The organism is Enhydrobacter sp., assembly GCF_030246845.1.
In the GTDB taxonomy this organism is placed as follows: domain Bacteria; phylum Pseudomonadota; class Alphaproteobacteria; order Reyranellales; family Reyranellaceae; genus Reyranella.
Window position 1 is genome coordinate 716,440 of sequence record NZ_CP126889.1, and the last position, 222,882, is coordinate 939,321.

At 66.4% G+C, this 222,882-nt stretch carries 220 protein-coding genes, 1 tRNA gene and 2 pseudogenes (2 of these 223 cut by a window edge); 123 read left to right on the plus strand and 100 right to left on the minus strand.

The features are described from left to right. Together acdA and OJF58_RS03775 are read left to right on the plus strand one after the other, a co-directional pair. On the plus strand, nt 1–784 hold the 3' portion of the coding sequence (gene acdA / locus OJF58_RS03770) for a 3-sulfinopropanoyl-CoA desulfinase (RefSeq protein ID WP_300781735.1). 413 nt of this gene lie to the left of the window's left edge; 784 of the gene's 1,197 nt are visible here — the last part of the coding sequence; its start codon lies off the left edge, out of view; the stop codon is at nt 782–784. Nucleotides 785–842: 58 nt separating this feature from the next. Further along, entirely contained in the window at nt 843–1,226 is a 384-nt protein-coding gene (locus OJF58_RS03775; protein ID WP_300781737.1) for a DUF6766 family protein, read from the plus strand. Between the two features lie 2 nt (nt 1,227–1,228). Here OJF58_RS03775 and OJF58_RS03780 read toward each other — a convergent pair whose 3' ends face one another. Together OJF58_RS03780 and OJF58_RS03785 are read right to left on the minus strand one after the other, a co-directional pair. Then, nucleotides 1,229–1,633 carry an Rrf2 family transcriptional regulator gene (locus tag OJF58_RS03780; protein ID WP_300781738.1) on the minus strand — a complete coding sequence of 135 codons (405 nt, stop codon included), beginning with the start codon at nt 1,631–1,633 and terminating at the stop codon, nt 1,229–1,231. Nucleotides 1,634–1,643: 10 nt separating this feature from the next. Next, nucleotides 1,644–2,063 carry a GNAT family N-acetyltransferase gene (locus tag OJF58_RS03785; RefSeq protein WP_300781740.1) on the minus strand — a complete coding sequence of 140 codons (420 nt, stop codon included), beginning with the start codon at nt 2,061–2,063 and terminating at the stop codon, nt 1,644–1,646. An 88-nt stretch (nt 2,064–2,151) separates the two neighbouring features. Here OJF58_RS03785 and boxC point away from each other — a divergent pair, with 88 nt between their 5' ends. The 12 genes from boxC (at nt 2,152) to OJF58_RS03845 (ending at nt 15,519) form a co-directional block, all read left to right on the plus strand. Continuing rightward, nucleotides 2,152–3,816, plus strand: a complete 1,665-nt coding sequence (gene boxC, locus OJF58_RS03790; RefSeq protein ID WP_300781741.1) for a 2,3-epoxybenzoyl-CoA dihydrolase — start codon at nt 2,152–2,154, stop codon at nt 3,814–3,816. 23 nt (nt 3,817–3,839) lie between these two features. Further along, entirely contained in the window at nt 3,840–5,258 is a 1,419-nt protein-coding gene (boxB, locus tag OJF58_RS03795; RefSeq protein ID WP_300781742.1) for a benzoyl-CoA 2,3-epoxidase subunit BoxB, read from the plus strand. A 37-nt stretch (nt 5,259–5,295) separates the two neighbouring features. Next, complete coding sequence (locus OJF58_RS03800; protein WP_300781743.1) at nt 5,296–6,849, plus strand: benzoate-CoA ligase family protein; 1,554 nt, start codon at nt 5,296–5,298, stop codon at nt 6,847–6,849. An 80-nt stretch (nt 6,850–6,929) separates the two neighbouring features. After that, nucleotides 6,930–8,111, plus strand: a complete 1,182-nt coding sequence (locus OJF58_RS03805) for an ABC transporter substrate-binding protein (protein WP_300781744.1) — start codon at nt 6,930–6,932, stop codon at nt 8,109–8,111. A gap of 140 nt (nt 8,112–8,251) precedes the next feature. After that, entirely contained in the window at nt 8,252–9,145 is an 894-nt protein-coding gene (locus tag OJF58_RS03810) for a branched-chain amino acid ABC transporter permease (protein WP_300785153.1), read from the plus strand. After that, a complete protein-coding gene (locus tag OJF58_RS03815) occupies nt 9,146–10,126 on the plus strand; it encodes a branched-chain amino acid ABC transporter permease (RefSeq protein ID WP_300781745.1) in 981 nt (326 codons plus the stop codon). It abuts the gene before it with no gap. Next, complete coding sequence (locus OJF58_RS03820) at nt 10,119–10,871, plus strand: ABC transporter ATP-binding protein (RefSeq protein WP_300781746.1); 753 nt, start codon at nt 10,119–10,121, stop codon at nt 10,869–10,871. Before OJF58_RS03815 ends, OJF58_RS03820 begins: the two co-directional genes overlap by 8 nt. Beyond that, nucleotides 10,871–11,572 carry an ABC transporter ATP-binding protein gene (locus tag OJF58_RS03825; RefSeq protein ID WP_300781747.1) on the plus strand — a complete coding sequence of 234 codons (702 nt, stop codon included), beginning with the start codon at nt 10,871–10,873 and terminating at the stop codon, nt 11,570–11,572. Before OJF58_RS03820 ends, OJF58_RS03825 begins: the two co-directional genes overlap by 1 nt. A gap of 95 nt (nt 11,573–11,667) precedes the next feature. After that, a complete protein-coding gene (locus tag OJF58_RS03830) occupies nt 11,668–12,750 on the plus strand; it encodes a polyamine ABC transporter substrate-binding protein (RefSeq protein WP_300781748.1) in 1,083 nt (360 codons plus the stop codon). A gap of 1 nt (nt 12,751) precedes the next feature. Next, nucleotides 12,752–13,756 (plus strand): ABC transporter ATP-binding protein, encoded by a 1,005-nt coding sequence (locus OJF58_RS03835; RefSeq protein ID WP_300781749.1) that lies wholly within the window; start codon nt 12,752–12,754, stop codon nt 13,754–13,756. 141 nt (nt 13,757–13,897) lie between these two features. Next, entirely contained in the window at nt 13,898–14,734 is an 837-nt protein-coding gene (locus OJF58_RS03840) for an ABC transporter permease subunit (protein ID WP_300781750.1), read from the plus strand. Further along, complete coding sequence (locus tag OJF58_RS03845) at nt 14,734–15,519, plus strand: ABC transporter permease subunit (RefSeq protein ID WP_300781751.1); 786 nt, start codon at nt 14,734–14,736, stop codon at nt 15,517–15,519. Before OJF58_RS03840 ends, OJF58_RS03845 begins: the two co-directional genes overlap by 1 nt. A 280-nt stretch (nt 15,520–15,799) precedes the next feature. Here OJF58_RS03845 and OJF58_RS03850 read toward each other — a convergent pair whose 3' ends face one another. Further along, a complete protein-coding gene (locus tag OJF58_RS03850) occupies nt 15,800–16,072 on the minus strand; it encodes a helix-turn-helix domain-containing protein (protein WP_366526814.1) in 273 nt (90 codons plus the stop codon). A 210-nt stretch (nt 16,073–16,282) separates the two neighbouring features. Between OJF58_RS03850 and OJF58_RS03855 the strand changes: the two genes are divergently transcribed. Then, nucleotides 16,283–16,858, plus strand: coding sequence for a carboxymuconolactone decarboxylase family protein (locus OJF58_RS03855; RefSeq protein WP_366526815.1), 576 nt, complete (start codon nt 16,283–16,285; stop codon nt 16,856–16,858). Here the strand turns inward: OJF58_RS03855 and OJF58_RS03860 are convergent. After that, the gene (locus tag OJF58_RS03860) at nt 16,767–17,936 is read right to left on the minus strand and encodes a benzoate/H(+) symporter BenE family transporter (protein WP_300781753.1); all 1,170 of its coding nucleotides are present in this window, start codon (nt 17,934–17,936) and stop codon (nt 16,767–16,769) included. The genes OJF58_RS03855 and OJF58_RS03860 overlap by 92 nt on opposite strands. A 160-nt stretch (nt 17,937–18,096) precedes the next feature. Here OJF58_RS03860 and OJF58_RS03865 point away from each other — a divergent pair, with 160 nt between their 5' ends. The 9 genes from OJF58_RS03865 (at nt 18,097) to OJF58_RS03905 (ending at nt 25,262) form a co-directional block, all read left to right on the plus strand. Next, nucleotides 18,097–19,269 carry a CaiB/BaiF CoA-transferase family protein gene (locus tag OJF58_RS03865; RefSeq protein WP_300781755.1) on the plus strand — a complete coding sequence of 391 codons (1,173 nt, stop codon included), beginning with the start codon at nt 18,097–18,099 and terminating at the stop codon, nt 19,267–19,269. After that, nucleotides 19,266–20,291: a histone deacetylase family protein gene (locus OJF58_RS03870; protein WP_300781756.1), complete on the plus strand. Its 1,026-nt coding sequence runs from the start codon at nt 19,266–19,268 to the stop codon at nt 20,289–20,291. The genes OJF58_RS03865 and OJF58_RS03870 overlap by 4 nt, the downstream gene beginning before the upstream one ends. 74 nt (nt 20,292–20,365) lie before the next feature. Continuing rightward, nucleotides 20,366–21,115, plus strand: coding sequence for a FadR/GntR family transcriptional regulator (locus OJF58_RS03875; RefSeq protein WP_300781757.1), 750 nt, complete (start codon nt 20,366–20,368; stop codon nt 21,113–21,115). Next, nucleotides 21,112–21,558 (plus strand): ribose 5-phosphate isomerase B, encoded by a 447-nt coding sequence (gene rpiB, locus OJF58_RS03880; protein ID WP_300781758.1) that lies wholly within the window; start codon nt 21,112–21,114, stop codon nt 21,556–21,558. Before OJF58_RS03875 ends, rpiB begins: the two co-directional genes overlap by 4 nt. A 26-nt stretch (nt 21,559–21,584) precedes the next feature. Next, complete coding sequence (locus tag OJF58_RS03885) at nt 21,585–22,388, plus strand: transporter substrate-binding domain-containing protein (RefSeq protein ID WP_300781760.1); 804 nt, start codon at nt 21,585–21,587, stop codon at nt 22,386–22,388. Next, a complete protein-coding gene (locus OJF58_RS03890; protein WP_300781761.1) occupies nt 22,385–23,188 on the plus strand; it encodes a transporter substrate-binding domain-containing protein in 804 nt (267 codons plus the stop codon). The genes OJF58_RS03885 and OJF58_RS03890 overlap by 4 nt, the downstream gene beginning before the upstream one ends. A gap of 16 nt (nt 23,189–23,204) precedes the next feature. Beyond that, nucleotides 23,205–23,888, plus strand: a complete 684-nt coding sequence (locus tag OJF58_RS03895; RefSeq protein WP_300781762.1) for an amino acid ABC transporter permease — start codon at nt 23,205–23,207, stop codon at nt 23,886–23,888. Beyond that, nucleotides 23,885–24,532: an amino acid ABC transporter permease gene (locus tag OJF58_RS03900; protein ID WP_300781764.1), complete on the plus strand. Its 648-nt coding sequence runs from the start codon at nt 23,885–23,887 to the stop codon at nt 24,530–24,532. The genes OJF58_RS03895 and OJF58_RS03900 overlap by 4 nt, the downstream gene beginning before the upstream one ends. Beyond that, on the plus strand, nt 24,519–25,262 hold the full coding sequence (locus tag OJF58_RS03905) for an amino acid ABC transporter ATP-binding protein (RefSeq protein ID WP_300781765.1): 744 nt from the start codon (nt 24,519–24,521) through the stop codon (nt 25,260–25,262). The genes OJF58_RS03900 and OJF58_RS03905 overlap by 14 nt, the downstream gene beginning before the upstream one ends. A gap of 5 nt (nt 25,263–25,267) precedes the next feature. Here the strand turns inward: OJF58_RS03905 and OJF58_RS03910 are convergent, their stop codons facing one another. After that, the gene (locus OJF58_RS03910; RefSeq protein ID WP_300781766.1) at nt 25,268–26,098 is read right to left on the minus strand and encodes an MBL fold metallo-hydrolase; all 831 of its coding nucleotides are present in this window, start codon (nt 26,096–26,098) and stop codon (nt 25,268–25,270) included. 294 nt (nt 26,099–26,392) lie between these two features. On the opposite strand from OJF58_RS03910, the gene OJF58_RS03915 reads away from it, so the two are divergent. The 4 genes from OJF58_RS03915 (at nt 26,393) to OJF58_RS03930 (ending at nt 33,188) form a co-directional block, all read left to right on the plus strand. After that, nucleotides 26,393–27,121: a damage-inducible mutagenesis protein gene (locus OJF58_RS03915; protein ID WP_300781767.1), complete on the plus strand. Its 729-nt coding sequence runs from the start codon at nt 26,393–26,395 to the stop codon at nt 27,119–27,121. Further along, nucleotides 27,012–28,682, plus strand: a complete 1,671-nt coding sequence (locus OJF58_RS03920; protein WP_300781768.1) for a DNA polymerase Y family protein — start codon at nt 27,012–27,014, stop codon at nt 28,680–28,682. The genes OJF58_RS03915 and OJF58_RS03920 overlap by 110 nt, the downstream gene beginning before the upstream one ends. Before the next feature lie 63 nt (nt 28,683–28,745). Continuing rightward, on the plus strand, nt 28,746–32,048 hold the full coding sequence (locus OJF58_RS03925; RefSeq protein ID WP_300781769.1) for an error-prone DNA polymerase: 3,303 nt from the start codon (nt 28,746–28,748) through the stop codon (nt 32,046–32,048). 72 nt (nt 32,049–32,120) lie between these two features. Then, entirely contained in the window at nt 32,121–33,188 is a 1,068-nt protein-coding gene (locus OJF58_RS03930) for an AI-2E family transporter (protein WP_300781770.1), read from the plus strand. A gap of 22 nt (nt 33,189–33,210) precedes the next feature. On the opposite strand, the gene OJF58_RS03935 is transcribed toward OJF58_RS03930, so the two are convergent. Further along, entirely contained in the window at nt 33,211–34,173 is a 963-nt protein-coding gene (locus OJF58_RS03935; protein ID WP_300781771.1) for a glycosyltransferase family 2 protein, read from the minus strand. A gap of 263 nt (nt 34,174–34,436) precedes the next feature. On the opposite strand from OJF58_RS03935, the gene OJF58_RS03940 reads away from it, so the two are divergent. Together OJF58_RS03940 and OJF58_RS03945 are read left to right on the plus strand one after the other, a co-directional pair. Then, on the plus strand, nt 34,437–35,537 hold the full coding sequence (locus tag OJF58_RS03940) for a glycosyltransferase (protein ID WP_300781773.1): 1,101 nt from the start codon (nt 34,437–34,439) through the stop codon (nt 35,535–35,537). A gap of 4 nt (nt 35,538–35,541) precedes the next feature. Then, nucleotides 35,542–37,452, plus strand: a complete 1,911-nt coding sequence (locus OJF58_RS03945; protein ID WP_300781775.1) for a hypothetical protein — start codon at nt 35,542–35,544, stop codon at nt 37,450–37,452. Here the strand turns inward: OJF58_RS03945 and OJF58_RS03950 are convergent. Then, nucleotides 37,352–38,302, minus strand: a complete 951-nt coding sequence (locus OJF58_RS03950; RefSeq protein ID WP_300781776.1) for a glycosyltransferase family A protein — start codon at nt 38,300–38,302, stop codon at nt 37,352–37,354. The genes OJF58_RS03945 and OJF58_RS03950 overlap by 101 nt on opposite strands. 42 nt (nt 38,303–38,344) lie before the next feature. Further along, a complete protein-coding gene (locus tag OJF58_RS03955) occupies nt 38,345–39,373 on the minus strand; it encodes an HlyD family efflux transporter periplasmic adaptor subunit (RefSeq protein ID WP_300781777.1) in 1,029 nt (342 codons plus the stop codon). A 554-nt stretch (nt 39,374–39,927) separates the two neighbouring features. Here OJF58_RS03955 and OJF58_RS03960 point away from each other — a divergent pair. Then, complete coding sequence (locus OJF58_RS03960; protein WP_300781778.1) at nt 39,928–40,200, plus strand: hypothetical protein; 273 nt, start codon at nt 39,928–39,930, stop codon at nt 40,198–40,200. Nucleotides 40,201–40,267: 67 nt separating this feature from the next. On the opposite strand, the gene OJF58_RS03965 is transcribed toward OJF58_RS03960, so the two are convergent. Next, complete coding sequence (locus OJF58_RS03965; RefSeq protein WP_300781780.1) at nt 40,268–40,582, minus strand: hypothetical protein; 315 nt, start codon at nt 40,580–40,582, stop codon at nt 40,268–40,270. Between the two features lie 183 nt (nt 40,583–40,765). Here OJF58_RS03965 and OJF58_RS03970 point away from each other — a divergent pair, with 183 nt between their 5' ends. Next, nucleotides 40,766–41,698, plus strand: a complete 933-nt coding sequence (locus OJF58_RS03970) for a DUF808 domain-containing protein (protein ID WP_300781782.1) — start codon at nt 40,766–40,768, stop codon at nt 41,696–41,698. 22 nt (nt 41,699–41,720) lie between these two features. Here the strand turns inward: OJF58_RS03970 and OJF58_RS03975 are convergent, their stop codons facing one another. Beyond that, entirely contained in the window at nt 41,721–41,954 is a 234-nt protein-coding gene (locus OJF58_RS03975; RefSeq protein ID WP_300781784.1) for a hypothetical protein, read from the minus strand. Between the two features lie 104 nt (nt 41,955–42,058). On the opposite strand from OJF58_RS03975, the gene OJF58_RS03980 reads away from it, so the two are divergent. Both OJF58_RS03980 and OJF58_RS03985 read left to right on the plus strand, forming a co-directional pair. Beyond that, the gene (locus OJF58_RS03980; protein ID WP_300781786.1) at nt 42,059–42,448 is read left to right on the plus strand and encodes a hypothetical protein; all 390 of its coding nucleotides are present in this window, start codon (nt 42,059–42,061) and stop codon (nt 42,446–42,448) included. Further along, on the plus strand, nt 42,445–43,458 hold the full coding sequence (locus OJF58_RS03985) for a hypothetical protein (RefSeq protein ID WP_300781788.1): 1,014 nt from the start codon (nt 42,445–42,447) through the stop codon (nt 43,456–43,458). The genes OJF58_RS03980 and OJF58_RS03985 overlap by 4 nt, the downstream gene beginning before the upstream one ends. A gap of 43 nt (nt 43,459–43,501) precedes the next feature. Here the strand turns inward: OJF58_RS03985 and OJF58_RS03990 are convergent, their stop codons facing one another. Genes OJF58_RS03990 through OJF58_RS04015 form a run of 6 tightly spaced genes read right to left on the minus strand, consistent with a single transcriptional unit; the run spans nt 43,502 to nt 48,503 of the window. After that, entirely contained in the window at nt 43,502–44,371 is an 870-nt protein-coding gene (locus OJF58_RS03990; RefSeq protein ID WP_300781790.1) for an isocitrate lyase/PEP mutase family protein, read from the minus strand. An 11-nt stretch (nt 44,372–44,382) separates the two neighbouring features. After that, nucleotides 44,383–45,168 carry a GntR family transcriptional regulator gene (locus tag OJF58_RS03995; protein WP_300781791.1) on the minus strand — a complete coding sequence of 262 codons (786 nt, stop codon included), beginning with the start codon at nt 45,166–45,168 and terminating at the stop codon, nt 44,383–44,385. Further along, nucleotides 45,165–45,932: an ABC transporter permease subunit gene (locus OJF58_RS04000; RefSeq protein WP_300781792.1), complete on the minus strand. Its 768-nt coding sequence runs from the start codon at nt 45,930–45,932 to the stop codon at nt 45,165–45,167. The genes OJF58_RS03995 and OJF58_RS04000 overlap by 4 nt, the downstream gene beginning before the upstream one ends. Beyond that, nucleotides 45,929–46,678, minus strand: a complete 750-nt coding sequence (locus tag OJF58_RS04005) for an ABC transporter permease (protein ID WP_300781793.1) — start codon at nt 46,676–46,678, stop codon at nt 45,929–45,931. The genes OJF58_RS04000 and OJF58_RS04005 overlap by 4 nt, the downstream gene beginning before the upstream one ends. After that, complete coding sequence (locus tag OJF58_RS04010; RefSeq protein WP_300781795.1) at nt 46,675–47,523, minus strand: ABC transporter ATP-binding protein; 849 nt, start codon at nt 47,521–47,523, stop codon at nt 46,675–46,677. Before OJF58_RS04010 ends, OJF58_RS04005 begins: the two co-directional genes overlap by 4 nt. Further along, on the minus strand, nt 47,520–48,503 hold the full coding sequence (locus OJF58_RS04015) for an ABC transporter substrate-binding protein (protein ID WP_300781797.1): 984 nt from the start codon (nt 48,501–48,503) through the stop codon (nt 47,520–47,522). Before OJF58_RS04015 ends, OJF58_RS04010 begins: the two co-directional genes overlap by 4 nt. Before the next feature lie 162 nt (nt 48,504–48,665). On the opposite strand from OJF58_RS04015, the gene OJF58_RS04020 reads away from it, so the two are divergent. Continuing rightward, nucleotides 48,666–49,073, plus strand: a complete 408-nt coding sequence (locus OJF58_RS04020; protein ID WP_300781798.1) for a GFA family protein — start codon at nt 48,666–48,668, stop codon at nt 49,071–49,073. 85 nt (nt 49,074–49,158) lie between these two features. After that, the gene (locus OJF58_RS04025) at nt 49,159–49,842 is read left to right on the plus strand and encodes a hypothetical protein (RefSeq protein ID WP_300781800.1); all 684 of its coding nucleotides are present in this window, start codon (nt 49,159–49,161) and stop codon (nt 49,840–49,842) included. 9 nt (nt 49,843–49,851) lie between these two features. Here OJF58_RS04025 and OJF58_RS04030 read toward each other — a convergent pair whose 3' ends face one another. The 3 genes from OJF58_RS04030 to OJF58_RS04040 all read right to left on the minus strand — a co-directional run bounded on the left by OJF58_RS04030 (nt 49,852) and on the right by OJF58_RS04040 (nt 53,346). Continuing rightward, a complete protein-coding gene (locus OJF58_RS04030) occupies nt 49,852–50,091 on the minus strand; it encodes a hypothetical protein (protein ID WP_300781801.1) in 240 nt (79 codons plus the stop codon). 43 nt (nt 50,092–50,134) lie between these two features. Beyond that, nucleotides 50,135–50,782: a hypothetical protein gene (locus tag OJF58_RS04035; protein ID WP_300781803.1), complete on the minus strand. Its 648-nt coding sequence runs from the start codon at nt 50,780–50,782 to the stop codon at nt 50,135–50,137. Nucleotides 50,783–50,898: 116 nt separating this feature from the next. Further along, a complete protein-coding gene (locus OJF58_RS04040) occupies nt 50,899–53,346 on the minus strand; it encodes a ligase-associated DNA damage response DEXH box helicase (RefSeq protein ID WP_300785155.1) in 2,448 nt (815 codons plus the stop codon). A gap of 28 nt (nt 53,347–53,374) precedes the next feature. Between OJF58_RS04040 and OJF58_RS04045 the strand changes: the two genes are divergently transcribed. From OJF58_RS04045 to moaA, 3 genes are all read left to right on the plus strand, one after another. Then, nucleotides 53,375–54,412, plus strand: coding sequence for a ligase-associated DNA damage response exonuclease (locus tag OJF58_RS04045; protein ID WP_300781805.1), 1,038 nt, complete (start codon nt 53,375–53,377; stop codon nt 54,410–54,412). Further along, the gene (locus OJF58_RS04050; protein WP_300781807.1) at nt 54,413–55,993 is read left to right on the plus strand and encodes a cisplatin damage response ATP-dependent DNA ligase; all 1,581 of its coding nucleotides are present in this window, start codon (nt 54,413–54,415) and stop codon (nt 55,991–55,993) included. 77 nt (nt 55,994–56,070) lie between these two features. After that, entirely contained in the window at nt 56,071–57,063 is a 993-nt protein-coding gene (gene moaA, locus OJF58_RS04055) for a GTP 3',8-cyclase MoaA (protein ID WP_300781809.1), read from the plus strand. Between the two features lie 6 nt (nt 57,064–57,069). Here moaA and OJF58_RS04060 read toward each other — a convergent pair whose 3' ends face one another. The 3 genes from OJF58_RS04060 to OJF58_RS04070 form a co-directional block, all read right to left on the minus strand. Then, nucleotides 57,070–58,011, minus strand: a complete 942-nt coding sequence (locus OJF58_RS04060) for a DMT family transporter (protein ID WP_300781810.1) — start codon at nt 58,009–58,011, stop codon at nt 57,070–57,072. Between the two features lie 68 nt (nt 58,012–58,079). Further along, nucleotides 58,080–58,799 carry a gamma-glutamylcyclotransferase gene (locus OJF58_RS04065; RefSeq protein WP_300781811.1) on the minus strand — a complete coding sequence of 240 codons (720 nt, stop codon included), beginning with the start codon at nt 58,797–58,799 and terminating at the stop codon, nt 58,080–58,082. Between the two features lie 12 nt (nt 58,800–58,811). Then, complete coding sequence (locus OJF58_RS04070) at nt 58,812–59,279, minus strand: MaoC family dehydratase (protein WP_300781812.1); 468 nt, start codon at nt 59,277–59,279, stop codon at nt 58,812–58,814. 230 nt (nt 59,280–59,509) lie between these two features. Here OJF58_RS04070 and OJF58_RS04075 point away from each other — a divergent pair, with 230 nt between their 5' ends. Then, the gene (locus tag OJF58_RS04075; RefSeq protein ID WP_300781814.1) at nt 59,510–60,337 is read left to right on the plus strand and encodes an enoyl-CoA hydratase; all 828 of its coding nucleotides are present in this window, start codon (nt 59,510–59,512) and stop codon (nt 60,335–60,337) included. 16 nt (nt 60,338–60,353) lie between these two features. Here the strand turns inward: OJF58_RS04075 and OJF58_RS04080 are convergent, their stop codons facing one another. The 7 genes from OJF58_RS04080 to OJF58_RS04110 form a co-directional block, all read right to left on the minus strand. Next, nucleotides 60,354–61,151, minus strand: a complete 798-nt coding sequence (locus OJF58_RS04080) for an ABC transporter permease (protein WP_300781815.1) — start codon at nt 61,149–61,151, stop codon at nt 60,354–60,356. A gap of 1 nt (nt 61,152) precedes the next feature. Then, a complete protein-coding gene (locus OJF58_RS04085; protein ID WP_300781816.1) occupies nt 61,153–61,971 on the minus strand; it encodes an ABC transporter ATP-binding protein in 819 nt (272 codons plus the stop codon). Between the two features lie 13 nt (nt 61,972–61,984). Then, entirely contained in the window at nt 61,985–63,037 is a 1,053-nt protein-coding gene (locus OJF58_RS04090) for an ABC transporter substrate-binding protein (protein ID WP_300781817.1), read from the minus strand. Between the two features lie 92 nt (nt 63,038–63,129). Then, complete coding sequence (locus tag OJF58_RS04095; protein WP_300781818.1) at nt 63,130–63,993, minus strand: crotonase/enoyl-CoA hydratase family protein; 864 nt, start codon at nt 63,991–63,993, stop codon at nt 63,130–63,132. Between the two features lie 10 nt (nt 63,994–64,003). After that, nucleotides 64,004–64,321 (minus strand): EamA family transporter, encoded by a 318-nt coding sequence (locus OJF58_RS04100; protein WP_300781820.1) that lies wholly within the window; start codon nt 64,319–64,321, stop codon nt 64,004–64,006. A gap of 19 nt (nt 64,322–64,340) precedes the next feature. Next, complete coding sequence (locus tag OJF58_RS04105; protein ID WP_300781822.1) at nt 64,341–65,375, minus strand: glycosyltransferase family 2 protein; 1,035 nt, start codon at nt 65,373–65,375, stop codon at nt 64,341–64,343. Then, nucleotides 65,368–66,108, minus strand: coding sequence for a class I SAM-dependent methyltransferase (locus OJF58_RS04110; RefSeq protein ID WP_300781824.1), 741 nt, complete (start codon nt 66,106–66,108; stop codon nt 65,368–65,370). The genes OJF58_RS04105 and OJF58_RS04110 overlap by 8 nt, the downstream gene beginning before the upstream one ends. Before the next feature lie 57 nt (nt 66,109–66,165). Between OJF58_RS04110 and OJF58_RS04115 the strand changes: the two genes are divergently transcribed. Next, nucleotides 66,166–67,743 carry a hypothetical protein gene (locus OJF58_RS04115; protein ID WP_300781825.1) on the plus strand — a complete coding sequence of 526 codons (1,578 nt, stop codon included), beginning with the start codon at nt 66,166–66,168 and terminating at the stop codon, nt 67,741–67,743. Between the two features lie 9 nt (nt 67,744–67,752). On the opposite strand, the gene OJF58_RS04120 is transcribed toward OJF58_RS04115, so the two are convergent. From OJF58_RS04120 to OJF58_RS04140, 5 genes are read right to left on the minus strand one after another with little or no spacing between them, the layout of a single operon-like run. Next, nucleotides 67,753–68,220, minus strand: coding sequence for a PaaI family thioesterase (locus OJF58_RS04120; RefSeq protein ID WP_300781827.1), 468 nt, complete (start codon nt 68,218–68,220; stop codon nt 67,753–67,755). After that, nucleotides 68,217–68,660, minus strand: a complete 444-nt coding sequence (locus OJF58_RS04125; RefSeq protein ID WP_300781829.1) for an acyl-CoA thioesterase — start codon at nt 68,658–68,660, stop codon at nt 68,217–68,219. The genes OJF58_RS04120 and OJF58_RS04125 overlap by 4 nt, the downstream gene beginning before the upstream one ends. Before the next feature lie 5 nt (nt 68,661–68,665). Next, a complete protein-coding gene (locus OJF58_RS04130; protein ID WP_300781831.1) occupies nt 68,666–69,511 on the minus strand; it encodes a VOC family protein in 846 nt (281 codons plus the stop codon). Continuing rightward, entirely contained in the window at nt 69,508–69,960 is a 453-nt protein-coding gene (locus tag OJF58_RS04135) for a MaoC family dehydratase (RefSeq protein WP_300781833.1), read from the minus strand. Before OJF58_RS04135 ends, OJF58_RS04130 begins: the two co-directional genes overlap by 4 nt. 37 nt (nt 69,961–69,997) lie before the next feature. Further along, nucleotides 69,998–71,161 carry an acyl-CoA dehydrogenase family protein gene (locus tag OJF58_RS04140; RefSeq protein WP_300781835.1) on the minus strand — a complete coding sequence of 388 codons (1,164 nt, stop codon included), beginning with the start codon at nt 71,159–71,161 and terminating at the stop codon, nt 69,998–70,000. Between the two features lie 88 nt (nt 71,162–71,249). Between OJF58_RS04140 and OJF58_RS04145 the strand changes: the two genes are divergently transcribed. Continuing rightward, the gene (locus OJF58_RS04145; RefSeq protein WP_300781837.1) at nt 71,250–71,453 is read left to right on the plus strand and encodes a (2Fe-2S)-binding protein; all 204 of its coding nucleotides are present in this window, start codon (nt 71,250–71,252) and stop codon (nt 71,451–71,453) included. Between the two features lie 3 nt (nt 71,454–71,456). On the opposite strand, the gene bfr is transcribed toward OJF58_RS04145, so the two are convergent. Then, nucleotides 71,457–71,942, minus strand: a complete 486-nt coding sequence (gene bfr / locus OJF58_RS04150; RefSeq protein ID WP_300781838.1) for a bacterioferritin — start codon at nt 71,940–71,942, stop codon at nt 71,457–71,459. Nucleotides 71,943–72,165: 223 nt separating this feature from the next. Here bfr and OJF58_RS04155 point away from each other — a divergent pair, with 223 nt between their 5' ends. Both OJF58_RS04155 and OJF58_RS04160 read left to right on the plus strand, forming a co-directional pair. After that, on the plus strand, nt 72,166–72,780 hold the full coding sequence (locus OJF58_RS04155; RefSeq protein ID WP_300781839.1) for a superoxide dismutase: 615 nt from the start codon (nt 72,166–72,168) through the stop codon (nt 72,778–72,780). Nucleotides 72,781–72,795: 15 nt separating this feature from the next. Further along, nucleotides 72,796–72,951, plus strand: a complete 156-nt coding sequence (locus tag OJF58_RS04160; RefSeq protein ID WP_300781840.1) for a DUF3309 family protein — start codon at nt 72,796–72,798, stop codon at nt 72,949–72,951. A gap of 17 nt (nt 72,952–72,968) precedes the next feature. On the opposite strand, the gene OJF58_RS04165 is transcribed toward OJF58_RS04160, so the two are convergent. Both OJF58_RS04165 and OJF58_RS04170 read right to left on the minus strand, forming a co-directional pair. Further along, nucleotides 72,969–74,045, minus strand: coding sequence for a lipid A deacylase LpxR family protein (locus OJF58_RS04165; protein WP_300781841.1), 1,077 nt, complete (start codon nt 74,043–74,045; stop codon nt 72,969–72,971). 48 nt (nt 74,046–74,093) lie between these two features. After that, nucleotides 74,094–75,344, minus strand: a complete 1,251-nt coding sequence (locus OJF58_RS04170; RefSeq protein WP_300781842.1) for an MFS transporter — start codon at nt 75,342–75,344, stop codon at nt 74,094–74,096. A 283-nt stretch (nt 75,345–75,627) separates the two neighbouring features. Here OJF58_RS04170 and OJF58_RS04175 point away from each other — a divergent pair, with 283 nt between their 5' ends. Both OJF58_RS04175 and OJF58_RS04180 read left to right on the plus strand, forming a co-directional pair. After that, nucleotides 75,628–77,436: a radical SAM protein gene (locus tag OJF58_RS04175; protein WP_300781843.1), complete on the plus strand. Its 1,809-nt coding sequence runs from the start codon at nt 75,628–75,630 to the stop codon at nt 77,434–77,436. Between the two features lie 16 nt (nt 77,437–77,452). Continuing rightward, nucleotides 77,453–78,658 (plus strand): adenylate/guanylate cyclase domain-containing protein, encoded by a 1,206-nt coding sequence (locus OJF58_RS04180; RefSeq protein WP_300781844.1) that lies wholly within the window; start codon nt 77,453–77,455, stop codon nt 78,656–78,658. A 20-nt stretch (nt 78,659–78,678) separates the two neighbouring features. Here OJF58_RS04180 and OJF58_RS04185 read toward each other — a convergent pair whose 3' ends face one another. Next, nucleotides 78,679–79,554, minus strand: a complete 876-nt coding sequence (locus OJF58_RS04185) for a TauD/TfdA family dioxygenase (RefSeq protein ID WP_300781845.1) — start codon at nt 79,552–79,554, stop codon at nt 78,679–78,681. 94 nt (nt 79,555–79,648) lie between these two features. Between OJF58_RS04185 and OJF58_RS04190 the strand changes: the two genes are divergently transcribed. Further along, on the plus strand, nt 79,649–80,431 hold the full coding sequence (locus OJF58_RS04190; protein ID WP_300781846.1) for an NAD kinase: 783 nt from the start codon (nt 79,649–79,651) through the stop codon (nt 80,429–80,431). Nucleotides 80,432–80,433: 2 nt separating this feature from the next. On the opposite strand, the gene OJF58_RS04195 is transcribed toward OJF58_RS04190, so the two are convergent. From OJF58_RS04195 to OJF58_RS04205, 3 genes are read right to left on the minus strand one after another with little or no spacing between them, the layout of a single operon-like run. Continuing rightward, the gene (locus OJF58_RS04195; RefSeq protein WP_300781848.1) at nt 80,434–81,249 is read right to left on the minus strand and encodes an SDR family oxidoreductase; all 816 of its coding nucleotides are present in this window, start codon (nt 81,247–81,249) and stop codon (nt 80,434–80,436) included. A gap of 6 nt (nt 81,250–81,255) precedes the next feature. After that, nucleotides 81,256–82,134, minus strand: coding sequence for a GTP-binding protein (locus OJF58_RS04200; RefSeq protein ID WP_300781849.1), 879 nt, complete (start codon nt 82,132–82,134; stop codon nt 81,256–81,258). Continuing rightward, entirely contained in the window at nt 82,131–83,768 is a 1,638-nt protein-coding gene (locus OJF58_RS04205) for an amidohydrolase (protein ID WP_300781850.1), read from the minus strand. The genes OJF58_RS04200 and OJF58_RS04205 overlap by 4 nt, the downstream gene beginning before the upstream one ends. Before the next feature lie 82 nt (nt 83,769–83,850). Between OJF58_RS04205 and OJF58_RS04210 the strand changes: the two genes are divergently transcribed. Next, nucleotides 83,851–84,804, plus strand: coding sequence for a tripartite tricarboxylate transporter substrate binding protein (locus OJF58_RS04210; RefSeq protein WP_300781851.1), 954 nt, complete (start codon nt 83,851–83,853; stop codon nt 84,802–84,804). Here the strand turns inward: OJF58_RS04210 and OJF58_RS04215 are convergent, their stop codons facing one another. From OJF58_RS04215 to OJF58_RS04225, 3 genes are read right to left on the minus strand one after another with little or no spacing between them, the layout of a single operon-like run. After that, a complete protein-coding gene (locus tag OJF58_RS04215; protein ID WP_300781852.1) occupies nt 84,805–86,163 on the minus strand; it encodes an MFS transporter in 1,359 nt (452 codons plus the stop codon). It abuts the gene before it with no gap. 26 nt (nt 86,164–86,189) lie between these two features. Beyond that, a complete protein-coding gene (locus tag OJF58_RS04220) occupies nt 86,190–86,849 on the minus strand; it encodes a dienelactone hydrolase family protein (RefSeq protein WP_300781853.1) in 660 nt (219 codons plus the stop codon). A gap of 26 nt (nt 86,850–86,875) precedes the next feature. After that, nucleotides 86,876–88,396, minus strand: coding sequence for an AMP-binding protein (locus OJF58_RS04225; RefSeq protein ID WP_300781854.1), 1,521 nt, complete (start codon nt 88,394–88,396; stop codon nt 86,876–86,878). A gap of 49 nt (nt 88,397–88,445) precedes the next feature. On the opposite strand from OJF58_RS04225, the gene OJF58_RS04230 reads away from it, so the two are divergent. The 6 genes from OJF58_RS04230 (at nt 88,446) to OJF58_RS04255 (ending at nt 92,561) form a co-directional block, all read left to right on the plus strand. After that, complete coding sequence (locus OJF58_RS04230; protein WP_300781855.1) at nt 88,446–89,582, plus strand: FAD-binding oxidoreductase; 1,137 nt, start codon at nt 88,446–88,448, stop codon at nt 89,580–89,582. Nucleotides 89,583–89,667: 85 nt separating this feature from the next. Then, nucleotides 89,668–89,916 carry a hypothetical protein gene (locus OJF58_RS04235; protein WP_300781856.1) on the plus strand — a complete coding sequence of 83 codons (249 nt, stop codon included), beginning with the start codon at nt 89,668–89,670 and terminating at the stop codon, nt 89,914–89,916. Nucleotides 89,917–90,118: 202 nt separating this feature from the next. Then, nucleotides 90,119–90,355 (plus strand): hypothetical protein, encoded by a 237-nt coding sequence (locus OJF58_RS04240; RefSeq protein ID WP_300781857.1) that lies wholly within the window; start codon nt 90,119–90,121, stop codon nt 90,353–90,355. Between the two features lie 159 nt (nt 90,356–90,514). Then, nucleotides 90,515–91,363 carry a DUF692 domain-containing protein gene (locus tag OJF58_RS04245; RefSeq protein ID WP_300781858.1) on the plus strand — a complete coding sequence of 283 codons (849 nt, stop codon included), beginning with the start codon at nt 90,515–90,517 and terminating at the stop codon, nt 91,361–91,363. Then, entirely contained in the window at nt 91,360–92,172 is an 813-nt protein-coding gene (locus OJF58_RS04250; protein ID WP_300781860.1) for a DNA-binding domain-containing protein, read from the plus strand. The genes OJF58_RS04245 and OJF58_RS04250 overlap by 4 nt, the downstream gene beginning before the upstream one ends. Nucleotides 92,173–92,222: 50 nt before the next feature. Continuing rightward, nucleotides 92,223–92,561, plus strand: coding sequence for a hypothetical protein (locus OJF58_RS04255; protein WP_300781861.1), 339 nt, complete (start codon nt 92,223–92,225; stop codon nt 92,559–92,561). A 462-nt stretch (nt 92,562–93,023) separates the two neighbouring features. Here the strand turns inward: OJF58_RS04255 and OJF58_RS04260 are convergent, their stop codons facing one another. Then, entirely contained in the window at nt 93,024–94,112 is a 1,089-nt protein-coding gene (locus OJF58_RS04260) for an amidohydrolase family protein (RefSeq protein ID WP_300781863.1), read from the minus strand. Between the two features lie 86 nt (nt 94,113–94,198). Between OJF58_RS04260 and OJF58_RS04265 the strand changes: the two genes are divergently transcribed. The 3 genes and pseudogenes from OJF58_RS04265 to OJF58_RS04275 all read left to right on the plus strand — a co-directional run bounded on the left by OJF58_RS04265 (nt 94,199) and on the right by OJF58_RS04275 (nt 96,777). Beyond that, nucleotides 94,199–94,732 carry a GMC family oxidoreductase N-terminal domain-containing protein gene (locus OJF58_RS04265; protein WP_300781865.1) on the plus strand — a complete coding sequence of 178 codons (534 nt, stop codon included), beginning with the start codon at nt 94,199–94,201 and terminating at the stop codon, nt 94,730–94,732. 39 nt (nt 94,733–94,771) lie between these two features. Continuing rightward, nucleotides 94,772–95,613 (plus strand): annotated as a pseudogene (locus OJF58_RS04270) (IS5 family transposase). A 15-nt stretch (nt 95,614–95,628) separates the two neighbouring features. Then, nucleotides 95,629–96,777 (plus strand): GMC oxidoreductase, encoded by a 1,149-nt coding sequence (locus OJF58_RS04275; protein WP_300785157.1) that lies wholly within the window; start codon nt 95,629–95,631, stop codon nt 96,775–96,777. 39 nt (nt 96,778–96,816) lie between these two features. Here the strand turns inward: OJF58_RS04275 and OJF58_RS04280 are convergent, their stop codons facing one another. Further along, complete coding sequence (locus OJF58_RS04280; RefSeq protein WP_300785159.1) at nt 96,817–97,896, minus strand: LLM class flavin-dependent oxidoreductase; 1,080 nt, start codon at nt 97,894–97,896, stop codon at nt 96,817–96,819. A 149-nt stretch (nt 97,897–98,045) separates the two neighbouring features. Here OJF58_RS04280 and OJF58_RS04285 point away from each other — a divergent pair, with 149 nt between their 5' ends. From OJF58_RS04285 to speE, 3 genes are read left to right on the plus strand one after another with little or no spacing between them, the layout of a single operon-like run. Next, complete coding sequence (locus tag OJF58_RS04285) at nt 98,046–98,216, plus strand: hypothetical protein (protein WP_300781867.1); 171 nt, start codon at nt 98,046–98,048, stop codon at nt 98,214–98,216. Between the two features lie 38 nt (nt 98,217–98,254). Then, nucleotides 98,255–98,668, plus strand: coding sequence for an adenosylmethionine decarboxylase (gene speD, locus OJF58_RS04290; protein ID WP_300781869.1), 414 nt, complete (start codon nt 98,255–98,257; stop codon nt 98,666–98,668). Then, nucleotides 98,665–99,630, plus strand: a complete 966-nt coding sequence (gene speE / locus OJF58_RS04295; protein ID WP_300781871.1) for a polyamine aminopropyltransferase — start codon at nt 98,665–98,667, stop codon at nt 99,628–99,630. Before speD ends, speE begins: the two co-directional genes overlap by 4 nt. Nucleotides 99,631–99,697: 67 nt before the next feature. On the opposite strand, the gene rnk is transcribed toward speE, so the two are convergent. The 4 genes from rnk to OJF58_RS04315 form a co-directional block, all read right to left on the minus strand. Beyond that, the gene (gene rnk, locus OJF58_RS04300; RefSeq protein ID WP_300781873.1) at nt 99,698–100,126 is read right to left on the minus strand and encodes a nucleoside diphosphate kinase regulator; all 429 of its coding nucleotides are present in this window, start codon (nt 100,124–100,126) and stop codon (nt 99,698–99,700) included. Nucleotides 100,127–100,358: 232 nt separating this feature from the next. After that, nucleotides 100,359–101,192, minus strand: a complete 834-nt coding sequence (locus OJF58_RS04305) for an FkbM family methyltransferase (protein WP_300781875.1) — start codon at nt 101,190–101,192, stop codon at nt 100,359–100,361. 27 nt (nt 101,193–101,219) lie between these two features. After that, nucleotides 101,220–102,494, minus strand: coding sequence for an NAD(P)-binding domain-containing protein (locus OJF58_RS04310; protein WP_300781877.1), 1,275 nt, complete (start codon nt 102,492–102,494; stop codon nt 101,220–101,222). Further along, nucleotides 102,487–103,866 carry an ATP-grasp domain-containing protein gene (locus OJF58_RS04315; protein ID WP_300785161.1) on the minus strand — a complete coding sequence of 460 codons (1,380 nt, stop codon included), beginning with the start codon at nt 103,864–103,866 and terminating at the stop codon, nt 102,487–102,489. Before OJF58_RS04315 ends, OJF58_RS04310 begins: the two co-directional genes overlap by 8 nt. 214 nt (nt 103,867–104,080) lie before the next feature. Here OJF58_RS04315 and OJF58_RS04320 point away from each other — a divergent pair, with 214 nt between their 5' ends. The 3 genes from OJF58_RS04320 (at nt 104,081) to OJF58_RS04330 (ending at nt 106,417) form a co-directional block, all read left to right on the plus strand. Then, entirely contained in the window at nt 104,081–104,977 is an 897-nt protein-coding gene (locus OJF58_RS04320; RefSeq protein WP_300781879.1) for an alpha/beta hydrolase, read from the plus strand. Nucleotides 104,978–104,985: 8 nt separating this feature from the next. Next, the gene (locus OJF58_RS04325) at nt 104,986–106,056 is read left to right on the plus strand and encodes an LLM class flavin-dependent oxidoreductase (RefSeq protein WP_300781880.1); all 1,071 of its coding nucleotides are present in this window, start codon (nt 104,986–104,988) and stop codon (nt 106,054–106,056) included. Nucleotides 106,057–106,117: 61 nt separating this feature from the next. Further along, the gene (locus tag OJF58_RS04330; protein WP_300781881.1) at nt 106,118–106,417 is read left to right on the plus strand and encodes a hypothetical protein; all 300 of its coding nucleotides are present in this window, start codon (nt 106,118–106,120) and stop codon (nt 106,415–106,417) included. 21 nt (nt 106,418–106,438) lie between these two features. Here OJF58_RS04330 and OJF58_RS04335 read toward each other — a convergent pair whose 3' ends face one another. The 5 genes from OJF58_RS04335 to ppa all read right to left on the minus strand — a co-directional run bounded on the left by OJF58_RS04335 (nt 106,439) and on the right by ppa (nt 110,710). Further along, nucleotides 106,439–107,077 carry a 2-hydroxychromene-2-carboxylate isomerase gene (locus OJF58_RS04335; RefSeq protein WP_300781882.1) on the minus strand — a complete coding sequence of 213 codons (639 nt, stop codon included), beginning with the start codon at nt 107,075–107,077 and terminating at the stop codon, nt 106,439–106,441. Nucleotides 107,078–107,096: 19 nt separating this feature from the next. After that, nucleotides 107,097–108,185 (minus strand): LLM class flavin-dependent oxidoreductase, encoded by a 1,089-nt coding sequence (locus OJF58_RS04340; RefSeq protein WP_300781883.1) that lies wholly within the window; start codon nt 108,183–108,185, stop codon nt 107,097–107,099. Between the two features lie 10 nt (nt 108,186–108,195). Continuing rightward, complete coding sequence (locus OJF58_RS04345; protein ID WP_300781884.1) at nt 108,196–109,662, minus strand: catalase; 1,467 nt, start codon at nt 109,660–109,662, stop codon at nt 108,196–108,198. Between the two features lie 89 nt (nt 109,663–109,751). Beyond that, entirely contained in the window at nt 109,752–110,177 is a 426-nt protein-coding gene (locus OJF58_RS04350) for a response regulator (protein ID WP_300781885.1), read from the minus strand. Then, complete coding sequence (gene ppa, locus OJF58_RS04355) at nt 110,174–110,710, minus strand: inorganic diphosphatase (protein WP_300781886.1); 537 nt, start codon at nt 110,708–110,710, stop codon at nt 110,174–110,176. The genes OJF58_RS04350 and ppa overlap by 4 nt, the downstream gene beginning before the upstream one ends. A gap of 145 nt (nt 110,711–110,855) precedes the next feature. Here ppa and OJF58_RS04360 point away from each other — a divergent pair, with 145 nt between their 5' ends. Beyond that, entirely contained in the window at nt 110,856–111,491 is a 636-nt protein-coding gene (locus OJF58_RS04360) for a response regulator transcription factor (protein WP_300781887.1), read from the plus strand. 12 nt (nt 111,492–111,503) lie between these two features. Here OJF58_RS04360 and OJF58_RS04365 read toward each other — a convergent pair whose 3' ends face one another. After that, nucleotides 111,504–114,944: an ATP-binding protein gene (locus OJF58_RS04365; protein WP_300781888.1), complete on the minus strand. Its 3,441-nt coding sequence runs from the start codon at nt 114,942–114,944 to the stop codon at nt 111,504–111,506. A 75-nt stretch (nt 114,945–115,019) separates the two neighbouring features. On the opposite strand from OJF58_RS04365, the gene ettA reads away from it, so the two are divergent. Next, complete coding sequence (ettA, locus tag OJF58_RS04370) at nt 115,020–116,696, plus strand: energy-dependent translational throttle protein EttA (RefSeq protein WP_300781889.1); 1,677 nt, start codon at nt 115,020–115,022, stop codon at nt 116,694–116,696. 64 nt (nt 116,697–116,760) lie between these two features. Here the strand turns inward: ettA and OJF58_RS04375 are convergent, their stop codons facing one another. Genes OJF58_RS04375 through OJF58_RS04395 form a run of 5 tightly spaced genes read right to left on the minus strand, consistent with a single transcriptional unit; the run spans nt 116,761 to nt 123,279 of the window. Continuing rightward, nucleotides 116,761–118,077: a hypothetical protein gene (locus tag OJF58_RS04375; RefSeq protein ID WP_300781890.1), complete on the minus strand. Its 1,317-nt coding sequence runs from the start codon at nt 118,075–118,077 to the stop codon at nt 116,761–116,763. 20 nt (nt 118,078–118,097) lie between these two features. Next, complete coding sequence (locus OJF58_RS04380) at nt 118,098–118,451, minus strand: hypothetical protein (RefSeq protein WP_300781892.1); 354 nt, start codon at nt 118,449–118,451, stop codon at nt 118,098–118,100. A gap of 18 nt (nt 118,452–118,469) precedes the next feature. Further along, nucleotides 118,470–118,943, minus strand: coding sequence for a hypothetical protein (locus tag OJF58_RS04385; RefSeq protein WP_300781893.1), 474 nt, complete (start codon nt 118,941–118,943; stop codon nt 118,470–118,472). Further along, nucleotides 118,940–122,092, minus strand: coding sequence for a multidrug efflux RND transporter permease subunit (locus OJF58_RS04390; RefSeq protein WP_300781894.1), 3,153 nt, complete (start codon nt 122,090–122,092; stop codon nt 118,940–118,942). Before OJF58_RS04390 ends, OJF58_RS04385 begins: the two co-directional genes overlap by 4 nt. 5 nt (nt 122,093–122,097) lie before the next feature. Continuing rightward, entirely contained in the window at nt 122,098–123,279 is a 1,182-nt protein-coding gene (locus tag OJF58_RS04395; protein WP_300781895.1) for an efflux RND transporter periplasmic adaptor subunit, read from the minus strand. A 234-nt stretch (nt 123,280–123,513) separates the two neighbouring features. Between OJF58_RS04395 and OJF58_RS04400 the strand changes: the two genes are divergently transcribed. From OJF58_RS04400 to OJF58_RS04415, 4 genes are all read left to right on the plus strand, one after another. Further along, on the plus strand, nt 123,514–124,344 hold the full coding sequence (locus OJF58_RS04400) for a formate/nitrite transporter family protein (RefSeq protein ID WP_300781897.1): 831 nt from the start codon (nt 123,514–123,516) through the stop codon (nt 124,342–124,344). Nucleotides 124,345–124,366: 22 nt separating this feature from the next. Then, nucleotides 124,367–126,100 carry a NirA family protein gene (locus OJF58_RS04405; RefSeq protein WP_300781898.1) on the plus strand — a complete coding sequence of 578 codons (1,734 nt, stop codon included), beginning with the start codon at nt 124,367–124,369 and terminating at the stop codon, nt 126,098–126,100. A gap of 4 nt (nt 126,101–126,104) precedes the next feature. Continuing rightward, nucleotides 126,105–127,745 carry a sulfite reductase subunit alpha gene (locus OJF58_RS04410; RefSeq protein WP_300781899.1) on the plus strand — a complete coding sequence of 547 codons (1,641 nt, stop codon included), beginning with the start codon at nt 126,105–126,107 and terminating at the stop codon, nt 127,743–127,745. Nucleotides 127,746–128,087: 342 nt separating this feature from the next. Next, on the plus strand, nt 128,088–128,234 hold the full coding sequence (locus OJF58_RS04415; protein WP_300781900.1) for a hypothetical protein: 147 nt from the start codon (nt 128,088–128,090) through the stop codon (nt 128,232–128,234). Between the two features lie 25 nt (nt 128,235–128,259). Here OJF58_RS04415 and cysE read toward each other — a convergent pair whose 3' ends face one another. The 3 genes from cysE to OJF58_RS04430 all read right to left on the minus strand — a co-directional run bounded on the left by cysE (nt 128,260) and on the right by OJF58_RS04430 (nt 130,606). Beyond that, on the minus strand, nt 128,260–129,069 hold the full coding sequence (gene cysE, locus OJF58_RS04420) for a serine O-acetyltransferase (RefSeq protein ID WP_300781901.1): 810 nt from the start codon (nt 129,067–129,069) through the stop codon (nt 128,260–128,262). Between the two features lie 97 nt (nt 129,070–129,166). Further along, complete coding sequence (locus tag OJF58_RS04425; protein WP_300781902.1) at nt 129,167–129,775, minus strand: phospholipid-binding protein MlaC; 609 nt, start codon at nt 129,773–129,775, stop codon at nt 129,167–129,169. Nucleotides 129,776–129,823: 48 nt separating this feature from the next. After that, nucleotides 129,824–130,606, minus strand: a complete 783-nt coding sequence (locus OJF58_RS04430) for a VacJ family lipoprotein (protein WP_300781903.1) — start codon at nt 130,604–130,606, stop codon at nt 129,824–129,826. 244 nt (nt 130,607–130,850) lie between these two features. On the opposite strand from OJF58_RS04430, the gene OJF58_RS04435 reads away from it, so the two are divergent. The 5 genes and pseudogenes from OJF58_RS04435 to OJF58_RS04455 all read left to right on the plus strand — a co-directional run bounded on the left by OJF58_RS04435 (nt 130,851) and on the right by OJF58_RS04455 (nt 137,482). After that, the gene (locus OJF58_RS04435) at nt 130,851–131,843 is read left to right on the plus strand and encodes a methyltransferase domain-containing protein (protein ID WP_300781904.1); all 993 of its coding nucleotides are present in this window, start codon (nt 130,851–130,853) and stop codon (nt 131,841–131,843) included. Nucleotides 131,844–131,875: 32 nt separating this feature from the next. Continuing rightward, on the plus strand, nt 131,876–132,790 hold the full coding sequence (metF, locus tag OJF58_RS04440; protein WP_300785163.1) for a methylenetetrahydrofolate reductase [NAD(P)H]: 915 nt from the start codon (nt 131,876–131,878) through the stop codon (nt 132,788–132,790). Next, nucleotides 132,787–133,842: a homocysteine S-methyltransferase family protein gene (locus OJF58_RS04445; RefSeq protein ID WP_300781906.1), complete on the plus strand. Its 1,056-nt coding sequence runs from the start codon at nt 132,787–132,789 to the stop codon at nt 133,840–133,842. Before metF ends, OJF58_RS04445 begins: the two co-directional genes overlap by 4 nt. Nucleotides 133,843–133,971: 129 nt before the next feature. Continuing rightward, nucleotides 133,972–136,575: pseudogene (metH, locus tag OJF58_RS04450) on the plus strand (methionine synthase); the annotation flags it as partial. A 184-nt stretch (nt 136,576–136,759) separates the two neighbouring features. Then, nucleotides 136,760–137,482: a sulfite exporter TauE/SafE family protein gene (locus tag OJF58_RS04455; protein WP_300785165.1), complete on the plus strand. Its 723-nt coding sequence runs from the start codon at nt 136,760–136,762 to the stop codon at nt 137,480–137,482. Here OJF58_RS04455 and OJF58_RS04460 read toward each other — a convergent pair. The 4 genes from OJF58_RS04460 to OJF58_RS04475 form a co-directional block, all read right to left on the minus strand. Then, nucleotides 137,479–138,438 (minus strand): AEC family transporter, encoded by a 960-nt coding sequence (locus tag OJF58_RS04460; RefSeq protein ID WP_300781907.1) that lies wholly within the window; start codon nt 138,436–138,438, stop codon nt 137,479–137,481. The two genes, OJF58_RS04455 and OJF58_RS04460, sit on opposite strands and share 4 nt — an antisense overlap. A gap of 50 nt (nt 138,439–138,488) precedes the next feature. Beyond that, nucleotides 138,489–139,631 carry an acyl-CoA dehydrogenase family protein gene (locus tag OJF58_RS04465; protein WP_300781908.1) on the minus strand — a complete coding sequence of 381 codons (1,143 nt, stop codon included), beginning with the start codon at nt 139,629–139,631 and terminating at the stop codon, nt 138,489–138,491. A gap of 106 nt (nt 139,632–139,737) precedes the next feature. Then, nucleotides 139,738–140,934 (minus strand): acyl-CoA dehydrogenase family protein, encoded by a 1,197-nt coding sequence (locus OJF58_RS04470; RefSeq protein WP_300781909.1) that lies wholly within the window; start codon nt 140,932–140,934, stop codon nt 139,738–139,740. Nucleotides 140,935–141,060: 126 nt separating this feature from the next. Then, nucleotides 141,061–142,257 (minus strand): acyl-CoA dehydrogenase family protein, encoded by a 1,197-nt coding sequence (locus OJF58_RS04475; protein ID WP_300781910.1) that lies wholly within the window; start codon nt 142,255–142,257, stop codon nt 141,061–141,063. Between the two features lie 201 nt (nt 142,258–142,458). Between OJF58_RS04475 and OJF58_RS04480 the strand changes: the two genes are divergently transcribed. Further along, complete coding sequence (locus OJF58_RS04480; protein ID WP_300781912.1) at nt 142,459–143,640, plus strand: arabinose transporter; 1,182 nt, start codon at nt 142,459–142,461, stop codon at nt 143,638–143,640. On the opposite strand, the gene OJF58_RS04485 is transcribed toward OJF58_RS04480, so the two are convergent. Continuing rightward, complete coding sequence (locus OJF58_RS04485; protein WP_300781914.1) at nt 143,609–144,811, minus strand: CoA transferase; 1,203 nt, start codon at nt 144,809–144,811, stop codon at nt 143,609–143,611. The two genes, OJF58_RS04480 and OJF58_RS04485, sit on opposite strands and share 32 nt — an antisense overlap. 201 nt (nt 144,812–145,012) lie before the next feature. On the opposite strand from OJF58_RS04485, the gene OJF58_RS04490 reads away from it, so the two are divergent. Both OJF58_RS04490 and OJF58_RS04495 read left to right on the plus strand, forming a co-directional pair. Beyond that, nucleotides 145,013–146,137, plus strand: a complete 1,125-nt coding sequence (locus OJF58_RS04490; protein WP_300781916.1) for a CaiB/BaiF CoA-transferase family protein — start codon at nt 145,013–145,015, stop codon at nt 146,135–146,137. Then, the gene (locus tag OJF58_RS04495) at nt 146,134–147,339 is read left to right on the plus strand and encodes an MFS transporter (protein WP_300781918.1); all 1,206 of its coding nucleotides are present in this window, start codon (nt 146,134–146,136) and stop codon (nt 147,337–147,339) included. Before OJF58_RS04490 ends, OJF58_RS04495 begins: the two co-directional genes overlap by 4 nt. Before the next feature lie 29 nt (nt 147,340–147,368). On the opposite strand, the gene OJF58_RS04500 is transcribed toward OJF58_RS04495, so the two are convergent. Both OJF58_RS04500 and OJF58_RS04505 read right to left on the minus strand, forming a co-directional pair. After that, nucleotides 147,369–148,514 carry a DSD1 family PLP-dependent enzyme gene (locus tag OJF58_RS04500; RefSeq protein WP_300781920.1) on the minus strand — a complete coding sequence of 382 codons (1,146 nt, stop codon included), beginning with the start codon at nt 148,512–148,514 and terminating at the stop codon, nt 147,369–147,371. Further along, nucleotides 148,511–149,389 (minus strand): glucose 1-dehydrogenase, encoded by an 879-nt coding sequence (locus OJF58_RS04505; protein WP_300781922.1) that lies wholly within the window; start codon nt 149,387–149,389, stop codon nt 148,511–148,513. Before OJF58_RS04505 ends, OJF58_RS04500 begins: the two co-directional genes overlap by 4 nt. Before the next feature lie 86 nt (nt 149,390–149,475). On the opposite strand from OJF58_RS04505, the gene OJF58_RS04510 reads away from it, so the two are divergent. From OJF58_RS04510 to OJF58_RS04550, 9 genes are all read left to right on the plus strand, one after another. Further along, nucleotides 149,476–150,582 (plus strand): LLM class flavin-dependent oxidoreductase, encoded by a 1,107-nt coding sequence (locus tag OJF58_RS04510; protein ID WP_300781925.1) that lies wholly within the window; start codon nt 149,476–149,478, stop codon nt 150,580–150,582. Between the two features lie 4 nt (nt 150,583–150,586). Further along, complete coding sequence (locus tag OJF58_RS04515) at nt 150,587–151,357, plus strand: acetoacetate decarboxylase family protein (RefSeq protein ID WP_300781928.1); 771 nt, start codon at nt 150,587–150,589, stop codon at nt 151,355–151,357. A 109-nt stretch (nt 151,358–151,466) separates the two neighbouring features. Continuing rightward, on the plus strand, nt 151,467–152,792 hold the full coding sequence (locus OJF58_RS04520) for an MFS transporter (protein ID WP_300781930.1): 1,326 nt from the start codon (nt 151,467–151,469) through the stop codon (nt 152,790–152,792). A gap of 110 nt (nt 152,793–152,902) precedes the next feature. Beyond that, entirely contained in the window at nt 152,903–153,772 is an 870-nt protein-coding gene (locus tag OJF58_RS04525; RefSeq protein ID WP_300781933.1) for an LLM class F420-dependent oxidoreductase, read from the plus strand. Between the two features lie 5 nt (nt 153,773–153,777). Next, entirely contained in the window at nt 153,778–154,881 is a 1,104-nt protein-coding gene (locus tag OJF58_RS04530) for a TIGR03617 family F420-dependent LLM class oxidoreductase (RefSeq protein ID WP_300781935.1), read from the plus strand. 114 nt (nt 154,882–154,995) lie between these two features. Further along, entirely contained in the window at nt 154,996–156,150 is a 1,155-nt protein-coding gene (locus OJF58_RS04535; RefSeq protein WP_300781937.1) for a hypothetical protein, read from the plus strand. A gap of 53 nt (nt 156,151–156,203) precedes the next feature. Then, nucleotides 156,204–157,229, plus strand: coding sequence for a TAXI family TRAP transporter solute-binding subunit (locus tag OJF58_RS04540; RefSeq protein WP_300781940.1), 1,026 nt, complete (start codon nt 156,204–156,206; stop codon nt 157,227–157,229). Then, nucleotides 157,226–157,876 carry a hypothetical protein gene (locus tag OJF58_RS04545; RefSeq protein ID WP_300781942.1) on the plus strand — a complete coding sequence of 217 codons (651 nt, stop codon included), beginning with the start codon at nt 157,226–157,228 and terminating at the stop codon, nt 157,874–157,876. Before OJF58_RS04540 ends, OJF58_RS04545 begins: the two co-directional genes overlap by 4 nt. Before the next feature lie 37 nt (nt 157,877–157,913). Further along, a complete protein-coding gene (locus tag OJF58_RS04550) occupies nt 157,914–158,411 on the plus strand; it encodes a DsrE family protein (RefSeq protein WP_300781945.1) in 498 nt (165 codons plus the stop codon). A gap of 22 nt (nt 158,412–158,433) precedes the next feature. Here the strand turns inward: OJF58_RS04550 and OJF58_RS04555 are convergent, their stop codons facing one another. Continuing rightward, the gene (locus tag OJF58_RS04555; protein WP_300781948.1) at nt 158,434–159,378 is read right to left on the minus strand and encodes a hypothetical protein; all 945 of its coding nucleotides are present in this window, start codon (nt 159,376–159,378) and stop codon (nt 158,434–158,436) included. A gap of 72 nt (nt 159,379–159,450) precedes the next feature. Between OJF58_RS04555 and OJF58_RS04560 the strand changes: the two genes are divergently transcribed. The 3 genes from OJF58_RS04560 to OJF58_RS04570 are packed head-to-tail and all read left to right on the plus strand — an operon-like array spanning nt 159,451 to nt 160,947. Continuing rightward, nucleotides 159,451–160,332: a TauD/TfdA family dioxygenase gene (locus OJF58_RS04560; protein WP_300781949.1), complete on the plus strand. Its 882-nt coding sequence runs from the start codon at nt 159,451–159,453 to the stop codon at nt 160,330–160,332. An 11-nt stretch (nt 160,333–160,343) separates the two neighbouring features. Beyond that, nucleotides 160,344–160,694, plus strand: coding sequence for a DUF4286 family protein (locus tag OJF58_RS04565; RefSeq protein ID WP_300781952.1), 351 nt, complete (start codon nt 160,344–160,346; stop codon nt 160,692–160,694). 4 nt (nt 160,695–160,698) lie between these two features. After that, the gene (locus tag OJF58_RS04570; protein WP_300781954.1) at nt 160,699–160,947 is read left to right on the plus strand and encodes a hypothetical protein; all 249 of its coding nucleotides are present in this window, start codon (nt 160,699–160,701) and stop codon (nt 160,945–160,947) included. Between the two features lie 260 nt (nt 160,948–161,207). Here OJF58_RS04570 and OJF58_RS04575 read toward each other — a convergent pair whose 3' ends face one another. Both OJF58_RS04575 and OJF58_RS04580 read right to left on the minus strand, forming a co-directional pair. Beyond that, nucleotides 161,208–161,663 (minus strand): nitroreductase family deazaflavin-dependent oxidoreductase, encoded by a 456-nt coding sequence (locus OJF58_RS04575; RefSeq protein WP_300781956.1) that lies wholly within the window; start codon nt 161,661–161,663, stop codon nt 161,208–161,210. Nucleotides 161,664–161,673: 10 nt separating this feature from the next. Continuing rightward, on the minus strand, nt 161,674–163,524 hold the full coding sequence (locus OJF58_RS04580) for an AMP-binding protein (protein WP_300781959.1): 1,851 nt from the start codon (nt 163,522–163,524) through the stop codon (nt 161,674–161,676). A gap of 185 nt (nt 163,525–163,709) precedes the next feature. Here OJF58_RS04580 and OJF58_RS04585 point away from each other — a divergent pair, with 185 nt between their 5' ends. From OJF58_RS04585 to OJF58_RS04630, 10 genes are all read left to right on the plus strand, one after another. Then, entirely contained in the window at nt 163,710–164,957 is a 1,248-nt protein-coding gene (locus tag OJF58_RS04585) for an amino acid ABC transporter substrate-binding protein (protein ID WP_300781961.1), read from the plus strand. Nucleotides 164,958–165,015: 58 nt separating this feature from the next. Then, a complete protein-coding gene (locus OJF58_RS04590) occupies nt 165,016–165,936 on the plus strand; it encodes a branched-chain amino acid ABC transporter permease (protein WP_300781963.1) in 921 nt (306 codons plus the stop codon). 1 nt (nt 165,937) lies between these two features. Further along, the gene (locus OJF58_RS04595) at nt 165,938–166,849 is read left to right on the plus strand and encodes a branched-chain amino acid ABC transporter permease (RefSeq protein WP_300781965.1); all 912 of its coding nucleotides are present in this window, start codon (nt 165,938–165,940) and stop codon (nt 166,847–166,849) included. Next, on the plus strand, nt 166,839–167,567 hold the full coding sequence (locus OJF58_RS04600; protein WP_300781967.1) for an ABC transporter ATP-binding protein: 729 nt from the start codon (nt 166,839–166,841) through the stop codon (nt 167,565–167,567). The genes OJF58_RS04595 and OJF58_RS04600 overlap by 11 nt, the downstream gene beginning before the upstream one ends. Beyond that, complete coding sequence (locus OJF58_RS04605) at nt 167,557–168,276, plus strand: ABC transporter ATP-binding protein (protein WP_300781970.1); 720 nt, start codon at nt 167,557–167,559, stop codon at nt 168,274–168,276. The genes OJF58_RS04600 and OJF58_RS04605 overlap by 11 nt, the downstream gene beginning before the upstream one ends. Before the next feature lie 105 nt (nt 168,277–168,381). Continuing rightward, nucleotides 168,382–169,605, plus strand: coding sequence for an acyl-CoA dehydrogenase family protein (locus OJF58_RS04610; RefSeq protein WP_300781972.1), 1,224 nt, complete (start codon nt 168,382–168,384; stop codon nt 169,603–169,605). Nucleotides 169,606–169,718: 113 nt separating this feature from the next. Further along, entirely contained in the window at nt 169,719–170,342 is a 624-nt protein-coding gene (locus OJF58_RS04615; protein ID WP_300781974.1) for a TetR/AcrR family transcriptional regulator, read from the plus strand. After that, entirely contained in the window at nt 170,339–171,334 is a 996-nt protein-coding gene (locus tag OJF58_RS04620; protein ID WP_300781976.1) for an HlyD family efflux transporter periplasmic adaptor subunit, read from the plus strand. The genes OJF58_RS04615 and OJF58_RS04620 overlap by 4 nt, the downstream gene beginning before the upstream one ends. A gap of 5 nt (nt 171,335–171,339) precedes the next feature. Beyond that, nucleotides 171,340–172,272 carry an ABC transporter ATP-binding protein gene (locus tag OJF58_RS04625; protein ID WP_300781978.1) on the plus strand — a complete coding sequence of 311 codons (933 nt, stop codon included), beginning with the start codon at nt 171,340–171,342 and terminating at the stop codon, nt 172,270–172,272. 76 nt (nt 172,273–172,348) lie between these two features. Then, complete coding sequence (locus OJF58_RS04630) at nt 172,349–173,470, plus strand: ABC transporter permease (RefSeq protein WP_300781981.1); 1,122 nt, start codon at nt 172,349–172,351, stop codon at nt 173,468–173,470. Here OJF58_RS04630 and OJF58_RS04635 read toward each other — a convergent pair. Next, nucleotides 173,467–173,862 (minus strand): VOC family protein, encoded by a 396-nt coding sequence (locus OJF58_RS04635; protein ID WP_300781983.1) that lies wholly within the window; start codon nt 173,860–173,862, stop codon nt 173,467–173,469. The two genes, OJF58_RS04630 and OJF58_RS04635, sit on opposite strands and share 4 nt — an antisense overlap. Before the next feature lie 65 nt (nt 173,863–173,927). On the opposite strand from OJF58_RS04635, the gene OJF58_RS04640 reads away from it, so the two are divergent. The 6 genes from OJF58_RS04640 to OJF58_RS04665 all read left to right on the plus strand — a co-directional run bounded on the left by OJF58_RS04640 (nt 173,928) and on the right by OJF58_RS04665 (nt 178,628). Further along, nucleotides 173,928–174,839 (plus strand): DMT family transporter, encoded by a 912-nt coding sequence (locus OJF58_RS04640; RefSeq protein WP_300781986.1) that lies wholly within the window; start codon nt 173,928–173,930, stop codon nt 174,837–174,839. Between the two features lie 22 nt (nt 174,840–174,861). Beyond that, nucleotides 174,862–175,260: a DUF202 domain-containing protein gene (locus OJF58_RS04645; RefSeq protein WP_300781988.1), complete on the plus strand. Its 399-nt coding sequence runs from the start codon at nt 174,862–174,864 to the stop codon at nt 175,258–175,260. 63 nt (nt 175,261–175,323) lie between these two features. Further along, a complete protein-coding gene (locus OJF58_RS04650) occupies nt 175,324–176,094 on the plus strand; it encodes an SDR family oxidoreductase (protein ID WP_300781990.1) in 771 nt (256 codons plus the stop codon). A 91-nt stretch (nt 176,095–176,185) separates the two neighbouring features. Beyond that, complete coding sequence (locus tag OJF58_RS04655; protein ID WP_300781992.1) at nt 176,186–176,983, plus strand: alpha/beta fold hydrolase; 798 nt, start codon at nt 176,186–176,188, stop codon at nt 176,981–176,983. Nucleotides 176,984–177,002: 19 nt separating this feature from the next. After that, on the plus strand, nt 177,003–178,169 hold the full coding sequence (locus OJF58_RS04660; RefSeq protein ID WP_300781995.1) for an acyl-CoA dehydrogenase family protein: 1,167 nt from the start codon (nt 177,003–177,005) through the stop codon (nt 178,167–178,169). A gap of 69 nt (nt 178,170–178,238) precedes the next feature. Continuing rightward, nucleotides 178,239–178,628: a hypothetical protein gene (locus tag OJF58_RS04665; RefSeq protein WP_300781998.1), complete on the plus strand. Its 390-nt coding sequence runs from the start codon at nt 178,239–178,241 to the stop codon at nt 178,626–178,628. 11 nt (nt 178,629–178,639) lie between these two features. Here OJF58_RS04665 and OJF58_RS04670 read toward each other — a convergent pair whose 3' ends face one another. After that, nucleotides 178,640–179,176 (minus strand): SRPBCC family protein, encoded by a 537-nt coding sequence (locus tag OJF58_RS04670; protein WP_300782001.1) that lies wholly within the window; start codon nt 179,174–179,176, stop codon nt 178,640–178,642. Beyond that, entirely contained in the window at nt 179,173–179,523 is a 351-nt protein-coding gene (locus OJF58_RS04675) for a metalloregulator ArsR/SmtB family transcription factor (protein WP_300782004.1), read from the minus strand. Before OJF58_RS04675 ends, OJF58_RS04670 begins: the two co-directional genes overlap by 4 nt. 104 nt (nt 179,524–179,627) lie before the next feature. On the opposite strand from OJF58_RS04675, the gene OJF58_RS04680 reads away from it, so the two are divergent. Continuing rightward, a complete protein-coding gene (locus OJF58_RS04680; RefSeq protein ID WP_300782006.1) occupies nt 179,628–180,773 on the plus strand; it encodes an alpha/beta fold hydrolase in 1,146 nt (381 codons plus the stop codon). Between the two features lie 274 nt (nt 180,774–181,047). Here OJF58_RS04680 and OJF58_RS04685 read toward each other — a convergent pair whose 3' ends face one another. Then, nucleotides 181,048–181,983: an NAD(P)-dependent oxidoreductase gene (locus tag OJF58_RS04685; RefSeq protein WP_300782009.1), complete on the minus strand. Its 936-nt coding sequence runs from the start codon at nt 181,981–181,983 to the stop codon at nt 181,048–181,050. Nucleotides 181,984–182,128: 145 nt separating this feature from the next. On the opposite strand from OJF58_RS04685, the gene OJF58_RS04690 reads away from it, so the two are divergent. Then, complete coding sequence (locus OJF58_RS04690) at nt 182,129–183,814, plus strand: amidohydrolase family protein (RefSeq protein WP_300782011.1); 1,686 nt, start codon at nt 182,129–182,131, stop codon at nt 183,812–183,814. A 16-nt stretch (nt 183,815–183,830) separates the two neighbouring features. On the opposite strand, the gene OJF58_RS04695 is transcribed toward OJF58_RS04690, so the two are convergent. After that, nucleotides 183,831–185,633 (minus strand): chloride channel protein, encoded by a 1,803-nt coding sequence (locus OJF58_RS04695; RefSeq protein ID WP_300782014.1) that lies wholly within the window; start codon nt 185,631–185,633, stop codon nt 183,831–183,833. Nucleotides 185,634–185,731: 98 nt separating this feature from the next. Between OJF58_RS04695 and OJF58_RS04700 the strand changes: the two genes are divergently transcribed. Together OJF58_RS04700 and OJF58_RS04705 are read left to right on the plus strand one after the other, a co-directional pair. Continuing rightward, nucleotides 185,732–186,172 carry a helix-turn-helix domain-containing protein gene (locus OJF58_RS04700; protein ID WP_300782017.1) on the plus strand — a complete coding sequence of 147 codons (441 nt, stop codon included), beginning with the start codon at nt 185,732–185,734 and terminating at the stop codon, nt 186,170–186,172. Between the two features lie 99 nt (nt 186,173–186,271). After that, nucleotides 186,272–187,231, plus strand: coding sequence for a fatty acid desaturase (locus OJF58_RS04705; protein ID WP_300782019.1), 960 nt, complete (start codon nt 186,272–186,274; stop codon nt 187,229–187,231). Here OJF58_RS04705 and OJF58_RS04710 read toward each other — a convergent pair. Further along, the gene (locus tag OJF58_RS04710; protein WP_300782022.1) at nt 187,228–187,812 is read right to left on the minus strand and encodes a TetR/AcrR family transcriptional regulator; all 585 of its coding nucleotides are present in this window, start codon (nt 187,810–187,812) and stop codon (nt 187,228–187,230) included. The genes OJF58_RS04705 and OJF58_RS04710 overlap by 4 nt on opposite strands. A gap of 408 nt (nt 187,813–188,220) precedes the next feature. On the opposite strand from OJF58_RS04710, the gene OJF58_RS04715 reads away from it, so the two are divergent. Then, entirely contained in the window at nt 188,221–189,717 is a 1,497-nt protein-coding gene (locus OJF58_RS04715; RefSeq protein ID WP_300782024.1) for a CoA-acylating methylmalonate-semialdehyde dehydrogenase, read from the plus strand. 6 nt (nt 189,718–189,723) lie between these two features. On the opposite strand, the gene OJF58_RS04720 is transcribed toward OJF58_RS04715, so the two are convergent. Further along, entirely contained in the window at nt 189,724–191,379 is a 1,656-nt protein-coding gene (locus OJF58_RS04720) for a GMC family oxidoreductase N-terminal domain-containing protein (protein ID WP_300782027.1), read from the minus strand. Nucleotides 191,380–191,526: 147 nt separating this feature from the next. Here OJF58_RS04720 and OJF58_RS04725 point away from each other — a divergent pair, with 147 nt between their 5' ends. Next, the gene (locus OJF58_RS04725; protein WP_300782029.1) at nt 191,527–192,669 is read left to right on the plus strand and encodes an amidohydrolase family protein; all 1,143 of its coding nucleotides are present in this window, start codon (nt 191,527–191,529) and stop codon (nt 192,667–192,669) included. Between the two features lie 129 nt (nt 192,670–192,798). Here the strand turns inward: OJF58_RS04725 and OJF58_RS04730 are convergent, their stop codons facing one another. From OJF58_RS04730 to OJF58_RS04740, 3 genes are all read right to left on the minus strand, one after another. Beyond that, nucleotides 192,799–193,038 (minus strand): Lrp/AsnC ligand binding domain-containing protein, encoded by a 240-nt coding sequence (locus OJF58_RS04730; protein WP_300782031.1) that lies wholly within the window; start codon nt 193,036–193,038, stop codon nt 192,799–192,801. 26 nt (nt 193,039–193,064) lie between these two features. Beyond that, nucleotides 193,065–194,528, minus strand: a complete 1,464-nt coding sequence (locus OJF58_RS04735) for a DEAD/DEAH box helicase (RefSeq protein WP_300782033.1) — start codon at nt 194,526–194,528, stop codon at nt 193,065–193,067. Between the two features lie 168 nt (nt 194,529–194,696). Further along, a complete protein-coding gene (locus tag OJF58_RS04740) occupies nt 194,697–194,993 on the minus strand; it encodes a cupin domain-containing protein (RefSeq protein ID WP_300782035.1) in 297 nt (98 codons plus the stop codon). A gap of 78 nt (nt 194,994–195,071) precedes the next feature. Between OJF58_RS04740 and OJF58_RS04745 the strand changes: the two genes are divergently transcribed. Beyond that, complete coding sequence (locus OJF58_RS04745; RefSeq protein ID WP_300782037.1) at nt 195,072–195,752, plus strand: class I SAM-dependent methyltransferase; 681 nt, start codon at nt 195,072–195,074, stop codon at nt 195,750–195,752. 12 nt (nt 195,753–195,764) lie between these two features. On the opposite strand, the gene OJF58_RS04750 is transcribed toward OJF58_RS04745, so the two are convergent. After that, a complete protein-coding gene (locus OJF58_RS04750; protein ID WP_300782039.1) occupies nt 195,765–199,265 on the minus strand; it encodes an FAD-dependent oxidoreductase in 3,501 nt (1,166 codons plus the stop codon). A gap of 100 nt (nt 199,266–199,365) precedes the next feature. Here OJF58_RS04750 and OJF58_RS04755 point away from each other — a divergent pair, with 100 nt between their 5' ends. Continuing rightward, entirely contained in the window at nt 199,366–200,433 is a 1,068-nt protein-coding gene (locus tag OJF58_RS04755; RefSeq protein WP_300782042.1) for a COX15/CtaA family protein, read from the plus strand. Beyond that, entirely contained in the window at nt 200,430–201,680 is a 1,251-nt protein-coding gene (locus tag OJF58_RS04760; RefSeq protein WP_300782044.1) for an SEL1-like repeat protein, read from the plus strand. The genes OJF58_RS04755 and OJF58_RS04760 overlap by 4 nt, the downstream gene beginning before the upstream one ends. Nucleotides 201,681–201,697: 17 nt before the next feature. Here OJF58_RS04760 and OJF58_RS04765 read toward each other — a convergent pair whose 3' ends face one another. The 3 genes from OJF58_RS04765 to OJF58_RS04775 are packed head-to-tail and all read right to left on the minus strand — an operon-like array spanning nt 201,698 to nt 206,001. Further along, nucleotides 201,698–202,552 carry a 4-(cytidine 5'-diphospho)-2-C-methyl-D-erythritol kinase gene (locus tag OJF58_RS04765; RefSeq protein ID WP_300782046.1) on the minus strand — a complete coding sequence of 285 codons (855 nt, stop codon included), beginning with the start codon at nt 202,550–202,552 and terminating at the stop codon, nt 201,698–201,700. 9 nt (nt 202,553–202,561) lie between these two features. After that, nucleotides 202,562–204,340, minus strand: coding sequence for a tetratricopeptide repeat protein (locus tag OJF58_RS04770; RefSeq protein WP_300782048.1), 1,779 nt, complete (start codon nt 204,338–204,340; stop codon nt 202,562–202,564). Nucleotides 204,341–204,345: 5 nt separating this feature from the next. Beyond that, entirely contained in the window at nt 204,346–206,001 is a 1,656-nt protein-coding gene (locus OJF58_RS04775) for an electron transfer flavoprotein-ubiquinone oxidoreductase (protein WP_300782050.1), read from the minus strand. A gap of 117 nt (nt 206,002–206,118) precedes the next feature. On the opposite strand from OJF58_RS04775, the gene OJF58_RS04780 reads away from it, so the two are divergent. Both OJF58_RS04780 and OJF58_RS04785 read left to right on the plus strand, forming a co-directional pair. Further along, nucleotides 206,119–207,183 (plus strand): alpha/beta fold hydrolase, encoded by a 1,065-nt coding sequence (locus tag OJF58_RS04780; RefSeq protein ID WP_300782052.1) that lies wholly within the window; start codon nt 206,119–206,121, stop codon nt 207,181–207,183. Next, nucleotides 207,183–208,037: a uracil-DNA glycosylase gene (locus OJF58_RS04785; RefSeq protein WP_300782054.1), complete on the plus strand. Its 855-nt coding sequence runs from the start codon at nt 207,183–207,185 to the stop codon at nt 208,035–208,037. The genes OJF58_RS04780 and OJF58_RS04785 overlap by 1 nt, the downstream gene beginning before the upstream one ends. Nucleotides 208,038–208,043: 6 nt before the next feature. On the opposite strand, the gene OJF58_RS04790 is transcribed toward OJF58_RS04785, so the two are convergent. From OJF58_RS04790 to aceB, 6 genes are all read right to left on the minus strand, one after another. Then, the gene (locus OJF58_RS04790) at nt 208,044–208,667 is read right to left on the minus strand and encodes a hypothetical protein (protein ID WP_300782057.1); all 624 of its coding nucleotides are present in this window, start codon (nt 208,665–208,667) and stop codon (nt 208,044–208,046) included. Nucleotides 208,668–208,803: 136 nt separating this feature from the next. Then, nucleotides 208,804–210,195, minus strand: a complete 1,392-nt coding sequence (locus tag OJF58_RS04795) for a selenium-binding family protein (RefSeq protein WP_300782060.1) — start codon at nt 210,193–210,195, stop codon at nt 208,804–208,806. 190 nt (nt 210,196–210,385) lie between these two features. Next, a complete protein-coding gene (locus tag OJF58_RS04800) occupies nt 210,386–210,808 on the minus strand; it encodes a GNAT family N-acetyltransferase (protein WP_300782062.1) in 423 nt (140 codons plus the stop codon). Between the two features lies 1 nt (nt 210,809). Further along, nucleotides 210,810–211,778, minus strand: a complete 969-nt coding sequence (locus OJF58_RS04805) for a 2-dehydropantoate 2-reductase (protein ID WP_300782065.1) — start codon at nt 211,776–211,778, stop codon at nt 210,810–210,812. 10 nt (nt 211,779–211,788) lie between these two features. After that, nucleotides 211,789–213,321 (minus strand): acyl--CoA ligase, encoded by a 1,533-nt coding sequence (locus tag OJF58_RS04810; protein WP_300782068.1) that lies wholly within the window; start codon nt 213,319–213,321, stop codon nt 211,789–211,791. Between the two features lie 22 nt (nt 213,322–213,343). After that, a complete protein-coding gene (aceB, locus tag OJF58_RS04815; protein WP_300782070.1) occupies nt 213,344–214,963 on the minus strand; it encodes a malate synthase A in 1,620 nt (539 codons plus the stop codon). A 92-nt stretch (nt 214,964–215,055) separates the two neighbouring features. On the opposite strand from aceB, the gene OJF58_RS04820 reads away from it, so the two are divergent. The 5 genes from OJF58_RS04820 to OJF58_RS04840 all read left to right on the plus strand — a co-directional run bounded on the left by OJF58_RS04820 (nt 215,056) and on the right by OJF58_RS04840 (nt 218,957). Further along, a complete protein-coding gene (locus OJF58_RS04820) occupies nt 215,056–216,246 on the plus strand; it encodes a urate hydroxylase PuuD (RefSeq protein ID WP_300782072.1) in 1,191 nt (396 codons plus the stop codon). 4 nt (nt 216,247–216,250) lie between these two features. After that, nucleotides 216,251–216,709 carry a hypothetical protein gene (locus tag OJF58_RS04825; protein WP_300782074.1) on the plus strand — a complete coding sequence of 153 codons (459 nt, stop codon included), beginning with the start codon at nt 216,251–216,253 and terminating at the stop codon, nt 216,707–216,709. Nucleotides 216,710–216,714: 5 nt separating this feature from the next. Beyond that, nucleotides 216,715–217,092 carry a hypothetical protein gene (locus tag OJF58_RS04830; protein ID WP_300782076.1) on the plus strand — a complete coding sequence of 126 codons (378 nt, stop codon included), beginning with the start codon at nt 216,715–216,717 and terminating at the stop codon, nt 217,090–217,092. 71 nt (nt 217,093–217,163) lie between these two features. Further along, complete coding sequence (locus tag OJF58_RS04835; protein WP_300782079.1) at nt 217,164–217,934, plus strand: crotonase/enoyl-CoA hydratase family protein; 771 nt, start codon at nt 217,164–217,166, stop codon at nt 217,932–217,934. Further along, nucleotides 217,935–218,957: an NADPH:quinone oxidoreductase family protein gene (locus OJF58_RS04840; RefSeq protein WP_300782082.1), complete on the plus strand. Its 1,023-nt coding sequence runs from the start codon at nt 217,935–217,937 to the stop codon at nt 218,955–218,957. Nucleotides 218,958–218,966: 9 nt separating this feature from the next. Here the strand turns inward: OJF58_RS04840 and OJF58_RS04845 are convergent, their stop codons facing one another. The 3 genes from OJF58_RS04845 to OJF58_RS04855 are packed head-to-tail and all read right to left on the minus strand — an operon-like array spanning nt 218,967 to nt 220,397. Further along, a complete protein-coding gene (locus OJF58_RS04845) occupies nt 218,967–219,743 on the minus strand; it encodes a crotonase/enoyl-CoA hydratase family protein (RefSeq protein ID WP_300782085.1) in 777 nt (258 codons plus the stop codon). Nucleotide 219,744: 1 nt separating this feature from the next. After that, nucleotides 219,745–220,203, minus strand: a complete 459-nt coding sequence (locus OJF58_RS04850) for an acyl dehydratase (RefSeq protein ID WP_300782087.1) — start codon at nt 220,201–220,203, stop codon at nt 219,745–219,747. An 8-nt stretch (nt 220,204–220,211) separates the two neighbouring features. Further along, nucleotides 220,212–220,397 carry a zinc-finger domain-containing protein gene (locus tag OJF58_RS04855; protein WP_300782090.1) on the minus strand — a complete coding sequence of 62 codons (186 nt, stop codon included), beginning with the start codon at nt 220,395–220,397 and terminating at the stop codon, nt 220,212–220,214. Nucleotides 220,398–220,449: 52 nt separating this feature from the next. On the opposite strand from OJF58_RS04855, the gene OJF58_RS04860 reads away from it, so the two are divergent. Then, nucleotides 220,450–221,463, plus strand: a complete 1,014-nt coding sequence (locus tag OJF58_RS04860; protein ID WP_300782092.1) for an alpha/beta hydrolase — start codon at nt 220,450–220,452, stop codon at nt 221,461–221,463. Here OJF58_RS04860 and OJF58_RS04865 read toward each other — a convergent pair. Continuing rightward, the gene (locus tag OJF58_RS04865; protein ID WP_300782095.1) at nt 221,447–221,845 is read right to left on the minus strand and encodes a Rid family hydrolase; all 399 of its coding nucleotides are present in this window, start codon (nt 221,843–221,845) and stop codon (nt 221,447–221,449) included. The genes OJF58_RS04860 and OJF58_RS04865 overlap by 17 nt on opposite strands. Nucleotides 221,846–221,962: 117 nt before the next feature. Here OJF58_RS04865 and OJF58_RS04870 point away from each other — a divergent pair. Continuing rightward, nucleotides 221,963–222,039 (plus strand) — tRNA-Arg (locus tag OJF58_RS04870). A 487-nt stretch (nt 222,040–222,526) separates the two neighbouring features. Here OJF58_RS04870 and OJF58_RS04875 read toward each other — a convergent pair. Beyond that, nucleotides 222,527–222,763, minus strand: a complete 237-nt coding sequence (locus tag OJF58_RS04875) for a hypothetical protein (RefSeq protein ID WP_300782098.1) — start codon at nt 222,761–222,763, stop codon at nt 222,527–222,529. A gap of 105 nt (nt 222,764–222,868) precedes the next feature. Next, nucleotides 222,869–222,882 carry the 3' end of a DUF3309 family protein gene (locus tag OJF58_RS04880; RefSeq protein WP_300782099.1) on the minus strand. The gene runs 142 nt beyond the window's last position, so the window shows 14 of its 156 coding nt (coding positions 143–156); its start codon lies off the right edge, out of view; it ends in the stop codon at nt 222,869–222,871.

Sequence of the window (222,882 nt, forward strand, 5' to 3'; positions counted from 1 at the left end):
CACGCGCGCCGACAGGAAGGGCAATCGCTACGTGCTGAACGGCCGCAAGCACTGGATCACCGGCGGCGGCGTCTCGCGGCTGCACCTGATCTTCGCCAAGGTCTACGACGAAAAGGGCGGGTTCGAGGGCATCGGCGGCTTTCTCGCCATCCGCGACGAGACCAGAGGTCTCAAGATCGCCAAGCGCGAGCCGACCATGGGCCTGCGCGGGATTCCCGAGGCGGTGATCGATTTCGAGGAGATGGACGTGCCGCCCTCGGCCCTGGTGATCCCGCCGCGCGGGCTCAAGAAGGGCTTCGCCGACCTGATGAACGCCTACAACAGCCAGCGCGTCGGGGCGGCGACCGTGGCGCTCGGCATCGCCCAAGGAGCCTATCAGCTCGCCCTCGACTGGTCGGAGACGCGGCGGCAGTTCGGCCGGCCGATCAACGAGTTCCAGGGCCTGCAATGGAAGCTCGCCGACATGTCGATCAGGCTGTCGGCCGCGCAGGCGCTGATCTACAAGGCCGCCCGCTCCGGCGAGGCCGGCTTTCCCGACATGCTGCTGGCGGCGCAGGCCAAGGTCTTCACGTCGGAGAATGCGATCCAGGTGGTCAACGACGCGCTGCAGTTCTTCGGCGCGCGCGGCTATTCGCGCGAGCTGCCGCTCGAGCGCATGGCGCGCGACGTTCGGATGTTCACGATCGGCGGCGGCACGGCCGAGGTGCTGCGCAATGTCGTGGCCGGGGCGCTTCTCAGGAAGAAGCTGCCGCAGACGCGGGACGGCTGGAATCTGCGCATCTGACCGCGCGAGCCGCGCAACTCGCCCGCCGCCGGCTCGTTATGGCGTCGGCAGGTGTCAAATGGTTCATCGGATTTCGCGGTGGAAGGCCTACGCCTACGCCTGGATCACTCTTGGCCTTTTCGCCTTCACGCTCATTGGTCACTGGATCTTCGGCTGGTTCGCCTACGTGGACGATCAGGCCGCGCACGGCATGGCGCCCGACATCGGCGGCTACGTCATCCAAATGACCAGGGACACGCTGGAGAACTGGCAATCGGAGTTCCTGCAGCTCCTTTGGCAGGTCGCCGGACTCGCCTTTTTTCTCTACGTGGGCTCGCCGCAATCCCGCGAAGGCGACGAGCGCAAGGAGGCGAAGCTCGATCTCATCCTGCGCCGGGTCGATCCGCAGGATGCCGACCGCGCGATTGCCGAACTGGATGCCAGGTTCTCGCGCCAACCTTGATGTCAGGCGTGCTGCAGGCATCCTTTCAGCAAGGTCTCGATACTGATCGAACGCAGCGTCGCTTCGGCGATCTCGTCGATCTCCAGCAATACGCTCTGAAGCGCCTGGCCGATGTCGGTGTCCGCGCCGGCCTCTTTGGCGCGCCGGCCGGGTACGGGCTCGAACAGGGCGACAATGTCCATGAGCGTGGTGCGGCGACGGTTGCCGGTGAAGCGATAGCCGCCCGAGGCGCCGCGGTCGCCGCGCACCAGCCCGGCCCCGGCCAGGGTGCGCAGGACCTTGGCGAGATGATGGCTCGATACACCGAAGCGCTCGGCCAGATCGGCGGCCGAAAGGGTGCGCTGCGGATCGCGCGCCAGCTCGAGCACCGCGTAGAGGCCGAGCCGCGTGCCCGTCTGCAGCCTCACGCCTCTCTCCTCACGACAGATCCTTGTCGAGCTGCAGCGACGGTCCGGCCACCATGCCCTGCGCCCGGAAGAAGGACAAAATCAGATGATCCCGGCGCTCGACCAGCGTGCGCACACGGCTCACGCCCTTCTCCTTGAACCGCGCGACCAGCGCCTCGAAAAGGCGGGTGCCGACGCCCTGCAGGCGGAGTGCCGGCTCAATCTGGATGGCGAACACCCAACCCGCAGCCGGCTGGCCGAATTCCCAAGCCCGGATCTCCCCGGCGATGAAGCCCGCCAGCGTTCCCGTCTCTGTCTCGGCGACTAGGAAATGGCGGTCGGGCCCCAGCATGTCCTGCCAATATTGCGGCTTGTCGGACCCGGTCAGCCGCCGGTCCAAGGCAGAAATCGCCGCCAAATCAGAGGCTTGAGCAGAACGGATTGCGATCATAACAACAAGCGTAGAATGCGCTTGCCGTCACGAAAGTAAATAGGTAATCCGGTACCGAATTACAAAATTACGAAATGTAGGGAACGCCATGGCCGACGTCGCGCCCATCGACTTCCGCACTTCGCCCGACCGCTACCAGCACTGGAAGCTCGCCCTGGAGAACGGCGTCGCCTATCTCACCATGGACGTGAACGAGGACGCGGGCCTTCGGCCCGGCTACAAGCTCAAGCTCAATTCCTACGATCTCGGCGTCGATATCGAGCTCGCTGATGCCGTCCAGCGCCTGCGCTTCGAACATCCCGAGATCGGCGCCGTGGTGATCCGCAGCCAGCGCGATCGCATCTTCTGCTCCGGCGCCAATATCAACATGCTGGGGCTCTCCAGCCACGACCACAAGGTGAACTTCTGCAAGTTCACCAACGAGACGCGGCTTGCGATCGAGGACGCGACCGAGAACTCCGGCCAGCGCTATATCTGCTCGATCAACGGCATCGCCGCGGGCGGCGGCTACGAGCTGGCGCTCGCCTGCGAGCAGATCCTGCTGGCGGACGACGGCTCGAGCGCGGTATCGCTGCCGGAGCTGCCGCTGCTCGCCGTGCTGCCCGGCACGGGCGGCCTGACCCGCCTCGTCGACAAGCGCCTGGTGCGTCGCGACCTCGCCGACTTCTTCTGCACCACTGCCGAGGGCGTGCGCGGCAAACGCGCCCGCGACTGGCGGCTGGTCGACAGGCTGATCCCGCCCAGCAAGCTCGTCGACGAGACGAAGAAGATCGCCGAGGAGGTCGCGGCCAAGTCCCGTCGCCCGACGGATGCCCGGGGCATCATGCTGCCGACCGTCGAGCGCACTATCGAGGGCGATACGATCCGCTACCCCCATCTCGCCGTCGAGATCGATCGTGACCGACGCGCGGCGCATTTCCGCATCAACGGTCCGGCGAGGGCAGCGGCTGCCCATGCGGCCGGCATCCAGACCGAAGGCGCCGCCTTCTGGCCACTCGCCCTCGCCCGTGCGCTCGACGACGCGGTGATGCATCTCAGGCTGAACGAGACCGAGATCGGCACGTGGGTGCTGCACAGCCAGGGCGATCCGGCGCAGGTCGAGGCCTACGATGCGCTGCTCGCGCGGGAGGCCTCGAACTGGCTGGTGCGCGAGATCGTTCTGTACTGGAAACGCACGCTCAAGCGGCTCGATGTGAGCTCGCGCAGCCTGATCGCGCTGGTGGAGCCCGGCTCGTGCTTCGTCGGCACCCTGTTCGAGCTCGTACTGGCGGCCGATCGTTCCTACATGCTGGAGGGCACGTTCGAGGGCTCGAACCTGCCGGAAGCCGAAGTGAGGCTCACGCCGATGAATTTCGGGCCCTATCCGATGGGCAACGGCCTGACGCGCCTGGCGACGCGATTCTTGGCCGAGCCCGACCACGTCGGCGAGCTGAAGGAAGAGATCGGCGAGGCGATCGACGCGGAGACAGCAAACCAGCTCGGCCTCGTCACCTTCACGCCCGACGACATCGACTGGGAAGACGAGGTGCGGCTTGCCGTCGAGGAACGCGCAGGTTTCTCGCCGGACGGGCTGATCGGCATGGAGGCGAACCTGCGCTTTGCCGGGCCGGAGACCCTGGAGACCAAGATCTTCGCCCGCCTCTCGGCCTGGCAGAACTGGATCTTCCAGCGCCCCAACGCCACCGGCCCGGAGGGGGCGTTGAAACTCTACGGCACGGGCAAGCAGAGCAAGTACGACCGCAAGCGCGCCTGATCGGCGCACTCGAGGAGGCGATCATGGCCATCGACTACACCCAGCTCATTCCCAACAACGTCGACCTAGCGAGCGACCGGCGCCTGCAGCGCGCGCTCGAGAACTGGCAGCCGCGCTTCCGCGACTGGTGGAAGGACATGGGGCCGGACGGCACCGCGAACTTCGACGTCTACCTGCGTACCGCGGTCTCGGTCGACGCCAACGGCTGGGCAAATTTTGGCCACGTGAAGATGCCGGACTATCGCTGGGGCATCTTCCTCGCGGGCCAGGATCCCGAGCGCAAGATCGCCTTCGGCGACAACAAGGGCCAGCCGGCCTGGCAGGAGGTCCCGGGCGAGCTGCGCTCGACCCTGCGCCGCCTGATCGTGACACAGGGCGACACCGAACCCGCTTCGGTCGAACAGCAGCGCCAGCTCGGCAAGACGGCACCCTCGCTCTACGACCTGCGCAATCTCTTCCAGATCAATGTCGAGGAAGGCCGGCACCTGTGGGCGATGGTCTACCTGCTGCACGCCTATTTCGGCCGCGACGGGCGCGAGGAGGCCGAGGCGCTGCTGGAACGCCATTCCGGCGATCCCGACAAGCCGCGCATCCTCGGCGCCTTCAACGAGAAGACGCCGGACTGGCTCTCCTTCTTCATGTTCACCTTCTTCACCGACCGGGACGGCAAATACCAGCTCGCCTCGCTCGCCGAGTCGGGCTTCGACCCCCTGTCGCGCTCCTGCCGCTTCATGCTGACGGAAGAGGCGCATCACATGTTCGTGGGCGAGAGCGGCGTCATGCGCATCGTCGAGCGCACCTGCCAGCTCATGAAGGAGCACAAGACCGACGATGTGCGTGCACTGGGCGCGATCGATCTGCCGACGATGCAGAAATACCTCAACTTCCACTTCTCGGTGTCGCTCGACCTGTTCGGGCAGGAGGCTTCGACCAACGCCGCCAACTACTACACCATGGGCGTGAAGGGCCGTTTCCTCGAGACGCGCATCGACGACGACCATCTGCTGACCGGGTCGTCGTACGAGATCGAGACGGTCGAGGACGGCCGGATCGTGAAGAAGGCGGTGCCGGCCCTGCAGGCACTCAACGAGCGCCTGCGCCAGGACTATGTCGAGGATTGCGCGCGCGGGGTGCTGCGCTGGAACAAGGTCATCGAGAAGGCCGGCATCGACTTCGAGTTCAAGCTGCCGCACCGCGGCTTCGATCGCCACATCGGTGCCTTCGCGGGCCTTCGCATCTCGCCCGACGGCCGGATGCTGAGCGAGGCCGAGTGGCAGGCCAACGAGGGCAAGTGGCTGCCGACCGCGGAGGATCGGGCCTATGTCACGTCGCTGATGGGATCCGCCGTCATCGAGCCCGGCAAGTTCGCCCACTGGATCGCGCCGCCGGCGCGCGGCATCAACGGCCAGCCGTTGGATTTCGAGTACGTGCGGTTCAACTGACGTCTTATAATCATTCGACTGGGAGGAAGACGTCGGGATGATGCAAGGCATCGATTTCGGCCCGGACAACAAGGTCCGGCTGCCGGCGCGATTCAATGTGGCAGTGCCGTTCATCGACCGCCATCTGGTCGAAGGGCGCGGTGCAAAGGCCGCGATCCGCACCGCACATGAAACCGTCACCTATGCCGAGCTGGCCGAACGGGTGAACCGAACCGGCAACGCCCTGTCGGCGCTGGGTTTGAAGCCGGGCGATCGGGTCTTGATGGTGGTGAAGGACTGCCCGACCTTCTTCTATCTCTTCTGGGGCGCCATCAAGGCGGGCATCGTGCCGGTGCCGCCCAACACGCTTCTGCGTGCGTCGGACTACGCCTACATGATCGACGACTCCGGCTGCGGCCTCGTCGTCTATTCGTCGGAGTACGCCGGGGAGATCGAGCCGGCGCTGGCGCAGCTCGCCGGCAAGGCGCCGCGGGCGCTGACGGTCGATGCCTTCCTGGCCGGGATGGCCAAGGCCGCGCCGACGCTCGAGCCTCACCTCGCCGGCCCGACCGACGATTGCTTCTGGCTCTATTCCTCGGGCTCGACCGGCAGGCCCAAGGGCGCTGTGCACGCGCAACGCGACATGGTCGTGACCAGCGAGCTCTACGGCGTGCGCGTGCTGGGCGTGACGGACAGCGACATCTGCTATTCCGCCGCCAAGCTCTTCTTCGCCTACGGGCTCGGCAACGCCATGACCTTTCCGCTCTGGGTCGGCGGCACGGCGGTGCTCGACGAACGGCGCCCGACACCGGACGCGACCTTCGAGACCATCGAGACCTTCGGGCCGACCCTGTTCTTCGGCGTGCCGACGCTCTACGCCGCCCAGCTCGCCGCCCTCGACGCCAAGGCCCGTCGCTTCCCGAGCCTTCGGGCCTGCGTCTCGGCCGGCGAGGCCCTGCCCGCCGACATGTTCCGTCGCTGGAAGGACAGGACCGGCACCGTGATCCTGGACGGCATCGGCTCGACCGAGGCGCTGCACATCTTCATCGGCAACCGGCTCGACGACTTTCGCGCCGGCACCAGCGGCAAGCCGGTGCCGGGCTACGAGGTAAAGATCCTCGACGAAGCCGGCAAACCGGTCGCCAAGGGGAAAAGCGGGCGGCTCTGGATCCGCGCCGAATCGACGGCGAAATACTACTGGAACAAGCCGGACAAGACGGCCGAGACCATGGTCGATGGCTGGCTCGACACCGGCGATACCTATCGCCAGGACGAGGACGGCTATTTCGTCTACGAGGGCCGCAGCGACGACATGCTGAAGGTCGGCGGCATCTGGTGCTCGCCGGTCGAGATCGAGAATTGCCTGGTGGGACACCCCGCCGTGCTCGAGGCCGCCGTCATCGGCCAGGCCGACGCCGACTCCCTGATCAAGCCCAAGGCGGTCGTGGTCCTGAAGCAGGCCGCCGATGCCGGCGCGGCGTTGACCGACGAGCTGATGGCGCTCTGCAAGAAGACGCTCGCGCCGTACAAGTACCCGCGCTGGGTGGAGTACGTGCCCGAGCTTCCCAAGACGGCGACCGGCAAGATCCAGCGCTTCAAGCTCAGGACATAGCGGCGCCGGTTATTACACTCGGGATGACATCGATCCCGTTTTCGGCTTCTATAAGATCAACGAAACAGGGAGTGGGATATATGAAGAGCACGTTGTTGGGTGCTGCAACGGTCGCGACGATCCTGGGGCTCGGCCTGCCGGCGGTGCAGGCGCAGCAGAGCGTCAAGATCGGATTCATCAGCACTTTTTCCGGCCCGCAGGCGGCGATCGGCGAGGACATGCGCCGGTCGGTCGACCTCGCCGTCGAGCATCTCGGCGGCAAGATGGCCGGCGAGCCGATCGAGATCGTTTATGAGGACGACCAGTTCAAGCCCGATGTTGGCAAGCAGAAATCGGAGAAGCTTGTCCAGCAGGACAAGGTCGATTTCGTGTCGGGCTATATCTGGTCCAACGTGCTGCTCGCCTCGCTCAAGACGGTAGTCGACGAGGGCGACACGATCCTGATCGGCGCCAATGCCGGCCCGTCGCAGATCGCGGGCCCGCTCTGCAACAAGAACTTCTTCTCCACCTCGTGGCAGAACGACCAGACGCCGATGGCGATGGGCGAGTACCTGAACAAGAAGGGGGTGAAGAACCTCTACCTGATGGGCCCCAACTATGCCGCCGGCAAGGACATGCTGGCCGGCCTGAAGCTCACCTACAAGGGCAAGATCGTCGGCGAGGACTATACGAAGTGGCCCGGCCAGCTCGACTTCTCGGCCGAGCTCGCCAAGATCGCGCAGGTGAAGCCGGAGGGCATCTTCATCTTCTATCCCGGCGCGCACGGCGTGCAGTTCCTGAAGCAGTATGTGCAGGCGGGCCTCAACAAGTCGATTCCGCTCTACCAGGTGTTCTCGATCGATGCGATCACCCTGCCGCAGCAGGGCGAGCTGGCGCTCGGCACGCTGGGAGCGCAGGAGTGGGTCAACGATCTGCCGAACGAGCAGAACAAGCGTTATGTCGCCGACTTCAAGAAGAAGTACGGCGTCTACCCTTCCTACTACGGCGCGCAGAGCTACGACGCGATCATGCTGATCGACTCCGCGGTCGAGGCCCTGAAGGGGAACCTGAAGGACAAGGACAAGGTCCGTGCCGAGATCATGAAGGCCAACTTCAAGTCGCTGCGCGGCGGTTTCAAGTTCAACACCAACCACTTCCCGATCCAGAACTTCTACATCCAGGAGACGGTGAAGGACGCCGACGGCAAGATGACCGTGAAGACCATCGCCACCGCGATCACCGACGGCAAGGATCCGTACTACGAGAAGTGCTCGATGAAGTGACCGTGGCGCCGGCCGGCGCCATCGTCGTTCCGAGTGCCGCGAGGGACCCCTGAGGCACCCGAGGATCCCTCGCCTTCGACCCGGCATGACGCCAAGGCTGCGGCATCGACTGAGGAAATGTGGACTACCTCCTGATCCAGATGCTGAACGGCGTGCAGCTCGGGCTGCTGATGTTCCTGCTGGCCGCCGGTCTCACGCTCACCTTCGGCATCATGGACCTCGTGAACCTGGCGCACGGCTCGCTCTACATGATGGGCGCCTATTTCGCCTGGACGCTGATCGGTCTCACCGACTCGTTCATGCTGGGCACCCTTCTCGCCCTGCCCGCCTGCTTCCTGCTGGGCGTGATCGTTGAAATCGTGGTGGCGCGGCGACTTTATGCCCGCGATCATCTCGACCAGGTGCTGGCGACCTTCGGCCTGATCCTGTTCTTCAACGAGCTGGTGCGCGCGATCTGGGGTCCCGAGGGCCGCAGCATCGCGGTGCCGGCGTTCCTCAACCGCACCGTCAACGTCCTGCCCGGCGTGCCCTATCCCGCCTATCGCTTCGCCCTCATCGTGGCCGGCGTGGCGGTGGCGATCCTGCTCGCCTGGCTGGTGGCGCGCACCCGGCTCGGCATGCTGATCCGCGCCGGCGCCTCGAACCGCCGGATGATCGCCGCCCTCGGCGTCAATATCGAGCTGCTGTTCAGCCTGGTGTTCGGTCTCGGCGCCGTCTTCGCCGGGCTCGCCGGCCTGATGGCCGCGCCCATCGCGTCGGTCAAGATCGGCATGGGCGACGACATCCTGATCGTCGCCTTCGTGATCATCGTGATCGGCGGCATCGGCTCGATCAAGGGCGCCTTCGTCGCCGCCATGGTGGTGGGTCAGATCGACATCGTCGGCCGCGCCTTCCTGCCCGATCTCCTGAAGACGTTCATGGGAGCCGCCAGTGCCTCCGCCGCCGCACCCGCCATCTCGCAGGTCCTGATCTACGTCGTCATGGCCGCGGTCCTGGTCTGGCGTCCCACCGGCCTGTTCGGGCAGCGGGGCTAGATGACCGCCGGTCCGCTCTCGGCCTTGCGCACGCCGCGTGGCCTCGTCACGGCGGTCGCCCTGCTGGTGCTCGCCGTCCTGCCGCTCCTCACGCACGCTTTCGACCAGCGCTACCTGCTGTCGGTCGGCAACCGCATCGTCATCTGGGCGATCGCCGCGGCGAGCCTCAACATGATCCTGGGATACGCCGGCCTGGTGAGCTTCGGCCACGCGGCATTTCTCGGCATCGGCGGCTATGCGGTCGGCATCCTCTCGGCCGAGGGCTTCGAGAGCGGCTGGCTGCAGTGGCCCGTTGCCGTCCTGGTAGCGGTCGCCTGGGCGGCGCTGATCGGCGCGCTGTCGCTCAGGACCCGCGGCGTCTACTTCATCATGATCACGCTCGCCTTCGCACAGCTCGTCTACTATCTTAGCTCCGGCCTCGCGGCCTATGGCGGCGACGACGGCCTCAACATCAGCCGCAGCCGTTTCCCCGGACTGATCGACCTGCGCGACAAGGCCGCCTTCTACTGGCTCTGCTTCGCGCTTCTCTGCGCCACGCTCTGGTTTTGCAGCCGGCTCGCTCATTCCCGCTTCGGCTATGTGTTGCGCGGCGCCAGGTCCAACGAGCTGCGCATGGCGGCGCTCGGCTTTCCCGTCTTCCGCTATCGCCTCGTCGCCTTCGCCATTGCCGGCGCCTTCGGCGCGCTGGCGGGCATCCTGCTCGCCAACGACGGCGCCTATATCTCGCCCGCCATAATGTCGTGGGTGAAGTCGGGCGACCTCATCGTGATCGTCGTGCTGGGCGGCATCGGCGCACTGTTCGGTCCGCTGTACGGCGCCATCGCCTTCTTTGCCGTCGAGGAATTCCTGCCGCCGCTGCTCGACCTCCTGCATCGCGGCTGGGGCGAATATTGGCAGATCGTGTTCGGGCCCCTGCTGGTGGTGATCGCCCTCTATGCCCGCGGCGGGATCGATTCGCTTCTGGGGCTTCGCCATGGCTGAACCGCTGCTTCGGGCCGAGGCGCTGGTCAAGCGCTTCGGCGGCCTGGTCGCCACCGACAACGTCATGATCGATGTGATGCCGGGCGAGATCCACGCCCTGATCGGGCCCAATGGCGCCGGCAAGACGACGCTGGTCGGCCAGCTCACCGGCAACCTGCGGCCCGATTCGGGCACCATCCGCTTCGCTGGCCGCGACGTCACTCGACTTCCCGTCCATGCCCGCGTGCGACTGGGCATGGCACGTTCCTTCCAGATCACCTCGGTGCTGCGCGAGTTCACGGTGCTCGACAATGTCGCCCTCGCCGTCCAGGCGCACGATGGCCATTCCTTCCGTTTCCTGGCCGACGTGCGGCGCGACCGCCGCCTGCGCGATCTCGCCCGGCGCAAGCTCGAGGCGGTCGGCCTCGAGCGGCGCGTCGATGCGCTGGCGTCAACGCTGAGCCACGGTGAGCAGCGTCAGCTCGAGATCGCGATGGCGCTCGCGGGCGAGCCCAGGCTTCTGCTGCTCGACGAGCCTATGGCCGGCATGGGGGTCGAGGAATCGCAGCGCCTGGTCGCGCTGCTGCACCGGCTGAAGCAGCGCTGCGCCATGCTGCTGATCGAGCACGACATGGACGCCGTTTTCGCGCTCGCCGACCGCATCACCGTGCTGGTCTATGGACGCGCCATCGCCTCCGGCACCCCTTCCGAGATCCGCAACAGCGCCGAGGTGCGCCAGGCGTATCTCGGCGAGGAAGCGGCCTGATGCTCCGGGTCCGCGAGCTCACGGGCTTCTACGGCTCGAGCCAGGCCCTGTTCGGCATGGAGTTGTCGGTCGATGCCGGCGAGGTCGTGACCCTGATGGGCCGCAACGGCATGGGCAAGACCACCACCGTGCATGCGATCATGGGCCTGCTGCCCCAGCGCCAGGGCTCGATCGAGTTCGAGGGTCATCGCCTCGACCGGCTGCCGTCCTTCCGCATCGCCCGCCTCGGGCTCGGCCTCGTGCCGGAAGGACGGCAGATCTTCCCCAACCTTTCGGTGCGCGAGAATCTGGTGGCGGCTTCCGCCAATCGCGGCGGCCGGCGCGAGCCCTGGACGCTCGAGCGCGTGTTCGGACTCTTCCCGCGGCTCGCCGAACGACAGGGCAACCGCGGCAATCAGCTTTCCGGCGGCGAGCAGCAGATGCTCGCGATCGGCCGCGCCCTGATGACCAATCCGAAGCTCCTGATCCTCGACGAGGCGACGGAGGGTCTCGCGCCGCTCATCCGCGAGGAGATCTGGGCGTGCCTGCGCCGCCTCAAGACCGAGGGTCAGGCGATCCTGGTGATCGACAAGAATGTCGGCGCCCTGATCGGCCTCGCCGACCGCCATCACATCGTCGAAAAGGGGCGCGTGGTCTGGGCCGGCAGCTCCCAGGCGCTGGGCCGCGACAGGGCCCTGCAGCACAGATATCTCGGCGTCTGACGGCGCGGCGACGAAAAGGCGCGGCTGGCGGCCGGCGACGGCTTGCGTTTCACGAGTCACGCCGGAATCATGCGCCCGTTTGTCCGGAGAACTCGATGCGTCTTGGCCTTCTCGCCTGCCTGCTGATCTTCGCCGCTGGGCCGTCCTTCGCCCAGAAGCAGGTCGACGTCTACAACTGGTCGGACTATATCGCCGAGGACCAGCTCAAGACCTTCACCCAGGAAACGGGCATCAAGGTCAACTACACGACCTACGATTCCAACGAGATCCTCGACGCCAAGCTCCGGACCGGCCATTCGGGCTACGACATCGTCGTGCCGACGGCGTCGCCCTTCTTCGTGCGCCAGCTCGCGGCCAAGCTCTACCTGCCGCTCGACAAGTCGAGGCTCGAGAACTGGAGCAATCTCGATCCCAGGATCATGGAGCAGCTCGCCAAGTACGACCCTGGCAACGCGCATGCCATCCCCTGGATGTGGGGCACGGTCGGTATCGGCTACAACGTGGCGGCGATCAAGAAGCGAATGGCCGACGCTCCGCTCGACTCGCTCGCCATGATCTTCGATCCGGCGGTCGTGTCGCATTTCGCGGACTGCGGCGTCATGGTGCTCGACAGCGCCACCGACGTGCTGCCGGCAGCGTTGAAGTATCTGGGGCTGGATCCCGACTCCAAGCGCACGGCCGATCTGCAGAAAGCGGCCGACGCGCTCAACGCCGTGCGCCCCTACATCCGCAAGTTCCATTCCTCCGAATACATCAACGCCCTCGCCGGCGGCGATATCTGCCTCGCCTTCGGCTATTCCGGCGACATCCTGCAGGCGCGCGACCGCGCGGCGAAGGCCGTCGAGAAGCGCGAAATCGCCTATGCCATTCCGCGCGAGGGCGCGATGCTCTGGATCGACGTTGCGGCGATCCCCAAGGACGCACCGCACCCCGACGAAGCCTACCGGTTCCTCGACTTCATGCTCGATCCGAAGGTCGCGGCGGCCTCGAGCGCGCTCACCGGCTACGCCAACGGCAATGCTGCGGCCACTGCCCTGCTCGACAAGTCGATCTCGGGCAATCCCGCCGTCTATCCGCCACCTGAGGTGCGCGCCAAGCTCTACACCATCACCGCCGCCAAGCCGGCCGAGGTGCGCGCGCGCACCCGGCTCTGGACCGCCGTGAAGACCGGACGATGAATTGGCGCTGGTAAGCATTCCGATTGTCACGATCGAGCGTCTGGCAAAGCGCTTCGGCGAGGTCCAGGCCGTGGCCGGCGTGGATCTCGAGATCGGCCGCGGCGAGCTGTTCGCCCTGCTTGGCGGCTCGGGCTGCGGGAAGACCACCCTTCTGCGCCTGCTGGCGGGCCTCGAGATGCCCGACGCCGGCCGCATCCTGATCGACGGCCAGGACATGACCGGCGTGCCGCCGCATCTCAGGCCGGTCAACATGATGTTCCAGTCCTACGCCCTCTTTCCGCACATGGATGTGGCGGCGAATGTCGCCTATGGCCTGCGGCGCGAGGCCGTGCCCAGGCCCGAGATCGAGGTCCGCGTGGCCGAGGCTCTGGCGTTGGTGAAGCTCGAAGGGTTCGGCGGCCGCAAGCCAGCACAGCTTTCCGGCGGCCAGCGCCAGCGGGTGGCGCTCGCGCGCGCGCTGGTGAAACGTCCGAAGCTCCTGCTGCTCGACGAGCCGCTCGCCGCCCTGGACCGCAAGCTGCGCGAGGGCACGCGGTTCGAGCTGGTGCGCCTGCAGGAACAGCTCGGCCTCACCTTCGTCGTCGTCACGCACGACCAGGAAGAGGCGATGTCGATGGCGAGCCGGCTCGCCGTGATGAGCGCCGGCCGCATCGTCCAGATCGGCACGCCGCGCGAGCTCTACGAGCATCCGGTGTCGCGCTTCGTCGCCGATTTCATCGGCATCGCCAACATCCTCGACCTCGGCGACGGGCGGTGGCTCGCGTTGCGGCCGGAGAAAATCATGCTTTCCGCCGACCGGCCGGCTGCAGCGCAGATCATTTCCGGCGAGGTCGTCGACATCGCCTATGAAGGCGACCGGTCGCTCTACCGCGTCGCCATCAAGGATGGCCCCGTCATGCTGGTCTCGCGCGCCAATACCGTCCGCACCCACGAGGATGCCTTTCGCCGCGGGCATCACGTGTGGCTCGGCTGGAACAACGATGCCGGACAGGTGCTGCATGAGTAAACGCATCTCGGCGGCCGACCGCCGTGTGCCTCGGGAACGGTGTCATCCCGAGCGTCCGCGAGGGATCTTTCATCGCTGTCCATCAAAGATCCCTCGCTGCGCTCGGGATGACACAGAAACACGCTTGGGCATCACTTGACCATGCGCGCCGTCATCGCCTTGCCGTTCGCCTGGCTGGCCTTGTTCTTCCTGCTGCCGTTTGTCCTGGTGCTGGCGATCGCGCTCGGCACCATCGCGCCCGACTCGGTGCCGCCGGTCGAGCTCGGCTGGAGCCTCGACAACTTCAAGCTGCTCTTCACCGACGATCTCTACATCGCGGCGTGGCTGAGCTCGCTGCGCATCGCCGCCACCTCGACGCTGGGCGCGCTGCTGCTCGGCTACCCCATGGCCTATGCCATCGTGCGCGCCCGGCCGGCGCGGCGGCCGTTCCTCCTGATGCTGGTCGTGCTGCCCTTCTGGACTTCGTTCCTGATCCGCGTCTATGCCTGGATGGGGCTGCTGGCCGAGAACGGCATCCTGAACCAGGTGCTGCGCGGATTGGGCCTGGTCGCCCATCCCGGCACGATCCTCGGCACCGAATGGGCGGTGCATCTCGGCATCGTCTACGCCTACCTGCCGTTCATGGTGCTGCCGCTCTACGCCACGCTGGAAAAGCTCGACTGGAGCCTGCTCGAAGCGGCGGCCGATCTGGGCGCCAGGCCGGTCGCGGCCTTTCTCACCGTCACCCTGCCCTTGTCGCTGCCCGGCATCGTCGCAGGCTGCCTGATGGTGTTCATTCCGGCGGTCGGCGAGTTCGTGATTCCCGATCTGCTGGGCGGGACGAGGACGCTGATGATCGGCAAGGTGCTGTGGGACGAGTTCTTCACCAATGCCGACTGGCCGCTCGCTTCGGCCGTGGCCGTCTGCCTGCTCGCGCTGCTCGTGGGCCCGATCGCGCTGTTCCAGCGGCAGCAGGCGAAAAGCCTGGAGCACCGCTGATGCATGGCCGCGCCCGCTTCGCCCTGACGGCGCTCTGCTTCGGCTACGCCTTCCTCTACGTGCCGATCGCTCTGGTGATCGCCTATTCCTTCAATGCCTCGCGGCTGGTGACGGTGTGGGCAGGCTTCTCGCTGCACTGGTGGCGGGAGCTGCTGCACAACCAGGCCATGCTGTCGGCCGCCTGGCTGTCGCTGCGCATCGCCCTGGTGAGCGCCACCCTCTCGGCGCTGCTGGGGCTCGCTGCCGGCTACGTGCTGGCGCGCGTCGCGCGCTTTCCCGGCCGCATGCTGTTCGGCAGCCTCGTCATCGCGCCGATGGTCATGCCCGAGGTGGTGATGGGCATCTCCATGCTGCTGCTGTTCGTGGGCTCGCAGCAATTCCTCGGCGGACCCGATCGCGGCTTCCTCACCATCGTCATCGCGCACACGACCTTCTCGCTTTCCTTCGTCGCCATCGTGGTGCAGGCCCGCCTGGCCGACTTCGACCGGTCGCTCGAGGAGGCGGCGATGGATCTCGGCGCCACGCCCTGGACCACGTTCCGCACCGTCACCCTGCCCCTGATCGCGCCGGCGGTGGGCTCGGGCTGGCTGCTCGCCTTCACGCTCTCGCTCGACGATCTGATCATGACGCAGTTCGTCGCCGGCGCATCGACCCAGACCCTGCCGATGCGCGTCTATTCGAGTGTGCGTCTGGGCGTCGACCCGCAGATCAACGTGCTGGCCACGATCATCGTCAGCCTGGCGGCGATCGCCCTGATCGTCTCCGCCCGGCTGACACGGCGATGACAAACGTCGCCCCCGCCTCTGCGCCGTTGACAACCAGCCGCCTTCGTGACTGGATAGTCGGGTCTCGCATCCGACGCGGAGGTTTTGATGCTTCCACCGGGCCAGCGTGCCGCGAAGATTGCCGGCGCAAGCATTCGGGCATCGGCATAGCGGAACTCACGAATGACGCGCCGGGAGCGGCCCTCGCGGGTCGCATCAGTAAGGCCAGACCCCAATTTGGCCGCTCCCGATGTGCGGTTCTTCCCAGAGACAACTCTTCAGGGCGTTCGCTGTCGGGCGGTTAAGCCGACAGGCGTTTCGCCCATTTCTCCGACCAGACATGCAGCGGCAGGAATCGGCCGAGCAGCTCCTCGCCCAGCGGCGTGAGCCGATAGCCGCTCGTTGCGTCGACCGTGACCAGGTTGGCTGCGCGCAGTTCCGCCAATCTTTCATTGATGATGGTGGGGCTGGCGCCAGTCGCCGCCTGTAGTTCGCGGAAGCGCCTGGGCTCCTCGCGCAGCTCCCAGATCAGCCGCAGCACCCAGCGGCGGCCCAGCAGATCGAGCAGCAGCATGATCGGCCGTCCGCTCCGGGAACCCCGTACCGGATGTCCGGGCTGAACGGTTTTCACCATTGATCCGCTCCGTTACTACATTTTCTGTAGCGATGGCTCGCTCCCGATGCTACTGAAATTGTAGCACCGGAACGGAGTGCCGTCATGCCGCGAATCGCCCCTGCCCAACCGCCTTATGAACCCGACATTGCCGAGGCGCTGAACCGCATCATGCCGGCCGGCCTCGAGCCTCTGGTGCTGTTCCGTACCATGGCGCGCAATCCGCGCATCTTCGCCAGGATGTTTGCCGGAGGCCTGCTCGACAAGGGTGCGCTCAGCCTGCGCCAGCGCGAGCTGGTGATCGACCGGACGACGGCGCGCCTCGGCTGCGAATACGAATGGGGCGTCCATGTCGCGCTCTTTGCCAAGCGGGCGGGGCTTGGCACGGCGGAGATTGTGGCCACGGTGACCGGCGGCTCAGATGCCGCGTGCTGGTCGATGGCCGAGCAGGCCTTGGTGGCGCTGGTGGATGATCTGGTCGATCGCCACACGATCGGCGACGAGACGTGGCACTCCGTGGCGGCTCATTTCGACGAGGCGCAGATCCTCGAGGCCATCGCGCTCGTGGGCTATTACCACACGATCAGCTTTCTCTGTAACGGCCTGCGGCTCCCTTCCGAGCCCTACGGTGCCCGCTTTCCCGGCAGTCATCCGTCTACCTGTGTCTCTCCAACAGGCGATCGAGCGCGAGGATCACGAGACCGAGGACGAGGCCCCAGAAGGCGGATCCGACACCCATCAGGGTGACGCCGGAAACGGTGACGGCGAGCGTGCCGGCGGCGGCGAGACGATCCTGGTCGGCCGAGAGTGCTGCGCCCATGGCGCTTGCCGTCGAGCCCAGCAGTGCCGTGCCGGCCACCGTCGCCAGCAGTGCCGGCGGCAAGGCCGCGAACAGCCCGACCAGCGAGGCGCCGAACAAGGCGATCATTCCCCACCACAGCGCATAGAAGGGGCCGGCCATCCATCGCCTGGCCGGATCGGGATGGGCATCGGGACCGGTGCACAACGCGGCCGAGATGGCGGCGAGGTTCGAGGTATGCGCGCCCACGAATGCGGTACCGAGCGAAACCATACTGGTCACTGCGAGCACGGGCTGGGGCGGCGGCCGGTAACCGGAGGCACGCAGCACGGCGAAGCCCGGCAGGTTCTGCGACGCCATCGTCACCAGATAGAGTGGCGCGCCGAGCCCGATCATCGTCGCGACGTCCCAGCTCGGTTCCTGGACGATGAGCGTCGACAAGCCGAGCGCGGGAATGGGCCGCACCAGGCCGAGCGCCCAGGCGAGCGCCGCGCCGGCGACCAGCACGATCAGCGACGCGAAGGTGGGCAGCAGGACCCGGGAGACCAGGAAGAGCGCGATCATCGACAGGACCAGGAGCGGCTGGTGCGGCACCTGCTCGAACATCGCCACGACGAGGTGCAGCAGGATGCCCCCCAGCATCGCTGCCGCGATGCTGGCCGGAATCCGCTCGATCAATCGGCCGAGCGGGCGAATTGCGGCCGTCAGCAGGATCAGCACCGCCGACGCGACGAAGGCGCCGATTGCCGCGCGAAAGCCCGGCACGCCGGCCGTCGAGGCGATCAGGGCGGCGCCCGGCGTCGACCATGCGGTGATGATCGGCATGCGATAGCGAATGCTGAGCGCAAGCGCGCTCGACGCCGTGGCGAGGCCGAGTCCCGAGACCCACGAGCTCGCTTCGGCCGGCGTCGCGCCGACGGCCTGCGCCGCCGCAAGCACGACCGGCAGCGTGCCGCCCACACCGGCCACCGTCGCGACCAGCGCGGCGGTCGCGACGGCGATCAGATCGGATTTCGTCCAGCTCATCGTGGCAAGGACATCGGCTTCTCGATTGTCATCCGCGCTATCCAGAAAAATCGGGCCGACGAACATAGCCGCGCGCGAAATAAACGCCAGTCTGCGAAACGCAGCGCTTGAGCTTTCGCGCGTTCGCTTGCAAGGGTGCCGGCAGGAGGATCTCTGCCGCATGCTGCCGCTCACCGATACGCTCGTCCTCGACCTCACGCAGGTGATCGCGGGCCCCACCGCCGGCCAGATTCTGGGCGACATGGGCGCCGACGTGATCAAGGTCGAGCCGCTGCAGGGCGAGCACTTCCGGCCGCATTTCGGTGGCGCCTGGGTGCCGTCGATGAACCGCAACAAGCGCGGGCTCGCTCTCGACCTGCGCACGCCGGGCGGCCGCGAGGTGCTGATGCGGCTGGTGCGCAAGGCCGACGTCTTCATGGAGGCCTTCACTCCCGGCGTGATCGACAAGCTGGGCTTCGGCTGGGACGTCGTCTCGAAGGAGAATCCCCGGCTCGTCTATGCCTCGATCTCGGGCTACGGCCAGACCGGCCCCTATTCCCACCGCGCCGGATACGATCCCTGCATCCAGGCCGAGATCGGGCTGATGGACGCGACCGGCCCCTACCAGGGCGAGATGTGCCGCGTCGGCACCGCGCCCATCGATTACTGCACCGGCTCGTTCTGCGCCGCCGGCATCGCCTTCGCGCTGCTGGCTCGCCACAAGACCGGCAAGGGCCAGCGGCTCGACCTGTCGCTGTTCGATGTCGGCATGCACATGATGAGCCACTGGATCACCAACCATGGCCTCACCGGCGAGGATCCCGAGCGCATGGGCACCTCGAATTCGCTGATCTGTCCCCTGCGCGTGTTCCCGACCCGCACCCAGCCCATCTTCATCGCCGGCACCAACGACGCCTTCTGGCGCATCCTCTGCACCGCGCTCGGCCGCAAGGACTGGCTCGAGGACAGGCGCTTCGCCACCAACGCCGACCGCGTCGCCCATCGCTCGATCCTCGAAGCGATGATCGAGGCGCATTTCCTCGAGCACACGGCCGATGAGCTCCTGGACAAGCTGATCCCGGCCGGCATGGCCTGCTCCGCCGCCTACAAGGTGAGCGACGTCCTGCGGAACGCCCATACCGAGGCACGCGGCAGCGTGCTGGATATCGACTATCCCGGCCTCGGCCCGGTGCGATCGGCCAACAACCCGCTGAAGCTCTCCGATGCGCCGGTCGAGACGCGCCGCAAGGCGCCGGCCGTGGGTGAGCACACGGTCGAGATCATGCGCGAAGTGGGCTATAGCGATTCCGAGATCGCCGCCCTCGAGGATGCCAGGGCCATTGGTACAGCATGAAGATCGTCTATTCCGACAAGCACGCCGTCCACGATCCGCAGACCTTCTTCGTGCGCGGCGTGAAGCAGCGCAGCGCCGAGCAGCCCGAGCGCGCCACGCGCCTGCTGGCGGCCGCAAAGGATGCCGGACACGAGATCGTCGGCGCCAAGGTCTACGGCGCCGGACCGGCCGCGGCCGTCCACACCCCCGACTATCTCGATTTCCTGCAGGTCGCCGCGCGCGAGTGGGCGAGGCTCCCCAACGCCTCGACCGAGGTGATCCCCAACGTCCATCCGGCCCGCTACGCCGCGACCTACCCGAAGGCGCTCGCCGGTCGCGCCGGCTGGCACCAGGCCGATCTCGCCTGCCCGATCGGGCCCGGCACCTGGGACGCTGCCCTCGCCTCGAGCGAGGTCGCGGCCACGGCCGCCGACCTCGTGCTCGACGGCTTCCGTGAGGCCTATGCGCTCTGCCGGCCGCCGGGCCATCATGCCTACGCCGACATGGCGGGCGGCTTCTGCTTCCTGAACAACACGGCGATCGCCGCCCGGCGCCTGCGCGGCCGGCACGAGCGCGTGGCGATCCTCGATGTCGATGTCCATCACGGCAATGGCACGCAGGGGATCTTCTACGACCGGCCGGACGTGCTCACCGTCTCGATCCACGCCGACCCGGCCAACTACTACCCCTACTTCTGGGGCCATGCCCATGAGACCGGTGCCGGCGCGGGGCACGGTTTCAACCTCAACCTGCCGCAGCCGGTGGGCTCCGGCGACGGTCCATGGCTCGCCGCCGGTGATGCAGCCCTGCAGCGGATCCGGGAGTTCGCGCCGACGGCGCTGGTGATTGCGCTCGGCCTCGACGCCAGCGAGAGCGACCCCCTGCAGGGATTGAAGGTCACCGGCGCCGGCTTCCATGCAATGGCCGGGAAGATCGCGGCGCTCGGCCTGCCCACGCTTCTCGTGCAGGAAGGCGGCTACTTGAGCGACGATCTCGGCCGCAACCTCGTACAGTTCCTCTCGGGCTTCGAGCAGGCGCGATAGCTGCCAGGAACGGCGGGCTTGATCTCGCCCTCAGGCCATCTAAGGTGGTCAGACCACGGCTTTACCTAATTCCAATGCTCGAAATAACACGGCCCGGGTCCGAGGAAAGCCAAAGCGGCGCGGCGCGGGTCTTCACCTTTTTCCGTGACCGGCTGCTCGCGGGTGATCTGAAGGCCGGAGACCGGCTGCTGGCCGAGCGCGAGCTGGCGCTGGCGCTCAATGTCAGCCGTCCCGTTCTGCGCGAGGCCCTGCGGTCGCTCGCGATGCTGGGGCTGGTGGACATCCAGCACGGGCGCGGCACTTTCGTGCGCAGCGCCGACGCTTCGGTGCTGGGGCAAGCCCTCACCCTTTGCCTCGCTCCCGAGCCCGACATCCTCGACGACGTGCTGCAGGCGCGGATCGCCATCGAATGCCAGGCCATCCGCCTTGCCTGCGAGCGCGCAAGCGAACGGGATCTGCAGGCGATCGCCGGCAAGCTCGATCTGCTGGTGGGGTCGCTCGACAATCCGGACAAAGGAGGCGAGGCCGACTACGCCTTCCATTTGGCGATCGTGCGATCCAGCGGCAGCCCGTCGCTGATGAAGGTCTACGAGGCGATTTCGCCTCTTCTCATGCGCTCGCATATCGAGCGCCGGCGCGAGACCTTCAGGGAACCTGCCATCACCTCGGGCCTCGTCGACGCCCATCGCGAGGTTTTCCTGTCGCTCGCGCGCCGCGATCCGGATGCCGCCGAGCGCAGCCTGCGCGGCCACTTCGCCATCGGCGACGATCTGCGCCGCCGCAACCTCATCTCCGCCTACGAACCCAAAAGGAAGCATCCATGAAGATCGTCGTCGGCTCCGACCATGCCGGCTTTCCCATGAAGGCGGAGTTGCTGGCGTTCCTGACAGGGCTCGGCCACGAGGTGCTGGATGTCGGCTCATTCGATCCGCAGCCGGTCGATTTCCCCGACATCGCGCGCAAGGTGGCGGCCGCCATCACGTCGGGCACGGCCGAGCGCGGACTGATGGTGTGCGGTACCGGAGTCGGCGCCTCGATCGGCGCCAACAAGATGAAGGGCATCCGCGCGGCCGTGTGCCACGACGTGCATTCGGCCCATCAGTGCGTGGAGCATGACGACGTGAATGTCATGTGCATCGGCGCGCAGATCGTCGGTCCATGGCTCGCGAAGGACCTGATCGCGGCCTACCTCGGGGCGAAGTTCTCGACCTCCGAGGAATTCCGTCGCCGCGTCGCCAAGCTCGCCGAGATGGACAAGGAACGATAGCCGATCGACAAGGAACGGAGGAGACGATGAAAAGAACGATGACGGGCATGGCGATTGCCCTGCTGGCGGTGGTCGGCATTGGCCACATGGCCTGCGCCGACGAGCTCGACGACATCAGGAAGGCGGGCAAGATCCGGATCGCCATCGATCTCGGCGTGCCGCCTTACGGCATGACCGACGAGAAGCTGCAGCCGACCGGCCTCGATGTCGAGACGGCGCAGGCGCTGGCCAAGGACTGGGGCCTCCAGTTCGAGCATGTGCCGACCACCGGCGCATCGCGCATCCCGTCGCTGCAGACCGGCAAGGCCGACCTGGTGATCTCGAGCCTGTCCTACACGGCCGAGCGCGCGAAGGTGATCGATTTCTCGCTGGGCTATGCGGTGCTGCGCACCGTCATTGCCGCGCCCAAGAGCGTCAACGTCAAGAGCCTGGCCGACCTCGACGGCAAGACCGTCGCCACGGTGCGCGGCACGACGCACGACACGCAGCTCACCAAGGAGGGCCCCAAGGGCATGAAGCTGGTGCGCTACGAGGACGACGCCACCGAGGCGCAGGCCTTCCTGAGCGGACAGGTCGACATCTTCTCCACCGCCGAGATGATCGTGCCGCAGATCGACAAGAAGAACCCCGCGCGCCAGGTCGAGATGAAGTTCGTGCTCGACAACTTCAAGCTCGCGATCGGCGTGAGGAAGGGCGAGAAGCGGCTGCTCGACGAGGTCAACAAGTGGATCGTCGCCAACATCAAGAACGGCCGGCTCAACGCCCTGAACAAGAAATACTTCGGCGACGACCTGCCCGACCTGATCCTGAAGCAGGAGGTGAGCCAATGACGGTCCGTGATCTCCTGCGTGTGCTGGCCGGGGCGGCGCTCGCTTTCGGATGCGCCTTTGCCGCCGCCCATGCCGATACGCTCGACGACATCAAGAAGGCCGGCAAGGTCAGGATCGCCATCGACCTTGCGATCCCGCCGTTCGGCATGACCGACGACAAGATGCAGGCGACCGGCTCTGACGTCGATACGGCCCGTCTGCTGGCGAAGGATCTCGGCGTCGAGCTCGAGATCGTCACCACCACCGGCCCGACGCGCATCCCGATGCTGCTGACCAACAAGGCCGATCTGGTGATCTCGACGCTCTCGATCACGCCCGACCGTGCCAAGGTCATCGACTTCTCGCTGCCCTATGCCGATCACCCTTCCGTGGTGGCGGCGCTGAAGTCGATCCACCTCGCCAGGATGGCCGATCTCGATGGCAAGCGGGTCGCGGTCGTCCGCGGCACGACGCAGGACACCGATCTCGCACGCGACGCCAAGGGCGCACAGCTCGTGCGCTACGAGGACGACGCGACGATGGCGCTCGCCGTGGCCTCCGGCCAGATCGACATCCTGGCCACCGCGCGTTCTCTGCTGCCGGCGATCAGCCGCAAGAATCCGGCGCGCACCGTCGAGCCCAAGATCACCATGCGGACCTTCTATCTGGCGGTCGGCATCCGCAAGAACGAGCCGCGGCTCAAGGCCTGGGTGAACGACTGGGTGAAGGCCAACCTGCAGAACGGCCAGCTCGGCGCCATCTACAAGAAATATCACGGCATCGACATTCCGGTCGACCAGCTCCTCAAGGCCGGCGACTAGCTCCGGCGCCGCCGGCATGTCCTATCAGCTCGATTTCTCCTTCCTGACGGAGAGATGGCCCGACTTCGTCGCCGGGGCCTGGCTCACGGTCCAGCTCACCGTCGTGTCGATCGCGCTCGGCCTCGCGGTCGGCACGGTCTGCGCCCTGGCCCGCGTCTATGGCGGAACGTTTCTGCGTCGTGCCGTCGGCCTCTATGTCGAGCTGATCCGCAATACGCCGCTCCTGATCCAGATCTTCATCGTCTATTTCGGCCTCTCCAGCCTCGGCCTCAAGCTGTCGGCCGAAGTGTCGGCGGTGATCGCGCTGGTCGTGAACATGGGGGCCTACACGACGGAGATCATGCGCGCCGGCATCCAGTCGATCCAGCGCACGCAGCTCGAGGCCGCCGATTGCCTCGGCCTCACGCGGCTGCAGACCATCCTCCATGTCGTGCTGCTGCCGGCGATGGAGCGGGTCTATCCCGCCCTGTCGAGCCAGTTCGTGCTGCTGATGCTGGCCTCCTCCATCACCTCCACGATCTCGGCCGAGGAGCTCACGGCGACCGCGAACCGCGTGCAGTCCGACACCTACCGCAGTTTCGAGGTCTATATCATCGTCGCACTGGTCTATCTCGCCCTGTCGGCACTCTACCGCCTCGCCTTCTGGCTGATCGGCCTCGCGCTATTCGCGCGCAAGCGCAGGCTGGGCACGGCGCTATGATCAAGCTCAACGCCAATCACATCCTCTACCTCGTCCAGGCGGCCGAATGGACGGTGCTGTTGTCGCTGATCGCCTTCGTCGGCGGCGCGGTGGTCGGGCTCGTGCTCGCCCTCCTGCGCGTGTCGCGGATCGCCGTCCTGCGCGCGCTCGCCAGCGGCTATATCCAGGTGATCCAGGGAACGCCGCTTCTGATCGTGCTGTTCCTTTCCTATTTCGGGCTCGGCATCCTGGGCTACAAGCTCGACCCGCTGGTGGCGGCCGGCCTCTCGTTCACGATCTATGCCGGCGCCTTCCTGGGCGAGATCTGGCGGGGCTGCATCGAGGCGGTGCCGAGGACGCAGTGGGAGGCGTCCGATTGCCTCGGTCTCAGCCGCTTCCAGCAATATGCCTACGTGATCCTGCCGCAGGCGGTGCGGCTTGCGATCCCGCCCACCGTGGGCTTCATGGTGCAGATCGTGAAGAACACCTCGCTCGCCTCGGTGATCGGCTTCGTCGAGCTCGCGCGCGCCGGCCAGATCGTCAACAATTCGACCTTCGAGCCCTTCGCGATCTTTTCCGTCGTCGCCGCCATCTATTTCGCGCTGTGCTACCCCCTGTCGCTCGCCGCACGCGCGCTCGAGAGGAGGGCCCATGCCGGCAGATGAAGCCATCGTCCGCATCGACGGCGTCGTCAAGGAATTCGGGCCGCTGCGCGTGCTGGACGGCGTCGGCTTCGCGGTGGCGCGCGGTCAGGTCGCGGCGATCGTGGGCCGCAGCGGCTCGGGCAAGAGCACGCTGCTGCGCTGCATCGCCGGCCTCGAAAGCATCCAGGGTGGCACGATCACGGTGTGCGGCCACGATGTCGGCCGGCCCGGCAGCGCGGCGCGCGCGCAACTGCGCCGCGACGTCGGCATGGTGTTCCAGAGCTACAATCTCTTTCCCCATCTCACGGTCGAGCGGAACATCACGCTCGCGCTCACCCTGGTGAAGAAACAGAAGCGCGAGGAGGCGAGGAAGCGGGCCGCGGAGGTGCTGTCCCTGGTTGGACTGACCGACAAGATCGCGGCCTATCCCGAGCAACTCTCGGGAGGTCAGCAGCAGCGCGTCGCCATCGCCCGTTCGCTTGCGCTGTCGCCCCAGGTCATGCTGTTCGACGAGGTGACCTCGGCGCTCGATCCCGAGCTCACGGCCGAGGTTCTGGCCGTGATGGAGGATCTGGCCCGCCGCGGCATGACGATGATCACGGTCACGCACGAGATGGGCTTCGCGCGGCGCGTCGCCGACCTTGTCGTGTTCATGCACAAGGGCAAGGTGTGGGAGAGCGGGCCGACGGCCGAGCTGTTCGGAGGCCCGAAGACCGCCGAATTCAGCCAGTTCGTCGCCAGCGAGCTTTAGCGGCCTCAGCCGCCGCCGTCGCCGCCGACGGCGATGACGGTGAGCTTCTCCGGCAGCTCCTCCTTCGCGACCTCGATCGTGTGCTTGTCCGGCCACACGAAGACGGGCTCCAGCGGCGCCAGCAGGGTCACGAAGCGATCGAGCTGCGAGCGGCCCCAGTAGTGCATGGGAAGCACGATCCTGGGATCGATCTGCTTCACGACATCGACCATCAGCGGCACGCCCATCGTGTAGGCGCCGTCGATCGGCACCATCAGGACGTCGATGCGACCCAGCGCCTCGAGATGCTCGGGCGTCAGACGCTGGTGCAGATGGCCGAGATGGGCGATGCAGAGATCGCCGACCGCGAAGATGAAGATCGAGTTGCCGTTGATCCGCACACCGCCCGACCAGTCCCGCGCATTGGTCGGCACGTTCCAGACCCGCATGTCCTTCAGCGTGACGTCGTGCCGGGCCTCCGTCTCGCCTTCCTGCGGCCAGCCGCGCAGGACGTAGGTGATGCCCTCTTCCGGCTCGTCGGTGAAATGCGTGCCGTGGGCGTTGTTCATGGTGGCGATGTCGGGATGGCGGCCGAAGCCGTTGACGCCGTTGTAGTCGGTGATGGCGCGCACGCCCTGCGGCGTGTCGATCTGGTAGCTGGCATGGCCGAGGAAGGTGATGATGGCACGGTTGGGCGACGGGCCTTCCGTGAGCCGCAGGCCGTCGTCGAACGAGGCGCGTTGCAGGCGCGGACCGAATTCCTCGACCAGGTTCTTGGAACAGCGCGCCAAGGCGGGACCTGCCAGCAGGGCGACAGCGGCGGCGATCAGGGCGGCACAGGAAAGCTTCGGGGTCATGGAGAGCCTCCCGCAGGCGTCGAGGTGAAGGAACTTTCAGGCCAGGGGCAGGGAGTATGCCAGTCCGAAAGGTCCGCGGACCCCCGTTGACTCTTCAAAGGAAGGTGACTAGAACAAAAGAGGAACATATTACCTCAACCAGTGGAAAAACGACCCGAGGGGGCAATGCCCGTCATTTCCCCGAATGCCCTTGCTCCCCCTGCCGCCAACCTGGCGCAGGGAAAGGTCCCGCCGCCCTTGCGCGAACAGGTCCGCCGGCTTGAGCGTGCCCATAGTGCCCAGAGAGCCGGTCGGATGGCCGTTCCGGTCGGGGTCGCGGCCATCGATGCCCTGCTGCCGGAAGGTGGGCTGCTGGCTGGCGCCCTGCATGAGATCGAGGCAGGCCCCACCCCTTCCGGCCGCGTCGCGCCTCATGACGGCGCGGCCCTGGGCTTTGCCGCCTATCTCATTGGTCGTTTCGGATCGGGCACGATCCTCTGGTGTCGCCAGCCTCTGAGTGCCTTCGACGCTCCGCCCTACGCCCCGGCCCTTTCCGCCTGGTTCGATCCGGCGCGGTTGCTGATGATCACCACCCGGCGCGAGGAGGATCTCTTCTGGGCGATGGAGGAAGGGCTGCGTGCGTCCGGCATTGCTGCTGTGCTGGGCGAGACGCGGGCTGCCGATCCCACGGCCGGCCGCCGGCTCTCGCTCGCGGCGGAAAAGAACGGCGTGCCCGCCTTCCTGCTGCGCCCCCAGCCGGCGCCCCCGCAAAGCGTCTGCACGACGCGCTGGCGGGTCGCTTCCGCGGTTTCGGCCTCGACGACACCGGGTCTCGCCGACTTCGGCGTCGCGCGTTGGTGCGTCGAGCTCAGGCGCAACCGCTTCGGCCTCCCCTCGACCGAGGAAATGCCGTCCTGGCTCCTGGAGTGGAACGATGAAACGCATCATCTCGCTGTGGTTCCCCAAGCTCGCCACGGATCGGCTGGCCCGCCTGCGGCCGGAGTCGCCTGGACAGGCCCAGACCGCCAGAAACTGGTCGGCTAGGGCCGCCGCCACGGTCATCTGGCTCGAAGGCTGTCCGCGGCTCGCGGCCCTCAATGCCCATGCCCGTGCCGCCGGCCTGCGGCCGCATATGCGGCTTGCCGATGCCCGCACGCTGGTCCCCGACCTCGTCACGACGGGAGTCGAGCCGGAGGCCGATCACCGCCTGCTCGAAGCCATCGCCAACTGGTGCGACCGCTACACGCCCTGGGTCGCGCTCGATCCGCTGGGAGCCGCGGTCGCCGAGCCCGATTCGGAGGGCCGCATCGAAGCCTGCAGCGCCGGCGGCTTCGGCGGCGATGCCGGCCTGCTGCTCGACGTCACCGGCTGCGGCCACCTTTTCGGCAAGGACGAGACGGGCGAACGCGCTTTGCTGGCCGATCTCGTCGAGCGCCTGGCGCGCCACGACTTCACCTGCCGCGCCGCCATGGCCGATACGGCCGGCGCGGCCTGGGCGCTGGCGCGCTATGCCGAACGCCAGGCCGATCTTTTTTGCCCACGCCACGGCCAGCGCGAGGCGCTGGCCTCCCTGCCGGTCGACGGGCTGCGGCTCGCCACGCCGATCCTGGAAACCTTCCTGAAGCTCGGCCTGCGCCGCATCGGCGATCTCTACCCTCTGCCGCGGGCGCCGCTGGCGCGCCGCTTCGGCGATCAGCCGCTCATGCGACTCGACCAGGCGCTGGGCCGCGTCGACGAACCGATCGAGCCGCGTCGCGTGCCGCCCGCCTTCCGCACGCGCCTCGCCTTCGCCGAGCCGATCGGCCGGCCAGAAGATATTGCTGCCGCGACCAGCCGGCTGCTGGCCGCCCTCTGCAAGCAGCTCGAGCAGGCGGGCGTCGGCGCGCGCAAGCTCGAGATCGCGCTCTATCGCGTCGACGGCTCGGTGGATCGCACGGGAATCGGCACCAGCCGGCCCAATCGCGACAATCCCAGGCTCATGAAGCTTTTCGAGGAGAAGCTCGGCGAGCTCGATCCCGGCTTCGGCGTCGAGCTGATGATCCTGGCCGCGCCGGAAGTCGAGGAATGGACCGGCGCCCAGGAGTCCCTGCCCGACACGGGCACCGATGCCATTCCCGGCGGCAGTGACGACGGCACGATCGATCTCGCCGACCGGCTGGCGCTGCGGCTGGGCGCGGAGAATGTCGTGCGTCTCGTCCCGCGCCACAGCCATCTGCCGGAGCGCGTGCAGGTGACGGCGCCGATTTCCGCCAGGCCGGCGCCCGAGGGCGCCTGGGCGCGCCTCGCCTCGATGAAGGGTGCGCGGCCGACGCGGCTCCTGCAGCGGCCCGAGCCGGTCAGCGTCACGGCGCTCCTGCCCGACGATCCGCCGCGGCAGTTCCAGTGGCGCCGTCATGCCCATCGCATCGTGCGCGTCGAGGGGCCGGAACGGCTGGCCGACGAATGGTGGCGGCCGCGCTCGAACGGCAAATATGCCCCCGCCAACTCGATACCGGCGGCACGCGACTATTACCGCGTCGAGGACGATGACGGCGGCCGCTTCTGGCTGTTCCGCGACGGCCCGCACAATGCCGTCAAGTGGTTCCTGCACGGGTTTTGTGCGTGATGTGTTTGCTCTCACCGCACCACATGAGCGCCACTCCAGTGGCGCAATCTTCCTGCTGAAGCCATGCGCTACGCCGAGCTGCAGGTCACCACCAACTACAGCTTCCTGCGTGGCGGCTCGCATCCGGGCGAGCTCGTCTGGCGGGCGATCGAGCTCGGCCACAACGCCATCGGCATCACCGACCGCAACACGCTGGCGGGCGTGGTGCGCGCCTACTCGGCGATCAAGGAATACTACGAGGAGCATCCGGCGCCCGAAAATGAGCAGATCAAGCTCCTGGTTGGCGCGCGCCTCGAAACGCGCGACGGCTATTCGCTGCTCGCCTATCCCCTCGACCTCGAAGGCTACAAGCGGCTGTCGCGCCTCCTGACGGTCGGCAATCGTCGGGCGGCGAAAGGCGAATGCGATCTCGCCTTCGACGATCTCGCCGAGCATGCCGAAGGCCTGCTCGCCATCGTCCTGCCGCCTCGCCGCATCGACGATCCCGTCTTTCATGACAAGCTGCGCCGGCTGGCCCGGCTGTTCGGCAACCGCTGCTATCTCGCCGCCAATATGCTGTTCCGCGGCGACGATGCCCGCCGCCTCGCCGCTCTCGACAATCTCGCGGCCCGGATGAAGGTGCGCCTGGTCGCCACCAACGACGTGCACTATCACATTCCCGACCGACGCGCCCTGCAGGACGTCGTCACCGCGATCCGTCTCAACTGCACGGTCGACGAGCTGGGCTTCCGCCGCTTCGCCTCGGCCGAGCGGCACCTGAAGGCGGCCGGGGAGATGGAACGCCTCTTCAAGAGGTATCCGCATGCCATCGAACACATCCAGAAGATCGTCGAGCGCTGCCGCTTCTCGCTCGATCAGCTCACCTATCAATATCCCGTCGTCTACGAGGGCGGCGAGACGCCGATGCAGAAGCTCATGCGCCTCACCTGGGAGGGAGCGGCGCAGCGGTATCCAGGGAAAATTCCGGACAAGATAACCAATATCCTCCAGCGCGAGTTCGAGCTCGTCCAGAGCAAGGGGATCGCGCCTTACTTCCTGACCGTCCACGAGATCGTGAAGGAGGCCCGCAACCGCGGCATCCTCTGCCAGGGCCGCGGCTCGGCGGCCAACTCCGCCGTCTGCTACTGCCTCGGCATCACCTCGGTGGATCCCGACAAAACCGAGGTGCTGTTCGAACGCTTCCTTTCCAACGAGCGCAACGAACCCCCCGACATCGATGTCGATTTCGAGCACGAGCGGCGCGAGGAGATCATCCAGTGGATCTACGCGCGCAAGAGCCGCGACCGCGCCGCCCTCGCCGCCACGGTGATCTCCTACAGGAGCCGCAGCGCCATTCGCGATGTCGGCAAGGCACTCGGTCTTTCGCCCGACGTGCTGGGCGTGATGGCCGACACGGTCTGGGGCGTGGGATCGGGTGGAGTCAAAGCAGGGCATGTCCGGGAAGCGGGCCTCGATCCGCACGATCCACGACTCGCCCTGGCGCTCGAGCTGTCGGCGACGCTGTGCGGCTTTCCACGCCATCTCTCGCAGCATGTCGGCGGCTTCGTGCTGACCGACGGCCGCCTCGACGAGCTGGTGCCGATCCAGAACGCGGCGATGGAGGACCGCACCGTCGTCGAATGGGACAAGGACGATCTCGATGCACTGAAGATCTACAAGGTCGACGTGCTGGCGCTCGGCATGCTGACGGCCCTGCGCAAAAGCTTCGACCTGATCGAGCGGCATTATGGCGAGCGTCCGTCACTCGACATGCCGACGACCGACTCCAGGGTCTACGAGATGCTGGGCAAGGCCGATTCGATCGGCGTCTTCCAGGTCGAGAGCCGGGCCCAGATGTCGATGCTGCCGCGGCTCAGGCCCGAGACTTATTACGATCTCGTGGTGGAGGTGGCGATCGTGCGGCCCGGTCCCATCCAGGGCGGCATGGTGCATCCCTATCTGAAGAACCGCGCCAACCCCAAAAGCGTCACCTACCCCAAGCCCGAGCTCGAGAGCGTCCTCAAAAGGACGCTGGGCGTGCCGCTCTTCCAGGAGCAGGCGATGCAGATGGCGATCGTCGCGGCAGGCTTCAGCCCGGCCAAGGCCGACAAGCTCAGACGCGCCATGGCGACGTTCCGGCACTCCGGTACGATCCACAAGCTCAAGGACGAGTTCATCGACGGCATGGTCGCCAATGAATACGAAAGGGAGTTCGCCCAACGCTGCTTCAGGCAGATCGAGGGCTTCGGCGAATACGGCTTCCCCGAAAGCCATGCCGCTAGCTTCGCGATCCTGGTCTATGTCTCTTCGTGGGTGAAATATCACTTCCCCGAAGCCTTTGCCGCTGCACTCCTCAATGCGCAACCGATGGGCTTCTACGCCCCGGCCCAGCTCGTGCGCGACGCACGACAACACAATGTCGAGGTGAGGCCGCCCGACGTGAATGCCAGCGACTGGGACTGCACGCTGGAGAAGTCCGACGGCCCGCGCTGCGCGCTGCGGCTGGGTTTCCGCCAGGTCACGGGACTCGCCGAAGCCGACATGAGACGCATGGTCGAACGCCGCACCACACCCTATCGCGATCCGGCCGACCTGTGGCGGCGCGGCGGTCTCACCAAACGACAGATCCTGGCGCTGGCGCGGGCCGATGCCTTCGCGTCGATGGGACTCTCGCGGCGCGATGTCCTGTGGGCGGTGCGGGCCTTCTCCGATGCACCGCTGCCGCTGCTCGAGGCCCGCCCCGCCGAGCGTGATCCCGAGCCCGCCGTCAGCCTGCCGGCGCTCACGCTCGGCGAGCAGGTCGTGGACGACTACGCCGCGATCTCGATGTCGCTGCGGTCCCATCCGCTGGCATTGTTGCGACCGATGCTGTCGGAACGGCGCGTCTCGCGCACCGACGTGCTGCTCGATTCCAGGAACGACGACCGCTTCACCCTTGCCGGCCTGGTGCTGGTGCGGCAGCGGCCGGGCACCGCCTCGGGCGTGGTGTTCGTCACCCTCGAGGACGAATGCGGCATCGCCAATCTCGTGGTCTGGCCCAAGGTCTTCGAGGCGCATCGCCGCATCGTCATGGGCGCGCGCCTGCTCGCGGCATCGGGCCATGTGCAGCGCGAGGGGCTGGTGATCCACCTGGTTGCCGAGCGGCTGTGGGACTGGTCGTCCGAGCTCGACCGCATCGCCGACATAGACGAGAACTTCCGTCTGATCATGGCCCGCAACGATGCCGTGCGCGCCGACCGGCCCGATCCCCGGGTGCCGGTTCCGGAAGCCAACGCCACGCGTCATCGCAGCGGCAAGGGCCCGCCGGCGCGAAAGAAGCCCTACGACCGCAGCCGGATCGTGCTCGACCGGCCGACGATCCGGATTGCGTCACGCGATTTCCACTGATCCAGCCATACCGATCGTCGAGTGCTCCACCCGCCGCTCCTCCCGGCGACGCAACCCGCCTATAGTGGCGGCATGACCTTGCTGCGTGCCGCCCTGTGGGCCGTCGTGATCGCGGCCACGATGTATCTTCTGGTGGCCGGTCGCGGCCTCCTGCTGCCGTTCGTGCTGGCAGTGGCCCTCTGGTACATGGTCGATGCCATGGCCGACGCGATCGAACGGCCGCGGCTCGGCCGGCTCCACGTCCCGCGGCCGCTCGCCCTCGTGATCGCCGTCCTGATCATGGGCGGCATCGTGAGCGTGATCGGCCAGACGATCGGCCATAACATCACCGCCGTCGCCGATGCTGCGCCAGCCTACGAGGGCCGCCTGCAGAACCTGCTCGACCAGGCCATGCGATGGGTCGGCATGGAACAGGCCCCCACCCTTGCCGAGCTGCTCGACCGTCTGAGCATCACCGAAACCGTGGGTGGCGTGGCACGCGCCGCCGCCACGGTGGTGAGCGTGGCGGGCATCGTCCTGATCTACACCGGCTTCCTGTTCGTCGAGCAGGTCCACTTCAGCCGCAAGCTGGGACTGATCTTCGGTGCCCGCGCCCAGCGTGCGCGCCTGCGCTCGGTGCTGGAGCAGATCGACCGCGACATCCGCATCTACCTCCGCATCAAGACGGCGCTCGCCATCGTCACCTCCAGCCTCGCCTACGCCGTGATGCGCTGGGTCGGCGTGGACTTCGCCGGCTTCTGGGCGGTCATGGTGTTCTTCCTCTATTACATCCCGACCGTCGGCTCGATCCTCGCCATCGTCGCGCCGGCGCTGCTCACGCTGGTGCAGTTCGACCACCTGACGCCCTTCCTGATCGTGCTGATCGTGATCGGCACGATCCAGATCGTGACGGCGAACGTGATCGAGCCTGCGATCATGGGCCGCTCGCTCAACCTCTCGCCGCTTGTCGTGATCGTGTCGCTGATGGTGTGGGGCACGATCTGGGGGGTCGTCGGCATGTTCCTGTGCGTGCCGATCATGGTCGTGCTGCTGATCGTGCTAGCGCATTTCGAGACCACGCGTCCCGTCGCCATCCTCCTCTCGGCCGACGGCCGCATCCCCGAGCCCGCACACGAGCCCATGGACCTGAAGACGGACTGACGGACCGGGCGCCTTCTATCGCCTACTGCCGGGACCGGGAAAGCCGCCAGCCCTTCCGCACCAGGATCGAGGTTTCATCGGAGTGATCGCCGACCGCGGCCAGAATTTGCGCGAGCTGGTAGTCGCCGACCCGGGCGTCGAAGAGCTTCTGCCGCTTCTTGATCGTCGCCCGAACGAGGTCGACATAGGCCGAATGCGGCGGATGCACTTTCATGTCGCCGCCCTGCTGATCGATCGACATGAAGGAAGGCCCGGAGAAATTGTTGGCCGAATGCTGTCGATAGCAGCCCAACGGCTCGAGCAGGATCAGCGAATTCGAAAGAAGATGCGCAAACCGGGCCAGATAGGCATCGGCGCATATCCTGAAGCCGCCGCAGTCGTCGGGCGCCGGCATGATGAGATCGAGCACGGAGCGACGAAAAACCAGCGCACTTTGGCTTTGCCAGAACCAGCAGTAGGAAGTGTGCGTTGCCGCATCCTTCCACGGCAAGAACATCGCATTCAGCGCCGGCGCATGCTGGCCCGCCGAGATTTCCAGCATCTTCGCCGTCTTCACGTCGGCAAGCGCATCGCGATTGAGGCGGGTGCCCGAATGGATCGCGCCATCCTCGTCGATCGTGAACTGGTCGGAGACCGAAAGACCGGTCGGATAGCGGCCGCTCACCTGGGCGAAAATATGTCGTTCGAGGAAAGCCGGCGCCAGCATATCGTCGGCGTCCAGGAAGACGACGAAGGCCCCGCGACAATACTGCAAAGCCGTCGCCTGGCTGGCGAGCTGCCCGACATTGACCGGATTGCGGATGTACCGGAAACGCTCGTCGCCAAAAGCCTTGAGCGTGCGGTTGATGCAGTCGCCCGTCCTGTCGGTCGAAGCGTCGTCCACGACAATGCATTCGAACTTGCTGTAGGTCTGGGATGCCACCGACCGCAGGCAGGAATCGATGAACCGTTCGTAGTTGTAGGCGGTGACGACGATGGACGCCAACGGAAGCGACTCGAAGCCAACCACTCCAGGCGCATTTGGAAGAACGCGCCGCCACAGCGGCTCCTCCTGGCTGACCGACATCATCCGGTTGAGCATAGCATCCATGGAACTGAAACACCTGCGCCAGTTCTGCTCAAGCCCATCGATAAACCAGCGGTTGCGCTTCCTTCGCTGATCAGACGCGGCCCGTCAAGTATCCTTGCACAAAAATGGTTGCGCCTCCAACGCCGATTAGTGTAGTGGTCGCTCGTTCCCGGGCGAGCTTGTCGTCTGCCGAGCGTTTGGGTTCTTTTGGCAATCCATACGGTCCGAAGCCGGTGCATCGAGTGCCTGTCGCTCCTCCTGTCGGAATAGTCATCGCCAACTACAACAACGCGGATTTCGTCAAGGACGCGATGGCCTCCGCGGCCCGTCAGACGGTTCGCGACATCCAGGTCGTCGTCGTTGACGATGCATCTACCGACGACTCCGATGCGATCATCCGCCGGTATCTTACCGATCTCGGCGACGAAAGGTTCCGCTACATCCAGCTCGCTTCCAATCTCGGACAGACGGGTGCCATCCGGCGTGGTCTCGCCGAGCTGGATACGCCGCTGGTATGCTTCCTGGACGCCGACGACATCCTGCACGAGGAGTTCGTCGCCCGACATGTGGCAGCCCACATGAACGCCGACTTCCCGGTCGCCCTGACGTTCTGCGATTCGCACATCGTCGATGTTTCCGGGCATCTCGCCGCCGGAACGGCCTGGTGGTTCGACTACAGCTACGAGCCCCGGGACAGACCCATCGATCCTTCGCACATTCCGACGATCGAGCCCAAGACAGGCAAGTTGACCTATCCGAGCAACAAGTCGACGACCCTGCTGGGCCAATGGTCGATCGACGCCGCCACCAACAGCATGACGGGCATGATGATCCGTCGCAGTTTCGTCGATCTCGTCCTGACACCGTCCGACGACGATCTTCGCTTCGGTCTCGACTTCTATCTCTCCACCTTCGCGTGGCTTCTGACGGGCGTGATCGCGATCCATGAACCGTTGTACGACTACCGCATGCACGGAAGGAACCAGTACTCCAACGGAGCCATACTCGGCGGAACGTACAACTCGTCGACGAGATCCTGGAAGCCGATCCGCGATTCCGTCCTGCAATTGATCGAGACGGTTCTTCGTCAAAAAGCCGGGACGCTGCGCGCCGCCTTCGGGGATTTTCACTATTCGCAGGCCGAGGCGACGTTGCAGAAGGCGCTCCACCCCGAAAGCTCGATCTCGCTGAAACGGCTGCTGGCTGCCGTTGGCGACAGAGTCTCGCGGCTGGCCGGTTCGAGAATGCCGAAAGACCCGTCCGATCGTTCGGGCGGATAGCCCGATGGACCGGCAGGAGGCCCCTCTTTCATCCGAGGGCGCCGGCCACGGTGGCAGTCCGCCTGTCTATCCGGGGATCGAGATCTGGCGCCCGTCCAGCCACATCCCTCTTCGCAAGCGGGTGCTGGCGGCGATGGCGGCGTTTCGACCATTTCCCCGAAGCGCCAGGCGCCATGCCGTTCGATCTGCCGATGAAGGGCTCCGCGCCGTGGTCATCGATCCCGCCTTGCTCATGGAAGGAGGCCACAACTACTCGGCGCTGCTCAGGCTGAAGGCGGAGCTGTCGAAGCTCGATGTGGACCATACATGTCTCGCCTCGCTCACCGCCGATGCGGCCATCCGGAAGCTTGCGGCGCCGGTCCTCCCGACCAAGGGCCTGTGGTGGCGCTCCAGCCATTCGCATGCCGAGTTCCTGGCGCATGTCGGAGCGATGAGGGACCAGCTTTCGCTGGCATTGAACGACCAGGCGCGGCCGCCCGACCTGCTCGTCCTGCACTGTTGCGATGCGGTCCAGATTCGGGCCGTCGCCGAATACTACGGACAGCCCTCGCCCATACCGGCCCCGCATCTGCTGATATGGCTCCTGTTCGCGCCCAATCAATTCGGCCCGACGGACAACCCCGTGCCGGCAGAGGTCGAGTACAGGGAAGCGTTCTCTGTACTGAGGAAGGCGATCGGCGACGATCGAAAGATCTCGGTCGTCTGTGAAACGCCGGCCTTGTCGGCCGCCTACCGGGAACTCATCGGGCTGGATGTCGGCGTGGCGCCATGCCCCAACCTCGCGGGGACTGCCGGCCGGGAGAGCCGCCGGGGAAGAAGGCCGACTCCGAGGATCGTCATACTCGGCCATGCCAACGAGGCGAAGGGCTATCACCTCCTTCCCGAGGCGATCGAACGCGTTCTCAGCGCAGGAGGCCGCGCCGACTTCTTCGTCCACGGCACGTTCAGGAACGCCGACACGGAAGGCGGCGCCGCCGTGTTCGACGCCTTGTCCAGCATGGGGCCAGCCGTCGTCACCAGCAGCGAGGTCCTGACGGCATCGGATTATTTGTCCCGGCTCCACGAGGCCGACATTCTCCTGCTGCCCTACGATCGCGCGATCTACGAGACCCGCGGCTCCGGTCTCTTCAACGAAGCACGCGACATGGGCATCCCGATCGTCGCGACCCGCGGCTGCGCCTTTGCCCAACCTGCCTTCGACGATGGATGGGGTGTCGAAATCGCCGAGCGCAGCGGCACCGGCATAGCGCGAGCCATTCTTGACGCCCTCGGGCGCCTGCCCGACCTGTCCGCCCGGGCGGCGGAGGCGGCCGCCGCATATCGTGGCGATGACATCGGCACGGTCCTGCGCAGGGTCGTCAGCGACGTACGGCCCGACGAACAGGCGGTGCGCGCCGCCGCCGTGAAGCGCAGGACCAAAAGCACGCTCCTGCCGCGCACATTCTTCGCCGGCGTTCATGTGGACGAAGGCACGGCCATCGGAGGCAACAGGCCGCGCCGCAATCCGAAGCTGCGGTCCCTCCGGGGCAAGCGGATCGACACGCCTGTCCGACCCTATTGCTACGCGGTCCTGGTGGGCATCGACGCCGGAAAGGCACAGCGGCTTCCCGCCGGCAGCCGCGTCGCCGCCGAGATATCCGTCGAGGTGATCGCGGGCAAAGTAGGCGTCGCCTGGATCGACGAGAATCACCAGGTGCTGGACGATGCCGAACGCTATGCGCCGGCCATGACGGGCGTCCAGCGCCTCGTGGTTCCGGCTCCGGCCGACCGAGTGCGCCAGCTCGTCTTCCGGAACTTTGCCTCGGGCGCCGCCCCTACGTCATTCCGGATCGTGGGGCTGAGGGCAACGAAGTGGCTTCCCGGCTGGATGCAGCCAGCCAGCAACGAACCGTCATCACCAGCCGTCGCCAGATGACGAGGAGGCGCAATCGTCGCGGGAGGGCGGCAAGCTGATCGATGTGTTCGGAGGGGCTCCACGCGATCAATGCAGGAAAGATATAGAGCCGCCCTCCCGCTTGCCGCACCGCCGCGTTGAAGGCGACATGCTCACAGGTTTCGCGCCCCTGCTCATCGAGGCCGACATAGCGGGCGGTCGTGGCCAGCCTGAGCTTGTAGATTCCAATGCCGCCAAAGGCGGACAGGACGCCGATCGGCGGAAACCAGAGCGGTATCCTGATCATGCGGGCGAACACTTCCCGAGCCTTCAGGTCGCGCTCGTCCTGGCCTGGGTCGCGAAACCAGATCTGATGCCAGCAATCACGCGGGCACCACATGTCGTGTCGCAATGCCCAGATGTCGTAGTAGCGAGGTCTTCCGTTGGCAAACACGCCGCCCCGCATCGAAGTGCCATCGAGCCAGCGCGCCGCCTTGGCGAAGGCGTTTACCGAAATTGGCGCGGACAGGACATCGTCGAGATCGACAACGATCAGATGATCGTAGGTCGCCTCCTCACCCTCGCTTATCTGCTCCATGCAGATATTGCGGACATGGGCCAGCCGCTGAGTCCGGAGCGGCAGATGTCCTTCGAGATTGCCGGCGTCGACCACCCGGCCGCGATGTCCACTTGCCAGCCACCTTCCGAGAATGGAAGCCGTGCCGTCCTGCGAATCGCTGACAACGAAAACAAACGAGACTCGCTCGTACAGCGCGCCCAGCCGTTCGAGATTTTTCAGGACTTCATCGAGGTGCCGCTCGCAGTTGCGGGCCACACCGACAAAGACGGCCCGGCGGCGTTCCAGAGTTGCGCGACAGCCAGTCGACCCCATTCGGTCCGACTGCATATTGTATGTGCCGGCTGGACGCAACCGTCAGAGAAATGTGACCTTCGCCTCCCGGCCCAGGACCTGGGGCATGGTCGACGGATTGTCGAGCTCGACCTCCACCTGGACCACCGGCGCGTCGGTGGTCGAGCCGCCATCCGGCTCGATGCGCTGCATGCGCTTCACGACGGGCACCACCCGCGAGATCTTGCCGGGATAGGTGTCGGCGCTGCCGCGAAAGGTCACGTCGACCTTGGCGCCGACATGGGCGCGGTCCATGTGCTGCTCGTCGACGTCGGCGATCACCCGGAGCCGGCTCATATCGACGATCTTGACGATGCCGTACTGGCCGATGCGCTCGCCCGGCCGGGCATAGACCTGCACCACGACGCCGTCGAGCGGTGAGCGGACCAGCGCCTGCTCGCGCCGCGTTCGTGCATTTTCCAGGCTCGCCCTCAGGATCTTGAGATCGGCATCGGTCTGGGCGAGGCTGCTCGCGAGGCTCTCCTTCATCACCTGCAGCCTCGCCTTCTGGCGTTCCAGAGCCGTCTTCGACATGTCGAGCTGGAGCTGCTTCACGTCGGGCGGGCCGTTGGTTCGCGCCAGCTCGAGCGCCTTCAGCTTCACCTGTTCGGCCATCGCCTTCACGGCCATCTCCTGCATCTCCACCAGGGAGGCACGATAGCCGGTCGTCATCGACTCGCGCACACGTTCGGCCTTCTCCAGCTCGCCTTCGGCCGTGCGGACGGCGATGTCGGCGAGAGGATAGTTCGACAGGACGGCGATGATCTCGCCCTTCTTGACCTTCTGGTTCTCCTTGACCCGCAATTCCGCAAGGACCGTGCCGCCGGCCCAGGGGTTGCCGCCGATCACAGCCGTGCCCATCGGGGCGTCCGTGTACCCGCGCGATGTCAGCAACTCGGCCGGGCCCGGACTGCCCGGCGCCCCACTGGACTGCTGGCTCGTGACGACCCACAGCCCGAGGGCCGCAACGGCACAGAGCGCGGCCATGAGGCCCGCCCCCCATTTGAACTGCCGCCTTCGCGCCGCGTGGATGGGCGCCTGCGTTGCTGTCAATTCAGCCCTCCCAGACAGGGCGAGGCCGCCGGAAACACTGCGTCATGGGGCGGTGTTCTATATCAATATTGCGGCAGATACATGCCGAAGTTCGGGCCGAGAGGCCGTGCCTGCGGCCGGCGCCGATCGGTCCCTTGGCGCTCCAAGCGACTTGACGCGGTTGCAGGCAAGTATCAGCCTGCAGCCATCTGGCGAGGCCGTCCTTTGGGTGGAGGACAGTGCCGGGGGGCCAATTTCCACACGCCAGGCACGGGAGCCCTCCCCAAATATTTCGAGGGCGCATCTAATTCGACGTCGTAGATGCCGGCCCCTCGGCTGCCTCCACCGAGGCCGGGCGCCAAAGCGCGAAGCGCGATGACAGAGATGCTGCAGGGAAATGGTCACAGGCCGGCGGGCCGACGGCCGGCATTCAGAAACCTCAACGGTTTGCAGGCGAATCCGGCCGCTTGATCTGAACACCCGCTTCTCCCTGGGAAAACTTCCTGTTGCGAAGCGCTCCAGCCTCTGCGCTCTACGGATCGAACCAATGGATGCCACTTGTTGGGGAGTGATCCATGATCATCGAGGGCGAGTGGGAGCGCGTCGATCCATCGAAGCCCAAGTCCAAATCAGACAAGCCATCGAAGCCGATGGCTGTCGAGCCGGTCGAGCCCGAGCCGGCCAAGGCCGAGGAAGCGCAGTTCACCGCCGCAGTCGAGGCCTACGCGGAGCAGGCCGAGAAGGCGGATGCCGCCCGGACGGTAGCCGCCGAGCGGCAGGATGACGCCTTCAAGGAGAAGCTCGCCGAACTCAAGGAGCATCTTCGGGAGCGCGACACCAAAGGCTGAAACAGGACGTCCGCCGTCGTCGCATCGCCGCGCTGGCGTGCACCCGTGCACCCATGTCATCGGAGCTCTACTTCCGACTCCCTTTGGGCGACGCCCACGGCAACATGCGCTGGCCGCTGCGCAGCCGCACGCTCCAGCGCGTCTTGCGGGTCTTCTTCCGGAGCCTGGCCCGTTCGGCCTCGCTCATCAGCAGCGGCAACTGATCGAGCACATCGCGGCCCTTGGCCGTTAGCGCCACGCGATAATCCGCGCGCGCCACCAGCAGTCCATGGCCGATCAAAAGCGCCACGATCGCGTGGCCCGCATCCATGGGATAGCCTTCGGGGCTTCTCCCGCACCGTTCGAGGATCGCCCACAGGATCGCTTCGGCCCGCACCGTCATTCGCTTCAGGCTATGACGGGCCGCCGTCATACTCCAGCAGGCTTTGCTCGCTCGTGCCGTTCGCTCGGATGGCGGCACGGCGTCGGCGAATTGCGATGGCAGATGCCGCCGGTCTGCTATGATCTCCGAAGTCGCCCGCCTCGATCCGCATCCCTAACCTTCGTCCTCCTCCACCCAACGCTGATGGCTTCCGGACTCGCAGCGCTCCTCGACGACGTGGCCGCCATCGCGAAGCTCGCCGCCGCATCCCTGGACGATGTCACCAGCGCCGCCGGCAAGGCGAGCGCGAAGGCCGCCGGGGTCGTGGTGGACGATGCGGCGGTGACGCCCGCCTATGCGGTCGGCTTCAGCCCCGCTCGCGAACTGCCGATCGTGTGGAAGATCGCGCTGGGCTCGCTCCGGAACAAGTTCTTCATCCTCCTTCCCTGCGCCCTCCTGCTGAGTGCGTTCGCCCCCTGGGCAATAACGCCTTTGTTGATGCTGGGCGGGGCTTATCTCTGCTTCGAAGCCACCGAGAAGGTGCTCGAGGCCCTTGGCAAGCACGAGGATGCCCCGCACCCTGCCGAACTGGCGCTGGGTTCTGCCGATCTCGAACGCCGGAAGGTGTCCGGCGCGATCCGGACAGATCTCATCCTGTCCGCGGAGATCACGGCCATCGCGCTTGCAAACGTATCCGACCGACCGCTGGTGATCCAGGCGGCCGCTCTGGCCCTCGTGGGATTCCTGCTGACGGTCGGCGTCTATGGCGTCGTGGCCGTGATCGTGAAGATGGACGACATCGGACTCCACCTTGCACAACGCCGCGCGCCCCTCCTTCGCCGCGTCGGCGTCGGACTGGTGCGGGCCATGCCGTCCGCGCTGGGCATTTTGGCGGCCGTGGGCACCGCGGCCATGCTCTGGGTGGGCGGTGGAATCATCGTCCACGGACTGCACGAGTTCCAGTGGGACACCGTTCCCCATTTGGTGGAGGCTGCCGGTCGCTGGGCGGGAGCGGCACCGCTCGTCGGCTCCGTTGCCGGATGGCTCGCCGATGCCTTCTGCTCGGCGGCGCTCGGGCTGGCCGTCGGCGCGTTGCTGGTCGCGGGACTTCACCTCGGCCGTGGGGCGACGCGCTAAAACCCCGGCTGTGACGCGGGCCTCAGTCCTTTCCGTGCCGATGGCTGTAGAAGATGAGCGCCATCAGGCCGATGCCGAGCCCCAGGGTGGCGAGGATGCCGAGTATCATGGCGATCCACCCGTTGGTGGACATGGCGGTGCCTTCCTTGCCGCCGGCGATACCCCAGCCTTCGTAGAGGATGACCAGGGCCAGCCCGAGCAGCGCCAGCAGAAGCGCCACGATCAGCCATGTCCCCTTCCCGCCGTGCGTCGCCATGGTGCCGTCTCGCCCTCCGAGGTCGGGTATCGTATGGGGCAAATGGGCTCCCCATCGCAAAGGTTGCATAGATCGGCGGAGCGGGCATAGTTGCCTGCACGAAGATGCCGATCCACTGGACCATATCCCATCCCACCCGCCTCGTCGTCGCTATCTGCAAGGATGTGGTCCGCCGCACCGACATCGAGGCCTACCTCGACGGCGTCGTGGTCGAGGATGCGATGCCTTACCGCAAGATCTTCGAGCTGCGCGACGCGGTGTCCGGCCTGAACGACGACGACATGATGGCGCTCGGCGCCCGGATCCAGGCCTACGCGGCGCAACCCGAGCCGATGGGGCCTCTTGCCATCGTGGCTCTCACCGACGAGCAGTACGAATATGCGCGGCGCTACGCGGTGCTCGCCACCGCCCGGCGGCCCGTCAAGATCTTCCGCGAGCTGCATCTGGCGCGCCATTGGCTCGATTCGCTGGAGACGAAGGGACTGAAAGCTTGACGTCCGGCGCTCGGTTCTGGGCGATCCTGCTGGCGGCGAGCCTTGCACCGGCGACCGTCTTTGCCTGGGGCGCCACCGGACACGAATATGTGAGCGGCATCGCCGCCGAGACATTGCCCGACGAAGTTCCCGCCTTTGTTCGCACGCCGGCCGCCATCGACACCATCGCGGTGTTCGGCCGCGAGCTCGATCGGTCCAAGGGAGCGGGGATGACGCACGACAGCGAGCGCGATCCCGGGCACTTCGTGAACTTGAGCGACGATGGAATGGTCGCAGGCGTCTTTCCCCTGGAGACGGCGCCACTCACCCGCGAGGCCTATGACACGGCCCTGCGCGCCAAGGGGTTCACGCAATACAAAGTGGGCTATCTGCCGCTCGCCATCGTCGATGGCTGGCAGCAGCTCGCGAAGGACTTCGCCTACTGGCGCGCGGCGTCGATCGGAGCCCGTAATGCAGCGATAGCGGCCGACCGTGCCTGGTTCGACCAGGATCGCCGGCGCCGCGAAGCGCTCACTCTCCGCGATCTCGGCATCTGGAGCCATTATCCCGGCGACGCCAGCCAGCCCCTGCATGTCAGCGTCCATTTCGACGGCTGGGGGCCCTTCCCCAACCCACACGGCTACACAACCAGGCGCGGCACTCACGCCCATTTCGAGGGCGCCTTCGTGCGCGCCAACGTCCGGCGCACGGCGGTGCTCGATGCCATACCCGCCTATCGCGCCTGCATCTGCACCATCCAGGACCGCGCCCGGATGGTGATCCTCGAGAGCCATCGCGAGGTCGTGCCCTTCTACGAGCTCGAGAAGGCAGGCGCCTTCAGCGACGGCAACGCAACGGGCATCGCTTTCGCCATCGCACGGCTCGCCGCCGGCGCGGCCGCCGCACGCGACATGATTGTCGACGCCTGGCGCGCCAGCGAAACCATGGGAGTCGGCTATCCCATGATCTCCGTGCGCGAGATCGAAGGCGGCAAACGTATCCTGACGCGCGACGATTTCGGTCGCGATTGACTCATCCCGAACACGGTTGGCGGGACAACAAGCAGGGCTGCCTTCACTCCGCGGCTGCCTTTACCCGATCACGGAAGGCGGTGCGGCGCTCGTCCCATTCCGCGGCGCCGAAGCGGGCGAAGGTCTTGCCGGGTGAGCCGGTCACCGGTGGAAACTTGCCGTTCTTCAGGTCGGCCAGCAGGCGATCGCAGGTCTGGATGATGCCGCCCAGCAACAGACCCGGAACGATCGCGATCGCGTAGCCCATGCGCTCTGCCGTCTCGAGCTCGATTTCCGGCGTCTTCCCGCCGCGCACGACATTTAGCAGACAAGGCCCCTTCACCCGCCTCGGCACCGCCTCGATCTCGGCCAGGGTCTGGGGCGCCTCGACGAAGGCCACGTCCGCGCCATTGGCGAGCGCGGCATTGGCGCGTTCGACGGCTTCGTCCAGCCCCGCGACCGCGCGCGAGTCCGTGCGGGCAATGATGCAGAAGTCGTTCGATCGCCGGGCAGCCGACGCGGCGCGAATCTTGGCGACGAAATCTTCGCGGCTCACCAGCTCCTTGTTGTCGAGATGGCCGCACTTCTTGGGAAATACCTGATCCTCGATATGGATAGCCGCGACGCCGGCCCGCTCGAACTCCTGGACCGTCCGAAACACATTCAGCTCGTTGCCGTAGCCCGTGTCGCTGTCGCTGATCAGCGGAATATCGATCGAGTTCACGATGCGGCTGGCATTGGCCACCATCTCGGTCATCGTCACAAGACCGTAGTCGGGATAACCCAGCGTGGCCGAGGTGCCGGCGCCGGTCATGTATGCGGCGGAGAAGCCGGCCTGCGCGATGGCACGGCCGGTCACGCAATCGATGGCGCCGGGCGCGACGACCATCTTCCGAGCGGCAAGCAGGGTGCGAAACTTGGCAGCGTTTGACATGGATCGGCTCCTCAACGTTTTCTCTTTTGAACCGGCGACGGGCGTGGTGGTGGACCGATCTGGTCGGGACGCATCTCGTAACGGAGCTTCAGATGTTCCGGCACGGCCAGCATCTCCACATACTCCACAGCGCGATCCTTCTGATCGATCATCAGGCTGCGCAGATCGATCAACGCGGCCCCCACCTTGACGCCCAGCCGCGACGCCACCAGCGGCTCCGCCAGCGCCGCCGACACGAGCTGCTGCGCCCCGACGATCTGCGCGCCCGCCCGCGCCAGCAGCTCATAGAGCGGAAGATGGTTCAATTCCTCGGCCGTGAAGGTCCGACCGATCGCCTCGGGGACGTAACTGGTGAGATGCATGACCGGCGTCCCGTTCTGCGACCGGACGCGCACGGCTCGCTGCACCGGCCTGTCCGTGCTGTCCCATAGCCGCTCGCGCGCGAAACGCGGCGCCGGTCCGTAGCCGAACTCCACGACCTTGGCGACGGTTTCCGCTCCGTAGGCCACGATGTTCTCGATCACCGACGTCATGGGCATGCGCATAGTCTGACCGATCCGTCGCCGGACCACGGTGCGACGGCCGGCGCCCCGCTCGATCAATCCGGCCTCCTGCAGGCTCGACATCGCGCGACGGACCGTGATGCGCGAGACGCTGAACAGGCGCGTCAGCTCCTCTTCGGTCGGCAACGCCTCGCCCGCGCCGTAGCGGCCGGTCGAGATGCCGTCCGCAAGCACGAGATAGATCTGGTGATGCAGCGGAGCGCCAAGCGCGCGGTCGACCACGATCCTCGTCATCTTCCGCCCGAACGCTCGATGGCCGACCCACGATGCAGGTGCTTGTCGATGGCAAGCAGAAGCGCATTGCAAACGACAGCGAAGATCGAAATGAGGACGGCGATGGCCAGGATCGTCTTCACGTCATTCAGGTCGATCGCGGTCATCAGCAGGAAACCGAGCCCGCGCTGGGAGGCAAACAGCTCGCCCAGCATCGTCCCCAGCAAGGTGAGCGAGAAGCCGATGCGCAGACCGGAGAAGATCTCGGGCAGCGCCGCCGGGACGAGGATATGCCAGCCGGTCTGCGCCGGCGTGAGCCGCATGGCGCGGCCCGTGCGCAGGTAGGTCCGATTGACATTGCGCACGGCATTCATCGTGAACAGCACAACCGGAATGATGCCGTGCAGGGCACCGAACGCCACCTTGGCCGACATTCCCAGCCCGAACAGCAGCAGGATCACGGGATAGAGCGTGATCTTGGGGATGGAATACAGCCCGACCAGGATTGGTTCGGCAACCTCTCCGGACAATCGGTGTCCACCCAGCACCACACCGATCAGGACGCCGCCCGCACAGGCGATGGCCAGAGCCTGGGCAAAGGCGACAGCCGTCTCCCGAAGATGCGGCACGAAGCGCGCCTGGCCGATCATCTCCCACAGGTAGGCGAGCGTCGGAGCCGGGGCGGTCACGGCCGCATCGCCCGCGATCTGGTGCAGCACCTGCCACAAGGCGATCAGGGCAACCACGACCAGAACCGGATCGCGAACGGCACGCAGGGCGATCATGCGCCGCGCCGGCGCAGGAGGCGCCGCTCGTAGGCGTAGACGGCCATGTTGAAGATGGTGACAGTACCCAGAACGAGCAGGATCAATCCGTACATACGCGCATTGTCGAAATTGTCATAGGCATAGGCGATCTCGTGGCCGATGCCGCTGGTCGACAGGATGAACTCGCCGGCAATGACCCCGATGAAGGAATAGGCCACCGCGAGCTTGATGCCCGACAGCAGGTGGGGCGCGGCCGCAGGAAGGCGGATACGGCAGACCTCCTGAAGGAGCGACAACCGGTGAACACGCGCCGTCTTCAGCAGCACGCGCGGCACCCGATCCAGCCCCGCTATGGTGGCCACGATCATTGCGACCATCGCGAAAAGCGTCGCCAGCACGATCAGCGGCAGTGGCCCCAGGCCGAAGATCACGATCAGCAGCGGATAGAAGGCGAAATGCGGAATGGCATAGTAGGCCGCGAGAAAGGGATTGAAGGCACGACGCAGGAACGGCAGCCGATGGAGCACGAAGCCGATGGCGAAGCCTCCCGCGACCGACAGGCCCATCGCGATCCCGACCGCCGCAAGCGTCCGCTTCAGGTGCACGCCGATATCGTCGGACCGCAGCGTCTCGACAAGCGCCACGACCATCGCGGAGGGGGCGATGACAACCGTGGACGGGATGGCTCCGGTGCGGCAGGCGACTTCGAGACTGCCCACCGCGCCGATCAGGATGGCCCCACGAATGCAGCCGGCGCGCGTCATCCGGCAGCTTTCCCCTGGCCGAGGGCACGCAGCGACTCGCCGCGCAGGTAGGACCAGAGCCTCGCCGTCACGGCGCCGAAGTCGGGGCGTTCCGCGAGACGGGAATCGCGATCCGTCGGCCAGCCGGTCTCGACGATATCGATGAACCGGCCGGGCCGCGCCGACATCACGCCGATGCGATCGGACAGCAGGTTGGCCTCGTCCAGGGCATGAGTGATGAGCAGCACCGTCGCCGACGTCTCCCGCCACAGCCGCAGCAGTTCGTCGCCCATCAACAACCGGGTCTGCTGATCGAGCGCGCCAAATGGCTCGTCCAGCAATATCAGGCGCGGCTGCATCACGAGCGTGCGCGCAATGCAAACGCGCTGCCGCATCCCTCCCGAAAGCTGGCTGGGATAGGCGCGGCGAAAGTCACGCAAGCCCATGAAGCCCAGGGCGAAGTCGACCCGCCGCCTGCTTTCGACAGGGTCGATGCCGGCCCTCCGCAGGCCGAAGAAGACGTTGTCCTCGACCGTCAGCCAGGGAAAGCTCGCGTCTTCCTGGAAGACCACGCCGATCCCATCGGGGACCTCGCCCTGCACCGGCCTGCCCTCGAACTCGACCGCACCGGCAGACGGCACCGCGAGCCCCGCCAGCACATCGAGCAAGGTCGACTTGCCGCAACCCGACGGGCCGACCACGCTGAAGAACTCGCCGGCACGCAGCTCGAGCGAGATCGGGCCCAGGGCATGGACCTCCCCGTGCCCGGCTCGCGGCGGATAGACCCGCGTCACGCGATCGAGACTCGCATGGACTTTCGGAATGGCCGCCTCGACGGCTGCCAGCCGCGGCAAGCCAGCCGTCATTGCGTTTTCGCCGTGGGCGCGAAGCTCGCATCGATCGCCGCCGTCCAGTCGATCGGAAGTTGCAGCGCGCCGACCGACGCCAGGGCATCAGCCATGGCCTCCATCAACGGACGCTTGAGCTCACCGCCGTTCCACCATGTCGGATTCTGAGACAGCGTATTCGAGACGGCACTTTCGGCGATATCAGGCGGCAGATTGTAAGCCTTGGCGAGGATCTGCGCCGCTTCCCTGGGATGAGCATAGAGATACTCCACAGCCTTGCGGCGCGCCTCGACGACCGCGCGCAGCTTCGCCCCTTGCTTGGCGATCGCCTCCTCCGTGGCGATCCCCACGGTCTGGGTGTAGGCGGGGATGCGGGATGCCAGCCATGGCAGGATCTTGTACTTCGCCCCCTCTTTCATCTTCCGCGAGTAGATCGGCTCGGGGATGATGGCAATATCCACCTTGTCGTGCTCGAGCGCCGTCAGGCCTGCGCCGAAATCGCCGATTGCAACCATCTTCACGTCGCTCGGCGCGATGTTGAACGACTTCAGGATGGCCAGGATGATGCTCTCGCTCACCGACTTCGGTCGCGAATAGACAAAGCGCTTGCCCTTCAGGTCCTCCGGCTTGTCGATCGACTCGCCTGGCCGGGTCACCCAGAATCCGCTCGAGCCGTCGGTGCCGCCGCTGATGATCTTTATCTTGAAGCCTTCCTTGATGGCGCTCAGCGCCGCCGGCAGCGCCACCTCGGCGAACAGCGTCTCGCCGGCCATCATGTTGCGCACGCTGGTGCCGCCGCCCTTCGAGGTCAGGATGCCGGTGACATCGACACCGGCGTCCTTGAAGTAACCTTTCTCGAGCGCGATCGCGTAGGGCGTTCCGTAGAGCAACGAACCGTAGTGAGTGACGACGAGGTCGTCGGCCCGCGCAGCCGACGCGGTAGCAGCCGCGATGCCCGCAAGCGCAAGCATCCAGACGGCGTTGGCCAGAGCCTTCATTCATTCCTCCGCAGCGAACGACGACCTTTGCCCTACGAGAGGCAAATCTTATTGTTATGATATTAGTACATTACAATTGCTGCGGGTCAACCCACCGGAAAAGCATTTGCCAAGGTGCCGGCCGACCGTCGAAATGCGGGCGAAGTTCATCCGGAGGATGTCATGATTCTGGAAGGCGGATGCTATTGCGGCCGTGTGCGTTATGTGGCCGAAGGCGACCCTATGATGAAGGCGCAGTGCCACTGCCGTGAATGCCAGTACATCACTGGCGGTGCGCCCAACATGTTCATCGCCATGCCTGTTGCCGGCTTCCGCTACACCAAGGGAGCGCCCAAGCAATTCAAGCGCAGTGACCTGGAGCGCCCCGTGACGCGCGAATTCTGCGCCGAATGCGGGACCCACTTGATCACCCGTCCGGTCGGCTTTCCCGCTGTGATCGTCAAGGTCGGCACGCTCGATGATCCAAGCCGGTTCGACGCACCGCGGATGGCGATCTACGCCATCGACAAGCAGGCCTTCCACCATATTCCGGCCGGTCTACCGACCTTCGAGCGCCTGCCTCAGCGATAAGGGCGCCCGCCTCACTTTTCCTCGGTCCGCGGCGTCCAGCCGATCCGGCGTTGACGTTCGTCGGCACGTGACCGATATGCCGCCAATGCGCGAGCTGAATGTCGCGGCACTGGCGTTCTCTCTTGCCTTCGGTCTCGCTGATGCTGCGAGCGCCCAGGGCGTGGCGCCCGGCGGACCAATCGGCAACAGTACCGGGATCGGCAGCGGGTTGGGCGCGCCGATCGGCGGTACGGCGCCAAGCTGGCCCAACGGCACGACTCAGCCTACGCTCCCGCCGCCACCCCCGCCTGGCGGCGGCACGGCGCCCTTCGGTCGACCGCCCGCGATTACCACGACGCGACCGCCCTCCTATCCAAAGCCACTCGAACCGTTCGGTTCGCCCACAAGCTCGGCGAGCCCATTGCTCGAGCTCCCCGCGGAGCCGACGGCCGATCTGTCGTTTCTCAAGGGCTGCTGGCGCACCGACGTCTTTCGTTATGCACATCAATCAGGCGTCGCCACCTATTGCTTCGACGATCGCGGCGTCGGACGGTTTCTGTATCGGCGACTCGACCAGCCGGCATTCTACTGCCGGGCGTCGGCGCGGGCCGGATATGCAGACCGGCTGCTTCGCCTTCAAATATCCGCGACCGCCTGCAGCGACGGCAGCTCCTATCCCGACTCCCTCGACTGCAGCCGCGGCGGCGGCGGCGTGACGAAATGCGACGGCAGGGCCATGACGGCTGCGGGATCCGAGGCCTGGACCGTCCATCTCCACCGGGTCCGGTAGTTCTTTTTGCTAGACGTAGTCCACTGCCCGCTCGAGCGCGAGGCTGAGACGGGGATTGACGTCGGCGACCTCGAGCGCCCGTTCGGTCAAGGCGCGGCGCAGGTCGATCTGGAAGCCGCTCGGCTCGTAGCTATAGCGTTCCAGGTCGCGAAAGCAGGAGGCGACGGCCTCGCGGATGGCCTCGTACTGCGCCAGCTCGTCGGGGGTGGACAAAGCAATGTCCTCGATCTCCTGGACGCAGCGTGCCATCCGCTCGCTTGGCCCGGTCCAGTCCATGGCGATGGCCGTCCCTTCAGTGGCGCACGCTCTGGATGATGTCCCGCAGCACCGGGAAGCTGCGCTCGATGGCATCGTCGTCGCCTTCGCGCGACTCGAGCTCGCGATGAAGGTAGGAGCTTAGCTTGCCGGCATGGTTCCTGGCGACCGCCAGCACCTCGAACACGTTCACCTCGCCGACGCCGTCCACCTCGCGAGGTCCCACGCTCTCGAACTCGAACTGCTCCTGCGCAAGTTCAGCGGTCCGGTCGGAGGCGCTGATCCGGTTGTCTTCCGTCGCCGCGCCCAGGCTGCAGGCAATGCCGACCGTATCGGACAAGGTCACGTAACCGCTGTGGACGCTCGTGCGCACGGTCATGAACTCGCCGGCAAAGGCCCGGCGGATCGCGACCGCGGCGCCCAGCGCACGCGCCGCATGGTTGTCATCGCCATCGCCGGCCGTGAAGAGCGCGACGACGCCGTCGCCCTTCGACTGCACCACAGTGCCCTTGTACTGGCGGATGTAGTAGGCGAGCATTTTATGGACGCGCCGCGATACGTCGGCCATCGCAGGCGCGCCGACGGTTCGCACCAGGCTCGGAAAGCCCTCGAAACGCCCGATCATGATCGTGCCAAAAACCTTCGACGCCTGTCCGTCAGGCGCCGACCCGGCGATTTTCGCCATAGCCCCTCCCCAATCCGGCGCGCTTGCGCGCGCATCCACACCCTTGATCCCGGCGGAGTCATAGCCGCGCGCCCGGCGACGCTCAATGTTTTTTGTGGCGATCGGACGGTCCCCGGCTAGGCGAGCCGGGTTGCCTCGTCGATCAGCTCCTGCGCCGCAAGGTCCAGAAGCTCGTCCTCGGCCGCACCATCGAGCACGCGCTCCTTGCCGATCTCCAGCAACACCGGCACGGCGAGCGGCGAGATGCGGTCGAGGCGGCGGTACTCGATTCGGCCCTTGGCGCGCTTCAGGAGACCGCCCAGGCGCTTCAGATCGGCGAGCTGCCAGGCAGCGTCCTGGCGCGTGGCGCGCAGCAGGATGTGATCGGGTTCGTGCTTGCGCAGGGCATCGTAGATCAGGTCGGAGCTGAAGGTGACCTGGCGGCGCGATTTCTCCTCACCGGGGAAGCGCCGCTCGATCAGGCCCGCGATCACCGCGACGTTGCGGAAGGAGCGGCGCAGCATGGTGGACTCGTCCATCCATGCCTCGAGGTCGTCACCCAGCATGTCCTCGTCGAAGAGCTGGTCGAGCTGAGCCTTGGTGGGGGGCCGCAGCCCCCACAGCCCCAGCACGTAGTCGGTGGCGACGAAGCCCAAGGGCTTGAGCCCGATGCGTTCCATGCGGCGCGTGAGCAGCATCCCGAGTGTCTGGTGGGCGTTCCGGCCTTCGAAGCAGTAGGCGACGATGAATTGCCTGGATCCGCGCGGGAAGCCTTCGATCAGGAGGTTGCGGCTGTCGGGCAGGGTCGAACGCCAGCGCTGCAGGTTCAGCCATTCGCGTACCTCGGCCGGGAGCTTGGGGTGGCGCGCGGGATCCTGCAAGATTCCGCGCACGCGATCGGCGAGGAAGGTCGAAAGCGGCAGGCGGCCGCCGCCATAGGCCGGCACCTTGGGCTCGCCCGTGGTTGCCAGCGAGCACAGCGCCACCAACTCCTTCACCCCCTCGAACCGCAGCAGGCGGCCGGCGAAGACGAAGGTGTCGCCGGGCACGAGTCCCTGGATGAACGCCTCCTCGACTTCGCCCAGCATCGGGCCCCGCCGCAGCTTCACCTTCAGAAGCGGCAGCTCGACGATGGTGCCGACATTCATCCGGAACTGCCGCGCCACCATGGGCGAGGCGAGCATCCAGCGGCCGTCGGGAAGCTGCCTCAGCCGGTGCCAGCGCTCGTAGGCCGCGAGGGCATAGCCGCCGGTCGCGACGAAATCGAAGGTATCGTCGAAATCCTTGCGCGGCAGGTCGCGATAGGGTTGTGCCCGGCGCACCTCGTCGAAGAAGGCATCGCGGTCGATCGGCTGGGCGCAGGCGGTGCCGACGATGTGCTGCGCCAGCACGTCGAGACAGGCCGGCCGCGGCGGATCGCCGTCGAGCTCGCGGGCCTCGATCGCCTCCAGTGCCGCCAGCGATTCCAGGACCTCGAACCGGTTGGCCGGCGCGATCATGGCCCGGCTGGGCTCGTCGAGGCGGTGATTGGCGCGGCCGATCCGCTGCATCAGGCGGCTCACGCCCTTGGGCGCGCCCATCTGGATCACGAGGTCGACGTCGCCCCAGTCGATGCCGAGATCGAGCGACGAGGTCGCGACCACGGCACGCAGCTTGCCCGCCGCCATCGCCGCCTCGACCTTGCGCCGCTGCTCGACCGCGAGCGAGCCATGATGCAGGCCGATCGCGAGATTGTCCTCGTTGATGCGCCACAGCCGGTCGAAGGTAAGCTCGGCCTGGGCGCGCGTATTGACGAACACGATCGAGGTCTTGTGCTGGCGGATGATGTTGTAGACCTCGGGCACCGCGTGTTGCCCCATATGGCCGCCCCAGGGCAGCCGCTCGTGGGCGTCGATGATGGTCACTTGCGGCGATGCGCCAGGCTCGCCCTGCACGATCTCGACCCCTTCGCCCTCCCGCAAACACAGATAGTCCGCGAGCTCGGGCGGGTCGGCGACGGTCGCGGACAGGCCGACAAAGCGCGCCTGCGGCGCAAGCGCCGCCAGCCGAGCCAGGCAAAGTGCCAGATGATGGCCGCGCTTCGAGGTCGCGAAGGAATGCAGCTCGTCGATGATGACGGCACTCAGGCTCGCGAAGAATTTCTCGGCGTCCGGATAGGAGAGCAGCAGGGCCAGCGACTCGGGCGTCGTCAGCAGCAGGTCCGGCGGACGCTCGCGTTGGCGCAGCCGGCGACTCTGCGGCGTGTCGCCTGTGCGGCTCTCCGCGCGCACCGGAAGCTGCATCTCGGCGATGGGCGCCTCGAGATTGCGGCGAATGTCGTTCGCCAGGGCTTTCAGTGGCGAGATGTAGAGCGTATGCAGCTCACCCTTGCCCTTGGCATGGGCCAGATCCTTGCCGGCGTGGCGACGCTCCGTCAGCTCGATCAGGGAGGGCAGGAAGCCCGCCAGGGTCTTGCCGCCGCCGGTCGGCGCGATCAGAAGCGCACTCTTGCGCCTGGCCGCCAGATCGACCAGGGCAAGCTGGTGCCGCCGAGGCGCCCAGCCGCGGCTTTCGAACCAGCGTGCAAACAGGCCCGGCAGCTCCATATCTACGGGGTAAAGTGCGTCCCTTTCGATGGCAACCGACACGCTAGACCCCGCCGCTCCGAATCCGCGGACCTGGCTCTACCCGACGCCGCGCGGTCTCTACTGCGCGCCCGGCGATTTCTACATCGACCCGGCAGTTGCCGTGCCGCGCGCGCTGATCACGCACGGCCATGGCGATCACGCCCGGCCGGGTCACCGTAGTGCGCTGGCCACATCCGAGACGCTCGCGATCATGCGCCTGCGCTTCCAGGGCATGCCCGATACGCAGCAGCAGGCGCTGAAATACGGCGAAAGCATACGGATTGGCGACGTCGAGGCGAGCCTCGTTCCAGCCGGCCACATCCTCGGCTCGGCCCAGGCGGTGCTGGAGCACAAGGGCCAACGGATCGTCGTCTCCGGCGACTTCAAGCGCCGGCCCGATCCGACCTGCCCGCCGTTCGAGCCGGTGCCATGCGATGTCTTCATCACCGAAGCCACCTTCGCGCTCCCTGTCTTCCACCATCCCTCCGATGCCGGCGAGATCGGCAAGCTCCTGCGCTCGTTGCAGACCTTTCCCGAGCGCACTCATTTGGTCGGCGTCTATGCCCTCGGCAAGTGCCAGCGTGTGATCAGGCTGCTGCGCGCGGCCGGGTACGACAAGCGGATCTGGCTGCATGGCGGGCTCGCCTCGCTCTGCACGCTGTATCGGCAGCACGGCATCGATCTCGGCGACATCGCGCTCGTTTCGGACGCCGTGATCGAGACGTTCAAGGGCGCGATCGTGCTCTGCCCGCCCTCTGCCATCGCCGATCGCTGGTCGCGCCGCTTCTTCGATCCCGTGCCGGCCATGGCCTCAGGCTGGATGAGCGTGCGCGCCCGGGCGCGCCAGCGCGGCGCCGAACTGCCGCTGGTCATCTCCGACCACGCCGATTGGTCGGAGCTCAAGCAGACCCTGGCCGACGTCGGCGCCCCGAAGGTGTGGGTGACGCACGGCCGCGAGGAAGCGCTGGTCCACTACGCCCGCTCGATCGGCATCGAGGCCGAGGCGCTGCATCTTGCCGGCCGCGAAGAGGAGGACGACTCCTAGGTGCAGGCCTTTGCCGAGCTGCTGGACTCGCTTTCCTTCCAGCCCGCCCGCAACGCCAAGCTGCGGCTGATCGAGACCTATCTGCGCGAGACGCCGGATCCGGACCGCGGCTGGGCGCTTGCCGCCCTGACGGGCGGGCTCGACTTCCCCACCGCCAAGCCGGCCCTGCTGCGCGGGTTCGGCGAAGACAAGATCGGACCGGAGCTGTTCCACCTCTCCCACGACTATGTCGGCGATCTCGCCGAGACCCTGGCGCTGATCTGGGAGGTCGATCCAACGGCCGGTCCGCCGCCCAGCCTGGGCGAAGTGGTCGAGACGCTGCAGCGCGCCACCAAGATGCAGACGCCGGCGATCCTGAAGCGCTGGCTGGACGCGCTCGACGCCACCGGCCGCTGGGCGCTCCTGAAGCTGCTGACCGGGGCGCTGCGCGTGGGCGTCTCAGCACGACTTGCCAAGCAGGCCGCCGCCAATATCGGCAACCGGCCGGTGGCCGAGGTCGAGGAGGTCTGGCACGGCCTCTCGGCCCCCTATCGGCCGCTGTTCGAGTGGCTGCTCGCGGACGGACCCAAGCCTTGCAGCAACATGGGCGGCGCCTTCCTGCCGCCCATGCTCGCCAACCCGATCGACCGCGCCGAGCTCGAGACGCTCGACCCCGCCCATTTCCGCGCCGAATGGAAATGGGATGGTATCCGCGTGCAGGTCGCCTCGTCCGGTGGCGTGAAGCGGCTCTACAGCCGCGCCGGCGAGGATATTTCGGCCGCCTTTCCCGACATCATCGAGGCGATCGACTTCGACGGCGTGTTCGATGGGGAGCTCCTGGTCCGCCGCGAGGAGGCCGTCGCTCCGTTCAACGATCTGCAGCAGCGGCTGAACCGCAAGACCGTGACTGCCAAGATGCTGAAAGAGCATCCCGCGCATGTGCGGCTCTATGACATGCTGTGGCTCGAAGGCCGGGATCTGCGAGGACTCTCCTTCGATGAGCGCCGGGCGCGGCTGGAGGCCTGGATGGCCGAGCGGCCGCATCAGCGCCTCGACGTGTCGCCCCTTGTGCGCTTCACCGATTGGGCCCACCTCGCCGAGCTGCGCGAGGGCATGCGGCAGGATGGAATCGAAGGGCTGATGCTGAAGCGCGGCGACAGCCCCTACCTCGCCGGCCGGCCGAAGGGTCCGTGGTTCAAGTGGAAGCGCGATCCGATGCTGGCCGACTGCGTGATGATGTACGCGCAGCGCGGCCACGGTAAGCGCAGCTCCTTCTACTCCGACTACACGTTCGGTTGCTGGCGCGAGGCGGCCGAGGGCCGACGCGAGCTCGCCCCCGTCGGCAAGGCCTATTTCGGCTTCACCGATGAGGAGCTGCGCTGGCTCGACAAATGGGTGCGCGACCATACCGTCAATCGGTTCGGGCCGGTGCGCGAGGTCGCGCCGGAGCTGGTGCTGGAAGTCGCCTTCGACGGCGTGGCGCGATCCACCCGGCACAAATCAGGTGTGTCGCTGCGCTTCCCGCGCATCAATCGCATAAGGACTGACAAGCCGGCGGCGGAGGCGGACACCGTCGACAACCTGCTGCGTCTTGTCCCATAAGCCGGCCGGACGGCGAGGACTCTCCGCGTTTCGAGCCCCTTGCAGTGGTTGTGAGCGATCCCCATTATCCGACTGTCATGATCGATCCCTTCGGCCGGCACATCACCTATCTGCGCGTTTCGGTGACCGATCGCTGCGACTTCCGCTGCGTCTACTGCATGGCCGAGGACATGACCTTCCTGCCGAAGGCCGATGTACTGTCGCTGGAGGAGCTGGAGCGCCTGTGCTCGGCCTTCGTGCGGCGCGGCGTCCGGAAGCTGCGCATGACGGGCGGCGAGCCTCTGGTGCGCAAGAATGTGATGTCGCTGTTCCGCGGCCTCGGGCGTCATCTCGACAATGGCGCCCTCGACGAGCTCACACTCACGACCAACGGCAGCCAGCTCGCCAGATACGCCCGCGAGCTCGCCGGCATCGGCGTACGCCGCGTGAACGTCTCGCTCGACACACTCGACAGGGAGAAGTTCCGAGAGATCACGCGCTGGGGCGATCTCGATCAGGTGATGCGCGGTCTCGACGCGGCCCAGCAAGCCGGCCTACACGTGAAGATCAATACAGTCGCGCTGCGCGGCGTCAATGACAGCGAGTTCGACGATCTGATCCGCTTCAGCCATGGTCGCGGCATGGATCTGGTGCTGATCGAGGTCATGCCGATGGGTGAGATCGGCGGCGAGAATCGGCTGGAGCAATATCTGCCGCTGTCCCTGGCGCGCACCGAGATCGCCCGCCACTTCACGCTCACCGAGAGCGACTACCGCACCGGCGGGCCGGCGCGCTACTTCACGGTCGAGGAAACCGGCGGGCGACTGGGCTTCATCACACCGCTCACCCATAACTTCTGCGAGAGCTGCAACCGCGTGCGCCTCACCTGCACCGGCACGCTCTATATGTGCCTGGGCCAGGAGGATGCGGCCGACCTGCGCGCGCCGCTGCGCGCCTCCGAGAGCGACGATCTGCTCGATCAGGCAATCGACGAGGCCATCGCACGCAAGCCCAAAGGGCACGACTTCGTCATCGACCGCCGCCACACCGCCCCTGCCGTTCGCCGCCATATGAGCGTCACCGGCGGTTGAGTTCTCTCACGCCGCCTGACCGGTCCGCGTATCGCCCGTCGTGACCTGCGCGCGCCGCACCGCCTCGCGGTGCGAGATGTACATGGCGCTGCCGAAGATCACGGCCGCGCCGACAAAGGTCCAGACGTCCGGATGCTGGCTGAACAGGAGAAAGCCCAGCAGGGCGTTCCAGAGAAGCGACAGGAAGCCGATCGGCTGCAGCAGGGTGATATCGGCGAGCTGGTAGCCGTTCTGCTGGCAGAGATGGCCGAGCGTGCCGCACAGGCCCGCCGCCACGAACCACAGGATGTCGGCCCAGCTCGGCGTCTGCCAGAACCAGAGCGCAATGGGCGCGGCGAACAGGACGATCGTGAAATTCTGCCAGATGACGATCGTGTTGGCGGAATCGGTGCGCGCCAGCGCTTTCGAGATCAGGTTGGAGGCCGAGAAGATCGGCGTGCTGGCGAGGATGCAGAGGGCGCCGATGCCGATATCGCCGAAGCCCGGCCGGATAATGATCATGGCGCCGACGAAGCCCACCAGCACGGCCATCCAGCGCCGAAGCCGGACGTCCTCGCCAAGGAACAGCGCGGCGCCGATGGTGATGAAGATCGGTCCCGTGAAGCCGAGCGCCGTCACGCTCGCCAGCGTGGTGAGCGGCAAGCCGACGAACCACAGGAACATGCCGCCGGCATGGAGCGCCCCGCGGAAGATGTGCAGGCTGGCGCGACGCGTGTGCATCGCCGCATAGGGGCCGCGCCGCACGAAGATCGGCAGCAGGAACAGCGAGCCGAAAAAATAGCGCAGGAATGCCATCACATAGGGATTGAGGTGCTGCGCCGGAATCAGCGTGAAGACGTTGAGAAGTGCGAACAGCACGCCCGAGATCCCGACCCACAGAATGCCGCGCAGATTGGGCGACAGCGTGCTCCAGCGCGCAGCGAGAGAGGACGTCGGGGATGAAGCCACGCGGCGATTATGTCACAGCGGCTGCAACAGCACACGCCACCGGGGGCCGTGGATTTCGAGCCTCGGCTTTATTCGGCTGCCTTGGCGTCGCCGTCCGTCGGTAGGGCCGGGGGCTTTGCATCGTCGCCACGCAATCGTGCGACCCGCTCCATCAGCTCCTCGATATAGGGATCGTGAATGCCGAGCGCCCGCGCATGAACAGCGGTATTGATAAGGTAGTCGCGACAGGCGCCGCGGCGCCCCTCGGCAAAAGCGATATGGTGGGCGGCGCGCTCCATCGACAGATCGCCGCAGTACTGGCAGTGGCTGGTGTCGACCTCGAAGGTCACCACCGTGACCGTGCGGCCGTCCCGCAGCCTGGCGGGAATCCATCGCGGCTTGTAGACGCCGGACAGCATCTCGCGATTCCAGACGATGGCCAGTTCGCTGCGCACCTGGTGCGGCGCGAGCCGGTAAGCGATGCCCTCGCAGCGGCCGCCCTCTTCCAGCGCCAGCATGAGGCCCGGCAGCTCCGGCGTGCCGCGACCCATCGGCGTCCAGAAGCAGAAGGAGCGCCTCACGCCTTCCACGAGGCAGGGCGACGCTTCGGCATACTCGATGACTGGGTTCCACATCAGCGAGCCGTAGGCGAACACCCAGGCGTCATCTCCCGGCGCATAGCGGGCAAGCGCCTCCTTGAGGCTCGCTTCGCGTTGCTCGGCGGTCAGGAAGAAATCGTAGCCGGCCTGGTGAGCGTCCCGAACGATCTGTTCGATCCGTTCGTGGCTGAGTTCCTCACGCTTGAGCAACGGAGACTCCGCTCAGAGGCCGTAGACGATGGACATGGTCTCGGCCACGCAGGCCGGGCGCTCCTGTCCTTCGATCTCGATCGTCATCTGGTTGGTGAGGCGGACGCCGCCGCCGGCCATCGGTTCGGCGGCGAGAAGCTTGGCGCGCGCCCGCACGCGCGAGCCGGCCGGCACGGGGCTCGTGAAGCGCACCTTGTTGCAACCGTAGTTGATGCCGTTGCGCACATTGTTGATGTGCGAGATCTGATGATTGAGCATCGGGATGAGCGACAGCGTCAGGAAGCCGTGCGCGATCGTCTTCCCGCCGGGCATGTCCTTCTTGGCGCGCTCCACGTCGACATGGATCCATTGATGGTCGCCGGTTGCATCGGCGAAGCGGTTGATCCGGTCCTGCGTTATCTCGACCCAGTCGCTGACCCCGATCTCCTGGCCCACATACTTGTGCATTTCGTTGGGGTGGGCGAACTCCCGTTTTGCCATTTCTTACCTCGGCACTCTTCTTTTACTGGACGCACAACATACCATAGGATTCTCGACGCGGGCCAAATCCACCTCGGCCGGCCACTAGTGTTACGACAATTCTTGCGAGAACCCCAGCCCCCGACGGCCCGCTATCGGGTGCCAATTGTAGCGACGGCGTCCCGTTTGTATCGTCGCGCGGTTCCTCGACTCTTGCGAGGCGCAAAATTGCATAGGAGGAAATCCCATCGATGGCTTACGAAACCGTGCTCTACAACGTCTCCGATTGCATTTGCACGATCACCCTCAACCGGCCGGACAAGCTCAACGCCTGGACCCGCCAGATGCATCTCGACCTCAAGGATGCAATGCAGACCGCCAGGACCGATCGCGGCGTGCGCGTCATCATCCTGACCGGCGCAGGACGCGGTTTCTGTGCGGGTGCGGACATGGGCGGCCTGCAGGCTATCGGGGCGGGTACGGTCGGCACCGCTGATCGCAAGCCCACTGTCGAGCCGAATCTCCCCGGTGGCAGCACCCTCGCCGATTTCCGCATGACCTATTCGTACTTCCCGTCGATTCCGAAATTCATCATCGCTGCGATCAACGGTCCGGCGGCCGGGCTTGGCTTCGTCATTCCGCTCTATGCCGACCTCCGCTTTGCCGCCGAATCGGCCGTGTTCACGACCGCATTCGCCCAGCGCGGCCTGATCGCGGAGCACGGGGTGAGCTGGCTGCTGCCCAGGCTCGTCGGCCTGCCGACGGCCCTCGACCTTCTCTGCTCCGCCCGCAAGTTCCGCGCCCCGGAGGCCCTGTCGCTGGGGCTGGTCAGCCGGGTCATTCCCGACGACAGGCTGATGGCCGAGACGCGCGCCTACGCCCGGCTGATGGCCGACACGGTCTCGCCCCGGTCGGTCGCGGTGATGAAGCGGCAGCTCTGGGAGGCACAGTTCCAGACCCTGGCCGAGGCTACCGTCCAGGCCAACCACGAGATGGAGCTCTCGTTCCGCACTGCCGACTTCAAGGAGGGCGTCGCCCATTTTCTCGAGAAGCGCGCGGCGCGCTTCACCGGAAGCTGACGGGTTCTCGGCCTGGCTACACCTTCTCCGTCTCGCTGGCGCGCGGCTGCCACGTCATGAGGCGCGCCTCGACGAGGCCGACGACGCCGTCGAGCACGAGGGCGAAGGCGGTGAGCACCAGGATTCCGGCGAAGACGGTATTGACGTCGAATGTCCCCTCCGCCTGCAGGATCAGGTAGCCGACTCCGTGCGCCGATCCCAGGTATTCGCCGACGACCGCCCCGACGAAGGCGAGGCCCACGGCGTTGTGCAGGCTGGCGAACACCCAGCTCATCGCCGACGGCAGATAGATCGAGCGCAGGAGCTGGCGCGGCGAGGCGCCCAGCATGCGGGCATTGGCGATCAGGGTCGGGCTCACCTCGCGCACGCCCTGGTAGACGTTGAAGAAGACGACGAAGAAGACCAGCGTCACCCCCAGTGCCACCTTCGACCAGATGCCGAGGCCGAACCACACCGCGAAGATCGGCGCCAGCACGACGCGGGGCATGGAGTTGAAGCCCTTGATGTAGGGATCCATCACTGCCGAAGCTGTGCGCGAGAGGGCGAGCCAGAGCCCGATGCCGAGGCCGAAGACCGAGCCGATGACGAAGCCCAGGGCCGTCTCGAGCAGCGTGATCCAGAGATGGCCGAAGATCTCGCCCGAGGCGAACCAATCGACGATGACCTGGAACACCTTCTGCGGCTCACCGAAGAAGAAGGCGGCGCGGTTGTCCTGCTCGAAATAGAAATTCGGCAGCAGCCCCGGCTTGGTGAACAGGTACCAGACGGCGATCAGCAGGGCGAGGATGAAAATCTGCAGAGCGCGCAGGCGCATGTCAGGCCGCCTTCTGCCGTTCGTAGGCCTTGAGCACCTCTTCCTTCATCGCCCCCCAGATCTCGCGATGGAGGGCGAGGAAGGCCGGGGTCATGCGGATCTCCGACACGTCCCGCGGCCGCGGCAGCTCGATCCTGAAGTCGCCGATCGGGCGCGTGGCCGGCCCGGCCGAGAGAACGACCACGCGGTCCGAGAGCGCGATCGCCTCCTCGAGATCGTGGGTGATGAAGAGAACCGACTTCCTGTCCTCCGCCCACAGCGCCAGCAGTTCGTTCTCCATGAGCTGGCGGGTCTGGATGTCGAGCGCCGAGAACGGCTCGTCCATCAGCAGGATGTCGGGTCGCGTGATCAGCGTTTGCGCCAGCGCCAGCCGCTTGCGCATGCCGCCCGACATCTGATGCGGATAGCGATCGCCGAAGCCCGCCAGCCCGACCCGGCGCAGCCAGGCTTCGCCCTGTTTCCGTGCCTCGGCGCGCGGCACACCGCGGAAGTCGAGGCCGGCCACCACGTTCTCGATTCCCGTCCGCCAAGGCATCAGCGCGTCGGCCTGGAACATGTAGCCGGCGCGCCTGTTCACACCTTGAGCCGCGTGCAGCGGCTCGCCGAAGACGTTTACGACTCCCGACGACGGCGCCAGCAGGCCCGCCGCCACATTGAGCAATGTCGACTTGCCACAGCCGGTCGGTCCCACGACCGACACGAACTCGCCCTCTCCCACGCGCAGCGTGGTGTCGGCAACGGCCGTGTAGGGCACGCCGCCGTCACGGCCGGCGAAACGGCAGGTTACGTCCTCCAGCGCGAGCGCCGCTGTCGCCGTCATCGATGCCGTTTGCCTAGGCGTGTTTCTTTGCGCGCTTCGCGAAGTCGTTGGTCCACGTGTCCGCGAGCTTGATCTTGTCCTTGACGGCGGCGATCTTGGGGTCGCCGTCGACCAGGAATTTCAGGCAATTGCCCGGGCCTTCCGGCGGCATGATGCCGTCGGGCGAGATGGTCTCGCGCACATTGGCGAAGGCCTTCTCGTAGATCGCCTTGTCGCCGAGCAGGTACTGCGATGGCACGGTGTCGGCCACCTCCGAAGGCTTGGCCGTCTGCAGCCACTCGTCGGCGCGCACGATCGCCGTCGCGAGCGCCTGCGCCGTGTTGGGCGTCTTGGTGAGCAATCCGGGCTGACAATAGAGGCACGCCGCCGGCATGGCGCCGCCGAACAGTTCCTTGTTCCCCTTCATCGTGCGGGTATCGAGGACGACCTTCACCTCGCCCTTCTCCTGCAGGATGGTGATCGCGGGATCGGCCTGCGACACGCCGTCGACCGACTTGTTCTCGATCGCGGCCACCACCGAGGCGCCCGCACCGACGCCGATCACCGAGAAATCGGTCGCCTTGAGACCGCCCTTGGCCGCCCAGTTCGCCACCAGCATGTGCGTCTGTGATCCGGGCGCGCTGACGCCGAACTTCATGCCCTTGATGTCGGCCGGCCCCTTCACCTTGTCGGCCACATCCTTGCGCATGGCGATCGCGAGCTGCATGCCGCGCCCGATCAGGGCGAAGCCCTTGATCGCCTGTCCGCGCTGCTGCATGCGGATCGTGTGCTCATAGGCGCCGGCGACGACGTCGGCGCTCCCGCCCATCAGCGCCTCGAGCGACTTGGCGCCACCCTGGAAGTCGTTGATCTCGACATCGAGGCCCGCATCCTTGAAGAAGCCCTTCTTCTCCGCGATCGTGAGCGAGAGATAGTAAAGTGCCGACTTGCCGCCGACGGCCAGCACGACCTTCGACTTCTCCGGCTTGCCTTGGGCGCGCGCCACATAGGGCGCCGCGACGGCGCCTGCGAGAAAGGCCGGCGCGGCCGCCAGGACCGACCGGCGACGCATCTGCAACTTCGTCATTGGAAATTCCCTCCCGACAATCGCCGCGGAGATTGCCGCAAGTGCCCGGGAGCCGCAACCCGGCCTTCGTCGCAGTGGGACCGGCCTCGCGCTCAGCCGAACGGCCGCTCCTTCCACCACGGGAAATAGGACGGCATGCCGGTCGTCACCTTCATCGGGAAACGCGCCGGTCGCTTCTCCAGGAAAGCCGTCACGCCCTCCTTCACGTCGGCCGACTTGCCGCGTTCGTAGATTCCCTTGGAATCGACCTTGTGCGCTTCCATGGGATGATCGGCGCCCAGCATCTTCCAGATCATCTGCCGGTTGAGCGCCACCGACACGGGCGCCGTATTGTCGGCGATCTCGCGCGCCAGGGCATAGGCTGCCGGCAAAAGCTCGGCCGGCTTGTGAACGGAGCGGACCAGCCGGCCCCGCAGCGCTTCCTCGGCCGGGAAGACGCGGCCCGTCATCACCCATTCCAGCGCCTGCTGCGGACCGACGAGACGCGGCAGGAACCAGCTCGAGCAAGCCTCCATGACGATGGCGCGCCGGGTGAACACGAAGCCGTAGCGCGCCGTCTCCGAGGCCAGCCGCATGTCCATGGCGAGCTGCATGGTGACACCCACGCCGACCGCCGGACCGTTGCACGCCGCAATAGTCGGCTTGAGCGAGTCGTAGAGACGCAGGGTGAAAAGGCCGCCGCCGTCGCGATGCCCATCGAGGCCGGGATCGACCGGCCCGCGCGTCTCGGCATTGAAGGTGTTGGCGCCGCCCGACAGATCGGCCCCGGCGCAGAAGCCGCGCCCGGCACCGGTGAAGACGATGGCCCTCACGTCGTCATCGCGATCGGCCCGGTCCATGGCATCCAGAAGCTCCGACAGCATCTTTCCCGTGAAGGCGTTCAGCTTGTCCGGACGATCGAGGGTGATGGTCAGAATACCGTCCCTGACGTCGTATTTGATCTGCTCGTAACTCACGCCTTGCTCCTCATCCCTGGTTGATCAGCACCACGCCGCCAACGATCAGAACGATGCCGCCGATCTGTTTGAGACCGAATGGCTCCCCGAACAAGAAGTGCCCGAGCACGGCCACGATCGCATAGGACAGCGACACGCTGGGAAAGGCGATAGACACCGGCAGCTTGCGCAGGGCGATGATGTAGAGGAAGGCGGCGGAGCCGTAGAGTGCGAGCCCGCAGAGCGTCGACGGACGCAGGACCTGGGCCAGGAAATCCGGCGCATCCGCCCCCTGCTTCAGGAGAATCTGGCCGGCGATGCCGGCCAGGATGCCGAAGGCCAGCGCCACATACGAAACCAACATTGTCTTACGGTCCCAGCTGAGAGATCTGGCGATGCGGCTGCCCGGCCGCCTTCGTATCGGCAGTCGGCCGCTCGACCTTGAGCCCATCGCCGGCGTCGGCCGGGTTCCGCCGGAAGATCTCGCGAACGACATATTGCGGCTTGCGGTTCACGGCGAGGAACATGCGCCCCAGATATTCGCCGATCAGGCCGACGACAACGAGCTGCACGCCGGCCAGCACGAGCACCGCCACCATCAGCGAGGCCCAGCCCTGCGGCGCCTTGCGGGCCGAGATCGCCTCGACGATCACGATGATTGCCGCGAGTGCGCCCAGCGTGCCGAACGCGATGCCGAACAGGGTCGCGAACCGCAGCGGGATCACCGAGAAATTGGAGAACATGGAGAGCCACAGCCTGAAGAGGCGGGGCAGCGTATAGTTCGAGCGTCCCTCGATGCGCGGCAGATGCTCGACCTGCAGCCGGCCGACATTCTGCGTGATCTGGAAGACGAGCCCGTCTACGTAGGGATACGGGCCCTCGTAGGTCGCCACGATGTGCTCGCGTACGAAGGCCGACAGGCAGCGGAAGCTCGAGAGGTAGAGGCCGCGCGGCTTGTCGATCAGCCGGTCGGCGCACCAATTGGTGAAGCGGCTGCCGAGGTTGCGCCACGCGGCATGCTTCTTCTCGTCGTAGTAAGTGTAGACCGCGTCGTAGCTGCCGTCGCGCGCGTACTCGAACAGGCGCTTCACCTCGCCCGGTGGATTCTGCAGATCGTCGTCCATCGTGATCGTGTAGGTGCCGCGCGCGCGGGAAAGACCCGCCATGACGGCATTGTGCTCGCCGTAGTTCCGGCTGAGGCTCAGCACCGTCACCGGCGGGCCGGGGTCGGCGGCAAGCTGCTTGCAGACTTCGAGGCTGTTGTCGGGACTGCCATCCACCACGAGCACGATCTCGAGGCCGCCCGGAATGTCGAGGGCGCGCAGCGCGCCGACGAGCTCGCCGACCGTGGCCGCGCCGTTGTAGACCGGCACGACGATCGAGAGCGCGGGATCATCAGCCATCGCGTGACGCCACCAGGATCAGGGAGCCGCCGAAGGGAAGGCGCAGGCCGCATCGGATCGCCGCACGCTCGACCGCGAGCAGGGCGGAGAACATCGAGTCCTGCCAGGGCGGAAATTCGCGCACGTCGCTTTCGGCATCGTCCTTCTCGATCAGTCTGTGCAGGAGCATCAGCGGAAACAGCAGTGTATTCCAGTAGGTCGATCTCACGACGCGAAAGCCGTGACTGGCGAGCAGCCTGCGCGCCTCGCCACGGGTGAAGCGCCGGACATTGTGCACGCGCCTGTCATGCGCCGACAACAGCCATGAATAAGCAGGCAGGTTGAAGATGGCGACGCCGTTCGGCGCGAGGCAGCGCCGGGCCTCCTCCAGGGCCGCCGAAGGCTCGACGCCGGCATGGCAAAGCACGTCGAGCGACAGATAGGCGGCGATCCTGGCGTCGCCCAGCGGCATTTCGGTGACCGACCCCACCACGATCGGCCGCTGTGTCTTGGCGAGCGCAAGCGCCGCCGCATTGGCATCGTATTCGAGACCGATCGTGACATGGCTGCCGACGCTGGCGCCGAGCTTTGCCAGCATGCCGCCGGTGCCGCATCCCGCATCCAGCGCGCATCCCGCCACGTCCGATCGTTCGAGCGCCCGCCGGAGCAGGTCGGCGACGAGCAGGCGCAGGCCGCGGTACCACCACATGCGGTCCTCCACCGCGTGCATGCGCTCGTACTCCGCCCGTTCCACGCGCCCGCGCTCCCCGCATGTCGCCCCGGTGTCCGCTTATGATATCTTCGCCGCGCCTTGCCAACCGCCACCACCAAGCCCCCTCTGCAGTCGCCACCCATCGAACGCCTCCTGATGGTGCTGCTGTTCGCGCTGCCGATCCTGTGGCTGGCGGGCTATTTCTTCCCGCCGATCAATCACGACGTCGGCGCTATTCTCGCCGTCTCGCGCCGCTGGATCGACGGTCAGAAGCTCTATGTCGACGTAATCGACGAGAACCTGCCGCTCACCTTCATTGTGCATGCCCTGCCGGTATTGACCGCCAAGATCCTCCCCGGCGGCATACCGTTCTGGTTCACCGCCTGGGTGGTGGCGGGCATCTTCGGTTCGTTCTTTGCCTGCAGCCGGTTGATCCGACTGGTGCCGTCGGCCGACCATGCGCTGACGGCGGGCCTGCTGCCGCCGGTTCTGCTGTTCCTGTTCACGGTGCTGCCGAACGAGCATTTCGGCCAGCGCGAGCACATCATGTTCGTCGCCACCGCGCCCTATCTCTTCGCCTCGATGGCGCGCGCGGAGGGCGTGTCGACCTCGCGCGGCACCGCGATGGCGATCGGCCTGGTGGCCGGCGTCGCTTTCGCGCTCAAGCCCTATTTCCTTGCCATCCCGGCCGCGGTCGAGCTCTACCTCCTGATCCGCCGCGGCTGGCGCCGGTCGTTCCGCGACGAGATCCCGTGGTCGATCCTGGCGGTCGCCGTGGTCCATCTCGTGCTGATGTACACGGTGTTCTCCGCCTACGGCCGCTTCGTGATGCCGCTCGCCATCGAGGCCTACTCGCCGATCGGCGACGCCGGCTGGTGGGAGATCCTGACCGGCGACGTGATGGCGCCGACCCTGATCGCGCTCCTGATCTTCGGCGCCTTCGCCGTGTTCCTGACCCGCACCGTGGCGGCACGCGTAGTGGTCGCGTTCGGTATTGGCGCCGCGGTGTCCGCCATCGCCCAGGCCAAGGGCTGGCCCTATCATCTGCTGCCCGCCCTTTCGATCGCGATCCTGCTGGCAGCGCTCACCATCTCGCAGACGGTCGATCGCTATCTGCCGATCAGCCGCAGCGGCCACCGGCTGCCGGTGGCGGTGATCTCGGCGACGCTCATGGTGTTGCTCTATTTCCAGGCGGCGCTCTACACGCCGCCCTTCTTCAAGCAGCGCCAGTACGAGGACTCGGTTGGCGGAATCCTGCGCCATATCGTCGAGCAGAACGCCCCGCACCGCACGATCATGACGCTCTCGCCCGGCATCTATCCGTTCTGGCCGATGCTGAACTACGTCCACGGCCGCATGACCATGCGGTTCCTGACGATGTGGGTGCTGCAGGGCGTCTATGCGACCTGTGAGGACTTTCCGGCGCTCTACAATCCGCCCGACACGATGTCCGACACCGAGAAGTTCGTGTACGACGCCGTCTCGCAGGACTTCGCCGACGGCAAGCCCGATCTCCTGATCGTCGATACGATCCCCGGCATGCCGCGCTGCCAAGGCAAGATCTTCGACTATCTCGAGTACTTCCGCCAGAACAAGGTGTTCGCCGATGCCTTCAGGCACTACGAGCACCTGATGGATTTCGATCGCTACCAGATCTATCGCCGCAAGAAACGCTGAGAGTCCGCGTCAGCCCTCATCCCATCTGCCGCGCACTTTTGCCCGCAGCGCCTCGGGGATCTTGTCGAGATCGGGCACCTTGAACACGCCGGACGCGACCAGCACGACCTCTCCGCCGCAGACGAGATCGCAACTGCAGAAGCAGAAGTTGACAGTGCGGCGCGCGATCCGCGCCGTTCCTTCCAGCCACTGGCCCAGCCGCGCCCCGCGCACGAACTCGGTGCTGAGCGACACGGTAGGATGCGGCCAGCGAATGCCGGTGGCATGGCCCGATCCCGCGCCCATCACCATGTCGGCGACCGTGACCAGCAGGCCGCCATGCGCCCAGCCCATGGGGTTGCCGTGGCGTGGCTCGAGCGGCAAGCCGACCCGGAGCCTCTCGCCCTCCGCCTTGCACCAGAGCGGCCCGATCAGCCCGACGAAATCGTCGGTGACGCCGAGCTTGCGGAAGCCCTCGGGAACGAGCGGCGCGGTCATATCGGCAGTCCATTGGCGGAAGCGGCGAGACGATCGAGCGCCTTGCGCACGACGGGCGCGAACGACACGGCCCGGTGCGTTTCCTCGTTCAGCGACACCATGATCGCCTTGAGCACGGCCGTGCAGTTGCCCTCTCCGTCGAACAGCGCATGACCCACCACGCACTTGCGCTCGTGCGCCTCGATCAGGCGCGCGCAGGCGGTCGCCGTGCCGGGATAGAACATCTGCCGCTTGAAATCGACCTCAAGCCGTCCCACCACTAGGCGAAAGGGCGGCAGGCCCTTGCGCACGACTTCGCGCAGATAGGAGACGCGCACGCTCTCCAGGAGCTGCAGGAACGCGACGTTGTTCACATGCCCGTTGGCATCGACATCGGCGAAGCGCAGACGCTCCGACGTCACGAAGCCATAAATGCCGCGATCGGCCAGATCGAACGCCATGAAGCCTAACGCTCCGCAAATTCGAGGGTGAGGTGAGCCGCTTCGGACGGCGGAACCAGCAGGCGTTCGCCGTCCGGCTTCAAGATCCTCACGCCGTTCTTCCTCAGGAGGGCTTCGCAGCCGGAGAGGCTTTCGACGCGCAGCCGCAGCAGCGCCGGATGATCGTCCGGCCGCACCGGCACGATGCCCGGATAGCGCGCGGCATAGGCCTCGCGCGCCAGGTACCGGATCGGCTGCGTGCCGGTATCGACTCTCAGCGTGTCGCCGTCCCGCGCCACGGCGCCGGCACCAAAGTACTTCTCGAGCGTACCGATCCATTTCGCGGGCTGCTCCGCGATCACCGTGACGCCCAGAATGCCTCGTGCCCCGTTCGGATGCCTCGCCCATTCGGGCCGATAGACGAACTGCGGTGTGAGATGCTCGCAGACGAACAGGCCCACGACGGGCATATGCCTCTTGGGAATGCGCACCGTCCGGAAGCGCGCCTGCTCCGTCCTGCCATCGATCTCCACGGCGCGATCGAACGCGAGCGGCGCGTCGGGCTGCAATCCGGCCGCCTGGAAAGCCTGCCAGGCGAGATCGGCGCCGTCGGTCGCCAGCGCGACGTTGGCGAGGCCGCCGCCGCTCTTCAGCCACTCCCTCCGCTCGGCATTGAACTCGGTGTCCTCGACGATGCCCAGGATCTCGAAGTAGTCGCGCTCGAAGATCATCAGATGGTTGGCGGTGCCGAGCTTCTTGTGGAAACCGCGCGGCTGGACCTGGAAGCCGAGCCGTTCGTAAGCGGCCTGCGCCGCATCGATGCCATCGACCATGACGACCACATGATCGATGCCCTTGACCGGCCGCATCATGCCGGCCGTCGCCGCACCATGTTGATGCCCTTGGCCGTCATGACGAGCTCGCCCTTCTGGTTGACGGCGTGCCAGCTCTCGTGGATGACGCCGAGCTCCGGCTTGCTTTTCGACGGCACCTTGGCCGCGCATTCGACCCAGGCCGTCAGCGTGTCGCCCGGCCGCACCGGCTTCAGCCATCGGATCTCGTCGACGCCCGGCGAGCCCAGCGCCGTGCGCTTGTCGAGATAGTTGTCGACAAAGAGGCGCATCAGCTTGGCGCAGACCTGCCAGCCCGAGGCGATCAGGCCGCCGAACAGCGACTGCCGTGCCCTCGCAGCGTCGAGGTGAAAATCCTGCGGATCGTAGAGTCGCGCGAACTCGACGATTTCCTGCTCTGAGAAACGCGTCGAGCCCAGCGGATATTTCCTGCCGACCTCGTAGTCGTCCCAATAGCGCGGGGCGTTCAAGGATGCATCCATCGGGCTGCAAGATGCGGTGCCTTCGTCAGTCTGACAAGACCTGGCCGAACCGCTTGGCGATCTCCTCCAGCATCACCTCCGACGCCCCGCCACCGATCGCCTGCACGCGCGCATCGCGCGCCATGCGCTCGATCGCGCTTTCGCGCACGAAACCCATGCCGCCATGGAACTGCACGCAGTCGTACAGCACCGCGTTCACCAGGTCGCCGGCCAGCGCCTTCACCATCGATACCTGCGCGACGCAATCGACGCCCCGGGCATCGAGCGAGGCGGTGTGGTGCACGAGCTGGCGCGCCGCCTCGACCTCGGCCAGTCGGCGCGAAAGCCGCTGCCGGATCGCCTGCTTCTCCCACAAGGGCACACCGAAGGCGATGCGTTGATTTACATGCTCGAAGGTCAGGCGGAGCGCCTCGCGCGCCTCGGCCATCGCCATCGCGCCGATCACCAGCCGCTCGGTCTGGAAGTTGGCCATGATGGCGTAGAAGCCGCGATTCTCCTCGCCCAGCACGTTTTCCGACGGCACGCGGCAATCCTCGAACACGAGCTCAGCGGTATCCGAGCAGCGCCAGCCCGTCTTGTCGAGTGCGCGGCCGACGTGGAAGCCGGGCGTGCCCTTCTCGACCATGAACATGGTGAGGGCACGGCTGCCCTTGGCCGCGGGATCGGTGCGCGCCGCGACGAAGTAAAGGTCGCCATGCACCCCGTTGGTGATGAACATCTTCGCGCCGTTCAGCACGTAGCTGTCGCCGTCGCGCACCGCGCGGGTGCGGATGCCCGCGACATCGGATCCGGTGCCGGGCTCGGTGACGGCAACCGCCGTGATCGTCCGGCCGGCCATGACGCCCGGCAGATACCGCTCGTGCTGCCGCTTGCTGCCGAAGCGCACCAGATGAGGGCTCGCCATGTCGGTATGGACGAGCACGGTGATGGCGAAGCCGCCAAAGGTCGACCGTCCCACCTCCTCGGCCAAGATCACCGACGCGCGGGCATCGAGGCCTGAGCCGCCCAGCGCCTCGGGAACCCGCAGCGAGAGGAAACCGAGCTCGCCCATCTCCCGAAGCACGCTGCGCGGCACGAACCCGGCCTGCTCCCATTGCGGCCCGTGAGGCTTCACCTTCTCCTCGACGAAGCGGCGAAGCTGGGCCCGGATCAGGTCATGCTCTTCACGAAGACGGCCCCTCGATTTCACCTGATTTGGCCCCTTGACCTGTTTGCGAACGCCTCTTATCTTCGTGGTGCGAGTAAGTCGCAACTGCATTGGAAAGACGTCCGCCAGAATGTATATCTGCATCTGTCGCGCCATTCGAGATCGTGATGTCGACGCCGCCGTCCGGGCCGGCGCCCAGCGGCCCGTGGACGTCTTCCGGGCGTGCGGCCAGACCCCGCAATGCGGCGGCTGTGCGGCGGACATGCGCAAGCGGATCGGCCAGACGATCGCCGACGAACAGGCCGCTCCCCAGGTGTTGCTCGCCGCCGACTGACGCTCAGTCGGCGTCCTCCTCTTCTCCGATCTGGGTCTGCAGGTAGTTCTGCTCGCCCACCTTCTCGAGGAGGGCGAGTTCCGTTTCCAGAAAGTCGATATGGGATTCGGCGTCATCCAGGATGTCGACCGCGATCTCGCGGCTGACATAGTCTTGGGCGCTCTCGCACGCCGCTATGGTTCCGAGCAGATCGGCACGTGCGGCCGTTTCGAGCCTGAGGTCGGCATTCAGACATTCAGGAACAGTCTCGCCGATGCCGAGCCGGCCGAGATCCTGCAGGTTTGGCAAGCCCTCGAGCAACAGGATGCGCTGGATCAGCCGGTCGGCATGCTTCATCTCGCCGATCGACTCGTCGTAGATTTTCTTGCCCAGCCGTTCGAAGCCCCAGTGCTTCATCATCCGGGCATGCAGGAAGTACTGATTGATGGCGGTGAGCTCGTTCTTTAGAAGCTTGTTCAGTTCGGCGATGATCTGCGGGTTGCCTCTCATGACAAGCCTCCGAGCTGGTTCTCCCCAAGAACACTAGCGCCGCTTCATCCTCAAAACAAAAGAAGACATCGCATCGTGTTGCTTCGGCTTGCAAATCACTCCGGCTTGCAATTCGGCCGATAATGGCCATTTCGCGGGCACTTGCCTGCGAAAATGCGACGCAACAATAAATGCAGGCAGACGTTCCATAGTCCGGGCCCTCGTAAACCTAGGGAGTTCAGCCATGCCACTAGACAAGCCCAAGCACGCCTTCAGCCTTCCGAAGCTGCCCTATGCCGAGAATGCCCTCGAGCCGGTGATCTCCGCAAAGACCATTTCGTTTCACTACGGCAAGCACCACGCCGCCTACGTGAACAAGCTGAACGAGCTGATCGTCGGTACCGACTACGACGGCATGTCGCTCGCGGACATCGTGGCCAAGTCGGCGAAGAACGAGAAGGACAAGGCGGTCTTCAACAATGCCGGCCAGATCTGGAACCACAATTTCTACTGGGACAGCATGTCCCCGAAGGGCGGCGAGCCGTCCGGCAAGCTCAAGGATGCGCTGCAGTCGAGCTTCGGCGGCGTGAAGGAATTCAAGGATGCCTTCCAGAAGGCCGCGGTGGCGCAGTTCGGCAGCGGCTGGGCCTGGCTGGTGAAGGGCAAGGACGGCAAGCTCAAGATCACCACGACGTCCAACGCCGATACGCCGATCGCCCATGGCGAGACGCCGCTCCTCACGGCCGATGTGTGGGAGCACGCCTACTATCTCGACTACCAGAACCGCCGCCCCGACCACGTGACCGCTTGGCTGGACAAGCTCGTGAACTGGTCGTTCGCCGAAAAGAACCTGGGCTGACGAAAGGAAGGCAACATGCTGGGCACTATCCTTCTGATCATTCTGATCCTCATATTGCTCGGCGCGTTGCCGACCTGGCCCTACAGCAGCGGCTGGGGCTACTATCCCAGCGGCGGCGTCGGGCTCATCCTGATCATCGTGATCATCCTGCTGCTGATGGGCCGCATCTAGGCCCATCGGCAAGGCTATCAGTAGCGAAACGTGACATTGATCGACGCGAACTGATCGAAGCGGTCGCGCTCGAAAAACGACGGCGTGCGCACGACCTGGGTGAACGAAACCCGCACGCCGCGAAACAGCAGCGCCAGGCCCACCGTGCCCTCGGCGACGAAGGGCCGGTGCGTCACGTGCATGCTGTTGCCATCGGTATTGCCGTCGAGGAACATGTCGCGCGCCACGGCTGATCCGCTCACGCCAAAGAACAGATACCAGGCAAATCCCTTGCCGACGAAGCCTTCGGAACCGGGCAATGCGGGGCGCGCCCTCGGCGGTCCGAAGTCGGCCCGCAAGTCCTTGCCGACGCGCAGCAGGCCGCCGACACTGGCATAGGTCGAGACGTTTCCGACCGCGGCCCCGACGATCGGCACGAGATCGTATTCGAGCTTCGGACGATCCAGGACAATGCCGTGTCCGGTGCGCCAGCGGCGTTCGAAGGTGAGGTCGAGCGTCGGTTCGTTGTGGAGCTGGTTGGCCCAGCCGTTGGCCGGACTGTCGTTGATCAGGCGATGAAAGTTGTTCTGCACGAACGCACCGCCGGCGGCGGGACCAACCAGTCCGAAATCGAGCTGCAATGTGTCGAGTCGTACCGGATCGTCGGCCCCGCTCCGCGGATCGACGCGCTTGTAGGTCGACTGCAGGGCGACGCTCATATAGAGCCATGCCGCATACGGCCGGTCGTCGAAGATCGGGCGACTTGTCTCGGTGTCCTGCGGCGTGTAGAGGTTCTGGCCGAACGAGACGCCGACCCGCCGGGTAACCGAGTCGACCGGCCCTTCGCCGAAGAAGGTCGGCAAGGTGAGCATTCTCGCCCACCCGTCGGGCAGGTCCGACAGAGCCGGCGAGAGCCAACCGATGCGCACGCCGTTGGTGTAGTCTCGATCCGACTTGCCGACCAGATTGAAGAAATCGTTCTCGACCTGAAGCGTGAAGATGTTGCGCTGCTCGTCGGGATCGGGCGTCCTGTCAATCGGGACCGGTTGCCCGGCGGCCGCCGCGGTCATGCCCGCCGCCAGGAAGACAGCCGCCAGCGTTATGGTCTTGGGCATGCTCCTCCTCGATCGTGGCAGGCCAACGCCGGGCGCGGCGCAAGGTTCCTATCGCTGGTTGGCGGCCGCCTGCGGATACCAGAGATGCTCGCGCCAATGGGCCGCGATCAGTAGCGTGAAGGCAATGCCGATGACGCTGTAAAGCGAGCCGGTCACCGCAAATCCGACATGCTCGATCAGGGGACCGCTCAGCAGCAGGCCGAGCGGAAGCCCGTAGACCGCGAGCATGCGCACGCCCATGACCCGTCCGCGAAAGGCAGGATCGGCCGTGCGCAGCAAGATCACCGCCATCGGCACCATGCAGAAGCTTTGCGCGACACCGATCAGGATCAGCAGGATCTCGCCCCAGCGCGGCGTCTGGATCCACGAGAAGACGAGATTCAAGGCGAACCAGACCAGCGCGCAGGCGATCATCGTCCGGGCCGCTCGGATGCGCGCGCCGTGCATCGACAACAGAATCGAGCCCGACAGCGCTCCGATCGCGAAGCTTGCGATCAGCCAGCCGAGACCGGTCTGGTCGAGGCCGTAGATATCCTTGGCGACGTGCGCCAGCAGCGCATTGACCAGTGGAAAGGCCGCGAAGTTCATCAGGAAGGCAAGCAGAGTGGCGGCGCGAACGTCAGGTGTCGACCAGACGTAGGCGAAGCCTTCCCTGAGGGCGCGGACCGGGGACAGCGGGATCGCCTGCTCGCCCAGCACCCGCAGCCGTCTGACGCCGACATTGAGCGACAGCAGGAAGCTCACGCCGTAGACTGCGCAGATTACCACATAGGCGATACCCGATCCCAGCGTGGCCATCAGCGTCGCGCCCGACAGGGCGCCCACCACGCGCGCCGAATCGGCCGTCATGCGCGATACGCTCATGGCCCGCATCAGGAGGTCCGCCGGCATGGTCTCGCCCACCAGGAGATTGCGCAATGTGATGTCCGACGGCCTGACGAGGCCCATGACCGCCGCAAGGAGGAAGACGGGAACGGGCGTGGCGAGCCGGCTCAGGAACAGCAGCATCAGGCAGAACGCAACGCCTGCGTAGGTGATGCGCATCAGGCAAAGGACGTTGCGGTTGCCGATGCGATCTCCCGCCATCCCGAAGAAAGGCGACACCAGCGTGCCGAGGAACTGCAGGGAACCGAAGACCGCGAGCGCGGTGACCGAGCCGGTCGACACCAGGACGAACCAGCCGAGGATCACCCCTTCCATCTCGAACGCCCAGGAGGCGAGAAGATCGGCCGGCCACTGGAAACGGAAGCTGCGAATCTGGAAGGGTGCCAGTGCAGGAATACGCGCAAATACGGTCAACTTCGCTGGTTTTCCTCCTGCCACCGCCTTGAAAGGAAAGGCACTTCCACTGGCCGCAGGGTGTCTGCTCTTGCGATGGCACGCAACGGAAGAAACGCGGGTACAGGCCTTTCCCACCCTTGTCGACGATGCAAATCGTCGGCATAAGACATTGACGGGGAATGCCTTTGTCTTGCCGGCTGGAAACATGTGCTGGCGGATGATGTCGCCCGGTGTGCGTTCGACAGACCGTCAGCGGGACGCCCGGACCGTACGCGGACTTTGCAGGGGGAGATCATCCGCGATGGGCAGCTCGGCCAAGAAGACGTGCTTTCAGCTCATCCTGATCAAGCCGACTCACTACGACGACGACGGCTATCCGATCACGTGGCTCAAGTCCCATATTCCCTCCAACACGCTTGCCGCGCTTTATGGGCTCGGAGACGATTGCCGGCGCCGGCGGGTGCTGGGGCCCGATGTCGAGATTGTCCTCAAGCCGTTCGACGAGACCAATACGCGCGTACGGCCCGATCGTATCGTCCGCGATATCCGCCGCAGCGGCGGCAAGGGTCTGGTCTGCCTGGTCGGCGTCCAGAGCAACCAGTTCCCGCGAGCCGTCGACCTTGGACGGCAGTTCATCGAGGCCGGCCTCCCGGTGGCGCTTGGCGGTTTCCACGCCGCAGGTTGCCTTTCGATGCTGCCGGTCGTGCCGCCGGAGATCCAGGCGGCCATGGACATGGGCATCTCGATCTTCGCCGGCGAGGCGGAGGAAGGCCGACTCGACGCCATCCTGCAGGATGCATGGCACGATCGGCTGAAGCCGCTTTACAACCACATGGAGGATCTGCCGGGCATCGAAGGCGCCCCGACTCCCAGCCTGCCGCCCGCGGCCCTGGCCCGCAACGAGGGCCGCAGGTCGAGCTTCGACCTCGGCCGCGGCTGCCCCTTCCAGTGCTCGTTCTGCACCATCATCAACGTGCAGGGCCGCAAAAGCCGCTTCCGCAGCGCCGATGACCTCGAGGCCATCGTCCGCGAGAACTACAGGCAAGGCATCACGTCGTTCTTCATCACCGACGACAACATGGCCCGCAATCGGCATTGGGAGGACTTTTTCGACCGGCTGATCGAGCTGAAGGAGAACGAAGGCATCCAGGTGTCCCTGATCATCCAGGTCGACACGCAGTGCCACCGCATCCCGAATTTCATCGCCAAGGCCCAGTGGGCCGGCGTCTATCGTGTCTTCATCGGCCTCGAGAACATCAACCCCGACAATCTGCTGGCAGCGAAGAAGCGGCAGAACAAGATCACCGACTATCGCAAGATGCTGCAGGCCTGGCACGCAGTCGGAATCTCCACCTGGGCCGGCTATATCCTGGGCTTCCCCGGCGATACGCGGGAATCCGTGCTACGCGACATGGAGATCATCAAGAAGGAGTTGCCGCTCGACATCCTCGAGCTCTTCATCCTCACGCCGCTGCCGGGATCGGAAGACCACCAGAAACTGTGGAAACAGGGTGCCTGGATGGATTCCGACCTCAACAAATACGACCTTCACCATCGCGTGGTGCACCATCCCAGGATGAGCGACGAGGAGTTCGACCGCACCTATCGCGATGCCTGGAAGGCCTATTACACGCCGGAGCACATCGAGACCGTGGCCCGCCGCCACGGCGCCATTCGCGGCCGCAATCCGGCGGAGCCGGCCCAGTTCATGACCATGTTCAAGATCATGTTCGAGGCCGAGGGCATCCATCCGCTGGAAGGCGGCATCGTGCGGATGAAGTATCGCCGCGACCGGCGCTACGGGCTGCCGATCGAGCCGATCGGGCTCTTCCATCTCAAGCTCGCCGCCGAGAGCTGGCGCAAGCTCAGGATCTACGCGCGGCTCGCCTGGCAGGGCTGGCGCATCGGCCAGAGAGTGAAGCACGACCCCAGGCGCCACGAATACACCGATCTCGCCCTCGAGCCGGTGGCCGAGGAGGAGATGGACAAGCTCGCGCTGTTCGCCGAGACCGCCGGCGGGGAGGCAGCGGTCGTCAAGAAACGCGGCGAGGATCTGGCGCGCGCCCGGGCTGCGGTCGCCCAGAACCAGAGGCTCGCCGCCGCCGAGTAGCGCTATACTTTCCGGCATGGACGAAGAGGTCGTCGCCCGCGTCTACGCCGATCCGCTGGCCCGCTGGTTCGTCACCGAGGCGTACAAGATCGCCGATACCGGCGAGCTCGTCGCCGCATCGGGCGAGCAGCTCGTCAAGGCCGGCATCCCGCTCTGTCGCCTGGCCTATTTCCAGCGCACCCTGCACCCCGAGCTCGACGGCAAGGCCTACTTCTGGCGCCGCGGCCAGCCGGTGCAAGTCCAGAGCGCGGCCGCGGGCCTGGGGGACCGGCCGGAGTTCCGCGCCAGTCCGATAGCCATCGTCTACGACGAGCGCAAGACATTGCGCGTCCGGCTCGAGAGCGTCGAGCCTGAAGCCCCGGCGCTGCGCCAGTTCAAAGCCGAGGGCGGGACCGACTACGTTGCCCTGCCGCTCCTGTTCGGCAATGGCCATGTCGACGGCCTCAGCGTGATGTCCGACAGGCCGGGAGGCTTCTCGACGGCCGACCTCGACCGCATGTTCCTGCTGCAGTTCGCCTTCACGCGCATCGTCGAGTCGCATTCGTTGCGCGATACCGCAACCTATCTGCTCGATGCCTATGTCGGCCGGGCCGCCGGCCGGCGCATCCTGGCCGGCGAGATCAAGCGCGGCAGCGGCCAGACGATCGAGGCGGTCCTTTGGTACTGCGACCTGCGCGGCTTCACACGCGCGTCGGACACCCTGCCGCGCGACACGGTCATCAACCTGCTCAACGACTACTTCGACGTCATGGGCAAGATCGTCACCGGCGTCGGCGGCGAGATCCTGAAGTTCATGGGCGATGGCATGCTGGGCATGTTTCCCGTGCCCAACCCGGACGAACGCGCCCGCGTGGCCCGCAACGTCATCCGCGCGGCGGGCTCGGTGGCCGACGCGATCACGGTGCTGAATGGCATCCGAGCGGCCGCCGACGAACCTGCCGTGCGCTTCGGCCTGGCATTGCACATCGGCGAGGTGATGTTCGGCAACATCGGCGCCAGCAACCGACTCGACTATACGGTGATCGGCCCCGCCGTGAACCACGCGGCGCGGCTGGAAAGGCTTTGCGCGCCGCTGGGCCGCCCTGTCGTTCTTTCCGGCGCGCTCGCGGAGCTGCTGCCGCCGCGGGACATCGAGCCGCTCGGAGCCCACACGCTGAAGGACATCGACGAGCCGCAGCCGATCTTCGGGCTGCGCGGCGCCGGCGGCTGGAGCCTGCCTTAGCCTCCCGGCGCCGAATTCCGTCAGTGAAGGACCGGCGGCTTTACCTCGTCGAGGCCGTCGGCGAGGGTCGCGGAGATCGTCGTGCGGACCATGGTCCGCTCGTGGGCATAGTCCCAGGGACGACCGCGGTGAAGCATCGCCCGGTTGTCCCACATCACGGCATCACCCTGGCGCCATCTGTGGCTATAGACGAACTCGCGGCGGGTCGCCTCGTCGACGAGCTGCGCCAGGAGCTGGCGTGCATCGCGCTCGTCCATGCCGTCGATGGCATAGGCATGGCTCGCGACATAGAGTGCCCGCCGGTCGTTCACCGGATTGCGCCAGTTGAGCCGCCAGCGCACCGGCGGCAGCGCCCGGCGCTCGATCTCGGTCGCGAGGTCGGGATGGATCTGGTCGCGGCTGTTGGCATAGGAGTGAGTCGCGACCGCATCCTTGAGGCGCGCCTGCATGTCGCGCGGCAGTCGCTCCCAGGCGAGCCTCGTCGAGGTGAACTCGGTCTCGCCGCCGTCCTCCGGCAGCACGCGCGCCGTCAGGACCGACGCCAGCGCCGGCGTCTTCTTGAACGACGAATCGGTGTGCCACAGGGCATTGGCCTTGGCGACCAGAACCTGGCGATGATCGGGCGGGACCACCTTGCCGTTCGCCGTATTGGTGAGACGCGAATAGAACGTGTTCTGTCCCAGCGACGAGACCTTGGTCAGCTCGAGCGGCCCGAAGGCGCGGCTGAACGCCGCCTGGACGTCGTCGGCGACGGGCTGGTCGCGAAACACCAGCAACGAATGCTCCTCGAACGCCGACCGCACTGCTCGGTAGGCGTCGGCGTCGGTGGCGACGTCGAGCAGGCCGATCCCCTTCACCTCCACGCCGAAGCCCGGTCCCAGCGGAACCAGTTCCATCCTGTTCTCCTATGGCCAATCCGCCGGGATTTTATCGCAACCGAGATGCCTGCCGCTATAGTACGGCCTCCGTTTCAAGCGTCGCCGAGGCCCGATGTCCGCCCGTTCCAATTCCGCTCCGCGTCTGGCTTTCGTGGCAGCGTCGACGCCGGTTGCCCGCGCCGCGCGCGTGGCGCTCGAGAAGCGCTATGGCGGTGTGACGACCGCGCAGGCGGACATCATCGTGGCCCTGGGGGGCGACGGGCTGATGCTTCATACCCTCCATCGCAACATCCGGCGCCGGACCCCCATCTTCGGCATGAACCTGGGCACGGTGGGCTTCCTGCTGAACCAGTACCGGGCCGGCGGGCTGCTCGCGCGCCTGAAGGCCGCCCGACAGGTGACGCTCGTCCCCTTGCGCATGCTGGCGACCACGACGCGCGGCAAGCGTCACGAGGTGATCGCCATCAACGAGGTCTCGCTGCTGCGCTCGAGCCGGCAGACCGCGCGCATCGCGGTTTCGGTCGATGGCCACATGCGTCTGCCCGACCTGCACTGCGACGGCGCGCTGGTGGCGACGCCGGCCGGATCGACCGCCTACAACCTTTCCGCCCACGGTCCGATCCTGCCCCTCGGCGCCGGCCTGCTGGCGCTGACGCCGATCAACGCCTTTCGGCCGCGGCGCTGGCGCGGTGCCCTGCTGCCGCATCACAGCAAGGTCGAGTTCATCGTGCTCGATCCGCGCAAACGCCCCGTTGCCGCCGCCGCCGACTCGGTCGAGATCGCCGATGTCGTCAAGGTGACGGTGACCGAAGCCAACGACATCCCTCTCACCCTGCTGTTCGACCCCGAGCACGACCTCGAGGAACGCATCCTCAAGGAGCAGTTCGCGCCCTGAGGCTAGGCGCGGAGCGTGATACCGCCATCCACCACCAGCAGGTGGCCGTTCACGTAGGCCGCCTCGTCCGAGGCGAGGAACAGGGCGGCATTCGCGGTGTCCCAGCCCGTGCCCATTTTGCCCGTCGGCGAGGCACGGTCGCGGATGGCGATCATCTTGTCATAGGCCTGATTGTGATCCTTCTCGCCCCTGGCGTATTCCTCGGCCAGGAAGTCGATCATGGGCGTATGCATCAACCCCGGCAGGATCGCATTGCAGCGGATGCCCTTGCCCGCGTACTCCGAGGCGATGGCCATGGTGAGCGAGTTCACGGCGCCCTTGGAGGCATTGTAGGCCACATACGAGATGCCCTTGGGCGTGCGGATCGAGGCGATCGAGCTCACGTTGACGATCGCTCCCTTCCCCTGCTTCTCCATGATCGGTAGCACGTGCTTGGCGGTGAGGAAAAAGCTCGTCACGTTGACATCGAACACCCTGTGCCACTCGTCCTCGGAGAGCTGGACCGGTCCGCCGGTCGAGCCGATGCCGACATTGTTGTCGAGGATATCGACCCGGCCCCACCTGGCCGTGCAGGCGTCCACCATCGCCTTCACCTGGCCATTGTTCGACGCGTCGCATTCGAAGGCCGCCGCGTCGCCGCCCTCCTTCGCGATCAGCCCGACGGTCTCCTCCGCAGCGGCCCGCTTGCGGTCGACACAGAAGACCTTCGCCCCTTCGCGCGCGAAGGTGACCGCGGTGCACTTGCCGTTGCCCCAGCCCGGGCCGCTCGAGCCCGCGCCCACCACGATCGCCACCCTGTCCTTCAATCTGCCGGCCATGTCGTTTCACTCCTTGTCGAGGGACTGTAGCATGGGCCTCGTCCCGAGGAGCACGAGCTGCGATTCCGCGTCATTGCGCCATGGACCGTCTTCAGTGACGTCGATGCGCCGGCCTATCATGTGCACGATCGACCGCCGGTCGACGGCGTCGGCAAAGCGCACGATGCCCTTGGCGCGCAGGATGTGGGCCGGCGCCTCGCTTAGCATCGCCAGCAAGGCCACGCGGTCCACCGGCTCTGGCCAACTGTAAGACCAGCTCCGAAAATTCTCCGGAGCACCTCCGGGCTGCGAAACTCCATGTCGATCGAGCCCGAACAGAAGAGCCACCGGCACGTCGCCGTGCCGCGCTTCCACGACGGGTGCCGTCGATCGACCGGCGAGCCACGATCGCAGAGCGGACGGATCGTCCACCAGATCGACCTTGTTCAGAATCAGGAGGTCGGCGGCCTTGAGCTGGCGCAACACGGTGTCGCCCACACGCCGGTCACCGGCCCGCTGGCGCACATCGCCGCCATCGACGACGACGATCACGCCGTCGCGGCCGAGCCGCGGCTCGAGCACGGCAAGATCGGCGATGCGACCGGGATCGGCGACACCGGACGCTTCGACGACGATATGGTCCGGCCGCTCCGGCCGCTCGAGCAGAGCCAGCAAGGTTGTCACCAGCGAATCGCCGATCGTGCAGCACAGGCAGCCATTGGCGAGCGCGATCATGTCGCCGCCGTGCGCAGCCACCAGCCGGCCGTCGATATCGAGGGCGCCGAAGTCGTTGACGAGCACAGCGAGCCGTCGGTTCGTCGTACCCGCCAGCAGGTGATTGAGCAGCGTCGTCTTGCCGGCTCCCAGGAAGCCACCGATGACCGTGAAGGGAATGGGTATCGTCATCCCCGTGGCGCCTCGAAGACACGGCCGCCCAGCACCGTTCCCCAGATGCCGATGTCCTTCAGTCTCGCCGGCTCGACAGCAAGCGGGTCGTCGTCGAGGATCGCGAAATCGGCGCGCTTGCCGACATCGATGCTGCCCAGCTCCTCGTCGAGCTTCAGCGTATAGGCCGCGCCAAGCGTGATCGCGTGCAAGGCATCGGCGACCGGGATCTTCTCCGCCTCGCCAAGGACGCGGCCCGAGGCGGTGAGGCGATTGACGGCACACCACGCCGTGAACAGCGGCCCGACCGGAGTGACCGGTGCGTCGCAATGGATGGCGAACGGAACGCCCAGACGCAGCGCCGTGCCGCAGGCATTCATGCGCTCGGCCCGTTCGGGCCCTAGGGTCTTGGCGTAGTGAACGTCGCCCCAGTAGAAGATGTGGTTGGCGAACAGGTTGGCGCACATGCCGAGCGCCTTCATGCGGCGGAACTGTCCCGCATCCGCCATCTGCGCATGCTGCAGCGTGTGGCGGTGATCCCACCGCGGTGCTGCAGCCAGCGTGCGCTCCATCGCCTCAATCGCCACCTCGGAGGCCTCGTCGCCATTGGTGTGGATGTGCACCTGGAGTCCCGCGCGGTGGTAGGCGAGCAGCAACCGGTCGATCTCGTCGGGTCCGACGTTCCAGACGCCATTGGGCGTGCCGTCGTAGTAGCCTGGCCAGCGCATCCGGGCCGACAGGCCCTGGATCGAGCCGTCGGTGATGATCTTCACAAGCTGAAAGCGCAGGCGGTCGTTGTTCTTCTTCGCGAGATCCTTCAGCCGCGCGATGCCCTCGTCGGGCGGCATCGAGAAAGCCGCGAACGCGGGCAGCAGGCGCAGCGGAAAGTCCGCCGAGGCGCTTGCCGACAGATAGGCAGCCACCGTGCTGTCCGGCAGGGTGTTGTGCAGATCGGTGGCCGTGGTGACGCCCGCGAGCTGCGCTACCTTGGCAAAGCCCCAGGTCGCCGCATCGTCGGACAGGAGGTCCGCAAGCTCCACCCCTGCCGCCTTGTAGGCCATGAACTTGGCAGTGGTCTCCTGCAGCTCGCCGGTCGGCTCGCCGCGCCCGTCCTTCACGACGCCATGCACGTTGGTGTGGCGCGTGATGCCAGCCTTGGCGAAAACCGGCGTGTTGGCGTTCAGGACATGGAAATTGGAATGGAGCACGACAACCGGCCGCTCCGTCGAGACCTTGTCGAGGTCGGCGAGGTCCATGCGCCGTCCACCGAAATAGATCGGATCGAAGCCCCAGGCCAGCAGCGTTGCTCCATCGCGAGGCATCTTCTTCTCATGCGCCTGCAAGGCCGCGACCACCTCGTCGATGCTCTTGAGACCCCGCGCCCGAACGCCATTGGGGCTCGTGCGATCGAAGTAGCCGACATAGGGAAACTTCCAGACCCCGCCCTCGAAGGCGTGGCTGTGTCCTTCGACGAAGCCGGGAAGGATCACCTTGTCGGCAAAGCGCTCATCGAGATCGAGCTTGCCCCAGCCTTTCAACGACTCGATCGACCCGGCGCCGAGAATGCGCCCGTCGCGCACCGCCACGTGAGAGGCAAAGGGCTGGCTGGAATTCATGGTGAGGATGCGACGGGCGGAATAGACGACCGTGCTCATGGGTGGCGCTTCCTTTCGTGCGGGCACTGGACCTTAACACGTGCCGTATGGAATGCTTGCGCCAACGATGATCGGAGGAAATATGCTCAGGCGCACGTTCTTCTCGGCTCTTGGCCTCGCCGCCGCCGCACCTTCATTTGCCGACGCCTGGCCGAGTCGCCAGATCAAGGTGATCGTGCCTTATCCGCCAGGCGGCCCAACCGACATCTCCTCGCGCATCGTGCTGGAGAAGGCCGGGCAGCTCCTCGGCCAGCCCATGCTCTTCGACAACAAGGGCGGCGCCTCGGGCATGCTGGGCGCGGAAGTCGCCAAGAACCAGCCGCCGGACGGATACAACTTTCTCGCCACGACCGTCGCGATGCTCGCCATTACGCGCCATCTCCAGCCCATTCCCATCGATCCAGACAAGGATTTCGTCACCGTGGCCCGGATGTCGACGTCGTGGATGGCGCTCGCGATCCATCCCTCGGTTCCCGCGAACACGCTTGCCGAGTTCGTCGCTTACGCGAAAGCCAATCCGGGCAAGGTGAATTTCGGCTCGGCAGGGCTCGGCACAATCACCCAGCTCTTCGGCGAGATGCTGAACATCGAGGCCGGCATCAAGATGGTCCACGTTCCCTACAAGGGCAGCGCGCAGGCGACGCAGGATCTCCTCGGCGGCCAGATTCAGGCCCAGTTCGACCAGACCGTGCTGCCGCACATCCTGGCTGGGCGGCTCAAGGGCCTCGCCATCGTGGGCGACAAGCGCTGGCCACAGAAGCCCGATATTCCGACCCTGCGCGAGCAAGGCTATGGCAAGGAAGGCGGCGAGAGCTGGTACGGGCTGCTGGCGCCTGCCGGCACGCCGCAGCCGATCGTCGACCGGATGGCGAAAGCGATCGAGCAAGCGCTGCAGTCGCCCGACGTGATCGAGAAGCTCGACAAAGGCGGCGCCAAACCCACCTATCTCGGGCCCGCCGCCATGCGCGCCGAGGTCGACAAGGAAAGCCGGATGTTCGCCGACATCATCAAGCGCGGGCACGTGACGCTGGACTAATCAGCGGCGAAACCAGGCGCGCGGCCAGAGGCAAGATACGAGGAGGGCGACCAGCAATCCGCCGCCCGCCACGGTGAATGCGAAGCGGTAGCCCGCGAGGAAGCCGTCGACGCCGCTTGCGCCCGCCGCGCCATGCGCCTGGAGCGCACTGAGCACGGAGGCACCGCTCACGACGCCCAGCGTGCGCGTGAGCAGCGTCAGGGCGCCCGCCACACCGCGGTCACGCCGCGCCAGTGTGCCGGTCACGATGTCGGTGTAGGCCACCACCAGGAGACCGTAGGCGCTGCCCTCGACCAGCAGCAGGCCGGCCAGCAGCAACAAGGGCATGGCAGGTGTCGTCCAGCCCACGGCGATCAGGCTGGCCCCCACGATCACGACGCCCACGAAGGCGGTCGGGCGCTGGCCGATCCGTGGCACCAGCCGCGCGGCCAGCGGTGCGCCCGCCGTGCCGCCCACGAAGGCGAGGGCGATCATGAGGCCGGAGGCAACGGCAGAAAGGCCGAGCACATTCACGAGATAGTAGGGCGTCAGCAACAGGATTGCGAAGCTCGCAAGATTGGCGAGGGCGCTGATCAGGTTGGGAATGACAAAGGCCGAATCGGCGAACAGTGCCGGGCGCAGGATCGGCTCGTCGAACCGGTTCTCGTGCCGGATGAGGACAGCGACGCCCACCAGCGCCACGGCCGTCAAGGCCAGAGGCTGCCAACCCGGCACGGCGCGCTGGGAAAGAACGAGCGCGAGCAGGAGAGCGCTCGTGCAGCAGGCGAGCAACACTGCACCCAGCGCATCGAACGGCCGGTCGTCCGGCTTCGGCGCCGGCAGCAGGCCCGACAGGGCGAGCGCCACGAGCGCGATCGGGACACGGAACCAGTAGACGGCAGACCAGCCCCAGAGCTCGATCAGCACACCCCCCAGCAGCGGCCCGACCGTCGAGGCAAGCGCCTGGCCGGCAGTGAAGCCCGCCAATGCCCTGGTACGTTGACCTTCGGGGTAGAGTGACGTCGACAGCGCCGGTCCGCAGGCCAGGGCGAGGGCCGTGCCGATCCCCTGGCCGGCGCGCGCCCACAGGAACAGGGGCCAGTTCGGCGCCGCGGCACAGGCGGCGCAGCCGACCGCCGAGACGATCAGGCCGACGCGAAAGACGAGCCGATGGCCCACGAGATCGCCCAGCTTGCCGCAGACGAGCATCAGCGAGCCGTAGACCAGCACGTAGCAGATCACGAGCCACTGCACGTCGGCCAGGACCAGACCGAAGTGAGCCGTGATCGCCGGCAATGCCACGTTGACGGCGATATCGAGCGGCGCCAGGGCGGCGCCGAGACCGACGATCGCGAGGCCGATCGCCGGTCTGGCAAGCACCGCCGGAACCGCCTGCTCCGCCGCGTTCAGAGGTGCTTGCCCAGGAAGGTCAGCGTCCGATCCCAGGCCTGCTTGGCCGCCCCCGCATCGTAGGCCGCGCCGTCATCCTTCGCGAAGGCATGAGCGGCATCATAGCGATAGACCTCGGGCTTGTTGCCGGCCTTGGCCATCGCCTGCTCGAACTCGTTCACGACCTGCGGCGTGCACCAGTCGTCCTTGTTGGCGAAATGGCCCTGGATGGGTATCTTGATCTTCACCGGATCGGCCAGCTGCGTCGGCGGAACGCCGTAGTAAGGCACGCCGCAGGCGATGCCGGGCACGCGCGCGCAGGCGGCAATGGTCAGCGCGCCGCCGAGGCAAAAGCCCGTCACGCCCACTTTTCGGCTCATGTCCGCCAGGTGCTTCACCGCGCCGGCAATGTCCTGATCGGACGCGCCGACGAAGTCGAGGCCGGTCATCATGTGATTGGCCTCGTCGGGATTCTGCGTGACGCGGCCCTTGTAGAGATCGGGCGCCAGCGCATTGTAGCCAGCCGCGGCAAAGCGATCGGCGACGCGCTTGATCTGATCGTTGAGGCCCCACCATTCCTGGATCACGACAACGCCCGGCTTGCCCTTCCCCGCCTCCGCGAGATAGCCCTTGCAGGTCGAGCCGTCCGGACGTTTGAAATCGATCATGCTGCCCATCTTTTCCTCCTCTCTTTGGGACGACCCTACAGCAGGGCCCGAAGCTCCGTCTTCAGAATCTTGCCGTAGTTGTTCTTCGGCAGGGCATCGATGAAGCGATAGTCCTTCGGCCGCTTGAAGCGCGCGATGTTGTCGAGGCAGAGTCGATCGAGTTCCGCCGACGTAAGCACGGCGCCGGGCCGCGTGACGACAAAGGCCACGACCTCCTCGCCCCATTCCGGATGCGGCCGTCCGACAACAGAGCATTCGGCGACCGCGGGATGGAGGTTCAGCACGTCCTCGATCTCGCGCGGATAGATGTTGCTGCCGCCCGAGATGATCATGTCCTTGGAGCGGTCCTTCAACGTCAGAAAGCCGTCCTCGTCGAGGCTGCCGACATCGCCGGTCCACAGCCAGCCGTCGCGCAGCGACCTTGCCGTCGCCCCCGGATCGTTCCAGTAGCCCGACATCACCGTGTCGCCCTTCGCGATGATTTCGCCCACCTCGCCTGCCGGCAGACGCTGTCCCTGTTCGTCGACGACACGCACCTCGACGCAACTGTCGGCAATGCCGGCCGAGGCAAGCCGTGCCTCCCACCGCGGATGATCGCGCAGCGCATGCATCTCGCGCGAGAGATGCGTGATGGTCATCGGGCTCTCGCCCTGCCCGTAGAGCTGGCAAAGGACACTGCCCAGCGTGTCCAAGGCACGCTTGAGGTCGCTCACGTACATCGGCGCGCCGCCATAGGTGACGAGCCGCAACGCGCCTGGCCTGAGATCGCCGACGTCCGGATGCTCGACCAGCCGCTTCACCATGGTCGGCGCGAGGAAGATGCTGCAGTCGGGCCAGCGGTTCATGAGCGCGACCGTCTCGGGCACGTCGTACTTGCCGCTCTCGGGAAAGACCTGAGCCACGCCGCGCGCCAGCATCGGAAAGTTCCACAGGCCCGAGCCGTGGCTGATCGGCGCCGCATGCACCATCGAGCCGCCGGCCACCGGCCGGTCGAGATCGGCGTAGTAGTTGAGCGTCATCACCAGGAGATTGCGGTGCGTAAGCGTCGCGCCCTTCGGCCGTCCGGTGGTTCCCGAGGTGTAGAACAGCCACGCGGCGTCTTCCGATTCGCGATCGGCCATCGGGCTCGGATCGCCCACCGCCATGAAGCCATAGGGTCGGGTGCTGACGTCGACGATCTCCTTCAGGTCAGGCGCCTCCCTGGCTGCCTCCGCGATGGTCGTGGCGAGATCGGGCGTCACGAAGCAGAGCCTGGCGCCGGAGTTCGCGAGAATGAAGGCGAACTCCCGGGCATGCAGCTTGGCGTTCATCGGAACCGCGCACAGGCCGGCATGCCAGATTGCGTACATGACCTCGATCGACTCGACGCAATTCGAGAGCGCGAAGGCCACGCGATCGCCGGGCTGGAGGCCGAAATGCACGCGCAGATGCGTGCTCATCACCGAAACCTTGCGCCACAGCTCGCGAAAGCCGAGATGTGGAGCCTCGCCACGCGCCAACGCGACGTGATCACAAAACTCCTGCGACGAACCGAGCAGCAGATGGGCGATGTTCATGGCAGGCCGACTATTGCAGGGCGGGCGCCGACCTTGCAATGTGCGCCCCATGCAGGAATTCGATTTCGCGATTGTCGGCGCCGGCATCGCCGGTGTTTCCGTCGCCTATCATCTCGCCCCGCAGAAGCGCGTGGTCATCCTCGAGCGCGAGCATGTCCCTGCTTACCATACGACCGGCCGCTCGGCCGCACTGCATTCGGAGACCTACGGCTCTCCCGAGATCCGCGCCATCACGGTCGTGGCGGGCCGCTTCTACCGCAAGCCGCCGCCGGGCTTCGCCGATCACCGCCTCCTCGCTCCGCGCGGCGCGTTGACAGCCGGCCGCGCCGAGCAGGAGGCCGCGCTCAGAGCGGCGGCGGCCGACTACGCGAAGCTGGTGCCGAGCGTGCGCTGGCTCGAGCCGGCGGAAGCGCAACGCCGCATGCCGCTGTTCAAGCCAGACGCGATTCGAGGCGGTGCCGTCTTCGAGCCGGAAGCGGACGACATGGACGTCGCGTCCATCCACGGCGGCTTCCTGCGCGGCGCGCGTGCGGCCGGCGCCTTGTTGCGGCTCGAAGCCGAGGTCGTGCGCCTCGAACGCAAGGATGGTCGCTGGCTGATCGGCTTGCGCGACGGCGACGCGATCGCAGCCGCCAATGTCATCAATGCCTCGGGTGCATGGGCCGACGTGCTGGCAGGTCTGGCGGGCGCCCGGCCGGTGGGCCTCGTCCCGAAGCGGCGTACCGCCTTCACCTTCGATTCACCGCCGGGACTCGAGATCGAACACCTGCCGATGGCGATCGACTTCGACGAGACCTTCTATTTCAAGCCGGAGGTCGGCCAGTTCCTAGCCTCGCCGGCCGACGAGACGCCCTCGCCACCCTGCGATGCGCAACCCGAGGAGATGGACATCGCCATCGCTGTCGACCGCATCGAAAGCGCGACCAGCCTGGAGATCCGTCGCATCAAGAACAAATGGGCAGGCTTGCGCAGCTTCGTCGCCGACAAGAATCTCGTCGTGGGCTACGATGCCAATGTCGCTGGCTTTTTCTGGCTCGCGGGCCAGGGCGGGTACGGTATCCAGACTGGCGCGGCGGCCGGCCGCCTTGCCGCCAGCCTGGCGCTCGGTCGGGGCTTGCCTTCCGATATCGCCGAGCTTGGCGTGACCGAGGTTGCCCTCTCCCCGGCCCGCTTCACGCCCCGGTGATGGGATGATCACGCCTTGTTTCCAAGCCTTGACTTCTCGTCCCGATCGGCAGGGAGCAAGATGGCGCCCCGCCGAGGAGGTCGACATGACCGACATGACCAAACGCCGTCTCGTCATCGCTTCCGCCGCCGCGCTGTTCGCGGCCGGCGCCCTGCCAACCGCAGCTTCGGCCGAAGACCGTGTGAAGTGCGCCGGCGTCAATTCCTGCAAGGGCACGAGCGCCTGCAAGACCGCGTCCTCGTCCTGCAAAGGACAGAACTCGTGCAAGGGCTTGGGATGGAGTGAGGTCGGCAGCGAAAGTGAATGCACTTCCAAGGGCGGCAAGGTGCTTTGACGTTCCAAAGGCGGCGGGAACTGCAGAACGAGCGAAAGGGATGCGCAGATCAGTCATGTCAAGGTGTGGCATTTCGTCACTTACATGTGATGGTTCGTACAGCTCCGACACGCGCCTGTGATCGAAAGAGAGTTCGCGAGATCAATAGATTTCTCCCTCACGCCGCCGTTGGCGTCGCGTGTCACTTCCGAGGGAGCATCAGATGAAGAAATCGTTCGCCGTGGTGGCAGCATCGCTGTTTGCCGCCGCTACAGTCACGACAGCCACCCATGCGCAGCAGACGAAGGCTTGCTCCGGCATCAACGCCTGCAAAGGTCAGAGCGCCTGCAAGAGCGCGAGGAACGACTGCAAGGGACAGAACTCCTGCAAAGGCAAGGGATGGGTCGACGCCAGCAGCGTTCTCGAGTGCATCGCGCAGGGCGGCACGCCGATGAACTAGCCCGTCCGACAGTTATACTTTCGGATCTGCCTCGTCCCGTCGCACTGGTTAAAGGGCGCCACCTTATTGGCGGATGGCGCCCTGTTGCAGAGGTTGTGCCGCAGCAACCGGCGATCGATCGCGAATGCCTGCCGCCCTTTCTGGGCTACAATTGACTGCATGAGCGCCTCGCCCATCGATTTTGGCCTCGGGCTCCGTCCCGAGCATTATGAGGAGATCGTGGCGAACCCGGGCCGGGTGAGCTGGTTCGAGGTGCTGTCCGAGAACTACATGGTCGCCGGAGGCCAGCCACTGCAATGGCTGGACAGGCTCCGCGCCGACTACCCCATGGCGATGCACGGCGTGTCGCTGTCGATCGGCTCGATCGATCCGCTCGACCGGCGCTATCTCGACGACCTGAAAGCGCTGATGCACCGCATCGAGCCGATGTGGGTTTCCGATCATCTCTGCTTCACCGGCCTGCGTGGCATCAACATGCACGACCTGTTGCCGCTTCCTTATACCGAGGAGGCGCTGGACCATGTCGCCGAGCGCGTGAGGCGCGTGCAGGACCATCTCGGGCGGCGGCTCGTGCTCGAGAACGTTTCGAGCTACATCACCTATGCCGCGTCGGAGCTTACGGAGTGGGATTTCATCGCCGCTCTCGCCGAGCGGGCCGATTGCGAGATCCTGCTCGACGTCAACAACGTCTATGTCAGCGCCTTCAACCACGAGTTCGACGCCTACGCTTTCCTGCGGGCAATGCCGGCCCGGCGGGTGCGCCAATTCCACCTCGCCGGCCATCTACACAAGGGCACGCACATCATCGACACACACGACCATGCGATCATACCGGACGTCTGGGAGCTCTATGCCGAGGCAATTCGCTTGTTTCCCGGCGTGCCTACGATGATCGAGCGCGATGCCAACATTCCTCCCTACGTGGAGTTGCTTGGCGAGCTCGATGTCGCGCGGAAGATCGCCGCCCGCGTCGCGGGCGAGCGCACACCCCAGGCCGCCGCCGGATGAGCGCGAGCGGTCCGGCGGTGGTCGGCGCGGGCTCCCTCGCTGACTTGCAGCGCGCCTTCCAGGACTACGTGCTATCGGGCAGCAGCCGCTTCATCCGGTCGGTGCACGATACGCGAAAGGCCGATCGGACCCTGTTGCTCGATGTCTACCGCGACGGCTATGCGCTGCGCCTGATCGAGGTGCTCGCGAACGACTATCCCGGCGTGATGGCGATGGCCGGACCGGCCGATTTCGACTACATGGCGCGCGCTTACATTGCCGCACATCCCTCCCATCATCCATCGGTTCGCTGGTTCGGCCGGGATCTAGCCGACTTCCTGGCCGGCCATCCGCCCTTCGACCGCTCCCCTGCCGTGGCGGAGATGGCGCGCTTCGAGTGGGCGCTGGGCGACGCTTTCGACTCGCCCGACGCAACGCCGATCGGCGCCGCGGCCCTGATGAGATTGCCGCCGGAAGCGTGGGAGACGCTTGCCTTCTCGACGCTGCCGTCGCTGCGCGTGCTCTCGTTCGCCTTCGACGTGCCCCAGGCCTGGCAGCGGCGCGAGGAGCAGGAATCCGGCCATTTGGAAGCTGTGCTCGCAGAGGCGCCGAGGTCGTGGGTGATCTGGCGGCCGCAGTTCATCTCGAATTTCCGCTCGCTCGAGCCGGACGAGGCGGCGATGCTTGCCGCCCTCGTGCAGGGACACCCGTTCCCCGGGCTGTGCGAGTCCCTTCTCCCCTTCGTCGGCGAGGAACAGGCGGCGGCCCGCGCTGCAGGCCTGCTGCGCGGATGGGTGGAAGAAGGGATGATCGGGTCGTTCCGCCACTAGCAACGCCCCGGTCGTCTCGTCCATCATATCGGCCCGTTGAGGAGCAAAGTGTGGAAGTAAGCGAGCTTGTCGCGGCGCTCGTCGATATCGAGCGCGCGGCTTACGAATTTGTCGAGATGCCCGACTCCGCCGAGGCCGACAAGCGGCTGCTGGAGACACTGCATCGCTGCCAAGCGCGACTGAACGAGCCCTACGGCTTCGATTCGGACACCGACGCCGTCCGCGGCCGCGTCTGGCGGGACTGTATGACCATCATGTCCAACCTCAGGCTCGCGCCCCAGCATGCGGCCGGCCAGCAGTCGGAGCTTGTGCGCACCCAGACCCAGAAACTCGCCAGCCTGACCAAGGGCCTGCTCGATCTCGTGCGGCATCGGATGGAAAGGCGCTGATCTCGGTTGCGACGCGCCGCGTGCCCACGAGGAGCAGTTTATTTGGACTGCGCCGCCCTGACGCATTCGATAGAATTGCACGTGGGAACAGGGAGCTGGATGGACAGGCGCAGCCGTCAAATGAGAACGCGCTGCAGCGCGAAGGAGAAACAAAGCGAAACGCGGACGTGGCGAAATCGGTAGACGCAGCAGACTTCAATTTGGAGTGCCCACAGGGAAACCCGTGGAGCAGAACCGCTCAAAGTCGGGGAAAGCTAAAGGCTTGGCCTAGGCCAATCCCGAGCCAAGCCCCTCCGGGGAAGGTGTAGAGACTAGACGGGCGGCGCCTACAGCGGAAAGGCTATGGCGAAGGGATAGTCCAGACCACGAACGTCGGTGAGGCGGCGGCGAAAGCCGAGGTGGTACGAAAATTTGCTTTCCGAAAGGGAATGCGGGTTCGAGTCCCGCCGTCCGCACCATCTTTCAGGCTCCCGCGACGGAAAGATCGACCGACAATGCCTGGGGCAAGCCGTCCAGGCGGTAGATGCGCATGGCGGTGCCGCTGAACAGCGCGTTCTTCTCCCCGGCGCCTGCACCGGCGGCCAGACGCTTGAACGCATTCCACAGCACGGGGTAGCTGCACATGCCCTTGTCGACCGGGAAGTTGCTCTCGAACATGCAGCGGTTCGCGCCGAACGCCTCGATGCACGACTCGATATAGGGTTGCCACGTCTTCGCCAGCTCCTGCGACCCGGGCGGCTTCGGGCGGCGATGGAAGTCGAATCCGCTGACGTGCATCGTGAGCCCGCCCAGCTTCACCACCACGTTGGGCAGCGCCGCCAGCTCGAGCATCCGGCTCTTCCACTCGGGAAAAACCTCGGCCTGCCGGCCGGCGAAGGGACCGATACCGAGCGGCCCGCCGACGTGGTCGACCACGATCGTGAGTTCGGGCGCCGCTCGAGCCAGCGCGATCACGTGCGCAAGCTGCGTATGGTAGCACCAGATATCCAGTGGCAGGCCGTGCCGCGCGAGACGGCGCGCGCCCTCGGGGAAGGCGGGATGTTCCAGCGGCCCGGGCGGCGGTGACACGAGATTGGAGGTCACCTCGGGCGAGGGATGCCATGCGGTGCGATTGCGAATGCCGCAGAAGCGGGCGCCAGCGATGGCGCGATGCGCCTCGAGCAGGGCGTCGACCTTGTCGCCGAGTGTCAAGTCGACCATGCCGATGATCCCGGCACAGGCGCGCGTCGCACCATGACGGCCGCTGGCGCTGACGGCGGCGATGCCGGTGACGAACTCCGTCTCGCCCAGCGGTTGCTCCTCCACGGGACCGCCGGCGCGATACATCTCTCCGCATTGCACGAAAACGGTAGCGCGGATGTCGTGGCCGCTGCCGGCATCCGCCAGCAGTTCCGGCAAAAGGTACGAGCCCTGCGCTCGCTGCCAGAGATGATGATGCGGATCGACGATCGGAAGGTTCGGCTCGAGGATCGGCTCCTCGGTGAGCTTCAACCACTCCTCGCGCACGATGATCTGGCGGCCTGGCCCCAGCAGCGGATCGACGTTCGTCATCGCGCATCCGTACTCGATAGAATTGTCACGATGCCTTCGAAATTGGCATCGACCGGACGCTAGCATACGTGCCAGGAATTGCGACCGTGAAGCCGTACCGTATCGACTCCGGGCTCCATCGACGCCAGGCCCTCGCCGCTGCCGTCGCCGGTGGATTGGCGCTGTCAGCCCTGCCGCAAACATCGAAAGCCGCGGCCGGCCTGCGCATCCTTGTCTCGCCGGAGCAGCTCCGGCCTGCACACGACTACGTCATCGTTGGCGCGGGCTCGGCTGGCTGTGTGCTGGCGCATCGACTTGGTGCAGCCCAGCGTCGGGTGCTTGTCATCGAGGCCGGTGGCCAAACGAAGCTGGCGGCCGTCGAGGATCCGCCGGAATGGCCGACGCTGCAGGGTAGCGAACTGGACTGGCGATACGTCACGACGCCCCAGCGGGGACTGGACGGCCGCGTCATACCGTACCCCCGCGGAAAGGTCCTCGGAGGGTCGAGCACCATCAATGCCCTTGCCTATCAGCGAGGTCATCCGGCAGCCTACGATCGATGGCCGGAGGGATGGCGTCACGCCGACCTTTTGCCTAAGAGCCTATCCGGAAAGAACTTGAGTCGGAAGAATCTGTTGTGATTCATTGTTCGGCACTCTGTGGTTTGAGACAGGTGCCAGATGTGGACGACAGAGCATCGTCGGGCTCATGAGCGCAAGGCGCTGCGCTACCCCAGCGATTTGACGGATGCGGAATGGGCACTGGTGGCGCCGCTGATTCCCCCCGCCCGCCGTGGCGGGCGGCCGCGCGACGTCAATATGCGGGAAGTGCTGAACGCCGTGTTCTATCTGCTGTCGACCGGTTGCCAGTGGGACGCCTTGCCCAAAGACCTGCCGCCCAAGAGCACGGTGTACGACTATTTTGCGCTCTGGCGCTCGGATCGGACTCTGCTGCGCCTGCATCAGGCCCTGTATGTCCAGGTGCGCGAGGCGGCGGGACGCAAGCCCGAGCCGACAGTAGCAATCCTCGACAGTCAGAGCGCCAAAGCGGCGCAAAAAGGGGGGCCTCGATCGATCCGCAAGGCTACGACGCGGGCAAGAAGGTGACCGGTCGCAAGCGACATATCGTCGTCGATACGCTCGGCCTGTTGCTGAACGTCGTCGTCCATCGCGCCAATGTGCAGGATCGCGACGGCGTCCGCCGGCTGCTGCGCAACGCAAGACGCCGCTTTCCCTCGATCCTCAAACTCTTCGCTGATGCCGGTTATCAAGGGCCACGCGTCGCCCAAGTCGTTGCCGATATCGGCTCCTGGCAGATCGAAATCGTCAAGCGCACCGAGGCGCACAACTTCAGCGTTCTGCCCAAGCGATGGATCGTCGAGCGAACCTTCGCCTGGATCTCTCGCAACCGCAGGCTCGCTCGTGACTTCGAACGCTACGCCTGCACCGTCGTCGCCTTCATTCGCCTTGCCATGATCCGACTCATGCTCAGGCGCTTGACCAGGCCAATACATTGTTCCTGAATCACAACTTCTCGGATCGGCTCTTACTTCAAGCGCGCCGAGACCTTTTCGGGCGGTGCAAGTGCGTGGCGTGGCGGCAGCGGCCCCCTGCATGTCCTCTCGCTGGCGGATGTGGCCGATCGCACTCCGCTCGCCTCTGCCTTCATGGCGGCGTCGCAAGAACGCGGGTTCCCGATGACGGCCGATATCGGAGGGGAAGTCACGACGGGCGTCGGCTGGAACCAGCTCAGCATCAAGAAGCACACTCGGGACGATGCCGCGAGCGCCTATCTCGGGCGCCCGGACGGTGGACAGGTGGATGTGCTGCTCGGCGCCGAGGTCCATGGTCTCGCGATCGAGCGTGGACGGTGCCTGGGCGTGCGACTCTCAGGGCGTGTCGTGCGACCCGACATCGAAGTGCTGCTCTGTGCAGGCGCCATCGATTCGCCGCGGCTCCTCATGTTGTCGGGCGTAGGACCCGCCGATGATCTTCGATCCCGCGGCATTCCCGTGTTGGCCGAACTGCCCGACGTCGGCTGTCATCTCCAAGATCACCTGCTCCTGGCGGGCGCGGCCTACAAGGCCCGTCGCGAGGTGCCGCGCTCTCACTACAATCATGCCGACGCGCTCCTCTACGTGCCGCACAGCAATCCCGAGGCGAGCCCGGACCACCTCGTCATGTGCCTGTCGCTGCCGTTCGTGCAGCCGACCGTCGGTCCGCTGGCGCCGCCGGCCTACGTGCTCGTTCCGTGCCTGATGCAGCCGCGCAGCCGGGGCAGCGTCAGGCTCGCCTCCAGCGACCCGCGCGCGCCTCCCCTCATCGATCCGAACTACCTGTCCGAACCTGCCGATCTCCGGATCCTTGTCGAAGGTATGACGCTCGCGCGCGATATCGGTGCCGCCACGGCTTTCGCCGAATGGCGCGCCAAGGAAGTTTATCCCGGGTCGGATTGGGCAAGCGCGAGCGGACGGCACGGATTCATCCGTCGGGCAGCCAACTCCTTCCATCACCCCGTTGGCACCTGCCGTATCGGCGCCGTCGTCGATCAAACCCTGCGCGTCAGAGGCGTGGCGGGCCTGCGGATTGTGGATGCCTCGGTGCTGCCCGGCATTCCGGCTGCGATGACCAACGCCGCGGTGACCGCCGCCGCCGAAAAGGCAAGTGATCTCGTGCTTGCCAGATAGAACCCAACGGTCTTGCGCTTCCCGACTGCGATCTTGCCGTCAGCCAAAGGCGGCGAAGGCTTCCTCGATGGCCTTCATCTGGTTGCCGGCCGCCGAGGAGGGCACCAGGATCGGCGTGTGCACGCCGGCGGCGCGCCAGGCCGCCACGCCCTCGCGGACCTTTGCCGGCGGTCCGAACAGCGTGTTGTCGGCCAGCCATCTGTCGGTGAGATACTTCGGCACCTCCTCCCGGCGCCCCTCGGCGATGGCCTTCTCGACCGCGTCCATCTCCTCGACGTAGCCGGCCTCCTTCCAGTAGTTCCGGTAGTTCGGCAGGAAGGCGTAGTTGGTCAGCGTGCGCCGGTTCACCGCCTTGGCGGCCTGTTCGTCGTCGCTGATGCAGGTCGGGATCATGTTGCCGATGAAGAACGCCGCGTCGCTCCGCTTCGCGGCGGGCAGAACCGCCAGCGACTCGCCCATGTGGGAACGGGACGCGTTCGCGAACACCACCCCTTCGGCCAGCTCGCCCGACAGCGCCACCATCCGCTTGCGCAGCGCCGCGACTATGATCGGCGGCAGCGGACCGAACGCGTCCTGGGCGCGGAATTTCTCGATGAACGACCGTGTGTCCGCCAGCGGCTTGCCCGGCGTCACGCCCATCCGCACGTGCGACGGCCCATGCGCGATGCCGATGCCCAGCCGGAACCGACCGCCGGACACCTCGTGCATCATCGCCGCGCTCTGCGCGAAATCGACGACGGTGCGCTGGTAGATCGGCGCAATCGCCGTGCCGAAGGGGATCGAATCGGTGTTCCAGGACAGCGCCTCGCACATCGACATGTTGCCGAACGGACTCGGCGTATAGATTCCGGCGAATCCGCGTCGTTCGGTCTCCCGGCACAATTCGACGGTCCACCGCCGGCGCCCCGGCACGGCGATCAGGCACAGGGCGGGCAGCGGTTCGTCCATCTGGGCATCTCCTCGGGCCAAGTTTGACATCCGGAACGGATATCCTATGGTCGGCCGATCATGTTGAGGTTTGCCGTATTCTGTCGAGCGCTTTGCCGCTCGGGAAATCTGATCGCGGGCCTTTAGCCCCGGGTTCAAGGCGCGCCGTCCTATCGCGGGCCCGGGGAACATCGGCACCAGGACAGTCGGACAACCGATCCTGGCATGACGGGCATGGCGAGGCGTGACCCGCACGGCGCCTTTCGAGACAACAAGTGGATTGCACCCCGGCGCATCGCCGCGCGTGCGCAGTTGCCGATTGACCAAGGAGGTTGTGAGTGATGTCCAAGGCCGACGACAAGCCCATGCAACCGCCGGGCAGCCAGGAAGCGGACGAGCGCAGCAACATTGTCCCCCTCGTGCCGAAGCCCAGGAAGAAGGCGGCGGATCGCGCCGCCGATCGGCCGGCAGGCGACGGCGAGGGTGACGATCCTGGACCGAGCGCGGCCTGAGGCCGACGGCGAAACTTCGTATCCGGAGAAGAGTTTGAATGGAGAAGATCTTGAGCGTCGACGCGCGGGCGGACGCAAGGCCCGATCACTTCGTCCAGCGTGACGGCTTGCGATTTGCCGGGACGCATCTCATCGTCGATCTCTGGCACGCGACCAACCTCGACGACGTCGATGTCGTCGACAACGCCCTGCGCAAGGCGGCGACGGCAGCCGGTGCCACGCTCCTCAACATCGACCTGCACCGCTTCACGCCCAATGGCGGCATCACGGGTGTCGCCGTGCTCGCGGAAAGCCATATCTCCATTCATACCTGGCCGGAATGCGCCTACGCCGCAGTCGACGTCTTCATGTGCGGAGAGGCGAGACCCCACAAGGCGGTCGAGGTGCTGCGACGCGTCTTCTCGCCCGAAACACTTACCATATCCGAGCACAGACGGGGTGTGATGCCGTGAACTCGTTCCTGGAGACACTCGCCGAACATCATGCGCAGGTCCTGACGGTCGACGCGGTCCTGCATAGTGGCCGAACTGCCTATCAGGACGTTCTGATCTTTGAGAACCGGCTGTTCGGAAAGGTGCTCGTGCTGGACGGCGTCATCCAGCTCACCGAGCGCGACAACCACATCTATCACGAGATGATCGCGCACGTGCCGATGATGGCGCACGGCTCGGCAAGGCGCGTGCTCATCATCGGCGGCGGCGATGGCGGCACGCTCAGGGAGGTGCTCCGGCATCCCGTCGCCGAGGTCGTCCTGGTCGAGATCGACGAGGGCGTCATCGCGCTTTCGCAGCGCTTTCTGCCGGAGGTTTCCGGCGGCGCCTTTTCCGACCGGCGGGCCACCGTGATCGTGGGCGACGGCAGTCTGTATGTCGCCGACGCCATGTCGCCCTTCGATATCATCATCGTCGATTCGACCGATCCTGCAGGGCCCGGCGAACGGCTTTTCTCGGAAGCCTTCTACCGTGGCTGTCTCGAGCTCCTCCGGCCCGGAGGCATCCTGGCGCTGCAGAGTGGCACGCCCTTCTATCGGCCGGACCAGCTCGACGACATTCGCGGCCGCCTCGCCGCTTCGTTCGCCGCGATCAGGCCGTTCATGGCGCCCGTTCCGACCTATGCCGGCGGCATGCTGGCTCTAGTGGTGGCGAGCGCCTCGCACCGGGCGCTGCAGCCATCGACGAGGACGCTGCGAGCCCGCTTCCGGCGCCTCCAGGGCCAAACGCGATACTATGTGCCGGATGTGCACCAGGCTGCTTTCGCCATGGCGCCGGCATTCGTGCGCGGCGCTCGCCCCTTCCCTTCAAATCAGCCACCGACACGGGTCGCGACGAGCAGACCGAACAACGATAGCGCACCGGCGGCCGTCGCCGCCCAGGCCCAGCGCGGCGAGCGGGTGAAGGCGAAGACCGAGGCATAGAGCGCGACGATGCCGAGGATGACCAGCAGGCTGCCCAGTCCCTCGGAGCTGAGCGCGACCCATTGCGTCACGAGGCATGAGCTGCGTGCAAGGGCTCAGGCTGTTCGACCCGCATCACGGTCAGCTCGTGCTGACGGCCGTCGCGCGTCGTCCAGGTGATCGACTGGCCCGGCGACAGCCCGATGAGCGCCGCACCGATCGGCGTGAGGACGGAGATCCTTCCCTGAGAGATGTTCTCCTCGCCGGGAAAGACCAGCGTGACGCATCGCTGCTGGCCGTTATCGGAGCGGAACTCGACGGCGGATCCCATCCGGACGACATCGGACGGGACACAATCGGTGGCGACCACCTGCGCACGTTCCAGTTCGGACTGGAGCACGTCGGCAACCTCGGGCAAGCGCGCTTGCGCCGCTGCGGCGAGGCCGGCGAGACGTTTGTAGTCGATGTCGCTGACGATGATCTTCGGCTTGCGACGGTGGGGATTGAACTCGGTCATGACGGCGCTGCATTCCCTTTCAGTGGCGCGCACGCTCGCTCGGCGAAGAGCGGCGGCCGCCAATACGTTGACATATCGTTTCGTAGAAGCGCCTTGACAGACTCTGCGGCCCCGGAGTTCGAGGCGCACGTGACCGAACTCCCGGGGTTATGATCCCGTGATCAGAACAATCCGATCAAATGAGGTTCGAAGTCTGTCCATGCCGGTTACATTGGCCCGCCGGCGTGCTTTGTCAAGCCGCCGACCGGATGCGCATCTTCTCCAGATGCCGAGCCATTTGCTGCAACGTGGATTCCGGCTCTTCTTCCGGCAGAAAGATGAAATTGTAGACGTAGCGACCGAACCGTTCGCGGGCATGGAGGGGCGCCACGAGATCGGGGACATTGCCCGAATGCTGCATGTGCCGAATGGAGAAGCGTTCGAGCGGCTTCAGCACGTGGTTGTGCACGAAGTGGCCCGCGTAGCCGAGCGCCGAGAAATAGGTCCGCGCCCGATCGAGGCCGCCCGGCGACAGCCGCTCGTCGATTCGGACCACGAGCCGCGGCCGGTCGCGCCGGATGGTCTCGATTGCGCCGTCGAGCACGGCCTGTTCGTGGCCCTCCACGGAGATCTTCATGATGCCGACGCGGCCGCGATAGACATCGTCGAGCAGGTCGGTCGGCACATCGATGCTTCGACAGTTCAGATAGGTGGCCGCAGCATATGGCGACACGGTCGCGCAGCCATCGATAGCGACACCGTCGACCACCGGCACCCGCAGTTCGACTGTTCCTCGCCTGTCGGAGAGTGCCAATGCCTCGACCAGGACGCCCTGACGAAACTTGGCGCGCAGCGCTTCCGTCGATCTCGGCAACGGCTCGTAGGCGATGACGCGCCGCACATGCGGCCGCATGTAGTGGACGTAGGTTCCCTCGTCCGCCCCGACGTCGATGGCATCCGCATCGTGCCGGCAAAGGAACTTCAGGAGACGAAGCTCGACCTCGCCATAGCGGCCGAAGAAGCGGCTCTCCCGCCAATTGCGGATCGATCGGGGAAGGAGGGCGCGCAGCCCATCACGCGATGTCATGGTGCGCACTCGGACCATTCCGGCTGCTCACTTCGCGGCGACAGTCGGCGACAGACCTCCCTTCGCCACGCCGAGCGGCTCGGGTTCGGCAGCCGCGGGATCCGGCAGCCGGCTTGTCGTCGCCGCCAGGTGCCGCGAGAGGCGGCGGGCGACGAATCGCGCGCCGAACGCGAACCGCATGAGCGGGCCGAAGCTGTTGGCCGCGATCGGGCCCACGAAATAGAGGCCCGCGACGCTCGACTGGAAGTTGGCTGACAGGATCGGCGTGTCGTCCACGACAGCGACGGCCTGGGCGAGCGCGCGATCGATGAAGGCGAGTCGCTTGAGGCTCGGCCGATAGCCGGTGGCGGCGATCACGTGATCCGCCGCAACGGCGAGGCGAGTGCCGTCGCCGGCCATCAGCCCCAATCGCACCTTGTCGCCGTCTCGGCCGGCATCGGTCAGCTTGTGTGCGGTAAGCGTCTGGACGCGTTTGAAGCGGTCCGCCATGAACCACCCGCCGGCGGGCCCGAGATGGGTCCTCACCCATTTCAACCGTCTCGCCTCCGGCAAAAGATGGAAGACCGATGGCAGATTGGTGAAGAACCAGGATCGCCACGAGGGGCCGATGCCTGTCATCGGCTGCCGCAGCCGATCCGACAGCGGTCGCGGCAGGCGCATCCTGCTGTGGACCTCGATCTCGGGCCGCCGCGCCACGACACGAACCCTGGCGCCGGCCTCGTGCAGCAGCACGGCCACATCGACCGCCGACGAACCCGCGCCCAGAACAACGACATCCTGACCCTTGAAGCGCGCAAAATCGGTGTGCGCGGAGCTGTGCGATACGCACCCTTCGGGGAGATTCGCCAGGGCGCCCGGAAGGTGGCTGAAATGGCTGATGCCGACGGCCATCACGACCCGGCGCGCGCGGACGGTTTCGCCGTTGTCGAGCTGCAGCACGAAACCCTGCCGATCCCTGCCCAGCGCGGTGACCTTCGTCTCCTCGAGCATCGGCACGGCACGCCGCCGGAACGCGAGGCCGTACTCGCAGAAGGTCTGGAGCGAAACCGGCAGGCCGAGATCGGCGTAGGCCAAGCCCCTCTCGCGACAGTAGCTGCCAAGGGACAGCTTGCCCGCCGGGTCGTACAGGCTGGAGGCGAAACCTTCCGACTTGAGCTGCATGTCCCGTGGCATCTGAGTCAGCCAGCTTTCCATCGGCTTGCCGAATATCCGGAACGAGACGTCCCGGTTGGCCAGGTGCGATGCGAGCGACAAGCCATAGGGACCGGCACCCACGATGGCCACATCCGTCTGGCTAGACATGAATGACGTCCTTTCCACGAAGCGTCTGGGGACGGACCGCCGGTGGATCGACATCGGCCGACAGAGCGCGCCGGCGCGAAAGGCGCCACGGACTGCGCAACGCCTGCCGCACGAGCTGCACCCAGGTGAGCGGTTCGGGGGCGACGGGCTGACGATAGGCAGCGATGAACTCGGGTTCCTGCCAAGGTACGTCGTGATGGGCCGACTCCAGGAAGCCGCTGGCAGGATCGCGCCAGCTCTCCTGCGGAAAGAGAGCGACCGTGCGGGAGCTGATATTGGGTGTCGCGCGATGGCGCACCGCCGCGGACAGGCCTCTTGCAAGGGCTCCGATCATGTCGGACGAGGCATTCAGCGCGAGATGGCAGATCTGGGTCGGACGCTGGTTCATTTCGATGAGGTACGCGCGGCCGCTCGCAGTCTCGAGCATGAAGTCGAAACCGACGAAGCCGGAAAGGCCGAGGCGGCGCACGATATGGGCGGCGGCGCTTGCCATCTCCGGCGAATCGATCACGCGCACGACGGTGGCGGGACCGGTGGACTGGCTGGACTGCAGGACCTCGACGCTGAGGCCGGCGAGCACCTGCCCCCGGTCGCAGACGACGGCGCGATTGGCCGGTCGGCCTTCGATGTAATCCTGCACCGTGATGGTGGGCCGCGCACGACGGAAATGCTGCAAATAAGCGAGATCGAGCTTCCGCACGACTTGCCGCAGAGCGAATACGCGACCGCTGCGGGCACGGAGGTCGAGGAAAGTCCGCCTCGCTTCGGCTTCGTTCGCCACGATGCGAACACCCTCACCGCCCGACGTCTCGTCGCGCTTGATCACGAGGGGAAATCGCGCCGTGGCCATGCAGGCCGCCAATTGGCGCAAATCGCGGACAATCTCGGTCCTGGGCACCGACAGCCCTTCGTCCCGAGCAAGGGATACGAAGAGGCTCTTCTTTCGCGCGAACACGAACGAAGACGGCGCGCCGAGCGACGCTTCGATCAGCTTCGCCATCCGGTCGGGCTTGGCGCCGCGCCCGCGCAGCGCCCGCTCATAGAGCACCCGCAGCAAGTCGATCGCCGGTTCGTCGGCCGGCACCAACAAATCCGGCGAATGCCTTTCCACCGTGTGGCGGATGGTCCTCAGCGCCTCGCTGCGCGTACGGCCAAGGCGTTCGACCGTGACGGTGCACATCTTGAACAGAGCATGGTCGTCCGGCACCAGCGCCCGCACCTCGATCCCGCCGTCGGCCATCTCGAGGCAGAGTCGGGTCGTCGCCGGCCAGTGAACCGTGGCGACAACCGCAACACGCGGTCGCGACACACTGGACGGCGACGCTTTCCGGTATTGCCCTTCGTCTTCCTCGGGAGAGGCCAGATCAAGCATGCCTGTCACGCCCCACAACCCCTCATGCGCTCTGCGTTCACCCCAATACGGCGCATCAGGCATTCACTAGCATGGACCCGCACGTTTTCCCGTGTTTTTGATGTGGCAAAAGGGGGGGCGCATTTCATCGGCCGGAATCGGCGTCCTTCCGCTCTTGCACCGGCGGCTCGTTGTCCCGATCGTTGCGGAACGCCCAACGTAGGGAGAGCACTCAATGACCGCCGCCCAGCTCGACAGTCTCGTGACCTTGCTGCGCTCGCGGCCAGCGCCCGAGACCCGCGACGTCGCGCAGGCTCGTGCCCGCTTCGAGAAGCTGGCCGGCTTCCTGGGCGGCGCACCGGATGCACGGTGCGAAAAGGTCGATGCCGGCGGCGTGGCGGCGGAATGGATCATGGCGCCGGGCTGCGATCCCGGGCGTGCCGTCCTCTATCTCCACGGCGGTGGCTATGCCATCGGATCGATCAACACGCACCGCAGGCTCGCCTACGACATCTCCGCCGCGTCGGCGGCCGCCATTCTTGTGATCGATTATCGCCTCGCCCCGGAGCATCCCTTTCCTGCCGCCCTGGACGACGCCACGGCGGCATGGCGTTGGCTCGCGCAGCAAGGTTTTCCAGCGGGCCGACTCGCGATCGCGGGCGATTCGGCCGGAGGCGGGCTCACGATCGCCACCCTTGTTAATTTGCGCGACCGAAAGCTTGGTCTGCCGGCCTGTGCCGTCGCGATCTCGCCGTGGGTGGATCTCGAGGGTCTAGGCGACAGTATCACGGCGCGCGCAGAGCAGGATCCGATGGTGCAGAAGGACGGGCTGCTATGGATGGCCGGGATGTACCTCGATGGTCGTACCCCGAAAGCGCCACTGGCGGCGCCGCTTCATGCCGATCTCAAGGGGCTGCCGCCGGTCCTGGTGCGGCCGGCACGGCGGAGACGCTGCTCGACGATGCAACGCGCATCGCGGAAAAACTGCATGGCGCCGGCAACGACGTACGCCTGTCGATCTGGCCCAACATGCTGCATGTCTTCCCCCTGTTCGCGCCCATCCTCTCCGAAGGACGAGATGGCTGCGCCGAGATCGGCACCTTCATCCGCAACAGACTGGCCTGAGCCATGAAATTCGGAGTGACAGTCGCCCCGCGCGTTTCCGATTGGAAGCTGTTCGTCGAGCTCGAGGCGATGGGCTACGACTGTGCCTGGGCGGCCGATTCGCAGATGCTCTATTCGGACGCCTACGCGGTGCTGGCGCTCGCTGCGGCCAACACCTCGCGCATCCGCCTCGGCACTGGCGTGGCGGTGGCGCCGGTGCGGCTGGCCCCTGTCACCGCGCATTCCATCGCCACCGTCAACCAGCTCGCGCCGGGCCGTGTCTTCCTCGGCATCGGCACCGGCCACACGGCGATGCGCGTCATGGGGAAGGATCCCATGAAGGCCGGGCCATTCCGGGAGTATCTGCGCGTCCTGCGCGGCCTCCTGCATGGCGAGGAAGTGGACTACCTGCTCGACGGCGAGCGCCATGACATACGCTTCCTGCATCCCGACCGGGGCTTCATCGATGTCGCCCATGCGGTGCCGATCTACGTGGCGGCCGACGGCCCGCTGGCTCTCAAGACGGCCGGCGCCTACGGCGACGGACGGGTCTGCTCGCACAACCAGACGCGCAGCCGCCTGCAGAAGAGCCTCGATGTCATGCGCGAGGGCGCCGCCGCGGTCGGCCGCGCCCTGCCGGACGACTTCCATACGGCCGCTCTCACCTACGCCTGCGTGCTCGAGCCCGGCGAGAGCATGACATCGGACCGCGTGATCGACGCGGTCGGCCCGATGGCGGCGGCAACGCTGCACTACTGGTGGGAGCTCTACCAGAAGGATGGCGACACGAGCACCGTGGCCGGACGCTGCCGCAGTCTGTGGGAGGAGTATCTCGCTTTCACCGAGAAGATGGAGATGCCGCTCGCCAGGCGCTATCAGCAGGTCCACCTTGGTCATTGCGCCTTCCTGCCGCCGGAGGAACGGCGTTTCATCACCGAGGACCTGATCCGGGCCACCGGCGGCCTGGTCGGGACGCCCGACGAGATCATCGCCATGCTGCGCGAGCGCGAGGCGATGGGTCTCGACGAGGTGACCCTCTTGCCGGCGATGGCCGAGGCGCGGCGCAACCTCGGCGACTTCGCCGCGACGGTGATCGCCCGGTATTGAGGCAGTGGCAAGTCGCGGTGGCGCGCTCTACCCTCGAGACAGGCAAAAGAGGGCAACCGCCATGACGACAATCGATGCTTTCCGCGAGAGCGTGTCGGCCGCGGCGCCGCCGCCTGGGCTGGCACTCCCCCTGCAGGCGCTGTGGTGGGTGCGGCATGGCGATTGGGATCGGGCGCACGAATGCGTCCAGCAATGCGAAGGCAACCAGGACTGCGATTGGGTGCACGCCCATTTGCATCGGCAGGAAGGCGATATGGCGAATGCCGGCGGATGGTACCGTCGTGCCGGCCGGCCTGTGTCGGACCTTTCGCTGCCGGACGAATGGACGCTCATCGCGACGGAAATGCTGTCGCGACAATAGGGACAATAGGAAGGTCGTCGGCTACACGTCCGGCCATTCGGGTTGTGCGTCACGCGCTCGCGGCGGGCTCGGCGAGGCGAGCTCCTCGTCGATGAAGTCCATCCGATCCTTGCCCCAGAACATCTCCTCGCCCACGAAGAAGGTGGGCGCGCCGAAAACACCGCGCTGCAGCGCCTTGTCCGTCTCCGAGGCAAGCTCGCCACGAATCTCGGCCCCGTCGAGAAGGGCGACGAAGCGTTCAGGATCGACGCCCAGCTTGGCGGCGACAGGGCGCAGCCCGGCGATCTCTCCCACCGAGGCGTCGTCGCGCTCCCAGTAAGCCGAGAAGATCTCCTCCATGAATTCCCACTCCCTGCCGAAGCGTCGCATGGCGAGCGCACCGCGCAGGGCAGCGCTGGTCTTCATCGGAAACTTGGTCGGCATGCGGAAAGGCAGACCATGGCGTCTCGCCCAGCGCATCAGGTCGATCCTGCGGTTGCGCAGCTTGGCCTTCGGCTCCTCCATCAGCACGTAGTTCTGCTTGCGGAAGACATAGCCGAGATTGAAGGGGTGCGGCACGACCGTTGCGCCGTGCTTTCGCGCCACCGGCTTGATCAGATGGAGGGCAAAGTAGCTGTTGGTGCTGCCGAGGTCCCAGTGGAACTCGATGGTCTTGCTCATCGGCCTGTCGAAGTCCGTTTCATGCGGCCTTTGCCCCGTCCAGCTCCTCGGCGCCGACCCGCAGCCGCGGGATCAGCTCGCGGCCGAAGTCGACGGCATCCTCGAAAGGGTCGAAACCGCGGAGCAGGAACGAGTGGACGCCGAGCTTGTAGTATTCCAGCAGAGCCCGTGCCACCTGCTCGGGCGTGCCGACCAGGCAGGAGGTATTGCCCACCGCGCCTGTCGCCTCGGCAATCGGCATCCACAGCCGCTCGTCATGGGTCTCGCCCTTCGCCGCGAAGTCGAGCAGGCGGCGGGCCGACTGAGCGAGCGGCTTCCGGGCATTGCCGAAGCCCGTTGGATCGCCCGGCTTCCGGATCGAGGCCAAAATCCGCCGTGCGCGATCCCACGCTGCTCCCTCGGTGGCGGCAAGGATGGGCCGGAACGACATATTGAAAGCAGGTGTGCGGCCGTAAGCTGCGGCGCGCGCCCGGAATTCGGCGATTCGCTCGGCCGTCGCCGCAAGCGGCTCGCCGAACGCCGCGAACACATCGCAATGCTTCGCACCCATCGCCAGCGCCCCTTCGGACGAACCGCCGAAGAACAGCGGCGGGTGCGGCTTTCGCAACGGCCGGACGTCGGAATGGGCTCCCTGGACATGGTAGAATTCGCCGGCGAAGTCGAACCGCTGCTCGCTCGTCCAGGCGAGCTTCATCACCTCGAGATACTCCGCGGCGCGTCGATAGCGCTCTTCCTTCGGCGCAAAATCGCCGTCGCCATGCTGCTCGGCGTCGCTCGCCCCGGAGATGACATGGAGTGCGAGGCGTCCACCGGTGAGATGGTCGAAGGTCGCGATCTTACGCGCCGCCAGGGTCGGCGCAACGAAGCCCGGCCGATGGGCGATCAGGAAGCCGAGGCGGCCGGTATGGTGCGCGGCATACTGGGCGACGAGGAAGCCTTCGGCCGACGAGGCCGTGTAGCCGACCAGCACGAGATCGAATCCCGCCGCTTCGTGCGCCTGGGCAAACGCCGCCAGATAGGAGGGCGATATGCCACCCTTGATGACATGGACCGTGGCGTCGCCGGCAGGCGGCGCCACGCCGATCATGCCGATCACCCGTACAGGCATCCGGCCGCCCTCAATCGGTGGCGATCTTGGACACGTCGCCCGGCGCGACGCCGAGCGCGGCGGCCACCCCCTTGCCGTAGGCCGGATCGGCCTTGAGGCAGTTCCCGATGTGCCGGGCCTTGATCCCGTCGGGCACGCCGGCCATCGCGCGGCCGGTATTGGCGAAAAGCGCCTGCTGTTGCCCGGGCGTCATCAGCCGGAACAACGCGCCGGGCTGCGAGAAATAGTCGCTGTCCTCGCGGTGGTTCCAGTGGTCGGCCGCGCCTTCGATCGACAGCGGCGGCTCGCGGAAGTCGGGCTGTTCCTGCCACTGGCCGAAGCTGTTCGGCTGATAGCCGACCGTGCCGCCGTAGTTGCCATCGACGCGCATCTGGCCGTCGCGGTGATAGCTGTGCACCGGACAACGGGCGGCATTGACCGGAATCAGATGATGGTTGACGCCGAGCCGGTAGCGTTGCGCGTCGCCGTAGGAGAACAGACGCGCCTGCAGCATCTTGTCGGGCGAGAAGCCGATGCCCGGCACGACGTTGGCCGGATTGAAGGCCGACTGCTCGACCTCGGCAAAGAAGTTCTCGGGATTGCGATCGAGCTCCATCACGCCGACATCGATCAAGGGATAGTCCTTGTGCGGCCATACCTTCGTGAGATCGAACGGGTTGTACGGCACCTTCGAGGCATCCTTCTCGGGCATGACCTGGATCTTCAGCGCCCACTTCGGGAACTCCTTCTTCTCCAGCGACTCGTAGAGATCGCGCTGATGGCTTTCGCGGTCCTTGCCGATGATCGCTTCCGCTTCGGCATCGGTCAGGTTCCGGATGCCCTGCTGGCAGCGGAAGTGGAACTTGACCCAGAAGCGCTCGTTGTCGCGATTGATGAAGCTGAAGGTATGGCTGCCGAACCCGTGCATATGGCGGTAGCTCGCCGGAATGCCGCGATCGCTCATCACGATCGTGACCTGGTGCAGCGCCTCCGGCAGCGAGGTCCAGAAGTCCCAGTTGTTCCGCGCGCTGCGCATGTTCGTCCGCGGATCGCGCTTCACCGCATGATTGAGATCTGGGAATTTCAGCGGATCGCGCAGGAAGAAGACCGGCGTGTTGTTGCCGACCATGTCCCAGTTGCCTTCCTCGGTATAGAACTTGACGGCGAAGCCGCGGATGTCGCGCTCGGCGTCGGCGGCGCCCCGTTCGCCCGCGACCGTCGTGAAGCGCGCAAACAGGTCGGTCTTCTTGCCGACCGCAGAGAAGATCTTCGCCCGCGTATACTTCGTAATGTCGTGGGTAACGGTGAAGGTCCCGTAGGCGCCGGATCCCTTGGCATGCATGCGCCGCTCCGGGATGACCTCGCGGTCGAAGTGGGCGAGCTTCTCGAGCAGCCAGACGTCCTGGAGCAGCAGCGGTCCGCGCCGGCCGGCGGACATCGAGTTCTGATTGTCGACGACGGGCGCGCCCGCCGCGGTGGTCAGCTTGTTCTCGGTCATGTGTGCACCCCTCTTCCTGAACGACGGAAGAAATCTGCGCCCCGGTCCCCGGCCTGTCAATTAATTTAGAATTATTCTAAAATGAGGGGCTAGAGACCGGACTTCAGCGACGCCAGTACCAGCTCGACGACCTCGTCGCTGTGGTACGGCTTGTTCAGGAAGGCGCGATCACGGTAGCGCGGCGGCATGAGCGCACTCGACTGACCGGAGATGAAGACAAAGGGGATGCGCTGCGCGGCAAGTGCATCGGCCAGCGGAAACGCCGTCTCGCTGTTGCGCAGGGTGACGTCCAGCAGCGCGGTCTCGATGGCCCGGTCGGCCATCAGGTCGTAGGCCCCCTGCACCGACGCGACCGGCCCGACGACCGCGGCCCCCGCCTCCTCCAGGATCGACGCAAGCTCGAACGCAATCTCGGCATTGTCCTCGACCACAAGGACCGTCCGCCCGGCAAGCGGCTTCGAGGCTGGCGCCGCTTCCGGCGTCCGCCCCTCCCCGTCGGTATCGCGACGGCTCATGATCGCTTCGTCCCGGCGCGCCGAATGGCCGCCGCAATCAGGCCGCATGCCTCTTCGACGTCACCCCAGCCCAGCAGCCTGACCCATTTGCCGGGCTCGAGATCCTTGTAATGGACGAAGAAGTGCTCGATCTGCTGGCGCGTGATCTCCGGCAGGTCCTTGTAGCTCTTCACATGGATGTAGCGCTGGGTGATCTGTGAGGTCGGCACGGCGATGATCTTCTCGTCGCCGCCGCCGTCGTCCTCCATCCTGAGCACGCCGAGCGGCCGCACGTTCATGACGGCCCCGGGGATGATCGGCCGGGTGTTGGCGATCAACACGTCGATCGGATCGCCGTCATCCGACAGCGTGTGCGGCACGAAACCGTAGTTCCCGGGATAACGCATGGGCGTGTACAGGAAGCGGTCGACCACTAGCGTTCCCGCCGCCTTGTCCATCTCGTACTTGATGGGCTCGCCGCCGATCGGGACCTCGATGAGGACATTGACGTCGTCGGGCGGATTGCGGCCAATGGCGATGGCGTCGAGATTCATGCACGGGTCCTGATCGCAACGGAGAGCCTGTCAGGATGCCCTCTCGTGCTCCAAAAGGAAACCGCCTGCACGGCGCCGGTTCCGTCGCCTCATTTTGGATCGCCTCATTTTACAAGGGGCATGCGGATAGAAATAATTGGCCGCTATGACCGAAACCCTGTCCGCGCGCAGCTTTCTGATCGCCGACGACCATCCGATGGTCCGCGATGCGCTGAGCACCGTCCTGTCGCAAAGCTTCCCGGGCGCAGTCATCGGTCTCGCCGGCAGCCTTGCCGAGACGCAGGCGGCGCTGGAGCATCAGCCCGACACCGACGCCTTGCTGCTCGACCTCGACATGCCCGGCATGGAGGGCCTGACGGGCCTGGCCCTCCTGCGTTCGGATTGGCCGACCGTGCCGATTATCGTCGTCTCCGCGGCGCGCGACGCCGCCATCGCACGGCGCACGCACGACCTCGGCGCTTCGGCTTATGTCGAAAAGTCGGCCTCGCTCGAGGAGATCGCGGCCACCGTGCGCGCGGTGCTCGACGGCGAGATCATCGCGCCACCCGAGGCCGGCGCGGGCGACAGCTTCGCCCAGCGCGCCACCCAGCTCACGCCGCAGCAATGGCGCGTGCTGGCGCTGATGGTGCAGGGCGACCAGAACAAGCAGATCGCCTACAAGCTCGGGGTGGGCGAAGCGACAGTCAAGGCACACGTCACGGTGATCCTGCGCAAGCTCGGCGTGCGCTCGCGCACGCAGGCCGTCATCGAAGCGCGCAGTCTGTCGCTGCCGACGACCTGAAGATCCTCGCTGTCACACGACGGCCGCAGAGCGTTCCCGCATGCGCAACAGTGCCCGCAGCGCGGCGGGCTTCACCGGCTTGTGCAACAGATCGACTTGCTGCGCGCGCGCGCGCAGGCGCAGCATCGGCTCGCGGTCGGCGGTGACGAGGGCGGCCGGCACGGTCCGGCCCCAATGCCGGCGCAGGGCTTCGATCACCGCGAGGCCGTTGGGCTTTCCGTCGCTTCCGCCATCGAGGTGGAGGTCGGCCAGCACGAGATCGGGCAGGCGACCCGCGTCCGCAATGCGGTCGAGCGCCTCGGCCTCGCAGGCTGCCGTGGCGACCTTGCAGCCCCAACCGCCGAGCAGCGTCGCCATCGCCTCGCGCACCCGCGCCTCGTCGTCTATGCAGAGCACGAAGCTTTCCGCCTCCAGCGCCGGCGCCGGCAGCGGTGCCGACGCCGCCGCAGGCATCGTCTCGACCGATGGGGCGCGCGGCACCAGCACCGAAAAAGTCGAGCCGCGGCCGGGCGCCGAGTCGATGCGCACCGGCAGGTCCAGCATGCGTGCGACGCGCTCGACGATGGCGAGGCCAAGCCCCAGCCCGCGCTCCTCGCGGGCCAGCTCGACCTCGGGCTGCAGGCGCACGAACTCCTCGAAGATCATGGCCTGCTTGTCGGCGGCGATGCCGGGGCCGTTGTCCTTCACCTCGATGCGCAGACGGTCGCCCTCACGGCGACAGCCCAGCAGCACCCGCTGCGGCCGGCCCTCGGCGCGGCCGTAACGCAGCGCATTGGACAGCAGGTTTTGCAGGATACGACGCAGGAAGGCCGGATCCGTGGTGACGAAAGCGCGAGTAGGCACCACGACGAGCTGGATGTCGCGCCGCGCCGCGACCGCCGCGAACGCGGTCGCCAGCGACTCGAACATGGGCCCCAGCGCGAAGCCCCGCGCCTCCGGCTTGAATGCGCCGGCATCGAGCTTCGAGATGTCGAGCAGCGCGTCGAGCAGCGACTCGACGGCGCCGAGGCTGGTATCGATCTTGGCGCCAAGATCGTTGCCGGGGTCGCGGTCCATCATCGCCGCGGTGAATAGACGCGCGGCATGCAACGGCTGCAGCAAGTCGTGGCTCGCGGCCGCGATGAAGCGGGTCTTGCCGAGATTGGCCGCCTCCGCCTCGGCCCGGCTCGCCTCCAGTTCGGCCGTTCGCTCGATCACGCGCTGTTCCAGCGTTTCAGCCGCCTGGCGCAGACGGCGGTCGCTCTCGCGCAGGGCCTCGGCGGTGCGCACGCGTGAGGTCACATCGTTGCAGGTCGCGACGAACCCGCCGTTAGGGAGTGGGTCGAGCCGGAGCTCGACCACGCGACCCTCGCGCGTCGTGATCTCGTGCGTCTGCGGCACCGGGGGCCGGCACAGCAGCGCCACGATTTCGGGCGCGCCGCCGAACCAGAGCGGCGAAGCGCCTACCGCGACCGCCTCGCCGTCGAGCGACAGCAGCGTGGTGAAGCGATCGTTGAAGATCTCGAGATTGCCATGGCGGTCGAAGGCGGCGATGCCCATCCCGACATGGTCGAGGGTGTTGCGCAGGATCTCGTAGTTGTAGCGGATCGCTTCCGAGGCCTCGTCGATCAAGGCGCGCGCGCTGCGCGGCAGCAGCCGGCCGCGGCGACCGAAGGCGGCAACCACGACCCGGGCCGACGCCGCGCCCAGCGTGCCCGACAGGACACGCTCGGTGCGCTGCAGCGCAGTCTCGGCCGAGAGCGGTTCGCGGCCCAGCGCCCGCTCGGCGCGCTCGAGGCCGACGAACCGCGCCAGCAGCTCGCGCAATTCCTCCAGTCGCTGCGCGTCGGCCGGCATCTGCGTGCCGGCCTCCGCGGGTTCGGCGCCGACCACGAAGGCATGCGCCTGCTCCGCATCGGCGCCGCGCGCCCGCATCAGCAGCGAGACGACCGCCAGCAGCAACGTGTTCGCGACGATGCCTGCGACGAAGCCCTGCCCCACGGGATCGAGCCCATCGAGGGGAGCGGGTAGCCAGGCCTTGAGCGGCATCTCCTGGGCGCCGCCCGCCTCCTGGTGCAGCGTCGGCAGAAGGAGCGCGTACAGCCAGACGACGAAGCCGCCGGCGAGTCCCGCCACCACGCCCCAGCGATGGGCGCGACGCCAGTAGAGGCCGAGCACGAGGCCCGGCGCCAGATTGGCCACGGCACAGAAGCTGATCAGGCCGATCGAGGCGAGTGGCAGGATGCCCGACACGATGCGCTCGTAGGCGTAGGCCGCCATCAGGATCAGCACGACGGCGGCGCGACGCACGAACACCACGAGCGGTCCCATCTCGCCGCGCCGCACCGCCTGGTGGCGCAGCAGATAAGGCATCAGCAGCTCGTTGCCGATCATGCCCGACAGCGCCATGCAGGCCACCGCAACCATCGACGTCGCGGCGGACAGACCGCCCAGGAAGACGAAGGCCGACAGCCAGTTGGCGCCATGCTCGAGCGGCAGCCGCAGCACGTAGAGATCGGGATTGAACTGTGTGCCGAGCAGCAGCAGGCCGGCCGCCGCGATCGGAATGACGAAGAGATTGATCAGCACCAGATAGCTGGGAAAGAGCCAGCGTGCCGTCTGCAGGCTCCTGACATGGCCGTGCTCGACGACCGCGACATGGAACTGCCGCGGCAGGCAGAGGAAGGCCATGGCCGACAGCAACGACGTCACGACCCAGGTGACGGGCGATCCTTCCTGCAGGACCCGTTCGGCCACAGCCGGCTGCTCGACGAGTCTGGCCCAGAGATCGGCCGGACCGTCGAACAGCACGTACAGCACGAAGGGGCCGACCGCGACGAGCGCGACCAGCTTCACCACCGATTCGAAGGCAATCGCCATCATCATGCCGCGATGCTGCTCGGAGGCCGAGACATGCCGCACGCCGAACAGGATGGTGAAGACCGCCATCAGCGCCGCCACGATCAGGGCGGTATCGGTATGGATGGCGCTGAAGTGCCGATCCGGCCTCAAGGTGGGATCGACGATCGCGCTGAACGACGAGGACACCGCCTGGAGCTGGAGCGCGATATAGGGCAGCACGCCCACGGTCGCGAACAGGGTCGCGGTCACGCCGACCGCGCGGCTCTTGCCGTAGCGCGAGGCGAGGAAGTCGGCGATCGAGGTGACATTGTGCTGCTTGGCCAGCCGCACCATCTTGCGCAGGAGCGGAAAGCCCACCGTCATCATCAGCACCGGGCCGGTGTAGATCAGCAGGTAGTCGAAACCCGTGGCGCTCGCTCGCCCCACACCGCCATAGAAGGTCCAGGACGTGCAGTAGATGGCGAAGGAGAGGCCGTAGACCGCCGGCGCCATGGTGCCACTCGCCGACCAGGCGCGCTGCCGCCGGTCGCCGACATAAGCCACGGCGAACAGCAGCCCGAGATAGGCCAGCGACAGGGCGAGGACCACCGATTCGGCGAGCATCGCCCGCATTGAACCAAGCCCCCCGGGTCGCTACAAGGCTCGCCTTCCCGTCCCCACCCCGTCTGGAGCCTGAAGGAGCCCGCAATGGCTGCGTACCAGTACATCTACGTCATGAAAGGTCTCAGCAAGACCTACCCGGGCGGCAAGCAGGTGCTGAAGGACATCTGGCTGTCCTTCTTCCCGGGCGCCAAGATCGGCGTGCTGGGCCTGAACGGCGCCGGCAAGTCCACCCTGCTCAGGGTCATGGCCGGCCAGGACGACAATTTCACCGGCGAGGCCTGGGCGGCCGAGGGCGCGAAGGTGGGGCTGCTCGAGCAGGAGCCCAAGCTCGACCCCAAGAAGGACGTGCTGGGCAACGTCATGGACGGTGCCGGCGACATGGCGAGGATGCTGGCGCGCTTCGAGGAGGTCTCGAACGCTTTCTCCGACCCCGACGCCGACATGGACAAGCTGATCGCCGAGCAGGCCGAGCTGCAGGAGAAGATCGACGCCGGCAACGGCTGGGACCTGCAGCGCACGGTCGAGATCGCGATGGATGCGCTGCGCTGCCCGCCCGGTGATGCCGACGTCGAGAAGCTGTCGGGCGGCGAGCGTCGCCGCGTCGCGCTTTGCCGGCTGCTGCTCAGCAAGCCCGACATGCTGCTGCTCGACGAGCCGACCAACCATCTCGATGCCGAGTCGGTGGCCTGGCTCGAGCGGCATCTCAAGGAGTTCCCCGGCACGGTCGTCGCAGTGACCCACGACCGCTACTTTCTCGACAATGTCGCCGGCTGGATCCTCGAGCTCGACCGCGGCCAGGGCATCCCTTGGGAAGGCAACTATACCTCTTGGCTCAAGCAGAAGGAGCAGCGGCTGGCGCAGGAGGAGAAGGCGGCCGACGCCCGTCGCCGCACGCTGCAGCGCGAACTGGAGTGGATGGGTCAGTCGCCGCAGGCGCGGCGCTCCAAGAGCAAGGCGCGCATCTCGGCCTACAACCAGATGATCGAGGAGGAACAGAAGGCAACGCTCGACACGGCGCAAATCGTGATCCCGCCGGGACCGCGCCTGGGAGACCACGTTATCAAGGCGGAGAAGATCTCCAAGGGGTTCGGCGACCGGCTGCTGATCGACGACCTCTCCTTCAGCCTGCCGCCGGGCGGCATCGTGGGCGTAATCGGCCCCAACGGCGCCGGCAAGACGACGCTGTTCAAGATGATCACCGGCCAGGAGACGCCCGACTCGGGCGCCTTCTCCGTCGGGCCGACGGTCAAGCTCGGCTATGTCGACCAGAGCCGCGAGACGCTCGACCCGAACAAGACCGTGTGGGAGGAGCTGTCGGGCGGTCTCGATATCATCAAGCTCGGCAACCGCGAGGTCCCGAGCCGCGCCTATTGCGGCTCGTTCAACTTCAAGGGCGCCGACCAGCAGAAGAAGGTGGGCCAGCTCTCGGGCGGCGAACGCAACCGCGTCAACCTCGCCAAGATGTTGAAGAGCGGCGCCAACGTGCTGCTGCTCGACGAGCCGACCAACGACCTCGACGTCGACACGCTGCGCGCGCTCGAGGAGGCGCTGGTCGATTTCGCCGGCTGCGCCGTTATCATCAGCCACGACCGCTGGTTCCTCGACCGCATCGCCACCCACATGCTGGCCTTCGAGGGCGACAGCCACGTCGAATGGTTCGAGGGCAACTACCAGGACTACGAGGCCGACCGTCACCGCCGTCTCGGCACCGATGCCGACCAGCCCCACCGCATCAAGTACAAGCCGCTGGTGAGGAAATAGACCGTCGGGGCCGACTGGATACCGCGTCTGGACAGCCGGCCGAGACAGGGCCCCGATCGGCCGTTTACGGCATCCGCGGCCAGCTTCGACTATCGAAGGATGCAACCTGATAGTTCGGATCGATCGTGCAGTCGCCGCGATACGTCTCGTGTTCCGTCCGGCAAAGCTCGAGCACCGACTGTGCCGAGGGACGCTCGTCCTTGCCGATCCACGCCAGCAGCGCGTCCATCATCGCCGGATAGAGCGGCGACGACAGCTTGCTGTGAACATGCTCGCGCGCAAACACCTGCACCAGGAGACGTCCGTTTCCGGCCTGCCCGATGATCTCCCGGTACGCCGCCTCGTTCTCCACGGCCGCGGTCGGATCGCCGATCGCATGGAGCGTGAGCACCGGAATCGTGATCTGGCCGGTGGGGTCGCTGTCATACTTCAATAGTGCACGCGCCTCGGGATCGGCAGCGACGCGCGGCACGTCGCGATTCAACTTCGCGTCGTCGGACGATCCCTTGTAGACAACGCCGATATTCCCAAACGGGCTCCTGCCGCCTGTGATGTGCTCGGCGATGTCGCGAAACAGGAATGTCGCCCACGACAGGTGTGAAAACATCGCATGCTCGGGGATTCGCGTGATCTTCGCCATTTCAGTCAGGGCCAGCTTCTGCCGCGCGCTGCGTCGGTCGGGAGGAAGGTTCTCCCCGGTGCAGGCGTCGAACCGCGCGCGCAGTTCCTTGCGAGACATCGTCGACGCTGCCGGCAATCCGATTCCCAGATTGTATGCCGGCTCGTCTGGCCTCGGATGAGTGCCGCAATAGTACTGGAACAGCGCTCGCAGATCGATGCGCGGATTGTAGGTTCGCGTTGCGCCCGCGATGACCCCGCTGGTGAGCAGCGCGCCGTCATAGTTCCGGGTGCCGTCCGGCGAGATCGCATACAGCTCGATGACGCGCGCCGCGACATCGCCGCCCCACGATTGTCCATGCACGATGATGAGCCGCGGCTTGCCGAACCTGGCAATGAATGCCTTGCGGGCGCTCTCGATATCTTCCGCGGCCATTCGCGCGCCGTAGCCGGGCCTGCGGTAGCTCGCGGCAACGAGGGCGTGGCCCTGCCCGACGAATTCGGAGAATCGTTTGAGGTCGTTGTCGCTATAGTCCGGCGTGATGGGCGCGAGGCGCGGACCGCCATGGGCATGCACCACCAGAACGCCGCTCCATTTTCGAGGTACCGCTGCCAGGATGTAGGAGCCGTTGGCGTCTTGGCCGCGATAGCAATCCACGTCGGGGATCGTCATCGGGCAGGAAACGGCCGAAAAGGGCTGAGATGCGTGCGCCGCCCACGCCAATGCCAAGGAGGCCGCCAGGAACACAAGGACAATGCGCATGAGCCGGTCCCTACGGCGGCCTACGAGCGGCGCGCGCGCTGGCGACGGCGCTCCTCGCCCAGCGCGAGAAGGCGCTCCCGGTCGGTCGGATCGACGCGGCCGTAGCGAGCGCGCCAGCCGGGATCGTCCTCTTTCCAGAGAAACGGTGCCTTCGCCGTCGTTCTCGGGCGCCGGGCGGACTCGAGCAAGCCGAGCGCCTGACGGACGATCGCCTTCTGCATGTCCCGGCGCCATGGATGGCCGCAGGGATTGCCGAGCGGAAAGTCGGTGAACAGGAAGCGTGGCACGCCGCAATGTTCGACCACGTCGAGCGCCGATCCGATGATCACGGTCGGGATACGGTTGGCCTCGAGGTGACGGGCGACCAAACTCACGGTTTGGTGGCAGACCGGTCAAAGCGGACAGAGGACTGCCGCGTCGGCGCCGTCGTCGCGCAGGCGCTGCAGGACCTGCGGTGCATCCTCCTCGGTCGTCTTGCGCTGGCTGTACTCCGTCGGCACGCCGTGAAAACGCTCGGCCAGACCGGCCACCAGACCTTCGGCTGCGAGTTCCGCGACCGTCTCGATCGGCAGGAAGCTCTCGCGATCGTCGGTATGCGTCGATTCCTTGTCCCAGGCGAGATTGGCGGTGAAGAGCCTGGCCGGTGGCGGCGAGACCGGTCCCGCCCACACCTGCTTCCTGCCCTTGAAATCGGCCGGGCTCGCGGTCGTGACCAAGGCCACGCGAGCGGTCGACAGAGACTTGCCGAGCGGGGCGAACGGCACCTCGTCGTGCCTCGCCCAGACATAGTCCTTGGCGTACCCAAGGGCGCGATAATAGTCGCGCGTACGCTCGATATAGCGAACAGGCTCGCCGACTTGCGTCATTGCTGTCTCTTCTCCACCGCCATTGCGCCGCCCGCCACCGCGGACGCTCGGCCAAAACGTTCGCGCAGTCGCTGGAACACGACATATAGCATCGGAATCACGAAGATGCCGAACAAAGCCGCCGCGATCATGCCTCCGAACACCGGTGTGCCCACGGCGCGCCGGCTCGCCGCGCCCGCACCCTCGGCCACCACCAGGGGCAGGAGGCCGAGGATGAAGGCGAAGCTCGTCATCGCCACCGGCCGGAAGCGCAGCCGCGCGCCCTCGATCGCGGCATCGAGCACCGACCTGCCCTGCAGTCGCTGCTCGACCGCGAACTCGACGATCAGGATGCCGTTCTTGGCCGACAGCGCCACCAGCACCACGAGGCCGATCTGGGCATAGACGTCGAAGGCAAGCCCGAACCAGGCCACGAACCCGATCGCGCCCAGCACCGCGACGCTCACCGAGAGCAGCACCGGAATGGGAATATTCCAGCTCTCGTACAGCGCCACCAGGAAGAGGTAGGCGAACAGCACCGCGAGACCGAGCACGATCCCGGTCTGGCCGCTCGCCGCCTTCTCCTGCAGCGCCGTCGCCGTCCATTCGAAGGCGTAGCCCGCAGGCAGCGTCTGCTTCGAGACGCGCTCCATTGCCTCGAGCGCCTGGCCCGAGCTGTAGCCGGGGCTGGGCGCGCCGTTGATCACCGCGCCGCGGAAGCCGTTGTAGCGGATCATGACCTGCGGTCCCTGCACGAGGCGGGCCTGGGCAAGGGCGCGGATCGGCACCATCGTGCCGGCGCTGTTGCGCACATAGACGTGGTAGATGTCGTCGATGGCGTTGCGGGAGCGCCCCTCGGCCTCGACATTGACCTGCCAGGTGCGGCCGAACAGGTTGAAGTCGTTGACATAGTAGCCGCCCAAGGTCGATTGCAGGGCGTTGAAGATGTCGCGCACCTTCACGCCTAGGACCTGCGCCTTGTCGCGGTCGATATCGAGATAGATCTGCGGCGTGTCGGCGGCGAAGGTCGAGAAGACGCCGGCCAGCTCGGGCCGCTGGTTGGCCGCCACCAGCAGACCGCGCATGACGGCGGCGAGATCGGATGGCGACTGTCCCTGCAGCGCCTCGAGCACGTACTGGAAGCCGCCGGTGCTGCCGAGCCCCAGGATGGGCGGCAGGTTGAAGGGAAAGACGATGGCGCCCTGGATGGAGGCGAGCTTGGGCCGCAGGCTCGCGATGATGGCATCGACCTTCTGCTCGGCGGCGGTGCGGTCCTCGTAGGGTTTCAGCCGAATCACGAAGAAAGCGCTGTTGGACGACACGACGTAGTCGATGAAGTTCAGTCCGACCACCGACAGCACACCCTGCACGCCGGGAACCGGCCGGATCATGTTCTCGACCTCGGTGACGATCTCCTGGGTGCGGTTGAGCGACGCGCCCTCCGGCAGGCGCAGGGCGGCAAAGAAGGCGCCCTGGTCCTCCGCCGGCAGGAAGCTTTGCGGCGTGGTTCTGAACAGGCCGAGCGCGCCTGCCGCCACGACCGCCACGGCGACCACGCCGAATACCGCCATCCGCACCAGCCGGCGCACGACCGCGACGTAGCCGTCGCGCACGCGGTCGATCGCACCCAGCACGTAATGCATCGGCCCGCGCCGCGTCTCGCCGCGTTTCAGCAGCACCGCGCAAAGCGCCGGGCTCAGCGTCAGGGCATTGATCGCCGAGATGATCATCGCCGTCGAGACGGTCACGGCGAACTGGCGGAAGAGCTGGCCGCTGATGCCGGGAATGAAGGCGACCGGCACGAATACCGAGAGCAGGACCAGCGTGATGGCGACGATGGGCGCGGTGATCTCGCCCATCGCCTTCTTGGTCGCCTCGGGAATGGACAGCTCCGGCTCCTCCTCGATCATGCGCTCGACGTTCTCGATCACCACGATCGCGTCGTCGACCACGATGCCGATGGCGAGCACCAGCGCCAGCAGCGAGACGGTGTTGGCCGAGTAGCCGATCAGCAGCATCACCGCGAAGGTGCCGACGATCGAAACCGGCACCGCCACCAACGGGATCAGGGTCGAGCGCAGCTTGCCCAGGAACAGGAAGACCACGATCGCCACCAGCACGAAGGCGATCAGCAGCGTGTGCACCACCTCGTCGATCGTCGAGGTCACGAACACCGTCGAATCCCAGAAGACGTCGTAGGTCAGATCGTCGGGGAAGCGCTGCTTCAGGTCCTCCATGACCTTGCGCACGTTCTCCGCGACCTGCACGGCATTGGCGCCGGGAGACTGAAAGATGCCGATGGCGGCGGCCGGCGCGCCGTTGAAGCGGCTGTAGCGCTCCTGCGACTTGGCGCCGAGATCGACGCGCGCCACGTCCTTGACGCGCACCACCGAGCCGTCGGGATTGGCCCGCACGACGATGTTGGCGAACTCCTCGGGCCTGGTCAGCCGCCCCTTGGTCTTGATCGTGAGCTGGAGCTGCTGCGCCTGCGGCGTCGGCGCCGCGCCGATACGGCCGAGCGCCGCCTGCACGTTCTGGCCCTGCACCGCCGCCACGACGTCGGACGGCGCGAGGTTGAAGGCGGTCAGCCGGTCGGGATCGAGCCAGAGCCGGAGCGAGTAGTCGAGCGCGCCGAACAGGGTCGCCTGCCCCACGCCGTGCACGCGCGACAGCGGATCGATGATGTTGATGGTGGCGTAGTTGTTGAGATAGAGCGCGTCGTACGTGTTCCTGGGCGAATAGATATTGATGACCTGCAGGAGGGCCGCCGACTTCTTGCGGATCACCAGGCCCTGGCGCTGCACTTCCTGGGGCAGCAGCGGCGTGGCGAGCTGGGCGCGATTCTGGACGTTCACCGTGTTGATGTCGGGATCGGTGCCGAGGGCGAAGGTGACGTTCAGCGAGTAGCTGCCGTCGGCGCCGCTGACCGACTGGTAGTAAAGGGCATTGTCGACACCGGTGATCTGCTGCTCGATCGGCTGGGCGACCGTCGCCTCGACGGTCTCGGCGTCGGCGCCGGGATAGGTGGTCGTGAGCGACACCTGCGGCGGCACGATGTCGGGAAATTGCGCGACCGGGATGCTGAAGATCGCAATCAGGCCGGCCAGCGTGATGACGATCGACACCACGAAGGCAAGGCGGGGCCGGTCGATGAAGATGCCCGAGATCATGCCGGTCACCCACCGGTCGCCGTCGCCGGCAGGACGGTCTCGTGAACCACCTGGCCCGGCCGGACCTTCTGGATGCCGTCCACGATCACCTTGTCACCCTCGCCCAGGCCCGAGCTGACGACGATGTCAGTGCCGAGATTCGGACCGGTCTCGAGGCGCCGCCGCTCGACCTTGTGCTGGCTGTCGACGATCAGCGCGTAGTAGCCGGACTGGTCGACCTGCAGGGCGGCCTGCGGGATCACCAGCCGTGGCTGCTGCCGACGCTCGCGGATGATCGCTGTCACGAACTGGCCGTCGGTCAGCACCCGCTCGGGATTGGGCACGGTGGCCCGCATGATCAGCGTGTCGGTCTGCTGGTCGACCTGCGGATCGGTGAAGTTCCAGACGCCCTTGTGCGGATACTCCTTGCCGTCCGAAAGACGCAGGCGGATGTCGATCTTGATCAGCCCACCACCCTCCTTGCGCCGCGCCTCGCGGATCGTCTGCAGGTCGCGCACGCTCACGGGGAAGACCACGTAGATCGGATCCTGGCTCACGATCGTCGCCAGCACGCCGCTCGCCGGATTGACGAGATTGCCGACGGTATAGGCGGTACGCCCGATCCGGCCGTCGATCGGCGAGCGGATGTCGGTATAGTCGAGGTTGACCTGCGCCTGGGTGAGGGCGGCTTCGGCCTGCTGGATCTTGGCGTTGGCGGTATCGACCTCGGCCTTGTACTGGTCGACCGTCGATTGCGGGCTGTACTGGCGCCTGGAGAGGTCGAGCTGGCGGTGGTACTGGAGCTCGGCGTTGGTGGCCTCTGCCTGCGCCGACGCGAGGTTGGCTTTGGCCTGCTGGACCTGGGCCGCGAACTGGACCTTCTCGATCTGGTAGAGCAGATCGCCTTTCTTGACGTCCTGGCCCTCGCGGAACTGGACCTTCTCCAGGAAGCCTTCGACGCGGGCGCGCACATCGACCGTCTCGATCGCCTTGATCCGGCCCACGAACTCGAACGACTGGCTGACGCCACGCGTGGCGGCGGCACGCACGCCGACCGACGGCGCTGCCTGCGCGGCCGCGGGCGGCGCCGCCTTGTCGGTGCCGCGGGTGAAATACCAGACGAGCCCGGCGGCGGCGATCAACGCCACCACGGCAAGCACGCGACCCCAAGGCGACCGGAAGCTCGGCAGGCGGGCAGCGTCTGGCATCACATTCCTCATCGACAATGAGCCGCCTCGACGTCGACCGCGCCGGCCGGCACTCCCCGCTCGGGGGAATTGGGCAACCATCGGTGAGGGAAAAGCAAGAATTTCTAGGGCACTTGCAAATCGAACGTCGCCACGCCCGCTGCAGCCCCCAATCACATTCCTCGGATGTTGTTTGGTGGCATGCCTCTTGCTCGCTCTTCGGCTGCAGTTGTCAACGATGTCGAGAGGCAGGCCATGGACTATGTGAAACCCGCTGCCGTTGCGCAGGCGATGATCGATACGGCCGAGGCCAAGCTGGCGCTCACACCGCGCGACCTGCTCTTGCGCGGCATCCTGTCGGGCGCGCTCCTCGGCATCTCCACCAGCCTCGCCTTCACGGCCGCCATCACGACAGGCCAAGGCATTGTCGGTGCGATCATCTTCCCGTTCGGCATCGCCACCATCGTGCTGCTCGGCCTGGAACTGGTGACGGGGAGTTTCGGACTCGTCCCGCTGCCGTGGGTCGAGGGCCGCGCCAGCCTGCGCGAGGTCGGCGCCAATATCGCCTGGGTGTTCGCCGGCAATCTCGTCGGCAGCGTCGTCTACGGCTTCCTGCTCGCCCTCGTGCTCACGAACATGTGGACGACGCCACCCGCCGGTCTCGCGCAGCGCATCGCCCAGATCGCGGAAGCCAAGACGACGGGCTATGCCGCCATGGGCGGCACCGGTCTGGCGGTGGTCTTCGTCAAGGCCGTGCTCTGCAACTGGATGGTCTGCCTTTCGGCGGTGCTGGCCATGACCAGCACGTCGTCGATCGGCAAGATCGTCGCCTGCTGGCTGCCGATCTTCGTCTTCTTCGCGCAAGGGTTCGAGCATGCGGTCGTCAACATGTTCGTCATCCCGGCCGGCATGATGATGGGCGCCGGGGTGACGCTCGCCGACTGGTGGCTGTGGAACCAGATCCCGGTCACGCTCGGCAACATCGTCGGCGGCTTCGTGTTCTCGGGTCTTGCCATCTATCTGACATATCGCCCCAAGCAGACGGTCGGCGGCGAGACCGTTGCGGCAGCCGTCGTCGCCGAGTGACGCCGTGGGGTCGCAGGACTTCATGCCGGGGCAGAAGCGCTATCTGGAAGGGTTCGCGTCCGGCCTGCAGGCTGCCCGCAGCGGCGCGCGAACGCCCGCATCCGCGGCCGTAGCGCCGCCGAGCGGGCCTGACGCGGCGCATCTTGCCGCCATGGCCCGCTTCGAGGCGGAAGGCAAGAAGCTCGCCGATCCGGAAAAGTGGAAGCGCGAAGAGCATCCGTTCGACGGCTACGCGCGGCTGCGCGACCAGGCGTCGCGCAACGAGTATCCCAAACCCGCCGACAATTTCCGTTGGCGCTTCTACGGGCTTTTCTATCTCGCCCCCAACCAACCCTTCTACATGGCGCGGCTGCGCATGCCGAACGGCATCCTGAACTGGCGCCAGCTCGCAGGCATCGCCGGGATCGCCGAGACCTGGGGTGCTGGCTACGCCCATGTCACCACGCGCGCCAACATCCAGATTCGCGGCATCGAAGCAAAGAACGCGACCCATGTCGTGGAGGCGGTGCAGGATCTCGGCCTCACCTCGCGCGGCTCGGGCGCCGACAACATCCGCAACGTCACCGGCGATGCGACCGCGGGCATCGCACCGGATGAGCTGCTCGACACACGCCCCGACACGCGGCATTGGCACTTCCACGTGCTGAACGACCGGTCGCTTACCGGCCTGCCGCGCAAGTTCAACGTCGCCTTCGACGGCGGCGGACCCATCCCCACGCTGGAGGAGACCAACGACATCGGCTTCACCGCGGTGCGGGTGGCGGAAGGTGCCTCCGTCGCACCGGCCATATGGTACCGGCTAGCGCTGGGCGGCATCACCGGTCACAGGAACCTGGCACGGCCGACGGACGTCGTCGTACCACCGCACGACTCGACAAAGGTCGCCGACGCCGTCGTGCGCGTCTTCATCGACCATGGCGATCGGACCAATCGCGCCAGGGCCCGCCTGAAATACCTTATCGATGCCTGGGGGCCTGAGAAGTTCCTGGCCGCGGTCGAGGAAAAGCTCGGGCGCAAGCTCGATCGCGTCGAGGAGCGGCATATCCTGCCGCGGCCGGCGCAGGACCGCATGGCCCATATCGGCTTCCATGCGCAGAAGCAGCCGGGCCTCTTCTATGCCGGCATCCCCCTGCCCGTGGGACGCCTGGAGCCCGCGCAGATGCGCGCCCTCGCCGAGGCCGCGCACGAGCTGGGCGATGGCGATCTCCGGCTTACCGTCTGGCAGAACCTGCTGGTCTCGGGCATCGCCGAGACCAACCGCAGGACCTTCGAGCAGCGCATGGCGGCCGCGGGTCTCCCGCTCGCCGTCTCGCCGTTGCGCGCAGGCCTCGTCGCCTGCACCGGCTCCTCGGGCTGCAAGCTCGCCAACGCCCGCACCAAGGAGATGGCGGTCGCCATCGCCGAGCACTGCGAGCCGCGCGTCGCGCTCGACACGCCGATCAACGTCCATCTCACCGGCTGCCCGAACTCCTGCGCGCAGCATTATGTCGGCGATATCGGCCTCGTCGGTGCCCGCGTGGCCACCGGCAAGGACGAAACCGTCGACGGCTACCATGTCGTGATCGGCGGCAGCTATGGCAGCGACGCGCGAGTCGGCCGCGAGTTCACCCGCGGGATCGCGGCCGTGGACATGCCGCGGTTCATCGAGCGTCTGCTCACCGCTTATCTCGCCCATCGCGCCGGACCGGAGGAGACATTCCGGCAGTTCGCGAGCCGCCACGACGACGAAACCCTGCATCGCCTCGTCGGAGTGTGATCCCGTGTCCGTGATCGAGAGCCCGCCTGCCGACATCGTGCAATACATCCCCGAGGACGCGCCGTTCAGCGAGGAGCAGCGCGCCTGGCTGAACGGCTTCTTCGCCGGCCTCCTGTCCAGCCTTCCCGCCGCTCCGACGCTGCCGTCCCTGCCCGCCGCGGCGGATCCCACCTTCCGCGACCCGATGGCGGACGGCGGAGACGACGGCGCGCCCTGGCACGATCCGGCGCTGTCGCTCGCCGAGCGCATGGCGATGGCCGAGAACCGCCCCCTGCGTCGCCGCATGATGGCGGCGATGGCGCAGCAGGATTGCGGCCAATGCGGCTACACCTGCGAGACTTATGCTGACGAGATCGCGCAGCATGCCGAGGAGCGGCTGAATCTTTGCGTGCCGGGCGGCAAGGAAACCGCGCGTATGCTGAAGAAGCTCATCGAGGAGATGGGCGGCGGCGCGACCGATCCCGACGAGGAGAAGGCCAAGTCCGAGGCGAAGGCGGCGGCACGACTCGAGCCGAAGATGACGGCCGAGCGCGGCTATTCGCGCGAGCTGCCTGTCGAGGCGCGGTTCCTGTCGCGCACGCGTCTGAACAAGGGTGAATCCGAGAAATCGACCTGGCATATCGAGTTCGATCTCGCAGGCTCAGGCCTTCGATACACGGTCGGCGACAGCTTCGGCGTCTATCCCGTCAACGATCCGGCGCTCGTGGCCGCGGTGATCGAGGCCATCAACGCGCCGCCCGACTTCCCGATCGCCGGCAGGATCCTCGCCGACGTGCTCACCCACGACATGTCTCTGGGTGCTGCTCCCGACATGCTGTTCGAGTTGATCTCCTACATGGTGGGTGGCGAGCGCAAGGCCACGGCTCGCGCGCTGGCGCAGGGCGAGGACCCGGACGGCGACGCGGCCACCCTCGACGTGCTGGCGGCGGTGCAGAAGTTTCCCGGCATCCGGCCCGATCCCGAAGCCTTCGTCGAATGCCTCGAGGGACTGCAGCCGCGGCTTTATTCGATTTCCTCCTCGCCCAGGGTCGATCCCGACCGGCTGACGCTGACGGTCGACCATGTGCGTTATGAGATCGCCGGTCGCACGCGGCTCGGGGTCGCCTCGACCTTCCTGTCGAGCGCCGCCGCGCCGGGCGCCACGCTCAAGGTCTATGCGCAGCGTGCGCACAACTTCGCGTTGCCGGCCGATCCCACGACGCCGATCGTCATGGTCGGCCCCGGCACGGGCGTGGCGCCGTTTCGTGCTTTCCTGCAGGAACGCATGATCACCCGGGCGCCGGGCGACGCCTGGCTGTTCTTCGGCCATCAGCGGCGCGCCTGCGACTTCTTCTATGAACAGGAATTCGACGGCCTGAAAGATTCCGGAACCTTGACGCGGCTTTCGCTCGCCTGGTCACGCGACAAGGACACGCCGAAGACCTATGTGCAGGACCGGATGCGCGCCGAGGCCGCCGATCTCTGGGCGTGGCTGCAGCGTGGCGCTCACTTCTATGTCTGCGGCGACGCCCGGCGCATGGCGGTCGATGTCGAGAAGACGATGGTCGCCATCGCTGCCACCTGCGGCCACATGAGCGAGGCCGATGCCACGACCTTCGTCGCCGATCTCAAGAAGACGGGCCGCTACCAGACGGACGTCTACTGATACCTGGATCGAGGCAGCCATCCGCTCGGTCGTTGGAACCACTTGACACAGATTTGGCCGCGCACAGACATGATTCATACAATCCAAATCGCTAGATTGCGTATTGCGTGAACGGGAGGGGTCCCGGTCATGCCCCCTGGAGCGGCTGCGGACGCGCGTCGGCACCGTTCGACGGGATCAGTGTGTGGGACATCGTCGTGTCGCTGGAACGTTCTGAAGGCCCGATGGGCTGCATGCGTCCTGCTTGCCTCGGGAAAGGCAACGGACGCCGGATCAATTTCTGCGGGCATGACGCTACTTGGGGACTGTATCACCATGATCGATCCAATTGGCGGATGGCGCGTGCTCGAAGCCGAAGCCGTCGTCCACAATTCTTCCGGAATCGTCCGCCGGCGGACGCGGGAACGCGACATACTGACCTTCATCGGTCTGGTTGCGCTGACGCTCGTGCTGCTGCCCGGCGCGGTCGCAACAGCGTTGCTCCTGTAATCCTTGCGGCAAGGCCGCCGCGAGTTCAGATCCGCTGATCCATCTCCCGCGCGGGCTCGGGGACATCGACACAGCCGATGATGCGCGCGGGCACGCCGGCCGCCGTGCATCCGGCGGGCACGGGTTCGAGCACGACACTGCCGGCGGCAATCTTGGCGCAGGCGCCAATCTCGATATTGCCCAGCACCTTGGCGCCCGCACCCAGCAGCACGCCGCGCCGCACCTTCGGGTGGCGGTCGCCGCGTTCCTTGCCCGTGCCGCCCAGCGTCACGCCGTGCAGCATCGAGACGCCGTCCTCCACGACCGCGGTCTCGCCGATCACGATGCCCGTGCCGTGGTCGAGAAAGATGCCCTTGCCGATCGCCGCGCCGGGATGGATGTCGAGCGCGAACAGGGCGCTTGCGCGGCTCTGCAGGTAGTGTGCCAGGGCATGGCGGCCCTGCTTCCACAGCCAGTGGCCCACGCGATAGGTCTGCAGGGCGTGATAGCCCTTGAACCAGAGCAGCGGATCGAGGTGGGAGGTGCAGGCCGGATCGCGCTCGGCAACGGCGACGATATCGGCACGCGCGGCAAGCCCGATTCCGGGATCGCCATTGAGCGCTTCGTCGAGGATCTGGCGGATCAGCGCCGCCGGCACCTCGGTCGTGCCGACCAGACGTGCGAGATGATAGCTGAGCGCCCCCTCGAAACGGGACTGGCTCAGGATGGTCGCATGGAGGGTGCCGGCCAGGACTGGCTCCGCGCCGGCCGCCGCCTGCGCGGCCTCGCGAATCCTGGCCCAGACCGGATCGACCGAGCGGCGCTCGGCCGCGTTCTTGACGACTGCGCTATCCATTGGCGCTCTCCTTCGGCCCCGAACCCTGACGACGTGGCGGGACCGATCGAAAGGCCTCCCGTCCACTACTCTAGGGCCGAACACTTATTGCCGCAATTCACCGCTTGGCGCGGGCCTCCAGCTCGTCGATCAGCGACTCGACCTTGCCGCCGTGATTCTGGATGTAGGAATTGAAGTCCGACCGTCTAGTCATGACCATGCTCACGCCCTCGATCTTCACATCGACAATGCGCGGTCCCTGTCCGGCGTTGCGCACCTCCCACTGGATCGAGATCGGCTCGCCGTCGCTCTGATTGAGCTTGCTGTCGACGATGGAGATACCGTTGCCGCGGTTCATGACACGGCCCACGGTCAGCGTCTGCCCCGCATAGCGGCCGAAGCGCTCGGCATAGGCGTGCGCCTCCGCGCTCGCCGCGGCCTTCAGAAAGCGCTCGCGCTGCTCGGGCGTAGCCTGGTTCCAATGCACGCCGAGCGCCGAACGGCCCATGTAGTTCAGGTCGAAACTGGTCTCCAGCACCTGCCTGATCCCCGCCTCGCGAGCTTCGCCCGTCTTCGTCTTGATAAGCTCGATCACCTTGGACGCCGTCTGCTGGATAAGCTCGGCGGCGGGGCCTTGATCGGCCGCAGCCTGACCGGCGGCAACAGCGATGACGGCCGCACCGGCGGCCAGACGCAACACGATTCGACGGTGGACGGAAGACGGCACCGATCTCTCCTTGCGAAGATGGACGATCAGGGACTTGGTAAGGAAGTCCTACCGTACCAGCGCGAGATTGTCGCGCCGCTCCAGCTCGGCCCGCGTATCGGTCTTTTCACGCTTCTGGCGGATCTGCTCGGCGCGGCGCTGGGTATAGGCGCTGCGCAGCGCCGCGTAATAATCGACGCTGTTGCGCTGCAGATCGTCGAGCGCCGTCATGGTGTGCACGCGCGTATCGAGCACCGTCACGCCATAGCGCGTACCGGCATAGATCCAATACGCAGTGCTACTGCTCAAATTGTAGATGGCGAGACCGAACGGGTCTATGGCGGCATCCGCCACCAGCCCGACGGCATCGCGTGCATTCGATGGACCGATCAGCGGCAGCACGAGATAGAAGCCGCCGTTCTCGGGCTCGACTCCGGCATAGTAGCCGATCGTCTGGCCGGCATCGTTGTCGCTCTTCTTGAGGCCGAACGTGCTCGCGACATCGAAAAGACCGGCCACACCGAGCGTCGTATTGACCAGGAAGCGCGCCATCGATGTCGCGGCCTGATGGGCGTTGCCCTGGACTGCATCGTTGATGGCCGTGACCGGCTCGCCAAGATTCTCCACGACGTTGTGGACGCCGCGTTGCGCGGGCTTGGGCATCCAGTCGCGATACAGCACCGCCACCGGCCGAATGGCGATCGTGTCGACCGCCTGATTGATCGAGAAGATGAACCGGTTCGGTGTCTCGAGCGGATCCCAGACATCCGCCGACCCGGTGTCACGGGTCGCACAGCCGGCGACAAGCACCACCGTGACGGCAGCCAACGCCGAATGGCGGACACGCGCCATCATTCTCTTTGAAGAACACCCGCCCATGAATGCCAATCCAGCCCATCCCCCGTCGACCCCCGCCACAGGGCCTGGACGCCAAAAAGACGGCCTGTTCAGCCGCCGCATGAGGCAAATGTGGCATAGGCCTGAGACAGTTTGAAGAGCGGAGGAGAGGAAGCCGGCAGACTGTGACGATGCCGCCACAATCCACTGGCTACGGAGATGGTTGCAAACATAAAGATATACTTATATTCTTCAGTTCATGGATCATCTTCTGACCCTTCTCCGGGCTGCGGCAGAAGACACGCGGTTGCGCATTCTGGCATTGGCCGCGCGCGAGGATTTGACCGTCAGCGACTATGTCCACGTGCTTGGCCAGAGCCAGCCGCGTGTCTCGCGGCATCTGAAGCTGCTGGTCGAGGGCGGCCTGCTGGAGCGCTTCCGCGAAGCGCAGTTCACGCGCTTTCGACTGGTCGGCGAGGGCGGCGATGCGGCGCTGGTGCGCGAGTTCGTCCGCCGGCTCGACCCCAAGCACCCTCGCCTCGCCGCCGACCGCGCCCGCCTCGGTGCCCTGCAACAGCGGCGCCAGAACGCCGCCGTCCGCTTCTTCCGCGACAATGCCCAGCGCTGGGACGAGCTCAGGGCCTTGCATGTCGCCGACCGCGAAATCGAGCGGGCGCTGGCCCATCATTTCCCGATCGGCGCGCGGCGGCTGCTCGATATCGGCACCGGCACGGGCCGGCTCCTCGAAGTGCTGGCGCCCAAGGTCGAGCAGGCCGTGGGCATCGACCAGAGCCGCGAGATGCTGGCATTGGCCCGCGCCAACCTCGCCCAGGCCGGCATCGACAATGCCGATATCCGCCAGGCCGACATGTATGCGCTTCCTTTCGAGGCGGAGAGCTTCGACGTCGTCACCATCCATCATGTCCTGCACTACGCCGACGATCCGGCAGCCGCGCTCGCCGAGGCGGCGCGCGTCGTGCGGCCCGGCGGCGTCGTGCTGGTCGTCGATTTCTCGCCGCATGACCTCGTCGAGCTGAAGCGCGAGCATGCGCACGTCCATCTCGGCTTCGCCGACAACCAGGTACAGGGCTGGCTCAGGAGCGCCGGCCTGCATCCGCTCGAACCGATCCATTTTCCCGGCCGGCGGCTGATGACCGGCATCTGGCGCGGCGAACGCGAGCCGGCCGACCGCGCTGCGCCGCGTTCGGCCGCCCTGTCCAACCTGTCCGAGCAAGGGGGAGCTTCCCGATGAGTCCCGATACCGGCCCGCTTTACACCGAGCCGATGAGCACCGCCCCACTCGGCCTCGGCGACGGCCATTTTCCCGCCCGCGCGCCGCAACGGCTCAAGGTGTCGTTCGAGTTCTTCCCGCCCAAGACCGAGGCGATGGAGAAGACATTGTGGGAAGCGGTAACCCGTCTCGCGCCGCTCGCTCCCACCTTCTTCTCCGTGACCTATGGCGCCGGCGGCTCGACGCGGCAGCGCACGCACGACACCGTCGTACGGCTGAAGGCGGAGACAGGCATCGATCCCGCCGCCCATCTCACCTGCGTCGCCGCCACGCGCGACGAGATCGACGAGGTGGCGCGCGCCTATTGGGATGCCGGTATCCGTCATGTCGTGGCGCTGCGCGGCGATCCGCCTTCGGGCATGGGCGGCAAGTACAGCGCCCATCCCGGCGGCTACGCCAACGCGGCCGATCTGGTCGCAGGCCTCAAGAAGATCGCGCCGTTCCAGATCAGCGTCGCGGCCTATCCCGAGAAGCACCCCGATTCGCCCGATCCAGCCGCCGACCTCGACAACCTGAAACGCAAGGTCGATGCCGGGGCCGACCGCTGCATCACCCAGTTCTTCTTCGAGGCGGACGACTTCCTGGGCTTTCGCGACCGCGCCTCCGCGTCGGGCGTCAATGTGCCGATCGTGCCGGGCATCATGCCGGTGTCGAATTTCCAGTCGGTCAACCGCATCGCCGGCCTCTGCGGCTCCAAGGTGCCGACTTGGCTCGCGAGCCTGTTCGACGGCCTCGACGACGATGTCGAGACACGGCGCATGATCGCCGCCACCGTCGCCGGCGATCTCTGCCGTCGCCTGCAGAGCGAGGGCGTCGAGCAGTTCCACTTCTATACGCTGAACCGGGCCGATCTCACCTTCGCGATCTGCCATCTGCTGGGCGTACGGCCGCAAAGGAGCCCGACATGACACGCTCGGAGAAGGCCGACCAGCTCCGCAGCCTCGCGCGGGAGCGCATCCTGGTGAAGGACGGCCCCTACGGCTCGATGATCCAGACCTACAGGCTCGACGAGGCGGGCTTTCGCGCCGGCGGCGACTTCGAGCGCGACCAGAAGGGCAACAACGATCTCCTGAATCTCACGCGGCCCGACGTCGTGAGCGCGATCTGCAACGCCTATCTCGAGGCGGGCGCGGACATCGTGGCCACCAACACCTTCAACGCCAACGCGATCAGCCAGTCGGACTATGGGACCGAGAGCCTGACACGCGAGATCAATCTCGCCGCCGCCAGGCTCACACGCGCCTGCGCCGATGCAGCGACCGCCAGGGAGCCCGACAAGCCGCGCTTCGTCGCGGGCGCGCTCGGCCCGACGAACAAGACGCTCTCGGTGTCGCCCAACGTCAACGACCCCGGCTACCGCGCCGTCACCTTCGACGAGGTCAAGGGCATCTACCGCGAGCAGATCGACGGGCTTCTGGACGGCGGCGTCGACTTCATCCTGATCGAGACGGTGTTCGACACCTTGAATGCCAAGGCCGCGATCGTCGCCGTCGACGAGGCGGGCGAGGCGCGCGACGAGGAAATTCCGGTCATGGTTTCCATGACCCTGACCGACCTTGCCGGCCGCAACCTCTCCGGCCAGACGGTCGAGGCCTTCTGGCACTCGGTGCGCCATGCCCGGCCGCTCACCATGGGGCTGAACTGCAGCTTCGGCGCCACCGAATTGCATCCTTACGTAAGCGCACTCAATCCGCAGGTCGACGGCCTCGTCTGCGTCTATCCCAACGCCGGCCTGCCCAACGAGCTCGGCGCGTATGACGAGCCGCCGGAGATGACGGCGAAGCTTGTGCGCGGCTGGGCCGAGAACGGCTGGCTGAACGTGGTCGGCGGCTGCTGCGGCACGACACCGGCCCACGTCAAGGCCGTCGCCGAGGCGGTGAAGGGCGTGAAGCCGCGCCAGTGGCAGGTCCTGCCGCCGGCGCTCCGCCTCTCCGGCATGGAGGCAGCGAGTTTCTTCTAGCGTGGCCAACCCTCGTGTCGTCCCGGGCGATAGCGAGGGATCTTTGCGAGCACCGACCAAAGATCCTTCGCTCCGCTCAGGATGGCACGATCGTCAATCGAGTACGAGATGACCGAGCAAAGAGCGACCTTCATCAATATCGGCGAGCGCACCAATGTCACGGGCTCGGCGAAGTTCAAGAAGCTGATCCTGGCGGGCGACTACGCCGCCGCCGTCGAGATCGCGCGCCAGCAGGTCGAATCGGGCGCGCAGATCATCGACGTCAACATGGACGAAGGCCTGCTCGACGCCGAGAAGGCGATGGACACGTTCCTGAAGCTGATCGCTTCGGAACCGGACATCGCCAAGGTGCCGATCATGATCGACAGCTCCAAGTGGAGCGTGATCGAGACCGGCCTCAAGTGCGTCGCCGGCAAGCCGATCGTGAACTCCATCTCGATGAAGGAAGGGGTCGACCCCTTCATCGAGCACGCCCGCAAGGTGCGCCGCTACGGCGCCGCCGTGGTGGTGATGGCGTTCGACGAGAAGGGCCAGGCCGACACCAAGGAGCGCAAGGTCGAGATCTGCGCCCGTGCGTACGACATCCTGGTGAACAAAGTCGGCTTCCCGGCCGAGGACATCATCTTCGACCCCAACATCTTCGCCGTGGCGACAGGCATCGAGGAGCACAACAACTACGGCGTCGACTTCATCGAGGCGACACGCGAGATCAAGGCGCGCTGTCCCGGCGCGAAGATCTCGGGCGGCGTCTCCAACCTCTCCTTCGCCTTCCGCGGCAACGAGCCGGTGCGCAAGGCCATGCACTCGGTGTTCCTCTACCATGCGATCCGAGCCGGCATGGACATGGGCATCGTCAATGCGGGCCAGCTCGAGGTCTATGACGAGATCCCGCAGGAATTGCGCGAGGCCTGCGAGGACGTGATCCTGAACCGCCGGCCGGATTCGACCGAGCGGCTGCTGGAACTCGCCCCCAAGTACAAGGGCACCGGCGAGGCGACCGAGACGCTGGATGCCGAATGGCGGAGCTGGCCGGTGGAGAAGCGGCTGGAGCATGCGCTGGTGAAGGGCATCGATCAGTACGTCATTGCAGACACCGAGGAGGCGCGCCAGCAGATCGCCAAGCCCATCGAGGTGATCGAGGGGCCGCTGATGGCCGGCATGAACGTAGTGGGCGACCTGTTCGGCGCCGGCAAGATGTTCCTGCCGCAGGTGGTGAAGAGCGCGCGCGTGATGAAGAAGGCGGTGGCCTATCTCCTGCCCTTCATCGAGGCCGAGAAGACCGAGACCTCGCGATCGAAAGGCAAGATCGTCATGGCGACGGTCAAGGGCGACGTCCACGACATCGGCAAGAACATCGTGGGCGTCGTGCTCCAGTGCAACAACTTCGAGGTCATCGATCTCGGCGTCATGGTGCCGTTTCAGGAGATCCTGAAGGCCGCCAACGACAACAAGGCCGACCTGATCGGCCTCTCCGGTCTCATCACGCCGTCGCTCGACGAGATGGTGACGGTGGCCGAGGAGATGACCCGGCAGAACTTCAAGGTGCCGCTGCTGATCGGCGGCGCCACCACCTCGAAGGTCCATACCGCGCTCCGGATCGCGCCGCGCTATCACGGCACGACGGTGCACGTGCTCGACGCCTCGCGCGCGGTCGGCGTCTGCACGGCGCTCGTCTCCGAATCGGGCGATCAGGCGGCGGCGTTCGCGGCCAAGGTCGCGGCCGAATACGAGGCGATCCGCGTCGAGCGCGCGGGCGGCGGCAAGGAGAAGCTGGTGCCGCTGGCGGCCGCGCGGGCCAACGCGTTCAAGATCGACTGGGCGAGCTATACGCCGCCCACGCCGGCGACGAAGGGAACGCGCGTGTTCGCCGAATATCCGCTGCACGAGCTCGTGGAGCGCATCGACTGGACGCCGTTCTTTCGCTCCTGGGAGCTTGCCGGCAATTACCCCGACATCCTCGAGGACAAGGTGGTCGGCGAAAGCGCCAGGAAGCTCTATGCCGACGCGCGCAAGATGCTGGACCGTATCGTGCGCGAGAAGTGGCTGACCGCGAAGGGGGTGGTCGCCTTCTGGCCCTGCCGGCGCGAGGGCGACGACGTCGTGCTGTTCGAGGACGAGAGCCATACCAAGGAGATCTCGCGTCTCTTCTTCCTGCGTCAGCAGGTCGGAAAGCGCGCCCCGCGTGCCAATATGTGCCTGGCCGACTTCATCTCGCCCAAGGCCGACTGGATCGGCGGTTTCGCGGTCACATCCGGCCACGGCATCGAGGCGCATCTCGCGCGCTTCAAGGCCGACAGCGACGACTATTCGGAGATCCTGCTCAAGGCGCTGGCCGACCGGCTGGCCGAGGCCTTCGCCGAGCGGATGCACGAGCGCGTGCGCAAGACGCTGTGGGGCTACGCGCCCGACGAGGCGCTCGGCAACGACGAGCTGATTCGCGAGAAGTACCGCGGCATCCGACCCGCACCCGGCTACCCGGCCTGCCCCGATCACAGCCAGAAGCCCGAGCTGTTCCGGCTGCTGAACGCGGGCCAGAATGCCGGCATGGCGCTGACCGAAAGCTTTGCGATGATCCCGATCTCGGCAGTGTCGGGCTACTACTTCGCCCATCCGGAGGCGCAGTATTTCGGCGTGGCCCGCATTGGCCGCGACCAGGTGGAGGACTATGCCAGGCGCCGCGGCATCCCGATCGAGCAGGCCGAAAAATACCTGCGCACGAACATGGGGTACTGATTCATTGGAGCGCGCTACCAACAAGAAACAAGAGCAGCGCCCAACCAGTATCGTGTCATTTCGAGCGAAGCGAGAGATCTTTCGCAGCGCCAACAAAGGATTCCTCGCTCAGCTCGGGATGACACCGCAGGCTGCCGTGCATGGCCGGCTTCTTGTCGGTGGCGCGCTCCGCTGAATATCCATGCTGACCTACGCCCTCGTGCTCGTCGTCGGCGCCGCCGCGGGCGTTGTGAGCGGCATCGTCGGCACGGGCGCCACGGTCATTCTCCTGCCCGTGCTGGTCTTCGCCTTCGGCCCGCTCGAGGCCGTGCCGATCATGGCGATCGTCGCGCTGATGTCGAACCTGGCCAAGATCACCGCCTGGTGGCGGGAGGTCGACTGGCGCGCCACGGCAGCCTATGCGCTGGGCGGCATTCCCGGCGCGGCGCTCGGCGCACACACGCTCCTCAATCTCCCGCCGTCGGTCATCGACCTTGCGCTCGGCGCCTTCTTCCTTGCCATGATCCCCGGCCGACGCTGGCTCGCCGCCCGCGACTACCGGATCGGCATCGGCACGCTCGTTCCCGCGGGCTTCGCCATCGGCTTCCTGGCCGGCATCGTCGTCTCCACCGGACCGCTCAGCGTGCCGCTCTTCAGCGCGTACGGGCTCGCGAAGGGCGCCTTCATCGCCACCGAAGCCGCGGGCTCGCTCGCGCTCCACTTGTCCAAGGCTGCGACCTTCCGCACCCTCGGCGCCTTGCCGGCCGACATCATCGTGAAGGGCCTGATCAGCGGCGCGGCGGTGATGGCGGGCACCTACATCGCCCGTCTGCTTGTCGAACGGCTGCGCCTTGCGACTTTCCAGAACCTGCTCGACGGCGTGATGCTGATCTCGGGCGCGACGCTGATCTGGGACGGGCTGCGCTAGCCCGGCCGCACGCCCAGCAGCAGAAGCGCGGCTGACAGCGTGAAGATGCTGGCAGCCGTCGAGAGGACGACGACGTTGGTCGCGAGCCCCACGCCGGTGCGATAGAGCTGTGCCACCAGGTAGACGTTGGCGCCGGCCGGCATCGCGGCGTTCAGCGTCGCCACGGTGAGCCAGAGCGGGTCGAGGGCGAACACGTACCGCCCGGCGAGCCAGACCATGAGCGGCAGGACAGCGAGCTTGAAGACGGTCGCGACGGCCGCGCTCTGCCAGTGCTCCTTAAGCCCGACATGAGCGAGCGAGGCGCCGGCCATGATGAGGCCGCAGGGCGGGGCGGCGACGCTGAGGCCCTGCAGGACCCGGTCGATCACGACGGGCGTGCCGAGGCCGGGGACGAGGTTCGTGACCTCCGCCCAAAGGAGGCCGGCGAAGATCGGCGGAATTACCGGATGCTTCAGCATCTTCAGCGCCGCGCCGCCCAACTGTCTCAGCAGCCTCCGTCGCTGTCCGCCCTGCCCGTCCATCTCCATCAGGAAGCAGGAGAGCGTGAGCAGGATCAGCGAGTTGACGCTGATGATCATCAGGAGCGGCACCAGGCCCTTCTCGCCGAAGGCGAAGGACACGAAGGGAATGCCGATGCCGACGCCGTTGCAGAAGATGCCGGCGAGCGCGAACACCGCCTGCTCGCCGAACCGCATGCCCATCGCCCGGCCCAGCACCATCAGCAGGGCATAGAGCAGCAGCGCGGCACCGAAGAAGACGACGAGAATGTCGAGCGACAGGGCCTCGATCCGCACCCGCGACATCGAGCGGAAAAGCAATGCCGGGAAGAGGGCATAGAAGGTGACGTTGGTGAGGCCGCGCAGGCCCTCGCGCGTCAAGAGCGACGTGCGGCCGATCGCCCAGCCCACGGCGACCATGCCGAACACCGGCACGATGATGTCGAGGATGGCGCTCACGTTTCCCTCTCCGCCGCCTCAGCGGGGGAGAGGGCGAAGATCCGGCACTCCTACGCCGCCATCGCGAGATGGCTGTAGCGCGTCAGGTGATGCTGCTGGTTGCCGAACATCAGGTCGATCATGGTCAGGCGCTTGAAGTAGTGGCTGACCGAGAGCTCGTCGGTGACGCCCATCCCGCCGTGCATCTGCACCGCGCTCTGGCCGCAGAACTTGCCCGACTTGCCGATCTGGACCTTGGCCCCGGACGCCGCCTTGCGGCGCACGACCGGATCCTTGTCGTCGATCTTGAGCGTGGCCATCAGCGTCATCGAGCGCGCTTCCTGCGCGTTGGTGAAGCAGTCGACCATGCGGTGCTGCAGCACCTGGAACTTGCCGATCGGCTGGCCGAACTGCTTGCGCGTCTTGATGTATTCGAGCGTGGCGGCGTTGATCGCGTCCATGCAGCCCGTCGCCTCGGCGCAGAGCGCCACGATGGCGCGATCCACCGCTTCCTCGACGACGGGGAAGGCGCCGTCGACCTTGCCAAGCACCGCGTCGGCGCCGACCGAGACCTTGTCGAAGGTGAGCTCCGAGGCGCGCAGCGCGTCCTGGGTGGGATAGTCGCGGCGGCTCAGCCCCTTGGCCTTGCCGTCGACCACGAACAGCGTGAGCCCCTTCTCCTCGCGTGGCGAGCCGGCGGTGCGCGCGAGCACGATGATCTCGTCGGCCGACGCGGCGTTGTAAACCACGCCCTTGTGGCCCGAGAGCGACCAGCCTTTGCCTTCCTTGGTCGCCTTGAGCGAGACGTCGGCGAGATTGTAGCGGCTCTGTCGCTCGAGCCAGGCAAAGGCGAACTGCTTCTTGCCCTCGATCATGGGCGCCAGCAGCGCCTCCTTCTGCGCCTTGCTGCCGGCCGCGGCGATCAGGCCGCCGCCCAGCACCACCGTCGGCAGGAAGGGCTCTAGCACCAGGCCTTTGCCGAACTGCTCCATGACGATCATGGTCTCGATCGGCCCGCCGCCGTAGCCGCCGTCCTCCTCCTTGAACGACATGCCGAGCCAGCCGAGCTCGGCCATCTGCGCCCAGTTCTCCGGCAGCCAGCCGCGCTCGGCCGCGGCGATCTTGCGGCGGTTCTCGAACGTATACTTGTCGCGAACGAAGCGCTCGGCGGCGTCCTGGAGCTGCTTCTGCTCGTCGGAAAGGGACAGGTCCATCTAAAACTCCTCGCCTCTGATCTATCGTGTGTCACCCCGAGCGAAGCGAGGGATCCTTCGCGTCGCCGATCAAAGATCCCTCGCTGCGCTCGGGATGACACGGTTTCTACAACCCCAACACCATCTTGGACACGATGTTCTTCTGGATCTCGTTGCTGCCGCCATAGATGCTGGTCTTGCGCATGTTGAAATAACGCGGCGCGGCCGGCGGCGCATGATCGGGGCCGACCGGCGTCTCGTTGGTGTTCTGGAACAGCATGCCGGGCTGATAGGGCTGGGCATATTCGCCCACCGCCTCCATGGCGAGCTCGGCGATGCGCTGCTGGATCTCCGATCCCCTGATCTTCAGCGTCGAGACCTCGGGCCCCGGCGCCCCGCCCAGCGCCATGGTCGAGAGCGCCCGCAGCTCGCTCATCTCCAGGGCCTGCACCTGCAGGTCGATGTCGGCGATCTTGGCCGCGAAAGCCGGGTCGTCGGCCAGCGTGCGACCGTCCTGCGGCTCGGCGCGGGCGATGTCGCGCAGCGAGCGCACGCCGCGCTTGGAGGCCGGCACCTCGGCGATGCCCAGCCGCTCGTTGGCCAGCAGGAACTTGGCGCAGGTCCAGCCCTCGCCTTCCTTGCCGATCCGGTTGGCGACCGGAACCTTCACATTGTCGAAGAACACGTCGTTCACGTGGTGCGCGCCGTCCAGCATGACGATGGGCCGCACCGTAACGCCCGGCGTCTTCATGTCGATCAGCAGGAAGGAGATGCCCTCCTGCGGCTTGGCGTCGGGATCGGTGCGCACGAGGCAGAAGATCCAGTCGGCCCAATGGGCGAACGATGTCCAGGTCTTCTGGCCGTTCACGATGTAATGATCACCTTCCCGCACCGCGCGCGTGCGCAGGTTGGCGAGATCGGAGCCGGCCCCGGGCTCGGAATAGCCCTGGCACCATTGCACCTCCGACGTGCGGATGCCGGGCAGGAAGCGTTCCTTCTGCTCGTCGCTGCCGAAGGTATAGATGACCGGCCCGACCATCTTCACGCCGAACGGGATGATGCGCGGCGCGCCCTCTTCCGCCAGCACGTTCTCGAACAGGAAGCGGCGGGTCACATCCCAACCCGGACCGCCGTACTTCTTCGGCCAGGTGTAGGCGAGCCAGCCCTGCCGGCCGAGCGCCTGCTGCCACTCGACGTGATCGGCACGATCGTAGTGCTTGCCCGAGAAGGTCTTGGCCCTGGTCGCGGGCGAGAGATGCCTCTCCGCGAAAGCGCGCACCTCGTCGGCGAAGGCCTTGTGCTCCGGGTTCAGCGTGAGGTCCATAGAATATCGGCCATCAAATGAGAAAATGAGAAGAGGAGAAAGATGTCATCCCGAGCGCGGCGAGGGATCTTCGATCGGCCGCGCGAAGGATCCCTTCGCGTCGCTCGGGATGACACGGTATGCCAGTCACAATCCCAGCACCATCTTGCTGATGATGCCCTTCTGGATCTCATTGCTGCCACCGTAGATCGTGGTCTTGCGGTTGTTGAAGTAGCGCGGCGCAGCGAGATGGGCGTATTCCGGCCCGACCGGCGCCTCGTTGGCGCCGTGCCACAAGAGCTCCGGCAGATAGGGCGCGGCATACTCGCCGACCGCCTCCATCGTGAGCTCGGTGATGCGCTGCTGGATCTCCGAGCCCCTGATCTTGAGGCCGGAGACTTCAGGTCCCGGCTGCCCGCCCTGCGCCATCTGCGACAGCACGCGCAGCTCGGTGAATTCGAGCGCCGTCACCTGGATCTCGAGGTCGGCGATCTTCTCGGCAAAGCCCTGGTTCTCGATCAAGGGCTTGCCATTCTCCCGCTCGGCGCGCGCGATGTCCTTCAGCGCCTCGACGCCGCGCTTGGACTGCGGCACGGCGGCGATGCCCAGCCGCTCGTTGGCGAGCAGGAACTTGGCGCAGGTCCAGCCCTCGTTCTCCTTGCCGACGAGGTTGGCGACGGGGACCTTCACGTTGTCGAAGAAGACCTCGTTCACCTCGTGCCCGCCGTCCATCATGATGATAGGCTTCACGGTGATGCCGGGCGTCTTCATGTCGATCAGCAGGAAGGAGATGCCCTCCTGCGGCTTGGCCCTGGGGTCGGTGCGGACCAGGCAGAAGATCCAGTCGGCCCAATGGCCCATCGTGTTCCAGGTCTTCGAGCCGTTCACGATATAGTGGTCGCCCTGCTTCTCGGCCTTGGTCCGCAGGCTCGCGAGATCGGACCCCGAGCCCGGCTCGGAATAGCCCTGGCACCACCAGACGGTGCTCTCGCGGATCGCCGGCAGGAACTTCGCCTTCTGCTCGTCGGTGCCGAAGGTGTAGATCACCGGCCCGACCATCTTGGTGCCGAACGGAATGATGCCCGGCGCGTATTCCTCGGCGCAGACATTCTCGAAGATGTAGCGCTCGGCCGGCGTGAAGCCCGGGCCGCCGTGCTTCCTGGGCCACGTGTAGACCAGCCAGCCCTTCTTCCCCAGCGCCTGCTGCCAACGCATGTAGTCGTCGCGGTCGAGATGCTTGCCGTTCTTCACCTTGTCGCGGACATCGGCCGGCAGGTTCGCCTTCACGAAGGCCCGCACCTCGTCGGCGAATTTCTGCTCTTCTGCGGTGAAAGCGAGATCCATATGCCCCTCCATGGGCGCCGGCGTCGTTTGCGCGGAGTTTAGCGACCGACCTGCTATGGACAAGCGCCGCTATACCGGCTGGCGGCTGACGGCGCCGCGACGCGGAACAGGTTTCCGTATACAATCTCTACGGAAAGACGTCATGTTCGGGCGGCGCGGCCGGCCACGACCCGTCGAAAGGTCGCACAATCCGGGATCGGCATGAACAATCCATTGACGTCAGTCCGCCTGCCCCTCCTGCCCGTCACCGTCGTGGTCTTCATCGCCTTCCTCACGATGGGCCTCGCCATGCCGATCCTGCCGCTGCATGTCCACCATACGCTGGGTATGGGAGAGACGATGGTGGGCGTCGTGGCCGGTGCGCAATTCGCGGCAGCCCTGCTGTCGCGCATCCAGGCCGGCCTCCTGTCCGATACGCGCGGTGCCAAGAGATCGACGCAAGTGGGCCTGCTGGCCGCCGCGCTGACCGGCATCGTCTACTACGCCTCGCTCCTGCTGCTGCAGGCGCCGGTCGCCTCGGTGGTGGTGCTGATCGTCGGACGGCTGCTGATCGGCTGCGCCGAAAGCTTCATCGTCACCGGCACCTTGACCTGGGGTGTCGCCCTGGTCGGGCCGCAGAACGCCGGCAAGGTCATTGCCTGGGTGGGCATCGCCATGTACGCCGCCTACGCGGTCGGCGCGCCGATCGGAGTCTACATCTATGGCCACTACGGCTTCTGGGGCATCGCCGGCGCCACCGTGCTGGTGCCCCTGGTCGCGTTCGCCTGCGCCCTCCCCCTGGCCCCGGTCGCGCCGCCGACGGCGCGCCGCGCGCCTTTCTACAAAGTGATCGGCGCCGTGTGGCTGCCGGGCCTGGGGCTCGCCTTCTGCAGCGTGGGCCTCGGCGCCATCACCGCCTTCATTGCCCTCCTCTACTCGAACAAGGGATGGGGCGGCACGTCGCTCATCTTCACGATCTTCGGCATCGCCTTCATCGGTGCGCGCATCTTCTTCAGCCATCTGCCCGACAAGATCGGCGGCGCCAGGGTGGCGCTGGTCTGCGTGCTGATCGAGGCGGCCGGCCAGTTCCTGATCTGGCAGGCGCCGGCGCCAACCATCGCCTATGTCGGCGCCGCGCTGACCGGCTTCGGCTATTCGCTCGCCTTCCCGGGCTTCGGCGTCGAGGCCGTCCGCGTGGCACCGCCACAGAGCCGCGGCATGGCGATGGGCGCCTACGTCGCCTTCCTCGACATCTCGCTCGGGCTGGCCGGCCCTCTGCTCGGGATTGTCGGCCATCGCTTCAGCATCGCCGCGATCTATCTTGCAAGCGGTGTGGTCGTCTTCAGCGCCGCCCCCGTCGCGGCAGCGCTCCTCACGGCACGATCAGCGCCTTCTCCGACCTGAGCTTGTCGATCTCGGCGTCGCTCAGGCCGGCCTCGCGCAGCACCTCGACGCCATCGCCTCCCAGCCGCGGCGCGTGGTGGCGGTACTCGACCTTGGTCTTCTCGAAATCGAGCGGGCTCGCGAAGGTCTTGATCGGACCCTCGCTGGGATGTTCGCGCTCGGTGAAGAAGCCGGTGGCGTTCAGATGCGGGTCCTCGAGCAACTGCTCCATCGAATGCACCGGCATCGCGGGGATGTCCGCCTTGTCGAACATCTCGAGCCACTCCACGGTCGAGCGATGCTCCAGCAGCGATGCCAGCACCTGGTAGAGTTCGCTGAAGTGCCTGGCCCGCTCGTTGCGGTCGATGAACCGCTTCTCCTTGGCGAGATCGGGCCGGCCGGCGAGCTCGAAGAAGGTGATCCAGTGCTGGTCGGTGTAGGGCAGCGCGCAGATGTAGCCATCCCTGGTCGGGAAAGGATGGCGATACTTGTTGATGATGCGATCGTAGCCCATGTCGCCGCGCGGCGGCGTCCAGGTGGCGCCGAACAGATGCTCGGTGAGCCAGAAGGAGGCCAGCGTCTCCAGCATCGGCACCTCGATCATCTGCCCCTCGCCGGTGCATTTGCGATGGTAGAGCGCGCCCAGCACCGCGATGCAGAGATGGAGGCCGGTCGTCTTGTCGGCCACCAGGCTCGGCATGAACTTGGGCGGCAGGCCATCGACGCGGCTCTGCAGCGAGGCCGCGCCGCTCACGCCCTGCACCAGATCGTCGAAGGCGGGCTTGTGGCCATAGGGCCCGCGGCGGGCATAGCCCAGCGAATAGGCGTAGACGATCGAGGGGTTGATCTTCTTGAGGTCCTCGTAGCCCAGTCCCAGCCGTTCCACGGCGGCGGGCCGGCTGTTGTGGATGAAGAGATCGGCTGTCCGGATCATGCCCTTCAGGACCTCGACCGCGGCGGGCTTCTTGAGATCGAGGCAGATCGAGCGCTTGTTGCGGTTGGCCGCCATGTAGATCGGGCCCATGTTCTTGTCGCGGCTCATCGCGGCGCCCGAGGCGCGCAGCAGATCGCCCTCCGGCGGCTCGACCTTGATCACGTCGGCGCCCATGTCGGCGAGATGCTGGGTAGCGAACGGCCCCAGCAGCACCGCCGTCAAGTCGATCACCTTCACGCCCGCAAGCGGTCCCGGCATGTCGTTTCCTCTGCTCGATTCTCGATCGTTAACGGGATCGTAACCCATCCCTTCCGATGCGCCATCGGGCTGCGACATCCCGCGTTGCAAAGATCGTATCGACATCGCGCCCGGCGGAATTGGTCGATGCCTCTCGATGCGCTGGTCTCGGCCCAGCCGTTCGGGCATGTTGCCCGCCCACGGAGCAAGACGAGATCGGTGATGTCTGGAGCGTTGGACGGCCTGCTGGTGGTGAGCGTCGAGCAGGCGGTGGCCGCCCCCTATTGCTCGGCGCGGCTGGCGGACGCCGGCGCGCGGGTGATCAAGATCGAGCGGCCCGAGGGCGATTTCGCACGCGGCTACGATGGCTATGTGCACGGTCTGGCGAGCTACTTCGTCTGGCTGAATCGCGGCAAGCAGTCGGTCGTGCTCGACTTCAAGAGGAAGGACGACCTCGCGCTGCTCCATCGCCTGATCGGCAAGTCGGATGTGCTGATCCAGAACCTGGCGCCCGGCGCCGCGCAGCGAGCGGGCTTCGGCGCGGCGGAGATGCGCGCCAGGGACAAGCGCCTGATCACTGTCGACATCTCGGGCTACGGCGATCACGGCCCTTACAAGGACCGCCGCGCCTACGACCTCCTGGTGCAGGCCGAGAGCGGCATGGCCTCGATCACCGGCACCGAGCATGCGCCGGGCCGCATCGGCGTCTCGGCGACCGACATCGGGACCGGCATGTACGCCCATGCGGCGGTACTCGAGGCGCTGCTGGCGCGGACGAAGACGGGCGAGGGCCGCGCCATTTCAGTGTCGCTCTTCTCCTCGATGGCCGAGTGGATGAGCGTGCCGTTGCTCGCCAAGGACTACGGCGCCTACGACTGGCCGCGGCTCGGCCTCACCCATCCCACGATCGCGCCTTATGGCGTCTATTCGACCGCGGACAAGGTGCCGGTGCTGATCTCGATCCAGAACGACCGCGAGTTCACGCGGCTCTGCGAGGGCGTGCTCGACCGGCCGGGTCTCGACCGCGAGCCCGAGTTCGCCACCAACAAGGCGCGCAACGCGCGGCGCGACGAGACCAATGCCATCGTGCAGCAGAGCTTCGGTGCCCAGCGCTTCGCCGATCTCGCCGCCCGCCTCGACGCCGCACAGATCGCCTGGGCGCGCGTGAGCAGCGTGGCCGACCTGTCGCAGCATCCGCAGCTTCGGCGCACGATGTTCGGCACGCCGAACGGCGAGGTGTCGCTGCCGGCGCTCGCCGCCTCCTATCCGGGCGAGCCGGCACGTCTCGGTGACGTGCCGGCGCTGGGCCAGCATACCGACCAGGTGCGGCGCGAGTTCGCCGCTTGAGCGACCGCTGGCGCACGATCGTCCGGCTGTCGGGTTTCGGCGCCGGCTACTTCTTCGCGGCCGGCGCCTTCATGAGCTACTGGCCGGTCTGGCTGCGCCACCGCGGCATATCGGACGCCGAGATCGGCACGCTTTACATGACGCGCCAGTTCGTGAGCGTGGGCGCCACGCTGGCGATCGGCTTCCTCGCCCACCGCATCGGCAATTTGCGCGGCATGCTGCTGGCGCTGGGCGTCGCCGCGCTCGTGATGATGGGCGCCTACCAGCTTTCCTGGACCTTCCTTGCCCTGCTGCTGGCCGGGCTGGTCTGGGGCGCAGTATGGGCACCGGCCATGGCGCTCTATGACGGCGTGCTGGTGAACGAGACGCGGGCGCGCGGCCTGGTCTACGGCAAGCTGCGCGTCTGGGGTTCGGTGGCGTTCATCCTGGGCACCGTGCTGTGCGGGATGGCCGTCCAGCATTTCGGGCCGCCCTGGGTGCTCTATGTGGCGCTCGCCGGCATCCTGGTGCTGGTACCTTTCGCTTTCGTCCTGCCGACGGCCGAGAGCCATCCGATCGGAACGACGCGGCATGCGCCGTTCGGCGTCCTCGACCTCTTCTTCCGCTCGCGCCCCTTCCTGCTGTTCATGATCGCCGCCGGCTTCTGCCAGTCGAGCCACGCCGTGCTCTACAGCTTCGGCACGCTCACCTGGCGCGGCGCCGGCATCGACGACGTGACGATCAGCCTGCTCTGGGGCGAGAGCGTGGCCGTCGAGATTCTGATGATGATGGCAAGCGGATGGCTGCTGCAGCGCATCGGCGTGACGGGCATGATCGGCTTCGGTCTCGCTTGCGGCCTGGTGCGCTGGACCGGCCTCGCCTTCACCACCGACCTGCCCGCGCTGGTCTTCCTGCAAGCGCTGCATGCCGGCACCTTCGCCGCCTGCCATCTCGGTGCCATGGCCTTCATCCAGCGCGCCCTGCCGTCCAGCGGCGCGGCGCTGGGCCAGAGCCTCTACTACGCCCTCGGCACCGGCGCGACACAGGCGGTGATCTACCAGTTCGCGGGCCTGCTCTATGCCCGCTTCGGCCAGCACGCCTTCCTCGGCATGACCGCCATCAGCACCGTCGGCCTGGCGTCGCTCCTGCTGCTGACGCGGACGTGGAAGGGCGAGGTGCTCGTTGCTGCTCTTGCGGACCGCGGGCTTCCAGCCCGCTCATGATGCGGGCTGGAAGCCCGCGGTCCAAACGATCAACGCGAGCGTCCCCTTGCCGTGACCGGCCAGATGTCGACCAGCGTGTCGCCTTTCACGACGTGGTAGCTCTCGTAGAGGTTCACCGTCGGGTCGCAGTGCGGCGGGATCAGGATCACCTGCTCGCCGTGCCCGGGGGCGGCCTTGCCCTCGGGCGCGATCACCGCGAGATGCTCGTCGCCCATGAAGCGCGTGGTCGAGCCTTCCACTGCGCCCTTCAGGATCGGCGGCGGCCCCTTTTCGGTCGCCATCGCCTTCAGCCCGGCATCGACCGTCGCCATGCCCGGCTTGTTGGCGCTCACCACGCGGGCATCGATCTGCAGCGCCTGCTCGAAGGTGGGTTTGTCGAGTCCGCGCAGGTCGCAGACCTCGTAGTCGTGATCCATGAAGACGTAGGATCCGACCTGCAGCTCGGTGAAGACGCCGAGCTCGGCGTCGATGAAGTGCGTGCCGGTGCCTGAACCTGTCACGATCGCGGGCTCGAGTTCCGCCGCCTCGAGCTTGGCCAGGATGCCCTTGAGATACGCCGTGCGCTCCTCGATGGCCGCCTTGCGCTCTTGGAAGTTCTTTATGTGCTGGTGACTGCCGCAATAGAACTGCACGCCCGCGTATTCGAGCGACTTCAGCTTCACCACCTTCTGCACCAGCTCGACCACGCCGTCGGGCGTCGCCACGCCTGTGCGATGGATCCCGGGGTCGATGTCGATCACCACCGCAAGCGGCTTGTCCGCCTTCGCGGCCGCGGCGGCCAGCGCCTCGACGTTGGCGGTATGATCGACCACGACCATCAGATCCCGCACCCTGCCGTTCAGCTCGACCAGCCGCTCGATCGCCTGCGGTGTCACCACCGGCGAAGTGATGTGCAGGCTCTCGATGCCCTGCTCGGCCAGCGCCTCGGCCTCGCCCAGCTTGGCACAGCAGACGCCGAGCGCGCCGGCCGCGATCTGGCGCCGGGCGATGTCGGCCGATTTGTGGGTCTTGGAATGCGGACGAAGGTTCACGTTGTGCGCCCTTGCGAAGCTCGCCATCTCGGCAATGTTGCGATCGAGCATGTCGAGGTCGAGGACCAGCGCCGGCGTGTTCAGCGAGCGCCGCGAGCCCTGCTGGCCGATCAGGTGACGGTGAAGACGCTCGGCCTCGCTCATGTCTTTCTGGCTCCGGGTTGAAGGGTGCGCACGACCATGGCCTCGCCCGTGGTGCCGCGATTGACGCCGGCGCTTTTCATGAAGGTGTTGTCCGCGCCCGTGCCCCAGAGCGCGATGCCCTGGGCCAGCAGGCCGCCATCGACCTTGATGGTCTCGCCGGTGATGAAGCGCGCATCGTCGGAGCACAGGAAGGCCGCCACGTCGGCGATGTGCTCGGGCTGCCCGCGATCGGGCCAGGGCTGCTGCCCGAACTGCTTCTCGTATTTCTCCGGTCGGCCGCGATGCACGAGCGGCGTCGAGATTACGCCCGGCGCAATGCCAACGACGCGGATGCGATCGGGGCCGAGCTCGGCCGCGACGTTCTCGATCAGGCTGATCACCGCCGCCTTGGCCGCCGAATAGGCGTGGCTGCCGCCCCCACCCACCAGGCCGGCGATCGAGGCGGTCACGAGGATCACGCCCCCGTCGCCATGCTTCTTCATCGCGAGCGAGGCGTGCTTCATGCCGAGGAACACCGAGCGCGTCAGCACGGCGAAGGTATAGTCCCAGTCCTCGACGCTGGTCTCGGCGATCGGCCCGAAGGCGCCGCCCACGCCGGCATTGAGATAGGCGATGTCGAGCCGGCCGAACCGGCGTTCCGCTTCCGCAACGACGGCGGCAACGTCGGCCTCCCTGGCGACGTCGCAGCGGACGAAGGCGATGTCCTCGCCATGCCCCTGCCCTTCGGCGACCGACACCGTCTCCGCACCGTTCTTCTCGTTGAGATCGGCCACCACCACCTTCGCGCCGTCGGCGACGAAACGCATCGCCGTCGCCCGACCCATGCCGCTCGCGCCGCCTGTCACGATCGCGACCTTGCCTCGAAGCTTGCTCATTCGATTTCGCCCTCCGAACCCATGGTGGAGTTGCATGGCCTCAGCGGCAAGCCTAGCGTTTCGCAAAGCACCGAGGAGACGCCCGGATGAAGTTCGGCCTGTTCTACGAAATCTCCATTCCGCGACCCTGGACGCCGGAGAAGGAGCGCACCGTCTACGACAATTGCCTCGAGCAGGTGAAGCTCGCCGACGAGCTGGGCTTCGACCATGTATGGGCCGTCGAGCACCATTTCCTCGAGGAATACTCGCACTGCTCGGCGCCCGAGCTTTTCCTGACCGCCTGCGCCATGGTGACCAAGCGCATCCAGGTCGGGCACGGCATCGTGGTCTGCGTGCCGGAGTTCAACCACCCGATCAAGATCGCCGAGCGCACGGCGACGCTCGATCTCCTGTCGGGCGGGCGCCTGCATGTCGGGACCGGCCGCTCCGCCACGTGGACCGAGCTCGGCGGCTTCCGCGCCAATCCCGACACGACCAAGAAGAGCTGGGACGAATTCGTGCGCTGCCTGCCCAAAATGTGGACGCAGGAGACCTTCTCGTATCAGGGCGAGTTCTGGTCGATGCCCGAGCGCACCATCCTGCCCAAGCCCTATCAGAAGCCGCACCCGCCGATGTGGGTCGCCGTCACCAGCCCCGGCACCGAGATCGATGCGGCCGACCGCGGGCTAGGCAGCCTCGGCCTTTCCTTCGCGGGCTTCGAGGAGCAGGAGAAGAAGATCAAGGAATACCGGCGGCGCATCAAGCAATGCGAGCCGGTCGGCGCCTTCGTGAACGAGCAGGTGGCGACGACCAACTTCCTGTTCTGCCACGAGGACGAGAAGACCGGCGTCGAGATCGGCAAGAAGCTCGGCAACACGTTCAACTATCTCGCCACCCAGCTCATCTCCACGCGCGAGGTCTTTTCCTCACCCTCCTACCAGTCGTTGGGCCTGCTGCCGGCGCTGCGGCGCGCCGCCACCGGCCCGGACGCCTCCGAGCAGCAGACCGAGGGCATGGCCTATGGCGATCCCGCACGCATCATCCGCGCTGTCAAGAAGTGGGAGTCGCTCGGTGTCGACTGCATCAACTTCATCCTGAACGCGAACGAAGTCGTGCCGCAGGATCAGGTGATGGCGAGCCTGAAGCTCTTCGCCAAGGAAGTGATGCCGGTCTTCGCCAAGAAGCCAGCCAACGTTGCAGCCGCGGCGGAGTAGGACGATGCCCCTTTACGGAACTCTCGATCTGACCCGGTCGCCCGCACACCTGCCCACGCTCGCCAACCTAGACACCGAGGCCTGGACGCTGCCCAAGGCCGAGATGCTGCAGCTCCTGGTCGAGGTGCCGCGCACCTCGACCGAAGGGCTCCTGCCCAGGGCAATGCATCCGGCGCTGCCGTCCTACGTGATCTTCGCCGTCACGCGCTATCCCGAAAGCCCCGTCGGCCCGTTCAATCTCGCGGTGCTGCGCCTCGGCAGCCGCGCCGGCGCCCATCCGCGCGGCTTTCTGCTGGGCGCGGTGGCGAGCAGCGACAAGGCGGCAAAGGAATTGCGCGGCCGCTGGGGCTTCCCCGTCGAGACGGGCGAGGTGAAGTTCCTGCGCCGGCACGATCGCGTCATGGGCACCGTGAAGAAAGACGGCAAGACGATTCTCGACGGTGCCCTCGTCAATCCGCAGCCCGTCGCCGGCAGCGACGTGCAGTACATCAACTGGGTGACGGCGGCGAACGCGCCACTCGACGGCCAGACACAGCCGATCCTGATCCAGGTCGATCCCAAATATACTTTCTACAAGGCCGATCGAGGCACACCTCAGGTCGGCACCTTCGACGCCGCCGCCTGGAACGCGCCAGGGCTACAGCTTGCCGATCCGATCATCGGCACCTGCTGCACCGTCGATACCGACCTGCCGCGTATCCGCTTCGTGATGGATCCGCTCAAGCCGGTGTTCCAGGGCACGCGTCGCATCCGTGAGTCGCGGGCAGACGAATAGCCCCTCGTCTCGCAGAGCATCTGCGATTAAATTTCGTATTACGATATTGCGAGGAGCGAAACGAGGCATATAGTTCCGGCATACGAAAGTATTACAGGGAGGCGTTACCATGAGCGTAGCAACGGCCCTGTCTGGCCCGTTACCGGAAGCCGAACACCGCTCGCAACTTCGCAAGGCGGTGATCGCCAGCGCGATCGGCACCACCATCGAGTGGTACGACTTTCTCCTCTACAGCACCGTGACCGGCCTGGTCTTCGGCAAGCTGTTCTTCCCGCACTCGGACCCGATGGTGGGCGTCCTCGAAGCCTTCGCGGTCTACACGGTCGGATTCATCGCCCGTCCGATCGGCGGTGCGCTCTTCGGACATTTCGGCGATCGCATCGGGCGCAAGGCGACGTTGATCGCGACCCTGCTGATCACCGGCCTGGCGACATTCGCCGTCGGCTTCGTCCCGGGCTACGATACGATCGGCATCTGGGGCGCCGTCATCCTGACGATCATCCGCTTCATCCAGGGAATCGGCGTCGGCGGCGAGTGGGGCGGCTCGGTCCTGTTGTCGATGGAGTGGGCGCGCACCAACAAGCATCGCGGCTTCATCACCTCGTGGCCACAGCTCGGCGGGCCGGCCGGACTCCTGCTGGCGAACATCGCCGTGCTCGCCTTCAGTGCAATCTCGGGCGACCAGTTCCTGGTCTGGGGATGGCGCATTCCCTTCATGCTCAGCATCATCATGGTCGGGGTCGGGCTCTATATCCGCCTCGGCATCCTGGAGACGCCTGCCTTCCGGAAAATCCTCGATGAACAGCGTGTGGAGCGCGCGCCGGTATTCGAGGTGATGAAGCGCCAGCCCAGGCAGGTCTTCCTGTCGATGTTCGCGCGGACGGCCGAGCAGGCGCCCGCCTACATCTACCTCGCGTTCGTGTTCGCCTATGGAACGCAGGTCCTGCACCAGCCGCGCGACTTCCTGCTGACGGCGCTGATCACGGCCGGCGTGATCTCACTCTTCACCATCCCCATCTCGGGGGCGCTGTCGGACCGCTACGGTCGCAAGCGCATCTACCTTATCGGCTCGGTGCTCACCGGCATCTTCGGCTTCGTCTACTTCGCGATGCTGGACACGATGGTCCCGGGCTGGATCTTCCTCGGCATCATCCTGTCCTTCGTGCCGCACGATCTGATGTACGGACCGCAGGCCGCGCTGATCGCCGAGGGTTTCACGCCGCGGCTGCGCTACAGCGGCTGCTCGATCGGCTATCAGCTCGCCTCGGTCACGGCCGGCGGTCCGGCGCCCTTGATCGCGACGGCGCTGTTCGCAGCCTACGGTACGGGTTATGCCATCGCGATCTACATCGCGGTCTGCGCCATCGTCAGCATCATCGCTACGATGATGATGCCCGATCACACCAACAAGGATATCTCGGCGGAAAACGCCTAGCGGCGCCTCCCGTCCGCCGAGCAGCCCGCCGGGTCGCCGATCCGGCGGGCATTTTCACGGCCGGCGTTCGCCTGCTACGCTCGCCGAAACCGGCAACGAGGAGCGCCCCCATGAAAATCGGAGTCTTCGCCACCTTCATGTCGCCGCTCGCGACGCCACAGATGATCCGCGCCTTCGGCCGCCGCGCCGAGGAGTCCGGTCTCGACTCGATCTGGATGGGCGAGCACGTGGCGCTCTTCGACAAGAACACCTACGGCTACCCGGGATCGAAGGACGGCCGCATCCCGGTGCCGCCGGGCGGCGGCATGCTCGACGTCACGGCGACGTTCGGCTTTCTTGCCGCCGCCACCACGAAGCTGCGCTTCGGTACCGGAGTCGCGCTCGTGCCCCAGCGCAATCCCATCTACACCGCGAAGGAAATGTGCACTCTCGACTGGCTCAGCAACGGCCGCCTCGACTTCGGCATCGGTGTGGGCTGGAACAAGGAGGAGGTCGAGGCCTGCGGCTATCGCTGGGAGGATCGCGGCGCGCGGTGCGACGAGTTCATGGAGGTGATGCGCAGGCTCTGGACCGAGCCGGTGGTCGACTTCGCCGGCAAATGGGTCAGGTTCGAGACCCTGCGGCTCGATCCCAAGCCGATCCAGAAGCCACACATCCCGATCATCGTCGGCGGCTATGCCGACGCCGCCTTCCGCCGCGCGGTCGAGTTCGGCGCCGGCTGGTACGGCTTCAATCTCGATCCCGCACGGACCAAGGGCATGCTCGACAAGCTCGACGCGGCCTTCGCCAAGGCCGGCCGCAAGCGCGGCAAGGACTTCCAGATCATCGTCACGCCGCCCATGTCGATGGCGATGAACGCCATGCAGGGCTACGCCGAGCTTGGTGTCGACCGCCTGATCGTCAATCTCGGCGGCCAGAAGCCCGAGCAGGTCGACAAGCGGCTGCCCGAGATCGCGTCGCTGGTGCAGAAGGCGGCGTAGACGCCGTGCATCTCGAGACGCTGCTGCCGCTCGGCAAGGTCGATCCCGGGCTGCGCGCACCGGAGGTGCCGCTCGATCTCGGCTCGATCGGTCGCGATGCGCGGCTCCTGGAGGAGATCGGTTACGACGGGCTGGTGGTCGAGGAAACCAAGGACGATCCGTTCGTCCTGATGGCGCTGGCCGCCGAGGCGACACGCACGCTCGGGCTCGGCACCTCGGTCGCGATCGCCTTCCCGCGCAGCCCGACCGTGACCGCGCTCAGCGCCTGGACGATCCAGAAGCTGAGCCGCGGCCGCTTCACCCTCGGCCTCGGCACGCAGGTGAAGGCGCATATCGAACGGCGCTATGGCCTCGCCTGGTCGCCGGCGGGACCGTGGATGCGCGAATACGTGGCAGCCGTGCGCGCGCTCTGGAACTGCTGGCAGAACGGCGTGCCGCTGGACGTGAAAGGTGAGCGCTACAACATCAATCTGATGGTGCCGCTGTTCAATCCGGGGCCGATCGAGCATCCCGACATCCCGATCCACGTCGCCGCCGTGAATCCCGTCATGTGCCGCATTGCCGGCGAGGTCGCCGACGGCATCCGCATCCATCCGGTCTGCACGCCGTCCTATATCGAGCAGGTGATGCTGCCTGCCGTGCGGACCGGCGCGGCGAGGACAGGCCGCTCGCTCGACGCGTTCGAGGTATGCATGAAGCCGCTGGTGGCGACGGCCGCGACAGAGGCGGAGCTTGTACCCAAGGTACGCGATGTCAGGGCCCGTATCTCCTTCTACGCCTCGACGCCGCAATATCGCGCGGCGTTCGACCATCTCGGCCTCGGCGACCTCGCCGATCGCCTGAAGCTCCTGTCGCGCGCCCAGCGCTGGGAGGAGATGCCGCAGCATATCAGCGACGAGGTGCTGCACACCTTCGTCACCATCGGCACCTACGATACGATCGCCAAGCAGCTTTGCGACCGATTCGGCAGCGTCGTCACGCGCTGCGAGTTCTCGATCGCCGTCAGGACGGAAGCCGACAAGGAACGCCTGCGCGATCTCGCCAGGGCCATCCGCTCGTTGCCGCTCGACCGCGTGCGCAAGAGCATCATGGGTGCCGCGACTTCCTGATTCGCGGGACGATGCTCCTCCGTTCGCACCATCGCCGAAGAGGTACCGCCAAAGAACGCAGCTGGAATCGGCCTTTCTGTTGTAGCGGTGCAGTAACCTCGGTCGAGGTTCGAGATGACCGACAACATCCTTTCGCAGTCGGAGGGTAGCGCCAACCCGCCCGGGCAAGGCGGTCGGATGCATGGCGGCAAGAGTTTTTCCGATACCGACCGCATAGCTGCCAAAGCGGCGCCAGTGACGCCCGAGGCACCTGCCGACATCCGACGCGGCTGGCGACGAACCATGACCGGCCTGGTCTGCCTGATCGCTGCGGCAGGCGTCGGCTTCCTGATCTATCAAAGTCAGGACGTGCATCGTATCGCGAAGGCGAACGCTGCGGCGACGCGCACGAGCGACGAGACGCAGGTCAATCAGTCAGCGCCATCCAAGCGAACTGAAGCCCAGACGCATGACCTCGATGTCGTGCGCCGCGAGATGGAAACCCAGACGACCGCGCGTCTTGCAGACGACGCGGCCAGGGAGGCAGCGGAACGCTCGGCAGCCGAGCTGGAGCAAGCCCTGAAACAGGAACGCGACAAGGCCGAGAAGCTGGCTCGCGAGCTGGCCGCGACGCGGCGTGTATTGGAAACCCAGGCGACGACGGTACGGGGCGAGTCCGGCGCCAAGCCGGCTGACAATCAGGAACTCGCCATACTGAAGCGCGCGCTCCAGGAGGCGGAGACGTCGACAGCGGCATATCAGGAGTTGCTGGCGCAGGAGCGCGCCCGCAATCAAAGCCTCGAGCAACAGCTCCTGGCGCGTCGGGAAACCGCGCCGGATCCCAAGGGCAGTGATACGGCTGAAGGCGCGGACTCGTCCGGTGCGACGCCTACGGTGGCGTCCGACAGGCCCTCGGCAGTTGCGCCTTCTGCCGAGGACAAGCCGCTGATTGTGGCTTCGGCAGACGACAGGTCGGCGACGACCGCCGCGCCGCAACCGGCAGTGTCCGGCGGCGGCAATCCGGAAGCCGACCGCCTCGTGGCGCGCGCCAACCAGCTCTTGATCGTGGGCGATGTCGCCGCCGCGCGGATCGTGCTCGACCGTGCCGCCGAGCTGGGCGACGCACGGGCGCTGTTCACGTTGGCCGAGACGTACGACCCGCTCAGCCTGTCGGCATGGGGGACGCTGGGCACGCAAGGCGATGCCGCCAAGGCGCGGGAGCTTTACGCCAAGGCGTTCGCCGGCGGGGTCCAGGAGGCGAAGGATCGGATGAACGCGTTGCGTGAGTAAAGGATCGTGGTTGTTCAAGTGGCGTAAGTCGGGGCGCTTGAAGGGGGTCATTAATGATCACGGTTCTTGGACTGCGCATCCTTTGCGCGCTGACAGTCCTGACGCCTGCTCTGCTGGCGCTTCAGCCGATCCCGGTCGAGGCGCAGGGGAGAACCGCGGCGGTCCAGCGCCCGCCCACCTACGAGCAGCGGCAGGAGAAGATGAATGCCTGGACGGTGGGCCTCGCAGCCGGGCTGATCGAGGGTGCGCCGTTGCGGCTGGCGGCGGAGATGGCCCGAGTGGTCGATGACGGAGGCAATCTGCATGTGCTCCCGATCGTCACGCGCGGCGCCACCGAGAACCTGAATTCCCTGCTTTATCTGCGCGGCATCGATCTCGCGATAATCAACTCCGACGCCCTCGAAGAATACAAGGTCGAGTTCCCGGAGGTCGGCAAGCACGTCACCTATCTGCTCAATCTCTTCCCCTCGGAGCTGCATATCTTCGTCCGGCCCGAAATCCAGAGCCTGCAGGACCTTGCCGGCAAGAAGGTGAACTTCAACACCCAGGGCACCGCCGCCGCCTATTCAGGTCCGCTGATCCTCAGCCGGCTCGGCATCAACGTCGAGAAGATGTTCATCCCGCACCCGGTGGCGCTGCAGCAACTGCGCAAGGGCGAGATGGCGGCCGTCGTGTTCATCACGTCGAAGCCGGTCGATGCGTTCCTGCGCGGCCAGTGGGAGCCCGGCTTCAAGTTCCTGCCGATCGCCTACGACAGCAAGCTCGAAGACTACTATCTGCCGGCGACGCTGGAAGCGGCCGATTATCCGGCCCTGATCAAGCCCGGCGAGCGCATATCGACCATTGCAGTGCCGACGGCCCTCGTCGCCTACAACTGGCCGCTCAACTCGAACCGCTACCTGCGCGTCGCCCGCTTCACCGAGCATCTCTTCGGCCAGATCGACAAGCTGCAGGGCCCCGGCTTCGACGCGAAGTGGAAAACGATCAATCTCGCCGCGACGGTCCCCGGCCTTGCCCGCTTCCCGGCGGCGCAGGAGTGGCTGGACCGCCAGGCGCGCAAGCCGCAAGAGAGAAAATGAAGACCGCCGCGATCTGCCTGTCCGTGACGTTCAGCGTCGCGAGTCAGGGAACGCTGGCGCAGGGCACCGGCGATGCGATGGAAAAGCTGCGCGCCTGCTCGCTGCTCCAGCAGGCCGAACGGCTGGAGTGCCTGCAGAAGCTCTCGCGCGACATCGCGCCGCCGCCGGCGCCGTCCGCGCCCCAAGCCGCAGGCGCAGCGCAAGACTGGATCGTGAGCGAGACGACCTCGCCGGTGGACTACACGCCGATCGTCCTTGCCACGGCGTCTTCCAGCGCCGCGCCCAACGGCACGGCGATGCAGCTCTCGATCCAATGCCGCAGCGGCCGCACCGACGTGGTTATCGACGGCCCGACGCTCACGCACCGCGGCGAAGACTACGTCATCTTCTACGCCGTGAATGGCGGCCAACCCGCGGAGATTGCGGCCGGCTCCCCGACGTCGGGAACCGGCGTCGCCGTGAAAGGCGATGTCGTGTCGTTCCTGGCGTCGCTGCCCGATCGCGGTGACGTCACGTTTCGACTGGCGTCCCGGCAAGCGACGGCGCTCGAGGGGCGGTATTCGCTCACTGCCTTGAAGACGGTGCTCGACCGACTGGCCGGCCCCTGCAAATGGCCAGCCGCCGCCAGCGCTTCGCGTATTCGATGATTTCCGGTCACCAGTCGATTCACAGGGAGATACCATAATGGTCAAGATCGAACGCGCGATGGGAGCAATAGCGTTGGGTGCCGCAGTCTTGTTCCTCGCCGCCCTGCCGGCAGCAGCACAGAGCACCCGTGCGACATCGACGCTGCCCATGCCCAGCGTCGCGAAGAAAAGCCATCGCCTCATCGTGCAGGTGAACACCAACGACCCCGCGATGATGAATCTGGCGCTCAACAACGCGACCAATGTCGAGCACTACTACAAGAGCGTCGGCGAGAAAGTGGAGATCGAGATCGTCACTTTCGGTCCTGGCCTGCACATGCTGCGGGACGATACCTCGCCGGTGAAGGATCGCATCAAGACGATCGCCGAGAAGATGCCGTCGATCTCCTTCAAGGCGTGCGGCAATACTCAGGCGAACATGAGCAAGGCCGAGGAAAAGGACATTCCGCTCCTTCCGCAGGCGACGGTCGTGAAGTCCGGCGCGGTGAGAGTCATAGAGCTGCAGGAGCAGGGCTGGAGCTATCTGCGCCCGTAGCCGATCGCGGTGAACGTCCCCGTCATCGTGCTACGCGCCGGGCCGCGTCGCTGAAGCGCTGCCGGCGCCTCTCGACGCGCGGGTCGTCCATCTCCTCGGCAGTGCCGCTCGGCGTCCAGGCATCGCGGCCGGGAACGTAGTTCCGGTTGGTCTGCACCGGATTGCGATTGACGAGCGGCCGTGCATAGAGCGGATTGCGCATGCTGCGCACCTCGTGCTCGACCTCGAACAGCTTGCTGCCGCTGTCGGGATCCACGATCTGCACGAAACGGTATTGATGCTGGTTGCTTTCCTCGATGACCAGACCGCGCTCGACGAGCTGCCGATGCGGGCCCGAAAAGTTCGCGACATAGACCTGGACGTGATGGCCGTCGTAAGGCGCGAGAGGCAAGTCGCTCTCCCGAAAAACGAGCTCCTGCCCCATGCCGACCGAAATATGCGCCGCCGGATGCGCGCCGCCGGCCTCCACCCGTGCCACGGTGCCGAAGACGCGGCGATAGAACTCGGCAATGCCCTTCGCAGTGCCAGCCGGCACATCGAACTCGACGTAAGGCATGCCAAGCTCCATGCCGTCGAAGCGCGGCGTGGGACTGTGGCAAAGGATCTTGTTGCCCCAGGGGCAGGTCGCCTCGACATGGTCGGCATGCTCGATGAAGGCGAAGCGCGTTCCGCTGAGGGGCTTGGCCATCCTTTCGAGACGCTGCAGCAGCGCGCCGCGATCCGGAATCACGAGGCCGACGCGGCCACGTAGGCACTGCGCCCTCCCGGTCGGCAGATGGAACTGGCTGCGCCCGACATTGACCCACATATTGTCGATGCTGGTCATCATGTAGGGGTCGCGCGTCAGCCCGAGACCGGTCATGTAGAAAAGCGTCGCCAGTCCCTGATCCTCGACCTGCACGTTGACGTGCTCCAGGGCCACGATATTGCCGAGATCCTCCGCGCTGCGGTCATACTGCCTGGCCATCGCTTGCCTCCGTTCGATCGGCCGGACATTCTAGCAAGCGAGGCGTCCCCGAGCGACCGAAGGAAACACGCCATGGCCATCACCATCCGTCAGGTCGGTCCCTGCTTCGCGGGCGAAGTCGACGGCATCGACATCCGCAGGTCGCTCAGCGCGGATGACGTGGCGGCGATCCATGCCGGCATGGACCGGTACGCCGTCCTGGTGTTCCGCGACCAGAAGATCGACGACGCCCAGCAGCTCGCCTTCACGCGCGGTCTGGGCGAGATCGAGCAGGCCATCGGCACCAGCCTGCGCGCCGCCGGCGACTATCGTCTGCCGACGACCTTCGCCGACGTCTCGAACCTCGATCGCGACAACGCGCCGTTCGCGCGCGACGACCGCCGCCGGTTGTTCGCGATCGGCAATCGTCTCTGGCATTCGGACAGCTCGTTCAAGGCGACGCCCGCCAAGTACTCGCTGCTGCGCGCCGTCAGCCTGCCCTCGAAGGGCGGTGACACGCAGTTCGCCGACATGCGTGCGGCCTACGATGCGCTGGACGAGGAGACCAGGGATCAGGTGGAAGACCTGGTGTGCGAGCATTCGCAGATGTTCTCGCGACAGCTTATCGGCTTCTTCGACTTCACCGACGAGGAGCGCGAGCGATTCAGGCCGGTGCGGCAGCGGCTGGTCCGCGTCCATCCCGTCACCGGCCGCAAGTCGCTTTACCTTTCGAGCCATGCCGGCGGCATCGTCGGCTGGCCCGTTCCCGAGGCGCGCGGCTTCCTGCGCGATCTGGTCGAGCACGCCACGCAGCGCGAGTTCGTCCATACCCACAAATGGCGCATCGGCGATCTCGTGATGTGGGACAATCGTCAGACCATGCATCGGGCGCGCCCCTTCCCCGCCGACGAGCGGCGCGACATGCGCCGCACGACTCTCGCCGGCGACGGGCCGACAGTCGCACAGGCAGCCTAGGGAGAACGACCATGCCGATCGCCACCAAGTACCTCTTCGTCGTCAGCATGGATGTGACGAAGGAGAAGGAGGCGTTGTTCAACGAGGTCTATGACACCGAGCACATACCTCTCCTGAAGAAAGTGCCGGGCGTCGGCGCCGTCACGCGGCTCAAGACCGAGCCCGCCGCCTTCACCATCGGCGGCGAACGGAAGGTGCTCGACGGGAGCGGCCAGGCGCGCTACGTGGCGATCTACGAGCTCGAAAGCCCCGACGTGCTGCTGAGCAAGGAGTGGGCGGAGGCGGTCGAAAAGGGCCGCTGGCCGAGCGAAGTCCGGCCCTTCACCTCGAACCGGCGGCACATACTGCGCAAGGTGATCTGATCCGGTGCAGATCGGCTTCAACCTGCCGAACTCGGGTCCGCTCTCGGCTGTCGCCGACATGACGCGAATCGCGACCGAAGGCGAGGCGACGGGGTTCGACTATCTCACGCTCACCGACCACGTCGTGCTGCCCGACACCAAGGTGCCCGGCTACCCCTACTCCGAAACCGGCGCCTTCTACGAGGAGGCGCCGACAGAACGGCACGAACAGTTGATGGGCATGGCCTACATCGCTGCCAAGACGCTATGGTGACGCGGTGCCGCCGCATGCCTCGGACGGCGAGCGCCGCCCTGTTCTCCGGCAGCGATGCCGATATCATGGCCGACCTTCGCGCATTGCCGGATCTGGGCATCACCGCCATCGACATCGATTTCGGCCGGCCCGATGCAACCGCCATGCTGGCCGAAATGCGCCGCTTCAGAGCCGCGGTGATCGACAAGATTCGACTCTCTTCCCCTCGTCCCTCCACCGCGCCTCGCTGCGCTCGGCTTCAGTCGGGACGACGACGTGGCCTATTGCACCGGATCGAGGACGACGACCGGGATCTCGCGCGAGCCGGCCTTCTTCTCGTAGTCTGCATAGGGCGGATAGAACGAGACCGCCTGGGCCCACAGCCGCTTGCGTTCCTCGCCGGTCGCGGTGCGCGCCCGCGCCTTCATCTTGACCGGCCCGACCTGGATCTCGACCTCGGGATGGGCCTGCATGTTGCGATACCAGCCGGGATGCTCCGGCGCGCCGCCCTTGGAAGCGATGACGAAGTAGCTGTTGCCGGTCTTGCCGTAGAACAGCGGGAACATCCACTTCTCGCCCGACTTGCGTCCGGTGGTGGTGAGCAGCAGCGACGACACGGGATCGGGCGCGGCCGGGACCTTGTACATGTGCCCTTCCTTGCCACCGCTCCTCAGATAGAGGTCGGCATGATCCTTCATCCATTGCGGCAGGTTCGATGGGAGCTTGGCTTCGGACATCGCTCTCTCCTCAGTTGATCTCGATCACGTCGGCGCCGCCCTTGTAGAGCCGCTCGACCAGGGCCTTGCGGCGTTCGAGCGTGGCGCGCTGGTTGATATAGCCCTTGTCGGTGATCTCGTGTCCGTCCACCGACGGCGGCTCCTCCATCAGGATCACCCGCTTCACCCGCAGCGACGAGCCGCGGCCCTCCGCATTCATCCGGGCAAGGCCGCTCTTCACCGTCTCGACCACGGCCGGATGCGCCAGAAGCTCCGACGTCGAGAGCCGGATCTCGGCGTCGTTCGCGATACGCCGGCAGGCTGCGATGTTGGGGAAGCCCAGCAGGCCCACATAGTCGCGGTCCGGCGCGCAGACGACGGCATCCTGCAGCACCGGCGAGGCGGCGGCGATGGCGTTCGTGCGCAGCGTGCCGACCAGCACGAACGTGCCGCTCGTGAGCTTGAAGTCCTCCACGACGCGGCCGTCGAAGAGCAGCCCCTGGTTGGGATCGGCCGGATCGACGAAGCGCGCGGCGTCGCCGATCCTGTAGAAGCCCTCCTCGTCGAACGCCGCCGCCGTGAGATCGGGCTGCTTGTAGTAGCCAGGGGTCACGATCACGCTCTTCAGCCGGACCTCGTAGCGTCCCTTCTCCGCCGTCGGCACGAGCTTGAGCTGCACGCCGGGGAAGGGCAGGCCAATCAGGCCGACACGCTCCGATGCCCAATGGACCGTGGTCGCCGTCGGCGCGGTCTCCGTGGCTCCCCAGCCGGTGATGAAAGGCAGGCGGTAGCCCGTGTGCTTCACCGCCAGGGCTTCCATGCGTTCGTAAAGATCGTTGGGCAGGGTCGCGCCGCCATAGGCGAGCGAATTCAGGTTCTTGAAGAACTTCTTCGCCAGCGAATCATCCTTCTCGAGCGCCGTCGCGAGCATGGCGTAGCCCGCCGGCACATTGGCGAACGAGGTCGGAGAGACCTCGCGCAGATTGCGCAGCGTCTCCTCGAACAGGCCGGGCAGCGGCTTGCCGTCGTCTATCCAGGTCGTGCCGCCCTCGGCGAGATTGCCCTGGAAGGTGGCGTTGCCGCCCATCGTGTGGTTCCAGGGCAGCCAGTCGAGCGCCACCGGCACCGGATCGTCCGGCTTGCGCACGCGCGCCATCTGGCCCATCGCGATGTTGGCGCACATCATCTCCTGGGTGTTGATCACCGCCTTGGGCATGCCCGTGCTGCCCGAGGTGAACAGGTACTTGCCGACGGTCTTGGGCTCGATGGCCGCGATCGACTTCGCCACGGCCTCGCTAGGCCTGGTCGCGACCAGCTCGCTCCAGGGCAGCGACTGCATCCTGGGCGGCGCCTTGTCGACATGGACCAGCATCACACCGGCCAGGTCGAGCGCAGCCAGCGCGCCGGCATAGATCTCGCCGTTCTGCACGAACACCAGGCCCGGCCGGACGAGATCGAACACATGGCGAAGCTTGGCGTGATCCTGGCTCATGACCGAATAGGCCGGCGACACCGGCGCGACGGGAGCACGGGCCTGCATGGCAGCCATGGTGAGCAGGGCGAACTCGATCGAGTTCGAGGACAGGATCATCACCGGCCTGTCGGGCCCGAAGCCGCGATCGAGCAGCGCCTGGGTGACGGCGTCGACCTGCTTCTTGGCCTCGCCGTAGGTGAGCTTCATCCAGTCGCGCGAGGGCCCCCGGCGCTGGGCGAGCCACAGCCGGCCCGGCGCCTCCCTGGCCCATTTCGCCAGGAATGCCGGCACGTGCCGCTCATAGGGCTTCAGCTTGTGGTTCGACTGCAGGATCAGGACCCCGTCCGGCCGCCGGTCGAGGCGCACGTCGCGGCTCAGGAAGTCGATCGGCTTGAACGGTACCTGCATGAAGCTGTCCAACGTTTCCTCCGGCTTTTGCCAAGATGTAGGCGGGCAGGCACCCTTTCGGCAAGGGAAGGCGCACCCCGACAGGTCGACGCTCAGTGCGATATCGCGACGCCTTATCGCTTTGTCGGCCATGGCCGCGGTGCTAGAGACCCCGGTCTCCGCCCCGAATTTCCATGAGGGAACGCATGCTAGGAAAAATGGCCGCGGCGCTCGCCGCGGGGCTCATGTTCGCGACCCCGGTACTGGCCGCCGATCCGCCGAGCGAGATCAAGATCGGCACGCTCTACGCCTCCTCCGGCCGCTTCGCCTCGATCTCGATGCCCGTATACAGCGCCTTGAAGCTCTGGGCCGAGCAGAAGAACGCCGAGGGCGGTGTCTATGTGAAGGCGTTCGACAAGAAGATCCCGATCAAGCTCGTGTCCTACGACGATCAGAGCAACACGGCGACCGCCTCGACCCTCTATAACCAGCTCGTCACGCAGGACAAGGTCGACCTCCTGGTGGCCGATTCGGGCTCGGTGCTGACGGCGCCGGCGGTCGCGATCGCCCGCGACCACAAGATGTTCCTGTTCGACCAGACCGGCACGGGGGCGAGCTTCTTCTCCAAGGACAACCCGTACATCGCCCTGATGGCCGATCCGGTCTCGACGATCTGGCCGAAGCCGGTCGCCGACTTCCTGACGCAGGACGGGCCCAAGCTCGGCATCAAGAGGATCGCCCTCCTCTATTCGACCAACGAGTTCACCGGCACGCAGGCCAACGCGGTGCGCAAGTTCATCCAGGACGCGAAGGCGCCGGTCGAGATCGTCTACGATCAGGGCGTGCCGACCGAGACCTCCAACTACACAGTGATCATCAACAACATCCGGGCCAAGCGGCCGGACGCGGTGATCCATCTCGGCTATGCGCCCAACGACATCGCCTTCCTGCGCAATGTCAACGAGGTCGGCGCCAAGTTCAAATGGCTGTTCTGCATCTATCCGGGGCTCGAGACCGAGCTCCTGGAGAAGAATGTGGGTGTGAAGGGATTGCAGCACGTCTTCACCTACGTGCCGCCTTCGGAGCTCGACTACCCGGTCAACTTCGGCATGAAGATGCCGGAGTTCCGCGCGCTCTGGAACAAGACCTTCTCCGACGGCAAGGTCGAGTTCGGCTTCAATGCGGTGGCGGGCTACACGACGGCACTGGTGCTGGAGAAGACGCTGTCGGTGGCCAACAGCCTCGACCAGATGGAGCTGCGGCGCGCCGTCTTCAGCCTGTCGGGCAAGCTCAAGACGCTCGACGGCACCTTCGCGCTCGACGAGACCGGCGGCCAGATCGGAGAGCTGACGCCGCTCGGCCAGCTCGAGCCCGACGGCAAGGGCGGCCTGAAGTTCGTCGCCGTGTATCCTCACGACGTCGCGACCGGAAAGCCGGTCTATCCGCGTCCGTAAGGACTTCCATCCGTGAGCTCCCCGTCGTCCTCGACGGGGAGCTCGAGGACTTGACCCGATGCTCGTCTACGCGCTCGTCGCCGGCCTCCTCTTCGGCCTCTACTTCAGCCTGGTGGGGATCGGCCTCAATCTCGTGTTCGGCGTCATGCGCATCGTGAATTTGGCGCACGGCGACTTCCTGATGCTAGGCGCCTTCATCGCGGTCGGCGTCTCGGCCCTGGCCGGACTCGATCCGCTGTTTGCCGTGCCGCTCGCCTTCGTCGTCTTCGTCCTGGTGGGCCTGGCGCTCTACTACCTGCTGGTGCCGCGCCTTCAGGGGTCGGTCGATCCGGAGATGCTGTCGATCATCCTGTTCTTCGGCCTCAGCCAGGTGATCGAGGCGCTGACCACCATCGCTTTCGGCACGAGCGAGCGCTCGATCGCGAGCAACGAGCTGGGCAAGATCCTGGCCGGCCTGCGCGTCCATGTCTTCGGCGGCGAGGCGGACGGGCCGGTCGAGCTGTTCGGCCAGAGCTTCCCGGCCTCCTGGGTCATCTCGGCCGCGGTCAGCGTCGTGGCCATTCTCCTGGTCTATCTCTATCTCTACCGCACCCGGCTCGGCACGCTCACGCGCGCGGTGATGTCGCGCCGCGAGGAGGCGTTCGCCACCGGCATCAATGTCGACCGCGTCTCGGCGGTGGCCTTCGGTATCGGGCTGGGGCTGGCGGCCGTGGCGGGCGTCTTCACCCCCTTCATGTTCGGCTCGGTGACGCCCGCCTTCGGCGAGGATGCGACGGTGACTTCGTTCGCGATCGTGGTGCTGGGCTCGCTCGGCAATCCGATCGGCACGGCGCTGGGCGGCGTGGTCTACGGCATCTCCTACATGGTGGTGCAGACCTACCTGAGCTCATGGGCCGATCTCCTGCCCTATGTCCTCCTGATCCTGATCCTGCTGCTGCGGCCGAGCGGCCTGCTGGGAAGGCGGGTGCGCGTTGCCTAGCATGGTCCGCCATCTCCTCTTCGTCGTCGCCCCGCTGATCGTCGTCTTCGCGGTCCTGCCGGCCGTTTATGAGAACCACCTGATGCTGTTCAACTTCGTGGTGTTTCTCATCCTGGCCCAGGGGGTGAACGTGATCTACGGCTTCACGGGCTATCTGCCGTTCGGCTATGTCGGCTTCTTCGGCGGCGGCGCCTACGGCTTCGCCGTGATGGTGATGCATCTCCACGCTTCGGCGCCTGTCGCCGTCCTCGCGGCGGGTCTTGCGGGCGTCGTGCTGGGTCTGCTGCTGTCGCCGCTGCTGCGCCTCTCCGGCGCCTATTTCGCCATCGCCAATCTAGCCGCCGCGCTCGCGGTCCTGCATTTCGTCGCCAATCCGGCCCTCGAGGGCATCACGCGCGGGCCCTACGGAGTCTCGCTGACGGCGACGTTCAATCCCAATGCCGCCTATGTCGCCGCCCTGCTCGTCCTGGCGCTGACGATGGCGACGGTCGTGTTCCTCAAGAACTCGCGCTTCGGGCTCGCGCTCCAGTCGGTGCGCGAGGACCCGGTGAGCGCCGCCATGGCCGGCGTCAACGTGGTGCGCATGCGCGTGATCGCCTGGCTCGCCTCGGCGCTGATCGCGGGTCTCGCCGGCGGCGTCTACGCCTGGTACGTGTCGGTGTTCTTCCCCGACAATGTCTTCAGCAGCACCTTCAGCATCTTCGCCATCGTCTTCGCCCTGTTCGGCGGCGTGGCGACGATCGTGGGGCCGATCGTGGGGGTCCTGATCCTCTACGGCGTCTACAACCTGATCGGCTTCACCACGCCGCAATATTTCCAGCTCATCTACGGGCTCCTGATCATGGGTCTGGTGCTGTTCCTGCCGGCGGGCCTCGTCTCGCTCGCCACACGTCGAGGCTGGCATGTCCCGTGATCGCACGGTCCTGGAGGTCAGCGACGTGGTGAAGCGCTTCGGCGGCTTCCATGCGCTCGACGGGCTCTCCTTCCACGTGGCACCGGGCGAGATCCTCGGCCTCGTGGGACCGAACGGCTCGGGCAAGACCACGGCGATCAACGTCGTCTCCGGCCTCTATGCGCCGGACGGCGGCCGCGTCATGTTCGACGGACGCCCGATCGGCGGCATGGCCTCGCACCGGCTGGTCCATCTCGGCATCAATCGCACCTTCCAGGTGCCGAAACCCTTCCTGTCGCTCACCGTCCGGCAGAACATCGAGGTGGCGCTCGCCTATGGCCGGGCCGCCGCCGCGCCGCCGGCGATGACGAGCCTGCTCGACGCCTTCCACCTGGGCGATGTCGCCGACCGGCCGGCGCGGGACCTCAACAATGTCCAGCAGAAGACGCTCGATCTCGTGCGCGCGCTCTCGACCGGGCCGCGTCTTCTGCTGCTGGACGAGCTCGCCGCCGGTCTCAACCCCACCGAGCTCGACTGGATCGCGGGCCGCATCAAGGCCCTCGCCGCCGCGGGCATGGCGATCATCGTGGTCGAGCACCTGATGGGCTTCATCGAGCAGATCACCGACCGCGTGATCGTGATGAACGCGGGCAAGGAGATCTTCGAGGGCACGCTCGCCGTCGCCGTGACCGTGCCGCAGGTGGTCGAGGTATTCCTGGGAGGCGAGCATGCCGCCTGATACCGGCGCCCTCCTCCATGCCGACGGCATCGTTGCCGGCTACGGCACCATGCAAGTGCTGTGGGGCGTCGATCTCGACGTGCGTCCGGGCGAGACGGTCCTGCTGCTCGGCACCAACGGCGCGGGCAAGACCACCTTCCTCAAGACGCTGGTCGGGCTGATCGAGGCCCGGCAGGGGCATATCGTGCTCGGCGGCGAGGAGGTCACCCGCACCCGTTCCAGCGACCGCATGCGGCGTGGCATGACCTACATGTCCGAGCTCGCGGTGTTCCCGGATCTCTCGATCGAGGAGAACATCCGGATCGGCGCGCAGGCGCTGGGCCATGCCGATCCGAGCGCCAGGCTCGACGAGCTTTACGGCCTCTTCCCCGTGCTGCGCGAGAAGCGGCGCGATGCGGCCTCCAGCCTGTCCGGCGGCCAGCGCAAGATGCTGGGCATCGCCAAGGCCCTCGCGGCCGAGCCCAAGCTCCTGGTGCTGGACGAGCCCTCCGCCGGCCTCTCGCCGCTGTTCGTGAAGGAGGTCATCCGGGTCCTCGCCGGCCTGCGCGACCGCGGATTGGCGCTCCTGATCGCCGAGCAGAATATCGGCTTCCTCGAAATCGCCACGCGCGTCTTCGTGCTGGAAGGCGGCCGCATCCGCTTCTCGGGCACGGTGACGGAGATGACCGACAACGAAGCCCTCCGCCGCGCCTATTTCGGGCTGAAATAGGAGTCACACCGACCGCAAGCCGAAACCCTTATGATGCGACGTGAATGGGCGTTCACATCGTGCGGGATTTCGTCCAGAGTCCGGCCAGGACAATGGGAGACAAGGATGGACTTTGAATACTCCGACCGCACCAACGCGCTTCTGGAGAAGCTGCACAAGTTCATGGACGAGGTGATCTACCCCGCCGAGCCCGTCTATGAGGAGCAGATGGAGAAGGCCAAGGATCGCTGGCAGCTGCCCAAGGTCATGGAGGAGTGCAAGGCCGAGGCGAAGAAGCGCGGCCTCTGGAACATGTTCCTGCCCACCGATCGCGAGTCTGGCGACACGCACGGCACGATGGGCCTTTCGAACCTGGAATACGCGCCGATCTGCGAGGTGCTGGGGCGCTCGTCGCTGGCGCCGGAGGCCACCAATTGCTCGGCGCCGGACACCGGCAACATGGAAGTGTTCGCGCGCTATGGCTCCAAGGAGCAGAAGGAGAAGTGGCTGAAGCCGCTGCTGAACGGCGAGATCCGCTCCTGCTTCGCCATGACCGAGCCCGCCGTGGCGTCGTCCGACGCACGCAACGTCGAATGCCGCATCGAGAGCGACGGCGACAGCTATGTCATCAACGGCCGCAAGTGGTGGTCGTCCGGCATGGGCGACCCGCGCTGCAAGGTGATCATCCTGATGGGCAAGAGCGACCCCGGCGCGCCGGCCTATCGGCAGCAGTCGATGATCGTCGTGCCGCGCGACACGCCGGGCATCAAGATCGTGAAGATGCTGCACGTCTTCGGCTACGACGACGCCCCGCACGGCCATGCCGAGGTGATCTACGACAATGTGCGCGTGCCGAAGTCGAGCATCCTGCTGGGCGAGGGCCGCGGCTTCGAGATCGCGCAGGGTCGCCTCGGCCCGGGCCGCATCCATCACTGCATGCGGGCGATCGGCGTCGCCGAGCGGGCGCTCGAGCTGGCGATCAAGCGCGCCAAGAGCCGCGTGGCCTTCGGCCAGCGCATCTCGGAGATGGGCGTCACCAAGGCCCATGTCGCGGACATGCGCATGGAGATCGACATGGCGCGGCTGCTGGTGCTGAAAGCCGCCTGGGCGATGGACAAGTTCGGCAACAAGGAAGCCCGCCAGCAGATCGCCATGATCAAGGTAGCGGTGCCCAACATCACCTCCAAGGTCGTCGACCGCTGCCTGCAGCTCCACGGCGCCGGCGGCGTCAGCCAGGTCTTCAAGCTGGCCAGCATGTACGCCCATCAGCGCACCCTGCGTCTCGCCGACGGTCCGGACGAGGTCCATCGTGATCAGGTGGGCCGGCTGGAGATCGCCAAGTACAACTGAGCCCTTCTCGACGAAATCAATGCAAAGGCCGCCTTCGGGGCGGCCTTTGTCATTTTGGGGCAACCCGATGGGAGCTTGCGGCGTTTATAACTGACTGGTAAGTTAGTACAATCATGAAGACAAAAAAGAAGCAACGCCGCGCGCCTGCCGAACGGCCCGGGGAAATCCTGGCCGCCGCGCTTTCCCTGTTCGTCGAAAAGGGCTTCGCCGCCACCCGGCTCGACGACGTCGCGGTGCGCGCGGGGCTCAGCAAGGCCGCCATCTATCTCTATTTCGAGGACAAGATGGCCCTCTTCCAGGGGGTCATCCGCCAGACCGTGACCAGCAATTTCGGTACGGTCGAAGCGCTGGCGAAGACCCATCGCGGCCCGGTGGCGGAGCTGCTGCCACGGCTGCTCGAATTCATGGCGAGCCGCATCGAGGATACGCCGCTGCCGTCGATCGCCAAGCTGGTGATCGGCGAATCGCGCGCCTTTCCCGAGATCGGCCGCTTCTATCTCGACGAGGTGATCGGCCGCGGCCTGCCGCTGTTCGAATCGCTGATCGCGCGCGGCATCGCCCAGGGCGAGTTCCGCAAGGTCGATCCCGGCCTGACCGTGCGCTCGTTGATCGGCCCTATGCTGCTGGCCGGCGTGTGGAAGACCGTGTTCGAGCCGATCGGCGGCGAGAAGCTCGATGCGCGCGCCCTCGCCCGCCATCACGCCGATCTCATGCTGCACGCCCTGAGGCCATCATGAAGCGGGCGCGTCTCCTTGCCGTTACCGTCGCAGCGATTGCCACCCTGGCGGTCGTCTTCTGGTGGAGCGCGCCGCTCCCGGCCATGCTGGGCTTCGGCAAGGAGGACGGCCGCTACCTGGGCTACGTCGAAGGCGAGACCAGTCTGATCGCCCCGCCCGTGGCCGGACGTCTCGTCGCGCGCCCGGTCCAGCGCGGCGAGCACGTGAAGAAAGGCGACCGATTGTTCGTCATCGATCCCGTGGTAGCCGAAGCCGAGGTGGATCGGGCCGAGGCGGCGCTCGCCGAATCGAAGGCGCGCTACGAGAACCTGCTGACCGGCAAGCGACCTTCGGAACAGGAGGTGACGCGGGCGCAGCGCCGCGAGGCCGAGGCCGCGCTCGTCCAGGCGAGGCTCGACTACAAGCGCCAGAGCGAGCTGATGCAGCGCGGCATCAATGCCCGCCAGGCCTACGAGCAGGCCGAGTCGCAGGTTCGCCAGTTGCAGGCGCGCGTGGCGTCGCTTTCCGCCCAGGAAGAGGTGAATACGCTCGCCGCGCGTCCCGACGAGATCGCGGCGGCGAAGGCCACCGTCGGCCAGAACCAGGCCAATCTCGAGCAGGCGCGCAAGCGGCTTGCCGATCAGATGCCGGTCGCGCCCGAGGATGCGCTGGTCGAGAACACCTTCTTCAATGTGGGCGAGTGGGTGCCGGCGGGAACACCGGTCGTCTCTCTCCTGCCCGCCTTCCGGGTCAAGCTGCGCTTCTTCATCCCGCAGGAGGATGTCGCGCGCGTCCGGATGGGCCAGCCGGTGAGCTTCACCTGCGACAGCTGCCCACCCGCCCTCGAAGCGCACGTCATCTATGTCTCGCCGCGCGCCGAGTACACGCCGCCGGTGACCTATTCGCAGAGCGCCCGTGCGAAGCTCGTGTTCCTGATCGAGGCGCGGCCCGATTCGGGACAGATGCCGCTGTCGCCCGGCCTGCCCGTCACCGTCGCGCCCCTGCCACGGTGACCGCCATGGCTCTCGCCATCGATGTCCACGACCTCGTGAAGCGCTACGGCGCGCGGACAGTGGTCGACCATGTCAGCCTCGGCATCGGCGAGGGCCGCATCTGCGGCTTCCTCGGTCCCAACGGCTCGGGCAAGACCACGACGCTGCGCATGATCTGCGGGCTGCTGACGCCCGACGAAGGCGGCGGCACCTGCCTCGGCCACGACCTCGTGCGCGAGCGCGACGCCATCAAGCGGCAGGCGGGCTACATGACCCAGCGTTTCGGCCTCTACGAGGATCTCACCATCCGCGAGAACCTCGAGTTCGTGGCCCGCGTCTACGGTCTCGACCGCATGAAGGAGCGGATCGACCGGTCGCTCGAGCGACTGGGGCTCGCCACCCGACAGCGCCAGCTCGCGGGCTCGCTGTCCGGCGGCTGGAAGCAGCGGCTCGCGCTCGCCGCCTGCGTGCTGCACGGGCCCAGGCTCCTGCTGCTCGACGAGCCGACCGCCGGCGTCGATCCCAAGGCAAGGCGGGCCTTCTGGGACGAGATCCATGCCTATGCTTCCCAGGGCATCACCGTGCTGGTCTCCACGCACTACATGGACGAGGCCGAGCGCTGTCACGAGATCGCGTACATCGCTTATGGCGCATTGATGGCCCGCGGCACGGCGGCCGAGATCATCCGCCAATCCGGCCTCACCGCCTTCATCGCCCGCGGCCCGGGCGCCGATCGCCTCGCGCCGAGACTGCGGGACGCATCCGGTGTCACCGCCGCCGCGGCGTTCGGCACGGCGCTGCATGTCTGCGGCCCGGACCGCGAGGCACTGCTCGCCGCCATCGAGCCCTTCCGGCAGGACGCCAGTCTGGACTGGGAGGAAGCGGAGCCCACGCTCGAGGACGTGTTCATCCATCTCATGGGCCAGGCGCGCGACAACGCGCTGGAGGACCGGCAGTGACCACCTCATTGGACCGCGGGCTTCCAGCCTGCATCATGAGCGGGCTGGAAGCCCGCGGTCCCGGCAGAGCCTGACCATGTGGGCGCGGCTCGTCGCGATCATCCTCAAGGAGCTGCAGCAGTTGCGGCGCGACCGGCTGACCTTCGCCATGATGTTCGGCGTTCCGATCATGCAGCTCCTGCTGTTCGGCTACGCCATCGACACCGATCCGCACAACCTGCCGACTGCGGTCGTGTCCGCCGACGACACCAGGATCACCCGAACCATCCTCTCGGCGCTACAGACGACGGGCTATATGCGCGTGACCCGCCATCCCGTCTCGGAGGCCGAAGCGAACGACCTGCTGCAGAGCGGCGAGGTGCAGTTCGTCGTCACCATCCCCTCCGACTTCACGCGCCGGCTGGTGCGCGGCGAGCGCGCCCAGATCCTGATCGACGCCGACGCCACCGATCCGCTGGCGGCGGCCAATCCGCTGGTCGCGGCGAAGCCCGCCATTGAGCAGGCCCTTGGCCGCGACCTGGTCGGGCCGCTCGCCCCGCTCGCCGGCCGGCCCGATGCCTTCGATCTCGTGATCCAGCGCCGCTACAATCCCGAGGGCAAGGCGCGGCTCAACATCGTGCCGGGCCTGCTCGCCGTGATCCTCACCATGACCCTGGTGATGATGACGGCACTCGCCGTCACCCGCGAGCGCGAGCGCGGCACCATGGAGAACCTGCTCGCGATGCCGGTGCGGCCGGTCGAGGTGATGATCGGCAAGATCGTGCCTTATATCGCGATCGGCGCCGTGCAGGTGCTGGTGATCCTGGCGGTCTCGCGCTTCCTGTTCGACGTGGCGGTGGAAGGCAGTCTCGGCCTGCTCGGCGCCGGCACGACGCTGTTCATCACGGTCAACCTCGCCATCGGCTTCACCATCTCGACACTGACCCAGAACCAGCTCCAGGCGATGCAGGCCTCGTTCTTCATGATGCTGCCCTCGATCCTGCTGTCCGGCTTCATGTTCCCGTTCCGCGGCATGCCGGTCTGGGCACAGTGGCTTGGCGAGGCGCTGCCCGCCACGCACTTCATGCGCATCGTGCGCGGCGTGATGCTGAAGGGTGCGGGCCTCGGCGACATCTCGACCGAGCTGCTTGCGCTTGCCGCGATGCTGCTGGTCGTCTCCGCCCTCGCCGTCAGCCGCTATCGAGTGACGCTCGACTAGGTGAGGCTGAGCTGCCAGGAGACGCCGAACCGGTCGGTGAGCCAGGTGAACTTCGTGGCGAAGGGATAGGCGTCGAGCGGCATGAAGACCTTGCCGCGTTTGCCGAGCTCCGCCGCCAGACGCGTTATCTCCTCGTCGCTCCGGCAGGTGACGAAAAGAGAGGTGGCCGGCGTGAAGGTGAAAGGATGTCGCACGGCGCTGTCGATGCACATCACCTCGCTGCCGCCGAGGGAAATGGTCGCCCGCATGACGGTGCCTTCCCTGCCAGGCCCCTCCGGCCCATACCGGCGAAGCTCGATCGTCTTCGAATCGGGGAAGAGCGACAAGTAGAACGCCATGGCTTCTTCGGCTTCACCGTGGAACATGAGGAATGGCGTTATCTTCGCCGGCATCGAAAGCTCCTGAAACAAACGGGAGTCTTGACGGGCTTGCCGCGCACGGGCAAGCCCGACGGGCGATGTCTGTCTCCGCCGCCGATGCGCCCGATGCCCTGTCCGGCCTCATCCCCTCGCGGATCGTGCGCGGTCTGATCGTCGCCGTCCTGTCGGGACTGTGCTTTGCGCTGCTCAACACGTCTGCGAAGGAGCTCACCCAGCAGCTGCCGCCGCTGTTCGTGGCCTGGGGGCGCTGGATCGCCGGCCTTGTCCTGATCGCTCCGGTCATGCTCTGGCGCGTCGGGCCGCATGGCCTGGCCACGCGCCATCTCGGGCTCCACTGCGTGCGCGGCGCATTCCACGCGACGGGCTATGCGTTGTGGTACGAGGCGGTTTTCTGGCTGCCGCTTGCGACCGTGGCGGCGATCGGGTTCACCGGACCGATCTTCGTCACGATCGGCGCCGTCCTGTTCCTGCGCGAGACGGTCCATCGCCGCCGCTGGATCGGGGTCGCCATCGGCTTTGCCGGCATGCTGGTGGTGGTGCGCCCGGGCCTGGCGGAAATCAATCCGGGCACCTGGATGATGCTGGCAGCCGTCCCCCTGATCTCGGGTTCCAATCTCGTCGGCAAGAAGGTGTCGACGCACGACAGGCCGATGGTGGTCGTCTTCTGGCAAAGCGCCATCGCCTCCATCCTGTTCCTGCCCGCCGGCCTGTGGTTCTGGCATGCGCCCACCCTGCCGCAGGTCGCCTTGTTCCTGAGCGCCGGCCTGTTCGGGACCCTCGGCTATTTCTTTCTCGCCTGGTCCTTCAGGTTGATGGATATCTCGGCCCTGCAGCCGATCACCTTCCTCGGCATCGTGTGGGCGGCCGCCATGGACATGATCGTCTGGGGCAAGACGGCCGATCTCTGGACGTTCGTCGGCGCCGCGATCATCGTGGCCGCGACGAGCTATATCGCCCACCGCGAGGCGCGGATCGGCCGGCCTCGTTGACGGGCCTTCATTGGAGCGTGCGATGGCCACGAGCGAGATCCAGGGCCTGAAGCAACAACAGCGGACGCTTCACCACGTGTCGGAGCACCTGGCCAACGAACGCACGATGCTGGCCTGGATACGAACGGCGATCGCGGTGATGACGTTTGGCGTCGGCATCAACCGCTTCAGCCTTTTCCTGGTCGAGTTCAGCAAGATCGTGCCGGGCGGCGGCCATGCCGCAAACGCCCATGCCGAGCAGCTCGGCATCGGCCTGGTGGGGCTCGGCCTGCTCGTCATGCTGGGCGGAACCTGGCACTACGTGCATGTCGCCCGCACGATCGACGACGAGACCTATCGACCGGCGCGGATCGGGATCGTGCTCACCGCGCTCGCCGTCCTTGCGCTCGGCGGAACGAGCCTCGCCTGGCTGCTGTGGTGACACCATCGCGCCTTGATGGCGGACGAGTCCTTTGGCAAGACCGTGCGGCAGGAGGGATACCAGATGACCGATCGCCTGAAGGGGAAAGTGGCGTTGATCACCGGCGGGGCGTCGGGGCTCGGCGCCAATGCCGCGATCCTGATGGCGCAGGAAGGCGCCAGCGTCGTCGTGGCCGACATCGCCATCGACCGCGGCAAGGCCGTCGCCGCCAAGCTGGGCTCGGTCGGCCACTTCGTGAAGCTCGACGTCACCAGTGAAGAGAACTGGAAAGGCGCGATCCGCGAGGCGGTCGACAAGTTCGGTGCGCTGCATGTGCTGGTGAACTCGGCCGGCATCGGGCTCGGCAAGACGGTCGAGGAGATCAGCCTCGATGAGTGGCGCAAGGTCCATGCCATCGATCTCGACGGCGTGTTCCTCGGCTGCAAGCACGGCGTCGCCGAGATCAAGAAGCACACCCATCGGCTGGGCGGCTCGATCATCAACATCTCCTCGATCTCGGGCATCATCGCCGGGGCCAACATGGCGGCCTACAACTCGGCCAAGGCGGGCGTTCGGCTGCTCAGCAAGTCGGTGGCGCTGCATTGCGCCAAGTCCGGCTACAATATCCGCTGCAATTCCGTGCACCCCACCTTCATCGACACGCCGATCCTCGACCGCTACCGCGACCGCTTCGGCAACGAGGTGATGCAGCAGAAGCTCGGGCGTCAGGTGCCGCTCGGCCGTCTCGGCCGGCCGGAAGAGGTCGGCTGGGCGCTGGTGTTCCTCGCGTCGGACGAATCGAGCTTCATGACCGGCTCGGAGGTCGTGATCGACGGCGGGATCAGCGCGATGTGAATCATTGTCCTCCCGAGAGCAGCGGACGACCTCATGGTCCGCGCAATGGTATCCTTCGCTTCGCTCGGGACGACAGAACGGGAGAACCTACATGCTCTTGTCCCTCGACAACCGCCGCGTCTATTTCGATCTCGCCGGACCACAGAATGCGCCGGTGGTCTGCTTCACCCATTCACTGAATGCCGATGGCGGCATGTGGGTCGAGCAGATGGTGCCGCTGCTCGGCGCGGGCTATCGCGTGCTGCGGCTCGACATGCGCGGCCACGGCGGCAGCGCGCCGGTCGAGGGCGACTACACGATGGATGCGCTGGCGGCCGACGTCCGAGGCGCGCTGGACGTGCTCGGCATCCGCAAGGTGCATTTCGTCGGGCTCAGCATCGGCGGCATGATCGGCCAGGGCTTTGCGCTCGCCAATCCGGATCGCCTGCTCTCGCTCACGCTTTGCGATACCTTGCCGGGCACGCCACCCGCCTCGGCCGCGTCCTGGGACGAGCGAAAGAGCGCGGTCCGCAAGTCGGGCGCGGTCGAGGTGCTTGCCGACAGCAGCATGGAGCGCTGGTTCACACCAGAGTTCAGGAGCGTGAACCCGACGCGTTGGCGCGAGATCCGCGACACGATCAGCAACACCACGCTGGCGGGCTTCCTGGGCTGCGCCGCGGCGATCCAGACCTTCGACTACGAAAGCCGGCTCCCCACGATCAAGACACCGACCCTGGTGATCTGCGGCGACGAGGATCCCGGCACGCCGCCCGACAGCAACAAGCTGATCGCCTCCAAGATTCCCGGCGGCCGCTACGAAGGCATCGCCAATGCGCGCCACCTGCCCAACGTCGAGCGGCCCGAGCAGTTCAACCGCATCATGATGAGCTGGCTCGCCGCCAACAGATAACTGTCACAAGGACCAGGACATGGATTTCGCCTTCAACGAGGACCAGCTCGCGATCAAGGACAGCGTCGCCAAGCTCTGCGCCCAGTTCGACGACAAGTACTGGCTGAAGAAGGACAAGGAAGGCGGCTTTCCCAACGATTTCTACAAGGCCATGGCGGATGCCGGCTGGCTCGGCATCGCCATGCCCGAGGAATATGGCGGATCGGGGCTGGGTATCACCGAGGCGGCACTGCTCATGCAGACCGTCGCCGAATCCGGCGCGGCGCTGCAGGGCGCCTCGGCGATCCACCTCAACATCTTCGGTCCCAACCCGATCGTGGTCTTCGGCACGGAGGAGCAGAAGCGGCGCATCCTGCCCGACATCATCAAGGGCAAGGTCAAGGGCTGCTTCGCCGTCACCGAGCCCGATGCCGGCCTCAACACGACCGCGCTCGAGACGCGCGCCGAGCGCGACGGCAACGGCTACGTCGTGCACGGCAAGAAGACCTTCACCACGACGGCGCAGGTCGCCGACAAGATGCTGCTGATCGCCCGCACGACGCCGAAGGACAAGTGCCGGCGCGCGACGGACGGTCTCTCGCTCTTCTACACCGACTTCGACCGATCCAGGATCGAGGTGCGCGACATCGACAAGATGGGCCGCAAGGCGATCGACACCAACCAGGTCTTCATCGACGGTCTCAAGGTGCCGCTGGAGGACCGCATCGGCGAGGAGGGCAAGGGCTTCCACTATCTGCTGCACGGCCTGAACCCCGAGCGCGTCCTGATCGCGGCCGAAGCGATCGGCATCGGCAAGGCGGCCCTCGCCCGCGCCACGCAATATGCCAGGGAGCGCATCGTATTCGGCCGGCCGATCGGCAAGAACCAGGCCATCCAGCATCCGCTGGCCGAGAGCTGGATGGCGCTGGAAGCGGCGAACCTCATGGCCTTCAAGGCGGCCTGGCTCTACGACCACGGCAAGGAATGCGGCGCGGAGGCGAACTCGGCCAAGTATCTCGGCGCACGCGCCGCTTACGACACCTGTGAGCGCGCCATCCTCACCCACGGCGGCTACGGCTATGCCAAGGAGTTCCATGTCGAGCGCTTCCTGCGCGAGGTGATGATCGCCCGCATCGCGCCGGTGAGCGAGCAGCTCATCCTCTGCTACGTCGCCGAGCGCGTGCTGGGACTGCCGAAGAGCTACTGATCTCGGGCAACCTCCGGGCTCCGGCCGGCGTTGATCGGGTATCTACGGTTCCGGATTCCCGAGGATGCCATGACCCACTTCCGCTTCCCGGCGGCCGTCGTGGTCGGCAGTCTCCTCGCTGCCACCGCGGCTTACGCTGCATCTCCCTACGCCGCTTCGTCGCCCCAGGAACGGGCCGAGAATGCCTGCCTCAAGCACCGCGTCCAGCCGAATTCCACGGTTTGGGAGCTCTGTCTTTCGCATGTGACCCGGGCTTACGAATGGGACGAGCCCGCCCTCGCCCAGCAGCTTGCGAACGCGGCCGGCCACGCCAGCGACTCCTGCCGGGATCAGGGGTACGACGCGGAGACTTCCGGGTATCGCGCCTGCGTCAACCGCGAGATGGACGCCCGCAGCTATCTCAACGTCCTGGGCGACGACAACAGCAGTAACGCCGAGAACGTCGCCCGGGCGCAGTAGAAGGCACCTCGTCAGCGGGGAATACGCCTGTCGTATTCCCCGTCGTATTTCCGGAATACGTCCCAGAACGCGGGCGGTACCCGCCCCCGGGCCTTGTCCGCCAGGATGGCGAGATGGCAATGCCAGCCACCCGCGGTGCCGACCATGTCGGCCCGCTTGGCGATGCGCCGGTGGGTAAGCGTGAACAGCACCTCGTCGCCCTGCGGCGCGAGATCGAACACCACCTCCGAGCCGTCTCCCCAGGTGAAGGCGAGGTGCCGGGGCGGATCGATCTCGGTGACCTGCAGGGTAGCATGATGGCCTGTCTCGTCCATTTCCCTGTAACGGTCGGGAGGCGGCGCCTTGGTGGGCGAAAGGTCGGAGTGCTTGAAGTGAAGCTCCACCTTGCCGCCGACCCGGAGCTCCATCGGCCCCGACGCGAACCATTCGCCGCGTTTCGTCGAATCGGTGAGGAACGCCCAGACGGTCTCGATGGGGCCGGGCAGCAGGCGCTCGAAACGAAGCTCGGTCGGCGACAGGATGGTGGCGAACTGGTCGTGCTCGTTCATGTGCGGCTCCTCTTCCTCCTGTTGTGGCGGACAAGCGCGTTTTCGAGCGCGTCGAGGCGAGCCGGCCAGAAGCGCTGATAGTAGGCCAGCCAGCGGTCCGCCTCGGCCAGCGGACCCGCCTTCAGGCGGCAGCGATGCGAACGCCCTTCGATGCTGCGATGGAGCAGCCCCGCCTGCTCCAGGACCTTCACGTGCTTGGCGGCGGCGGCGAACGACATGTCGAAGGGTTCGGCGAGCTCGCCCACTGTGCGGTCACCGGCCGCGAGCCGCCGCAACATCGCCCGCCGCGTGGGATCGGCCAGGGCGCCGAAGACGCGATTGAGCGAAGGTCCCGTATATTCAACCATCCGGTTGAACATAGAGACGGCCACTAAATATTCAACCGGAAAGTTGAATGATTACGCGAGCGCGGCGGCTTGCCCGGTGCGTCTTTTGGTGGGAGGAGTCGGACATGGAACCCCTGCCCGCCTCCGTTCTGCCTGACGGCATCCGAAGCCGCGTGCTGCCCGCCATCAACGGTCTCGACATCCATATCCTCGAGGCCGGCCACGAGACGCGTGGCCGGCCCGCGATCCTGCTGCTGCACGGCTTTCCGGAGCTGGCCTATAGCTGGCGCAAGGTGCTGCCGGCCCTGGCGGCGGCCGGCTATCACGCGATCGCACCCGACCAGCGCGGCTATGGCCGCACCACCGGGTGGAGCGCCGACTACAACGCCGACCTGTCGGATTTCCGATTCCTGATGCTGACGCGCGACATGGTCGGCGTCCTCTATGCGCTCGGCCATCGCACCGCCGAGGCGGTCGTCGGTCACGACTTCGGGGCTGCCATCGCCTCGTTCCTTGCGTTGGTGCGCCCCGACATCTTCAAGCGCATGGTGCTCATGAGCGCGCCGTTCGGCGGCGTGCCGGACGTCCCCTTCGATACGGCGGGCAAGCCATCGGCGCCGAGGCCAACCGATATCCATGCCGCGCTGGCGGCGTTGCCGCGGCCGCGCAAGCATTACCAATGGTATCAGTCGACGCGCGAAGCGAACGAGAACCAGTGGCACGCCAGACAAGGCGTGCATGACTTTCTGCGCGCCTATTACCATCACAAGAGCGCCGACTGGAAAGGGAACAAGCCATTCGAGCTCAAGGGCTGGACAGCCGAAGAGCTCGCCAAGATGCCGACCTACTACATCATGGATCTCGCCGAGGGCATGGCCGAGACGGTGGCGAAGGAGATGCCTTCGCCCGCCGAAATCGCGGCCAACAAATGGCTGCCCGACCATGAGCTCCGGGTCTATAGCGAGGAATTCAAGCGCACCGGCTTCCAGGGCGGCCTGAACTGGTACCGCGTGCGCACGTCGGGCCTCGTGGCGCGCGAATACGAGGCGTTCACCGGCCGTACCATCGACGTGCCCTCGACCTTCATCTCCGGCAAGAGCGACTGGGGCAACTACCAGTCGCCCGGCGCCCTCGGGCGCATGCGGAAAAGCGCCTGCAGGAACATGAAGGAAATCCATTTCGTGGACGGCGCCGGCCACTGGGTCCAGCAGGAGCAGCCGGACGAGGTCAACCGTCTGCTGCTCGGATTCCTGAAGGAGACGGAAGAGTAAGTCTTCGCGAGAGGGAGGCCGTGGCAATCGCGTGCGCGAAGGACGCTTGCAGCAAAGCTGGTGTCATCCCGAGCGCAGCGATGGATCCTTTGTTGGCGCTGCGAAAGATCCCTCGCTGCGCTCGGGATGACACGACACTGGTTGTGCGCCTGTTCTTGTTTCTCGTTAATGACGCGCTCCGATGAGCGTCGGGGAGCGCGGAACTCCAGTGGCGCTCGTTTGGTGTAGAGATGGAGGACGGCGCCGTCCTCGCGAGTGGCGCACTCCGATGATATCAGCCGTTGCTGTCGGCGCGCAGCGCGGCGCGGATGTCGTCGGGATCGACGGCGATCTTCACGCCGGCGCGTTCCTGCTGCAGCAGCATCGACGAGCGCGAATCGCGGCTCTGCCAGCCGCGGCCCAGCGCCTCGGTCATCTCCTCGAGCGTGAGGTTGGCGAGCCGCATCGGCACGCCGACCTCGCGGCCGAGCTGCGTGGCGAGCGACACGTCCTTGTGCGCGAGCCGAAGCGCGAACCGCGCCGGATCGTAGTTGTCCGGCAGGAAGTGCTCGGCCAGCGTGTCGAAGGTACGACGGCGGCCGTTGGCGCCCTGCCGCACCGCCTTCCACAGAAGCAGCGGATCGACGCCGGCCTTCACGCCCATCGTGAAGGTCTCGGCCAGCGCCGTGTTGATGATGTAGCCTGAAAGATTGTGCACGAGCTTGGCCACGCTCGCCGCGCCCACCGCGCCCATGTAGAAGATCTGGTCGCCCATGGCGTCGAGGACGGGCCGGTAGCGCTTGAACGTCGCCTCGTCGCCACTGACCCACAGCGCCATCTTGCCCGAGGCGGCGCCGGCGGGGCCGCCGCTTACAGGACTGTCGAGCAGGTGCGCGCCCTTCTCGTCGAACAGCTTGTGCAGGCGACGAACGACAGTCGGCGAATTGGTCGAGAGATCGAACAACGCCTGCCCGCGCGCCATGCCGTCGAGGATGCCGTCCTTGCCGCAGGCCACGGCCTCGAATTCCGGCGGTCCGGGCAAGGACGTGAAGACGACCTCGCTCGTGGCCGCGAGGTCGCGCGGGCTCTTGGCCCACTCGGCGCCCGCCGCCAGCAGCTTGTCCGCCGCCTGCCGCCGCAGATCGTGCACGATCAGCGTATGCCCCGCCTTCTGGAGGTTGGCCGTCATGCCCGAGCCCATGAGCCCGAGCCCGATGAATCCCACCCGCATCGTTTCCTCCGTTGCCGTTTCGGCAGCCTGTCGAAAGGTATCCGTATCCACTTCTCGCCGCGGGCGGCCGCACAGCAAAAGGGCTGTAATCCGCAGGAAGCGCAGCGTGACGAGGTAGTATAAGGGAGCGCGAGGAGGGACAGCCATGTTCGACCTTGTCATCCGGAACGCGGAGATCTTCGACGGCTCGGGCGCGGCGCCGCAGCACGGCGACCTTGGCGTGGTGAACGGCAAGATCGCCGCCGTCGGTCCGAAGCTCGGCGCCGCCAGGGAGACGGTGAAGGCCGACGGGCTCGCCCTCGCGCCCGGCATCATCGACGGCCACACGCACTACGATGCCCAGATCACCTGGGACCCCTTCGTCGATCCCTCGCCGGCGCTCGGCGTCACGACCGCCGTGCTGGGCAATTGCGGTTTCACCATCGCGCCCTGCCGGCCGGCCGACCGCGACCTCACCATGCGGCACCTGACCCATGTCGAGGGCATGTCGCTCGAGGCGCTGCGCGCCGGCATCCGCTGGGGCTTCGAGAGCTTTCCGCAGTATCTCGACATGCTGCAGCAACAGGGCGTAGGCCCCAACGTCGCCTGCTTTGCCGGCCACTCGGCGATCCGGACGTTCGTGATGGGCAAGGAGGCGACCGAGCGGACCGCGACGGCCGAGGAAGTCGCGCGCATGGCCGCGCTGGTGCGCGAGGCGATGAAGGCCGGCGCGGTGGGTTTCGCCTCGAGCACGGCGGAGGCGCACAACGGCGAGGGCGGCACGCCGATGCCGTCGCGGCTCGCCGACGACAGGGAGCTGCGCGCCTTGGTGCGCGCGATGGCCGAAGGCGGCACGGGTGTCTACATGCTGACCAGAGGCAGCAAGACCTCGATCCCCTATCTCGAGGAGATCGCCGTCGAGGCGGGGCGGCCGGTGGTGATCGCCGCCCTCTTCCATTCCAACACCAACCCCGACGCCGCCTTCACCTGGCTGAAGCAGGTGAACGAGGCGCGCGCCCGCGGCCGTCGGCTCGTGGCACAGACCTCGTGCTGCCCGCTCAGCATGGACTTCACTTTCAAGAGCCCGTACCTCTTCGAGAGCATGGAGTCGTGGAAACCGGCGATGGCCGCCCACGGCGGCGACGCCCTCGAGAAGGTCTATCGCGATCCGGCATGGCGCGCCGCCGTCAGGAAGGAGCTCGAGGAGCGCCGCGGCCGGCTGGTCTTCAATGGCGAATGGGACAAGCTCTTCGTCGTCGAGACGGCGACGCCGGAGAACCGCGGCCTGGAAGGCGCCACGCTGGCAGAGCTCGCCCGCAAGGCCGGCAAGGAGCCGCTCGACTGCATCCTCGACTTCGCGCTCGAGGAGAACCTCGACACGATGTTCGTGGCCCAGCTCCTGCACAATGACGACGAGGCGGTCGGCCGGATCCTGGCCGATCCCGATACTCACATATCGTTGAGCGATGCCGGCGCGCACCTCACCTTCTTCTGCGACGCGGGCTTTGGGCTCCATCTGCTGGGGCATTGGAGCCGGGATCTCGGCGTCCTCGACCTGCCGCAGGCCGTGCATCGGCTGACAGGGCAGCCGGCAACGCTGTTCGGCATCCGGGACCGCGGTCTGCTGCGCGAAGGCTATGCCGCCGACCTGATGCTGTTCGATCCCAGGACCGTGGCGCGCGGCCCGAAGCGCCGGGCGCACGACCTGCCCTCCGGCGCCGCCCGTCTCACCGCCGGCGCCGTCGGGCTGCATGGCGTCTGGGTGAACGGCACGCGTGTCGCCGATACCGGGGGCTTCTGCGCCGATCCCGCGAGCCGTCCCGGTGAGGTGCTGCGCTCGTTTGCCGGCTAAAGAGCCGAGAGCGCCGTCACGACGACGGCCTGAGCTTGAAGAACGTCGTGCGGTGGCGTTCCTCGGCCCGCAGCTTGGTCCGCACGCGCATGATATCCTTCCAGCCGATATAGCCCACCAGCCGGCCGGCCTCGCGCGAGATGACCGGCAGGTGCGCGACGTTCACCGTCGTCAGACGGTCGGCCAGCTCTTCCAGATATTCGTCCGGATGCGCGACCGTGATCTTGGTGCCGGCGAGCAGCTCCTGCAGGGTCGTCTGGCGATGCTTGCCGGCGCGGCGCCAGCGCAGGATCGAGGGTGGATCGATCACCCCCAGGACCCGGCCGGCCGGATCGAGCACGGGGAAGCTCGGATGGTGCGTCGAGGGGCTCGTCAGAAAGCGCGTCGCCTCGTGCAGGGTCATGCCCGACGGCACCGTCTCGACGTCCTTGGTCATCACCTCCTCCACGCGCGTCAAGGCGAACGGATCGACGCGGTATTCGCGGATGAGGTGGTGGCCGCGGCGGGCGATCTTCTCGGTCAGGATCGAGCGGCGCATCAGCAGAACCGTCACGGTGTGGGCCACCGCGCAGGCGGTGATGAGCGGCAGCAGGACGTGAGTGTTGCCGGTGAGTTCCACCGCGAAGAAAGTGGCCGTAAGCGGCGAGCGCATCGTGCCGCCCATCGTGGCGGTCATCGCCAGCAACGCCCAGAAGCCCACGCCGCCATCACCGGGCAGGAAGCCGCCGATCACCGTGCCCATGGCGCCGCCCATGATCAGAAGCGGCGCGAGCACGCCGCCTGATGTCCCCGAACCCAGCGCGACCGCCCAGATAATCGCCTTGACGACCAGCAGCAGCAGCGCCGCTTTGGATGGGACGTTGCCCTGCAGCATGTCGGCGATGTTGTCGTAGCCCACCCCCAGGGCATTGGGATCGATCAGACCGCCGATGCCGACCACGAGGCCACCCAGCATCGGCCACCACATCCAGTGGATGGGCAGCTTCAGGAAGCCGTCCTCACAGGCATAGACCAGCCGAGTGAGCAGGCCCGAGAGCAGCCCGCCCAGGAGCCCCATCGCCGCCCAGCACAGAACGCCGACGAGCGTGACGTCCACGCTTCCGGCGAACGGGAAGAGCGGGCTCGAGAGGCCCAGGACGCCCCGCTCCACCGCAGCGACCACGGCGGCCACCGCAACCGGCAGAAAGCTGCGCGGCGACCATTCGAACAGGAGCAGCTCGACGGCCAGCATGATGGCGGCGATCGGCGTGCCGAACACGGTCGTCATGCCGGCGGCGGCGCCGGCCACCAGCAGCGTCTTGCGCTCGTTGTCGCTCACCGGCAGCGCCTGGGCGATCAGCGAGCCGATGGCGCCTCCCGTCATGATGATCGGGCCCTCTGCGCCGAACGGTCCGCCGGTGCCGATGACAACCGCCGAGGAGAGCGGCTTCAGTACCGCGACCTTGGCATCGAGCCTGGATCGGCCGAGCAGGATCGCCTCGATCGCCTCGGGGATGCCGTGGCCACGGATCTTGTCGCTGCCGTAGCGCGCCATCAGGCCGATGATCAGCGACCCGACGACCGGCACCAGCGCGGCCCACAGGCCGAGCGGTGAATGCTCGACGTGGAGATTGGCGAAGCCGAACTTGCCGAAATAGGCGATATTGGTGGCAAGCTGGATGAGCTTCAGCAAAATGAAGCCCGCAACGACCCCTGCCGTTGCCACGATGACGGCGATCCCGCAGATCAGGAGCACGCGCGGATCGGTGGTGAAGTCGCCCAGGTGGCGGCGGTTGGGCAGGACAGGGGTGCCGTTCACTTGGGCAATGGGAGGCGACATGGAGGTGAGAGGTGTTCTAACCGAGGAAAGAGGTTCGATGGTCGGGCGGGTCTTCTATCGGATTGCGATATAAGTAGGCAAGCCAAAGGAGCCTCGCCATGGCGACCACAAAAAAGCCCGTTTCGACGACCCGCCGCCCCTCCCAGGCCGACTACGAGGCGCTTGCGGAATTCCGCTATCTGATCCGGCGTTTTCTCGAATTCAGCCAGAGTGCAGCCCGCGGCGTCGGGCTCGCCCCCGCCCAGCATCAGGCGCTGCTGGCCATCAAGGGCAGCCCGGACGGCGCCAGCATGACGATCGGCGATCTGGCTGCCCGCCTCTGCATTCGCCACCACAGCACGGTCGAGCTGGTCGACCGGCTGGCCGCGGCCGGGCTGGTGGTCCGGCGAACCGACCCGCAGGACCATCGCCGCGTCATCCTGGGCCTCACCCGATCCGCCGAGAAGCACTTGGCCGAGCTGTCGGCGGCGCATCTGGACGAGCTCGCCCGCCTCAGGCCCTCGCTGAGGAAGCTGCTTGCCCTGGGGAAGTCCTCATAGGGCCGCCCATGCATGATCCGCACTGATTCGAGTCGACATCTTCGATATACTGTACTATTCGTACAGTAATTGGATGAACCTCTTTCCCAGGCGAGAACCATGTCGATCGCCGAGGCACGCACGCCGGACCGCGCCGCATCCAGGCCGGTGACCCACAGCAGGCTTCGTCAGCTTTCGGCGCTGCGCAATGGACCGGCCGTCCTGCGCATGGCGACCCATTTGGGCGCAATCGCCGTGATGGCGGCGCTCATCCTTGTCGTCGCCGACAAGCTGGGCTTCGCCTGGGCCTTCCCCCTGATCCTCTGCCAGGGCTTCCTGGTGGCATTTCTTTTCATGCCGCTGCACGAGGCCGTGCACAAGACCGCCTTCCGGACGCGCTGGCTCAACATCGCCTTCGGCCATCTCTGCGGCGCAGCGATCGGGTTTCCTTACGAATACTACAGCGTGTTCCACTGGGAGCATCACCGGCACACACAGGATCCGGCGAAGGATCCCGAGCTGCTGGTCATGCCGCTGCCCGGATCCTCCGCGCAGCTCGTGCTGGCCTTCTCCGGCGCGTTGCAGGTCTATGGCCGCCTGCGGCTGATGCTGACGCACGCTCTCACAGGCAAGGTCACGGCCCCCTGGGTGCCGGCGGACAAACACGCCCTGATCGTGCGCGAGGCGCGATGCTATCTCCTCGCCTACGTCCTGCTGCTGATCGGCTCGCTGGCGCTGCGGACGCCGGTTTTGTTGCTTGTCTGGATCGTCCCGCTGTTTTTTGGCCAGTTCTTCCTGCGGCCCTATCTCTACGCCGAGCACACGGGCTGCGGACGATCGCGCGACGCGTTCGAGAACACGCGCACGACCTACGCCCGCGGACTCGTCAAATGGTTCGCCTGGAACATGCCCTACCATGTCGAGCATCACGCCTATCCGTCGGTGCCGTTCCACGCCTTGCACGAGCTGAACGGCCTCGTCGCCGGGCGGATCGTCCATGGCGAGCCGGGCTACCGGCACTCGATCGGCAAGGCGTGGCGCTGGCTGCGCGCGGCAAGCCGCGGCGAGGTATCGGCCTAGGTCAGCACGGCGTCGACCAGACGCCAAACATAGGCCGGCGAAAGCGGCCGCAGCCCGAAGGTGGATTGATAGAACAGCGTGCCGTAGATCTGGTCGTACAGCTCCTCGGCCGGGCGGCCGCTGTCGATCTGGCCGGCACGCTGGCCGTTGCGGATGATCCTGATGCCCAGGCTGCGTCGCACGTCGAGATAGCGCTCCGAAAAAAGCCGGCCGGAGCCGGTCCTGGCGATGCACTCGGCAATGACAGCGAGCTGCACCTTGCCGAACTCGCCGTCCAGCGCCTCCGCATAGGCAGCGGCGTGCGCGCGCAGCAGCGCCACGGGATCGCCCTCCTCCGACAAGGGGAGGAGTGATGCAGCCTTCCTGAGGAAGGCGTCGATCAGCAGTGCCTCGCGCGATGGCCACCATTTGTAGATCGTCATCTTGGAGACGCCTGCCTCGCGGGAGATCGCGTCAATGGTCGTCGCCGCGAGTCCCTTGGTCGCCATCAGCTGGTAGGCTCCTTCGAGCACCGCCCGTTCCGTCTCGACGGAGCGCGGCCGGCCGGGTCGGCCCGGAACGATGTCTGTGTCGGTCGGCACGATGGCAGCCTGCGGGTCCAATGCGGAAGCGCTATGCCAGCGCCCCTCCACCTCGAGAGGCACCCACATGAGCGAGGGAGTCGCCTTCTATCATAGCGTTCCCGATCGCAAATGGCGCACCGGATGCTCGAGGAGGTCGCGGCGCCTATCGTATCGTACCAGTCGATCCCCCCAGGAAGGAACAGAAGTCGCCCGACTTCCTGGCGCTGAACCCGATGGGCAAGCTGCCGACCATGATCCATCGCGCGCACGGTCGTGACCGAGACGGCCTTCCAGCGCGCCACGAGCGCGTCCTGCAGGCAGGAAGTGTCGGCAAGGCCTACGTGAATTCATGCCCGGATTGTCGGCGTGCAGTGGCGGCCGGCCGCGAGCCGGTGTTAGAACGCGACCATAGCAGCGGAGGAAGCCATGGTCGCGACTATCGGTCACTACATCGACAACAAGCCGGTCGCTGGCAAGAGCGGCCGCATGGGCGATGTCACCAATCCGGCGACGGGCGAGGTGACGGCGAAGGTGGCCTTCGCCTCCGAAGCCGAGGTCGATGCCGCCGTCCAGGCGGCCAGGAAGGCGCAGGTCGCCTGGGGCGCCCTGCCGTTGCTGCGGCGCCAGCGCGTGATGTTCAACCTCAAGAACCTGATCGAGAAGCACACCGACGAGCTCGCGCGGCATCTCTCGCTCGAGCATGGCAAGACCTTCGACGATGCCAAGGGCGAGGTCGGCCGCGGCCTCGAGGTCGTGGAGTTCGCCTGCGGCATTGCCCATCACATGAAGGGCGACTTCACCGAGCAGGTGGCGACCGACATGGATACCTGGTCGATCAGACAGCCGCTCGGCGTCGTGGCCGGCATCACGCCCTTCAACTTCCCGATCATGATCCCGTGCTGGATGGGCGCCATGGCCGTGGCCTGCGGCAACGCCTTCGTGCTGAAGCCCTCGGAGAAGGATCCGAGCGCGCCGATGCTGCTGGCCGAGCTCTATGCCGAGGCCGGCGCGCCGGCCGGCATCTTCCAGGTGGTGAACGGCGACAAGGTGGCGGTCGACGCGCTGCTCAGGCATCCCGACGTGCCGGCGATCTCCTTCGTCGGCTCGACGGCGATCGGCGAGTACGTCTATCACACCGGCACGCAGCACAATAAGCGCGTGCAGGCGCTGTGCGGCGCCAAGAACCACATGGTGGTGATGCCCGACGCCGATCTCGATCAGGCGACCGACGCGCTGATCGGCGCAGGCTATGGCGCGGCCGGCGAGCGTTGCATGGCGATCTCGGTCGCCGTCGCGGTGGGCGACGTGGCCGACAAGCTGGTCGACAAGCTCGTGCCGCGAGTCCAGGCGCTGAAGATCGGCCCGGGCCTCGATCCGCAGTCGGAAATGGGGCCGCTGGTCACCCGCCAGCATCGCGACAAGGTGATGGGCTATGTCGACCAGGGCGTGAAGGAAGGCGCGAAGCTCGTGGTCGATGGCCGCGGGCTGAAACTTCAGGGCTACGAGAACGGCAACTTCATGGGCGGCTGCCTGTTCGATCACGTGACCCCGAACATGACGATCTACAAGGACGAGATCTTCGGGCCGGTGCTCTCGGTCGTGCGCTCCGACAACTTCGACGAGGCGATCAAGCTCGTGAACGACCACGCCTACGGCAACGGCACGGCGATCTTCACCCGCGACGGCGACGCCGCGCGCACCTTCGCCAGCAACGTCAGGATCGGCATGGTCGGCATCAACGTGCCGATTCCGGTGCCGGTGGCCTATCACAGCTTCGGCGGCTGGAAGGCCTCGGTGTTCGGCGATCACGGCATCTACGGCATGGAAGGCGTGCGCTTCTACACCAAGCTCAAGACCGTGACCGCGCGCTGGCCGACCGGCATCCGCGCCGGCGCCGAGTTCAATTTCCGGGCCCGCGCCTGAAGCGATTCAAGCAGCCTGCCGCCTCGGCTGGCGGCGGGCGTCCTCGAGGATCATGCCCGCCGCCTTGTCGGCGATCATGATCGTCGGCGTGTTGGTGTTGCCCGAGGTGATGGTGGGCATCACCGAAGCATCGACCACGCGCAAGCCTTGCAGGCCGATGACGCGCAGCCGCTCGTCGACGACCGCGGTCGGATCGGAGGGAAGACCCATCTTCGCCGTACCTACGGGATGAAAGATCGTCGTGCCGATGTCGCCTGCGGCCTTGGCGAGGGAAGCCTCGTCGTTCCCGACGCCCGGCCCGGGCAGATATTCCTCCGGCCTGTAGGGCTGCATCGCGGCCTGCCGCATCAGCCGCCGCGTGACTCGGATCGCATCGGCGGCCACGCGTCTGTCCTCGAAGGTCGAAAGATAGTTCGGCGCGATCATGGGCTTGGCCGAAGGCTCGGACGAGCGCAGCCGGATCGTGCCGCGCGAGGTCGGCTGCAGATTGCAGGCGCTGACGGTGATGGCCGGGAAGCGATGCAGCGGATCGCCGAACTTGTCGAGCGACAGCGGCTGGACATGGAACTCGATGTTCGGCCGCTCGTGGTCCGGCGAGGAGGTCGTGAAGATGCCGAGCTGCGAGGGCGCCATGGAGAGCGGCCCCGACTGGAACAGGGCGTACTCCGCGCCGATCAGCGCCCGGCCGACCAGTGAATGATAGCTCGTGTTGAGGGTCTTCGCTCCTTGGACCTTGTAGATGGCCCGCTGCTGCAGGTGATCCTGCAGGTTGCGGCCGACACCGGGCTTGTCCTGCAGCACCGCGATGCCGAGCTCGGTGAGCCACTCGGCGGGACCGACGCCCGAAAGCTGCAGGATCTGCGGCGAGCCAACAGCGCCCGCCGACAGGATGATCTCCCCTTTCGTCCGCGCCTCGACGAGACGCCCGTTCTGCCGGAACCGTACGCCGGTGGCGCGTTGTCCGTCGAACAGAACCCTCTCGACCAGGACGCCGGTCTCCAGGCGCAAGTTGGGTCGCTTGAGGACCGGCTTGAGGAAGGCACGCGCCGCCGACATGCGGACGCCGCGCTTCTGGTTGACGTGAAAGTAGCCCACGCCGTCGTTGTTGCCGGTATTGAAGTTGGCCGTGGCCGGGATGCCCATCTCGGTCGCGGCCTTGGCGACCGCGTCGAGGATGTCCCATCTGACGCGAAGCGGCTCGACCCGCCATTCGCCGGCGGAGCCGTGATGCTCGGTGTCGCCCAGGAAATGGCAATCCAGCCGCTTGAAGATCGGCAGGACGTCATCCCATCCCCAGCCGGCGAGCCCGAGCTGGCGCCAATGATCGTAGTCCTGCGCCTGGCCGCGCATGGAGATCATGCCGTTGATGGCCGAGCAGCCGCCGATCACCTTGCCGCGTGGATAGTTGAGGCTGCGGCCGTTGAGGCCGGGCTCCTTCTCGGTCTGGAACATCCAGTCGGCGCGTGGATTGCCGATCGCGAACAGATAGCCGGCCGGAATGTGAAACCAGATCCAGTTGTCGCGCCCGCCCGCCTCCAGCACCAGGACCCGGGTCGCCGGATTGGCCGACAGCCGGTTGGCCAGCACGCAGCCGGCCGAGCCCGCGCCGACGACGATGTAGTCGAAGTCCCCTTCGAGACGGTTGACGGCCTCCGCTGCCATTGAACGCTCCTTGACCGTCGAATGATGCGACCCGCTGGCCGACAGTACAAGCGGCAGGGTGTTCGGCGACCCGCTCTCCTATCGAAACGGCCCCCTTGCCCGCGGCGCCGCGCCGCGCGCAAAATTCGGCCAATAGAGGAGCGCCCGATGAAGTACAATCGCATTTCGGCCGATTGCCACCTCGACCTGCCGTGGATGCCGCCCGACCTCTTCATCTCGATGGCGCCACGCGAGCTGAAAGAGCGGATGCCCTACGTGGTCGACAGCGACGATGGGCCGAAATGGGTGGCCAAGAACGGTGCCTCCTTCGGCTACAAGAACGGCGTCGGCCCGGCCGGCAGCAAGTACGTCAAGGGCAAGCACCATCGCGTCGACGTGATGGCGGGCACCGGCCTCTACGAGGACGGCGCGAAGGATGTCCGCCGCGTCTCCGATCCGCACCTGCGCATCAAGGATCTCGACCGCGACCATGTCGATGCCGAGGTGATCTACGGCATCCTGGGCGCCGCCGGCCGGCTGAACGACCGCGAGGCGGCCAACGAGATGCTGCGCATCTACAACGACTGGCTGAAGGACTTCTGCAGCCACTATCCCGACCGGCACATCGGGCTCGCCTGCCTGCCCTACGGCGACATCGACGCCGCCGTGAAGGAAATCCATCGCGTGGCCAAGATGGGCCTGCGCGGGCTCGAGCTCTCCTGCTCGTGGGACATGGAGCCGATGTGGCATCCGATGTGGGAGCCGCTCTGGAAGGCGGTGAACGACGTGCAGCTTCCGCTGCACTTCCACACCTTCCCCAACGTGCCGCCGGACATGATCGCCAAGCACCCCGGTCGCGTCGGGCGCTCGGTGTTCTTCACCGTCGTGTCGGGCTTCCAGATGAACCTGGTCAACATCCTGGCCGCCGTCATCGCCGCCAACGTGCTGGAGCGCTACCCGCACGTGCGCATTGCCTTCGGTGAATCGGGCTGCGGCTGGATCCCCTATGCGCTCGACCGCATGGACTTCGAATGGGAGGACCGCTTCACCGACCTCGGGCTCAAGATGAAGCCGTCGGACTACTGGCGCCGCCAGTGCAAGGCCACCTTCCAGTTCGACCGCATCGGCGCCAAGCTGATCGACGACATGGGCGCGGAAAGCCTGATGTGGGGCTCCGACTACCCGCACGGCGACGGCGTGTGGCCGAACTCCGACCAGTACATCAAGGAGCAGTTCGCCGAGGTCACTCCGGAGGTGACCAGGATGATCACCTGCACCAACGCCGGCAAGTTCTACGGGCTGATCAATTGACATGGCGGCGCCAACCGCCGCCCTCTTGTCATCCTGAGCGCAGCGAAGGATCCGAGGTCCGATCCAGAGGTATGTTGTGGAACCGGCGCGAGGAAGTCCTTCGCTTCGCTCGGGACGGCAACGGACGGCTCAAGAAAACGCCTTGAAGGTGATGAGCGTGAAGGTGTCCTTCACGTCGGGCAGAGTCTGGATCTTGCTGGTGACGAAGTGACCGATATCGGTCTTGTCGTCGAGATAGCACTTCATCAGGAGATCGTACTGGCCCGAGGTCGAATAGACCTCCGAGACCTGCTCGATGCCGACCGCCTCGTCGGCGACCTCGTAGGCCTTGCCGAGCTCGCACTTCACCATGACGAAGATGGTCTGCATGGTCCCGCCTCCCCGCGGGGCCTAGTCTAGCGGGCCGGCCGCGCAAGAAAAGCCGGTACGTGATCGCCCAGTCCGATCGGCGCGCTGTCATCGCGTTCGCGACGACGTTCGGGCCGGCGGTCGTGGCTGCGGCTCGGACGCTCGGCGCGCGGCTCGCGATGATGTTCACGCTCCGGGCGGCGCTCGCGGGCTGGCCGCGGCGGCCGGGTCTCGCGCGCGACTGGCGCTTCGACCTGTTGCTCGATCGGCCGCTCGTCACGCGGCTTGCGCTCACGACGGGGCGAGCGCGCGCGCTCGCCGCTGCCGGACTTCGCGCCACGGCCTCGCCCGCGGCGCTTGCGACCGTCCGACGGCTCGAACTCGAGGGTATCCATGCCGGGCACCTCCACCCGCGGGATCGCGCTGCCGATCAGCTTCTCGATGGCATCGACCAGGGCGCCGTCGTCGGGTGAGGCCAGCGTGAAGGAATGGCCGGTCTTGCCGGCGCGGCCGGTGCGGCCGATGCGATGGACATAGTCTTCCGGAGAGAACGGCACGTCGAAATTGAAGACATGGCTCATATCGACGATATCGAGGCCGCGGGCGGCGACGTCGGAGGCGACGAGGATCTGGATCTCGCCCTGCTTGAACTTCTCCAAGGTCTCCATCCGGGCCGGCTGGCTCATGTCGCCATGCAAGGCACCGGCATTGAAGCCATGCTTCTTGAGCGAGCCCTGCAGGACCGCGACATCCCGCTTGCGGTTGCAGAACACGATTGCATTCTTGACGTCCTGCTCGCGGATCAGCCGGCGCAGCGCCTCGCGCTTGTCCTCCTCCGCCACGACCGCGAGGCCCTGGACAATGTTCTTGGCGGTGGAGGCGGGCGGCGTCACCGTTACCTCACGCGGATTGCTGAGGAAGCGGTCGGCCAGTCGCTTGATCTCGGGCGGCATGGTGGCCGAGAAGAACAGCGTCTGGCGGAGCGGCGGCAGGAGACCGACGATGCGCTCGACATCGGGGATGAATCCCATGTCGAGCATACGGTCGGCCTCGTCGATCACCAGCACCTTGACGTCGTTCAGCAGGACCTTGCCGCGCTCGAAATGGTCGAGCAGACGGCCCGGCGTGGCGATCAGCACGTCGACACCACGCTCCAGCGCCCGCTCCTGGTCCTCGAAGCTCACGCCGCCGATCAGAAGCGCCATGTTGAGCTTGTTGTACTTGCCGTACATGTCGAAGTTCTCGGCGACCTGGGCGGCAAGCTCGCGCGTCGGCTCCAGGATCAGCGAGCGCGGCATGCGCGCCTTGGCGCGGCCCTGCGCCAGGATGTCGATCATCGGCAGCACGAAGGAGGCGGTTTTGCCGGTGCCCGTCTGGGCACATCCGAGGACGTCGCGGCCCATCAGGACGATGGGTATGGCCTTTTCCTGGATTGGCGTGGGCGTCGCATAGCCCTTTTCGCTGACTGCCTGCAATACCGGGGAGCTCAGCCCCAAACTCTCAAAACTCATTTAGTTTCCGTAACTTGGCCCACATCCGATGGGCTCGGGGGACGGTCTTCTCGTGTCCCTGAAGGGGAGGCCCGCGAACCGGGCCGGACCGCCGGCGGCCTTCATATGAGGCCTGGCCCCGCGGAAGTCAATGCAGGCGCCCTGCGCGGCAGACGCGCAGCCCCGTGTTCAGGGCTTCAATTCGACCTCGATGAACACGAACTCGAAATCGTTGGGATTGATGACGTCGTGCTCGACCCCGGTCTGGCGGCTGTACGAGATACCCGCCCTGAGAGGGGCCGGCACAGTCGCCTTGCCGTCGAAGATGTGGAGCTCGCCGGTCGTGATCGGCACGACGACATAGTCGTGCATGTGCCTGTGCCAGCCAGTATGACCGCCCGGCGGAAAGCGCCATTCGGTGACGATCACGCGGTCGTTCTCGACCTGAATGGTGGGCTTGGCGAGCGGGCGTTGCTTGTCGGTCATGTCCGAAGCTAGCGCGATGCAGCCGCCCTTGTCTCGCCCGGCATGATAGGCTCGCGTTTCCCGAGTTGGAGATTTGTCATGGCCCGCGACACGATCCCGATCTGGAACCGCAATCAAGCCGACGAAGACGCGATGGGCGCGGCACACGCGCCGATCTGGCGGCGCATGATCGACCTCGGCGCGCCCTCCGATCTTCGACAGTCGACCGTGCTCGACTACGGCTGCAACCAGGGCGGCTTCCTGCGCCTGCTCTACGACCGCCATCCGTTCAGGTCCGCGGTCGGCATCGACATCGCCCGCGAATCCGTGGCGCGCGCCGAGCTGCTCAAGGGTCATCGGCCGATCGAGTACAAGGTGGGCGATCAGGCGACGGCGCTGGGCCAGACCTTCGACCTCGCCTTCAGCCACGAGGTGATCTATCTCCTGCCCGATCCGGCCGCCCATGCGCGCGACATCAAGGCGGCGCTGCGACCGGGCGGTGCCTACGTGGCGGCCATGGGCTGCCACACCGATTCGAGCCTGTGGCCCCGCTGGCGCGCCCTGATCGCCGAAAGTTCGTCGATCCCGATCTACGATCATTCGCTCGAGGACGTGTCGAAGGCCTTCACGGAGACCGGCTTCAGCGTCTCCGTGCGCCCGCTGGCGCTCGACGCCTTCATGCCCTTCACGACCGGCAGCGCTTATTTCCCCAAGGTCATGGACCAGCTCCGCTACTACACCAGCGACAAGGTGCTGTTCCGGTTCGTCAGGGTACCTTGAAGGATCCTTGTCCTATCGCGCTCCCAGCTTGCGCAATGTCCGGTCGATCCAGAGAGCGGCCAGCTTTTCCTGCGCGCTGTTCTGGTGCAGGCGCTGACGCAGGCAGGTGAAGTCGACCCGGTCGAGCTCCTGGTCCTGGTTGAAGCAGGAGAAGACCACCGTCTCCTTGCCCGTCTGGGGATCCTTGTGGAGCTGCAGGCACTGGGCGCAGATCTCCTTCATCATGCATTGCATGGGGGAGTTGATCGACCCTATTGCACGATGGTCGGGCTTGAGGTGCGGCTTCAGCACCGAGTGCCGCGCGAGCCGCACGGCGTTCATCATCCCGTCCGAGCCGATGGCGATCAGCCGGTCGGCGTCGTTGAACGGGATCGGCTGATCGCCGAGCTCGCCGGCCGCGTATTTGCGCATCGCCTCGACGATATTGTCGACCACCGCCTTGTCCTGCGGTCGCGACGGCTCGAACCCCGGCGCCTCGTCGCAGCACCAGACCACGACATCGGCCGCCGCCTCGATCTCCTCGACTTTGTAGCGGTCGATCACGCGCTTGTAGCCCGCGAAATAGAGCACCTTGCTGCCCGCGCGCCGGAACGCCTGGCCGATGGAGAACAGCACGGCGTTGCCGAGCCCGCCGCCTGCCAGCACGACCGTCTCGTCGGGCTCGATCTCGGTCGGCGTGCCCGTCGGGCCCATCACGATCACCGGCTCGCCGGGCTCCAGGAGCGCGCAGAGGTCTGACGAGCCGCCCATCTCGAGCGCGATCAGCGACAGCAGGCCCTTCTCCTTGTCGACCCAGGCACCCGTGAGCGCCAGACCCTCCATGGTGAGAAGGGTGCCCTCGACCCTCTTCGCGCGCGCTTCGTAGTTCTGCAGGCGATAGAACTGGCCCGGCTCGAAGGTCTTGGCCGCGGCCGGCGCCTCGACCACGACCTCGACGATCGTAGGAGTCAGGCGATCCACACGCACCACGCGCGCCCGCCATTCGCGGTTCGCCTCGGCCAGGATATCGGCCGGCGAGCGCCGGGGCGCCGGCAGCCGCGCCATCATGCGCGTCAGGATCGGGTAGCCCTGCTTGGCGCCGCCCATCGCCTTCACGACGTTGCCGGCGAACGAGGGATGCAGGTCGCCGAAGAACGACATGAAGCGGCCGTCGCCGTGGCGATACATTAGCACGTGGACATCGTCGGGCTTGGCGACGCGCTCCGGCGTCACGGGCTCGCCCTCCTCGTCCAGTGCGCGGAAATACTTGCCATCGATGAAGGCGTGCGCGGCATCCTCGCGGGCCAGCACCGTGTTGGGCTGCGTGCCCGCCGCCACCAGGATGGTGCGTGCGGGCAGGACGGCCGTCACCTTCTCGCCCGCCTGCTGGCCTTCCAGGCGAATCGCCTTGGCATGCCCGTTGGCATCGATCTCGACGGCAACCGGCGAAAGCCCCTCGGCGAAGCGGATATCCTCCTCCAGCGCCTTCAGCACCTCTTCGTGGTTGAGCGTATAGGACGGCGAATCGATCAGGCGACGGCGATAGGCAATGGTGACGCCGCCCCAGCCATTCACCAGCCTGGCGATTTCGGGTGCCCGGCCTTCCTTCGCCGCGGCCTCGCGCTCGGCCCGGATCGCCTGCGCGTGAGCGATGAACTCGTCGGCGATCTCGCGCTCCTCGTCGCTCCAGCCGGCCCGCACGGTGGCCTCGCCGCGCTCGGCGACCAGCGTCTCGTGGCGCGACAGGAACTTCTCCACCTGCAGCGGATAGTAGGCGAGCGACTCGGTTGCGGTGTCGATCGCGGTCAGGCCGCCGCCGATCACCACGACCGGCAGGCGCACCTGCAGGTTGGCGATCGACTCCTTCTTGGCCGCGCCGGTGAGCTGCAGCGCCATCAGGAAGTCGGACGCCGCGCGCACGCCGCGCGCGAGGCCGTTCGGCATGTCGAGCACGGTGGGCTTACCGGCGCCGGCGCAGAGCGCGATATGGTCGAAGCCCATGGTGAAGGCTCTTTCGACCGTCACCGTGCCGCCGAAGCGCACGCCGCCGAACATCGAGAACTGATGGCGGCGTTCCAGCAGGAGCCGGACCATCTTCAGGAAGTTCTTGTCCCAGCGGACGGTGATGCCGTACTCGGCGACGCCGCCGAAGCCGGCCATGGCGCGGTCGCCGAGATCCTCGCGCAGGTCGGCGACGTCCTTTACCGCGTCGAACGGCACGCGCTTGCCGTCGGCCTCGACTCCCGACTGCTTGGCGGGCAGGGGCTCGATCTTGAGGCCGTCGATGGCAACCACGGTGTGGCCGTCGTTCATCAGATGATGCGCGAGATTGAAGCCAGCCGGGCCCAAGCCGACCACCAGCACGCTGCGCCCGGTGGCGGGGCGTGGAATCGGGCGGCGCAGGTTGAGCGGGTTCCAGCGCGTGAGCAGCGAGTAGATCTCGAAGCCCCAGGGCAGGCCCAGCACGTCCTTGAGCGTGCGGGTCTCGATCTGCGGGATGTCGACCGGCTCCTGCTTCTGGTAGATGCAGGCCTTCATGCAGTCGTTGCAGATGCGGTGCCCTGTCGCCGCGACCAACGGATTGTCGATCATCGCCACGGCCAGCGCGCCGAGCGAGAAACCCTCGCTCTTGAGGAGGTTCATCTCCGAGATCTTCTCCTCGAGCGGGCAGCCGGCGAGCGTGACGCCGAACGGCGACTTCTGGAACTTCGCCGTCTTGCGGTCCTTCAGCCCCTTGGAGCAACTGTCCTTGCCCTGGTTGTGGCACCAGATGCAGTAGTTGGCGTGATCGAGCGCCCGCACGAGACCGAAGCCTCCATCGGTGAGCGCAAAGCCTTCGCGGTGGCGCAGCAGCGGGCGCGGCAGCTTCAGACGCGTGACGCCATCCACCACCTCGGTCTCGACCGGCACCAGATGCTCGAAATCGAGCTTGTGCGGCACCTTGAACAGAGGTCCGTCGCGATGGCGCCGCTTGCCTTCGGGATTGTGCAAGGCCCAGGCGGCATAACGCGTCAGCGCCTCGACCTCGGGCGTCGGTGTCTCGACCTTGAACTCCGCACCGATCAGATCGCGCACGGCGAGCGCGAAGGCGAGATCCCAGGCCTCCAGCCCGTCCTCGAGCTTCGCCCCCACCTTGATCGCCTTCGTCACCGCGGCGCCATCGAGCGCCGCGGCGACATCGGGCTTGATGGCGCGCGTCACGTAACGCTGCACGAACAGCCGCTTGCAATCGTAGAGCGGCGCCAGCGTGATGTGACGGGCACGTAGCGCCGATGCGTCGGACGCGACGCCAAACAGCTCCGCCACGAAATCCTCGAGCGACCGCGCAAGCTCGATCAGGAGGTTCGACTCCTCCTTCGCGGCAAGCGTATCGGGCGTTGTGCGCGCCGCCATCAGGCGGGCATGGACATCGACATCGACCTCCTTCAGCCAGGCGACGAATGCCGCATCGAGTCGGGCGAGGCCGTCGCGCTCATAGAGATCTTCGAAGCCCAGCCCGTGAGCGAGCGAGGGACCGAACCGAGGCGCCGTCATTGTCGAAATATCCGGATGCAGGGAGGGGTGATTTGTTCGTACACGAACCGATTAGCCAAGGAGCCTGAAGAGCGCAAGGTGGCGTTGATTCGCGACATTAATGCCTGATGACGAGGCGTTGCGCTTCCCCCATGGTCCGGCCGCCATGAAGACCGTTCCCACCGCCGTGCGCAACTGGCTGATCGTCGTTGCCGCGATGATTTTGGTCATGATCACGCTCGGTGCGCTGACGCGACTGACCGAGTCGGGCCTGTCGATGGTCGAATGGCATCCCATCACCGGCGTGATCCCGCCATTCAGCGAGCAGGCGTGGCAGGCGGAGCTGAAGGAATATCTTTCCTCGCCGCAGGGGAGATTGGTGAATCCTGATTTCAACGTCGCGCAATTCAAGCAAATCTTCTGGCTGGAATTCATCCATCGCCTGTGGGGGCGGCTGATCGGTCTCGCCGTCGCGCTGCCGCTCGCCTGGTTCTGGCTGCGCGGGCGCCTGTCGCCCGGCCTGAAGCTGCGGCTCGTCAGCCTCCTCGTGCTGGGCGGCCTGCAGGGTGCGCTGGGCTGGGCAATGGTGGCGTCGGGGCTGGTCGACCGGCCCTCGGTCAGCCACTACCGGCTGGCGGCACACCTCCTGGCGGCGGTGGCGCTCTATGCCTACACGGTCTGGCTGGTGCTCGAACTCAGCCCGGGCGAAGTCCGCCGCAACGACCGCGGGACGCGGCGCGCAGCCACGGGGCTGATGGTCTTTGTCTTCGTCGTGATGACCTTCGGTGCGCTCATGGCTGGCCTGCGCGCCGGCCTCATGCACAACACCTTCCCCACCATGTCGGGATACTGGATCCCGCCCGGCATGTTCGACAGCTCGCCATGGTGGATCAACATCTTCGACAACGGCACGACAGTGCAGTTCATCCATCGCTGGCTCGCCAAGCTCCTCGCGCTCGGCGTGCTGATAATGGCGTGGCGGGTGCGACGGCCCGAAGCCTATGCCGCGGGCGCCATGGTCGTGGTGCAGTTCTGCCTCGGCGTCGCCACGATTCTGAGCGGCGTGGAGATCGCGGTGGCGGCCATCCATCAGGCCGGCGCCGTCCTGCTGTTGACCACACTGATCGTCGTTCGCCACCGGGCGATGCCTTCTCCCAGCCGTCCGCTGTCGGTTATTGTCCGAGGATGAGCGGCCCTCACGACAAGCCGGCCAATCGCACAGGCTCCGCGCGCCCTTCCCGCCTGCCGCTGGGCGTGCTGGGCGTCGCCGTTGCCCTCGGCGCGCTTGCCGTCGCCACGATCGAGGCGCCCTCCTCGCCCGGGCCCAGGGAAGAGAAGCCGGCGTCCGCCGCAAAGGATGGTGCCGCACCGCCCGCGCCACCGGCCTTCGGTCACGACTTCGCCCTGCCGGCACCACCCGACGCGCCACCACCACCGACGGCGGCGGAATTCGAGCGGACAACTCCTGCAGCAGGCGCTGCCAAGTCCGCCGCTGGAGCGCCGCCGCCGAGCAGCCCGGCATCGCTGCCGATCGAGCTGTTGCGCAAGCAGGCCGAGGCGCACGATCTGCCGTCGATGGTGGAGATGTCGCGCCGCCTTATCCTCGGCATCGGCATCGCCAAGGATCCTCAGGCCGGCGCCGGCTGGATGCTGCATGCGGCCGAGCTCGGCTCCTCCGACGCGGCCTTCGACGTCGGCGTGATGTACGAGAACGGCTTCGTCGTCGAGCGGGACTCCAGCCGGGCCGCCCAATGGTATCGCCGCGCGGCGGAGAAAGGCCTTCCGGCCGCCGAGCACAATCTCGCCCTGATGCTGCGCGAAGGCAAAGGCGCGGCGCGCGACGGAACGGAGGCGATCAAGCTGCTGCTTGCCGCCGCCCACCAGGGCATGACCGCGTCGATGTTCGCGCTGGGCGACATCTATGAGAAGGGTGACGTGGCGACCAAGGACAACGCCGCCGCCGTCGCCTGGTTCACCTTGGCGGCGCAGTTCGAGCGACGCAGCCACGACGGCAAGGAGACGCCGCTCGCCAAGAATGCGGCACGCCGGGCGCAGGATCTCCAGCGGGTCATGACGCCGGCCGAGCTGCAACGCGCCGCGGAGTTGGGGCAACGCGAGATCCGCGAGATCGTCGAAGCGACGTCGCCGCAGCGCCGGGCGCCGGGCCAGTTGCCGGCACCGGCCTTGCCGCCGCCGGAATCCTCCACGCCTTCCGACCAGGATATCGGGTGGCCGGGCCAGGCGGCCGACCAGGTGCGCGCGATCCAGCAGGCCCTGCTCGACCTCAAGCTGCTGCACGACAAGCCGGACGGCGTCCTGGGGCCGGTGACGCGCAACGCCATTCGCACGTTCCAGCGCGGCGTCGGGCTTGCCGAGACAGGAGAGCCGTCGAAGGACCTCTACATCGCCCTGAAGCGCGCCGTAGCCAAGCCTTAGAGATGGCTTCATAGAAGTCAGCGCAAGTGGCCGACATGGCGCCACCATGGTGCTGGCAAGTCATTCGCCGCGCGTTCGGCCGCGGCGACCGTATCATAGAGCGCGAAGCAGGTGGCGCCGCTGCCGCTCATGGCGGCGTAGCGCACGCCCCGCGTCCCGCGCAGCGCCACCAGAACCTCTCCCACGACCGGTTGGATCGCGACCGCCGCCTCGGTGAGGTCGTTGCCGCGCACGGCCAATGCCGCCACGAGGCCCGCCAGGTCCGACCACGGCCGGTCGATCGGCCGTGGTGGCGAGAAATCGCCGCGCCGTGCGGCAAAGACCTGGGGCGTCGACAGCGCAACGCCGGGATTAACCAGCACCAGGCCGCAACTCGGCAGCGACGGTGCGGGCTCCAGCTTCTCGCCAACCCCGCTTGCCAGGCAGGCGCGCTGTCCGAGGCACATCGGCACGTCCGCGCCCAGTCGCGCGGCGAGTGCCGACAGTGTGGCACTCGGCAGGCCGAGCCGCCACAGCCGGCAGAGGCCGCGCAGCGCCGCAGCGGCATCGGCCGAGCCGCCGCCCAGGCCGGCGGCCGCTGGAATTCGCTTGACGAGCCGGAACGCGGCGCCAGCCTTTTCGCCCGACTCGCCGGCCAGCAGACGTGCCGCCCTCAGCACGAGATTGTCGTCGCCCGTCGGCAGATCGGCGGCGCCCAGCCCTTCGACAACGAGCGACAGACCGTCCGCAGGCGCGATGCGCAACGTGTCGCCGAGATCGGCGAAGGCGACCAGGGAGTGCAGCAGATGATAGCCGTCGTCGCGACGGCCGACGACATTCAGCCAGAGATTGACCTTCGCCCGAGCGGTCTCGACCTCGCCCCCCGGCTCCATCGCAGCCGATCAACCGCCCTGGTTCTTTTCGGCGGCCTTCTCGTAGACGGTCGGCTTGTCGTTGGAGGCATTGAGGCCGTTGGCGAGCTTGTCCTGCAGGATCGGCAGACGATCCTTGTCGGGGTTCTGGTTGAGGGCGCGCTGCCACTCGAACCGTGCCTCGCGATGGCGGCCGACATGCCAGTAGGCGTCGCCCAGATGCTCGACGACGGTCGCGTCGTCGCCCTTCTGCTCGCTCGCCCGCTCGAGCCACTTCACGGCTTCATCGTACTGGCCGAGGCGGTAATAGGCCCAGCCCACCGAATCGGTGATGGCGCCGTCGTCGGGCCTGAGCTCGGTCGCCCGCTTCAGCATCTTCATGCCTTCGTCGAGATGCATGCCCTGGTCGATCCAGGTGTAGCCGAGATAGTTCAGCACATAAGGCTGGTCGGGCGAGAGCTCGAGCGCCTTCTTCATGTCGGCTTCGGCGCGCGGCCATTGCTTGATCCGCTCCAGGCAGATCCCGCGCCCGAAATAGACCGGCCAGTACTTCTCGTCGGGCTTCTTGATCCGCAGGATCGCCATGTCGTAGGCGGCGACCGCATCCTTGTAGCGCTCCTTGCTGCGCAGGAGGTCGGCCAGCGTGAGGGCGGCATCGATGCGTTCCGGCTTCTCGGCCGCCATTTCGCGCAGGCGGCGCACCGCCTCGTCGAGATGCCCTTCCTGCGCGTCGAGCGTGGCGGTACGCAGCCTCGCCTGCCAGTAAAGCGGCGAATGGGGGCCGATCTTGCCGAGCGCAGCGATCGCCTTGGCGTCCTTGCCGAACTGCTCGTCGATGCCCGCGATCATCAGCCAGGCGAAATCGAGGTCGGGCTTCAGCTCGACGGCGAGCTGCTCGAAGATCAGGGCGAGATCGGTCCTCTGGTTGCGCTGATCGGACCCCAGGATGCCGCCGATATCGAACATGATCTCGGCGATGCCGGTGGCGGGGGTCGGTGGCTTGGGTGCGGGGGCGTTGGCCGCCAGCAGTCCATCCATGACGACGGAGTCGCCATACTTCTCGGCGTAGGATTGAAGCAGCGCATGCGCATCGGCGCCCTTGCCCAGACGACGCAGCCCCTCGGCGGTCGCAACGGCGATGCGCAGGCCGCTGGGGTCGAGATCGGCGGCGCGCCGGTACTTTGCTTCGGCCGCGGCACGATCGCCGGCCAGCTCGTCGATCTGTGCCCGGATGACGAGCGAGGGCGCTTCGGAACGATCGCCCTCCTGGGGTTTCAGCCGCGCGAGGATCTCGCGGGCAGCGGCGAAATCCTTCTCGCCCGCTTTCAGCCAGGCGACGACGAAGTCTCGCAACGGCCCGAGCTGGTTCTCCGCGCCGATATGGCCGAGCTGCTGCTCGGCCTTCCGGTACTCGCCGCGCTTCACCTGGTCGACGGTCAGCACAAGATTGGCGAAGCCGTCGCCGGGCCTGGTGGCCAGCACCTTGGGCGCGAGGCGCACCGAGGTCTCGAAGTCGCCGGCATACACATGCAGGCGAAAGGCAGCGTAAACCAGCGTCGGATCGTTCGGCGCCTCGGCCAGCGCATGATCGAGCTGCTGCGCCCCGATCTCATAGTCGTGATCTTCCTCGGCCACACGCGCAGCGAGATAACGGCCGGCGACGGAGATCGCCTCGGGCGGAAGCGGCCGCTGCGGCAGCGTGAGCGATGTCCGCCCCTTGCCGGCAGCCCCGTTCGGCTCGGCATGGCTGGACATGGGCAGCACGAGCAGCAGGGCTGTGGAGAGCAGCGCGAGGGGGGTGGAACGCATGCCTGTCACATATTGGGATAGTTGGGGCCGCCGCCGCCTTCCGGCACCGTCCAGTCGATGTTCTGTGCCGGGTCCTTGATATCGCACGTCTTGCAATGGACGCAGTTCTGCGCGTTGATCTGGAACCGGGGCTGGCCGTTGTCGGCAGTGACGACTTCGTAGACGCCAGCCGGACAATAGCGCTGCGCCGGCTCGGCGTAGAGCGGCAAATTGACCGCGATCGGGATCGACGGGTCGCGCAAGCGCAGGTGGACCGGCTGGTCCTCCTCATGGTTGGTGTTCGACAGGAACACCGAGGAGAGCTTGTCGAAGGAGATCACGCCGTCCGGCTTCGGATACTGGATCGGCTGGAACTCGGCCGCCGGCCGCAGGCATTCGTGGTCGGCCTTGTGATGGCGCAACGTCCAGGGCAGGCGGATGCCGAGATCGTGCATCCACATATCGAAGCCGCCGTAGAGCGTGCCCATGACCGAGCCCCATCTCAGGGCCGGTTTCACGTTGCGCACCTTGTCGAGGTCCTTCCAGACCCATGAAGCCTTGAGCTTCACGGGATACGCAATCAGCTCGTCGCCGCCCGTCTTGCCGCCGGCCAGGGCCTCGAATGCCGCCTCGGCCGCCAGCATGCCGCTCTTGATCGCATTGTGGCTGCCCTTGATGCGCGGCACGTTGACGAAGCCCGCCGAGCAGCCGATCAGGGCGCCGCCGGGGAAGGTGAGCTTGGGCACGGACTGCACGCCGCCTTCGTTGATGGCGCGCGAGCCGTAGACCAGCCGCTTGCCGCCCTGCAGGTATTTGGCGACCTCCGGGTGCGTCTTGAAGCGCTGGAACTCGTCGAACGGCGAGAGATATGGGTTTTCGTAGGACAGATGGACGACGAATCCGATCGCCACCAGGTTGTCGCCGAAATGGTACATGAAGGAGCCGCCCTGGCTGCCCGTCTCCGACAGCGGCCAGCCCTGCGAGTGGACGACCAGTCCCTTCTTGAACCGGGCGGGATCGACCTGCCACAGCTCCTTGAGCCCGATGCCGAACTTCTGCGGATCGACTCCGGCGCGCAGGTCGAACTGGTTCATGATCATCTTGGAAAGCGAGCCGCGCGCGCCTTCGGCGATCAGCGTGTACTTGGCATGCAGCTCCATGCCGGGCGTGTAGCTGTCCTTGTGATGGCCGTCCCTGGCGATGCCCATGTCGCCGGTCGCCACGCCCTTCACCGAGCCGTCCTCGGCGTAGAGCACCTCGGCTGCGGCAAAGCCCGGGTAGATCTCGACACCCAGTGCCTCGGCCTGCTGCGCGAGCCAGCGGCACACCTCGCCCAGGCTGACGATGTAGTTGCCGTGATTGTTCATGAGCCGCGGCAGCATGACGTTGGGAAAGCGGAACGAGCCCGTCTTCGTGAGCCACAGGAACTGGTCGTCGCTCACCTGGGTCTCGATCGGCGCACCCTTCTCCTTCCAGTCGGGAATGAGCTCGTTGAGGCCGATCGGATCGATCACCGCGCCAGACAGGATGTGGGCGCCGATCTCGGAACCCTTCTCCAGCACGCAGACCGACACGTCATGATTGCGCTCGGCCGCGAGCTGCTTCAGCCGGATCGCCGCCGACAGCCCGGCCGGGCCGCCGCCGACGATCACCACGTCATATTCCATCGACTCGCGTGCCATTCCCGTCTCGCTCTGCAGTGCCTTTTCCAGATGGACGCAGCCGAGACCGGCGGCAATCCTTTCGCGGTAAATAGCCTGTCGGGGGCTGGATCGCTACCTGCTGAAAGGGGCATTCCCATGGCCGAGTTGACTGAAATCGAGAGCAAAATCTTCACGGCCAGCGATTTCCGGCTGGAAAACGGGCAAACCCTGCCTCTTCTCGAGCTCGCCTACGAGACCTATGGCACCCTCGCGCCTCAGCGCGACAACGCCATCCTGGTCGTCCATGGCTACACTTCGAGCCATCACGCCGCCGGCCGCAATGCCCGCGGCAAGGCCGGTCGTGGCGTCGCCGAAGGGTCGCCGGGCTGGTTCGACGCGCTGATCGGGCCGGGCAAGGCGGTCGACACGGATCGCCATTTCGTGATCGCCGTGAATGCGCTCGGATCCGCCCACGGCAGCACCGGGCCCAACACGACCGATCCACGGACCCGAAAGCCGTATGGACCGACCTTTCCCGACATCACGCTGCGCGACATGGTGGCGAGCCAGAAGCTGCTGGTCGATTCGTTCGGCATCCCGCGACTCGTCGCGGTGATCGGCCCGTCGATGGGCGGGTTCCAGTCGTTCCAATGGGCGGCGTCCTATCCCGGCTTCATGAAGGCGGTCGTCCCGTCCGTGACAGCGCCGCGCGCGCCGTCCGGCATCGACCGGCTGGAGGCGCTGCGGAAAAGGCTGGCCAGCGACCCCAACTGGAACGGCGGCTGGTACTATGAGAACGGCGGCATCACCGCGACGCTGGAGCAGATCCGCTTCGAAACGCTGATGAGCTATGGCCAGAACGAGATCCTGGCCAAGACCGTGCCCGATCCCAAGGCGCGGGAAGCGGCGATCCGGGCCAATGCCAGAGCCTGGGCGCAGGTCTACGACGGCCATTCGATGCTGGTGCTGCGCAAGGCGATCGGCACCTTCGACATCACGGACCAGTATGACAAGCTCAAGAAGGCCAGGGTGCTCTACGTCCAGTCGCCGACCGACAAGCTGTTCGACATCGGGCTGAGCCCGGGCTACGTCATGGACATGCGCAAGGCTGGCGTCGACGTTACCTATGTGGAGCTGCCCTCGAACAAGGGCCATATGGCAAGCCATGCCGATGCGCCGCTATGGGCGCCGATCCTGGGCGCATTCCTGAAGAGCCTGTGATGGCCGAAATGGCGATCGCGACCGAAGATCTCGTTGCATTGCTGCGCTGGTACATCGATCAGGGTGTCGACGAGGCCATCGACGAGGAGCAGGTCGATCGTTTCGCCGTGCCTCCACCCGCTCCCGCCGCGCCCGCTGCCGCTGCGGCGAGGGCATCGTCGACACGTCCAGCGGCACCGACGCCGCCGAGATCGCCCGTGCCGTCGCCGGTGACGCGTGCTCCTGTGCCGATCGAATCGCCACAGCTCGTCGAGGATGCGCGGGCGCTCGCCGAAAGCTGCAACACGCTCGCCGAGCTGGAAGCGGCTGTACGGGCTTTCGAGGGCTGCGCGCTGAAGCGGACCGCGAAGAATACCGTGTTCGCCGACGGCACGCCGGGGGCGCCCGTGATGATCGTGGGCGAGGCGCCGGGCGGCGACGAGGATCGGCTGGGCAAGCCCTTCGTGGGGGTGAGCGGCCAGCTCATGGACCGCATGATGGCGGCGATCGGCCTCACGCGCGATGGCGGCTTCTACATCACCAACATCCTGTTCTGGCGGCCGCCCGGCAACCGCACGCCGACCGTCGCCGAGCAGGCGATGTGCCTCGCCTTCACGCGGCGCCACATCGAGCTCGCTCGGCCGAAGGTCCTGATCCTGGCCGGCGGAACGTCGGTCAAGGCCGTGCTCGACACCACCGAAGGCATCACGCGCATGCGCGGCAAGTGGGTGAGCTATCGGCTCGGAGACGGCACCGAGCTTCCCACCATGCCGACCTTCCACCCCGCCTACCTGCTGCGCACGCCCGCCAGCAAGCGCCTGAGCTGGCTGGACCTGCTCGCCGTCGACAAGAAGCTGAAAGAGCTCACCGCCTGAACGCCGTCAGCCGAGGACAAGCCAGAGGCCCGCTGCGACGAGCGCCACGGTCCAGATCAGGTCGAGATTGATCCAGGCGCTGCGCAGGATCGCGAGCCCGACCCATTCGTAGACGACGATCGCAAGCGAAGCCGTGACCGAGAGCATGGCGAGGGTATGCAGGCCCACGCCGGCAAGAGCGGGCCCGATCGGCCCAGCCGCCGAAGCGGCGGTGCCGCCGGGAAAGCAGAGCGGCATCAGTGCGGGCCACAGCATCAGGCCGGCGCCGTGTGCCGTCGCCATTGCGAACGACCACACGCCGAGACCGAGCAGGCCGGTCTGCAGGCCCACCCGCACGCGATGATGTGACCCGTAGCGCCAGTGATAGACGGCCCATGCGATCAGTATCGCGCCGGCAACGACGCCGAGCGCGCGCCCGTCGATCGGCATGCCAACAGACACGACCGCCGCCGCGACCAGCGCGATCGACAGCGCGTGTCCGGCGGCGATCGGCAGCAGCGAGAGCCAGACGACGCGACGCTCGTTGCGATGCAGCCCGAGCGCGACGGCGAACAGCCATCCCATGGCCGGATTGAGACCGTGGAAGGCGCCCAGCCCCGCCACGACGATCCAGGGCCAAGGGTCGCTCATGGCCGAGGAGCCCTTGTCCCGGCCGTGTCGTCCCGAACGAAGTGGGCGATCTTTGGCGGCGTTCGATCAAGGATCCTCCGCTGCGCTCGGGATGACACCGGAGGTGCGGTAGCGGCTCCCATCAGCGGGGCGTGCGTCAAGGATAGCAGAAGGAATCGGACGAACAGTCGCCGCCTTCGAGCCGAACCTGGTGCGGCCGATGCGACTTGGGCCATTCGACGAAGAACCGCGAATCGAAGGTGATGCCGCCGGCCGGTTCGGCATCGAGCTTCACCATCCAGCCGTCGATGCCGTCGGGATAGAATTGCTGGTCGATCGCGCCATAAAGCGAATTGGTGAAGTAGACGCGCCGGCCGTCGCGACTGATCTCGACCATCTGCGGCCCGCCGTTCAGCGGGCCCGTGCCCGAGGGATGGGCGGCGCGGGCGACGATGCCGCCGATCCGCACCTTGCCCGTCAGCCTGGGATTGAACGGGTCGGAAACGTCGTACTGGCGCAGATCGCCGGTCCCCCAGCATGCGACGTACAGGAACCGGTCGTCCATCGACAGATCGATGTCGGTCACCAGCGGCGGGCAGGCCTTGAAGCCCTTCAGGACCGGCGGCAACTGGTCCTCGTGCGCCGGCTCGGCCGGGATCTCGACCACCTTCCTGACCGCCCACTTCCCGCCATCGCGATACCAGGTCCAGATCGACGACGACAGGTCCTCGAGGCTCAGGACGCAGTTGACGAAGCCGTACGCCTTCGTTGGATTGTGCGCCGGCCTGAGCTCGAAGACGAGCTGTTGCTTGTCGCCGAAATCGATGGTCTGCACGTGCTTGCGCCCGTGCAAGTCCCAGAAATGCAGGCGCCGCCCGTACTTCGCGCCGAGCAGGATTTCCGGATTCAACCCGTTCTCGAAGGTATCGGGCGTCCCCCATTCGCTGGTCACCATCGTGTCGTGACCGAGATGCCACCACGCATCGTAGGCGAGCTGCTGCGGCCCGCGGTCCATCTCCCACTGGCCGCGCACATCGAAGTTCTCGTGGTCCATCAGGAAGACGCCGCCCGGCGCCTTTCCTTCGCGATTGCCGAGCGCCGCGACATAGATGCCTTCGGGGCCGCAATGCACGGTATGGGGCCGCGTATAGCCTGCCCGTTCCGCGACCTCGGCCGGCTCGACGACCTTGACGATGGCGGGCTTGCGCGGATCGGGCTTGGTGTCGAGCACGTGGATGCGTGACGACCTGAGGCCCGGCACGATCAGGTAGCGCCGCTCGCTGTGGGGATGCGGCGCATTCGGGCAGAGACAGGACGAGCACGCATTCCAGCCGAAATGATGCAGTTCATCCCCGAGATTGGGCATGGCAGCGCTGCCCACGATCGTCGAGTAGCCCGGGGAGCCGGGATCGACGTCGACGACGGCGATTGCATCCGGCTGTGCGCGCTGCGGATCGAAGGCGGCCACGTAGGCCAGCGTTTCCGCCGGCGCCTTCATCGCCATGCGCGGTGAAGGATAGAAACTGGGGTCGGGTGTCCATGTCGCCATAACGCACCTCCCTCTTCGTGCAACTCGGAAGATGGTGTCGTCCCGAGCGACGCTCGGGGTCTCTGGCGATGCCGAATGAACGTCCCTGTCTTCGGCTTCGCTCAAAGCAGACGCCGTACACGGGATGACGCTGTTTCCGGAACTCGGTCCGCGCCGATACTATCACGGGCGGGCGGCAAAAACTCTCCTTCTAGAGCTTCTTCCTCAGGAAGAACTTCTTGTGGCCCGTCGGATAGTCGTCCAGCGTGCCGAACACCTCGTAGCCGCGCTTCTCGTAGAAGGGGCGTGCCTGGAAGGAATGGGTGTCGAGGGTCGCGGTATGGCAATGTCGCTCCCGCGCATAGGCTTCGGCGGCATCCATCAGGCGCGTTCCATTGTCCCGGCCGCGGACCGCCTCGTCGACCCAGACGAACGAGATGTGCAGACAGCCGCCCCAGACCATGCCGAGCAGCCCACCCATGACCTCGCCGCGCTCGGTCTTGAGATAGAAGTTGACGGGATAGTAGGCCGACACGCCCGTAGCGGCGAAGTTGTGGTAGATCACGCCGTTGCGGACGCGCTCGGCATCGGCGCCGTTCTCCGCCTGATCGAACACCAGCTCGAGCTCTTGCATATCAGCGCATCTCCGCCCGTTGCCGAACGAGCGCGAGGATCGAACGGCCGATCGGCATGTCGACGCCGACCCATCCCGCCATCTCGACCACGGCCCCCAGCAGCGCCTCGATCTCGAGCGGTCGGCCGCGCTCGAGGTCCTGCAGCATCGAGGTCTTGTGCGCGCCGACCTCGGCCCCGCCGGCCAGCCGCTTGTCGACGTCGATCGCGAACCTGACGCCGAGCTTCTCGGCCACGGCCTGCCCTTCGATCATCAACGCCCGGCAGACGGCATGCGTGCCGGGATCGGCCAGCACCTTGTCGAGCGTGGCGCCGGTGAGCGCGCTCACCGGGTTGAACGCCATGTTGCCCCAGAGCTTGACCCAGAGCTCGTCGCGGATGCGTGGTCGCACCGGCGCCTTGAGGCCGGCCTTGATCAGGAGCTCCGAGAGCTTGCCGGCCCGCGCGCTGCGGCTGCCGTCGGGCTCGCCCAGGGTGAAGCGGTCGCCGTAGGTGTGCTCGACCACGCCCGGCTCGACGACGTCGGCCGCCGGATAGACGATGCAGCCCAGCGTCTGCTCGGGCGGCAGGCCGGCCGACACGACGCCTGCTGGATCGACGGCCTCGACGCGTCGCCCCTCCAAGTCGCCGCCGAGCTTGTAGGTGTACCACCAGGGCACGCCGTTGATCGCCGCGACGATGGTCGTGCCGGACCCGATCAGGGGCTCGAGCTGCGCCATTGCCGGGATGAGCGAATGCGCCTTGAGGGTCAGCACGAGATAGTCCTGCGGGCCGACGTCCCTGGGGTCGGTCTCGACCCGGGGCTTCGTGACTGTCTTCCGGCCGTCGCTCAGCAGCACGAGTCCCCTGGCGCGCATCGCCTCGTAGTGCGGGCCGCGCGCCACGACCGTCACCGGCATTCCGGCCATCTCGAGCCTGGCGGCCATCAGCCCGCCGATTGCGCCTGCGCCGAAGACGCAGATCGAGGTCACGCGCCTGCTCTCACGCCGATGCCTCGCCAAGGCCGAGCTTGGCGGCAAGCCCGATGCGCTGCAGCTTGCCCGTGGCACCCTTGGGGATCTCGGTCACGAACAGGACCTTGCGCGGCACCTTGAAGTCGGCGGCGCGCGCCGCCACGAAGTCGCGCAGCTCGCGCTCCGTGCACTCGCAGCCCGAGCGCAGCACCACGACCGCGCCCACCTCCTCGCCGAGCTTGGCATGCGGGATGGCAAAGGTCAGGCACTGCTCGACCGACGGGTGATCCATCAGGATGACGTCGATCTCGATCGGGCTGATCTTCTCGCCGCCGCGATTGATGATCTCCTTCAGCCGACCGTTGAGGAAAAGATAGCCGTCTTCGTCGAAGTAGCCCTGATCGCCGGTACGGAACCAGCCGTTGGTGAAGGCCTTGGCATTGGCGTCGGGATTGTTGTCGTAACCCGCCGTCACGTTCGGTCCCTGGATCACGACCTCGCCGGTCTGCCCTTGCGGCAGGATGTTGCCGGCCTCGTCCATGATCGAGATCTTCGGCCCGGCCGGCAGGCCGACGGCGCCCGCCTTGCGCTTGCCGGGTGGCAGCGCGTTGGAGGCCATCTGGTGGCTTGCCTCCGTCATGCCGTAGGCCTCGATCACCGGGCAGCCGAACGCCGCCTCAAGCTCGGCCATGACCTGCGGCGGCAGCGACGAGGACGAGGACCGGATGAAGCGGAGCTTCGCCGCCTTCGCCACCTCGGCATTGCCGCGCAAGCGGCCCAGGATCGCTTGATGCATGGTCGGCACGGCCGTGTACCAGGTGGGCTTCACCTCCTCGAGCCAGGCGAAGAAGCGGAGCGCATTGAAGCCCGGCGTGCAGGACACCGAAGCGCCGGCCGCAAGCGAGGACAGCGTCGCCGCGATCAGCCCGTGGATATGGAACAGCGGCATGATGTTCATGCAGCGGTCGCTGGGCGTCAGCCGGAGCGTCGCGCCGATATGGCGCGCCGAGGCGGCAAGGTTGGCCGTCGACAGTGGCACGATCTTGGGCCGCGCCGTCGTGCCGGACGTATGCAGCACCAGCGCGATGTCGCCGTTCGAGGAGACGCCCGGCTTGGCCGCCTTCGCCGGCTTCAACGCCGAGACATCGAGCGTGAAGATGCCCGCCGGCGCCTCGTCGGTCGGCACCAGCTCGATGATCGGTACGCCGAGCTTTTCCGCCACGCCGCGCACCGGGCTTTCCAAACCTTTGGGCACGATCACGGCCTTGGGCTTGAGGTCGTCGATATAGAACTGGAACTCCTCGGCACGATAGGCGGGGTTCAACGGCGCCGAGGTCGTGCCGGATGCGACCGACACGAACGAGGTCGCGGCCTCCGGCCCGTTGGGCACGACCATGGCGACGCGGTCGCCGCGGCCGATCCCGACGCCGTTCAGGGTGTCGAGCGTGTCGTCGACGAGCTTCTTCAGCCCGGCGAAGGCAAGCCATGGCCGGCCCGGCGCCCCCACCGCCGGGGCATCGGGTTTGCCGGATGATGTGACGTCGTAGACAGCCTGAACCATGGTCCGTTTCCTCTCACACTCTTTACGCCGCCGCCTTCTTCTCGTCCGCGACGATGCGGTCGTAGGCAGGCAGCGTCAGGAACTCGCAGAACTGCGGCTGCTCGACCAGGTCGATCATGAGCTGGGCGGCATCCTCGTAGCGCGCCCTGCCGTAGGCCTCCTCGCCGATCTGCGCCTTCATCTTGTCGTTCTCCTCGCGCACGATCTGGCGCACGAACTCCCTGGTGATCGGCCGGCCGTCCTCGAGTTTCTGGCTGTGACGCATCCACTGCCAGACCTGCGCGCGGCTGATCTCGGCGGTGGCGGCATCCTCCATCAGATTGAAGAGCGGCACGCAGCCGATGCCGCGCAGCCACGCCTCGAGGTAGCCGATGCCGACGGCCACGTTCTGGCGCAGGCCTGCCTCTGTCTTGGTGCCGTTCGGCACCTGGATCAGGTCGGCGGCACTGACATGCACGTCCTGCCGCTTGCGCGCGATCTGGTTGGCTTCCTTCATGACAGCGTCGAACTCGGCCTTGGCGATCGCGACCAGGCCGGGATGGGCGACCCAGGTACCGTCGTGGCCGTCGCCCGCCTCGCGCTTCTTGTCGGCGCGCACGCGCTCCATCGCGACCTCGTTGGCGGCCGGATCGTTCTTGATCGGGATCTGTGCTGCCATGCCACCCATCGCATGCACCTCGCGGCGATGGCAGGTCTTGATCAGGAGCTGGCTGTAGCAGCGCAGGAAGTGCGAGGTCATCGTCACCTGTCCGCGATCGGGCAGCACCGCCCACGCCTGCTCGCGGAACTTCTTGATGAAGGAGAAGATATAGTCCCAGCGGCCGCAATTGAGGCCGGCGGAGTGGTCCTTGAGCTCCCACAGGATCTCGTCCATCTCGAAGGTGGCGAGGATGGTCTCGATCAGGACCGTCGCCTTGATCGATCTCTGCGGCACGCCGAGCGCATTCTGTGCATGCACGAAGACGTCGTTCCAGAGCCTGGCCTCGAGATGGCTCTCCATCTTGGGCAGGTAGAAGTAGGGGCCCGTGCCGCGCGCCAGCGCCTCCTTGGCGTTATGGAAGAAATAGAGGCCGAAATCGAACAGCGAGCCCGACATCGGCCTGCCGTCGACGGTCATATGCTTTTCGAGGAGATGCCAGCCGCGCGGCCTCACGAACAGCACCGCTGTCTTGTCGTTGAGCTTGTAGGCTTTCTGGCTCTGCGGATCGACATAGTCGATCTGGCGGCGCACCGCGTCCATCAGGTTGAACTGGCCCTCGACCATGTTGGTCCAGGAGGGCGTGCTCGCATCCTCGAAGTCGGCCATGAAGACGTTGGCGCCGCAATTCAGCGCATTGATGATCATCTTGCGGTCGACCGGCCCCGTGATCTCGACGCGCCGGTCCAGAATGTCCTTGGGCAGCGGCGCCACTGTCCAGTCGTTCTCGCGGATCTGGGCGGTGTCCCTCAGGAAATCCGGCTTCTCGCCCGCGTCCAGCCGCTTCTGGCGCTCGACCCGCGCCGCGAGCAACTCCTCGCGGCGGGCATTGAACCGGCGCTGCAGGTCGGCCAGGAAGGCCAGCGCATCCCTCGTCAGCACCCTCTCGAAGCCGGGCTGGATGGCCCCGTCGATCGCGACGCCGCCCGGAAGGTCCAATGCCATGGTCGTTTCCCCTTGAGATTTCACGGAATTGAAGGAGGTGAAGCGCGATTTACCGCCTTGAGGGCCCGCCCGGCAAGGCGCTACGAGAGGGAATGGATGCCGGATTCGTGACCGATTGGCTCAATCTCGTGTTGCGCTGGGCCCACATGATCGTGGGCATCGCCTGGATCGGCGCCTCCTTCTATTTCATCTGGCTCGACAACCATCTGCGTGAGCCTCTCGATCCCGCCGATGCAGCCAAGGGGATTGGCGGCGAGGTCTGGGCCGTCCATGGCGGCGGCTTCTATACCGCGAAGAAGTTCACACTGGCGCCGGAGCGCCTGCCGCCCGAGCTGCACTGGTTCAAATGGGAAGCCTATACGACACTGATCACCGGCTTCCTGCTGCTCTGCCTCGTCTACTACTACGGCGCGCAGGTGGCGCTCATCGATCCCGCGGTGATGGCGCTCGACCCATCCGAGGCAATCGCCATCGGCCTCGCATTTCTGGTGGCCGGCTGGCTGGTCTACGACGCGCTGTGCCGCTCCCCCCTGGGCGACGACGAGGCCGTGCTGGGCGGCCTGCTCGCCCTTCTCTGCATCGTCGCCGCCTGGGTGCTCTGCCACCTCTTTTCCGGCCGCGGCGCCTACATCCATTTCGGTGCCATGCTGGGCGTGATCATGGTGCTGAACGTCTTCTTCGTGATCATTCCCGGCCAGCGCGAGCTGGTGAAGGCGAAGCAGGAGGGCCGCACGCCGGACGCGAAGTTCGGCCTGATGGGCCGGCAGCGCTCGGTGCACAACACCTACTTCACCCTGCCGGTGCTGTTCACCATGGTCAGCGGTCACTATGCCGGCCTCTACGGTCATCCCTGGAACTGGTTGCTGCTGGTGATGATCTCGGCCGCCGGCGCATTGGTCCGCGTCTGGTTCGTGCAGCGTCACAAGGGCAACGCCAATCCGCTGGTGCTGGCTTCGGGCGTCGTCGTGCTGGTGCTGGCCGCGATCGTCGCTCTGCCGCGCCCCGACCCCGCGGTGGCCGGCGGGCCGGTCGCCTTCGTCGAGCTGCAGCCGGTCATCCAGAAGCGCTGCATGCCGTGTCATGCGACCCGACCCACGCAGGACGGGTTCGCCGCGCCGCCCAAGGGCGTGGTGCTGGAGACGCCGGGCGAAATCCGTGCCCGTGCCGCCGCGATCAACCAGCAGGCAGTCGTCGCCAGGGCAATGCCGCCCGGCAATCTCACCAACATCACCGACGCCGAGCGCGGCCTGATTGCGCGATGGTTCAAGTCCGGCGCACAATAGCGGCATGATTCCGCGCACGGGCAATCGGTCCTGGCGTCACCTGTTGACGGCGGCGCTGGCCGGAGCCGCGATCGTCGTCACCTGGAGCCAGCTCGCCCATCGGAGCGAGCATGTCCTGGCGCGCGAGCCGGGCATGTCGACCACGTTGGAGCCGAAGCGCACGAGTTGGGGCACGAGCGTCGGCTTCGTCGATGAGCAGCGGCTCGACGAGCACTACCGGAAGCACGGCGCGGAGTTCGGCCATATCACCAAGCTCGACTACCTTCACCAGGCGCAGCTTCTGCGCGATACCGCCGTCGGCGGGCCGGTGCTGGAAACCGTGCGGCATGACGGCGTCGTCACGCGCTTCGATCGCCAGACCGGCGCCTTCGTCGCCTTCAATCGCGACGGCACGATCCGCACCTTCTTCAAGCCCAACGACGGCGAGCGCTACTATCGCCGACAGGCGGAACGCGGCGAATGATTGCGATGGCGCCCCCGCCTCCCGGTCCGCCCGATGTCGAGGAGCTGCGCGATCTGATCGATCAATGGTCGACCCTCGGCGCCGATCTCGAGCGCAAGGAATACACGTTCGATCTCGACAACTGGCGCAACGACGTCGACGTGCGTCAGCTCATTCTCGAGGCGCTCCCGATGTTCAGTCGCGAAGAGCTCGGCGATCACGCCCTGAAGCTCGACGACGCCGACAAGGTCTTCATGGCCGCCACGCGCCCTTTCCGCCGCTGCGTCTGGGGCGCGGGAACGGCCAAGAGGGAGAAATGGACCCCGCAAGCCAACTGGTGGTACTTCCGCACGCCGATCCGGTCCAACGCGCAGCTCGAGGACGAGCTGGCGACGGTGCGGTAGGGTCTTTGGACCGCGGGCTTCGAGCCCGCTCATGAGGCGCGCTGGAAGCGCGCGGTCCGGATGAGCATGAGATGACGAATCGGAAAATCCTCGTCGAACGCAACGGCCCTGTCACCACCATCATCATCAACCGCCCGACTGTCCGGAACGCGCTCGACAATGAAGCAGCGCACGCGCTCGCCGACGCACTGAGGGCATTCGAAGCCGACGGTAACGCGCGCGTCGCGATCCTGACGGGGGCGGGCGGCGCCTTCTGTGCCGGCGCCGACCTCAAGGAGCTGGGCAGCGGCACCGATTACTTCCCCTGGGCCGGCAGCGACGAAGGTCCCCTGCGCGCGCCGCTCTCCAAGCCGGTGATCGCCGCCGTCGAGGGCCATGCCTGCGCCGGCGGCCTGGGTGTCGCGCTGTTCTGCGACATCCGGATCGTCGACGACACGGCGACGTTCGGCGTCTTCTCGCGCCGCTGGGGCGTGCCGATGAGCGATGGCACCACCGTCCGGCTGCCGCGGATCGTGGGCCAGGGCCGCGCTCTCGACATGCTGCTGACCGGCCGCGCGGTCGGCGCCGACGAAGCGATCGCGATCGGGCTGGCCACGCGCAAGGTCGCGCGCGGCACGACGCGCGCCGCGGCGGAGAAGCTCGCGGCCGAGATCGCGGCCTTTCCGCCCATCGCCATGACATCGGATCGACAGTCGGCCTATGAAAGCTTCGACCGTGCCCAGGCGGCCGCCATCCGGCGCGAGATGGAACTGTCGCTCGCGGCGCGACGGATGGAATCGCAAAAGGGTGCGGCCCGTTTCGCAGGTGGCGAGGGCCGGCACGGCAGCTTCGAGAGGAAATGAATGCGAGCGTTGGTATGTCATGCGTACGGATCGATCGAAAGTCTCAAGATCGAGGAGGTCCCCGCGCCCGAGCCGAAGGCGGGCGAGATCCTGATCCGCGTCGGAGCGGCAGGCGTGAGCTTCGCCGTCATGCTCGGCGTCGAGGGCAAGCATCAGAACAAGCCGACGCTTCCCTACATTCCGGGCAACGAGTTGGCCGGCCACGTCGCGGCCCTCGGACCGGGCGTCGATCACCTGAGGGTCGGCGACCGTGTCGCGACCGGCGTGCCCCAGGGCGGCTTCGCCGAATATGCCGTCGCGACCGCGGCCAACGCGGCGCTGCTTCCCGACCGCCTGCCCTATGCCGAGGCGACGAATTTCCCGACGCTCTATCCCACCGCCTATGGCGCACTGAAGTGGAAGGCGAACCTGCAGCCGGGCGAGGTGCTGCTGGTGCACGGCGCGGGCGGCGGCTCGGGCCTTACCGCCGTCGAGGTCGGCAAGGCGATGGGCGCCACGGTGATCGCTTCGGCCGGCGGCGCCGACAAGCTGGCAGCGGCCAAGGAGGCCGGCGCCGACCACCTGATCGACTATCGCACGGAAGATCTGCGCGCGACGGTCCTGGAGCTGACCGATGGGCGCGGCGCCGACGTGATCTACGATCCGGTCGGCGGGTCGGCCTTCGACCTGTCGCTGCGCTGCGTGGCGCCGGAGGGCCGCATCATCCCGATGGGCTTCGCGTCCGGCACCGTCCCGCAGATCCCGGCCAACATCCTTCTGGTCAAGAACGTGACCGTGATCGGCTTCTACTATGGCTATTGGACCGGCTGGGGCGGCAAGAAAGCGCCCGGTCCGAACGACATGGCCGGCCTCGAACGGCGCCGCGCGATGGTGGCCGCAGCGCAGGGCGAGCTGATGCGCTGGTTCAGCGAGGGCAGGCTCAGGGCCACGGTCGCCGCGACCTTCGACCTCGCCGACTGGGTGAAGGCATTCCGGCTGATCCAGGAACGGACGGTCGTCGGCAAGGCGGTGCTCGTTCCCTGAATCGCAGGATCAGATGTCGCCGAAGTCGCCGCCTCTTCCCTTGCCCGCCGCGAAGCGGGCGGCGCCTTTGCGCGCCTCGGCCTCGAGCGTGGGCCCACCCAATCGACCTTCATTGGCGAGCGCCTCGCGCAGCTCCAATCCCCATTGTTCGTAGGACGAGCGGCGGTCGGAGCGCAGGCAAAGCTGCGGGAACCTGGCGAGCTGCCCGGCGAGCCTCCTGGCCTCGGCCAGGGCTTTGCCTGCCGGCGCCAGGCGATTGGCGAGTCCCCAGTCGAACGCCTCGCGGGCGCCTACCTCGCGGCCGGTCAGGATCATGTCGAGGGCCCGGCTCTGGCCGATCAACCGTGGCAGGCGCACCGTGCCGCCATCGATCAGAGGCACGCCCCAGCGACGACAGAAGACGCCGAACTTCGCCGTCTCCGAGGCCACGCGCAGATCGCACCACAAGGCGAGCTCCAGGCCACCCGCCACCGCATAACCCTCGACCGCGGCGATCACCGGCTTGGAGAGGAGATGGCGTGTCGGGCCCATCGGACCCGGCCCCTCGGCATGATGCGGGGCACTCCCCGTGCGTGTCGCCGCGACCTTCAGATCGTAGCCGGCGCAGAAAGTGCCGCCGCGACCGGTCAGGATCGCGACCGACTGACTCTCGTCGCCATCGAAGGCAAGGAAGGCCTCGCGCAGCAGGATGGCCGTCTCCGGATCCACGGCGTTGCGCGCCTCGGCGAAGCGGTCGATCGACACGACCGTAATCGACCCTTCCTTCTCGACCGCGACCTTTGTCATCTCAACGGCCCTGCATCATGCGGAGCGGGGTGTAGACCAGGACAGTCTTGCCGTTCTGGTTCCTGACGTCGTTGGTGGTGCGCACGAGGGCGCGCGTCGGGTCTTTCGAGGTGGGCTTGATCTCCGTCACCTCGATCTCGACATGGATGGTATCGCCGACATAGGTCGGGCCCTTGATGTCGAAACCCATCGACAGGAACGCAAGCCCGGTGCCCTGCAAGGTGGTCGGGATCACCAGACCTTCGGCCATGGAGTAGACCAGCGCCCCGGGAACGGGATGCCCGCCGCGCATGGGTGCGTGCTGCTCTATGTATTGCTTGTTGGTGAACAGCTCCTCGGAAAAGCCGCAAAGCGTCACGAAATTCAACAGGTCGGCCTCGAACAGCGTGCGGCCGAAGGTGACGAAGCGGTCGCCGATCTTGAGGTCGCGCCAGTTCCAGCCTTCACCCAATTGGTTCATGGCCGGCCTCAATGCGCATGGGCGTCGGGCTTGGCCCCTTCCCGCAGCACGTATATTCGGCTGCAATAGGGACATTCGACCCGCCCCTGCCTGCCGAGGTTGAGATAGACTTTGGGATGCCCCAGGGGGCCGCCACCGCCGTCGCAGGCAACGCGGTCCGTGTCGACGGTGATGGTTTCGAAAGGCTCGGTCACTCACTCTCTCCTGTTGCGTCGGCGCATGATAGCCGCGGCTTTGGCTCCGGTCATGCTGGCGGCCTGCGCGCCGCTCGTCGTCCCGGCCGGCAGGCGCGAGGGCCCGCCCCGGCTCACCGACGACCGTTATGTCGCAGCGGACGGCACGGCGCTACCGCTCGCCTCCTGGCCCGCGGCAAACGGCGCCGCTCCGCGGGCGATCATCCTTGGCCTGCACGGCTTCGGCGACTATCGCAACGCCTTCGAGGAGCCGGCCGAGATCTGGTCGGCGGCCGGGATCGCCACCTACGCCTACGACCAGCGCGGCTTCGGCGCGAGCCCGACCCGCGACCGCTGGCCCGGCACCGACACGCTGGTGGGCGATGCCAAGGCGGTCGCGGCGCTGCTGCGTGCGCGCCATCCCGAGGTGCCACTCTACATTGCGGGCGAGAGCATGGGCGGCGCGGTGGCGCTGGTCGCGGCCGACCGTGGCGTCGCCGCCGACGGCCTGATCCTGCTCGCCCCCGCCGTGCGCTCGCGCAAGTCGCTCGGTCAGCTCGTCACGGCCGGCGTCTGGTTCTTCACCCACACCATTCCCTGGTTGCCGCTCGGCCCGACCTCGATCGATTTCCACCCCACCGACAATCCCAAGACCCTCGAGAAGCTCAGGAAGGATCCGCTGATGCTGCGCAATCCGCGCATCGACATGGGCGCGGGCCTGCTCGACCTGATGGACGCGGCCTGTGCCGCGGCCGAGAACGTGCAGATGCCCTATATCCTGCTGCACGGGCTGGGCGACCGTATCGTGCCGGCCGACCCGGTGCGCGACGTGATCGAGCTGATGCCGCGCCGGCCCGATTCGAAGCTCGCCTTCTACAAGCACGGCTATCACCTGCTGCTGCGCGACAAGGAGGGCCCGAAAGTGTCGGCCGACATCGTGGCCTGGGTCGAGGACCACGAGGCGCCGCTCCCCTCGGGTGCCGATGCCAACGACGTGCAGCCCAAGATGGCGGCGCTTTGGGGCTCGCGCCGCCCTCGTCAGCCGGTGCCGGCAACGGCGACCACCAATATCAGCCGCGGTCAATAGCCCGTGCCTCGACGACTGCCGTCGACTCGATCTCGACCAGAAGCCCCGGAACGGCGAGCGCGCTGACGGCCACCAGGGTCGAGCTGACGGCCGAGCCCCTGAGCGCCTTGGCAAGCGCCTTCGAGACGGCGCCCATGTCGCGGATGTCGGTGACAAAGATGGTGAGCCGCGTGAGATCCCGCAGCCGTGCGCCGGCCGACTTCAGCGCCGCCTCGATCTTGCGCATGGTGATCAGCGTCTGCTCGGCCGCATTCTTGCCCTGCACGCGGCCGCGACGGTCGAGCGACGTGGTGCCCGACACGAACACGAACGGCCCGCTCTTGACCGTGCGGACATAGAAGCCGACCACTTCCGTGCCGTCCCGAAACAGTTGCTTGGCCATCGATCGCTCTCCCGGTTCATGGCTCGAAATCGGGCCGACTGTCGCCCGAAAGCCTGGGATCGCCAAGCCGCCCGCATTGCGGGGACGACCTCCCTCCGCTATGGTCCGCCGCATCGTGGACCCGTAGCTCAGCTGGATAGAGCGCTGCCCTCCGAAGGCAGAGGTCGTGAGTTCGAATCTCGCCGGGTCCGCCAATTATTTCAAATAGTTAGGAGATAGGCAGCTTCCGCGCGAAGTGTCTGGGGACACTCTGGGGACACATCTGCGTGAATTTCGAACGCGCGTAGGGGGGGGGGGCGCTCGATCAGCTCGCCGAATAGTTCACTGTTGAGGCTGCGGCCGGAACGTCAATCGGGGCTGGTGCGTTTGCATCCTACCAGGCCACGCAAGCTTCGCGCTGACCGCCTGAGACATCCAAGGGCAGCCCGCTGGCATCCGCCGGCGGGCTGTTCTGCTTCGGAAATCAAAGGCTGGCAGACGGCGGGGGCCCCGCGGCACCCGGCTCGACTGCCGCGGCGCCACAGAGAGCCACCGCGGCAGGAGCCGCCGACGCACCCCAATTAGCGACGCGGGGAAAAGCAGGATGGGGAGCCTAGTGGCGTGGTGGTGGATCGTCCAGCACCGCTACGCCAAGAGCCGAGACAAAGCTGTGGCGCGGCACATCACTGCACGACGCCATGGCTAATCGCGAGCTTTGGAATCGCCCACGAGCGATCCAATAAGGCGCAACAGCTCCTGCTTCTCCGGACCTTGGCCGCTCCGGCTAAGAAAGGCGCCGATGTCGATATCGGAAATCTTGCCGCCCGAGGCGAGATTAGGTTCATGTCTGACGAATACGCACGCAACCGCCGGATCGTGGGCGAGACACCAACGGTCACCATTCGCGCTCCGGTAAAGCTCTCTGGTCTGAATGCTCATCGGATTGCTCCCTGTGCCGAGCGTCAAGCTCCTGCCAAAACTGGTGCCGTTGTTGGCTCAGGAAACGCCAGCGTTCGAGACTAGGTTGCTGCCCTCACCTCACGGCTACAAGCGTCCCA

Excerpts from the sequence above, each read along its gene's own strand:
- OJF58_RS04130 (WP_300781831.1), bottom strand. The coding sequence starts at position 69,511 with ATGATGCGGCCGGTCAAGGGCATCGATCATGTGGTCGTCATGGTCGAT.
- OJF58_RS03810 (WP_300785153.1), top strand. The coding sequence starts at position 8,252 with ATGCTGAACGGCGTGCAGCTCGGGCTGCTGATGTTCCTGCTGGCCGCC.
- OJF58_RS04725 (WP_300782029.1), top strand. The coding sequence starts at position 191,527 with ATGAAGTACAATCGCATTTCGGCCGATTGCCACCTCGACCTGCCGTGG.
- OJF58_RS04075 (WP_300781814.1), top strand. The coding sequence starts at position 59,510 with ATGGCTTACGAAACCGTGCTCTACAACGTCTCCGATTGCATTTGCACG.
- OJF58_RS04740 (WP_300782035.1), bottom strand. The coding sequence starts at position 194,993 with ATGACCGACAAGCAACGCCCGCTCGCCAAGCCCACCATTCAGGTCGAG.
- OJF58_RS04715 (WP_300782024.1), top strand. The coding sequence starts at position 188,221 with ATGGTCGCGACTATCGGTCACTACATCGACAACAAGCCGGTCGCTGGC.
- OJF58_RS04210 (WP_300781851.1), top strand. The coding sequence starts at position 83,851 with ATGCTCAGGCGCACGTTCTTCTCGGCTCTTGGCCTCGCCGCCGCCGCA.
- OJF58_RS04240 (WP_300781857.1), top strand. The coding sequence starts at position 90,119 with ATGAAGAAATCGTTCGCCGTGGTGGCAGCATCGCTGTTTGCCGCCGCT.
- OJF58_RS04595 (WP_300781965.1), top strand. The coding sequence starts at position 165,938 with ATGGTCCGCCATCTCCTCTTCGTCGTCGCCCCGCTGATCGTCGTCTTC.
- OJF58_RS04190 (WP_300781846.1), top strand. The coding sequence starts at position 79,649 with ATGTCCGCCCGTTCCAATTCCGCTCCGCGTCTGGCTTTCGTGGCAGCG.
- OJF58_RS04525 (WP_300781933.1), top strand. The coding sequence starts at position 152,903 with ATGAAAATCGGAGTCTTCGCCACCTTCATGTCGCCGCTCGCGACGCCA.
- OJF58_RS04625 (WP_300781978.1), top strand. The coding sequence starts at position 171,340 with ATGGCTCTCGCCATCGATGTCCACGACCTCGTGAAGCGCTACGGCGCG.
- OJF58_RS04175 (WP_300781843.1), top strand. The coding sequence starts at position 75,628 with ATGGGCAGCTCGGCCAAGAAGACGTGCTTTCAGCTCATCCTGATCAAG.
- OJF58_RS04545 (WP_300781942.1), top strand. The coding sequence starts at position 157,226 with ATGAAGACCGCCGCGATCTGCCTGTCCGTGACGTTCAGCGTCGCGAGT.
- OJF58_RS04615 (WP_300781974.1), top strand. The coding sequence starts at position 169,719 with ATGAAGACAAAAAAGAAGCAACGCCGCGCGCCTGCCGAACGGCCCGGG.
- OJF58_RS04515 (WP_300781928.1), top strand. The coding sequence starts at position 150,587 with ATGCCCCTTTACGGAACTCTCGATCTGACCCGGTCGCCCGCACACCTG.
- OJF58_RS04105 (WP_300781822.1), bottom strand. The coding sequence starts at position 65,375 with ATGGCTGATGATCCCGCGCTCTCGATCGTCGTGCCGGTCTACAACGGC.
- OJF58_RS04665 (WP_300781998.1), top strand. The coding sequence starts at position 178,239 with ATGACCCACTTCCGCTTCCCGGCGGCCGTCGTGGTCGGCAGTCTCCTC.
- OJF58_RS04490 (WP_300781916.1), top strand. The coding sequence starts at position 145,013 with ATGTCTGGAGCGTTGGACGGCCTGCTGGTGGTGAGCGTCGAGCAGGCG.
- rpiB (WP_300781758.1), top strand. The coding sequence starts at position 21,112 with ATGAAGATCGTCGTCGGCTCCGACCATGCCGGCTTTCCCATGAAGGCG.
- OJF58_RS04775 (WP_300782050.1), bottom strand. The coding sequence starts at position 206,001 with ATGGCACGCGAGTCGATGGAATATGACGTGGTGATCGTCGGCGGCGGC.
- OJF58_RS04070 (WP_300781812.1), bottom strand. The coding sequence starts at position 59,279 with ATGGCAAAACGGGAGTTCGCCCACCCCAACGAAATGCACAAGTATGTG.
- OJF58_RS04790 (WP_300782057.1), bottom strand. The coding sequence starts at position 208,667 with ATGAGCGACCCTTGGCCCTGGATCGTCGTGGCGGGGCTGGGCGCCTTC.
- OJF58_RS04875 (WP_300782098.1), bottom strand. The coding sequence starts at position 222,763 with ATGAGCATTCAGACCAGAGAGCTTTACCGGAGCGCGAATGGTGACCGT.
- OJF58_RS04500 (WP_300781920.1), bottom strand. The coding sequence starts at position 148,514 with ATGAGCGAGGCCGAGCGTCTTCACCGTCACCTGATCGGCCAGCAGGGC.
- OJF58_RS03925 (WP_300781769.1), top strand. The coding sequence starts at position 28,746 with ATGCGCTACGCCGAGCTGCAGGTCACCACCAACTACAGCTTCCTGCGT.
- OJF58_RS04705 (WP_300782019.1), top strand. The coding sequence starts at position 186,272 with ATGTCGATCGCCGAGGCACGCACGCCGGACCGCGCCGCATCCAGGCCG.
- OJF58_RS04360 (WP_300781887.1), top strand. The coding sequence starts at position 110,856 with ATGACCGAAACCCTGTCCGCGCGCAGCTTTCTGATCGCCGACGACCAT.
- OJF58_RS04045 (WP_300781805.1), top strand. The coding sequence starts at position 53,375 with ATGGCAACCGACACGCTAGACCCCGCCGCTCCGAATCCGCGGACCTGG.
- OJF58_RS03930 (WP_300781770.1), top strand. The coding sequence starts at position 32,121 with ATGACCTTGCTGCGTGCCGCCCTGTGGGCCGTCGTGATCGCGGCCACG.
- OJF58_RS03965 (WP_300781780.1), bottom strand. The coding sequence starts at position 40,582 with ATGACGGTGCGGGCCGAAGCGATCCTGTGGGCGATCCTCGAACGGTGC.
- OJF58_RS04335 (WP_300781882.1), bottom strand. The coding sequence starts at position 107,077 with ATGAGCAAGACCATCGAGTTCCACTGGGACCTCGGCAGCACCAACAGC.
- OJF58_RS03820 (WP_300781746.1), top strand. The coding sequence starts at position 10,119 with ATGGCTGAACCGCTGCTTCGGGCCGAGGCGCTGGTCAAGCGCTTCGGC.
- OJF58_RS03960 (WP_300781778.1), top strand. The coding sequence starts at position 39,928 with ATGATCATCGAGGGCGAGTGGGAGCGCGTCGATCCATCGAAGCCCAAG.
- OJF58_RS04580 (WP_300781959.1), bottom strand. The coding sequence starts at position 163,524 with ATGCAGGTACCGTTCAAGCCGATCGACTTCCTGAGCCGCGACGTGCGC.
- aceB (WP_300782070.1), bottom strand. The coding sequence starts at position 214,963 with ATGGCATTGGACCTTCCGGGCGGCGTCGCGATCGACGGGGCCATCCAG.
- OJF58_RS04120 (WP_300781827.1), bottom strand. The coding sequence starts at position 68,220 with ATGACCGCGCCGCTCGTTCCCGAGGGCTTCCGCAAGCTCGGCGTCACC.
- OJF58_RS04230 (WP_300781855.1), top strand. The coding sequence starts at position 88,446 with ATGCAGGAATTCGATTTCGCGATTGTCGGCGCCGGCATCGCCGGTGTT.
- OJF58_RS04260 (WP_300781863.1), bottom strand. The coding sequence starts at position 94,112 with ATGACGAACGTCGATCCGCTGCTGGGGCCAGGCCGCCAGATCATCGTG.
- OJF58_RS04245 (WP_300781858.1), top strand. The coding sequence starts at position 90,515 with ATGAGCGCCTCGCCCATCGATTTTGGCCTCGGGCTCCGTCCCGAGCAT.
- OJF58_RS04560 (WP_300781949.1), top strand. The coding sequence starts at position 159,451 with ATGGCCATCACCATCCGTCAGGTCGGTCCCTGCTTCGCGGGCGAAGTC.
- OJF58_RS04865 (WP_300782095.1), bottom strand. The coding sequence starts at position 221,845 with ATGGCCAAGCAACTGTTTCGGGACGGCACGGAAGTGGTCGGCTTCTAT.
- OJF58_RS04445 (WP_300781906.1), top strand. The coding sequence starts at position 132,787 with ATGACACGCTCGGAGAAGGCCGACCAGCTCCGCAGCCTCGCGCGGGAG.
- OJF58_RS03950 (WP_300781776.1), bottom strand. The coding sequence starts at position 38,302 with ATGGGGTCGACTGGCTGTCGCGCAACTCTGGAACGCCGCCGGGCCGTC.
- OJF58_RS04030 (WP_300781801.1), bottom strand. The coding sequence starts at position 50,091 with ATGGCACGCTGCGTCCAGGAGATCGAGGACATTGCTTTGTCCACCCCC.
- OJF58_RS04470 (WP_300781909.1), bottom strand. The coding sequence starts at position 140,934 with ATGGACCTCACGCTGAACCCGGAGCACAAGGCCTTCGCCGACGAGGTG.
- OJF58_RS04400 (WP_300781897.1), top strand. The coding sequence starts at position 123,514 with ATGGACTATGTGAAACCCGCTGCCGTTGCGCAGGCGATGATCGATACG.
- OJF58_RS04770 (WP_300782048.1), bottom strand. The coding sequence starts at position 204,340 with ATGCGTTCCACCCCCCTCGCGCTGCTCTCCACAGCCCTGCTGCTCGTG.
- OJF58_RS04750 (WP_300782039.1), bottom strand. The coding sequence starts at position 199,265 with ATGACGGCGCCTCGGTTCGGTCCCTCGCTCGCTCACGGGCTGGGCTTC.
- ettA (WP_300781889.1), top strand. The coding sequence starts at position 115,020 with ATGGCTGCGTACCAGTACATCTACGTCATGAAAGGTCTCAGCAAGACC.
- OJF58_RS04080 (WP_300781815.1), bottom strand. The coding sequence starts at position 61,151 with ATGCGCCTGCGCGCTCTGCAGATTTTCATCCTCGCCCTGCTGATCGCC.
- OJF58_RS04015 (WP_300781797.1), bottom strand. The coding sequence starts at position 48,503 with ATGAAGGCTCTGGCCAACGCCGTCTGGATGCTTGCGCTTGCGGGCATC.
- OJF58_RS04220 (WP_300781853.1), bottom strand. The coding sequence starts at position 86,849 with ATGGGCAGCATGATCGATTTCAAACGTCCGGACGGCTCGACCTGCAAG.
- moaA (WP_300781809.1), top strand. The coding sequence starts at position 56,071 with ATGATCGATCCCTTCGGCCGGCACATCACCTATCTGCGCGTTTCGGTG.
- OJF58_RS04575 (WP_300781956.1), bottom strand. The coding sequence starts at position 161,663 with ATGTCCGAAGCCAAGCTCCCATCGAACCTGCCGCAATGGATGAAGGAT.
- OJF58_RS04475 (WP_300781910.1), bottom strand. The coding sequence starts at position 142,257 with ATGGATCTCGCTTTCACCGCAGAAGAGCAGAAATTCGCCGACGAGGTG.
- OJF58_RS03855 (WP_366526815.1), top strand. The coding sequence starts at position 16,283 with ATGCCGGCCGGCCTCGAGCCTCTGGTGCTGTTCCGTACCATGGCGCGC.
- metF (WP_300785163.1), top strand. The coding sequence starts at position 131,876 with ATGAGCACCGCCCCACTCGGCCTCGGCGACGGCCATTTTCCCGCCCGC.
- OJF58_RS04305 (WP_300781875.1), bottom strand. The coding sequence starts at position 101,192 with ATGACATCGCGTGATGGGCTGCGCGCCCTCCTTCCCCGATCGATCCGC.
- OJF58_RS04745 (WP_300782037.1), top strand. The coding sequence starts at position 195,072 with ATGGCCCGCGACACGATCCCGATCTGGAACCGCAATCAAGCCGACGAA.
- bfr (WP_300781838.1), bottom strand. The coding sequence starts at position 71,942 with ATGAGAGGCAACCCGCAGATCATCGCCGAACTGAACAAGCTTCTAAAG.
- OJF58_RS03775 (WP_300781737.1), top strand. The coding sequence starts at position 843 with ATGGTTCATCGGATTTCGCGGTGGAAGGCCTACGCCTACGCCTGGATC.
- OJF58_RS04350 (WP_300781885.1), bottom strand. The coding sequence starts at position 110,177 with ATGAGCCGTCGCGATACCGACGGGGAGGGGCGGACGCCGGAAGCGGCG.
- OJF58_RS03975 (WP_300781784.1), bottom strand. The coding sequence starts at position 41,954 with ATGGCGACGCACGGCGGGAAGGGGACATGGCTGATCGTGGCGCTTCTG.
- OJF58_RS04160 (WP_300781840.1), top strand. The coding sequence starts at position 72,796 with ATGCTGGGCACTATCCTTCTGATCATTCTGATCCTCATATTGCTCGGC.
- OJF58_RS04555 (WP_300781948.1), bottom strand. The coding sequence starts at position 159,378 with ATGGCCAGGCAGTATGACCGCAGCGCGGAGGATCTCGGCAATATCGTG.
- OJF58_RS03865 (WP_300781755.1), top strand. The coding sequence starts at position 18,097 with ATGCTGCCGCTCACCGATACGCTCGTCCTCGACCTCACGCAGGTGATC.
- OJF58_RS04025 (WP_300781800.1), top strand. The coding sequence starts at position 49,159 with ATGCGCGAGCTGAATGTCGCGGCACTGGCGTTCTCTCTTGCCTTCGGT.
- OJF58_RS04365 (WP_300781888.1), bottom strand. The coding sequence starts at position 114,944 with ATGCGGGCGATGCTCGCCGAATCGGTGGTCCTCGCCCTGTCGCTGGCC.
- OJF58_RS04690 (WP_300782011.1), top strand. The coding sequence starts at position 182,129 with ATGTTCGACCTTGTCATCCGGAACGCGGAGATCTTCGACGGCTCGGGC.
- OJF58_RS04645 (WP_300781988.1), top strand. The coding sequence starts at position 174,862 with ATGGCCACGAGCGAGATCCAGGGCCTGAAGCAACAACAGCGGACGCTT.
- OJF58_RS04465 (WP_300781908.1), bottom strand. The coding sequence starts at position 139,631 with ATGGACCTGTCCCTTTCCGACGAGCAGAAGCAGCTCCAGGACGCCGCC.
- OJF58_RS04480 (WP_300781912.1), top strand. The coding sequence starts at position 142,459 with ATGAACAATCCATTGACGTCAGTCCGCCTGCCCCTCCTGCCCGTCACC.
- OJF58_RS04225 (WP_300781854.1), bottom strand. The coding sequence starts at position 88,396 with ATGAACATCGCCCATCTGCTGCTCGGTTCGTCGCAGGAGTTTTGTGAT.
- OJF58_RS03970 (WP_300781782.1), top strand. The coding sequence starts at position 40,766 with ATGGCTTCCGGACTCGCAGCGCTCCTCGACGACGTGGCCGCCATCGCG.
- OJF58_RS04700 (WP_300782017.1), top strand. The coding sequence starts at position 185,732 with ATGGCGACCACAAAAAAGCCCGTTTCGACGACCCGCCGCCCCTCCCAG.
- OJF58_RS04655 (WP_300781992.1), top strand. The coding sequence starts at position 176,186 with ATGCTCTTGTCCCTCGACAACCGCCGCGTCTATTTCGATCTCGCCGGA.
- OJF58_RS04800 (WP_300782062.1), bottom strand. The coding sequence starts at position 210,808 with ATGCAAGAGCTCGAGCTGGTGTTCGATCAGGCGGAGAACGGCGCCGAT.
- OJF58_RS04195 (WP_300781848.1), bottom strand. The coding sequence starts at position 81,249 with ATGGCCGGCAGATTGAAGGACAGGGTGGCGATCGTGGTGGGCGCGGGC.
- OJF58_RS04285 (WP_300781867.1), top strand. The coding sequence starts at position 98,046 with ATGTCCAAGGCCGACGACAAGCCCATGCAACCGCCGGGCAGCCAGGAA.
- OJF58_RS03800 (WP_300781743.1), top strand. The coding sequence starts at position 5,296 with ATGATGCAAGGCATCGATTTCGGCCCGGACAACAAGGTCCGGCTGCCG.
- speD (WP_300781869.1), top strand. The coding sequence starts at position 98,255 with ATGGAGAAGATCTTGAGCGTCGACGCGCGGGCGGACGCAAGGCCCGAT.
- OJF58_RS04375 (WP_300781890.1), bottom strand. The coding sequence starts at position 118,077 with ATGCGCATTGTCCTTGTGTTCCTGGCGGCCTCCTTGGCATTGGCGTGG.
- OJF58_RS04005 (WP_300781793.1), bottom strand. The coding sequence starts at position 46,678 with ATGACGCGCGCCGGCTGCATTCGTGGGGCCATCCTGATCGGCGCGGTG.
- OJF58_RS04670 (WP_300782001.1), bottom strand. The coding sequence starts at position 179,176 with ATGAACGAGCACGACCAGTTCGCCACCATCCTGTCGCCGACCGAGCTT.
- OJF58_RS04085 (WP_300781816.1), bottom strand. The coding sequence starts at position 61,971 with ATGACGGCGACAGCGGCGCTCGCGCTGGAGGACGTAACCTGCCGTTTC.
- OJF58_RS04200 (WP_300781849.1), bottom strand. The coding sequence starts at position 82,134 with ATGACGATACCCATTCCCTTCACGGTCATCGGTGGCTTCCTGGGAGCC.
- OJF58_RS04610 (WP_300781972.1), top strand. The coding sequence starts at position 168,382 with ATGGACTTTGAATACTCCGACCGCACCAACGCGCTTCTGGAGAAGCTG.
- rnk (WP_300781873.1), bottom strand. The coding sequence starts at position 100,126 with ATGACCGAGTTCAATCCCCACCGTCGCAAGCCGAAGATCATCGTCAGC.
- OJF58_RS04680 (WP_300782006.1), top strand. The coding sequence starts at position 179,628 with ATGGAACCCCTGCCCGCCTCCGTTCTGCCTGACGGCATCCGAAGCCGC.
- OJF58_RS03900 (WP_300781764.1), top strand. The coding sequence starts at position 23,885 with ATGATCAAGCTCAACGCCAATCACATCCTCTACCTCGTCCAGGCGGCC.
- OJF58_RS03850 (WP_366526814.1), bottom strand. The coding sequence starts at position 16,072 with ATGCTGCTGCTCGATCTGCTGGGCCGCCGCTGGGTGCTGCGGCTGATC.
- OJF58_RS04845 (WP_300782085.1), bottom strand. The coding sequence starts at position 219,743 with ATGACAAAGGTCGCGGTCGAGAAGGAAGGGTCGATTACGGTCGTGTCG.
- OJF58_RS03890 (WP_300781761.1), top strand. The coding sequence starts at position 22,385 with ATGACGGTCCGTGATCTCCTGCGTGTGCTGGCCGGGGCGGCGCTCGCT.
- OJF58_RS04165 (WP_300781841.1), bottom strand. The coding sequence starts at position 74,045 with ATGCCCAAGACCATAACGCTGGCGGCTGTCTTCCTGGCGGCGGGCATG.
- OJF58_RS04825 (WP_300782074.1), top strand. The coding sequence starts at position 216,251 with ATGATTCCGCGCACGGGCAATCGGTCCTGGCGTCACCTGTTGACGGCG.
- OJF58_RS04330 (WP_300781881.1), top strand. The coding sequence starts at position 106,118 with ATGACGACAATCGATGCTTTCCGCGAGAGCGTGTCGGCCGCGGCGCCG.
- OJF58_RS04345 (WP_300781884.1), bottom strand. The coding sequence starts at position 109,662 with ATGACCGAGAACAAGCTGACCACCGCGGCGGGCGCGCCCGTCGTCGAC.
- OJF58_RS04630 (WP_300781981.1), top strand. The coding sequence starts at position 172,349 with ATGTGGGCGCGGCTCGTCGCGATCATCCTCAAGGAGCTGCAGCAGTTG.
- OJF58_RS04760 (WP_300782044.1), top strand. The coding sequence starts at position 200,430 with ATGAGCGGCCCTCACGACAAGCCGGCCAATCGCACAGGCTCCGCGCGC.
- OJF58_RS04340 (WP_300781883.1), bottom strand. The coding sequence starts at position 108,185 with ATGCCTGTACGGGTGATCGGCATGATCGGCGTGGCGCCGCCTGCCGGC.
- OJF58_RS04835 (WP_300782079.1), top strand. The coding sequence starts at position 217,164 with ATGACGAATCGGAAAATCCTCGTCGAACGCAACGGCCCTGTCACCACC.
- OJF58_RS04520 (WP_300781930.1), top strand. The coding sequence starts at position 151,467 with ATGAGCGTAGCAACGGCCCTGTCTGGCCCGTTACCGGAAGCCGAACAC.
- OJF58_RS04385 (WP_300781893.1), bottom strand. The coding sequence starts at position 118,943 with ATGACGCAAGTCGGCGAGCCTGTTCGCTATATCGAGCGTACGCGCGAC.
- OJF58_RS04755 (WP_300782042.1), top strand. The coding sequence starts at position 199,366 with ATGCCTGATGACGAGGCGTTGCGCTTCCCCCATGGTCCGGCCGCCATG.
- OJF58_RS04035 (WP_300781803.1), bottom strand. The coding sequence starts at position 50,782 with ATGGCGAAAATCGCCGGGTCGGCGCCTGACGGACAGGCGTCGAAGGTT.
- OJF58_RS04485 (WP_300781914.1), bottom strand. The coding sequence starts at position 144,811 with ATGCCGGGACCGCTTGCGGGCGTGAAGGTGATCGACTTGACGGCGGTG.
- OJF58_RS04395 (WP_300781895.1), bottom strand. The coding sequence starts at position 123,279 with ATGCCAGACGCTGCCCGCCTGCCGAGCTTCCGGTCGCCTTGGGGTCGC.
- OJF58_RS04435 (WP_300781904.1), top strand. The coding sequence starts at position 130,851 with ATGGATCATCTTCTGACCCTTCTCCGGGCTGCGGCAGAAGACACGCGG.
- OJF58_RS04600 (WP_300781967.1), top strand. The coding sequence starts at position 166,839 with ATGTCCCGTGATCGCACGGTCCTGGAGGTCAGCGACGTGGTGAAGCGC.
- OJF58_RS03870 (WP_300781756.1), top strand. The coding sequence starts at position 19,266 with ATGAAGATCGTCTATTCCGACAAGCACGCCGTCCACGATCCGCAGACC.
- OJF58_RS04675 (WP_300782004.1), bottom strand. The coding sequence starts at position 179,523 with ATGGTTGAATATACGGGACCTTCGCTCAATCGCGTCTTCGGCGCCCTG.
- OJF58_RS03825 (WP_300781747.1), top strand. The coding sequence starts at position 10,871 with ATGCTCCGGGTCCGCGAGCTCACGGGCTTCTACGGCTCGAGCCAGGCC.
- OJF58_RS04605 (WP_300781970.1), top strand. The coding sequence starts at position 167,557 with ATGCCGCCTGATACCGGCGCCCTCCTCCATGCCGACGGCATCGTTGCC.
- OJF58_RS04860 (WP_300782092.1), top strand. The coding sequence starts at position 220,450 with ATGCTGGCGGCCTGCGCGCCGCTCGTCGTCCCGGCCGGCAGGCGCGAG.
- OJF58_RS04650 (WP_300781990.1), top strand. The coding sequence starts at position 175,324 with ATGACCGATCGCCTGAAGGGGAAAGTGGCGTTGATCACCGGCGGGGCG.
- OJF58_RS04000 (WP_300781792.1), bottom strand. The coding sequence starts at position 45,932 with ATGATCGCCCTGCGTGCCGTTCGCGATCCGGTTCTGGTCGTGGTTGCC.
- OJF58_RS03910 (WP_300781766.1), bottom strand. The coding sequence starts at position 26,098 with ATGACCCCGAAGCTTTCCTGTGCCGCCCTGATCGCCGCCGCTGTCGCC.
- ppa (WP_300781886.1), bottom strand. The coding sequence starts at position 110,710 with ATGAATCTCGACGCCATCGCCATTGGCCGCAATCCGCCCGACGACGTC.
- OJF58_RS04180 (WP_300781844.1), top strand. The coding sequence starts at position 77,453 with ATGGACGAAGAGGTCGTCGCCCGCGTCTACGCCGATCCGCTGGCCCGC.
- OJF58_RS03915 (WP_300781767.1), top strand. The coding sequence starts at position 26,393 with ATGGCCGTTCCGGTCGGGGTCGCGGCCATCGATGCCCTGCTGCCGGAA.
- OJF58_RS04640 (WP_300781986.1), top strand. The coding sequence starts at position 173,928 with ATGTCTGTCTCCGCCGCCGATGCGCCCGATGCCCTGTCCGGCCTCATC.
- OJF58_RS04780 (WP_300782052.1), top strand. The coding sequence starts at position 206,119 with ATGGCCGAGTTGACTGAAATCGAGAGCAAAATCTTCACGGCCAGCGAT.
- OJF58_RS03805 (WP_300781744.1), top strand. The coding sequence starts at position 6,930 with ATGAAGAGCACGTTGTTGGGTGCTGCAACGGTCGCGACGATCCTGGGG.
- OJF58_RS04535 (WP_300781937.1), top strand. The coding sequence starts at position 154,996 with ATGACCGACAACATCCTTTCGCAGTCGGAGGGTAGCGCCAACCCGCCC.
- OJF58_RS04390 (WP_300781894.1), bottom strand. The coding sequence starts at position 122,092 with ATGATCTCGGGCATCTTCATCGACCGGCCCCGCCTTGCCTTCGTGGTG.
- boxC (WP_300781741.1), top strand. The coding sequence starts at position 2,152 with ATGGCCGACGTCGCGCCCATCGACTTCCGCACTTCGCCCGACCGCTAC.
- OJF58_RS03995 (WP_300781791.1), bottom strand. The coding sequence starts at position 45,168 with ATGACGAGGATCGTGGTCGACCGCGCGCTTGGCGCTCCGCTGCATCAC.
- OJF58_RS04620 (WP_300781976.1), top strand. The coding sequence starts at position 170,339 with ATGAAGCGGGCGCGTCTCCTTGCCGTTACCGTCGCAGCGATTGCCACC.
- OJF58_RS04145 (WP_300781837.1), top strand. The coding sequence starts at position 71,250 with ATGTATATCTGCATCTGTCGCGCCATTCGAGATCGTGATGTCGACGCC.
- OJF58_RS04550 (WP_300781945.1), top strand. The coding sequence starts at position 157,914 with ATGGTCAAGATCGAACGCGCGATGGGAGCAATAGCGTTGGGTGCCGCA.
- OJF58_RS04505 (WP_300781922.1), bottom strand. The coding sequence starts at position 149,389 with ATGAGCAAGCTTCGAGGCAAGGTCGCGATCGTGACAGGCGGCGCGAGC.
- OJF58_RS03945 (WP_300781775.1), top strand. The coding sequence starts at position 35,542 with ATGGACCGGCAGGAGGCCCCTCTTTCATCCGAGGGCGCCGGCCACGGT.
- OJF58_RS03980 (WP_300781786.1), top strand. The coding sequence starts at position 42,059 with ATGCCGATCCACTGGACCATATCCCATCCCACCCGCCTCGTCGTCGCT.
- OJF58_RS04090 (WP_300781817.1), bottom strand. The coding sequence starts at position 63,037 with ATGACGAAGTTGCAGATGCGTCGCCGGTCGGTCCTGGCGGCCGCGCCG.
- OJF58_RS04040 (WP_300785155.1), bottom strand. The coding sequence starts at position 53,346 with ATGGAGCTGCCGGGCCTGTTTGCACGCTGGTTCGAAAGCCGCGGCTGG.
- OJF58_RS04430 (WP_300781903.1), bottom strand. The coding sequence starts at position 130,606 with ATGGCGCGTGTCCGCCATTCGGCGTTGGCTGCCGTCACGGTGGTGCTT.
- boxB (WP_300781742.1), top strand. The coding sequence starts at position 3,840 with ATGGCCATCGACTACACCCAGCTCATTCCCAACAACGTCGACCTAGCG.
- OJF58_RS03895 (WP_300781762.1), top strand. The coding sequence starts at position 23,205 with ATGTCCTATCAGCTCGATTTCTCCTTCCTGACGGAGAGATGGCCCGAC.
- OJF58_RS04685 (WP_300782009.1), bottom strand. The coding sequence starts at position 181,983 with ATGCGGGTGGGATTCATCGGGCTCGGGCTCATGGGCTCGGGCATGACG.
- OJF58_RS04235 (WP_300781856.1), top strand. The coding sequence starts at position 89,668 with ATGACCGACATGACCAAACGCCGTCTCGTCATCGCTTCCGCCGCCGCG.
- OJF58_RS03815 (WP_300781745.1), top strand. The coding sequence starts at position 9,146 with ATGACCGCCGGTCCGCTCTCGGCCTTGCGCACGCCGCGTGGCCTCGTC.
- OJF58_RS04315 (WP_300785161.1), bottom strand. The coding sequence starts at position 103,866 with ATGCTTGATCTGGCCTCTCCCGAGGAAGACGAAGGGCAATACCGGAAA.
- OJF58_RS04565 (WP_300781952.1), top strand. The coding sequence starts at position 160,344 with ATGCCGATCGCCACCAAGTACCTCTTCGTCGTCAGCATGGATGTGACG.
- OJF58_RS04840 (WP_300782082.1), top strand. The coding sequence starts at position 217,935 with ATGCGAGCGTTGGTATGTCATGCGTACGGATCGATCGAAAGTCTCAAG.
- OJF58_RS03785 (WP_300781740.1), bottom strand. The coding sequence starts at position 2,063 with ATGATCGCAATCCGTTCTGCTCAAGCCTCTGATTTGGCGGCGATTTCT.
- OJF58_RS03885 (WP_300781760.1), top strand. The coding sequence starts at position 21,585 with ATGAAAAGAACGATGACGGGCATGGCGATTGCCCTGCTGGCGGTGGTC.
- OJF58_RS04510 (WP_300781925.1), top strand. The coding sequence starts at position 149,476 with ATGAAGTTCGGCCTGTTCTACGAAATCTCCATTCCGCGACCCTGGACG.
- cysE (WP_300781901.1), bottom strand. The coding sequence starts at position 129,069 with ATGGATAGCGCAGTCGTCAAGAACGCGGCCGAGCGCCGCTCGGTCGAT.
- OJF58_RS04320 (WP_300781879.1), top strand. The coding sequence starts at position 104,081 with ATGACCGCCGCCCAGCTCGACAGTCTCGTGACCTTGCTGCGCTCGCGG.
- OJF58_RS04125 (WP_300781829.1), bottom strand. The coding sequence starts at position 68,660 with ATGGCGTTCGATCTGGCCGATCGCGGCATTTATGGCTTCGTGACGTCG.
- OJF58_RS04585 (WP_300781961.1), top strand. The coding sequence starts at position 163,710 with ATGCTAGGAAAAATGGCCGCGGCGCTCGCCGCGGGGCTCATGTTCGCG.
- OJF58_RS04590 (WP_300781963.1), top strand. The coding sequence starts at position 165,016 with ATGCTCGTCTACGCGCTCGTCGCCGGCCTCCTCTTCGGCCTCTACTTC.
- OJF58_RS04830 (WP_300782076.1), top strand. The coding sequence starts at position 216,715 with ATGGCGCCCCCGCCTCCCGGTCCGCCCGATGTCGAGGAGCTGCGCGAT.
- OJF58_RS04020 (WP_300781798.1), top strand. The coding sequence starts at position 48,666 with ATGATTCTGGAAGGCGGATGCTATTGCGGCCGTGTGCGTTATGTGGCC.
- OJF58_RS03860 (WP_300781753.1), bottom strand. The coding sequence starts at position 17,936 with ATGAGCTGGACGAAATCCGATCTGATCGCCGTCGCGACCGCCGCGCTG.
- OJF58_RS03875 (WP_300781757.1), top strand. The coding sequence starts at position 20,366 with ATGCTCGAAATAACACGGCCCGGGTCCGAGGAAAGCCAAAGCGGCGCG.
- OJF58_RS04405 (WP_300781898.1), top strand. The coding sequence starts at position 124,367 with ATGCCGGGGCAGAAGCGCTATCTGGAAGGGTTCGCGTCCGGCCTGCAG.
- OJF58_RS03840 (WP_300781750.1), top strand. The coding sequence starts at position 13,898 with ATGCGCGCCGTCATCGCCTTGCCGTTCGCCTGGCTGGCCTTGTTCTTC.
- OJF58_RS04185 (WP_300781845.1), bottom strand. The coding sequence starts at position 79,554 with ATGGAACTGGTTCCGCTGGGACCGGGCTTCGGCGTGGAGGTGAAGGGG.
- OJF58_RS04280 (WP_300785159.1), bottom strand. The coding sequence starts at position 97,896 with ATGTTCCCCGGGCCCGCGATAGGACGGCGCGCCTTGAACCCGGGGCTA.
- OJF58_RS04720 (WP_300782027.1), bottom strand. The coding sequence starts at position 191,379 with ATGGCAGCGGAGGCCGTCAACCGTCTCGAAGGGGACTTCGACTACATC.
- OJF58_RS04010 (WP_300781795.1), bottom strand. The coding sequence starts at position 47,523 with ATGACGGCTGGCTTGCCGCGGCTGGCAGCCGTCGAGGCGGCCATTCCG.
- OJF58_RS04795 (WP_300782060.1), bottom strand. The coding sequence starts at position 210,195 with ATGGCGACATGGACACCCGACCCCAGTTTCTATCCTTCACCGCGCATG.
- OJF58_RS04205 (WP_300781850.1), bottom strand. The coding sequence starts at position 83,768 with ATGAGCACGGTCGTCTATTCCGCCCGTCGCATCCTCACCATGAATTCC.
- OJF58_RS04735 (WP_300782033.1), bottom strand. The coding sequence starts at position 194,528 with ATGAGTTTTGAGAGTTTGGGGCTGAGCTCCCCGGTATTGCAGGCAGTC.
- OJF58_RS04540 (WP_300781940.1), top strand. The coding sequence starts at position 156,204 with ATGATCACGGTTCTTGGACTGCGCATCCTTTGCGCGCTGACAGTCCTG.
- OJF58_RS04730 (WP_300782031.1), bottom strand. The coding sequence starts at position 193,038 with ATGCAGACCATCTTCGTCATGGTGAAGTGCGAGCTCGGCAAGGCCTAC.
- OJF58_RS04820 (WP_300782072.1), top strand. The coding sequence starts at position 215,056 with ATGGATGCCGGATTCGTGACCGATTGGCTCAATCTCGTGTTGCGCTGG.
- OJF58_RS04660 (WP_300781995.1), top strand. The coding sequence starts at position 177,003 with ATGGATTTCGCCTTCAACGAGGACCAGCTCGCGATCAAGGACAGCGTC.
- OJF58_RS03920 (WP_300781768.1), top strand. The coding sequence starts at position 27,012 with ATGAAACGCATCATCTCGCTGTGGTTCCCCAAGCTCGCCACGGATCGG.
- OJF58_RS04695 (WP_300782014.1), bottom strand. The coding sequence starts at position 185,633 with ATGTCGCCTCCCATTGCCCAAGTGAACGGCACCCCTGTCCTGCCCAAC.
- OJF58_RS04765 (WP_300782046.1), bottom strand. The coding sequence starts at position 202,552 with ATGGAGCCGGGGGGCGAGGTCGAGACCGCTCGGGCGAAGGTCAATCTC.
- OJF58_RS04310 (WP_300781877.1), bottom strand. The coding sequence starts at position 102,494 with ATGTCTAGCCAGACGGATGTGGCCATCGTGGGTGCCGGTCCCTATGGC.
- OJF58_RS04250 (WP_300781860.1), top strand. The coding sequence starts at position 91,360 with ATGAGCGCGAGCGGTCCGGCGGTGGTCGGCGCGGGCTCCCTCGCTGAC.
- OJF58_RS03905 (WP_300781765.1), top strand. The coding sequence starts at position 24,519 with ATGCCGGCAGATGAAGCCATCGTCCGCATCGACGGCGTCGTCAAGGAA.
- OJF58_RS03830 (WP_300781748.1), top strand. The coding sequence starts at position 11,668 with ATGCGTCTTGGCCTTCTCGCCTGCCTGCTGATCTTCGCCGCTGGGCCG.
- OJF58_RS03845 (WP_300781751.1), top strand. The coding sequence starts at position 14,734 with ATGCATGGCCGCGCCCGCTTCGCCCTGACGGCGCTCTGCTTCGGCTAC.
- OJF58_RS04785 (WP_300782054.1), top strand. The coding sequence starts at position 207,183 with ATGGCCGAAATGGCGATCGCGACCGAAGATCTCGTTGCATTGCTGCGC.
- OJF58_RS04155 (WP_300781839.1), top strand. The coding sequence starts at position 72,166 with ATGCCACTAGACAAGCCCAAGCACGCCTTCAGCCTTCCGAAGCTGCCC.
- OJF58_RS04635 (WP_300781983.1), bottom strand. The coding sequence starts at position 173,862 with ATGCCGGCGAAGATAACGCCATTCCTCATGTTCCACGGTGAAGCCGAA.
- OJF58_RS04850 (WP_300782087.1), bottom strand. The coding sequence starts at position 220,203 with ATGAACCAATTGGGTGAAGGCTGGAACTGGCGCGACCTCAAGATCGGC.
- OJF58_RS04810 (WP_300782068.1), bottom strand. The coding sequence starts at position 213,321 with ATGGTTCAGGCTGTCTACGACGTCACATCATCCGGCAAACCCGATGCC.
- OJF58_RS03990 (WP_300781790.1), bottom strand. The coding sequence starts at position 44,371 with ATGTCAAACGCTGCCAAGTTTCGCACCCTGCTTGCCGCTCGGAAGATG.